Raw genomic sequence first — 222,683 nt, forward strand, 5'->3', positions numbered from 1 at the left:
GGATGACCGGGGGTGTCGCGCAAGGATGCTTCGAAGCCCAGCGTCGTCAATTCCTCGACAAGCCACTCAGCCGCCTTGCGGCAATCGTCCTTGAAGGCCGGATCAGTCGAGATCGACTTGATGCGCACGAGATCGAACATCCGATCGATGCTGGCGCTGAGGTTCTGGTCGGCACGGTCAAGAACGGGGGAAAGTTCGGTCATAACAATATCCTGTGTGTGGATGCTCGGCGCCGCTGTAGACGTGGCTTGCGACGCTCGTTCCGGAAACTAGCAAGCCTTTATGTCACCGTACAATGGAAAAGGCTGATTGGTGCAGGACAACTAGCGGGCAGTAACGTCGACTGCAACCTTGCACTGACAAGTCTCTGGCGCCCCCTAGAGCTTGCGGGCGTTCTCCAAAATCATCCGCATGTATTCGATCATCAGGTCACGCTCGAATCGCTTGAACCCGGAAAACAGGGCCGCGTCGGCTTCCGCTGCCGCCTCCACCGCACGGGCCTCCAGGCTGCGGCCAAGCGCCGTCAGGGTAATGATCTTTGCCCGCTTGTCGTCAGGATGGGGGATGCGCTCGATGAGACCGTCGCGCTGCATCCGCGCGAGCGTATTGGCAACCGTCGCCTGCTCCACCTCGAGCTTGTCCAGGAGTTGCTTCTGGGTAAGGCCATCCTGCTGCCAGAGTTCCAGGAGAACGGGAAACTGGCCCGGGGAAAAGCCGAGGCTGCTTGAGCGCTGTTGCAGGGATCGCGCAAAACCCTTCGCAAGCTGGTTGGCGAGATAGGTTGCGGAATGAGAGCGATCGAATGCCATGGCTTCGGTATCTTGCTTCCCGGTTGAAAGTCCAAACAGACCTTGCCCGGAAGGATATATCGCACGCCGTGCTTTCGCCAACCCTGCAACGCTTCGCTAGATGCTGTGAGCCGCAAACAAAAACCGCCACGACCGGGAGGGGAGCGGTCGTGGCGGCATGATAGAAGAACAAAGGCCCGGAGAGGGGGGTGAGCCTTTGTCCGGTCTGACGCGGCAGGGGGCAAGCCGGGTGCCAGACTGCGGCGTGATCAATCGCCGGTAAGCTTGAAATGTGCGGCGAAATGCGGCTTTTCAAGGGATTGGTCTATTACAAATCGGTAACGTTGCGGTGAGCGTTCGGTGGCGCTGCCGGCGAACTTTTCGTGGACGCCGAAGATGCCTCGGGGTATTCCATCCCCATGAAAAAAGGCGATCATCTCTTCCTCATCGACGGCTCCGGTTTCATCTTCCGGGCGTTTCATGCATTGCCCCCGCTCACCCGCAAATCAGACGGGCTGCCGGTGGGCGCCGTGTCGGGGTTCTGCAACATGTTGTGGAAGCTTCTGACCGATGCGCGCGATACGTCTGTCGGCGTCACGCCGACGCATTTCGCCGTCATTTTCGACTATTCCTCGAAGACCTTCCGCAAGGAGATCTACGATGCGTACAAGGCCAACCGGTCCGCGCCGCCGGAAGAGCTCGTTCCGCAGTTCGGTCTGATCCGCCAGGCGACCCGCGCCTTCAACCTCCCCTGCATCGAGACGGAGGGGTTCGAGGCGGATGACATCATTGCCACCTATGCCCGCCAGGCCGAAGCGACGGGCGCCGACGTCACCATCGTGTCCTCCGACAAGGACCTGATGCAGCTGGTGACGCCGATGGTCCACATGTACGACAGCATGAAGGACAAGCAGATCAGCGTGCCCGACGTCGTCGAAAAGTGGGGCGTAGCGCCTGAAAAGATGATCGATCTCCAGGCTTTGGTCGGCGATTCGGTCGACAACGTGCCGGGTATTCCGGGCATCGGGCCGAAGACGGCAGCGCAGCTTTTGGAAGAGTTCGGCGATCTCGAAACGCTTCTTTCCCGCGCCGGAGAGATCAAGCAGGTCAAGCGCCGCGAAAGCATCATCGCCTTTGCCGAGCAGGCGCGCCTGTCGAGGCGACTGGTGGAGCTGCGCACCGATGTTCCCCTGGAGCTCGAACTCGACGCGCTGGTCCTCGAACCCCAGAACGGACCAAAGCTGATCGGCTTCCTCAAGGCCATGAACTTCGGAACGTTGACGCGAAGGGTTGCCACAGCCTGCGACTGCAACGCCGATGAAATAGAAGCGGCGGATGTCGAGGTCGAATGGGGCGATGCCGCCCGCGGTCCAGACCTCGATGCGGGCGAGGCGGCGAAGGCCGATACGGGAGAGGCCACAGCTCCGGCGCCCGCCGAGCGAGCGGTTTCGACGGTCGCAAAGGTAACCGGCGAAGCGACGCCAGCCTCCTTTGCCGAAGCTCGTATCGCCGCATTCGGGCAGGCGAAGCTCGATATGGAAAACTACGTGACGATCCGCGATGTGGAAGTGCTTGATGACTGGATCCGCGCGGCGCGCGAGACCGGTTTCGTCGCCTTCGACACGGAGACCAACTCGCTCGACCCGATGCAGGCCGAACTGGTCGGCTTCTCGCTGGCGATCGCCGACAATACCGACAGCCCGTCCGGGCTCGAAGTCCGCGCCGCCTATGTTCCGCTCACCCACAAGACTGGTGTCGGCGATCTCCTAGGCGGTGGTCTGGCCGAAAACCAGATGGCCAGCCGCAAAGCGCTGGATCGCCTCAAGCCGCTGCTGGAAGATCCGACCGTCCTCAAGGTCGCGCAGAACCTCAAGTTCGATTACCTCGTCATGAAGCGGCACGGCATAACCGTCCAGGCCCATGACGATACGATGCTGATGTCCTACGTGCTGGAGGCCGGAAAGGCCAACCACGGCATGGACGCATTGTCCGAACGCTGGCTCAATCATAAGCCGATCGCGTTCAAGGATGTTGCCGGCTCCGGCAAGAGCGGGGTGACGTTCGATTACGTCGATATCGAGAAGGCGACTGCCTATGCGGCCGAGGACGCGGATGTCACGCTGCGTCTCTGGATGGTGCTGAAGCCGCAGCTCGCCGCAGCGGGCCTGACGCGCGTCTACGAACGGCTCGAGCGACCGCTGGTCTCTGTTCTCGCCGATATGGAAGAACGCGGCATCACTATCGATCGGCAGATCCTGTCGCGCCTTTCCGGCGAGCTTGCGCAGAAGGCGGCGGCCTTCGAAGACGAGATCTATGCGCTCGCCGGCGAGAAATTCACCATCGGCTCTCCCAAGCAGCTCGGCGATATCCTGTTCGGCAAGATGGGCCTGCCCGGCGGCGCCAAGACCAAGACCGGCCAGTGGTCAACCTCGGCAAGCGTGCTGGAGGATCTGGCGGCAACCGGTCATGATCTGCCCCGCAAGATCGTCGACTGGCGCCAGCTGACAAAGCTGAAATCCACCTACACCGATGCGCTTCCAGGCTACGTCCATCCGGAAACCAAGCGCGTCCACACGTCCTATTCGCTGGCGTCGACCACAACCGGGCGTCTTTCCTCGTCGGAACCCAATCTCCAGAACATCCCGGTCCGCAATGCCGAAGGCCGCAAGATCCGCACCGCATTCATCGCGACCCCCGGCCACAAGCTTCTCTCCGCGGATTACAGCCAGATCGAGCTGCGCGTCCTCGCCCACGTCGCCGACATTCCGCAGCTGCGTCAGGCCTTTGCGGATGGCATCGACATTCACTCGATGACCGCATCGGAAATGTTCGGTGTTCCCGTCGAGGGCATGTCGAGTGAGGTCCGTCGCCGCGCGAAGGCGATCAACTTCGGCATCATCTACGGAATTTCCGCCTTTGGTCTTGCCAACCAACTGTCTATCGATCGCTCGGAAGCAGGCGATTACATCAAGCGGTATTTCGAGCGCTTTCCCGGTATCAAAGACTACATGGAGCAGACGAAGGCCTTTGCCCGTGAGCATGGCTATGTGGAAACGATCTTCGGCCGTCGCTCCCATTATCCCGATATCAAGTCGTCCAACCCGTCGATGCGCGCCTTCAGTGAACGCGCTGCCATCAACGCCCCGATCCAGGGGTCGGCCGCTGATGTCATCCGCCGTGCGATGATCGGGATGGAGCCTGCCCTGAAGAAGGCCGGTCTCGACGAAAAGGTCCGCATGCTGCTGCAGGTGCATGACGAACTGATCTTCGAAGTCGAGGATGCGGCGATCGAAGAAGCGATCCCGCTGATCGTATCGACCATGGAAGAGGCGACAATGCCGGCTGTTTCGATGCGGGTGCCGCTGAAAGTGGACGCGCGCGCCGCCGCGAACTGGGACGAGGCGCACTGATCTGGCTTGATCAGCCGTTGGGGTAAAGAGACAGAAGAGCTGTCGATAGTAGCTCGTCGGCGTATCGGTGCGCCGACTGGCTGCCTTCATCCGTCATGCCCAGTTCACGACAGCGGTGGTGGACGGTGTCGAGGATCAGGCTGGCAATGCCCTTGGCATGATCAACATTCGCGTTTTCGGAGGTATCCAGCGCCATGGCGAGCGAGGTGATGGACACGATCTCGAGCACGGTCATCCGGGCTTCCAGATTGAGCCTTGCCGTTCCCGCAGCATCCACGTCGTCTAAGTCATCAAGCCTTCGCGTTTGGTCCATGCTGCGCCCCTTATGTTAGAAAGTCCACATAGAGGCAAAATCGGGACTGTAAAGTGCCCGTCGTGAAGATAGTCGCAAAATCACACGCGCCGGAAAAGACGTCGTTCCAGCGTGTCGATCAGTGTTTGGGCGGCTTCGCTCAGGGACCCGCTGTTGTCGATCGTTACGACCGAATAGTCGCCATCGACAGTGAGGGAGCCGCGCTCTAGACGCCGCAGGATGTCCTCGCGGCATTCCCGTCCCCGCGCTTCGAGCCGCGCGGCGAGCACGTCGCGCGAGGCAATGACGTTGATGACCAGCATGGCCGGATACGCTGAGTGGAAGTGTGCAAGCGCCGAACGGGAGCCATTGGCGATGACCAGACTGCCACCTTCGACGGCATCGAGCGTATCCTTGGGAATGCCATAGGATAGCCCGTGCGCATTCCAGGAGACGGCAAAGCGTCCGGCTTTTTCCAAAGCAGCGAACTCGTCCTCCGAGACGCCGTCGTGGTCCTCCCCGCCGGCGGCAGGGTCCCGGGTGATTGTGCGGCGGGCAAACACCACGTCGTCACGATCCGCAAAATGCCGCGCAGCCTCCGCCATCAGCGTGTCCTTGCCCGCACCGCTCGGGCCGACCACGACGACGATCACGCCGCTTTTGCCACTGTCGCTATTCGCCGGGCAGCCGGCCATCAGGCGACCCGCCGTCCTTCGCGCCACACAGCGCGCGCCACCGGCACACCCTCTGGGCGATGAACCCGGACCAGATCAGCGCGTAGACCGGTGGCGATCCGGCCGCGATCGTCGAGGCCGACCGTGCGGGCAGGCGTCGCACTCACCATGGCGATTGCCTTCGGCAGCGAAATGCTGTCGACGTCATCGGCCAGAATGAACGGCGCGTAGAGCAGGCTGAGCGGTACGTAGTCGGACGAAAGCACGTCGAGAACGTCTTTCTCAGCCAGATCGCGGGCGGCGATATTGCCGGAATGCGACTTGCCGCGCACGATGTTGGGGGCGCCCATCAGCACGCTCATCCCCGCCTGATGCGAGGCCTTGGCGGCATCGAGACTGGTCGGGAATTCGGCGAGCTTCACACCATTGCCGATCGCCTCGTCCACATGCGCGAGCGTGGCATCGTCGTGGCTTGCAACCGTAATGCCGTTATCGGCGCAGACCTTTGCGATGGCGATGCGATGCGGCGTCGAATTGCGCTCGGACTCTTCGACGCGCTTGTCGATGAAGATCTTGAAGGCTTCGTCGGAAAGCCCGCGCTTCTTCTGGTAGTAGAAGATGTACTGGTCCATCGTCTGGAACTGGCGCTGGCCCGGAGCATGGTCCATCAGCGAAACGAGCCTGACGTAAGGATCGTTGGCAAAATCGGCGAAGTGATCGAGCACATTGTCGGACGAAACTTCGCAGCGAAGATGGATCAGATGCTCGGACCGCAGGCGGCCCTGGCGCTCGGCGGCCTGGATGGCGTCTGCCATGGCGCGCATCTCGCCCTGTTCGAAGCCGCCATCCTCGTCCGATCCCATCCGCAGGCAATCGAACACGGTGGTGATGCCGGAAGAAGCGATCTGTGCGTCATGCGCCTGGATTGCCGCCGTCGCATTCCAGCGCACGCCCGGACGCGGCGAGTAATGCTGTTCCAGATGGTCGGTATGCAGTTCGACAAGCCCGGGGATCAGGTAATCGCCCTCGAAGTCTTCGCCGGCCTGTGCCGTGCCACTGGAAATGTCTGCGATCTTGCCGTCCCGGATCTGGATGGAGCCGGTCACGATGCTGTCCTCCAGCACAATACGGGCATTTGTGAATACGGTCTCGACGGTCATGGGGTCGTCTTTCTAATATCGGAGGCGGGCGCTAAGGGCAGCCAGCGGTGAACTGTAAAATCTGCGCCCCGCTCGGGCTCTATGAAGAGCGCAACTCCGTTGATGGAGAGCGGTGCGTTGGTGAAATCTGCAAATCTGGTTTCAAGTGCCGTGCGCATGGCCGGCGCCTGTTCGGGCGGAACCTGTCCGGTCAGCGTCATGTGAAAGCGGAACTCGTCCATGACGTAGGGGTAGCCCCAGCGCATCAGGTTGTCGCGGTGTTCGGTTGACAGGCTCTCCGGCTTGCGCCGGGCAATATCGGCATCGGAAAGCGGCGCACGGAACGGCTCAAACTCTTCGACCACGCGGGCGGCAAAGGCCTGAAGTTCCGGATAGACCTGGCCCGGCACCAGAGCAAAGAAACGGCCGAGCTGGCCGATGATGGCATTCGGAATGTCGAAACCCGGTGTCGCCGCCGCAAACGCCTCGAATGCCTCGATCAGTTCGGCTTCGCTTCGTCCCTCGGCAAGCTCGAATGGTGCCTTCAGCGTCGCATGAAAGGCGTAGCGGCGTGGGTCGGCCGTCAGCGCGTGCACGTCCTCGGCGTTAATGCCTTCCACGACCGCTGTCTCGAAGCGCTCATCGTTGAAGGCATCGCGGCCGAGCCAACGGGAGGCGGTCTTCGTCAGCGGGTGATCCGCTGCGGGCGAAAAGTAGAGAGCATATCGCAAGGCATGGTTCCGGAATCAAAAAGGAAGCGACGTCCCGAGACTAACCACCTGTGGCGCCTCGAGACAGCCTTCGGCTAAAAGATTTCCGTGACAGAATGATGATGCGGCAGAGCTTTTAATGCGTCGGGCCACCGATCAGGCGGGAGCGGATCGCGTTGGACACATTGTCGAACAGGAACACCACCATCAGGATCAGCAGAACCATATAGGCAACCTTGTCCCAGTCGGCATTGGTGCCCATCGCTTCGAGCAGCTTGAGGCCGATGCCGCCTGCACCAACGGCGCCGATAACAGTCGCCGAACGGGTGTTCGATTCCCAGAAATACAGCGACTGGGAGATGAACACCGGCAGCACCTGCGGCACGACGCCGAAGCGGTTGACGATGACGGAGGGCGCGCCGACCGATTTGACACCCTCGCGCTGCTTGTCGTCGACATTCTCGACCGCTTCCGAATAGACCTTGCCGAGCGCACCCGCATCCGTGAAGAAGATCGCCGCGATACCGGGGATCGGTCCTGGGCCGAAGGAGCGGGTGAAGAACAGCGCCCAGATCAGCATGTCGACGGAGCGCAGGAAGTCGAACAAGCGCTTCATGCCCCAGTTGGCGGCCCGGTTGCGGGTAATGTTGCGCGCTGCGATGAAGGCGAGCGGGAAGGCGAACAGCGTCCCGAGCAGCGTTCCGACAAAGGCCATGACCAGCGTCTGCAGCAGTTTCGACAGAATGTCCGCATGCTGCCAGACATTATTGCCTAGGAAGTCGTCGCGCATATGGCCGATATTCGAGCGTTCCGGATCCAGCCGCTCGCCGATCGTCGCAAGGTGTGCAAGCTCGCCCCAGCTCTTGCCCCAGAATGCTGACTTGGTGTCGAACAGGAAGTTCGCCCAACCAAGAAAGCGACGCTGCACATAGACCTGTGCCGGCCGGATTTCCGCCTGGCCCTCGAAGCCGTAGTCGACCAGCACCTTGGCTCCGTCCTGGCGGAGTGCCGCAGGCGCATCGGCTGGCGCCGTCGCTGCGTTGCTGCCGATCGTGACCGGATAGACCATGCCGTTCAGATAGACATCGACCCGGCCTGGCGTCACATCCAGACGATCCGCATCGCTGCCATAGGTCACGCGGTAACCGCCGCCTTCGGTTGGCTTCAGCCAGGAAATGTCGGAACCTTCGGCATACTGTCCGCGGCTCGACCACTGCGGCTTGACGGTGCCGTCGTCCTGGAACCGCAGGCGCGGCTGGGCACGCCATGAATACCAGTCCTGGAGATAGAGCGAGGCTCGGTCCCACTGGCCGTTCCTGAAGGCGGGACCCACATTGAAGGCGAAAAAGCAGGCAACCAGATAGGCGAGGATCAGTCCGGAGCCGATCACCAGTCCGTAGCGCTGCAGGAAGGACCGTTGAAACACCTGCGGATAGGTTTCGCGCAAGCGCTCTCTGTCGGATGCATTGATGGCAGGTACCGATGGCATCAGGCTGCTCCCCTGCCAAGTTCGAAGGACTGCTGGCCGATCAGCCGGCGGCGAAGCCAGGACGAGAACTGGTCGATGGCAATGACGCTGACGAGCAGCAGAATGATGATGGCATAGGTCTTGGCCGCATGATCGCGACCGATCGCCAGGCGAAACACCTCGCCGATACCGCCGCCACCGACCGCACCGATAATGGTCGAGGCGCGCACGTTTACCTCGGCGCGCAGCAGCGTGTAGGACACGAAATTCGGCAGCACCTGGGGAACGATCGCGAAACGCACCCGCTCGACCCAGGATGCACCGGCGGCCCGCAAACCTTCATCCGGCTTCATGTCGGAATTCTCGACCACCTCGAAGAACAGCTTTCCGAGCGCGCCGATCGTGTGGACGGTAATCGCAATGATCGCGGCGATCGGCCCGATCGACAGGATCGCCGTCAGAAGTCCGGCAATGACGATTTCCGGAAAGGCACGCAGGATTTCCATGATGCGGCGAACGACGAAACGCACAGGCCCGGCGCCGACAAGATTGGTGGACGCGAAGAAGCACAGCAGAAAGGCGATGGCGGAACCGATAATCGTCGAAACCAGCGCGATGTTGATGGTGATGATCAGCTGGTAGAAGAAATTCGGGATGTAGAACGTCTCGGTAATATAGTGGCGATCGGCCGTGTAATCATATTTCAGCGAGCCGTCGGCATAGGGGGAGGGAAGGTCGAACATCGCCCGGATGATTTCCATCGGGCTGTCAGGCACGAAGCTGCGAATGAAATCGAACATATAGGGCAGGCGTTCGAAGAACTTGCCCGCATTGGCGTCATTGGCGAATTTCAGCGAGGCGAACAGCACGACCAGAAACACGCCAATCGTAATAGCGGTATAGACGCGGCGGGTTCGCAGCTGCTGCCGGTAATGCTGCATCATCAGGGATGCCGCTGGTCCCAGTCGGCTGCCGGGGGCGCCGTCGAGATTGCCGCCGAGATGTCCGGTCGTCTGTTTGCTGATCGTCGCCATGCCCGTGTCTCTCGTTGCAGAACGGCGGCACCTTCTGCAGATGCCGCCGCCAGGTCTTTTGAAGGATGATCAGCCGCCGATAACGGACTTACGGGCGTCGACGATCGTCTGGTAGAAGGCCGGATTGACTTCGATGTAGTCCTTGTTCTTGCCCTGGGTGAAGGACTGGAAGCAGGCGAGGTTCTTCTTCGGCAGTTCCATGAAGAAGGCCTTGACCTTGGCCTTCATGTCGGCCGGAACCTTGTTGGAGACCATCAGCGGACCGTTCGGGATCAGTGGCGACTTCCAGACCTGAACGATATCGTCCATGTCGAGGTTACCCTTGGCGACCATCTGGTGCAGGTTGCCGCCGCTATAACCTTCTTCCCACTTGCCAACGCCCGAACCGAACGTCGTGCCGGCATCGAACTTCTTGTCGAGGACGGCGAGAACCAGGTTCTCATGGCCGCCGCCGAAGCCGGTTTCGGAGAAATACTGCTTGACCGGCATGCCGATTTCCTTCGGCAGCGCGACGTTCGGGACGAGATAGCCCGAGGTCGAATCCGGATCGGCGAAGCCGATCTTCTTGCCCTTCAGGTCGGCCAGTGTCTTGATGCCGCTGTCCTTGCGGGCAACCATGATCGAGTAGTAACCGCTGGAGCCGTCCGAACCCGTGTAGGTCAGGATCGGGTCGACAGCCTTGTCGTCCTTGAGCGCGATGGCTGCATAGGAAGCTGCACCCATCGAAGCAATGTCGATCGTGCCGCCGAGCAGGCCCTGGATAACGCCGTTATAGTTCGGCGACGGGAACAGCTTCACTTCGGTTACGCCGGTCGCAGCCTTCAGGCCATCGGCAACGCACTGGGTGTTGCGGATCTGGTCGGCTTCGTTTTCCGAGCCGTCGAGACCGATGCGCAGAACCTTGACGTCCTGGGCAAGGGCGGAACCGGCGAGCAGGCTGAGCGTCGCGGCAGCAAGCATAGTTTTTCTGAACATTGTGATCTCCTGTTTCCGGATCATCCGGAGTTGGGTCGTGAAGCAACGCGCCCTTAACGTGGGCAGACGATCTGGATGCGGCTCAGGCCCTGGCGCTTGCCAGGCTGCCTATTCCGGCCGATTGCTTGGCCGCAGCCGCAGGGGCCGCGGGATTGTTGATGCTGGTCGAGGTCATCGTCTCGTCGATGCCGGCACCGTCGCGGTCCGATCCGTAGATCTCGCTGACGGCCTGCGCGTTCAGCTGCGACGGCGTGCCGTCGAAGACGACGCGGCCGCCTGCCATCCCGATGATCCGCTCGCAATAAGCGCGCGCCGTATCGAGCGTGTGCAGGTTGGTGATGACGGTAATGCCCTCGCGCTCGTTGATGTCGCGCAGCGCGTCCATCACGATCTTGGCGTTGAGCGGGTCCAGAGAGGCGATCGGCTCATCGGCCAGAAGCATTTTCGGCGCCTGCATGAGGGCGCGGGCGATGGCGACGCGCTGCTGCTGACCGCCAGAAAGCGTGCCGGCGCGCTGCATGGCGGTCTGCTCGATACCGAGACGCTCGAGCGCGGCGATCGCAGCCATGCGCTCGTCGTCGGAGAAGATGTTGAGAAGGCTCATGATCGTGGATCGGTGGTTCAACCGGCCGAGCATCACGTTGGTCATGACGTCGAGGCGTGGCACGAGATTGAACTGCTGGAAGATCATCGCGCAATCGCGCTGCCAGTTGCGCAACCCGGCGCCCTTGAGAGCGGAAACCTCGAGATCGCCAAACCGAATGGAACCGGAGCTCGGCTCCTGCAGGCGGTTGATCATGCGCAGGAGGGTCGATTTGCCGGCGCCGGAGCGACCGATGACGCCGACCATCTGACCTTGAGGTATTTCCACGCTGACGGCGTTGACCGCGATATGATCGCCGAAACGTCGGGTGACATTCCTCAATTCAAACTTCATGTTTTTCAATCCGTCCCATTCCCTGGTGAGGATCGGATTAGACTTGGTTGATGAACCCTGAATGTCGGTTTTATGTAGGTTTTGTTACATGTTTGCCCGGCTTGAACGCCCTGCTATGCCGCATATTTCGCAAGGAAGGCCTCGGCAGAGAGGGCACGGAAATCGTCGAGTGCCGTGCGCAGCGTCTGGTGATCCCAGTCCCACCACGCGAGCCGGTCCATGCCGTCACCGACCTCCCTCGTGAAACGCTCCCGGATCAGCTTGGCCGGCACGCCGCCGACGATCGTGTAGGGGGCGACATCCTTCGACACCACGGCTCCGGCGCCGATCACCGCGCCGTTGCCGACAGTCACGCCCGGCAGCACGGTGGCACCATGGCCGATCCACACGTCATGGCCGATCGTCACCCGGTTGTCGCGGCGCCACTCGAAGAAGTCGGTGTCGTCTTCCGCGTCATCCCAATAGTTGGCGGCACGATAGGTGAAATGATGCAGCGTGGCGCGCCATGTGGGGTGGTTCGTGGCATTGATGCGGACCGAAGCAGCGATATTGACGAATTTGCCGATCGTCGCGCACCAGATGGAGCCATCCTGCATGATATACGAGTAATCGCCGATTTCGGCCTCGTCGATGCGGCAGCGCTCGGAGACTTCCGTATAGCGGCCGATCGTCGAGTTGCTGACGCTCGCCGTTTCATGAATGACGGGGTTGATACCGACCTTGGCACTCATGCGGCAACTGCCTTTCGGGGAGAATACGCGCTGACATCGAGAATGCGGTCGGCAACGGCCTCGCGCACTTCCTCGTCGTGGAAGATGCCGAGCATCGCAACGCCCTCGGCTTTCTTGGCAGCGATCATCTCGATCACCACCCGCCGGTTGGTGGCGTCGAGCGATGCGGTCGGCTCGTCGAGAAGCAGGATATGGTGGCTGGTGATGAACCCGCGGGCAATGTTGACGCGCTGCTGCTCGCCGCCGGAAAAGGTGGCAGGCGGAAGCGACCAGAGTTCGTGCGGAAGGTTGAGCCTGGCGAGGAGTTCGACCGCTCTGTCCTTGGCTTCCGCCGCATCGATACCGCGGGCAACGAGCGGCTCTGCGACCACGTCGACGGCAGCCACACGCGGCACGGTGCGCAGGAACTGGCTGACGTAACCCATCGTATGCCGGCGAACCTCGATGATCGTGCGCGGATCCGCTGCCGCGATATCGACGATCTTCTCCTGGTGGTTCACCAGGATCTGGCCTGCATCGACGGCATAGTTGCCGTAGAGCATTTTCAGGATGGAGCTCTTGCCGATCCCCGAGGGTCCGCCGAGCACGACGCATTCGCCGCCGGCCACGGAGAAGTTTACGTCGTTGACGACCGGCAGCTTGATGCCGTCGCGCAGGTGCATGATGAAGCTTTTGGAGACTTCCGAGACGACGAGTGGAGTGGCCATCGGTCTGTCCTATACCTGGAGAATCGAGGAAACGAGCAACTGCGTGTAGGGCTCGCGGGGGTCGTCGAGGACACGGTCGGTGAGCCCCTGTTCGATCACATGACCGTCTTTCATCACCATCATCCGGTGCGAGAGAAGGCGGGCGACCGCGAGATCATGAGTGACGACAATGGCCGAGAGACCGAGATCGTTGACCAGACCGCGCACAAGGTCGAGCAGCCGTGCCTGTACCGAGACGTCGAGGCCGCCGGTCGGTTCGTCCATGAACACGAGGCGCGGACCTGTCACGAGATTGCGGGCGATCTGCAGACGCTGGCGCATGCCGCCGGAAAAGGCGCGCGGCTGGTCGTCGATGCGATCCGCGGAGATTTCCACGCGTCCCAGCCAGTCGGTCGCCGTTTCGCGGATCTTGCCGTAATGCCGGTCACCGACCGCCATCAGCCGCTCGCCGACATTGGCGCCCGCCGATACCGTCATGCGCAAGCCGTCGGCCGGGTTCTGGTGAACGAAACCCCAGTCGGTGCGCATCAGGAAACGCCGCTCGGCCTCGCTCATGTGATAGAGATCGCGGAAGTTGCCGTCGCGCATCCGGTATTCGACGCTGCCGGCGCTCGGCATCAGCCGGGTCGACAGGCAATTGAGCAGCGTCGTCTTGCCGGAGCCGGATTCGCCGACGATGGCGAGCACTTCACCGGGCCACAGATCGAAACTGACATCCTGGCAGCCGATCCGGCTGCCGTAGAATTTCGACACGCCGCTGACTTTGAGAAGGGGATTGTCGCTCATTCCGCAGCCTCCTGGTTGGGGGCAAGCATCTCGCCGACATGGCCGTGTTCGCGGCGATCCTCGCAATGGTCCGTGTCCGAGCAGACGAACATCCGCCCGCCCTGGTCGTCGAGGACCACTTCGTCGAGATAGACGCCGTGCGCGCCGCAGAGTGCGCAATCCTGCTCGAACGTCTGGATCTCGAACGGATGGTCCTCGAAATCCAGGCTGACCACTTCGGTATGCGGCGGAACCGCGTAGATCCGCTTTTCACGTCCGGCGCCGAACAGCTGCAGCGCATCGGACATGTGCATTTTCGGATTGTCGAATTTCGGGGTCGGCGAGGGGTCCATCACGTAGCGACCGTCGACCTTGACCGGATAGGCGTAGGTCTTGGAGATGCGGCCGTTATGGGCAATGTCCTCGTAAAGCTTTACATGCATCAGCCCGTATTCTTCGAGCGCATGCATTTTCCGGGTCTCGGTCTCGCGCGGCTCTAGGAAGCGCAGCGGTTCCGGGATCGGCACCTGATAGACCAGCACCTGGCCTTCGGTCAGCTTCTGCTCGGGAATGCGGTGGCGCGTCTGGATGATCGTCGCGTCCTTCGTGTGGGTGGTGACAGCGACATTGGCGACCTTCTGGAAGAAGGCACGGATGGAGACCGCATTGGTCGTGTCATCGGCACCCTGGTCGATGACCTTCAGCACATCGTCCGGACCGATGATCGCGGCCGTCACCTGCACGCCGCCGGTACCCCAGCCATAGGGCATCGGCATTTCGCGCGAAGCAAACGGTACCTGATAGCCGGGAATGGCGATCGCTTTCAGGATCGCGCGGCGGATCATCCGCTTCGTCTGTTCGTCCAGATAGGCGAAATTGTAGGTGGCGAGATCGGCACTCATTCGGCAGCATCCTTCATCTCGGTATCGCCGTAGCGAGCGGCCTCAACCTCGGCGCGCATCTTGCGCACCATGGCAAGCTCCGCCTGGAAGTCGACGTAATGGGGCAATTTCAGGTGTTCGACGAAGCCCGTCGCCTGCACATTGTCGGAGTGCGAAATGACGAACTCCTCGTCCTGCGCCGGCGCGGTAATGTCCTCGCCAAGCTCTTCCGCACGAAGGGCGCGATCCACCAGCGACATCGACATCGCCTTGCGCTCGCTCTGTCCGAACACGAGACCGTAGCCGCGGGTAAACTGCGGCGGTGCTATGGAGGAGCCCTTGAACTGGTTGATCATCTGGCACTCGGTCAGCTGGATGCGCCCGAGCGAGACCGCGAAGCCGAGTTCCGGCATGTCCATTTCCACCTCCACCTCGCCGATCCGGATCTCGCCGACGAACGGGTGGTTTCGGCCGTAACCGCGCTGCGTCGAGTAGCCGAGGGCAAGCAGAAAACCCTCGTCGCCGCGGGCGAGTGCCTGCAGCCTGAGGTCACGACCCATCGGAAATTCCAGCGGCTCGCGGGTCAGGTCTCCGGCCGCGTGGTCATCGGGCAGGTCGCCATCCGGCTCGATCAGTCCTTCGTGTGCGAGAATGTCGGAAACGCGCATCATCTCCTCGCCGGACGCCTCTTTGCGTGCAGGATCGGCGATCACCTCATCCGTCAGCAGCGAGGGATCGAGAAGACGATGGGTGTAATCGAAGGTGGGACCAAGCAGCTGGCCGCCCGGCAGATCCTTGTAGGTCGCCGAGACGCGCCGCTCGACCTTCATGGCCGCGGTATCCACCGGAACGGAAGAGCCGAAGCGGGGCAGCGTAGTGCGGTAGGCGCGAAGCAGAAAGATCGCCTCGATCAGATCGCCACGCGACTGGCGCACGGCAAGCGCTGCCAGCGACCGATCATAGAGCGAGGCTTCCGCCATCACCCGATCGACGGCAAGGCCAAGCTGTTCGGCGATCTGCTCGATCGTGAGTGCGGGAAGCGCCCGGTCGCCGCGACGGCGGTCGGCAAGCAATGCGTGAGCGTTGGTAATGGCGGCCTCGCCACCCTTGACTGCAACATACATGGGTTTGATCTCCTTCGGCTTAGCCGGCAATCCGGGTGGTGCGCGGCAGGCACAGGAACTGCGCTCCGGCGGTGAGGATGACGTCGACTCCGCGGGGAAAGAGCGCCCTGTTGTCGTCCCAGAGCCTCTGAAACATATCCGGCAGTCCCGAGACTGCGACCGTCCTGGTGCCGAGGATCCCTGGTCCGGTCAGGCTCAGTTTTTCACCCTCGCCAAGAGCGGCGACTTCGAGGATCAGCGTCGTGGACCTGTCAGGGTATTCCTGGGTACCGGCGGCAAACAGGCCGAAGGAAGAGGGCGCTGTCCCGGCTTCGATAAAGGCAAAGCTGCTCTGCGCCTTCTCGCAGGTTATCGGTGCACCCGTATGGAAACCGATCCATTCCGGCATCGCAGACTTTGCAAGACCGTTGCTCAGCCAGACCGGGGTATCGTGATCGCAGAGCGTGAGCGCAATCGCGCCGGCAGCATTGCCGAGCGGTTCCGGCTGCCCGGCCTGAAGTTCGGTGCTGCTGATCGTTCCGGGCCGCGCCATTCCGTCCATCAGCGTTTTGAAAATGGTCTGGGACTGGAAGACCGGATCGGTGAACCCACCGGCGAGTGCTTGTGCATGAACGGCCATCAATCGTCTCCCCGTACCATTGTGAAGAAGTCGACGCGGGTTGCCGCGGTCTCTTCGGCGTTCTGTCTGTCCTCAGCGGCGATGCGGCTTTCCGTGGGTGAAAGAAGCGCCGTTTCGACGAAATTGCGCGTCTCTGCTTCCTGCCACAGGGCATCGAATATCGCAGACAGCCACGCCTTTTCCTTGTCGGTGCCGAGCGCCTGGGCATGGCCCGCCGTGCCGGAGGCAAGAAGGATCGTTGCGCGGGTGACTGTTGCTTCACCCAGATTGAAGGGCGAACCGCCGCCACCGATCCGGCCGCGAACCATCACCAGACCGGTTTCCGGTCCACGCACCGGCTTGACGGTTGGCTTTTCGGATAGCCCGTTCCACGCGGCCTTCAGTTCGTCGCACGAAGTCTGCGCCAGAAGTTCGATGCAGCGGCGCCGCTGTTCCGGTTCCGCCAGCGCCTTGTGATTTCCCGCAAGATCCATCGGCCATCTCCTAAATGTCTATTTATATAGACAACCATACAAATTACATGTACCAATAAAGGTGGCGTATAACAAGCGTGTGACAGGGGTACCGACTGGTGATTGTTCAGAGGCAGAGCGGCGTCGCGTTGTGGCGGCAGATAGCCGACCGTATCCGCACGGCGATCGCAAACGGCGATTACGACGCGACCGGCAAGGTGCCGCCGGAGATTTCGCTGGCGGCGGAATTCGGCGTGAACCGGCATACGGTGAGAAGCGCGCTGGCAGCGCTGGCGCAGGAGGGCATCGTGCGGGCCGTTCAGGGGCGGGGAACGCTGATCGAGCGCAAGGAGCGGCTCAATTTCCCGATTTCCAGGCGAACCCGGTTCAGCGAGGGCATCGGCGATCAGGCCAAAGAAAAAGAAGGTCTGCTGCTGGCGGCATCGGAGGAACCGGCGACACCGGATCTGGCGTCGCGACTGCAGCTTGCTGTCGGTGCTGCCGTGATCCGGCTTGAAACCCTGCGCAAAGCGGATCGCCGTCCGGTATCACGGGCAACCGCCTGGTTCCCGGCCGATCGCTTTTCAGGGATCGCAGAGGCCTATCGCGACAGCGGCTCCATAACCGCAGCCTTCGCGGCAATCGGCCTGACCGACTATCTCCGCGTCTCGACCGAGGTTACGGCGGTCCACGCCGAAAGCGCCGATCTTGCAGATCTGGAATTGTCGCCGGGTGCGATCATGCTGGTCACGCGCGCGTTGAACGCAGATCCGGATGGCGTCCCCGTTCAGTATGCGATCAGCCGTTTCCCGGCCGACATGGTGCAGTTCACGATCGAGAACTGACAAATGCAAACGCCGGCCCGCATTGTCCATGCGAGCCGGCGCGATCGTGAAGACTTGGCGGGTATTAATGCGCGGCGGACATGTCGCCCAGAACCTTTTTCGACGCGACGGTCGAATCCGCGTTCAGCAAGTAGACCATCGGCACGCCGGTCGCGAGGTTGAGCTTGAGGATCTCTTCCTTGCTGAGACGGTCGAGAACCATCACCAGCGAGCGCAGCGAATTGCCGTGGGCGGCAACGAGAACCTTCTCGCCGCGCAGCACGCGCGGCAGGATCTCGGTCATGTAATAGGGCCATACGCGGGCACCGGTGTCGCGCAGGCTCTCGCCGCCCGGTGGCGGGATGTCGTAGGACCGGCGCCAGATATGGACCTGTTCCTCGCCCCATTTCGCCCGCGCGTCGTCCTTGTTGAGGCCGGAGAGATCGCCGTAGTCGCGCTCGTTCAGGGCCTGGTCGCGGATGGTTTCAAGGTCGGTCTGGCCGAGCTTGTCGAGCACGATCTTCAGCGTATCCTGCGCGCGCTTGAGGTCGGAGGTGAAGGCGATATCGAACTTGATGCCGGTATCGGCAAGCGCCTGGGCGCCGGTCTCGGCTTCCTGAATGCCGAGCGGGGTAAGCTCGGGGTCCTTCCAGCCGGTGAAAAGGTTCTTCAGGTTCCAGTCGCTCTGGCCGTGGCGAACGAGGACGAGTGTACCGCTCATGAATTGAATTCCTCCGATAGTGTCAAGAAAGCCCGAGAACGTCGAGCATGGAATAGAAACCCGGCTTTTCGTCGCGCGCCCAGACGGCAGCAGTTACCGCGCCGCGCGCGAAGATCGAGCGGTCGCGGGCACTGTGCGACAGCGTCACCAGCTCACCTTCGCCGGCAAGAATGACCGAATGATCGCCGACAACGGAGCCGCCGCGAAGCGTCGCAAAGCCGATCGTGCCGGCAGGGCGGGGGCCGGTATGGCCATCGCGCACCCGCACCGACTGCGTGGCAAGATCGATGCCACGCCCGGCAGCCGCTGCCTCGCCAAGCAGCAGCGCGGTGCCGGATGGCGCATCCACCTTGTGCTTGTGGTGCATCTCGACGATTTCGATATCCCAGCCAATAGCAGGAAGCGCTTTCGCCGCATCGCGCGTCAGCACGCCGAGCAGATTGACGCCAAGGCTCATGTTGCCGGACTTCACGACCCGTGCATGCCGGGCGGCAGCCTCGAATTTTTCCTCGTGCTCCGGTCCGCAGCCGGTCGTGCCGATCACATGCACGATGCGCGCCTGTGCGGCGAGCCCGGCAAACGTCACGCTTGCTGCGGGTGCCGTGAAATCCAGAACGCCATCGGCGTCGAGAAACGCCTTCAGGGGATCGGTGGTGACGATGACGCCAAGCGGCCCGGTTCCGGCAAGATCACCGGCATCCTTGCCGACGAAAGCTGAGCCTTCCCGTTCGATTGCGGCATGAAGCGTGACGCCGTCGGTCTCGTGGATGATCCGGATCAGGGCCTGGCCCATACGGCCTGCCGCGCCAACCACTACAAGCTTCATGTCGTTTGCGGCCATGGGCGACGGGTTTCCTAGAGAGTTTACGAAAAATCTTTGACGGGCAGTTGCAGGTTGTTGAGGCGAGCGTAGAGCCCGTCCTTGCGCTGCGCAAGAACCTCATGCGTGCCTTCTTCCATCACCCGGCCTTCGTGCATCACGATGATCTTGTCAGCCTTGACGACGGTGGAAAGACGATGCGCGATGACGATGACGGTGCGTCCGCGCATGGCGGTATCAAGCGCCTTCTGAACGGCGGCCTCGGACTCGTTGTCGAGCGCAGACGTCGCTTCGTCGAGCAGCAGGATCGGCGCATTCCGCACCAGTGCGCGGGCAATCGAAAGCCGCTGCCGCTGGCCGCCGGAGAGGCTCATGCCGTTTTCGCCGACAGGCGTTTCATACCCGAGCGGCTGCGCCAGGATGAACTCGTGGGCATAGGCAAGTCTTGCCGCCTCTTCCACTTCGGCATCCGTCGCTTCCGGCCGGCCGTAGCGGATGTTGTCGCGGATGGTGCCTTCAAACAGGTAGGGCTGCTGCGAGACATAGGCGAGCTGATGGCGCAGCGACGACTTGGTGACCTCGGCAATGTTTTGCCCGTCGATCAGGATTGCGCCTTCCGCCGGGTCGTAGAAACGCGGAATGAGGCTGATGATCGTCGATTTTCCGGCGCCGGATGGACCGACAAGCGCCGTCGTCTGGCCACCTTCGGCCACAAGATCGACGCCGCGCAGGATCGGGTTGCCACTGCCATAGGAGAACACGACGTTCTTCAGTTCGACGCGCGCCTTGTCGACCACGAGATCCTTGGCGCCAACCATTTCCCGCTGTGCCGGCTGCATGTCGAGAAGGGCATAAATCATCTGCGCGTTGACGACGGCACGGTCGAGCTGCACCTGCAGCTTGGCCAGCCGTCGTGCCGGGTCATAGGCCATCAGCAGCGCGGTGACGAAGGCAAAGAAAGCGCCTGGTGGTACGTTGTCATAGATCGAGCGGAACGCGGCATAGGCCAGCACGCTGGAGATCGCAAAGCCGGCAAAGGTTTCGGTCAGCGGCGACGTGCGCTCCGACAGACGGGCGATACGGTTGGCGCGGCCTTCTGCCGCTTTGATGATGCGGCTCACCTTGCTGTCGAGTTCGCCTTCCATCGTGAAAGCTTTGACCACGGCGATGCCCTGGATGGTTTCCTGCATGGCGCCAAGCACGCGGCTGTTCTGTTCAACAGCCTCTCTTGTGGCGGCGCGAAGGCGCTTGGAAACGTAGCGCAGCGCATAAAGAAGCGGCGGTGCGACGGCAAAGACAATGAGCGACAGGACCCAGTCCTTCGTCACCATCACCCCGATCAGCGCGACCAGCGTCAGGAGATCGCGCGCCGTGGAGGTGACCGTCAGGTTGAGGACGTCACGAACGCCGTTGATGTTCTGGCTGATCTGGGCTGCAAGATGGGCGGATCGGGCTTCGGCAAAGAAGCCGACCGACAGCGACATCAGGTGCGAGTAGATCCGGCGCTGATAGCGGGCGACGATATTGTTGCCGATCTTCGACAGCGTCACGGCCTGGCCGTAGGTGGCAAAGCCGCGCAGCACGAAGGCGGCAAGGATCGATCCGCAGATCAGCCAGACGATATCCGCCCGCTTGTTGGCGAAAGCCTCGTTGACGACCTTTTCCATGATCCACGCCGTGAAGGCTGTCGAAAGGGCGACCATGACCAGGCAGGATATTGCAAACGCGTAGGATCGCACGTGATCCCGGCCATTCTCGGCGATCACCCGCTTGAGCACGCTCACGATGGTGACGGAATCCACGTGGCGCTTCTTGTCTTTTGCGGCGTTCAATAGGGCGTTCCCGTTTCGGCGTCATGCCGGAGTATATTTCCGAAGGCGCTATTAAACGCTTGGGCAGGCTTTTGCCAGCCAATCGCGGGTGATTCCATCGCGCTGTTGCATTCGGGCACGTCGGCCCGGCGCAACTACCGCTGCCAGCAACGGCCTTCCAGCGCAATTCCGTAGGTCGCAGGCGAGCGCGCAAAGCTGGCGAGACCGGCAAGGGCCGCCTGCGGATGCGTGACGACGAAGGTCGGAATGGTCTTCATCAGCTCGTTGTGCGGCGCCTTGTCTTCGAACTCTTCACGAAACTCGGGCTTCTTCAATGCATCAAGGATCCGCGGCGAGATGCCGCCACCGAGAAAGACGCCGCCGCGTGCCATGAAGATGAGCGCGAGGTCACCGGCAAGGCGACCGAGATAGCGGACGAAAAGCTCGATCGTTTCCGTCGCCTGCGGGTTTTCGCCGGAAAGTCCCTGTTCGGTCACTTCGGGCGGAGCATCCAGGCTCGGAGCGATGCCATCGGCAGCACAAACGGCGTTGTAGATGTTGAGAAGACCGCGTCCGGAAATGATTTCCTCAGCGGACACCCGGCCGTCGATGCGACGCAGATGCGGGAAGATCTCGAAATCCCGCTTCGAACGCGGACCGATATCCACATGCCCACCTTCGCCGGGGACTGGGAACCAGGTGTTACGGGCATGAACGAGCCCTGCGACGCCGAGACCTGTCCCGGGACCCAGGACAACGCGTGATGCCTCGGTCGCTTCGGCGATCGGACCGATCGGCTGGCGATCGGCTGCAGACAGCGAGGCAACGGCCAGTGCCTGGGCCTCGAAATCGTTGAGCACGAGAACCGTATCGAAGCCAAGTTCGCCGATCATCTTTTTCGGACGCACGATCCAGTCGCAGTTGGTGAGGTCGATCTCGTCACCATCGATCGGGCCGGCGACAGCAAGGATCGCGCTGCGTGGCTTGTGCACGGAGTTCTTCAGGACGACATCGGCGATCGCATCGTCGATCGTCTCGTAGTCGGCCGTCTGCACATGCGGGAACTGATCCGGCGCACTCGTTGCATCGACGAGGATGGAGAAGCGGGCATTGGTGCCGCCGATATCGCCGATCAGGATCGGGAAGGCGAATGTGTGCGGTTGCACTTCAGCCATGGCGAATTCTCTCCTCCTACTGGAAATCAACAAGCTTTTCTGCCGTGGCGCGGTTGAGCGCCATCGGGATATCGTAGACGGTCGCAAGCCGCGTCAGCGCCTTGACGTCGACGTCATGGGGAAGCGCGCTCAAAGGATCGATAAAGAAGATCAGCATGCCCACCTCGCCGGTTGCGATCATCGCGCCGATCTGTTGGTCCCCGCCAAGCGGACCGCTTTTCAGGCGTGTGACATCGAGATTGGGAGCGGCTTCAAGCACGCGGCCGCCGGTCGTACCGGTCGCGACGATGCGAAACTTGGATAGTGCCGCCTGATGCCGGCGCGCAAATTCCGCCATCTCGTCCTTCTTCAGGTCGTGGGCAATAAGCGCGATGCAGGGAAGCGTCGACATGGAATTCCTCTGCAAAGCCGTCGATCGGATTGCTGGCGATTGATGCTGGCCTTCTAGCCTGCCTCCGGCGGGAAGAAAAGATGGTCCCGACGGAATCCCGGTCAGCGCGAAGGACGCGGGCTCGGCAGCGGAACGTCGGAGCCCGGGCCGGGCATATCGCCGTCCGTCATCGTATCCAGACTGCTGGCCGCGGCAGGAAGCGGTACCGATGGCGAGTAGGCCATCCCGCCGCCACCCTGGCCACCACCCTGGAAAGTCGCGTCCTGCTCGGAGCGGGAGGGGGCGCTAAGAACCGCAGCGCAGGCCTTGGGAAGGTTGGACAGCATAACCTGGCGCGGCTTTACCGGCTTCTTGTTCGGATCCGCAGGCTTCGGCGGCGCCCAAGGCTCCTTGGTAAACCACCAGGCGAGCGCCTTGCTGTTGCAGTCGTCGGTGGAAGGCGTCGATGCCTGGCGTTCGCAGCCGGCAGCGCCCGGCGGGCAGTTCATGCGGATGTGGAAGTGTTCGTCATGGCCATAGACCGGCCGCACCTTGCCAAGCAGGCTCCGGTCGCCGGTCCAGGTCTCGCACAGCTTCTTCTTGATTGCCGGATTGACGAAAACGCGCTGCACCTGCGGATAGCTGGCAGCCTGCATCACCAGACGGGCATGGGTGGGGCTCCAGCGGCGGCTGTCGACCGTCAGGAACTTGCTCTTGTCGAGCATCGAGGTGAACGGAATGTCTTCGCGCTGCGCCGGCGAAAGTGGCCGCTGCGGCTTCGGCGTGAACCAGATGTCGGCATCGAGCCCGATCTGGTGCGAGGCATGGCCGCTTGGCATCGGGCCGCCGCGCGGCATCGAGATGTCACCCACCAGAATGCCCGTACCCCAGCCGAGACCGGCCGCATCGCGTGAGAACTGTTCCAGCAGGGAGATCATCGCCGGATTGCCCCAGCGGCGATTGCGCGAAAGGCGCATCGCCTGCCAGGTCGGCCCGTCCGTCGGCAGGGCCACGGCGCCGGACTGGCAGCCCTTGGCATAAAAGCCGAGCGGTTCGGCATCGCCTCGGTTGGGCAGTTTCACGGATCCGAAAAGCTGTTTTGCAGTCTTTTCTTCCTGGGCGAACGTCGGTTCGGAAATCGCGCCGCAAAACAAAGCGGCAGCAGCCAGGCCCAGAATGGTCTTAGAAATCGGTCTCATGCACATCCGCCGCAAATCAAATCAGTCCTTCTTCTACCGTGGAATGCGATTTTGTTGAAATGGAGATCGCATCCGCTGCCGGATTTCGCGGATAAATCGCTTGTGACAGCGGCTGCCTGTCTTTTGCTGTTATTTGCCCTATGCTTCACTGCAACACGAATGACAAAGGGATGTTGCATGGGCTTGGCTTGGTGGAAGATGGGTTTTGTAACCGTGGCAGCCGTCGCGGTCATTGGCACATCCGTTGCGGCACAGGATGCAGGCACCAGATGGCGGCATGGGATCGCCGTCATCGGCGATCTTGCTCTGCCCCCAGATTTCAAGCAACTGCCCTATGTGGATCTCAACGCTCCGAAGGCAGGCGAACTGCGTCTGGCGGATGAGGGGACGTTCGACAACCTCAACCCGGCGATAGACCGCGGAGCTTCCGCAGCCGGTGTCGGTATGATTTACGACACGCTGATGAAACGGTCCGAGGACGAGGTCTTCAGCACCTATGGTCTCCTGGCCGAAGCGGTGTCTTATCCGGAGAACATGTCGACTGCTACGTTCAGGCTGCGAGCGGAAGCGACATGGGCTGACGGTCAGCCGGTCACGCCGGAGGACGTTATCTTCAGCATGGCGAAGCTCAAGGAGCTGAGTGCCATGTATTCCGGCTATTATCGCCATGTCGCAAGCGTCGAGAAGACCGGCGACCGCGAAGTAACCTTCCGGTTTGACCAGGAAAACAATCGCGAGCTGCCATCTATCGTCGGTGACTTCCCCATCCTCCCGAAACATTGGTGGGAAGGCAAGGATGCGGCCGGCAAGCAACGCGACATTTCCCGCACGACGCTTGAGCCCACGATGGCGTCCGGGCCCTACAAGATCGCTTCGGTGCAGCCCGGATCCGCCATCCGCTTCGAACTGCGCGACGACTACTGGGGTAAAGACCTGCCCATCAACCTCGGCCAGAATAATTTCAGGACCGTCAGCTACACCTATTTCTCCGATGCCGATGTCGAGTTCGAGGCTTTCCGAGCCGGCACGATCGATTACCGGCAGGAAAACAGTTCCAGCCGGTGGGTCACCCGCTATGATTTCGACTCTGTGAAGGACGGGCGCATCAAAAAGGAAGCGCTCGCCAATCCATTCAGGGCAAGCGGCATCATGCAGGCGCTCGTGCCGAATGGCCGGCGCGATATGTTCAAGGACGCGAGGGTCCGTGAGGCACTGAATTACGCGCTCGATTTTGAAGATTTGAACAAGAACCTCGCCTTTGGTGGTCTCAAGCGTGTCGATAGTTTCTTCTGGGGAACCGAACTTGCTTCGTCCGGTCTGCCGCAGGGACGCGAGCTTGAGATCCTGAATGAAGTGAAGGACCAGGTTCCCCCATCGGTCTTCACCACCCCGTTTACAAATCCGGTCGGTGGCGACCCCAACAAGGTTCGTGACAATCTGCGCAAGGCAATCAGCCTTTTCAAAGAGGCGGGCTGGGAGTTGAAAGGCAACCGGATGGTCAATGCCAAAACCGGACAGCCGATGAGTTTCGAGATCCTGCTCGGCAGCGCCTCGCTGGAGCGTACCGTCAATCCCTTCGTGGCAAGTCTGAAAAAGATCGGGGTGGAGGCACGGCTTCGCACCGTTGATTCCTCGCAGTATATCAATCGAACCCGCAGCTTCGATTACGACATGATCTGGAACGTATGGGGACAATCGATGAACCCCGGCAACGAACAGGCGGATTACTGGGGATCGGAGTCGGTCGATCGCAATGGCTCGCGCAACTTTGCCGGCATCGCCGATCCGGCAGTCGATACCCTGATCAAGAAAATCGTCTTCGCGCCGAACCGTGACGACCAGGTGGCTGCGGTCAAGGCGATGGATCGCGTGTTGCTGGCAAAACGTTACGTGGTTCCGCTCTTCTACTCCGGCGAAGCCAAGGTCGCCTACTGGAACCGGATCACCCATCCGGCAAAGCTGCCGGAATATGGTATCGGCTTCCCCTCGACATGGTCGTCGACCGCGGCCAAGAAGTGATCATAGAAACTGACGGGCTTGCGTGGCTTCTGCGCACCTGTTCCAAATGACCCGATTGATTCGCACCTACGATGAGGATTGCCGTTTGACCCCTGCGCCGGATTTCGGTGATGCGAGAGCAGTCCCAGCAGACGTGCGAAGCGGACGTGCGTCCGGAGTTTTGTCAGACATCGGGCCACAGCCGAAAAGCTGGGTGCTCTGATGGGCGCCTATATTCTTCGTCGCCTGCTGCTGATGATCCCGACGCTGGTCGGCATCATGGCAATCTCCTTCCTTGTCGTGCAGTTCGCGCCGGGCGGGCCTGTCGAGCAGATCATTGCGCAGGTTCAGGGACAGGATAGCGGCGACCGCCTTTCGGGAGGCGGTGGCGATCTCATGGGCCAGGGTGGCGGTGGCGATGAATCGCGTTATCGCGGCGCCCAGGGGCTCGATCCGGAATTCATCAAGAAGCTTGAGCAGCAATTCGGTTTCGACAAGCCGCCGCTCACCCGCTTCCTCGACATGATGTGGAACTATGCGCGCTTTGATTTCGGCGAAAGCTTCTTCCGCAACACGTCCGTGATCGACCTGATCATCGACAAGCTGCCGGTGTCGATCTCGCTCGGGTTCTGGATCCTGATCGTGTCCTATCTGATCTCGATCCCGCTCGGCATCCGCAAGGCGGTCAAGGACGGCTCGACCTTCGACGTCTGGACGTCGGGCATCGTCATCGTCGGCTATGCGGTTCCGGGCTTCCTGTTCGGCATCCTGTTGATCGTGATGTTCGCGGGCGGATCGTTCCTCGACTGGTTTCCGTTGCGGGGTCTCGTCTCTGACAATTTCGATGAACTCACCTGGTGGCAGAAGATCATCGACTATTTCTGGCACCTCACGCTGCCGCTGATCGCGCTGTCGCTATCGGCCTTTGCCACGACGACGCTTCTGACCAAGAATTCCTTTATCGACGAGATCAAGAAACAGTATGTCACGACCGCCCGCGCCAAGGGTCTCAACGAGCGGCAGGTGCTTTATGGCCACGTCTTCCGCAACGCCATGCTGATCGTCATCGCCGGTTTCCCGAGCGCCTTTATCTCGGCCTTCTTTACCGGCTCACTGCTGATTGAGAACATCTTCTCGCTGGATGGGCTCGGCCGCCTCGGCTACCTCTCCATCATCAACCGCGATTATCCGATCGTGTTCGGCACGCTCTACATCTTCTCGCTGATGGGCCTTGTCGTCAGCCTGATCTCCGACCTCGTCTATACCTGGATCGATCCGCGCATCGATTTCGAGCGGAGGGACGTGTGATGCAGACACCTGCCGTGACACCGTCCGAGGCAATCCCCGTCAAGCGCCCGCTGATGTCGCCGACCAATCGGCGACGGCTGGCCAATTTCCGTGCCAACAAGCGCGGCTTCTGGTCCTTCTGGATCTTCATGGTGTTGTTCGTTCTGGCGCTGTCCGCCGAGTTCATCGCCAATGACCGGCCGATCATTGCGTCCTACAAGGGCGAAATCCTCTATCCGGTGATGATTGACTATCCGGAAGAGAAATTCGGCGGCTTTCTCGCCACGACGGATTACCGCTCCGACTTCATCCAGCAGGAAATCGAGGCCAATGGCTGGATGATCTGGCCGCCGATCCGCTATTCCTATCAAACGGTGAATTCGCAGATCCCCCATTCGGCGCCGACAAAACCCTTCTGGCTGATGTCTGCCGATGAACGCTGCAAGGCCTATCCGCAGGGCACACAGGATCCCAATTGCAGCCTCGGCAACCTCAACTGGCTCGGCACGGATGACCAGGCGCGCGACGTGACGGCGCGGATGATCTACGGGTTCCGTCTCTCCGTCCTGTTTGGCCTTGCGCTCACCATCTGTTCGGCCGTCATCGGCGTGACCTCAGGCGCCATTCAGGGCTATTTCGGCGGCTGGGTCGATCTCCTGATGCAGCGCTTCATCGAAATATGGTCGTCGATGCCGGTGCTCTATATCCTGCTGATCATCGCCGCCATTCTGCCGCCGGGCTTCTTCGTGCTGCTCGGCATCATGCTATTGTTCTCTTGGGTAGGCTTTGTCGGCGTCGTCAGGGCGGAATTCCTGCGCGCCCGCAATTTCGAATATGTGCGGGCCGCCCGCGCCCTGGGGGTCGGCAATGCCACGATCATGTATCGGCACCTTTTGCCGAACGCGATGGTCGCAACCCTGACCTTCCTTCCCTTCATCCTGTCGGGCTCGATTGCGACACTGACCTCGCTCGATTTTCTGGGCTTGGGCATGCCTGCCGGCTCGCCGTCGCTGGGGGAAATGATCGCCCAGGGCAAGAACAACCTTCAGGCGCCATGGCTCGGCCTCACGGCCTTCTTCACGATGTCGATCATGATGTCGCTGCTGATCTTCATCGGCGAGGCGGTGCGTGATGCCTTCGATCCGAGAAAGACGTTTGGGTGAAACCATGACCGAACCGCTTCTCTCCGTGCGTGATCTCTCCGTCGCCTTCCATCAGGGCGGCGCAACGACGCTTGCCGTCGACAAGGTGTCGTTCGACATCAAGCCGGGCGAGGTTCTGGCGCTTGTTGGCGAATCCGGTTCCGGCAAGTCGGTAACCGCCAATTCCGTCCTCAAGCTTCTGCCCTATCCGTCGGCAAGCCATCCCTCCGGCCAGATCCTGTTTGATGGCCGCGATCTCCTCCAGGCATCGGAACCCGACCTGCGCCGCGTGCGCGGCAACGATATCACGATGATCTTCCAAGAGCCCATGACCTCGCTCAATCCGCTCCACACGATCGAGAAGCAGATCGGCGAGATCCTGGACCTGCATCAGGGCGTCTCCGGCCAGACGGCGCGGGATCGTACGCTGGAACTGTTGAACCAGGTCGGCATCCGCGAGCCGGAAAAGCGCCTTCAGGCCTATCCGCATGAGCTTTCGGGCGGCCAGCGCCAGCGCGTGATGATCGCCATGGCGCTTGCCAACCGGCCGAAACTCTTGATCGCCGACGAACCGACCACGGCCCTCGACGTCACGGTACAGGCACAGATCCTCGATCTGTTGCGCGCGCTGAAGGGCGAGCATGGCATGTCGATGCTGTTCATCACCCACGATCTCGGCATCGTGCGCAAATTCGCCGATCGTGTCTGCGTCATGACGAAGGGCAAGATTGTCGAGGCCGGCAGCGTCGAGGACGTCTTCACCAAGCCGCAGCACCCTTACACCCAGCATCTCCTGGCATCCGAACCGCGCGGCGAACCGCCGGTCGTCGATCCGCAAAGCCCTGTGGTAATGGAAGGCAAGGACATCCGTGTCTGGTTCCCGGTCAAGGCCGGTTTCATGCGCAGGGTGGTCGATCACGTCAAGGCGGTCGATGGTGTCGACCTGACGCTGCGCGCCGGTGAAACGCTCGGCGTCGTCGGCGAATCCGGTTCCGGGAAGACGACGCTGGGCTTGGCGCTCGCCCGGCTGATTTCGTCCGAAGGCCGCATCGTCTTCATCGGCAACGATATCGGCAAATATACCTTCAAGCAGATGCGGCCGTTCCGCGATCGATTGCAGGTCGTGTTTCAGGATCCGTTCGGTTCGCTCAGCCCGCGCATGCCGGTCGGCGAAATCATTGCCGAAGGCCTCAAGGTTCATGAGAGCCAGCTTTCGGCCGATGAGCGCGATACCCGCGTCGTCTGGGCGCTTGGCGAAGTAGGGCTCGATCCGGCCACGCGCTGGCGTTACCCGCACGAATTCTCCGGCGGCCAGCGGCAGCGTATCGCGATTGCCCGCGCCATGGTGCTGAAGCCGCGCTTCGTCATGCTCGACGAACCCACATCGGCGCTCGACATGACCGTGCAGGCGCAGGTCGTTGATCTTCTGCGCGACCTGCAGAAGAAGCATAACCTCGCCTACCTCTTCATCAGCCATGACCTGAAGGTGGTAAAGGCGCTCGCCAACCACGTCATCGTCATGCGGCTCGGCAAGGTGGTCGAAGAGGGCCCGGCCGATCAGATCTTCCGGGCACCCCGCGAGGATTATACCCGCGCCCTGATGGCCGCCGCCTTCAACCTGGAAGCCGTCGAAGCCGGCGCCATCAATCAGTAATCTCAAAATCCGGGAACAGGACATGTCCGAAAAAGGCGCGGTCGTCATCGATCTCAAATTCGAGCAGCGTGAAATGCACGCGGCCCTTGAGGGAGCGTTTCCCGGGCGAACCATCCTGCATGCCGCAGACAAGTCGGCGGATCTGTCCCAGGCGCGCTATGCGGTCATGTGGAAGCCGGATGTCGATCTCTTCCAGCGCGCGCCGAACCTCGACGTGCTCTTCTCCGGCGGCGCTGGCGTCGATTCAATCCTCGCCACACCCGGACTGCCGGATCGCCCGATCGTCCGCTTCGTCGATCAGAGCCTGACGACACGCATGAGCGAATGGGTTGTCCTGCAGGCGCTGAGCCACCTGCGACAGATGCCGACCTACCTTGCCCAGCAGCGTCGCAGCGAATGGCGTGAGCTCGCCCAGCCGGAGGCAAAGGACCTGACGGTCGGCGTCATGGGTCTCGGCAAGCTCGGTCTCGATTCCGTCGCCAAGCTGAAGATAATGGGCTTCAACGTCGTCGGCTGGTCACGCAGTGCCAAAGTGATCGAAGGCGTCGAGACGTTCGATGCCGATGGGCTGAACGCATTTCTCGGCCGCACCGATATCCTTGTCGGCCTCCTGCCGCTGACGCCGGAGACCCGCGGCCTGTTCGATTCCTCGCTGTTTGCAAAACTTCGCCAGGGCGGCGCTCTTGGCAAACCGATCTTCATCAACGCCGGCCGCGGCGGCAGCCAGGTCGAGGCCGATCTCGTGTCGGCGCTCGAGACTGGCATGCTGGGTGGAGCGTCACTGGATGTGTTCGAGCAGGAGCCATTGTCGAAGGAGAGCCCTTTCTGGTCCATGGACAACGTCATCGTGACGCCGCATGCGGCCTCCGCATCGGATATCCGCGCACTGTTTCGCAATGCCGAGGTGCAGATGCGGCGGTTCGAAGCCGGTGAGGCACTGCAGCACGTCGTGGACCGCACAGCCGGCTATTAGCCTCTGTTCCGATCCCGAGGGGCCGAAACGGAACCATTCGCACCAACCCGCGGTTTAGCTGGCATGGACCGGCGTGACGACGATGATGCCGGCAATGGAGGAGTGATCATGAACACCCGTTTCGATGCCGACAAACCCACACCGAACGTTTCGCGCGGCACAAGTTCCAACCCGAACGGCGCACCGGTTCAGGAAACTGCGACCGAAGCGCGGCAGGGTTCCTACGGCAAGCCGATGCTGATCGTGCTGGTTTGCGGTCTCGTTCTTGCGGTCGTCGCCTGGAGCGGCGCCGAGTGGTGGGGCGAATCGACAGATGCTCCGACGGAGCAAACCGCCACGCCGCCGGCTGGTAGCACGACACCTGGCAACTCTACCGGCGCAGCACCCAGCAACGCACCGGTCACCCAGCCGCAGGCCCCGACAACCAATGATCGTCCCTCCGGAAATCCATGATTGGCCCGTCTCGTTCGGCCGCGATCTCGCGGCCGAATTGCGTTCTGGACTTGCCAAGTCATTTGCCGATAAGACTTTGCCCGGGATTGGCGCAGGGTTTCGAAATCTCGCGAGACGCCGATGTGGTGGAGCCGGCCGTCTGGCCGGGCAGGGGCAGGCATGACGAAGACTGATATTGCGACCAGGGTTTATAACCACACCTGGAAGCTCGACCCGATCATACGCAGTCTGATCGACACCGATTTTTACAAGCTGCTGATGTTGCAGATGATCTGGAAACTTTATCCGGACGTCAACGCGACTTTTTCGGTCATCAATCGGACGACCAGCGTGAAACTCGCCGAGGAAATCGACGAGGCTGCCTTGCGCGAGCAGCTCGATCATGCCCGCACTGTCGGTCTTTCCAAGAAGGAAATGATCTGGCTCACCGGTAACACCTTCTACGGCAAGAAGCAGATTTTCGAGCCGGAATTCCTGACCTGGCTTTCGACGTTCAAGCTGCCGGAATACGAACTTTCCAAGCATAACGGCCAATACGAGCTGACCTTCCACGGCAAGTGGATGGAGACGACGATGTGGGAAATCCCCGCATTGGCGATCATCAACGAAATGCGGTCCCGCTCCGCCATGCGGACGCTCGGCTATTTCACCCTCGATGTGCTCTATGCCCGTGCGAAGGCCAAGATGTGGGAGAAGGTCGAGCGTCTGCGCACGCTTCCCGGCCTTCGTATCTCCGATTTCGGCACGCGGCGCCGCCACAGCTTCATGTGGCAGCGCTGGTGTGTCGAGGCCCTGAAGGAAGGCATCGGCGGCGCCTTTACCGGGACGAGCAACGTGCTCCTGGCAATGGATTCCGATCTCGAAGCCGTCGGCACCAACGCGCACGAACTTCCCATGGTCGCCGCAGCCTTGGCGGAGACCGACGAGGACCTGCGTCAGGCACCCTATCAGGTGCTGAAAGACTGGAACCGGCTTTATCACGGCAACCTGTTGATCGTGCTTCCCGATGCGTTCGGCACGGCCGCTTTCCTGCGCGACGCTCCGGACTGGGTTGCCGACTGGACCGGTTTTCGTCCCGACAGCGCGCCGCCGATCGAAGGAGGCGAAAAGATCATCGCCTGGTGGAACAAGATGGGGCGTGATCCGAGAGAAAAGCTGCTGATCTTTTCGGACGGTCTGGATGTCGAAGCAATCGTCGATACCTACCGCCATTTCGAGGGACGGGCACGCATGAGCTTCGGCTGGGGGACAAACCTCACCAATGATTTTGCCGATTGTGCGCCACAGGAAATCGCCGGTCTCAAGCCGATCTCGGTCGTCTGCAAGGTGACCGAAGCGAATGGCCGCCCCGCCGTCAAGCTTTCCGACAATCCCCGCAAGGCAACCGGCGAACCGTCGGAAGTCGAGCGGTATCTCAAATTCTTCGGTCAGGAAGACCGCGTCGACCAAAAGGTCGTCGTCTAGTCATTTCCGCAATCAAAAAGGCCCGGCGAGGAAGCTCGCCGGGCCTTGTCTGTCTGGTGATGTCAGACCGAACTTACTGCTCGATCACCTGAACCACGGTGTTGGTTTCCGGATCAACGATGACGCGCTGGTTGTTGACGACCGTGTACGCGTATTTCGGATTGCTCGGCACAGGCGTCACGACGACGGTCTGCGGGATCCGCTTGCCGACGGCGATCGGCTGCTCGACCCTGTAGGCGGTGGTAGGCAGCGGCTGTTCCTGGACGTAGGTCACGACTTCGCGCGGTGGCGGGTCGATTGCTGTCCCGGCAACGGCGCCGATAACGCCACCAACTGCAGCGCCAACCGGGCCGCCAACGATCGCGCCGGTGACCGCGCCGCCTGCGGCGCCTGTAACAGTACCCTGCTGTGCAAAGGCTTGGCCGGCAAAGGCTGTCGCGAGGATGATGCAGGAAGCAAATGTCAGCTTCTTCATGGTGGTTCTCCTTTTTCTATACGCTCGGGCCTAACAACGGTAGAACTCGCAAACTCGTTCCGGAGCGGTTGTCACCTTTCGTAACCGGATGTAACGTTGTGCGGCGCTCTTGGCATCGGCGGATGTGGAGCAGGGCTTGCCTCTGCCGCGCTTCCGCCTATGTTTTCCTTCAACGCGCAGAGGAATTTGATGTGGAATACCGATTTCTGATTGTCGAAGACAGCTTGCTTGTCGCCATGGACATCGAGGATGCCGTCCATCGCAGCGGGCACGACGTCGTGGGCATTGCACCCGACATGACCGTTGCCTTGAACTACACCCGCGAGACCGACATCGCTTTCGTGGATGTCAGGCTGGCGGATGGGGAGACGGGTCCTGAAATCGCCAAGACGCTTGCCGAATTCGGCATCATCGTCATTATGATCACGGGCAATCCGGGTCTTGTCGCATCCGGAGTTTCAGGCGTTGTGGGCGTTATGGCAAAGCCCCTGACCGATCAGGCCTCCATGGATCTCATCCAGTTTGCGGTGGATCGCAAGAATGGCCGTCAGGGAACGCCGCCGGCAAGGCTGCGGCTGTTCCACTAATTGGTCTGTCCATAGCCGCATCAAGCGGTTATGACGTTACGCAAAGCAATTGCGGGACGATCGATGCGGTATTTCATCACTGGCACGGCGGGATTTATTGGCTTTCATCTGGCGCGGCGTCTGCTCCAGGATGGTCACGAGGTTCTCGGCTTCGATGGAATGACGCCCTATTACAGCCTCAAGCTCAAGGAAGCGCGCGTCGCCGGCCTCGTGCAGTTTCCCTCCTTCCGCCCCGTCGAGGCGATGCTGGAAGACCGGGAAACGCTGCAGGCGGCAACCCGCGAATTCAAACCTGACGTGATCGTCCATCTCGCCGCCCAGGCGGGCGTCCGGTATAGTCTCGAAAACCCCAAGGCCTATCTCGATAGCAATCTGATCGGATCGTGGAACGTGCTCGAAGCGGCCCGCGAAGCCAATGTCGGCCACCTTCTGCTAGCCTCGACCTCCTCGGTCTACGGTGCCAATCCGGATATTCCCTTCCGCGAAACCGACAAGGCCGACGAGCCGCTCACCTTCTATGCGGCCAGCAAGAAGGCAATGGAGGCGATGGCCCATAGCTACGCCCATCTCTACAAGATCCCGACCACGGCCTTCCGCTTTTTCACCGTCTACGGCCCCTGGGGCCGGCCGGACATGGCGCTGTTTAAATTCGTCAAGGCGATGATCGAGGATCAGGAGATCGAGATCTACGGCGAAGGCAAGATGAGCCGCGATTTCACCTATATCGACGACCTCGTCGATTCGATCGTGGATCTCGCGTCGATCATCCCATCTGAGGAAAACCGCGTCGCCGGTATCGACACGCTGTCGCATCAGGGTCCGTTCCGCATCGTCAATATCGGCGGTGGTCAGCCTGCCGGTCTGATGGATTTCGTCGAAACGATCGAGAAGATCATGGGCAAACCGGCGAAACGGAAAATGCTGCCGATGCAGCAGGGCGACGTCCCCCGCACCTTCGCAAGCCCCGACCTGCTGCTCGCACTGACCGGCCGCAAACCCGAGATCGGCCTCAACGAGGGCGTCGGCGCTTTCGTCGAATGGTATCTGGAACACCGCAGCCAGATCGACTAGCGCTCGGGATATTCAACGGGGAAGTCTGAAGATTGGGTTGGGAAGTGATGGCGGACAGAGCGGGATTCGAACCCGCGATACGCTCTCACGTATACACACTTTCCAGGCGTGCGCCTTCAACCACTCGGCCACCTGTCCTTAAAACCGACGCAAGCCTTGGGCGAAGCAGCGGTCGGCGCGATATATACCAATGAATTTCCAAGGATCAACCGGAATCTGGACGATTTGCGCCAGTTGCACAAATCTTATGTCATGCGTTGTCACGGATCAGGCTTGCCACTATTTTGCTTCCTGCAGCGATTGAGTGCCATCAGGGGAGCCTGCGATGAGGACAGTAAGGTTTCTGATGCGGGCTTTGAGCCTCGCGGCGCTCATCGCAGCCGTCGTCGCCGGCGCGATGGACTCGGTCAATTCGGTTTCCTCCTCCTCGGTCGTCATGACGAGCCTCGGCAATGCCTGGCTGAATTTCGATCCCGAAGGCCTGACGATGGCGGAGATTTCCGCCAATTCCTATGTAGGCTCGGATATCTGGCGTCCCTACGTGGCCCCGGTTCTGGCGCAGCCGGCCTTTGCGATCTTTCTCGGGCTGGCACTGTTTTTCTGGATGGTCGGATACAGGAAACCCGCGCCGTTCGGGCGTTTTTCTGCTAGATAGGGCGAGAGGCAGGCGAGGCGCGCCTCACTCGGGAGGTTGAAATGTTCTTGATCGATATGTTCAGCAAGAAAACTGTCATGCCATCGGTCGAAAAGGCCCTGCCCGGCAGAGAGACACCGGTCGCAACGTCGGACCATCATTTCGTCAACGGCCGCGCGCTGAAGGAACCCTATCCGGAAGGTCTGGATGTGGCGTATTTCGGCATGGGTTGCTTCTGGGGCGCCGAGCGGCTGTTCTGGCAAATCCCGGGCGTTCATGTCACCTCGGTCGGCTTCGCGGGCGGCTTAACCCCGAACCCGACCTATCACGAGACAACAACCGGGCTGACCGGTCACGCGGAAATCGTGAAAGTCGTGTTCGATCCGGAGATCGTCTCCTACCGTCAGCTTCTGAAGCTGTTTTTCGAGGAGCACGATCCGACGCAAGGGATGCGGCAGGGCAATGATATCGGCACGACCTATCGGTCCGCGCTCTATACCACGTCGGCAGAGCAGGTGGTTGCGGCCGGCAAGGCGCTTGCCGCGTTTCAGGCTGCATTGACTGCTGCGGGGCGTGACGTCTCGATCACGACCGAGATCGCGCCGATTGGCAATTACTACTACGCCGAGGAGTGCCATCAGCAGTATCTGGCGAAGAACCCCGGCGGCTATTGCGGCTTGCGCGGAACAGGTGTGAGCTGTCCCGTCGCCTAGCCGGGCTGGCTGCCTAAAATCATCCCAGGCCGCTATGGATTTGAGCGACGCCCGCGCGAATTTGGTGAAGCCTTGAGCAGGGTTGAGACCTGCCTGTGGTTTTTTACCAAACGAAAAAAATCTCGTGAAATTTTCCAACACCCATGCAAGAGTATTCGACAGCCAAGCCTTCGAAGAGGGGGGCAGGTGACCGTGAGCGATACCTTTGTGAGGCGCTGCGGGAGGACCTAACTTAAAAAAACAGGGCTGAATGATGAAAAAAACACTTTTGAGCCTCGTCGCCGTGGCCGCGCTGTCGTCGACAGCGATCGCCGCTGAAGTCAAGCCGGCGCTCGTCTATGGCACCGGCGGCAAGTTCGACAAATCGTTCAACGAAGCAGCCTATGCCGGCGCCGAGCAGTTCAAAAAGGAAACCGGCACCGACTATCGCGACTTCGAGCCGAAGGACGATACGCAGGGCGAGCAGGCTATCCGCAACTTCGCAAGCCGCGGATATAACCCGGTCGTCGCCGTTTCCTTTGCCTGGACTTCGGCGATGGAGAAGGTTGCCGCGGAATTCCCGGACACCAAGTTCGTCATCGTCGATTCCGTCGTTGACCTGAAGAACGTGCGTTCCGTTCTCTACAAGGAAGAGGAAGGCTCGTATCTCGTCGGCGTTCTCGCAGGCCTCGCCTCGAAGACCGGCAAGGTCGGCTTCATCGGCGGCATGGATATTCCGCTGATCCGCAAGTTCGGTTGCGGCTATGCCCAGGGCGTCAAGGCAGCAAAGCCTGATGCGCAGGTGTTCCAGAACATGACCGGCACGACCGGCGCTGCCTGGAACGACCCGGTTCGCGGTGGCGAGCTCACCAAGAACCAGATCGATCAGGGTGCCGACGTCGTTTACGCGGCAGCAGGTGCGACCGGTCTTGGCGTGCTTCAGACGGCGGCCGACAACAAGAAGTTCTCGATCGGCGTCGACAGCAACCAGAACCACCTTCATCCGGGTTCGGTCCTGACCTCGATGGTCAAGCGCGTCGATCTGGCTGTCTACAATGCCTACAAGGATCTGAAGGACGACAAGTTCACGGCCGGCATCCAGTCGCTCGGCGTCAAGGAAGACGGCGTTTCGGCTGCGATCGACGACAGCAACAAGTCGCTGATCACCCCTGAAATGCAGGCAGCCGTCGACAAGGCCAAGGCTGACATCATTGCCGGCACCGTCAAGGTTCACGACTACATGTCGGACAACGCCTGCCCGATGTAAGCAGGTAACCATCAAAGGGCGCATGGCGATCGATGTCGTCATGCGCCCTTTTTGTATATCCAGTGGAAGGGCGGATCATTGAGCTTCGAACCTGCGAAAGAGCCGGCGATCGAACTTGTCGGGATCGACAAGAAGTTTGGCGCTGTGCATGCGAACAAGAACATCAACCTCACGGTTGCCAAAGGCTCGATCCACGGCATTATCGGCGAAAACGGCGCCGGTAAGTCGACGCTGATGTCGATCCTCTACGGATTCTATCAGGCCGATGAGGGCGAGATTCGCATCTCCGGCAAGCCGGTGACGATCCGCGACAGCCAGGCCGCGATCTCGTCGGGCATCGGCATGGTGCACCAGCACTTCATGCTGGTTGAAAATTTCACGGTGCTCGAGAACGTCATGCTGGGCGCCGAGGGAGGCCAGTTGCTGCGCCGCGGCGTGGCCAGCGCCCGCAAGGAGCTGAAGCGTCTGGAGGACGATTACGGCCTCGACGTCGATCCTGATGCGGTCATCGAGGAATTGCCCGTCGGTCGCCAGCAGCGTGTCGAGATCCTGAAGGCTCTCTATCGCGGCGCCGAAATCCTCATTCTCGACGAGCCGACCGGAGTGTTGACACCGCCCGAGGCGGACCACCTGTTCAAGGTCCTGCGCGTGCTGCGCGACCAGGGCAAGACGATCATTCTCATCACCCACAAGCTGCGCGAGATCATGGCGATCACCGATACGGTCTCCGTCATGCGCCGAGGCGAGATCGTGGCCACACGCAAGACTGCCGACACGACCGTCGAGGAACTCGCCGAACTGATGGTCGGTCGCCGGGTTCTGTTGCGTGTCGAAAAGGGCGCGGCCGATCCGGGCAAGGTTCTGCTGTCGGTCAAGAACCTCACCGTCAAGGATAGCCGCGGCGTGACGATGGTCGACGACGTGTCGTTCGAAGTCCGCGCCGGCGAGATCGTCGGCATTGCCGGTGTCGCTGGAAACGGCCAGTCGGAACTGCTGGAGGCCATCGCCGGCATCCGCAAGCCGTCCTCCGGCGAGATCATCGTCAACGGCCAGTCGATTGCCGGTTCAGATCCCGCCATATTGCGCGCGCTCGGCCTCGCGCACATTCCGGAAGACCGCCATCATATGGGCCTCGTCCTCAAATTCGAGGAATATGAGAACTCCATCTTGGGCTATCATCGCGATCGCCGCTATGGCGGTGCGATGCTGGATCTCGACGCGATCCGCAAGCAGGCCGAGGAACAGATCGTCAAATACGACATCCGCCCCCCGAATGCGCGGTTGAAGACCGCCAATTTCTCCGGTGGCAACCAGCAGAAGATCGTCGTCGCCCGCGAGATCGAGCGCGATCCGGATGTGCTGATCATTGGCCAGCCCACCCGCGGCGTCGATATCGGCGCGATCGAGTTCATCCACAAGCGCATCATCGATACGCGCGATGCCGGCAAGGCCGTGCTTCTGGTCTCGGTCGAACTCGACGAGATCCGCTCCCTGTCGGACCGCATCCTTGTCATGTTTGCCGGCAAGGTCGTCGGTGAAAAGTCGGGCGAGGCGGCTGAGCAGACACTGGGCCTGATGATGGCCGGGATCGCAGCATGATCCGGCCGGGAATGATATTTTTGGAGTTTACGATGCCTGGGCTTCTCCCTGCAAACGACCGGAAGGGAGAGGGCGCATGAGCACCGCATCCGTGCCCCTGCCTGGCTGGATCAATTACGGCGTCATCCCGCTGATCAACCTCGCGCTCGCCTTCTTCTTTTCCGGCATCGTGGTGTGGGCGATCGGCGAAAACCCGTTCGAAGCGCTGCAGCTGCTTCTGGTCGGTGCGCTTGGCCGCGGCGAAGGCATCGGCTTCACCCTGTTTTACACCACGAGCTTCATCTTCACCGGCCTGTCGGTCGCAGTCGCCATCCATTCGGGCCTGTTCAACATCGGCTCGGAAGGCCAGGCCTATCTCGGTGGTCTGGGCGCTGCGCTGGTGGCGCTCTCGCTCGATGCCTATGTTCCCTGGTATGTGACGATGCCGTTTGCGGTGGTCGGGGCAGCGCTCTTCGGTGCCGCCTGCGCCGCCATCCCTGCCTGGCTTCAGGCAAAGCGCGGCAGCCACATCGTCATCACCACCATCATGTTCAATTTCATCGTGTCGTCGCTGATGAACTACGTGCTGGTTCACATGCTGATCGTGCCCGGGAAGATGGCGCCGGAAAGCCGCACGTTTTTGCCGGGCGGCCAGTTGCCCAAGCTCGATTGGCTGATCGCCATGTTCGGCGGCAAGCTCGGTGCGGCTCCGCTCAACTTCTCGTTCCTGATCGCACTCATCATGTGCTTCCTCGTTTGGGTTCTGATCTGGCGCACCAAGCTCGGCTATGAAATGCGCACGCTCGGCATCAGCCCCTCTGCCGCAAGCTATGCCGGTATCGGGTATTCGAAGATCGTCATGATCACGATGCTGATCTCCGGAGGCCTTGCCGGCATGATGGCGCTGAACCCGGTCATGGGGGCATCCGCCCGTCTGCAGATCGAATTTGTCGGCGGCGCCGGCTTTGTTGGCATCGCGGTATCCCTGATGGGACGCAACCACCCGGCCGGCATCGTTCTTTCCGCGCTCCTGTTCGGCATCCTCTATCAGGGCGGTGCCGAGCTTTCGTTCGACATGCCGGCGATCACGCGCGACATGATCGTCGTCATCCAGGGCATGGTCATCCTGTTTGCCGGAGCGCTCGAATATATGCTTCGACCGGCCATCGTGCGTGCCTACCAGCAGTTTGCCCGATCACCGGCAGGGGGGAGATAGGCGCATGGATTATTTCGAAGTTTTCATCAGCATTCTCGGTTCTGCGATCCGCCTGTCGATCCCACTGCTGTTTACTGCACTCGCTGGCCTGTTTTCCGAGCGCGCCGGTATTTTCGACATCGGGCTTGAAGGCAAGATGCTGGTATCGGCATTCGCCTCGGCCTGCGTCGCCTATTACACCGGCAATGCCTGGGCGGGACTGGGCGCGGGCATCGTCACCGCCATCCTCTTCTCCATGCTGCACGGCTTTGCCTCGATCACCAATCGTGGCAACCAGATCGTCTCCGGCGTGGCGCTGAACTTCATCGCGGCGGGCCTCACCATCGTGCTCGGCCAGGCCTGGTTCAGCCAGGGCGGACGCACGGGACAGGTTCCGGCATCCGGCCGCTTCTCCAGCATCACCCTACCCGGCGCAGACATGATGCGTGAGGTGCCGATCATCGGTCCGCTCTATGCGAACGTGATCTCGGGCCACAATATCCTGACCTACATCGCCTTCCTGATGGTGCCGCTGTCGTGGTGGATCCTCTACCGTACGCGCTTCGGCCTTCGTCTTCGTGCCGTCGGTGAAAATCCCGGTGCGGTCGATACGGCCGGCATCTCGGTCAGCTGGCTGCGCTACAGGGCGTTGATCGTCACAGGCTTCCTCGCAGGCTTTGCCGGTACTTATCTCGCGATCGCGCAGTCGGCGGCCTTCATCAACAACATGTCGGCCGGCAAGGGCTATATCGCGCTTGCGGCGCTCATCTTCGCCAAGTGGAAACCGGTGCCGGTCATGTTCGCCTGCCTGCTGTTCGGCTTCCTCGATGCCTTCGCGAATTTCATGCAGGGCAAGTCGCTTCCGCTGATCGGCGAGGTGCCGGTGCAGATTTTCCAGGCGCTGCCCTATATCCTCACCTGCGTACTACTCGCCGGCTTTATCGGGATTGCCCGCCCGCCCAAGGCCGGCGGTGTCCCCTATACCAAGGAGCGCTAATCGCGATGTCCGAATTTTCGCCACACGACCTGTTCGAAGCTGCCCGCGATGCCATGTCGAAAGCGCATGCGCCCTATTCCAAGTTCCCGGTCGGCGCTGCCATCCTTGCCGATGACGGCAAGGTCTATCTCGGCGCCAATATCGAGAACCTGTCCTTCCCTCAAGGCTGGTGTGCCGAACCAACTGCAATCGGCGCCATGATCATGGGCGGCGGCAAGAAGGTGAAGTCGCTTGCGGTGATTGCCGAAAAGCTTCCGCTCTGCACGCCCTGCGGCGGCTGTCGCCAGAAGATCTCCGAATTCGCCTCTGCCGATACGCTCATCTATCTCTGCGATGACGCCGGCGTGCAGAAGACCGTGACTATGGCAGAACTTCTGCCCTACGCCTTTGAGACGGATACGATCGGATGAGAGACGTCATCGATCTGCTCGTCGATCGGCTGGACGGCCTCATTCCGCGCCATGCGATCGTGCTGGGCTCCGGCCTCGGAACGCTGGTGGAGGAAGTCCGCGATCAGGTTCGTATTCCCTATACGATGCTGGAGGGCTTTCCCGTCAGCGGCGTCACGGGCCATGCCGGCGAACTGGTTGCCGGGTACCTCGGCGAAGAGCCTGTGATCATGCTGTCCGGCCGTGCCCACTATTACGAGCACGGCGATGCCAAGGCGATGCGCTTTCCGATCGAGGTCATGCGCGGGTTGGGTGTCCAGACCATGATCCTCACCAATTCCGCAGGCTCGCTCCGGGAAGACATGCCGCCGGGTTCGGTCATGCAGATCTCCGATCACATCAACTATTCCGGCATGAACCCGTTGATCGGCGAACGCGGCGACCAGCGCTTCGTCGGCATGACCTCGGCCTATGATGCGGGCCTGACGCTGGATATGCGCAATGCCGCGATACGAGCCGGCATTCCGCTGTTTTCCGGCGTCTACATGTGGTTCTCAGGCCCGAGCTTCGAAACGCCTGCGGAAATTCGCATGGCACGAACGCTCGGCGCCGATGCCGTCGGCATGTCCACCGTGCCGGAAGTCATCCTCGCCCGCTATTTCGGTATGAAGGTCGCAGCAGCGTCCGTGATCACGAATTTCGGCGCAGGAATGACGGGTGCCGAACTCAGCCACGATGAAACCAAGGATATGGCACCGGTCGGCGGCCAGCGGCTGGCTGCCGTCCTCAAGGAAATGCTGGCCTGATTCCCGTTTCAATTCAGCTGGATAGCTGTCCGCCGGCGACCGCACGCTTCCCGACGGCTTGCATATAATCCTTTCAACGATAAATATGTCCGCTCTTTAAGGGAGGCAGATCATGGAACTGCATAGTCCACGCGAAGCAGCATCCTTTGCGCTCTCGCTTCTTGACCTTACGAACCTGCGCGACGACTGCGACGATGCCGCGATCGAGACATTGTGCGCGCGGGCGCAGACCCCGTATGGGGCCGCGGCCGCAATCTGCATCTGGCCGCGCTTTGTCGCCTATGCGCGCGGAATCCTGGGACACGGTCACAAGGTTCGCATTGCCACGGTGGTGAATTTTCCGAGTGGTGACCTGCCGGTTGCCTCCGTGGTCGAGGAGACCCGACAGGCGGTGGAAGATGGCGCCGACGAGATCGATCTGGTCATTCCCTATCGCAAGCTGATGGCGGGCGACGAGCAGGCGGTGACCGACATGGTCGAGGCCGTGCGCGCAGCCTGCCCGCAATCCTGCCTCAAGGTCATTCTCGAGACCGGGGAACTGAAGGACGCATCGCTTGTGGGACGCGGCTCGGAACTCGCGATCGCTGCCGGTGCCGATTTCATCAAGACTTCCACCGGCAAGGTTTCCGTCAACGCGACACTGGAAGCGGCCGATAGCATGCTGCGGGCCATCCGCGCCTCCAAGAAGCGCATCGGCTTCAAGCCGGCCGGTGGCATCAGCACGGTGGCGGATGCGGATCTCTACCTCCGGCTTGCCGAATCGACCATGGGCCCGAACTGGCTCATGCCATCGACATTCCGCTTCGGTGCCTCCAGCCTTCTCGACGATATCCTCGGCGTGTTGAGCGGCGCACCCGCATCCCGCGCTTCCACCGGCTACTAGGCGCCATGATCCCGCAGGAGATCATCCGTCGCAAACGCGATGGCGAGGTTCTGTCATCGGGTGACATCGCCGCATTCATCGCGGCGATGACGGATGAGACGATCTCCGAGGGACAGGTTGCAGCCTTCGCCATGGCCGTGTTTTTCAGGGGCATGTCGCGGGACGAAACGATTGCGCTGACGCTGGCGATGCGCGATTCCGGTCGTGTTCTGCAATGGTCGGATGCCGGGCGACCGGTGGCCGACAAGCATTCGACCGGCGGCGTCGGCGACAACGTCTCGCTGATGCTGGCCCCGCTCTCGGCCGCCTGCGGGCTTGCCGTTCCGATGATCTCCGGTCGCGGCCTTGGCCATACCGGCGGCACGCTCGACAAGCTCGAGTCGATACCCGGTTACGACGTGATGCCGGATGAAACGCGCCTGCGTGCCATCGTCAGGGATATCGGTTGCGCCATCGTCGGCCAGACCCAGGAACTGGCACCGGCCGATCGCAGGCTCTATGCGATCCGCGACGTCACCGCGACGGTCGAGGCCATCTCTCTGATCACCGCTTCGATCCTCTCGAAAAAGCTCGCAGCCGGTCTCGAAACTCTGGTCCTCGACGTGAAAGTCGGCAGCGGTGCCTTCATGCGGTCAAAGGACGAGGCTGAGCTTCTCGCGCGCTCGCTGGTCGATGTCGCCAATGGCGCAGGCCTGAAGACTGTGGCTCTTTTGACGGATATGAACCAGCCGCTTGCCGATGCTGCCGGAAACGCGCTGGAGATCAGAAACTGTCTCGCGGTCCTCAAGGGAGAGAAAGCAGGGACGCGACTGGAAAGCGTCGTGATCGCCGAAACCGCGGAAATGCTGGTTCTCAGCAATCTCGTTGCGACCATCACAGAGGCTGAAGAGGTTGCGCGACGGGCACTGGCATCCGGTGCAGCCCTGGAACGCTTTGCTCGTATGGCCCATGCGCTGGGCGGTCCGGCAGATTTCTGCGATAGGCCGGATGTCTATCTTGCGGAGGCGCCAGTCATTCGCCCGGTCCTCGCTCCTGCCGATGGCTTTCTCGCCACCTGCGAAACGCGCGCACTCGGCATGGCGGTGGTGGAGCTTGGCGGCGGCAGGCGCCGTGCCGGAGACGCGATCGACCATCGCGTCGGCATCGATGCCATTCTCCCGCTTGGCACCAAGGTCTCAAAAGGGCACCCGATCGCTATGCTCCATGCAGCAACGGAAGAAGGTGCAGCGCGAGCAGCAGCCGACGTCACCGCCTGCTATTCAGTGTCTGATGAAGCGCCTGTCCTACCGCCGGTCATTCTCGGCCGGGTCGAGTAATCGCTAAGGGATCAGCGTCAGGCTTCCATCTTCGACCTGGAAGGATTTCAGTTTCTTCAGGAAGGTCATGCCGATCAGCGTGCTGGAAAGCGCTTCGTCGCGCAGCACGAAGGCATCGACCTGTCTGACCCGGACATTGCCGATCTCGATGCGATCGAGGATGATGCGGGCGCCGTCTGTCTTCCCGTTCGCCGTATTCATCTGATACCGGAAATCGAGACTGTTGACCCCGAAGCCCAGCTTGCGGGCCGTGCTTTCGTTGATGGTGACTGCCGATGCGCCGGTGTCGACCAGCCCTTCCACCGTCTTGCCGTTGATCCGGAACTGGCCGCTGAAATGGCCTCTGCCATCGGCCGACAGCCTCACCCGGCCGGGGGACACGGAAGCGGGTTGGGCCTTCGCAGAGCTCGGCGTTTCCGCAGTGCCGCTCGCAGGCTCCGGCACGCGATCAACAAGCGTCATCACCGCCGGGATCTGCGTTGCAAGCAGAGCTGCGAGGCCAGCGAAAACAAGGGTGCGCAGAAGCATGGTCATCCTTTGCGAGTTCGCCTTGAAGGTAGCAAAGGACAATGAAAAAATGGCCCGCGAAAAGCTTCGCAGGCCATTGCCATGAAATCTAGGTAAGCAAAGTCTGAACTGCGTTACTTCGTGCCGTACATCCGGTCACCAGCGTCGCCGAGGCCGGGCATGATGTAGCCCTTTTCATTGAGGTGGCTGTCGATCGAAGCCGTATAGATCTTCACGTCGGGATGCGCGTCCTGGAAATTCTTGAGACCTTCCGGGGCTGCAAGAAGGCACAGGAAGCGGATGTTTTTCGCGCCACGCTCCTTCAGCTTTTCGATCGCGGCGATCGCGGAATTGCCCGTCGCGAGCATCGGATCAACGACAATCAGCAATCGCTCATCGAGATTTTCAGGCGCCTTGAAATAGTATTCCACTGGCTGCAGCGTGTCATGGTCTCGGTAGAGGCCGATATGCGAGACACGGGCCGATGGCACCAGCTCGAGCATTCCCTCCAGAAGGCCGTTGCCGGCGCGCAGGATGGAAACGAACACGAGCTTCTTGCCTTCGACGACGGGCGCCTGCATCTGCGTCAGCGGCGTCTCGATCGTCTCCATGGTCAGGTCGAGATCGCGCGTCACTTCATAGCAGAGAAGCATGGAAATCTCGCGCAACAGCCGCCGGAAGCCGGCCGTCGAGGTTTCCTTCTTGCGCATGATGGTCAGCTTGTGCTGCACCAGCGGATGATCGATGACAGTCACGCCGTCCATGGTTTTACCTCTCTGTTATCCGTGTCTTCATCCGGGAAAATGGTCTCGCGCGCAAGTCGTCATTGTGCCGCTGTAGCGTCAAACCTGGCAAGCAGCGCGGCGCGGGTCGCCTCGTCCACAAAAGCCGCCTCTATCGCGACACGGGTCATGGCATCGATTTCGGCTTCGCTAAAACCCATGACCTCCGCCGCAATGTCGTATTCCCGGGCAAGCGAAGTCTTGAAGAACGGCGGGTCATCGGAATTGATGCAGACCCGCACACCAGCAGCCTTCAGGGCTTTTAGGGGATGGCTCTCGAAATCCGGAAAGACCTGCAGCGCGATATTCGAACCGGGGCAGACTTCCAGCACGGTTCCGAGCTCGACCAGCCGCTCGACCAGAGCGGGATCTTCGATGGCGCGTACACCGTGGCCTATCCGCGATGGACGCACGAGATCGAGCGCGTCGGACACGCTGAATGCCCCGCAGACTTCGCCGGCATGGATCGTCAGGCCCAGCCCTGCGTCGCGGGCAATATCGAATGCGCGCGCATAATCCGCGACACGACCCATGCGTTCCTCACCGGCCATGTTGAAGCCTGTGATGAGCGGGTTGCAGCATCGGGCAGCGTATTCCGCGGCGGCAATCACGCTGTCAGGGCCGAAATGCCGCTCGCCGGTCACGATGATGCGTGTCTCGATCCCGGTCTTTTCCTTCGCGGCATGGATCCCGTCACAGATACCGGCGAGATAGGCGTCGGCACCGAGCCCGATGCGGTCGCCATGATCAGGCGATACGATGATCTCGCTGTAAATCGTGTTGCAGGCGGCAAGCTCGCAGAGATAGGTCTCCGTCAGCAGCGCATAGTCGGCTTCTGTTCGGAACAACGAGGCGATGGCGTCGTAGCTCAGGATGAACTCGGAAAAATCCTTCCAGGTATAGGTGTCACCGGAGAGGAGAGGGGCGATGTCCACGCCGTATTTCTGGGCTTGCGCCCGTGCCAGATGCGGCGGCGTGGCACCTTCGATGTGGCAGTGGATCTCGGCCTTTACAAAGTTCTTCGTCACAGAAAACTCCATCCGTGTCTTCCGGCGGGAATGCGGAGATGGGCAGCGACTGTCTCACCGATATCGGCGAAAGTCGGCCGAAGCCCGATCGAGCGGGAGCGAATGCCGGGACCGAACGCGATGATCGGCACCCGCTCGCGTGTGTGGTCGGTGCCGCGCCAGGTCGGATCGCAGCCGTGGTCGGCGGTGATGATCACCATATCGCCCGGCTGGAGGCGGCGATGCACTTCCGGAAGAGACCGGTCGAACTCTTCGAGAGCGGCCGCATAGCCCGCGACGTCGCGACGGTGTCCGTAGAGCATGTCGAAATCGACGAAGTTGGTGAAGACGAGATCGCCTTGCTCGGCTTGCGCCATCGTGTCGAGCGTCGCATCCATCAGGGCGTGGTTGCCGTTTGCCTTGATCACGCGGCTGATGCCCTGGTGCGCGAAGATATCACCGATCTTGCCGACGGCGTGGACGGTTCGGCCCGCCGAAACCAGCCGGTCGAGCAATGTCGGCTCCGGCGGCAGCACTGAATAGTCGCGCCGGTTGCCGGTTCGCTCGAACGTCTCCGGCGTGTCGCCAGTGAATGGTCGGGCAATTACCCTTCCGATATTCAAGGGATCGAGCAGCGTCCGCACGGTCTCGCACAGCTTCAACAACCGCTCCAGCCCGAAATGGGTCTCGTGCGCGGCGATCTGGAAGACGCTGTCGCTGGACGTATAGCAGATCGGCTTGCCCGTCCGGACATGCTCTTCTCCGAGTTTTGCGATGATGTCTGTGCCCGAAGCATGGCAGTTGCCGAGAATGCCAGGGATATCGGCTTCGCGGCAGATCGCCTCGACGAGTTCGGGCGAAAACGCATCCCCCTCGATCGGGAAATAACCCCAGTCGAAGGTGACCGGCGTGCCGGCGATTTCCCAATGTCCCGACGGCGTGTCCTTGCCGAGCGACAGTTCGTTTGCCGCGCCGTGAAGGCCGAAGACGCGTTCGGGCCGCTGCATGCCGATCGGGTAGTCGCCGCTGGCAAGCTTTGCGATTTCGAGCAGGCCGAGCGAGGACATATTCGGAAGGCTGAGCGGTCCCTGCCTCAAGCCGGCTCGGTCCGCGGCACCGGCGGCACAGAATTCGGCAATATGGCCGAACGTGTTGGAGCCAAGGTCATTATACGCCTGCGCATCCTGGCCGCCGCCGACGCCGAAGGAATCGAGAACGAAGAGGAAGGCCCGTGCCATCTGTCACCCGGAAATTGAAATCGCCTGTGCGGACAAGTGACACAAATCACCTGCCCGGATGGCGATACATATAGTCGCGCGATCATGTTGGCAAAGGGGAAGCAGAGGACCGCGTCAGCAGCCGTTACAGTCGATACTGGTTCCGACGCGTTGACGGTAGTAGTACTGGCGGCTGAGCGTGATCGTCTGGAGCTGAGGTGGAAGCAGTCCCGGCATGATCATCAGCAACTTGTGCGTAACCGATAGCTCTGTACGCACCAGAAACGTGCTGGCTGTGCGCATGTCGCTCGGAACGTTGACGGTGCTGCCCACTGCGTACGGCTTGCCGTTAGACTGATCCCACGACCAGGCAACGGTCGGATTGCTGTTTGCGTCCAGCTGCACGCCGGTGATCTTCAGGCTCAGGTTCTGCGGCGCGTAGGGCGCAAAGATGCTGCCCGTCACATCCTTCATTGTGGCAAGCCACGTCGGGGTCACGCTCGCCTGCTGGGTCGTAATGTCGGCAATCGTGCTTGCGGAACTCGCGGTTCGCTTGGAGACACTGAGCGCAATCGTCAGCTCGAATGCCGTGATGTAGAGAAAGATCAGAAGCGGCACGATCAACGCGAACTCGACGGCGCCCGCGCCCTTCGTGTCAAGGATCAATGCCCTGAAGCGGCAGAGCCATCCGGTCTGTGCAGCCCGCCTGGTTGTTGGGGTCGCCATCACGGATAGTCCTCGTTCTGGAATGCAGCCGTTTCGACGATCAGGAAGTAGTTGGGCCGTGTCCCGTTGGTTGGCCGGACATTGGTTATGTAGGGCCGCACCAGATCGGTGATGACCTCCCATTTGTAATAGGCCCTCAGCATATTGACGGTCTTTGGCCCGCCCGGCGAATAGTAGTTGATGGAGGCCGTATCCAGTTCGCCGAATGTCGTGTTTGCGGGTGTCCGGGGCACTGTCTTCGGGATCGCTGAGAAGGTCGTAAAGGTGCGAACGTCGAGCCAGAGCTTGTTCGGGGTCGCGATTTCCGATGCATCGCATTTGATCAGGATCGCAATCTCGCCGCAGAACGCGGTCCGGAATTTCGTCCGGTCCATATCGGTGCCGGGACGGCCGAGAGCGTAGGTGATGTTGCCTGTTCTGATCTTGCGGGCCATCGTGTCGACGGCATTGGCAACCAGTTGCTCGCCGGCGAAGGCAACAAAGGTTTCGATGATGGCAAAGACGATCACGAAATAGGGGATGGCCAGGAGCGCAAATTCGATCGCCGCGGCACCATCCGTGGACCGGCTGAACCGGCGCCATGGACGCCGAGAGTGCGTCGCCGGCACGCGCGACGCGCCAGCGCCGTCAGTGTGCCTATCGTTCTGATGCATTGCCGCCCCCGGTCCATTCGAGCCGCGATACTAGGAGGGGAATATTGATATTCCGTTGCCGAATGGGATTAGAGTTTAGGCACCTGTGTCCACGTAGAGCAGGTCGGGCGACGCAGCTGGGCAATTTTATGTCTGGCGTCGTGTCAGATCAAGGCCGTCAGGGCGTTGCACCAGCCGTATTCTTGAATTCCACATGCTGCTCGCAGTTGGGCGTGCAGGAGAGAACAGAGCGCTCGGTCTGACGGTACACGCGAACCGTATTGCCTTCGTCAATGGAGACGAGAATACGTTCGTCGGCAATTGCATTGCCGTCCTCATCGAGCAGGACGAGATTGGTCGTTCCAAACGCACGGCCCGTCAAGACGATGGTTGTCGGGTCGGCCACGGTCGCGTCGGCGACTTCCGCGTTGCCAACAATCACCTTGGCCACTGGCCTATCCAGTTTCAGCACCCGCGCGTGATTCATGAACACGCGCACAAGGCCGTCTTCCTGCGCCAATGCCGGGCCGCTGAGGCTTGTGGCAATGCCGCAAAGGCATGCGAAGGCAACGAGCATTTTGCGCACAACCATCGTGGTGGCCTTTGAATCGATGAACAGTCGTGTCTCAAAGATGGCGTGGAATGGTGAATGAAGCCTTAAGTAAATATCTCGAGGCTGAGCTTTCCGAAACGTTAACTAATGATGACAGGAGCAAGAGCGGCATTTCCGTGCAAAAATGCGGCTGCAAATATCCCATATCCGCATGTTTATGATATTTTATTAGGTAAATATAATGTTCGGGGACGCAGTTTTCGATTTGAATGATGCTGTTGGTGGGTTGTTTACCCAATGTGCCGTATCAGGGGGGGTAACACTTTGGAAAGGTTCTTCGTTAAGTCGATAGCAATCGTCTGGGGTTAGTTTGGGTTATCCGAACAGCGGAAAACAGTTGTCGGTAAGTGCTGAACCGTAGGTGGGAATAGGAGATTCCATGTCCAAGATTTTTGCTCGTTTTATGAAGGATGAGTCTGGTGCGACCGCCATCGAGTATGGCCTCATCGCAGCTCTCATTTCCGTGGCCCTGATCGCCGGTGCGACCACGCTCGGCGGCGCTCTGAACAACCAGTTCAAGAACCTCGCTACCAAGCTGAACCAGCAGTAAGTTCTTAAGAACCGTGATGTCTATGTGTAGACCGCCCCACCAGGGGCGGTTTACAGCTTTAGGCCTTGATACATAAGATCGAGGGACGCGGCGCCAAAAGGATGCTTGAAATGGTTGTCATTGTAACCTTGATCGTTCCATTCTGTCTTGCGCTCGCTGCCATCAGCGATCTTTTCACCATGAAGATCCCGAACAAGCTGTCTGCCGCTATCCTCGTTTCGTTTCTCGTCTTCGCACCGCTGGTCGGTCTTGGATGGGCGGACTATGGGATGAGTATTGCCGCAGCTTCCGCCGTGTTTGCTGTGTGCTTCATGCTGTTTGCGATGAACGTGATGGGTGGCGGCGATGCCAAGCTTCTGACGGCAACGGCAATCTGGTTCGGCTTTACGCCCGCCCTGATTTCGTTTCTGGTCACCGTCGCCTTCGTCGGCGGATTTATTACACTCATCTTCCTGCTGTTGAGAGCAAACGCCAATACAGCAATGGCAATGGGGATACGCCTGCCGGCTTCGCTGGTGACAGAAAGCAAGATTCCCTATGGTATCGCGATCGCGATCGGCGGCTACTTGACCTTCCAGCAGTCGCCTGTCGTCGATCTTGTGCTTCTGGCCGCAAGCTAATCGACGCGCACGGCAGGGTAACATTGCGTTAACCCAAATCGTAAGCTTCCTATTAACCATAATTACACCATTCCGGCGCATGCTCTCGAGGATTGATTTGTATTCCTCCGAGGAAGCTCATGAAGCCCGCTCGTCTTATGATTCTCGCAGTCGCAGTTGTAGCGGCAGGTCTTGCCGGCCTGCTGGCGATGCGCCTTACTGGTCAGAAGGGCCCGGACCTCGTCGAGACGGTCATCCAGCGGGAGCCGACGACGAAAGTTCTCGTTTCGGCTGAGAACATTCCCGTCGGCAGCCGGCTCAATGACAAGTCGGTCCAGTGGGTAGAGTGGCCGAACGGCAGCGTCGTCGAAGGCTTTATCACGAGCGACGCCCGGCCGGATGCCATCGCCGATGTCGCCGGCTCTGTCGTTCGCCTGCCGATCTTCAAGGGCGAGCCAATCCGCGCCGAGAAGATTGCAGACTCCTCCAGCCGAATCATGTCCTCGCTGCTTCCGTCCGGAAAGCGCGCTGTCGCGACCGAAATTTCCGTCGCCACCGGGGCTGGCGGCTTCGTGCTCCCCAATGACCGCGTCGACGTGATCATGGTGCGCGAGAACAAGGACAGCGGCAATTTCATCACCGAAAACGTCCTCAACAACGTCCGGGTGCTCGCGATCGACCAGCAGATCCAGGAGGCGCCGGATGGCAGCAAGTCGGTGGTCGGAACGACCGCCACGCTGGAACTGACCCCCGATCAGGCAAAGATCATCACGGTGGCGCAGCAGATGGCAGAGCGCCTGACGCTTGCTCTCCGTTCGGTCGCGGATGCCCAGGAAGCCGATACGGTTGCAGCAGATTATCTGCTGCATGGCGGCGGCAAGGCAGAGGTCCAGGTCATCAAATCAGGGGCGATCGTCAAAAGTTCTGCCTCACAGCAGACGAAGTGAACGGGGCGGGCACATGAGCAAGCTAAGAGCCAGAATTCGTAGGTCCTCGGTCGCCGGGATAGCCCTCTGCCTGTCGGTATCGGGCTTTCCAGGCGGATACGCGCCGGTCGGTCTGTCGGTCCGCGATGCAGTCGCCGCTTCCGATGCCAACCTTATCCGCATCACCGAAGGCGGCCCTGGCGTGAAACGCCGTGTCCAACTCGGTTTGAACAAGGCGCTGGTTGTCGATCTCCCGGCCGATGCGCACGACATCCTGGTCGCAGATCCTTCGCTTGCCGATGCGGTCACGCGAACCTCGCGCCGCATCTACCTGTTCGGGAAGACCGTCGGCCAGACCAATATCTTTGTGTTCGGCCCGAACGGCGAGGAGATCGTCAGTCTCGACGTAGAGATCGAACGCGACATCTCCGGTCTGCAGCAGAACCTTCGCCGGTTCCTGCCGGAATCCGACATCAAGGTCGAGATCATCTCCGACAACATCGTGCTGTCGGGCACGGTGCGCACGCCGCAGGATTCGTCGCAGGCGGAAAAGCTCGCGCGCGCCTTCCTCAAGGGCGGTGAAGCAACCACCCGCAACATCACCGCACAGGGCAATAACGGCGACGCGGATATCTTCGCCGAAAACCGCCAGCAGTCGCAGATCGTCAACCTGCTGACGATCGAGGGAGAAGACCAGGTCACGCTCAAAGTCACCGTCGCCGAAGTCAGCCGTCAGGTTCTGAAACAGCTCGGTTTCAACGGCTCGATCAGCGGCAACAAGGGGGCGATCAACTTCGCCAATCCAACCAACCTCGGCAATGCGGTCAACACCTTCGGTTCGGGCGGCCTCGCGGGGTCCATCGGTGCCGCAAGCATTTCGACCTACATGAATGCAATGGAACAAGCCGGCGTCATGCGGACGCTTGCTGAACCAAGCCTGACTGCAATTTCGGGCCAGCAGGCCAAATTTTACGTTGGAGGCGAGTACCGTCTTCCGGCGGACCAGGAGGTCAGCAAAGAGGATGGAGGGACGACCGTATCGCGAACAGTTCAGTCAGTGGACTATGGCATCGAACTGAATTTCAAGCCGGTCGTTTTGTCACCTGGCCGTATCAGTCTGAATATCGAAACCAACGTTTCGGAACCAACCTACGAGGGTTCCGCAACGACGGGCAACGACTTGGACCTGCGTGTTCCCGGCAACACCTACATGTCGATCCGCAAGCGCGAAGCGTCGACGACGGTCGAGCTTCCCTCCGGCGGCTCGATCGTCATTGCAGGTCTTGTCCAGGATAACGTCCGCCAGGCGATGTCGGGCTTCCCGGGCATCTCCAAGGTTCCGGTGTTCGGTACGCTGTTCCGCAGCAAGGACTTCATCCGCAACGAGACCGAACTCGTCATCATCGCGACGCCCTATCTCGTGAGGCCGGTGGCCCGCAACGAGATCGCTCGCCCGGATGACAATTTCAATCCTGAGAACGACGCGGCTTCCTTCTTCCTGAACCGCGTCAACAAGATCTACGGCCGCAATGAACCGGCCAAAAGCGGTGGCAGCCAGTATCATGGCTCCGTCGGCTTCATCTACAAGTGAGCGGGGATCGATCATGACCATCACATCGACATCGGCCTCCGCTGCAAAGCGTCGCCAAATCCAGTCTGCCCTGGGCATTGCGGCGCTTGCCGCGCTTTTGTCCTCCTGCGGCAACAACATGACGACCGGCTCGATTCCGGACGACTACAGAACCCGCCATCCCATCGTGCTGGCAGAGGGTGAATCCTCGTTGGATATCCCGATCGGATCGGGCGATGTCCGCCTGACAATCGGCCTTCGAGATACGGTCAAGGGTTTTGCGCAGCGGTTCGTGGCCTCGCCTGCCGGTCTGATCCAGGTCCAGGTGCCGCAGGGCTCCTACAATGCCGGTGCAGCATCGCATCTGGCTGGCGACGTTCGCCGCACCCTGATCGCCAACGGCATCAAGCCGCAGCGCATCCTGATGACGAGCTATGGAGCCTCGCCGACCGGCGATGCGGCCCCGATCCGGCTTTCCTTCGTCACGACAAAGGCGATGACCGGCCAGTGCGGCAAATGGCCGGCAGACCTGTCGAACGATACCTACAACAACAGCAACTGGTACAATTTCGGCTGCGCCTCGCAAAACAATCTGGCCGCCCAGATCGCCAACCCGTCGGACCTGATTGCTCCACGCGGAATGACGCCGATCGATGCCACGCAGCGCGCCGGTGTGATCCGCAGTTACCGCGGCGAGACGACAAGCAGCGACAGTGGCAGCGGCACGACGATCAACATCAACGGCAACTGACGGCGGCCTTGAACCGGAGAGAACCATGAGCGCGATCAACTACGAAATTCGCGGTTCCGGCCAGGAGGACATCTCGGGCGCCGAGCCGGAGCGGAACGGCGACATGGAGGCCCTGCGGCCCCTGCCGCGCATTTCCATCCACGCCTTTTGCGAAAGCGACACCATGCAGCGGATGATGGACCGCATGGGCCGCGACCGGCGCATGGCAAAGGTCAATCTGCGTGTCACAAGCGGCAGCGTTGCTGCAGCCGCCAACATGTTTGCGTCGTCACCAACCCCGAATCTGGTCATTCTCGAGACCGATGCGGAGCCAAGAAACCTGCTGCACGAGCTGACACCGCTTGCGGAAGTCTGCGACCCGTCGACCCGTGTGATCGTCATCGGGCGCTATAACGATATCCCGCTTTATCGCGAACTGATCCGCAACGGCATATCGGAATATCTTGTCGGTCCTGTCGAGATGGCGGACATGCTGGCATCGATTTCGGCCATTTTCGTCGATCCGGAAGCCGAACCTCTGGGCCGTTCGATCGCCTTTGTCGGCGCCAAGGGTGGCGTCGGTGCATCGACCATTGCGCATAACTGCGCATTCGGCATTTCCAGCCTGTTCTCCACCGAAACCATTCTTGCCGATCTCGACCTGCCGTTCGGGACCGCCAATATCGATTTCGATCAGGATCCGGCCCAGGGTATTGCCGAAGCGGTGTTTGCACCCGAGCGCCTCGACGAAGTTTTTCTCGATCGCCTCCTGACCAAATGCTCCGAACACCTCTCGCTTCTGGCCGCCCCCTCGCTGCTCGACCGGGCCTATGATTTCGACAGCATGGCTTTCCAGCCGATCATCGAGGTCCTGCAGCGCTCGGCGCCCGTGGCTGTTCTCGATATCCCGCATGGCTGGTCGGAATGGACCCGTTCGGTTCTCGCGTCGGTGGACGAGGTGGTCATCTGTGCGGCTCCCGACCTTGCCAACCTGCGCAACACCAAGAACATGATCGATGCGCTGAAGAAGCTGCGTCCCAACGACCGCGCTCCGCATCTCATCCTCAACCAGGTCGGCATGCCGAAGCGCCCGGAGATTGCGCCTGCCGATTTCGTCGAGCCGCTTGAAATCGAACCGATCGCCATCCTGCCTTTCGATGCGCAGTTGTTCGGCAATGCCGCAAACAGCGGTCGGATGATCTCGGAGATCGACGCAAAATCTCCGATGGCCGAAACCTTCTCGCAGATCGCTCACATCGTCACCGGTCGGGTGGCCATGAAGAAGGCGAAAAAGGGCGGTCTCGGCAAGGTCATGCAAATTCTCGGCCGCAAATAGTCAGACGTTTAGGGACTGGATCGAATCATGTTTGGAAAGCGCGGAAACGAAGGTTCTGGGAAGAGCGTCGGCTTGATGCCGCCCGTCTCTGCGCCGCCTGCCATGACGCCGCAATCGACCATGAAATCCACAGCACCGGAGATTCTGGCCGAGCCCGTGCGCGATACAGGCGGAGTACGGCAAGCCGTCGCACCGCCACCGCTTGCGCCACCGGCCGCCGGCCGTCGTCGCCAGGCCCGCACCGAACAGTATTACGATACCAAGAGCCAGGTTTTCTCAGCACTTATCGATACGATCGATCTGTCGCAACTTGCCAAGCTCGATGCCGAGAGCGCGCGCGAGGAAATCCGCGATATCGTCAACGACATCATCACGATCAAGAATTTCGCGATGTCGATTTCCGAGCAGGAGGAACTGCTCGAGGACATCTGCAACGATGTGCTGGGCTATGGTCCGCTGGAGCCGCTTCTGGCCCGCGACGACATCGCCGATATCATGGTCAACGGCGCTGGCCAGACCTTTATCGAAGTCGGCGGCAAGACGATCGAGTCGGAGATCCGCTTCCGCGACAACGCGCAGCTCCTGTCGATCTGCCAGCGCATCGTCAGCCAGGTCGGCCGCCGCGTCGACGAAAGCTCGCCGATCTGCGACGCCCGTCTGCCGGACGGTTCGCGCGTCAACGTCATCGCGCCGCCACTGGCGCTCGACGGGCCTGCCCTCACCATCCGCAAGTTCAAGAAGGACAAGCTGACGCTCGATCAGCTGGTCAAGTTCGGAGCGATTACGCCTGAAGGTGCAACTGTTCTGCAGATCATCGGCCGCGTCCGCTGCAACGTCGTCATTTCCGGTGGTACCGGTTCGGGCAAGACCACGCTTTTGAACTGCCTGACGAGCTATATCGACAAGGACGAGCGCGTCATCACCTGCGAGGATACGGCCGAACTGCAATTGCAGCAGCCGCATGTCGTGCGTCTTGAAACCCGGCCGCCGAACATCGAAGGTGAGGGCGAGATCACCATGCGCGACCTCGTCAAGAACTGCCTGCGTATGCGCCCGGAACGCATCATCGTCGGCGAAGTGCGCGGACCTGAAGTCTTCGACCTGTTGCAGGCAATGAACACCGGTCACGACGGCTCGATGGGAACGATCCACTCCAACACGCCACGCGAATGCCTGAGCCGTATGGAATCGATGATCGCCATGGGCGGCTTCACCCTGCCGGCTAAGACCGTTCGCGAGATCATCACCGGATCGGTCGACATCATCATCCAGGCGGCACGTCTGCGCGACGGTTCCCGCCGCATCACCCAGATTACCGAGGTGATCGGCATGGAAGGCGACGTGATCGTCACCCAGGACCTGATGCGCTACGAAATCGAAGGCGAGGATGCCAATGGTCGCCTGATCGGCCGCCACGCATCGACCGGTATTGCCAAGCCGCATTTCTGGGATCGCGCACGCTACTTCGGCGAGGAGCGCCGTCTGGCGGCAGCTCTCGACGCGATGGAAATGGTAAAATCTTGAGAGCGGATCAGAGATAGGTCTCGGGGGAGCGACGGATGTTCGGACTGGATATGACCGTTGTGTTGATCATCGCTCTGGCGGCCGTAGCCGCCGGTGCGGTCTGCTATGCGCTGCTGTTTTCCCGCATCGAGGTCGAGAAAAAGACCGATGCGCGGTTGAGCCGGGTCAAGAGTGCGGAAACCGACCTGACCCGCATGAAGGCATCGCGGGATCGGGTCCAGGAGCTTTCCAAGCGCCGCAAGTCGGTCCAGGACAGTCTCAAGGACCTCGAAAAGCAGCAGCAGGAAAAAAACAAGAAGATGGGCGACCGCAGCCTGAAGGCGCGGCTGCCGCAGACCGGTCTGTCTCTCACCGTCCCACGCTTCTACGTCTACAGCGCCGTGTTCGGACTTTTCGTCTTTCTGGTGACGTTGATCGCCGGCTTGCCGCTGCTTGGCGCCACCGGTGCCGCGTTTGCGGCGAGCCTTGGGTTTCCGCGCTGGGTCGTCGGTTTCCTGATCAAACGCCGTCAGGCCAAGTTCCTGGACGAGTTCGCCAATTCGCTGGATGTCATGGTTCGCTCGATCAAGTCGGGACTGCCTCTCAATGATGCCATCCGGCTGATCGCGTCGGATGGTCAGGAGCCGGTCAAGACCGAGTTCCGGCGCGTGGTGGACTCCCAGCAGATCGGCCTCAGCATCCCCGAAGCCTGCGCACGCATGCTGCAGACGATGCCGCTTTCGGAAGTCAACTTTTTCGCCATCGTCATCGCCATCCAGAGCCAGGCTGGCGGCAATCTTTCCGAAGCGATCGGCAATCTTTCGCGCGTCCTGCGCGAGCGCAAGAAGATGAAGGCCAAGGTGAAGGCGCTGTCGATGGAAGCCAAGGCTTCCGCGTGGATCATCGGCTCATTGCCCTTCGTCGTGTCGACGCTCGTCTATCTGACCTCGCCGGACTACATATCGATCCTTTTTACAGACCCACGCGGCCATATCATCATGCTCTTCTCCGCAGTCTGGATGGGCATCGGAATTTTCGTGATGCGCAACATGATCAACTTCGAGATCTGAGGAGAACCGCACGTGAAGGATCTCGCCGCCACTTTAACCGATCCGGCCATGTTGTTTGCGCTTCTGGTCGCCGTCGCAGTGTTTGCGACCTGCTACACGCTGGCGATCCCCTTCATGGAAAAGGGAACGCTCGACAAGCGCATGAAAGCGGTTTCGACCGAGCGCGACGCAATCCGCGCCCGTGAGCGCGCGCGAATGAACGATCTGTCGAAGGCATCGCTGCGCACCCAGAACAACCGCTCTGCAAGTCACATCGTCGACCGGTTCAATCTGCGCGAAGCGCTTGTCGATGCCAATACGGTGAACAAGCTGCGCGCCGCAGGTCTGCGCACCCAGAACGCCCTCAACTTGTTCCTGGCGGCGCGTTTCATCCTGCCGTTCTGCTTCCTCGCAGCAGCCGCGGTGTGGATCTTCGTGCTTGGCAATCTGGAATCCAAACCGATTGCCATCCGCATGCTGGCGGCCATCGGGTTCGGCTATCTGGGCTTCTACGCTCCCAACATCTATATTTCCAACCGTATGAAAAAGCGGCAGCATTCGATCAAGAGAGCCTGGCCCGATTCGCTCGACCTGATGCTGATCTGCGTCGAGTCAGGGATCTCGATCGAAGCCTCCATGCGCCGGGCGGCCGAGGAGATCGGCACCCAATCGCCTGAACTGGCGGAAGAACTGGTGTTGACCACGGCGGAGCTGTCCTTCCTTCAGGATCGGCGCACGGCTCTCGAAAACCTCGGCATCCGCACTCAGCTTGATATCGTCAAGGCGGTGGCGCAGGCGCTGATCCAGGCCGAACGATATGGTACGCCGATCGCCCAGGCTCTGCGCGTTCTGGCTCAGGAAGGCCGTGACGAACGCATGAACGATGCAGAAAAGAAGGCGGCGGCTCTTCCGCCGAAGCTGACCGTCCCGATGATCCTGTTCTTCCTGCCGGTCCTCATCGCCGTTATCCTCGGCCCGGCCGGCATCCAGGTCTCGGACCGGTTCTGACCGGCAGCCTGAGAACCGCCCTCATTGGCTCAAAAGCAAAAACCGCCATCCCGATGGAAATGGCGGTTCTGTTTCGCTGGAATTGTCGAAACCGGCTGGATCAGTTGACCGCCGTCGTGCCCTTGTCGCTGTCGGCGAGTTTGCGCCAGGAGTTCTGCTGGGAGAGTATGGAGCGCAGGTAGGTCACGTTGGCATCGGCCTGCTGCTGGGAAAGTTCCCGGCGGGCAATGCCCTCTGCCTCTGCGAAGCGGCCCTGCAGACCGACGACAAGCGCCAGGTTCTGGCGAACGCGGCTGTCGGCACCCGGCTGCTGCGAGGCGTTCTTCATGTAGCTTTCGGCAGTCTTCAGATCGCCGGAGAGAACGTAGGACATGCCGAGGTTGGACATGACGGTCGGCTCGTTCGGCCGTGTGTTCAGGGCCTGGCGATATTTCGCGCGAGCTTCCTGCGAGCGGCCGAGCTGATCGAGAACGGCACCTTCCGCCGAATAGAGGCGCCAGTCGGGATGGTCAGGCGTCTGCGCGCGGTTGATCGTTGTCAGTGCCTGTTCGAGCTGGCCGGCACCTGCCTGTGCCTTGCCATAGGCGGAAAGGACATCGCGGTCTGCAGGATGCGCAATCGCCACCTGCTGCATTACGGCGAGTGCCTGGGTGTTCTTGCCGGTCATGCCGAGAACGTTGGCGTAGCGCAGGCCGATATCCTTGTTGCTCGGGTTCTTGACATAAGCAGCGCCGATGGAGCGTTCCGCTTCAGCGAGTTCGCTTGCGTTCATGCCATCCAGCGGCGCAGCGGAGATCCTCTGGGGAATCGAGCCCGTCGTCAGCGTATCGCGCTTGCTCGTGGTACACCCCGTCACAGACAGTGCCAGAAGAACGATCGCGGTTGCCTGCGCAAGCGGCGCGAGCGCGAACAGCCGGGACGAGCGAGACGGGGTGGCGACAGATGCAGTCATCGATGGCGATCTCGTTGGGGGCGTCGTTCAATCGTCGTCCGGTCTAGCAGCCGATTGTCGTCGGCGCTTTGCGAACACATTTGAAAGACAGGAATAAACTGTTAACCCTAACGATCCGTTAAAATGAACGTTTCCAGATCCTTGCGAAGGTTGCCATGACCCCATACCAGCATACCGTCCGTCCAGTATTGTTCAGCCAGAAGGGCGCTACGACCCGGCCCGTCCACGCCGTCACGCCCGCGGATCTGGAGAACGGTCGTCTCGACGCGGCGGTCACCGACTGGGCGAAGGCTGCAGGCTTCAAGGCCGAAGCCGGCGCATTCACCTTGCTGCCGGGCAAGGACGGCGGCGTCGCCGGCGCGGTGTTCGGACTGGGCAAGAACCCGTCGGAGCAACCCTTCATCGCGGGGAAGCTGTCAAAGCTGCTTCCGCCAGGTGATTGGCATCTGGAAGGCGAGGGCGTATCGCCCGAGCAGTTCGCGCTCGGTTTTGGTCTCGGCAGCTATTGCTTCAGCCGTTACAAGACTGAAAAGTCGAAGGATGTCCGCCTCGCCATTGGAGCTTCTGCGGATGCGGCAGATCTCGAGCGCCAGCTTGCCGGTGTGTTCCTCGCCCGCGATCTCGTCAACATCCCGACCAACGAGATGGGGCCGGACGAACTGGACGCAGCCTTCCGGGCGCTCGGCGCGCAGTACGGCGCAACCGTCACCACGATCGTCGGTGATGACCTGCTGACACAGAACTTCCCGCTCATCCACACGGTCGGTCGCGCCAGCGCCTCGCAGCCGCGTCTCCTCGAGATGCGCTGGGGCAAAAAGGGCGATCCGCGGGTCACGCTGGTCGGCAAGGGCGTGTGCTTCGATACCGGCGGTCTCGACATCAAGGGCGCCGCCAACATGGCGCTGATGAAGAAGGACATGGGCGGTGCCGCCAATGTCATGGGTCTTGCGTTGATGATCATGGATGCAGGCCTGGCGATCGATCTTCAGGTTCTGGTGCCCGCGGTTGAAAACTCGATCTCATCCAACGCCTTCCGTCCCGGCGACATCTACAAGAGCCGCAAGGGCATCACCGTCCAGATCGACAATACCGATGCGGAAGGCCGGCTCGTGCTGGCCGACGCGCTCGCCTATGCGGACGAGACCCCGCCGGACCTGCTGATCGACATGGCGACGCTGACGGGTGCCGCACGCGTCGCGCTCGGCACAGAACTCGCCCCCTATTTCACCGACGACGAGGCGCTCTCAGCCAAACTTACGGCAGCAGCAGGCTCGCAGGCGGATCCGATGTGGCGACTGCCTTTGTGGATGGGCTACGACAAGGACATCCGGTCTCGCGCCGCCGACATCACGAACGCGCCTTCCGGTGGCATGGCCGGTGCGATTACCGCGGCGCTGTTTCTCAAACGCTTCGTCACGGCCGCAAAGAGCTGGGTGCATTTCGATATCTATGCCTGGGTTGCAGCGGACAAGCCGCATGCCTCCGTCGGCGGCGAAGCATTCGCGATCCGGGCGCTCTACAAGGTCATCAAGGACATGGCGGCGAGGTAAGATCGCGGGGCATCAAACGAAGCGGTAAGATCTCGCACCTAAGATGGACGCGACACGCAATCTTGGAGGCGGGATGGCCGCAGACTTAACCGCAACGCAGGCACTCGGCCTCTGGCATCGCGTTTCGCTGGAACAGGTGAAGCGCGACGAGCGGGATCTTACCCTGCGCCAGTTGTCGATCCTCTTGCATATCTATCTCGTGCCGCCGCCCCACACGGTACGTGGCTTGGCCGCCACCCTCGACGTCACCAAGCCGGTGATCACCCGCGCACTCGATACGATGGGTGCGCTCGGTCTGGTCGATCGGGTGAGGGACGAGCGCGATCGCCGCAATGTCGTGATAAAGCGGACCGTTGCCGGCGCCCTTTACCTCGAAAATCTCGGCGACCTCATCATCCGTGAAAGCCGCCGCACGGCTGCCGCATAGTGCAACGAACCTGCTGATAAATCCGATCTGACCCTGGAACACACAAAGATGACCGATCTCGACAGACGCCTCCATGCCTTCCGTGCCGACCTTGCCGATGCGGCGCTCGAAGGTCGCGTCGATTCCGCTCGCTTCGTGCAGGGCGTTGCGGCGCAAATCGCCGTCCCCGTTGCCCCGCTTCGACCTTCACCGGATCTGGAAAGCGGGATCGATACGCAACTTCTGTTCGGCGAAACCGTGCGTGTCTTCGACCGCAAGGACGGCTTCGTCTGGGTCCAGGCCGATCAGGATGGCTATGTCGGCTACCTGCCGGACGTGATGCTCGATGTCGTCGAGCAAGCGACGCACCGTATCGTGACGCAGCGCACCTTCGTCTATCCGGGCCCGGAATTGCGCAAGCCGCCGCTTCGCGCACTGTCGATGGGCAGCCGCGTGACGATCGTCGGCAAAAGCGAAACCCGCGGCACCCACTATTTCACGCTGGCCGGCGGCGGCGCCGTAATTGCCGACCACTGCCTGCCGATCTCGGAAGTTGCCGGCGACGACTATGTCGCGGTCGCTCTGCGGTTCCTGGAAACGCCCTATCTCTGGGGCGGCCGAACAGGCTTCGGCATCGACTGCTCCGGCCTCGTCCAGCTGTCGATGGCGATGATCGGCAAACCGGTACCGCGTGACAGCGAGATGCAGGCAGCCTTTGGTGGGAGAATCGATGCCGAGGATCTCCGCCGCGGCGATCTCGTCTTTTGGAAGGGCCATGTCGGAATCATGGAAGACCCGGAAACCCTGCTCCACGCCAACGGCCACACGATGACTGTGGCGCGCGAAAATTTCAAAGCCGCTGTGGAGCGGATAGGCTGGCTCTACGGACAGCCGACCGATTACCGCCGCTTTCCATGATCCGGGCGCAACGATCACGCAAATGTGGGATCGCATCCGCTGGCACCGTGGCGTTGCACCTCTTATTTCGTGAAGGTGATAGAGTGCCGACAGGGACAGAAAAATGCTGAAGGGTGCATGGATTTTACCAGCCGCGATGCTGATGGGGGTCGTCGTAACGGCCCTTGTTCCTGATGACACGATGGCTGCGGAAGGCGACGTGTTCACCCAGTCGCCCCAGACCTTCTTCAAGAACCTGCCCGGCGTGAAACCGACGGAAAGCCTCGTCAAGTCGGATCCCGATTCCTATTCGTGCACCAGTGATATCGGCTACGTCTCGGAATTGAGGTCAGGGCCGGGCGCCCGCTTCTGGGATGACGTGCCGCGGCGGCTGTATCACTGCGAAACGAACAACGGCATTCGCTATACGGGCACGCAGATGCCGAATACGCACTGGGTCCCAGGCATCAACCCGCGGCATCTTCCGAAGTAGAGCGGAGGTGTTTACGAGGCTTCACACGTCTCTCTCGGATTGGGGTTGACGCTGAGAGGCAGTCGCTAGGTCATCAGCCCGCGGATATACTGGCGCAATTCGCATTCCTCGCGAGGGACGCGTTTGACGCTGAATATCCCGTCGAAGGTTGATACACCGATATGTGGAGAGCGCATCGACCGGGGTACGCGCTGAGCGTAGACCGCGCCGTTGCCTGATCTAATCTGGTCGATCAACTCCGGCGTAATTTTAATGGCCGTGCAGTAATCGCAGAAGGTAATCGGGTGAGCGTAGTTTACGCCCGCCATTGAAAGGCTCGCTGCGACGGTAGGAGGGATGACCTCTTCGCTATTGAACCCGCACGGAGCCATAGGAAAATTCTCGACGAATAGGCGCGCAATCCGAGCGAATATGCGATTGCTGTAGAACTGGCCTTCCGCCTGCCCAGCGAAGTACGACGTTAGCCCGAGACTGGCGACGAAGTTGCGGACGGACATATCGCTCGCGACGTCGGTGCGGAAACCTCCCCAATCGGCAGCAAGGTCGTAGATCTGGACATGAGACCCCATTGCATACCTGGACACATAATCACTAAGCCCTGGCTTCACGAGAAGTTCGTTGGATGAAATCAGAACGACGCGATCGAAGTCGGCGCCCCGCTCAAGCGCGTAGAGATAGTTGCTGACATGCGTATGGAGAAGGCCCGCGTTCCATCTGGTTTCGTATGAACTAGGATTGATCAGGACATTCGGAAGGTCGCACTCCCGACGAAACTCGTCCTGCAGCGCGGCGGCTCCCGCTGATATGTGGATGGCAATTGTTGAGCCGGGGCAGAAGTAATTAATGTTTGCGATTTGATCCCGCACGATGGCGGGCATTTCATGGACCGGCAGGGAAAAGAGGATTTTGGTCATCAACGGGCCTGGCTCAGAAAAATTGACGATGGCGTTAGAACACTGCGGCGACTTAACCATCTTCCGATTGTGACATCACGTTCTCCCAGGCTTCGTATCGATCAGCCGGCAAACTGACCGCATAGACGTTTTTCAACACGCACGCTCCGAGATGAACCGGCCGCAGGGCCCTTGGTTTAGCGCGCGCGTGGAGAGCTCCGTCGCCCGTCTTGAGTTGGTGAAGAACAGCTTCCGATATGTCCATCTGAGCGTTGGCAGCCGTGAACGTGATGGGCAGTGAGACGTTCGTGCCGGTAAAACCAAGCCACATGTTAAGCGTTGGAGGTAAGATCTGCTCCGTCGGAAATCCGCACGGCTCCATCGGAAACGATTCCATGTACATGCGCTCCAGATGGGCGAAGACACGTCGGCTGAAGAACTGACCTTCCGCTTGCCCGCCAGCGAAGAGCGGAAGCCCAAGCAGGGACAGGAAGTGTTTCATACCGGCCGAGTCTAAAACCTCAGGCCGAAACACAGACCAGTTGTTCGCGGTCTCTATGCTTTCATAAAGCTCGGTCTGAGCGCCCGTTGTGAACCGCTTCGTATACTCGCCTAATCCGGATTTGATAAGCAGGTCCTCCGCTGAGAAAAGGACGATCTTGTCAAAATCTAGAGACTGCGCAACGGCATGGTGGAAGTTGCTGACATGGGCATGTAAAACGCCCTCCTGCGGCCTGATCTCATAGGAATTTGGATTGATGAAGACGTTGCCGGAGCCGCTACCTTGAGAGACATCGCCTCCTCGAAATGTCGAGTCCCGCGCATGATGAATGCAGATAAACGACCCAGGCGAGAAACGCTCGATTGCCGAAATCTGACGCTCGAGAACTTCCGGGCTACCATTGGCAGTGATCGAGAAAAGCAATTTTTCCATAGGGACACCTGGTCGTTAAATGGCGATTGCGTTGCATTCGACGACTGAAGACCGAGCATCGTTGCTGCCGCATGCGTTACGTGCATTGGCTGTCCTGAGGCTTATCTGGATCTTGGAGTATCGGAGCTGATCCGAGATTGTATCTCAGTCCGTGTTGCGACGTTGAGCATCGATCCAATGATCACTGGAGTGGTGTTGGTGAGGCCCTCGACAGAGCAGAGGGCAAGGACCAAACCTCACTGGCAGATCAATAGCCTTGAACAGTCTTTCCAAGACCTCATCCGCACCATCCATTCCTTGGGGGACAATGGTTACTCATCGCGCGTGTCATGCGCCGCGGAGACGCAGACAGAACAAGACCTGCACAATCAGTGGCTTATAGCTAAAGCCAATAGTAAAATGGGAATGGTGCCCAGAAGAGGACTCGAACCTCCACACCCTTTCGGGTACCAGCACCTGAAGCTGGCGCGTCTACCAATTCCGCCATCTGGGCGACGGAGAGCGATGTACGAGGGACACCGGGTCAAGTCAACAGGGTTTTTGAAGTTTTCATGTCAGGCCCCGAAAAACTTTCGAAAACCGTCCTAACCTGCGGTGTCGACTTCGGTTTTGGCTTGGTGTCGGTCGATATGGCCAAGGTCCCGGTCGGGGTCGAGGATATCGCGAACCCGCTGCTTCAATTCCTTGGGACCAGGAAAACCGCCATCGCGTTTGCGCTCCCAGATCAACGCGCCGTCGATGCGGATTTCGAATGCTCCGCCGGTGCCTGGGATAAGCCCGACCTCGCCCAGCGAATCACCGAATGTCTGCAGCAGTTCCTGCGCCATCCAGCCCGCCCGTAGCAGCCAGTTGCACTGGGTGCAGTATAAAATGGTGATATGCGGTTTGTCGGGCATGCAACTGAACTCCTGTTTAATCCGCGTCGGCAACCAGTTTGACCATGGTCGCAAGGTCTGCGGCGCCATAGCCTGCGGCGAGCGCCGCCTCGAAGCTTGCAAGCGACGCCGAGATCGCAGGGATGGAGATCCCGAGCTCCTCTGCAAAATCGCGCACCAGCCGCGCATCCTTCACCGCACCCGACACAGGAAACCCGACCGTGTCCGTCTCACCTGAAATGACAGGAAGCCTGCTCTTCATCGCCGGGCTCGCAGCCGGGCTTCCCGCAAGGATTTCGAGGATCTTCGCTGAAGAGAGGCCGGCGCTCTTGCCTAGCAGCAGTGCCTCCTTGAGATTCTGCCACAGTCCCATCAGCATCATGTTGTTGACGAGCTTGGCCGATGCGCCATCTCCGAGTTTCCCCACATGCAGCGCACGGTCGGAAAGCGTTTCCGCAACGGGCCGGAAGCGCTCGTGGTCTTCAGGCGAGCCGCCGATATAAAGCCCGACCTTTCCCTGAAGCAGCATCTCCGGGCCGCCGGCGATCGGCGCGTCGAGGAGGGCGGCGCCCGATCGACCGATGGCCTCCTGGTGGCTCCGCAGAGTCATAGGGCTGACCGTGCTGGTATCGACGATCAGCTTGCCCGTAAGGGCCGTGGCCGCGAGTGTGTTAAGCACATCATGCACTGCCTGATCGTCGATCAGGGCAAGAATGATGACGTCGGAACGCTCTGCTAGGGAGGAAAGGTCTTCAACGGCATCAATGCCGAGAGCCCTCTGCCGCGCACCAAAAGCGTCGCTTCGGCTCCAGCCGATGACGGCGAAGCCCCGTTGTGCGAGGCGCGTCGCCATGGCGCTTCCCATTCGTCCAAGACCGACGATACCCACCCGTTCTTTGTTCAAATCCGTTTCCTTCATGGCAGGCGCATATCCCTCTTGTTCCATCCCTTATCCAGTGGCATCTTCTTGTTTAGGGTCAGCTGAGGGAGGCTAAATTGTACAAGTTTCAGGTCTACAAGGACAAGACTGGCGAGTTCCGTTTCCGCTTCAAAGCGTCGAACGGCGAAACGATGTTTATCTCTGAAGGATACAAGCAGAAGGCGTCGGCAATCAACGCGATCGAATCGATCAAGAAGAATGCGCCTGGTGCCACAACCGAAGACGGTACAACCGCCACCGTTTGACGGTTTGAACGTTCGTCTGCCGCATTCCAACGTAAGGTTTTAGCGCAGACACAATGTCCGATCCGCAGATCTTTGGAACAAATTCCCTGTGGTCGCATTGTCTCTGCTGAAACGGAGGAAACAAACATGGCTTACGATCCAAACTCGAATAACACCCGCCCTGACCTTCGCACCACCCCGGAGACGCGCAAAAGCTCTTCCTGGATGGGCTGGGTAGCCATTCTGGCAGTTATCGTCGTCGGCGCGTTTGTCTGGTCGCAGATGGGTGGCTCAACCACCGATCCTGCCACGACATCCTCGACCGCAACGCCGCCTGCTGTCACGGAACCGGCAGCACCTGCTCCGGCAACGCCAGCAGCGCCTGCTCCGGCCGCACCGGCTCCCGCTGCACCGGCAACGGGCGGTACGACCCAGCCGTAACAGGCAGGGAAAGACCATCGATCGAACCGCTCGTCCGCAAGGACGGGCGGTTTTTCGTTTGCGGGGGACGCCCCCGCGTCGTTAACCCTTTGTTAACCAAATTTGCCGACCCTTCGATGACGCCTCAACCCTATCCGTCTGTCGAAGGAGAGAGCATGAAGCTCGTTACCATCGAAAACAAAATCGTCGAGAACAGCCATCATACGTTGATCGTGATGCGGGATGGCCCCACCTGCCAGGCGGTCCGGGTCCTCAACGATGACGGAATCGGCAGCGTGCGATCAAAGCTCTCCCTGATGGAGACGATCGCCAGCCGCAAACTGGACCATGGGGAAGTGGCATTTGACGGCTGCGTCTGGATCACACCGGCTGACCTTCCGCATCCCTTTCTCCCGGCGAAACATTGAAGCCGCCGGGGCGTGATGCAGGCAACAGGCCCCGGCCATGCGGGGATCCGGACTACGAACCCGCGTTGACGCCTGCCAGAACCGCCGCAAGGTCCATCTCGTTGTAAGGCTTCTGCAGAAGGCGGGAGCCGGGTGGCGCGTTGTCCGGCTTGTGGCTCTCTCCCGTTGCGAACACGACGGTCAGGTCGGGCTTTTCCGCCACGGCACGCACCGCCAGATCACCGCCGACTGTATCCGGCAGGCCGATATCGGTGATCAGGACATCGATCGAATTGCTTTCGAGCTCGACCAGCGCTTCTTTTCCTGTCCCAGCCTCGATTACCTGATGGCCGAGTTCGGCAAGCATCTCGGCCGTGTTTCCCCGGATCAGAAAGTCGTCTTCGACCAGCAGGATCGTCAGCGTTTTCGGCGTCGCGGCGGCAACTTCGGCAACGGGCTTGACTGTTTCCGCCCTGGGGGCGGTCGCCTGGTCCACCTGCTTCTGGTTGGCGATGACATGGCGAATACGGCGCGCCAAAGCCTCGCGGGTATAGGGTTTGGACAAGAGCTCGACACCGGCATCCAGAATGCCGCCGTGGACGATGGAATTTTCAGTGTAGCCGGAGGTGAATAGCACCGCGAGATGCGGCAGGCGCTCTTTTGCACGCCGCGCCATTTCGCGGCTCTTCAGCGGGCCCGGCATTACGACGTCGGTAAAGATGACGTCGATTGGAATGCCGCTCTCGACCACGTTGAGGCCGGCCTGTGCATCCTTTGCCGTCAGGACGCGGTAGCCGAGATCGGTCAGCGTCTCGAAAACGGTGTTGCGCACCGCCTCGTCGTCTTCCACGACCAGCACGGTTTCCGAGCCGCCGACGACCGGGCCGGCCTGGACGACCACTTCGCGGTCCTCATCGGCGACGGACCGCGGCAGGTAGACCTTCACGGTCGTGCCCTCGTTCACCTCGCTGTAGATCTTCACATGCCCGCCGGACTGCTTGACGAAGCCGTAGACCATGGACAGGCCCAATCCGGTTCCCTTGCCCTCTGGCTTGGTGGAAAAGAACGGCTCGAACACTTTATCGAGAATATCTGGCGCCATGCCGGCGCCCGTGTCCGTCACGGCCAGCATCACGTATTGACCGGGCGTGACTTCCACATGGGTGCGAGCGTAATCCTGGTCGAGAAAGGCGTTGCCCACCTCAATCGTCAATTTGCCGGACCCCTCCATCGCATCACGTGCGTTGATTGCGAGGTTCAGAAGCGCGTTTTCGACCTGTGTCGGGTCGGCATAGGTGTTCCAGAGCCCGCCGCTGGCAATTACCTCGACCTCAACCGCCTCACCGAGCGACCGGCGCAGCAGATCGTCCATTCCGGCAATAAAGCGGCTGATGTTGATGACGCGTGGCTCCAGCGCCTGCCGGCGGCCGAAAGCCAGCAACTGGCTGGCAAGCTTTGCACCGCGGCTGACGCCGGCAAGCGCATTGCCGACACGCCGTTCCGCCTGTGCATTGCCGACAATGTCCTTGGCCAGGAGCTGAAGATTGCCGGCAACGACCTGCAACAGGTTGTTGAAGTCATGCGCAACGCCCCCGGTCAGCTGACCGATCGATTCCATCTTCTGCGCCTGCTGCAATGCCCGTTCGGCCTGGCGCCTCTCCGCGATCTCCGATTCGACGCGCGCTTCCAGGCTTTCGTTCAGCTGTCTTAGCTGTTCCTCTGCCCGCAGGCGGTGGCGGACCTGCCGTTCCAGGTTGCTGGCATGGTCCTGCAGGTTCGATTCGGCTTCCCGCTGCTCGGTGATATCGGTATGGACACCGACCCATTCCTCGATGTCGCCCGAGGAACCGATGATCGGCACGCCTCGGATGGCAAAGGTACGATAGAGGCCGTCATGGCGGCGGACGCGATGTTCCCAGACATAGGTGGATTTGGACGCGACGGCTGCCTGCCAGCTGGCGACCGAACCTTCCCGATCGTCGGGATGCACGGCATCTGCCCAGCCGTAGTCCTGGTATTCCTCGTAACGCTGGCCGGTCAGCGTGGCCCAGGCCGTCTGTTCGCCCAGCATCCGGCCGTCGGCGGTGTTGGTCCACAGCACGCCATGGATGGCCGCGACCGCGGCCCGGAACCGTTCATTGCTGCGACGAAGTGCGTTCTCGGATTGTTTGCGGTCCTCGATATCGGTGATCAGCACATAGATGCCGTCGATCTCACCCTTGGAGGTGAAGCGCGGAACGTAGCGGATTTCGGCTGTCCGTTCTTCTCCGTCAGGACGTTTGATCACCGTGTCCGTGATCACCCGTTCGCCGGAGAGCGCTTTTTGAAGCAATGGTATGCGGGCAGCGTAATAGGCGTTGCCGATCACCTCCGCGGCATGCTTGCCAATCACGTCGCTGGCGGCAAGTCCGAACCACTCCTGATAACCGTCATTGGCGAAGCGATAGACATGGTCGCGGTCGAGGAACCCGACGAGGATGGGGAGCGCGTTGGTAAGGCGGCTGAGCTCTTCCTGGCTCTGAGCCAAGGCGTTCAGCGCGTGCACCTTCTCGGTGTTTTCGAGCACCGTGCACAGGACACCGTCTACTTTGCCGGTTTCGTCGTAGATCGGCGTGTAGAACAGGTCGAAGACGACATCCTCAGGCGATCCATGACGGTTCAGCACCATCACCTGGTCGCGGAAGGACTGGACCTCTCCCCGAAAGCCGGCTTCAAGGATTGTCTTGTTCCATTCCCAGATTTCCGGCCAGACAGCGGAAACCTTGTCACCGAGCGCGCGTGGATGATAATCCCCGGCAATCTCCTTGTAGCCGTCATTGTAGATCATCACATGGTCGTCGCCCCACATCAAAACCTGCGGGATCGGCGAATTGACCATCGAGTTGACCTTGATCCGCAGATGCGAAGGCCAGTCTTTGATCAGCCCGAGAGACGTCTTCGTCCAGTCGAACTGGCGTATGAGCTCGCCGGTCTCGCCTCCGCCAATAGGCCAATGCGCGGATACGACCTGATAGTTCATGACGTCACCAAATGCGTGTGATGGAATAGGCGCCGGTAATATGCCGTCAATCGGCGGTTTTCAAAGCAATTTTTGCAGATTATCAAACTTTGGACGGCGCGATATGTTCGTTTATTGCGGTCCGGCCCAGATCTTTTGATTCCTGTCCCGAAATGATCCGGCTGACCGAGCAATCGGCGAGGAAAAAGGGCCGGTTCTTTCGAACCAGCCCCTGTGCAAATCAATCGTCTTTCATCTTCAGCGCTGCAATGAACGCTTCCTGCGGAATGTCGACCTTGCCGAACTGCCGCATGCGCTTCTTGCCTTCCTTCTGCTTGTCGAGCAGCTTGCGCTTGCGGGTGGCGTCGCCGCCGTAGCACTTCGCCGTCACGTCCTTGCGCATCGCGGAAATCGTCTCGCGGGCAATCACGTTGCCGCCGATGGCTGCCTGGATCGGGATCTTGAACATGTGCCGTGGGATCAGGTCCTTCAGCTTTTCGCACATGTCGCGGCCGCGCTTTTCGGCAGCAGTCCGGTGCACCAGCATCGACAGCGCATCGACAGGCTCGCCATTCACCATGATCGACATCTTCACGAGGTTGCCCTCCTGATAGCCGTGCAGGTGGTAGTCGAACGAGGCATAGCCCTTGGAGATCGACTTCAGGCGGTCGTAGAAATCGAACACCACTTCGTTGAGCGGCAGTTCGTAGGTCAGCATGGCGCGCTTGCCCACATAGGTAAGCTCGGTCTGGATGCCGCGCCGGTCCTGGCAAAGCTTCAGGATGCCGCCGAGATAGTCGTCCGGGGTCAGGATCGTCGCCTTGATCCACGGTTCGCGGATTTCCGAGATCTTGACGACATCAGGCATGTCGGCCGGGTTGTGCAGCTCGCGCTCGGAACCGTCGGTCATGGTCAGCTGATAGACCACCGAAGGCGCGGTCGCGATCAGGTCGAGGTTGAACTCGCGTTCCAGACGCTCCTGGATGATTTCGAGATGCAGCAGCCCGAGGAAGCCGCAACGGAAACCGAAGCCGAGAGCCGCAGACGATTCCATCTCGAATGAGAACGAGGCGTCGTTCAGGCGCAGCTTGCCCATCGCGGCACGCAGGTCTTCGAAGTCGGCTGCATCGACCGGGAACAGGCCGCAGAACACGACCGGCTGCGCAGGCTTGAAGCCCGGAAGCGCCTTGGCGGTCGGCTTCTTGTCTTCGGTAATGGTATCGCCGACGCGCGTATCGGCCACTTCCTTGATCGAGCCGGTGAAGAAACCGATCTCGCCCGGGCCGAGACTATCGACGGCCAGCATCTTCGGCGTCAGAACGCCGACGCGTTCCACCTGATACTTGGCATCGGTGCCCATCATGCGGATGGTCTGGCCCTTGGTCAGCACGCCATCAAGGATGCGAACGAGAACCATGACGCCGAGATAGGTGTCGTACCAGCTGTCGACCAGCAGCGCCTTCAGCGGACCCTTGTCGCCCATCTCGCTCTTCGGCGGGGGCAGCTGGTGGACGATGGCTTCCAGAACGTCGGGAATGCCGAGGCCGGTCTTTGCCGAGATCAGCACGGCCTGGCTGGCGTCGATGCCAATCACTTCCTCGATCTGGTCGCGGATGCGGTCGGGCTCGGCGGCCGGCAGGTCGATCTTGTTGAGGACCGTGACGATCTCGTGATTGTTGTCGATCGCCTGATAGACGTTGGCAAGCGTCTGCGCTTCGACGCCCTGTGACGCATCGACGACCAGCAGCGAACCTTCGCAGGCCGACAGCGAACGCGACACTTCGTAGGCGAAGTCGACGTGGCCGGGCGTGTCGATCAGGTTGAGAACGTAGGTCTCGCCGTTATTCGCCTTGTAGTGCAGGCGCACGGTCTGTGCCTTGATGGTGATGCCGCGCTCGCGCTCGATATCCATCGAATCGAGAACCTGCTCGGACATGTCGCGTTCGGCAAGGCCGCCGGTTGTCTGGATTAGACGATCGGCGAGCGTCGATTTGCCGTGGTCGATATGCGCCACGATCGAGAAGTTGCGGATATGGTCAAGCGGCGTGCGGGAATTGGTGCTCATGGCTCGCGCATATAGCAGCGCCCGTGTCTGCCGCAAAGAGGGAAGATAACCTTTCGTTGAGGATGAAAGGCGTTAATTTCCGGGATTTACGGCGCCGGGTTCGGTCAGCGCCGCTGCATTGGGAAGCTGGGCGCTGCGCACTTCGTGGCTCTCCCGCTCTGCCTCGGGTGCCGGACCGCGTTCTTTCAGGCGCTGCAGAACGAACAGGCCATAGACGACAGCCACCGCCATTGCCGCAACGATAAAGGTTTTTCCGCCCAGAACAGGCGTCAGCATCGTCACCATCAGCGGCACGATCGTCGCAGCCGTCGACCACGCAACGAGGAGGGTGGAAGACAGCGGCACGAAATCGCCGGGGTCGGCACGGTCGTTGGCATGGGCGTTTGCGACCGAATACACGGTCTCCACCGATCCCCCGAAGATCAGGAAGACGATCATCAGGATATAGAGATGCGAGAAGGAGGAGAAAAACGCTCCGAAGCCGGCAAACACGATGAGCACGCAGGTGATCAGAAGCACAAAGCGTCGGTCCATCCGGTCAGACAGGATGCCGAGCGGATACTGCACGAACAAAAGTCCCGTCTGCATCACGAACATCAGCATCGCGACATCGGTCTGCGATACGTTGTTGGTGGAGGCATAGATCGGCAGGAAGCCCTGCACCACCATCGAAAGGCCACCCGAGGCAAGCACGCCGACCAGACCGACCGGCGAGATCTTCCAAGCCATCTTGATATCGACATTGACGCGTGCCGGGGCGGGCGGGTTCGGCAGACGGGTCAGCCCGATCGGCAGGATTGCAAGCGCGGTAAAGAACACCACCGCCAGCGGCGCAAGATTGCCGTCGGTCGGGATCTGGCCGAAGATCCAGTTGCCGCAGCCGAGGCCCAGAACATAGGCCATGTAGAAGAACGACATCGCCTTACCGCGCCATTCGTTGGAGGCGGCGTGGTTGAGCCAGCTCTGGGCGATGATGAAGTTGACGTTGGCGGCGGCGCCGTAAATGCCGCGCGCAAAAATCCAGATATAGGCCGGAAGGTCGGCGGCAATCAGCACGGCTGCAATGATGACCATTGCCATCGAGCAGGCAAACAGCCGCGCATGTCCAACGCGCTTGATCAGCGGTCCGCCGAGCACGCAACCGACGAGCCCGCCGAATGCGACGGCCGTCACCGCAGCACCTGCCGCCCAGGGCGTTTCCGACCTTGTCAGCATGAACGGCACATAGGCGAACATGATGCCGCTTCCGATCGCGGCGATCGTCATCGAGACGACGATGCTGGCGATTGAAAAGGGCGAGACAGCCGCTTGTCCGTTCATTGCGAAATCCCTGATTTTAGTGGACCCTCGGCGCTTCCGTCGCGGCTGCCTTGGTCGACGATCCATAGCGTATCGAATAGGACATTCGCTATCGCGGAAACGCCATCACCTTTAAAAATTCATCCAGCCTTCGCAAATCGCTTGATTCCATCAAAAGAGAATTTATATCTCTGATAATGGAAAATTCAGACAGCGAAATCGAACTGGCGATTGGCGAAAGGCTGAAGGCGCTGCGGGCTTCCGCAGGGCTGACGTTGGACGAACTGTCGCTGCGGTCCGGTGTCAGCCGAGCGATGATTTCGCGCATAGAACGGGCGGAGGCGAGCCCGACGGCGGCGCTGCTGGCAAGGCTCTGCGAAGGACTGGGGCAAAGCCTCTCCACCTTCTTCGCGCCCGACGAGCCTTCATCATCGCCTCTGTCGAAGAAGTCCGAGCAAAGGCTGTGGCGCGATCCGACAACGGGATATCTGCGGCGCTCCGTCTCGCCGCCGGGCATGCCGACACCGGTCGATATCGTCGAGGTGGAGTTCCCGGCCGGCGCACGCGTCAGTTTTCCGCCGCGGGAGGAAAGCCGGGTGATGACCCAGCATGTCTGGCTGTTCGAGGGAGAACTGAACATGGTGCTCCCCGACATGACCCATCACCTTTTGCCGGGCGACTGCCTGTTCATGGATATCGGCGACGCCTTCGAATTCCACAATCCGAGTGATCGCCCCGCCCGCTACGCGGTGATCCTCAACCGCGGCCGCTGACCGCCACAGGAGCAAACAATGACCCCGACCATCCGTATCCTCGATGCCGCCGCCACCCGCGCTGCGATCCCTCATCTCAGTGACATCCTCTCCGACTGCATCAATGGCGGCGCATCGCTGGGCTTCATGCTGCCTTTCGCACCTGAGGATGCCACCGGATACTGGAACGGCATCGCAGACGAGGTGGAAAAGGGCGCCATCATTCTGGCTGTGGCAGATGTCGATGACCGCTTGGTCGGCACCGTCCAGATCGGTCTTGCTTCGAAACCGAACCAGCCGCATCGGGGAGACCTGATGAAACTCCTTGTCCACCACGATGCCCGCGGCCTTGGCCTGTCGCGCAAGCTGATGGAGGCCGTCGAAGCGGAAGCCGCAGGGCAGGGACGCACGCTTCTGGTTCTGGACACTGCAACCGGCAGCGACGCAGAACGCATCTATCCCCGCTTCGGCTGGGAACGGGTCGGTGTCATTCCCGACTACGCGCTCTGGCCGCAAGGTGGCCTCTGCGGCACGACGCTGTTTTACAAGCGGATCGGGTAAGCGCCTTGAGTGGCCCGCAAAACAAGCGGGCCATTTCTAGTCATCGTTTTTCCGTGAGGAAATAAACAAAGGCTGCGGCCGGCAGGGCGAGGCCGATCGCCGATGCGGCGAGCCAGCCGCCTTGGGCAAAGGCCCAGGCGCCGATTGCCGAACCCAGTGCTCCGCCGATAAAGAAGGTGGCCATGAAGAGGCCGTTCAGGCGGCTGCGCAGCTCAGCATCAAGGCCGTAGATCGACCGCTGGCCGATCACCAGCGTCATCGACACGCCGAAATCGAGCGCGATGGCGGCCAAACCCAGCATCACCAGCGCAAAGGTCGAACCTTCGGGCGCGACATGGGTGATCAGGAAGGCGGCAACGACGGCGAGGATGCCGAATGCGGTTGCCGGCTTGCCGAGGCCGCGGTCGGCCAACCGTCCGGCGATCGGAGAAGCAACCGCACCGGCGACGCCGACAAGCGCGAAGATGGCGATGGCACCCTGGCCCAGCTGGAAAGCAGGCCCTGCCAGGAGAAGCGGCGTCACCGTCCAGAACAGGCTGAACGCGAAGAACTGGGCGAACTGGTAGAAGGACCGCCGGCGCAGCAGCGGCTGTGTCGTGTAGATCCGTCCCATGGACGCGATCAGGCCGGGATAGCGGAGTGTCGTCTTCGGCATGCGCTTGGGCAGGCGGAAGGACAGCACCAGACCGACGGCAACCATCACCGCAGCCGACAAGAAGAACACCGTATGCCACGACGAGAATCCTGCAATAAAGCTCGATACCGGCCGCGCCATCATGATGCCGATCATCAGCCCGCTCATGACATTTCCGACCACCCGGCCGCGGCTCTCTTCCGGTGCAAGGTTTGCAGCAAACGGCACGATCATCTGCACGGCAGTCGAGGTGATGCCGATCGCAAGCGATGCCGCGAGGAAGGGAAGCGGCGTCGTCGAAAGCCCGGCCGCGATCAGGGCAACGCTCGTGGCGGAAATCATCAGGATGATCAGCCGGCGGTTCTCGACGAGATCGCCGAGTGGCACCATGAACAGCAGGCCGAGCCCATAGCCGATCTGCGTCAGCGTCACGATCAGGCCGGTGGCGCTTTCGGAAAGGCCGATCGATGCGGCAATCGGGCCTGCAAGCGGCTGCGCGTAATAAAGGTTGGCGGCGATCAGCCCGGCCGCGGCGGCCATGGTGAAGGCCATTATCGGGGAGAGGGTGGGCGCTGCACTTGGCGATGTGGCCGCCGTTTCGGCGTCCGGCGAAACCCGACGAGCGGGGGAAGGAACTGGGGATGTCATGGTGGGCTCTTGGGAGGAGAAAAGGGAGGGAGAAAAGAGACGTGCTGTCAGTCGAGAATTTTAAGCGCGGTTTCCACGGTGGCGATGGCGCGTTCCTGGCCCTGTCCGGCCTTTCCCGCGATCCGCAGTCCCTGGATCACGGCGTAGAAGAACTGCGCCGTCACCTCGGGATCGCTCCGATCCGAAATCGATCCGTCCGCCTGGCCCTCCCGAACCAGGTTTTCGAACAGACCTTCAATCCGGGCTTGCGATAGTTTCACGCGCTGATCCGTTTCGAGATCGAAAAGCGCAAGTTCGACGGCAGCGCCGACGACGAGGCATCCGCGTCGGCCAAGTTCGCCATGCGCCGAGTTTGCATAGTGATGCAGCGCAAGACGCATCCGTTCGCGGCCGTTGCCTCCCACCGAAATTGCCTCCGCAAGGGCTGCGTTGCGAACCTGCTTGTAGCGATCGAAGGACGCGAGAAAGATGGCCTTCTTGTCCTTGAACGCCTTGTAGAGGCTTCCGGCCGTCAGCCCCATCGCGTCCTTGAGGTCCGCAATCGACGTCGCGTGATAACCCTGCTCGGAAAACACGACGATCGCTTTGTCCAGCGCCGCTTCGATTTCGAACTCGCGCGGCCGGCCTGCCATTCGAGCAGTATCGGTGAGGGTTTCGGTCGTCATAGCGGATTGCCTAATTAGGAAATGATCGTTTCCAAATAGGATCGGATTATGTTGTCGTCAAGCGAGATGTCGGTTTTTCGGGAACAGATCTTTGAGAGTTGAGTTGGAAACACCGTCACCAACCCCAAAAGCTGGAGGACATTATGAGCAAGAGTGACGTAGAACAGACCGTAAAGCGCGCAGAACGCCAGGTGGAAAACACCAGTTCCGGCGGCCACCTCGGTGGTACCTATTACGGCCAGACCGCCGACGGGAAGACCGCGTCTACAAATACCAATGTCGGCAGCAATCGCCCCAACACCGGTAGCTAAGGTCATACAGGCCCATCTGAAGAGATAGGCCGAAGCTCTAAAAAGTTTTGAAAGCCCCGTCGCGTGCGGGGCTTTCGTCGTTTGGTCGGATGCTTAGAGCGTGCCTGCCCGCTGCTGCATCATCATGAACGTGTCGTAGCTGTATTCAGCAACCTGCGCCCAGAGATAGGAATCCTTCTTGAACGCCTGCTGGTGATCGTAGATCTTCTTGAAGGCCGGGCTCTTCTGGGAAAGCTCGGCATAGGTTTCCATCGCGGCCTTGAAACACACATCCAGAATGTCGCGGTTGAACGCTTTCAGGATCGCGCCTTCGCCAACCAATTTCTTCAAAGCGACAGCGTTATGGGCGTCGTAATTGGCAAGCATGCTCATGTTGGCTGCCGCGCAGGCATCGGTCAGGATCTGCTGGTAGCTCTTCGGCAGGCTGTTGAATTTTTCCAGGTTGAAGAAGGCATGCATGGCCGGGCCGCCTTCCCACCATGCCGGGTAGTAGTAGTATTTGGCGACCTTGACGAAGCCGAGCTTCTGATCGTCATACGGACCGACGAATTCGGTCGCATCGATCGTACCCTTTTCGAGCGCCGCATAGACATCGCCGCCGGCGATCTGCTGGGGCGTCACGCCGACCTTCTGCATCACCTGGCCGGCCAGGCCGGCAATGCGCATCTTCAGACCCTTCAGGTCGTCGATCGTGTTAATCTCCTTGCGGAACCAGCCGCCCATCTGCGTGCCGCTATTGCCGGCCGGCAGTGCGTAAAGGCCGCGGGGCGCCAGGAACTCGTTGATCAGATCATTGCCGCCGTTGAGGAACCAGGCATTCGTCATGCGGGCATTGAGGCCGAACGGAATGGCGGTGCCAAGCGCAAAGGCTGGATCCTGGCCGATGTAATAATAGGAGCATGTATGCGCCATCTCGACCGTGCCGTTGGCAACCGCGTCGGCTGCCTGCAGAGCCGGCACCAGTTCGCCGGCGCCATAGGTCTGGATGGTGAAATTGCCGTCCGTTGAATTCTTGACGCTGTTGGCAATCTGGGTCGCCGCATCGAAGATGATGTTCAGGCTCTTTGGAAAGGACGAGGTCAGCCGCCAGGTGATCTTCGGACGCTCCTGGGCGATTGCCGGCGTGGCCAACGCGGCAGCCGCGGCGCCGATGCCGGCAGTGGTAGCATTGTGCAGGAAACGTCTGCGATCCATGAAATATCCTCCTGAGATGTCTGAAAAATCTCGTTCAAGCCGTCTTGGTCTTAAAGCTCTTCTCCCGGCTCCGACAAGAGGAATCGACAGTGTTTGCCTTGCCGCAAAAGGAAAACCCCGGGCTGGGCCGGGGTTCTCGATTGAGCAGGTGCGCTTGATGATCAAAGCTTGCCGTTGCGCTGCTGGATCATCATGAATGTGTCGTAGGTGTAATCGGCGATCTGCGCCCAGAGATAGGCATCCTTCTTGAAGGCCTGCTGGCTGTCGTAGATCTTCTTGAAGGCAGCGTTCTTGGCCGTGATTTCAGCATAGGTTTCCTGCGCCGCTGCGTAGCTGGCATCGAGGATCTGCTGGTTGAAGGCCTTCAGCACGGCACCTTCCGACACAAGCTGGCGCAGCGCCTTGGCGTTGCTGGCATCGTAGCGAGCCAGCATGTTCATGTTGGCGTTGGCGCAGGCATCTTTCAGGATACGCTGGTAGCTCTTCGGCAGATTGTTGAACTTGTCGCGGTTGAAGAACGCGTGGACGGCCGGGCCACCTTCCCACCATGCGGGATAGTAGTAGTATTTCGCGACCTTCACGAAGCCGAGCTTCTGATCGTCATACGGACCGACGAATTCGGTCGCGTCGATCGTGCCCTTTTCCAGCGCCGCATAGACGTCACCGCCGGCGATCTGCTGCGGCGTGACGCCGAGCTTGGTCATCACCTGGCCGGCAAGACCTGCGATGCGCATCTTCAGACCCTTCAGGTCGTCGATCGTGTTGATCTCCTTGCGGAACCAGCCACCCATCTGGGCACCCGTATTGCCGGCCGGCAGCGCGTAGAGATTGTAGTTGCCGAGGAATTCGTTGAGCAGGTCGTTGCCGCCGCCGATCGAGAACCAGGAGTTCGTCTGGCGGGCATTAAGACCGAAGGGCACCGACGTCCCGAGCGCGAATGTCGGATCCTTGCCAATGTAATAGTAGGAGCAGGTATGCGCCATTTCGACGGTTCCGTTGGAAACAGCGTCTGCCGCCTGAAGGCCGGGCACAATTTCGCCGGCCGCGAAGGTGTGGATGGTGAAGTTGCCGTCCGTCGCTTCCTTGACGCTTTGCGCGATATCGGTGGATGCGGCCCAGAGGATGTCGGTGTTCTTGGTAAAGGAGGATGTCATTCTCCAGGTGAGCTTGGGGCTTTCCTGCGCGATCGCGGGAGCGGCCAGAGCCCCGGCTGCAACTGCGCCGATTCCGGCGGTCCCTGCCTGCCGAAAGAAATGTCTGCGGTTCATACGGGTCATGCCTTTCTGACTGGCCCTTGACGGCCGGTAACTTCATTTCACCGGTCCTCACCGGCGTCTGCTCTTAATCCGATCATTTCGTCACCGGCAAGTAAAAAGTGCAGGAAGTTGCGCTGCGCTGCAGCATTGGTTTGCGAATATTGCGCGCGAATTTTTTTCTCAAACGGATCGAAGGGCACGGTTTGGAGTGACTTGAACTTTCACACAAAAAAGTTAGGTTAGAATTATTCTAATAAGGAGCTTCGATGTTCACTCGTTTGGTGCCCGGGTCCCGCCGGGCGTTTTTGTCGCTGAGCGAAGAGGAAATCCTCGCTCTTGCCATCTCGTCGGAAGAGGAGGATGCGCGCATCTATCTCTCCTACGCGAAGAACCTGAAAGAGGCATATCCGAGCTCCGCAAAGGTGTTCGAGGACATGGCCGAGGTCGAGCAGACGCACAAGAACATGCTGATCCAGATGTTTCGCTCCCGCTTCGGCGAGAACATTCCGCTGATCCGCAGAGAGCATGTGCAGGGATTTTACGCCCGCAAGCCAGACTGGCTCATGCGCAATCTGCCGCTCGACAAGATCCGCGAACAGACGGAAGCGATGGAGCGCCAGGCGGCACGGTTCTATCGCGAGGCCGCCAAAAGGGTATCGGATGCCTCGACGCGGCAGCTCCTGGGCGATCTGGCCTTGGCCGAGGACGGGCATGAAGACATCGCCCGGATGCTCAGCGAAAAGCACGTAACCGAGGAAACGCGTTCGGAAGAAGACCTGTCTGCCCGGCGTCAGTTTATCCTGACCTATGTCCAGCCAGGGCTTGCCGGCCTTATGGACGGTTCGGTTTCGACACTGGCGCCGATCTTTGCGGCAGCATTCGCCACGGGCGATACCTGGTCGACCTTCCTGATAGGTCTGTCCGCATCGGTCGGTGCGGGTATTTCGATGGGCTTTACCGAAGCGGCACACGACGATGGCAAGATTTCCGGTCGCGGCTCCCCCATCAAGCGCGGATTTGCCTCAGGCATCATGACCGCGATCGGCGGCCTCGGCCATACACTACCCTATCTCATTCCGCATTTCTGGACGGCCACCATCGTTGCGGCGATCATCGTCTTCTTCGAACTCTGGGCGATCGCCTTCATTCAGAACCGATATATGGAGACACCGTTCTTCAAGGCTGTCTTCCAGGTCGTGTTCGGCGGCTCGCTGGTCCTGGCCGCCGGTATCCTGATCGGCAATGGATAAGGCGCAGGTTATCGGTTCGCCGCAGCCGGCGCATCGACAGCAAAAAAGAAGACCCGCCGCTGCAAAAGCAGGGCGGGTCTTGTCATTTCGACCGGTTGATACGGCCCGTCGTCTGCAAGCTGGCTCTACCGGAGAGCGCCGACGAGAAGGTCGCGGCCATTTTCGATGGTGACCCAACGCCCTGCGTTGAACGAAGCCTGGCGCTTCAGGAACGTGTAATGCGTGGCTGTCCAGGGCAGGACATCGTTATCAAGATTGTCGAGAATGAAATCTCCATCCGCAGTGCGAAGCGTCAGAACGGCGTGACCTTCTCCATCCGGCTTGCGCACGACCGTCATCAGAAGGTCGGAATAACTGAAGCCTGCTTCGGCCAGTTCCTTGCGCTTCTGCAACGCGAAATCCTCGCAGTCGGCGAAGATGGTCGGATAGGTCCAGAACTCTTCCCGACCGTAAGCATCCATGTCGGTCTTGGCGATATAGCGCTCGTTGACTTCCAGGTTGATCCGGCGAACCGTTTGCCAGCTGTCTTCGTTGAGTTTGGGAGCGGGCGCCGACCGGCTCTTCAGAGAACATTCCGCGGGCAGGCGCTGGCAGAACTCGAAATGGCCGATCGGTTGCGACGTCACGTCACCGGTCACCATCGATGCAATCGACCGCGGAGCCGGCATTGCGGCGCCCGCAGGCACCAGCGCGCACAAAAGGATCACCGCAAAGCGCCGTACCAGCAAGGCTTTCATCATGACCCGTCCCTTAAAGTCCTAACGAAAAGTTAAGGGCCGAATGGGGGTCAAGTCAATCGTTCAGGTTTTGTTAATCTTCATTAAAACTGCTTTATGGTTAACAATGCTGCATTCTCGCATCAGCCCAAAATTTACTCATTTATTTATTAGGCCCATGATTGCACCCCTCATTTTTTCGATATCCTGAGGTCTGGAAAGGCGGTGATCACCGTCACGTACAAGCGTCAGCGTCACGTCGTCGGCAGGCAGGAATTCCATGAGTTTCAGCGCGTGTTCATAAGGCACGTCGCGGTCGTTCATTCCCTGAAGGATATGCACGGGGCAACCGGTTTCGATAATGCCGGTCAGTACTCGGTTGCGTGCTCCATCCTCAAGCAGGTCGCGGGTGTAGATATCAGGTTCGCTGCTATATTCGGAGGGTTCCTCGACATAGCCGTTGACTGCAAGCGACTGCCGCTGCTCATCCGTCAGGTGTGGCTCGATCAGCTCCCCCGTAAAATCGGGGGCGGGGGCAATCAGCACCATACCCTCGACTTTGGGCGACCCGCCACGCTTCTTAAGCTCTTGAGCCACACGAAGCGCGATCCAGCCGCCCATCGACGAGCCGACCAGCACTACGCTCTTGGGTTTCGCGTGGTCGAGCACGGCAAGAGCCTCCTCCAGCCAGCGGGAAATCGTGCCGTCGCGAAACGCGCCGCCGGAGACGCCGTGGCCGGAATAGTCGAAGCGGATGCACTCGGTGCCGAGCGTCTCGGCCAGCGCGTCGAGTTCGACGGCTTTGGTGCCCGTCATGTCCGATCGGTAGCCGCCGAGCCAGACGAAAGCCGCGTTGTCGTTGGAAGCGGATGCCGGCCTGACGAGAATTGCGATCTCGCGCATTGTCTCTGCGGTGCCAACCGGAATGCGGATAAGGTCTGATGGGGCGGTCGCTGACATGTGGGTCTCCTTGACGTCGCAGCCTCCGATTGCGTCAAACAGAGGCATCCTGAAAGGTGGGCATCTATAAATCACATTGTCAGACGATTGCAGCAGGTGATTTTTCCCCGCGTATATGGTATTGACATCTATCCAGTGATGACGACATTCCGCTTTCGGCTGCAGCCAAGCGAGGAATTGTCGTTGCTGCGTGCTGAAATTATCTAGGAGAACACGACCATTCGCAGACCATTCAAAGCCGATGCCCCCGTCAAGGAAGGCCCGCGCTCAAACCGGGAAATCCGCGTTCCCAAGGTCCAGCTTATCGATGCCGAAGGCTTGAATCTCGGTGCGATACCGACCGACCAGGCCCTCAAGATGGCCGAGGACGCCGGACTCGATCTCGTCGAGATCTCGCCGAACAACGATCCGCCGGTATGCAAGATCCTCGATCTTGGTAAGCTGAAATACGCGAACCAGAAGAAGGCGTCCGAAGCGCGCAAGAAGCAGAAGATCGTCGAAATCAAAGAAATCAAGATGCGCCCGAACATCGACACCCATGACTATGAGGTGAAGATGAAGGCGATGAACCGGTTCTTTGAAGAAGGCGACAAGGTAAAGGTGACGCTGAAGTTCCGTGGCCGCGAAATGGCCCACCAGGAACTCGGCATGAAGCTTCTGCTGCAGGTCAAGGAAGACACTGTCGAAATCGCCAAGGTGGAAGCCGAGCCCAAGCTCGAAGGCCGCCAGATGATGATGGTGCTGGCGCCGAAGTAAGCGCCACGCCAATCGCCCCGGACCTGAAAGAGGTCAGGGCATCGGCGTTGTCACGCCATTCTTCTTATACCATTGCGCTTTCGATCCTCTGCGGTTATAAGCGCGCGTCCGAACGGTCCGGCAGGGCATGCCGTGGCAGTTCAAAATGCTTGGAAATCGCATCGTCTGCGGTTCCGATACAATTATGGAGTAGCAAAATGCCCAAGATGAAGACGAAATCGGCTGCCAAGAAGCGATTCAAGGTAACCGCGACCGGTAAGGTCGTTGCCGCCGCTGCTGGCAAGCGCCACGGCATGATCAAGCGTTCCAACAAGTTCATCCGCGATGCACGCGGCACGATGATCCTCGCTGAGCCTGACGGCAAGAAGGTTATCAAGAACTACCTGCCGAACGGTCTCTAAGACTCATTCGACGATTTGGAACAGTTTTAAGGAGATCATGACATGGCACGCGTAAAACGTGGCGTAACTTCCCGCGCCAAGCACACCAAGACACTCAAGGCAGCCAAGGGCTTCTACGGCCGCCGCAAGAATACCATCCGCGCCGCAAAGGCAGCCGTCGATCGTTCGCGTCAGTTCGCAACGCGCGACCGTCGCGTCAAGAAGCGCAACTTCCGCGCTCTCTGGATCCAGCGTATCAACGCCGCTGTGCGCGAATCCGGCCTGACCTACGGCCGCTTCATCGACGGCCTCAACAAGGCTGGCATCGAAGTCGACCGCAAGGTCCTGTCTGACCTGGCAATCCATGAACCTGCAGCATTCGGCGCTCTCGTCGAAGCTTCCAAGACGGCTCTCGCCTACCTCAAGGACGCCGGCACGAAGAACGAGTTTGAAAGCGCGGTCAAGTAACCAGCGCTTCCCAAGCTTGTAGCTGATAGATTTTGGGGAACCCGCGCTGGCAGTGAGCTGGCGCGGGTTTTTCTTTTGTCGGCTTTCATGTTTTGACTGCCAGCATTCGCATTCAAATCCGCTTCATTGTCCGAGCATCAACGGAACACATCATGTCCGATCTGGAAAATCTGAAAACCTCGCTTCTGGCTGAAATCGAAGGTGCGAGCGATGAGGCATCGATCGAAGCCGTGCGCGTCAACGCGCTTGGCAAGAAAGGCTCCGTCTCCGAGCTCCTGAAGACACTCGGCGCCATGTCTGCCGAAGAACGCCAGACCCGCGGTGCAGCAATCAACGCGCTGAAGACCGAGGTCACCGAGGCGATCTTGAGCCGCAAGACGATGCTGAAGGACGCAGCGATCGACGCGCGTCTGAAGGCCGAAACGCTCGATGTGTCGCTGCCGGTGCGCTCCTCTCCTGCCGAGCGCGGCCGTATCCATCCCATCAGCCAGATCACCGACGAAATCACCGCGATCTTTGCAGACATGGGCTTCTCGATCGCCGAGGGCTCTGATGTCGAGACCGACTACTATAACTTCACCGCGCTGAATTTCCCCGAAGGCCATCCCGCCCGCGAAATGCACGACACGTTCTTCTTCCAGCCGGATGAAAAGGGTGAGCGCAAGGTGCTGCGCACGCATACCTCTCCGGTCCAGGTTCGCACCATGGAAGCGCAGGACCCGCCGATCCGCATCATCATTCCCGGCAAGACCTATCGCCAGGATTCCGACGCGACCCATTCGCCGATGTTCCACCAGGTCGAAGGCCTCGTGGTCGACAGGAAGGCGCATGTCGGCAACCTGCGCTATGTGCTGGAAGAGTTCTGCAAGACCTTCTTCGAAGTGCCGTCGGTGACGATGCGCTTCCGTCCGTCCTTCTTCCCGTTCACCGAACCGTCGTTCGAAGTCGATATCCAGTGCGACCGTTCAGGCCCGATCGTGAAGTTCGGCGAAGGCACCGACTGGATGGAAATCCTCGGCTGCGGCATGGTGCACCCCAACGTCCTGCGCGCCGGCGGGCTGGATCCGGACGAATATCAGGGCTTTGCCTGGGGCATGGGACTCGATCGTATCGCCATGCTGAAATACGGCATGCCGGACCTTCGCGATTTCTTCAATGCCGATGTCCGCTGGATAAACCACTACGGTTTCCGCCCGCTCGACATGCCGACATTGTTTGGTGGGTTGAGCCAGTAACCGGAACCATTGCGGACGGAATTGCGATGAGTGAGATGGTGACGCGACAGGGGAGGGTGCACCGCGGTGGCTGCCGCTGCGGCGCGATCCTCTTTGCGGCCAGCGCTGACCCGATCTACGCCAGTTACTGCCACTGCAGCGATTGCCGGAAAGCAACCGGTGCGCCTGTCGCGGCCTTTGTCGGGTTCAAAACCGACGACGTGACTTTCGCAGGCGAGACCGGATCGAGCTATGGCACCGCGCCCGTCAAGCGCAGCTTCTGCGCGACCTGCGGCGCACCGATTGCCTATACCGATGAGCGGCTCGCCGACCGGATCTACTTTATGCTCGGCGCCATGGATGCGCCGGAAAACTATCCGCCCAGCGTGCACGGTTACGTGCGCGAAGAGCTTCCTTTCTTCCATGTCGATGACGGCCTGCCACGGGTGGAAACCATGACCGTGCAGAGACCTTCAGGAGAAAACCGATGAAATTCACGCTTTCCTGGCTCAAGGATTACCTTGAAACCGATGCCAATCTCGAGCAGATCTGCGAGCGCCTGACGGCGATCGGGTTGGAAGTCGAGGATGTCGATGACAAGGCAGCCTACAAGCCTTTCGTCATCGCAAAAGTCCTGTCGGCGGAAAAACATCCGGAGGCGGACCGCCTGAAGGTTCTGTCCGTTGATGCCGGTCCAGATGTCAACGGCGGCAAGCCGCTGCAGATCGTCTGCGGCGCGCCGAATGCCCGCGCCGGTCTGGTCGGTGCGCTTGCGCGTCCGGGCGATTACGTTCCGGGTATCGATGTAACGCTTGCCATCGGCAAGATCCGCGGCGTCGAAAGCCACGGCATGATGTGCTCCGAAAAGGAGCTGAACATGTCGGAAGACCATAACGGGATCATCGATCTTCCCGAAGATGCGCCGGTCGGCACCTCGTTCGCCGCCTATGCCGGCCTCGACGATCCGATGATCGAGATCAACCTGACGCCGAACCGTCCAGATTGCACTTCGATCTACGGCATCGCCCGTGATCTTGCCGCATCCGGCCTCGGTACGCTGAAGCCGCGGGTTCAGCCTCAGCTCAATCTCGAAGGCAAGACACCGGTCGGCCTGTCGATCGATCTCGATGACGAAAACCTGTGCCCCGGTTTCGGCCTGCGCCTCGTGCGAGGCGTGAAGAACGGCGCAAGCCCGGCCTGGATGCAGACGCGCCTGAAGGCGATCGGCCTGCGTCCGATCAACGCGCTCGTCGACATCACCAACTACATGACCTTCGACCAGGGCCGGCCGATGCACGTCTTCGATGCCGCCAAGGTGAAGGGCGATCTGGTCGTTCGCCGCGCCAGCGAAGGCGAAACGATCCTGGCGCTCGATACCCGCGAGTACAAGCTTACGCCCAACAACGTCGTCATCGCCGATGACAACGGCGTGGAATCGATCGGCGGCATCATGGGCGGCGAGCATTCCGGCTGCGACGAGAACACCGTCGATGTCCTGATCGAATCGGCTCTGTGGGACCCGATCAACATCGCGAAATCCGGCCGCGCTCTCGGCATCATCACCGATGCCCGCTACCGGTTCGAACGCGGCGTTGATCCTGACTATATGCTTCCCGGCCTCGACCGCACCACGCAACTGGTGCTGGAACTCTGCGGCGGCACGGCAGCCGAAGCAAAGGTCGTCGGCTACAAGGCATATGAGCCGAAGGTCGTCGATTTCCCGTTCGCTGAAGTCAAGCGCCTGACCGGCCTTGAGATCTCGTCCGACGAAAGCCGCCAGATCCTCGATCGTCTCGGCTTCACGGTTGAAGGCACTGGCGAACGCGTGTCGGTGAAAGTTCCGTCCTGGCGTCCGGATGTCGATGGCAAGGCCGATCTTGTTGAAGAGGTCATGCGCATCCACGGCGTCGATCACATCAAGCCGGAGCCGCTCGAAAGCATCGGCAGCGTCAACGGCAAGATCCTGACGACGTTGCAGATCCGCACCCGCACGGCAAAACGCGCGCTGGCTGCCCGCGGCATGCTGGAAGCCGTCACCTGGTCGTTCATTCCGGAGGCGCAGGCAAAGCTGTTCGGCGGCGGCGCACCGTCGCTGAAGCTCGCAAACCCGATCGCAGCCGACATGTCCGATATGCGTCCCTCGCTGCTGCCGGGTCTGTTGACCGCTGCGCAGCGCAATGCCGACAAGGGCTTGGGCGACGTGGCGATCTTCGAAGTCTCCGGCACCTACGAGAACGATACGCCGGAAGGCCAGCGTCGCGTTGCCGGCGGTATCCGCCGCGGCACGGCCTCGATCAATGGCGCAGGCCGCCTCTGGTCGAACGGTGCCAAGGGCGGTGGCAAGCCGGTGGATGTCTATGATGCCAAGGCCGATGCGCTGGCGGTGATCGAAGCCTGCGGCTTGCCCATGGCGAACGTACAGATCGAACAGGGCGGTCCCGCCTGGTATCACCCGGGCCGCTGCGGCACGATCAAGATGGGTCCGAAGATCGTACTCGGCACGTTCGGCGAATTCCATCCGAAGACGCTGTCCGCGCTCGATGTCTCAGGCGCTCTCTGCGGCTTCGAGGTCTATCTCGACGCCATGGCCGAGCCGAAGAAGAAGGCGACCCGCACCAAGCCGCCGCTGGAGCTATCGCCCTTCCAGGCCGTCAAGCGCGACTTCGCCTTCGTGGTTGAATCCACTGTCGAAGCCGGCGCCATCGTCAAGGCCGCAACCAGTGCCGACCGCAAGCTGATCTCAGGTGTGAACGTGTTCGATGTCTTCGAAGGCGCATCGGTCGGCGAGGGCAAGAAGTCGGTCGCGATCGAGATCCTGATCCAGCCGGTCGACAAGACGCTGACGGACGAGGATTTCGAGGCACTCACCGCCAAGATCGTCGCCAACGTCGTCAAGGTCACCGGCGGCGTGCTGCGCGCCTAACTGGCGCGCTGGTAACGCCATTCCTGTGTCCTGCCGCCATATCCATAGGATGCGGCGCGGACGTCCTGAACATAGATGTAGCTCTCCTCATGCAGATCGCCGAGGAGAGCCGCAAATCCCTCAAAGGCCGCCTGGATAAAGGCGGCCTTTTCGCTTTTGGTATTGGTTTTGTGGGTTTCAAACGGGCGTGGTAACTTCACAAGAATCGTGAAGGAAGGGCCGGTGCGCAAGCCAAATTCCATGAAGGGGCTGGAGGAGCTCGGCAGGGTCAGGCTGTCGGAAAACTTCTTCTTCCGCGATTTCCTGTTTTCCGAGATTGCCGCGGTCTATGGCTTGGCCAATGTCCCTGACGATCCGGATCTGGCGATCGAGGCGGGGCGGCGCCTTTGTGAAGAGCTGCTGGAACCGCTACAGGCGACATTTGGCCGGCTGCATGTGCGCTCCGGCTACCGCGCAGCTGAAGTCAATGCATTCGGCAATGCCCGGCGATTGAACTGCGCCACCAATGCCGCCTCGTCTGCGGATCATATCTGGGATCTTCGCGATGCCGATGGCTGCATGGGGGCAACGGCCTGCGTCGTCGTCCCATGGCTGATTGACAATGTCAGCGAGGAAGGCGACTGGCGAAAGCTGGCCTGGTGGATCCACGATCACCTTCCCTATGCCTCGCTCTGCTTTTTCCCGAAACTCTGGGCCTTCAATATCCAGTGGCATGAGCGGCCGGTGCGCCGGATCACGAGCTATGCCCAGCCCCGCGGGCTCCTGACCGAGGCCGGAATGGCCAACCATGACGGCGACCATTCGGAATGGTACCAGGGCTTTCCGAATGTGAGGCGATAGCCAGCGGTGTCAGGAATGCAGGTGATAGAGCTTGCTGACAATGACCCAGCGACTATCAACCTTTAAAAGAGAGAGGTAGTCGGTAAACCTGAGGCCGGCAAATTCGTCGATGAGTTTGACGCTGGCTGCGTCGCCGGTGATATCCATAGCAAGGATCTCGATCAGAGGCTGCGTGCCCGCTGGCGCTGGCCCTTCAGAGGCGACCGCTGCGACAAATTCGGCCACCGATAGCCATTCGACCGCATTGTCGTAGTTACCGATGATCGAAGCTTTTGGATGAAACGCTTTGCGGAGCGCGCCTTCGTGCGCAAACGTCATCCCGTCCACGTAAAGATGCACGACCGACTGCACTGCCTGCTCTTCAGACATGACGAGGCCCTCCCCAGGCTCTACGATAGCAGAACCCGGGGAAGGCTCAACACTCACATCTTCAGCTTCTCGCGGAGCGCATCGATGCGCTTGGAGGCTTCGGCCTTGGACAGATCTTCGGCGAAAGCGTCGGGCTCTTTCGCCTGCTCGCTGAGGGTCTTGAGATAGGAGCCCTGGGCGCCGGTCATTGGCTCGTCACCGGTGACCCAGTCATCCGGGTCCTTCTCGGTGTTCGATGCGGGATCCGGGTCAGTCTTCGGGTTGTGTATGTCGCTCATAGTTTCCTCACCATTTGGATGTTCTTTAAACGTTCTCGGTGAAACGAAGTTCCATCAACGGCGCGGTGTCCATGCTGCCTGTCCACCATAACGGGCGCCGGCAATCTTGTCGGGAGACAGCATGTCGTCGAGGCGCTTCACATCGTCGGCGGTCAGCACGACGTCGGCCGCTCCGGCATTCTGCTCCAGATTGGGGATTTTGCGGGCACCGGGAATAGGCACGATGAAGTCACCCTTGGCGAGTACCCAGGCAAGAGCAAGCTGCGCCGCCGTGATGCCCTTCTTCGCCGCCATCTGTTCGACAAGCCTAACAAGCGCCAGGTTCGCCTCCATGTTCTCAGCCTCGAAGCGCGGCATGGTGCGGCGAAGGTCACCTTCGCCGAATTCCGACGTGTTCTGGATCTTGCCGGTCAGGAACCCGCGGCCGAGCGGGCTGAACGGCACAAAGCCGATCCCCAGCTCGCGGCAGGTATCGAGCACGTCGCCCTCGGGATCGCGGGTCCAGAGAGAGTATTCGCTTTGCAGCGCCGCAATCGGGTGCACGGCATGGGCGCGCCGGATGATCTCAGGGCTTGCCTCCGAAAGCCCGAGCGCGCGCACCTTGCCTTGTGTCACCAGCTCCGCCATCGCCCCGACCGTCTCCTCGATCGGAACGTCAGGATCGACGCGGTGCTGGTAGAAGAGATCGATGACGTCGATGCCGAGGCGTTTCAGCGAGGCTTCGGCAACCGCGCGCACCTGCTCCGGCCGGCTGTCGAGACCGGACATTGCGCTTGAGTCCTTTTTAGTGGGATCGATCCTGAACCCGAACTTGGTGGCGATCACCACCTTGTCGCGGAACGGTCTCAACGCCTTGCCGACAAGCTCCTCATTCACGTAGGGGCCATAGACTTCGGCAGTGTCGAAGAAGTTGACCCCGATCTCGACGGCGCGGTGCAATGTCCTGATCGATGTCGCTTCATCCTGCCCGCCATAGGCATGGCTCATGCCCATGCAGCCAAGGCCAATCGCCGAGACCGTCAGTTCAGTTCCAAGCTTGCGTGTCTGCACGGGAATTCTCCAGGTTAAATTTTACGGAAGGGTCGATCAGGCGCCGGCCTCGTTGAGCAGCGCCATCTGCGCGTCGGTGAGCGTGAGTCTGCCGGCCGCAAGGATCGCCTCGAGCTGGTTCAGGCTGGTCGCGCTGGCGATCGGCGCAGTAATGCCCGGCCGTGCGGCAACCCAGGCAATCGAAATCGCAGCCAGGCTTTCGCCGGTTTCCGCAGCCACCTCGTCGAGTGCTGCAAGCACCTTCAGGCCCCGGTCGTTGATATAGTCGGGCATGCGGTTGCCGCGCGTCTTCCCTTCAGCATCTTCGGGTTTGCGATACTTGCCCGTCAGGAAGCCAGCTGCCAGCGCGTAGTAGCTGATGACGCCGATGTCTTCGGCGATGCAAAGGTCCGCAAGCGGGCCCTCGAACTTGTTGCGGGTGTAGAGATTGTATTCCGGCTGCAGCACATCGTAGCGGGGCAGGCCGTTTTTGTCAGCGGCATTGAGCGAGGCCCGCAACTGTTCGACACTGAAGTTCGAGCAGCCGATGGAACGCACCTTGCCGGCATCCTTCAGCTTCGCAAGCGCGCCAAGCGTCTCCTCGTGCGGCGTGTCGTCATCGGGAAAATGCGAAAGGTAGAGGTCGATATAGTCGGTCTGCAACCGCTGCAGGGATTTGTCGACGGCTTCAACCACCCACTTCGCCTTCAGCTTCTTGTCGTCGCCCATGGTTGGGTAACCGAATTTCGTGACGATGACCGCCTTGTCGCGGGCCACCGTGCCGCGCTTCAGCCAGTTGCCGATCACGGTCTCGCTTTCACCACCCTGATGGCCGGGCGCCCATGCGGAATAGACATCGGCGGTGTCGATCGTGTTGAACCCGGCCTCGAAGAACGCGTCCAGCATCTCGAAAGAAGTCTTTTCGTCCGCGGTCCAGCCGAACACGTTGCCGCCGAAAACGACGGGCGAGATGGAAAGTCCGGTACGGCCGAGCAAGCGCATGTCCATGATGGTCTCCAGATAGATGACGTGGGGAAGCGATGAGTGCTGAAGGATGAAACTAGGCTGATTGGATCGACTGTCAAACCGACAAGCGGGCACAAGGTTTCAGCACTGCCGACAACGACAGTTGCCCGCCCGACCAAGCGGCCCTAGGTTAGCCTCCCAATGACTGTCTGTGAATGTGTGGAGGCACTGCTATGTTGCGTTTTGGAATCCTGTCGACGGCGAAAATCGGACGGGACGCTGTCGTTCCCGCACTGCTAGACGCCGAAAACTGCGTGGTCAGCGCCGTTGCCAGCCGTGACATTGCCAAGGCGCGCGCATTTGCGGACCGGTTCGGCGTGCCACATGCGTTCGGCTCCTATGACGAGATGCTGGCGTCGGACATGATCGATGCCGTCTATATCCCGCTGCCGACCAGCCAGCATGTGGAATGGTCGATCAAGGCGGCCGAAGCCGGCAAGCATGTTCTCTGCGAAAAGCCGATCGCACTGAAGGCGAGCGAGATCGAGCGACTGATCGCGGCAAGGGATGACAACAGCGTCCTGATTTCCGAAGCCTTCATGGTCACCTATGCGCCCGTCTGGCACAAAGTGCGCGACCTTCTGAAGGAGGGCGCGATCGGCGACCTCAAGCATGTCCAGGGCGCCTTCAGCTATTTCAACCGCGATCCTGACAACATGCGCAACATCCCGGAACTCGGCGGCGGCGCGCTGCCGGATATCGGCGTCTATCCGACGATCGCGACCCGCTTTGTCACCGGTAAAGAACCGGTTCGAGTCCAGGCCAAGGTGGAGCGCGACCCGGATTTCGGCACGGATATCTATGCAAGCGTCAAGGCAGCCTTCGAGACATTCGAAATGAGCTTCTACATCTCTACCCAGATGGCGAGCCGCCAGCTCATGGTCTTCCACGGCACGGAGGGCACGATCGAGGTCAAGTCTCCCTTCAATGCCGACCGCTGGGGCGCCGAAGAGATCGAACTCACCAACCAGAAGCACAACGTCTCGCAGATCTTCCGCTTCCCCGACAGCCGCCAGTATCGCCGCCAAGCAGAAGCTTTCGCGAAGGCAGCCATGGGCGAGGCGGCAGACATCGTGACGCTCGAGAACTCGCTTCTCAACCAGCGCTTCATCGACGCGATCTACCGCGCCGGTGAAACCGACGGCTGGGAGACGGTCTAGTCTTTTTCCCGCCACCGGCGAATGCGCCAAAGTCCGGCGATGAGGAACGCCACCGCTCCCAGCCAGGACGCGCCAAAATGCGCCAGCGGTTGGACCTGTTGCGCTCGGATCGTCAACACGGCGAAGATCCCGTAGCTGAGCAGAACGACGACGGCCAACAAAGGTCGAAGGCCAGGCCGCTTGGCAAGCGCAACCGGCGCCGGAAGGAGCCGGTTCAAAAAGATCGTCCCGGCAATCCCGAGCCCGAGCGAGAGAAGGCGTGCCGCAAGCGCTCCCATGTCGACTACCCTTGTCAAGGCCAGCAGCAGCGCTCCATCGGCAAGGATCAGCACAAGCAGCAGGAGGGTGAGGCGGATCCCGGTGCGCATGCCCGGCCTCAGCCGTTGATCGCCAGGAGGCCGGCAAAGATCAGTCCGGCTCCCAGCCCGTAACGCAGGGTAAGCGGTTCGCCGAAGACGATATGCGCCAGCAGCGGCACGAAACAGAAGGTCAGCCCCATGAAGGAATAGGCGATCGTCAGAGGCACGGATTTGAGGACGTAGATCCAGACGATCGTTCCGAAGCCGTAAAGCGCCAACGCCGCGATCAGGATCGGGTTGGCGGCAAGCGCCGTAAGTCCGCGCAACGAAAAATCCCCGGCCGTATTGCTGGTCATCTTGAACAGAACCTGGCCCATGGCGATCAGCAGCGGCGTGCCGAGAAGGCCGATCCAGGTGACGGGGGTAAGCGACGCGAACATGAGAAGAATTCCTCAGCCTAACCGGTCTTCGCTGTAGAAGATGTCGCGGGCGATATCCTCGCACACATAGACCGTCGGCACCGGATGGACGGCGCGCAAGAAGGCGTAGGTATAGGGGAAGAAGTTGAAATGCGGGTTGAACGTGTAGCGGTATTCCCGCTCGCGCGGGACGACGATGATCAACCGCTTTTTCGCGATGCGTCGCAGTTCGGCAATCGCCTGCTTGTAGTCGAGGACGTGCTCGATCACGTGCGTGCACACGACCGTGTCGAACTCGCCGTCGGCGAAAGGCAGGCTCTCGATCTTCGCGGCAACATACTCGACACCCTTGATGTCGGCCGCATCGTCGACGACGAAATCGACGCCGACCAGGCGGCGCAGATCCGGATGGGCGGCGCGCATATGGGTGAGCAGCGATCCCGTGCCGCAACCCACATCGCAAACGCTTGTGCCCTCGACCATGGCGTTGATCCGTCGGATGCAGGCGGCGGAATTGTCGGTTCCCACATGCACGCGCGGATGGTTGCGGTAAAGCTCGGCATATTCCTCGGCGGTCAGGAACGGCGCGCGTTCCCGGAACCGGGCAAGATGGGACATATGCTCGCCCCAGACGCGCTTGGCGAGCCAGAGAAAAGGCGTCGAGTCGCGCAGGATTGGCGGCAGCAGATCCTCGATGACGAAGCGGATGCGGTTGGTAGTTTCCCTGTTCATGCAGCACGGCTCCGGCGACGCTTCGGTTGTTGGACCGGGGCCACGGCAGGCGCCGTGGCGATCAAGTCAGCCGGCATGCTCATATAGTGGATGCGCAACTGCTCGGACCGTGCCCGCGATAGGGAATCGAGGATGAGCCCGGCCGTGAACACCAGAAACGAGATCAGCATCAGCACCAGCGAGAAGACCCAGGTCGGCATCCGCTCGACCAGGCCCGTCTCGAAATACTCGACCAGCACCGGCGCCATGAAGGCGAGGCTTGCCGCCATGAAGGCAGCGCTGATCGTGCCGAAGAAGGCGAAGGGCCGGGTTTCCTTCATGAGCATCGCAAACATCCAGAGGATCTTTGCACCATCGCGGAAGGTCGAAAGTTTGGAATGCGATCCTTCCGGACGCCGACCATAATCCAGCTCGATCTCGCAGATCGGTAGCTTCAGACGCGACGCATGCACCGACATTTCCGTCTCGATCTCGAACCCGCCTGATACGGCCGGAAAACTTTTGACGAATCGACGCGAGAAGGCGCGGTATCCGGAAAAGATATCTGTAAAGTCGCGTCCGAAGATCGTCCGGTAGAGAATGTTGAACAGCCGGTTGCCGGTCGCATGGCCCTGGCGCCCCGCATCCGCATGAACGCCGCGACGGGTGCCGACAACCATGTCGGCGCGCTCGGTCAGGAGCGTGCGGATCAGCTCTTCCGCGTCTTTCGGGGAATAGGTGCCGTCACCATCCGCCATCAGATAGATGTCGGCATCGATATCGGCGAACATGCGGCGCACCACATGGCCCTTGCCCTGGCGCCGTTCGCGCATCACCTCGGCGCCGGCCAGCATTGCCTTCAGCGCGGTGCCATCGGTCGAATTGTTGTCGTAGACGTAGATGCGCGCGTCGGGCAGTGCCTGGCGAAAGCCGTTCACCACCGCTTCGATCGTCGATGCTTCGTTGTAGCAGGGCAGAAGAACGGCGATCTTCAGATCACCCGTCAGGGCATCGGTCATGATTTTCACTCGATACAAAGAAGACCGCAGACGGCACATGCCGCTTCACCGCTTTACTATTTCTTGGGAAGGTTAAGGCTAGGTTTCGGGCTGGAATATTTCGGGGCGAAAATGCGAAAGCCCCGGAAATCATGGTGGGAGGCGGGGAAGACATGCAGGTCGTTAGCGGGCGCGGTGCGATATCGTCGAGGCTTGCGCCCGTGGTGATGATCTATTGGCTTGCAGTCTCGATCATGGCCCTGGTCATCAAGCTGCCCACCGCGACCGATCTGATCGGTGCCGACAACGACGACATCATGCGGCTGGTTGAAGTCCGCGATCTCCTCGGCGGTCAGGGCTGGTTCGACATGATGCAGTACCGGCTCGGTCTTGCCGATGGCACGCTCATGCACTGGTCGCGACTGGTCGATTTGCCGATTGCAGCAACGATCAAATTCCTCTCGCTGTTCATGGCGATGCCGCTGGCCGAAGGTGTCGCAGCGACGGTCTGGCCGCTTCTCGTCTCGCTCCTCCTGTTCGTCCCGCTCGGCCTTGCCGGCCGGCGCATCGGCGGGGTGGTCACCATGCATCTGGCGATCGGCATCGGCGCGATCTTCGTCTTCACCAACATCAAGTTCCAGCCGGGCGCGCTCGATCACCATAACGTCCAACTGGCGCTTGCCATGTGGGTCACAGCCATGCTGGTCGATCCGCAGTATCGCCGGTCAAGCTATGCCGTCGCCGGCATTGCAGCGGCGCTGGCGATCGCCGTCGGTGCCGAAACGGTCCCTTTCGTCGCTGCCGCCTGCATCTGCGTCGTGCAGCAATGGGCCTGGCACGGCAGGTCGTTTGCCGGTGCCGCAAAAGCCTTCGGCCTCTGCCTCACACTTGCGATCTCCGCCGCCTTCTTCGCCACGGTGCCACCCTATCGCTATGCGGTCGTCACCTGCGATAATCTTTCCTTCGGCTTTTATTCGCTGACGGCGATCGGCGGCGCCGGGCTGTTCATTCTGGCAAGCCTGCCATTGCCCGATAAACGGCTGCTGCGTTTCGGCATGCTGGCGGTCGCCGGCGTCGCCCTGCTTGCTGCAGCCCGCGCAATTGCGCCGGAATGCCTCGGCAATCCGCTGGCAAACCTTGATCCGTTGCTTGTCGAACTCTGGCTGAACGGCGTAACCGAAGCACGCTCAATCGTGGCTGAGATGCGCGACACGCCCGAACTCGTCGGCGGCTTCTATGCCGTGGGCCTTTTCGCCATTCTCGTCTGCCTTGCCCGCATCGCGTGCCGCAACAAGCTCGAAACCCACGTCGTGCTTCTCGTTCTGCTCCTCGTTTCCTTCGCCGTCGCTGCCATTCAGGTGCGCGGGACGATCTTTTCCAACCTCCTCGGCATCCTGCCGCTGTCTCTGCTGATCGCCGATATCCGCGTCCGGGCCAATGCGGACCGCAACAATCCAGGTCTTGCCGCGGCCTATATCGTCACGGTCCTTGCTTCCGTCCCGGTCGTCTGGGGCGTCGTGGGCATTCTCGTGAAAGAGGGCGTCGGCTCCGTCGACCTCAATATCCTCTCCACCGATAACGCAGGTGAAGAAGGAGAATGCGGCGGGCCGCAGACATGGTCCGCGCTGAATGCCCTTCCGGTCGGCGTTATCGCTTCTCCCTCCAACAGCGGCGCGGAGATCATTCGCTTCACGCGACATCGTGCATTGTCCGCGCCCTATCACCGCAATCAGGGCGGCATGCTGACCGAACTGCATATCGGCCTCGCGCAACCGGCCGAATCCAAGGCCTTTATCGATGGTGCCGGTGTCACGGCTCTCACCTTCTGCAAGAGCGATCCGCAGACCGAGCGGCTGATCGCGATGAAACCTGACGGCCTCTATGCCGCGCTCGCCCGGAGTGACGTCCCACCATACCTGCAGCCTGTGGCCACAGGCCCGCTGGATGGGTTCATGATCTATCGGGTTGTTCGAGACTAGCGCGAGATTAAGCGTCGGATGATCCGGAAAGACGGATGAAATCGGCGCAGCCTTCGGTTAGAACAAAGGGCATGACGAGCCCTATCGCCCAAGAATCGCCGACGAACCTCACCGAATTTTCCGTGTCGGAGCTTTCCGGCTCAATCAAGCGCACGATGGAAAATGCGTTCGATCATGTGCGGGTGAGGGGAGAAATTTCCGGTTATCGCGGTCCGCACTCTTCCGGTCATGCCTATTTCTCGCTGAAGGACGACCGCTCGCGCATTGATGCGGTCATCTGGAAGGGCACCTTCTCGCGCCTGCGGTTCCGGCCGGAAGAAGGCATGGAAGTGATCGCGACCGGCAAGATCACCACATTTCCAGGCTCGTCGAAATATCAGATCGTCATCGAAAACCTCGAGCCGGCAGGCGCCGGCGCGCTCATGGCGCTGCTTGAGGAGCGCCGCCGCAAGCTCGGTGCCGAAGGCCTGTTCGATCAGGACCGCAAGCAGCCCCTGCCTTCTCTGCCGCGTGTCATCGGCGTGGTGACCTCGCCAACCGGCGCCGTCATCCGCGATATCCTGCACCGCATTTCCGATCGCTTTCCCGTCCATGTGGTCCTATGGCCCGTCAAGGTTCAGGGCGAGGGGTCCGGCGAGGAAGTCGCCGCTGCCATCCGCGGGTTCAACGCGCTCGGGCCAGGTGACGCCATCCGAAGACCAGATGTGCTGATCGTCGGCCGCGGTGGCGGCAGTCTGGAAGATCTCTGGAGCTTCAACGACGAGATCGTCGTGCGCGCTGCAGCCGAAAGCCGGATACCGCTGATCTCGGCCGTGGGCCACGAGACCGACTGGACGCTCCTCGATCACGCCGCCGATGTTCGCGCACCGACGCCGACAGGCGCCGCCGAAATGGCTGTTCCCGTGAAGGCGGATCTCGAAGCTCAGCTCGCCAGCCTGGCCGCCCGGCTGCGGGGCTGCGCAGCGCGCCAGATGGACCACCGCAAACAGTCGCTGCGGGCGCTCGTCCGCGCGCTTCCGTCGCTCGACCAGCTGCTGGCACTTCCGCGCCGACGGTTCGATGAAGCCGCGGCTGGCCTCGGCCGCGGGCTGGAGCGCACGACTGTCGTCAAGCGCCGCGCGTTTGAGCGTGTCTCGTCCGGCCTGCGCCTCGATCTCCTGACGGGCAGGCTCCAGCAACAACGCCAGGCTTTGAACGACCGGCTGCTACGGGCCGATCGTTGCCTGGAGCGTCGAACCTTGAGCGAACGCGGGCGTCTGTCGCGTTTCGAGGCGTCGCTGAAATCTCTGCCGGCGCGGCTGCTCGGCCAGATCCAGCGCGAGCGTCAGCATCTCGTATCGTTCGGGCGGCATGCGGATACCGCCATGTCGCACACGCTCGCGCGCAGCCGCTCGGCCATCTCGGCGCAGGATCGCGTCCTGCAGTCGCTATCCTACAAGAACGTGCTGCAACGCGGTTTTGCGGTGATCCGCGATGAGGATAATCACCCGCTGACAAGGGCTGCCGGCATCGGCGAGGGCCGGGCGATTTCCCTGGAATTTGCCGACGGCCGTATCGCAGCCGTCACGGGCGCCGAGGCACCTGGTGACGATCCGTCGTCCTCCGCACGGCCACCTCAGCCGAAAAAGAAGATACCGAAGCCGGAAGCAGCCGACCAGCCCGCCAAGCAGGGCACGCTGTTCTAACCCTTGGGCGGCAGCCCATTCAAATCCCCGCCAAGACTTCCTATCTTCTCCACGAAGAGACCTCTCTGGAACACGGCGTTGCAAGCTGCGTTTCCTCGGCAGTTGCAAACGGAGACCATGGCCATGAAAAAAGCATTCGCGACCTCGTTGCTGATCCTCTCGGCGGCAGCTTTCGGCACGCCGGCACTGGCCGGACAGACGAGGGCATCGGAGATCATCTTCGGTAAGGCCTATGACGACAACGTCATCGCCATCCAGTCCGGTTCGCTCACCAGCCGCAAGGATGGGTTTTCCGAGTGGTCGGGCTCCGGCAACGATCTGATCATGCGCCGGGCCCAGGCGGAAGTCAGTGCCGATAGCAGCCTGATGCGCTCGCTCGAAGCCCGCGGCATTGCCATCCACAACGTCCTGTCGGTGGAAACCGCTGCCAACGGCGGCAAGGTCGTCTACTACCGTTGATAGTGGCAAAGGCCCGGCAAACCCGGGCCTCGCGTCTCGTGGGTCAGGCCCATTCGCCGGCGCGCATAACGGGCACCTTGGAACCATCGGCCCTGATGCCGTCGATATCCACCTTGTCGGATCCGATCATCCAGTCGATGTGGATGAGGCTTGAATTTCCGCCTTGCGTCCTGATCTGCTCCGGCGTCAGCGAAGCGCCGTCGAGGAAGCATTTCGAATAGCACTGGCCGAGCGCGATGTGGCACGACGCGTTTTCGTCAAACAGCGTGTTGTAAAACAGGATGCCGCTTGCCGAAATCGGCGATGAATGCGGCACCAGTGCTACTTCGCCCAGCCGGCGGGCGCCCGCATCCGTATCGAGAACCCGGCTCAGCACTTCTCCGCCCTTGGCAGCGTTTGCCTCAACGATCCGGCCGCCTTCGAACTTCACTCTGATGTCGTCGATCAACGTGCCCTGATGCGACAGCGGCTTGGTGCTGGAAACATAGCCTTCCACCTTCAGCGCATGGGGGGTGGTGAACACTTCTTCGGTCGGGATATTCGGATTGCAGGTGATGCCGTTCTTTGCCATCGACGCACCGCCATGCCATTCATGGCCATCAGCCAGGCCAACCGTCAGGTCAGTGCCGGGGCCGGTGAAATGAAGTGCTGAAAAACGCTCGCCGTTCAGCCAAGTGGAGCGCTTCTTGAGGTTTGCGTTGTGCGATGCCCAGGCAGAGACCGGGTCCGCCACATCGACGCGGGAGGCGGCAAAGATCGCATCGGCCAGCTTGCGCACCGCCACCTCTTCCGGCACGTCCGGAAACACCTGCCGGGCCCATGCGGGGTTGGGGTAGGAAATGATGTTCCAGTTGATGTCGAAATTGGCGATCTTCTCCAGCGCCGGCTTGTAGGCCATCGAGTTGGCCTTGTTCGCCCGTGCCACCTTGGTGGGATCCTGGTCCGCCAGCATCATCGGGTTGTCACCGGAGATTGCCAGCCGCGCCGCACCATTGGCGTATGCCTTCGCCATGCCCTGGTAGAGCCAGTCCGAGGCCTTGTCGAAGCTCGCATCGGGTGCGAACTCGTAGCGTGCAAGCGTCGCCTCCTCGTCGGAATAGAAGGTGGTGACGAGACCCGCACCGGCCTTGTAGGCGTGGCGGGTCAGGAACCGCACCAGCGGCAGGGCCGCAATCGGCGCCGTGATGACGAGATCCTGGCCCTTCTCCAGCCCAAGTCCAACCTTGACCGCCACCTCGGCAAGCTTTTCGAGTTTCTGCGGATCGATGGCAGTCTGGAATTTCGGCACGATTGTCATGGTGGCCTCTGTTCTTGGAATATCTGTTGCCACGACTTAGGGTGGCGGAGGTGAATGTGAAGTCGATCGATCACGATCATAGTCCCCTCGCTTCACGCAACAAGGCCCGCCGCCATCGCTTTCAGCACGGACTGCGCATCTTTCGGTGCCAGGCGCACCTGAAGCCCCCGCTGCCCGCCATTGATGAAGACCTGGTTCTCCTCGAGAGACGTCGCCTCGATCGCCATCGGGACGAGCTTCCTCTGGCCGAACGGGCTGATGCCGCCGACACGATAACCGGTTATCCGTTCGGCGTCGGCAGGCCTCATCATCGCCGCAGACTTGCCGCCGAATGCCGCCGCAAGCTTCTTCATCGAGACCTCCCGGTCGGACGGGATGACAACGCAGACAGCTTTACCATCCACCTCCGCCATCAACGTCTTCAGAACGCGGCACGGGTCTTCCCCGATCGCCTCGGCTGCCTGAAGGCCGATGCGTTCGGCGCTCGGATCATAGTCGTAGGTGACCGTCGTGAAGCTCACGCCGGATTTTTCGAGGGCTTCGGTTGCGCGGGTCGCCCTGGACATGAGAGTCAGTCTTTCGGGAAGGTTGCGTCATAGCTTTCCGGTTTGAAGCCGACGACCAGTTTTCCATCCGCTTCCAGTATGGGCCGCTTGATCATCGATGGCTGAGCCGCCATCAGCGCAATCGCCTTTTCCCGGTCGAGATCCAGCTTGTCCGTCTCGGGAAGTTTCTTGAATGTGGTGCCTGCGCGGTTCAGCACCTGTTCCCACCCGGCGCGCGCCGTCCAGTCGTCAAGATGATCGTGGTCGATGCCGAGCGCCTTGTAGTCGTGGAAGGTGTAGGCAACGCCCTTCTCATCCAGCCAGGCGCGGGCCTTCTTCATGGTGTCGCAGTTCTTGATGCCATATATGATGATCGCCATGAAAACCTCTTCCGTTGATGACGATCGATAGCAACCGCACCTCGGTTTAGGCAAGACATGGATGCCGTGAGGTCCGTGCCATGTGATTGGCGCATGCCTCCTCTGTGAGCTTGTCGATTGTATAGGCACAATGTGCAGCCTATTTTAGGAACATCACAAGGAGAGATCAAATGTCTGCATCTATCAAGAACCGCGTTGGCGCATTCGGTCGTGCATTTGCACTGTTCGGCGCTGCCGTCTCCGCATCCGCTGCTGTCGAGAACAACCGTCGTCCGCACGCCCGTGACCTCGAGATCCTCGGCATCGATCCCCAGGCTTTCCGCAAGGTTCGCTAATCATACTTCCAAAGACCGCCCGGCGGGAAAGTTCCTGCCGGACCTGTGTGGCGTAGTCCTTCGCCACACGACGAGCGCTGATGACATGACCCGGCTGAGACCTTCAGCCACAGCAGGCCACCATCCTGCTCACTGCATGGCTTGTGTCGCAAGCCGATAGGCGATCAAGCCACAAACTTCCCCGCAGAAATAATGATACTAGGTTAGGCGTGCACAAACTGCCTGATAACACAGCCGCAGCTGGCGTCGCGCCAACTCAGCTCATCAGCATCTTGTAGGCGCAATAGACGGCGATCAGCACGACGGCGCCGATCAGTGCCAGTTTCCCGAGCCGCTTCTCGATGAAATGCCGGATGCTCTCGCCGTGGCGGCGCAGGAGCCATGCGAGGAGAAAGAAGCGGGCTCCGCGGGTCACCACGGCCGCTGCGATGAACAGCCAGATATTGACATGCACGGCACCGGACAGGATCGTGACCACCTTGATCGGCGGCAGATGCGCAAAGCCTGACGTGACCAGCATCAGCAGGATCGTCTCGTAGGTGATGCCGGATTTCAGCTCGTTGAACGTATCGAGCTTGCCCCAGAATTCGAGAATCGGCACGGCGATCGCATCGAACGCGAAAAACCCGATCCACCAACCGGCAATGCCACCCAGCACCGAAAATGTCGTGGCGATCAGGGCGTAGCGCCAGGCGCGCTCGGGCCTTGCGAGCGCCATGGGCAGAAACAGCACATCCGCCGGCACCAGAAAGACGGAGCTTTCGACGAAAGCGATGACCGCAAGCCAAACGCTTGCGGACTTGCGGGCGCTGAGCGCCATCGTCCAGTCATAGAGGCTGCGGAGCATAGGGATATCCGGGAAGGGATTGGGAGGTGACAGGCCGCTGAGTGATGCGGCCGGTCACTAAAGGCCTATTCCCACTCGATCGTGCCGGGCGGCTTGCTGGTTACGTCGTAGACGACGCGGTTGATGCCGCGCACTTCGTTGATGATGCGGGTTGCCGCACGGCCAAGGAAGTTCATGTCGTAGGGATAGAAGTCCGCTGTCATGCCATCGACGGAGGTCACGGCGCGGAGTGCACAGACGAAGTCATAGGTGCGGTAGTCGCCCATCACGCCGACGGTCTGGACCGGCAGCAGCACCGCGAATGCCTGCCAGATCGTGTCGTAGAGACCGGCCTTGCGGATTTCGTCGAGATAGATCGCATCCGCCTTGCGCAGGATATCGAGCTTTTCGCGGGTAATCCCACCCGGGCAGCGGATGGCAAGGCCTGGGCCCGGGAACGGGTGGCGGCCGATAAAGCTTTCCGGCAGGCCGAGTTCACGACCCAGAGCGCGGACTTCGTCCTTGAACAGTTCGCGCAGCGGCTCCACCAGCTGCATGTTCATGCGCTCTGGAAGGCCGCCAACATTGTGGTGGCTCTTGATGGTGACCGACGGGCCGCCGGAGAACGAAACGCTCTCGATGACGTCAGGATAGAGCGTGCCCTGTGCGAGGAAGCGCGGAGCGCCCTTGCCGTCGGACGCGATCTTGGCGGCTTCCGATTCGAAAACCTCGATGAACAGGCGGCCGATCGTCTTGCGCTTGACCTCAGGGTCGGAAACGCCGGCCAGCTGCGTCAGGAACAGGTCGGATGCATCCACGGCCACGAGCGGGATGTTATAGGCGTCACGGAACATGCCGACGACCTGTTCGGTCTCGCCCTGACGCATCAGGCCGTGGTCGACATAGATGCAGGTCAGCTGGTCGCCGATTGCCTCGTGGATCAGAATAGCGGCAACGGACGAGTCAACGCCGCCGGAGAGGCCGCAGATGACGCGCTCGGTGCCCACCTGTTCCTGGATCTTGCGGATCATTTCGGCCTTGTAGGCCGCCATGGTCCAGTCGGATTTCAGGCCGACGATCTTGTGCACGAAATTGGACAAGAGCTTGGCGCCATCAGGCGTGTGAACCACTTCCGGATGGAACATCGTCGTATAATAGCGACGGCTCTCGTCGGCAGCGATCGCGAACGGCGCGTTTTCGGATGTGGCGATGACTTCGAAGCCATCGGGCAACTGCGTCACGCGGTCGCCATGGCTCATCCACACGGGATAGCGTCCGCCCTGTTCCCAGAACCCATCAAACAGCGGGCTGGATTTCTTGATCTCGACGTCGGCGCGGCCGAATTCCGCGGCATGGCCACCCTCGACGACGCCGCCGAGCTGGGTTGCCAGCGTCTGCTGGCCGTAGCAGATGCCAAGGATCGGAACGCCGCTGTCGAATACGGACTGCGGTGCGCGCGGGCTACCCTCTGTCGTGACCGATGCCGGGCCGCCGGAAAAGATCACGCCCTTCGGCGCCATCCTGTCGAAGGCGTCCGCTGCACTTTGAAACGGGTGGATCTCGCAATAGACACCCGCTTCGCGCACGCGGCGCGCAATCAGCTGCGTCACCTGGCTGCCGAAATCGATGATGAGAATGCTGTCGGGATGAGCTACCAAGGGTGTTGTCTGGGTCATGGCGAGCCTTTAGAGAAAAACTGGCTTTTGTGCAACTGCGTCAGAGCGCCAAATCGCCGCTTTCGAGGGCGTTTTCAAGCCGGTCGATCACTGCTGCAAGCTTCTCGTCGATCACATGAAGATATTCCGTCCAGTTGTCGACATGCTTCAGCTCCGCCTTGCCGTCGGAAATGCCACGCAGACCGATCAGCGGAAGACCGAAAACCTGACAGCATCGCAGCACGGCAAAGGTCTCCATGTCCACCATGTCGGCGGAAACGAGATCGTAGGCTGCTCCCGAAACGATATTGCCCCCGGTCGAAAGCGACGCTTCCGCAATGCCGGGGATGCGCAGCGTCATCGGAACGATTGCAGGGTGATCGAGAAACGGCGTGCGGCCCTTTTCGAAACCGAGCGGGGAGGCGTCCATGTCGCGATAGGCAACGGAGGATACCTGGTAGACTTCGGTCTGCTCGAGACTGCGCGAGCCGGCGGACCCGAGTGAGACGACCAGATCCGGCAACCGGCTTTCCACCTCCAGCCGTGTCAGCGCACGCGACAGCATGACCGCTGCCTCCACCGGGCCTACACCGGTCATCAGCGGCTTGATACGGGTTTTGAGATGCGGACCATATTCGGCATCGACGGCCATGACGAACATGATCTGCCTGCCAGAAACTGCCTTAAGTTCGAAATTCATCCGACGATATCCTGCCTGCCGCGGATGACCATCATCGATGCGGTCATGGACGCAATGAGTTTTGCCGGACCGTCACCGATCGCATAACCGCGCCCGTCCGCAACGATGATCGTAGACCCCGGCTTGGTGATTTCGCCGCGAAACAGAAAGCGCTCTCCACGGCCCGGCGACAACAGGTTCACCTTGAACTCGATCGTCAGGATCGAAGCGTCAGGTGCAATCGTCGTGTAGGCGGCATAGGTGCAGGCCGTGTCGAGGGCCGCGGAAATCACGCCGGCATGCAGAAACCCATGCTGCTGGGTCAGCTTCTCGCTATAGGGCAGCTCGATCTCGATCATCGCCTGCTCGACCCGGGTCAGCTCCGCATCAAGCATTGCCATCGCACCCTGCCGGTCAAAACTCTGGCGAATACGCTCGCGAAAATCGCCTGTTTCGAGAATGCTCATGCCTGCCCCTTTGATCGGGGCAAGGTGCCATGCCGGGCCGGTATCGGCAAGCCGGTTTGTCTCGGCTCGTCAGTTGAGCATGACGATCGAAATATTGAGCATCGTCGCAAACGCGACCCACAGCGCATAGGGCACGAACAGCAGCGCGGCCGTGCGGTTTGGCCGCCAGCTCATCGCAATGAACAGCAGGATGAAAGCGAGCATCGGCACGATGATGGTAAGACCCAGAACCGGGTTCTGCATCCCAAAGAAGGCCGGAGACCAGAGCAGGTTCAGGACGGCCTGCACCGCAAACACGACCAGCCTTCGAGTGTTGTTCTGGTCGTACCAGGTAGAGGCAAGCGCTGCGCCGATCATGCCGTAGAGAACCGTCCAGACCGGTCCGAAGATCCAGTTCGGCGGATTGAAGAACGGCTTGTTCAGCTGTTGGTACCATTCGCCGGGAATGTTGCTGACGCCGCTGATCACGCCGACGGCGACCGACGCGATGATGAAGAGACCGTAGACGATAGGTTTGCGCATGAGCCCTCAGATAGAGCGGTTGGAGCGGCCGGAAAGATCATCCGATGCGAACGATATGCTGGTCCCAGGCAATCCGGCTACGTGTCTCGTTGAAACGCCCGTCATAGGTCGAGACCGCGATGCCGTGCGCAGCCGGTGCCACGCCCGCAGCCTCCCGCACCGTCTCTTCCCTCATCACCTTGCCGGTCCTTGCATCCAGCGTCACCGCCGCACCGCCAACCGGCGATGTCAGGCCGACCAACCCATCGCGACGATTGACGGCGATCGCGCCCACATAGTTGCCAAGCCGGACCGTGGTCTGTTCGGGCAGGTCGAGGAATGCGATGTCTTCGCCCTTCGAAAACCGGCCGGCAAGCGGCGGCAATGCGTTGCGCGCACCTTCCCACTGGCAGGCAAACCAGATGCGGCCACTATCGGCAATGTCGAGATGCCTTGTGGAGAGCTGGGATAGCGTCGGCGGCATCAGGTGTTTCTGGATCAGCGCGCCGGATCTTGCGTCCAACAGCACCAGCGAAGGCTCCATGCGGTCGAGATTGAGCTTGGTGCGGCCGAAATCCGGATGCGTCTCGATACCGCCATTGGCGATGACCAGCATCGATCCGTCGTCGGAGACGGTCATATCGTGGGTCCCGACACCATGGGCATCGAATTCGCCGATGCGGCGGAAGCCGTCGCTTCCATCATAGACCCCGATCATGCCGCGATTGCCGTCGAAATCGTTTTCGCTCGCGTAGAGCCTGGTGCCGTCGGGCGAAAAATGCCCGTGCCCGTAGAAGTGTCGCCCCTCCGGCGCGGTGATCATGACAGGCTCCGCCCGGCGTGCCGCATCGAACACCATGGCGAACGTGCCCGGCCTTCTGGCAAAGGCGACGGTTCGACCGGTCGTAGCACTGAAGGCCATGCCATGCGCGCGCGCGGGCAGAGCCACACGGTCGATGATCTCGCCGCGCTCCGACACGGTCGCAATGCCGAACGACCCGTCGGGTGCGCGAAAACCCGCCGCGTAAACCGCGTCCGCCCGTTCCAGCGCCATCAGCGAGCCCGGTTGAAGCGCCGCGGTAAAGGCGACGCCGGCGGCCTTCAGGAAACCGCGTCGATCGATCGTTTCGCCGCGCCAGGTCATGGCCTAGTCGCCGTCTGCAAACGAGAAGCCGGAGGAAAGCCCGATCGCGCCTCCATAACCGTCGTTCAGCTTGGCGATCACGTCCTTGCCGCCGTCGAGAAGCGATTGAAGCTTAGCCTGTTCGCCGGGGTTTTCGACAGCCAATTCGATATTGGGCATCACGGTGCGGGCCGTGGCGATCATCGACTGCAATCTGGCCTGCGTTGCCGCGACGACCGGTCGGTCCTTTTCCTGCAGCAGCTCGACCATGCCCGACGTGGCGAGCAGCTTTGACAATCCATCAAGATTGCCGTTCAGGCTGTCCCAGGTGTTTTGCGAACGCCAGAATAGCGCCTGTTTCGGAAACGTCGCCTTGCCGGCACCCTTGTAGAATGTCTCGATCCGCTGGTCGCGCACGGCCTCCGCGCCATGGACCAGAATACCGAGCAACGCAGTTATCGCCTCGCCTCCGGTGCGAAAGGCCGGGTTGTCGGGTCCCGGCTGTTCCCAGGTCTTGGCGATGCCATCCGGCGCGTCCCAGATCCCGGCGACGTCCTTGGCGACATTGGCGATATTCTGCGCGGCCGCGGCTGCATAACGGCAGCGAAACGCATTCTCGGCCTCTAGAAGATCGCTATCGGCATTGGTGCCGTAGAGCAGATATTCGAGTGCGCCGAGACCCTGTGTTGCAACGCTTTTGGAGGCAAGCGTCGTCGGGTCCGTCGCCGTCTCGTCCTTCTTGGCAAGCACAGCCTGCACCTGCTTCAGACCGGTGCTCTTGCGGTCGGGATAAAACAGCACCCGCTCGAACCGGTTCTGCTCGATGATCGGTCCAGTGCGGACGATCTCGATCGACCCCCAGCTGACGACGAGCGCGCGGAATGCGGTCTTAACGACGTCGAGATTGGCGACCGAGGGGGCCTTGCAGAGTGCAGCACTCTTGTCGGCCACATCCTGCGCAGACGTCTCGAAGGCATCATAGCCCGGCCGGATAAAGCCGTTGACCGCCGCAGTCATCACCTTCGTGACGGTAGCTGCCGGAAGTTCGACTGCCGGAACGCTGTCGGCATCCTGCGCCTGCGCCGTTGTGGACAGCAGCAGAGCCAGGCCGGCCGCGAAGATCTTGCGCATCAGAGTGACTCCAGGAAGGTGAGAAGAGAAGCGCGATCATCTTTGGAAAGCGATGCAAAGGCATCACGTGCCTTCTCTGCCTCGCCGCCATGCCAGAGAATTGCCTCGGTCAGGTTTCGCGCCCGCCCGTCATGCAGGAAGAACGTGTGCCCATTGACGGTCTGCGTCAAGCCGATGCCCCAGAGCGGCTGGGTGCGCCATTCCCGCCCGTTCGCCACGCCCACCTGCTGGCCATCGGCAAGGCCTTCGCCCATGTCGTGCAGCAGGAAGTCGGAATAGGGCCAGATCAGCTGGAACGCATGCGCCTTGTTTCCCGCATCGCGGCGGGTCACGAATTTCGGCATGTGACAGGAAGCACAGCCCGCCTGATAAAACAGCTGCTTGCCCTTCAGCACGCCGGCATCGCCGATATCGCGTCGCGCGGGCACGGCGAGGTTTTCCGAGTAGAAGGTGACGAGCGGCAGCACTGGATCAGGTGCTTCCACAGGGCCGAGCCGCGGCTGGACACCGGTCGGCAGGGCCAGACAGTCGCTCTGCGCCTTCCTGCAGTCGCCGTGATCGAACGGATCGTCCGGCGTCGAGATACCGATGTCGCCGACGAAGGCCGATGAACTCTGGTCGCGGATGGACGCGTTCTGCGCCTTGAAGCCGAAACGGCCGATCTTCAGCTCGCCGCTCTTGTGGTCGCGCACCAGCGCGGCCTTGCCCGAAATACCGTCACCGTCCTGATCGTCGGGATCGGCGTTATCTAGCAGGTCGGCCTCGTGGATCGCCTGGATGAGACCCATGCCGATCATCGGCGGGGCCACGCGCGGCGAAAGCGTAACGTCGCCCTCCATCGGGCCAAACCCCAGGTCGCTCACCGAATAGCTGGGCTTGCGGAGAGTAACCACCTCGCCATCAGCAAGTGTCACCGGCAGGTCCTGATAGGCAATCTGTAGTCTGCCTTCGGCCTGCAGCCCGGGCACGGCGAGATCCTGCAGCTGCTCGCCATAGACCGCGTCCGGAAAGTTGAGCTTGCGATAATCGGCGATTGCCGCGCGTTCTTCGTCGGTCCGCGCCGGCCGGGCCAGCCGCAGGAACATCGAGGTCGCGTCGGCGGCACCTTCTGGCGGATGCCCGCGGCCGTCCTTCAGGTGGCAGCTCTGGCAGGCCCGCGCATTGAACAGCGGCCCCAACCCGTCGGAAGCCTGGGTCGACGAGGGAGATGACACCCACAGCTTCGTGAACAGCGCATTGCCGAGCTTGAAGTCCTGCTCTTCCTCGAACGTGATGTTGGCGGAGAAGTGCGAGAAGATATTCCCGTTGACGCTTGCCTTGGTGGTTGCCCCGCCACCGGCCATCAGCTCGAACTGCTCCGGCTTGGAGAAGTCCGTCGTGGCACGCGTCACGCTTGCCACCCGCTTCTGGTCTTTCGGGTTGAGATCGGTGCGCGACGTCGGAAAAATGCTGTCGCCGCCGGTTGCGATCAGCGGGATCAGAAACAGAGCGCCGGAAAGGACCGGCAAAACAAGTCGGAACCAGTATCCGCTGCTTCTCCCGGCATCTTTCCCGGGAGGGGAAAGGCAGCCGCGCGCGAGCCCATCGTCCAGCGGGTGCTGGGGACAACCCGGGGAGTGGTTATGCCCCTCCCGCGTTCGGGGAGGGGTGAATGAGGTGAAGTGTTTCATCGCAATCGCTTGGCAACCGCTTCAACGGCTTACTGAAATACGGCTTCCGGATTGTCCAGGCTGTCGGAGCCTTCGAGATCCACCTTGCCGAGATCGAGCGACGCAACGACGCGCTCGATCGTCTTGGTCTGGTCGATCAGCCCATCGATCGCCTTCTGGACCACGGCATTGCCGTCGGCATTGTTCTCGCCGATCATCTGGTCATAGGCCTCGCCCTTCTGGGCGCGGTCAGCCATCGCGTTCATGGCCGCAAGCGTCGCATCCAGCTTGCCCTTCATCTCGTCGTCCAGCGCCTTGTCCTTGGCCAAGACGAGATCTGACAGCGAGGCACCGGTCATCTTGGTGCCGTCGATACGGGTATATTCTCCCGTATAGGCCGACTTGATGCCGATCGCGTCGTTGAGGTGCGAGGCGTAGGTGTTGTCGGAGAAGCAGTCATGCTCTTCTTCCGGATCATGCAGCAGCAGGCCAAGCTTCATCCGCTCGCCGGCAAGCTCGCCATAGGAAAGTGAGCCCATGCCGGTCAGGATGGCGCTCAGACCCTTCTTGCCATTGGCCTCGACAGTCCTGGCGGCCTTGCCCTTGGGGCCCCACGCCACAACCATGTCCTTCAGATCGGCAACCAGCAATGCGGTCGCAGCTTTCAGGTAGGCGGCGCGACGGTCGCAATTGCCGTTGGTGCATTCGGTCTTGCTGTAATCCGTATAGGGGCGCGTACCGGCGCCAGGCCCGGTGCCATTGGTATCCTGGCCCCACAGCAGAAACTCGATTGCGTGATACCCGGTCGCCACATTCGCCTCGATCTCGCCGGCCTCATGCAGGCTGCGCAGCGTCTTCGTGGTGATCTTGGTCGTGTCGAGCGTCTTGCCGTTCACCTTGATCTTGGGGTTGGCAATGATGTTGGCCGTATAGAGAGCGTTCTCGTCGCTTTCCGTGCCATAGGAGGGATCGACGTAATCGATCAGGCCTTCATCCAGCGGCCAGGCATTGACCTTGCCCTCCCAGTCGTCAACGGCAGAATTGCCGAAACGATAGACTTCGGTCTGCTGGTAGGGAACACGCGCCGCGATCCAGGCTGCTTTCGCCGCCTTCAGCGTTTCCTCGCTTGGGCTTGCAATCAGCCCGTCGATGGCCTTTTCGAGGCTTTGCGCTGATATCAGCGAATCCTCGAACTTGGCATGCGCCAGCTCGGAATAATGCTTGAGCACGGCGGCCGGCTTCGTGTCGGCGCGCGCTGCCGTTAATGTAGTCGATGCGGCGAGAAGCGCCAGTGCGGCGCTGAAAGCGAATTTGCGGATCATGTCCCTCTCCATTGCGGCGTCGTTTGAAAACGAGGCTGCCTCAAAGGCTCATCGCGCAAATCTAAACTTGTGTCAAATGATCTAGTTTAGAATGCTTTCAGGGTAAATCCGCAAGACAAGTCCCGCTCAAACCTTGCGTTGCATGCGGCAGAAAAAGAATCCGTCCGTATCGGTACTTGCGGGAGACAGTGTCACCGTCGCTGCATCCTTGGCGCGAGGCGTGGCCGCGTCGTTGCCGAAAATCTTCGCCCACTGGTCGGCTGCCGGCACAATGGAGAATTCGGGGTTTTGCTCGCAGAAACGGACAGCCTGCTGGTCGTTTTCTTCCGGCAGGATCGAACAGGTCACATAAAGAAGCGCGCCGCCCGGCTTCACGAAAGCGGATGCTTCGGAAAGTGCGTCCTGCTGCTGCGCAATGCGCTCGTCGAGGTTCTTCTGCGTCAGCCGCCATTTCGTGTCGGGGCGACGGCGCCACGTTCCCGTGCCGGTGCAGGGCGCATCGACCAGAACTGCGTCAAGCTTGTTCCGGAGACCTTCAAGCTGGCGTGCATCGTCGTGAACCTGAACATTGCGGGTGCCGGCCCGACGCAGGCGCTCGATGATCGGCGCCAGCCGCTTGCGGTCGGTATCGTAGGCGTGAACCTGGCCCTTGTTGTTCATCGCAGCCGACATCGCCAGCGTCTTGCCGCCGCCACCGGCGCAATAGTCCAGCACCTGATGGTTCTCGGCAGGCTGTACGAGCTCGGCCACGATCTGCGAGCCCTCGTCCTGCACCTCGAACCAGCCCTTCTGGAAGGAAAGCTCGGCGGTGATATTGGGAAGCCGGGAAGCACCTTCGCCGGCAGCGATCCGGATGCCGTTGCGGGCAATGCGCGCAGGCTTGGCACCGGCGCGGTCCAGCGCCTTTACCACCTTGTCGCGCGACGCCTTCAGCGTGTTGGCGCGCAGATCAAGCGTCGGTCGGGTGGCAAGTGCCTTTGCCTCAGCCAGCCAGTCGTCGCCGAAATTTGCTTCGAATGAAGGCTGAACCCAGTCCGGGATATCGCCCTGGATGTGAAGCGGCGCGTCTTCCAGCTTGCGGGAGGAAAAGGCGGCGATATGCGCTTCGGTCAAAACCGGCGGCGCGAAACGGTCGTCGGCAAAATCGGCAGCCAGCGTTTCTGGAGAATATCCCCACTGGCGAAGGAGAACCGCATAAGCCAGTGCGACGGCACTGTCGTCGTCCATGATGAATGCGTGGCTGAGCCGCATGCGCAATGCGTCGTAAACGATGTTTCCGATTGCGGCGCGGTCGCCGGATCCGGCAAAGCGGTGCGCGAGGCCCCAGTCCTTCAGCGCGTCGGCGACGGGGCGTCTGCGTGCCTCGATATCCGCCAGTACGTCGATTGCTCCGGCTACTCGTCCGCCCAGTCGCATGTCATTCTCCGTCTCGGTTGAACCCGTGTGGGGTGGGTCGTAACCGCGAACGGTCGAAAGGGCAAGTGCAGCACGTCAGGCGTTCAAAGCTCTGGTGCCTCAGCCGTCGACGTCCTTGATGCCCTTGCCGGAGATCTTCTGGCTGGAAGCGCGGGTGTCGGCAACGATCTGGTAGCAGACCTGCGCAGTGCCCGAAGAGACCATGCCGATATCCTTGGCTGCGGCTTTCGAAACGTCGATCACCCGGCCGCGAATGAACGGACCGCGATCGTTGATGCGCACGACGACGCTTTTGCCGTTGCGCTTGTTGGTCACGAGAACCCTGGTGCCGAAGGGCAGCGAGCGATGTGCGGCGGTCAGCTTGGCGGCGTTCATCCGCTCGCCAGAAGCGGTCTTCGAAGAAAGCGCGTACCAGGATGCGTGGCCGCAGCCGGGCGCAGCATTGGCCTGCGCGGTGCCGAGTAGTGCAAAAGCAGCAATGGCAACCGCGAGTGTCGAGCGTCGAATTGTTGTCAAGTCGGTCGTCCCCGTCCGTTTGTCCCTGCACGTTGCGTGCAGCCGGCTTAAGCGGGGCCAAAAATGGCGAAAAAGTGGGATTACTTATCACGGAGTGTTACGCATTGTAACATTCGTGATTACATTGCGATCGATGTTGTTAATGCACCCGGCTAAGCTTTTTCGGAAGAAAAGCTTTAGAATCAGTCTCCAAGCGAAACGTCATTCCGCTGGATCCCATGGATGACTCGTGTTCACGAAAACAGGCAAAATTTTTTTTCTCTTAAAGTCGGTCTGCTGTCTTATTTGGACCGGTTTTGGGGCGCTGCGCCCCAGGCATTAAGAATTTATGACCGGGATAATGGCTCAGGATGAAAATTCCCACCGATGAGTAGAGGAGATTTCACCCTCTCCAGCGGTCGGAACACCACAATTCCGAGAGTGAAACATGGTAGTTCGGAAAGCGGAACTGGAAGCCGGCGGCCCTGATCTTCTCATTCGAGACGCGCTTGTTGGCGCCATAGAAGGACCGCGCCATCGGCGACATGTCGGCGGTGTCGAAATCCTGTTCGGGCGGCGGTTCGACGCCCATCATCCGGGCAGCCTCGACGATCACGTCCTGGGGCGGGCATGGCTCGTCGTCGGTGACATTATAGAGGCCACCCATCCGCTGGCTCCCGAGAAACAGCGAGGCGCCCCCGATATCCTCCACCCGTATCCGGTTGAACACCTGACCCTTCTTGATGATGCGTCGCGCGCTGCCGCGGGAGAGATTGACGAACGCATTGCGGCCGGGTCCGTAGATGCCGGAAAGACGCATCACTGCGCATGGCACGCCGACACTGGTCGCCTGCTCGCTCCAGGCATCCTCCGTATCGACGCGTTCGATCGAGCGCCCAAGAATGGGACTTCCCGGCGTCTCCTCGGTCACCCAGTCACCGCCATGGTCACCATAGACACCGACGGTCGATAGATAGCCGATCCATTCGAGCTTCGTAAACAAGGCCGAGAGCTTGCCTTCGACGAGCTTCAGGAGCGGATCGCCTTCATGACCGGGTGGGATGGATTGAACCAGATGCGTCACCTCGGCCATCTCACCCGGCAGCGCTCCATCGAAGTCGCTGCCGTCGAAGATGAAGGGCCGAATGCCCTTTGCGCGAAGAGCCACGGCCTTCTCCTCGCTGCGAACCGTGCCGGAAACCGTAGCGCCTTCGGCCATGAAGGCCTCCGCAATCGCCTGGCCGGAATAGCCGCATCCGAAGATCATCACCCGCATCAAACCACTCCTGCCATCGTCCATTCGTTTTCGACCTCGGCATCATCGTCCGGAGCCCGTGCCGCCGCAAACATAGCGAACTCCGCCTCCGACATCAGCCGCTTCAGCGCCCAGATCGCCATGCCGCGCACGACAGGGGACGCATCCGCTGACAGGCTGCGACACTGGTCGATGAAGCCGCGGTCACCGGAATTGCCGGCGGCGATCAGCACGTTGCGCACGAAACGGTCACGGCCAATCCGCTTTACCGGCGATCCGCTGAAGAAGGTGCGGAATGCCGGATCGTCCAGCGTCAGAAGAAACGCGATCGACGGTTCCTTGAGGTCCTCGCGCGCCTTCAGCTTCATTTCAGACGCACTGGCAGCGAACTTGTTCCACGGGCATGCCGCCAGGCAATCGTCGCAGCCATAGATACGGTTGCCGATCATCGGCCGGAATTCGGGTGCGATCGGTCCCTTGTGCTCTATCGTCAGGTAAGAGATGCAGCGCCGCGCATCCAGCCGGTAGGGCGCCGGAAAGGCAGCCGTCGGGCAGGCGTCGAGACAGGCGCGGCAAGAGCCGCAATAGTCCCGCTCAGCCTCGTCGAAGGCCAGATCCGCTGTCGTGAACAGGCTGCCGAGAAAAAGCCAGGAACCGTGCGTGCGGCTGACGAGGTTGGTATGCTTGCCCTGCCACCCGATACCGGCGGCTTCGCCAAGCGGCTTTTCCATCACCGGTGCCGTATCGACGAATACTTTGACATCCTCGCCGGCACGGGCGGCAAACCGTGTGGCGATCTCCTTCAACCGACCCTTGATCACGTCGTGATAGTCGCGGTTGCGGGCATAGACGGAAATCGCGGCCTTGTCGGGCTTCTCCAGAATGCCGCGCGGATCCTCGTCCGGCCCGTAATTCATCGCAAACATCACGATCGACCTGACTTCGGACCAGAGCGCCTTGGGATCGCCGCGACGCTCGCGCGTCTCCGCCATCCAGTCCATCGTGCCGTGATGCTCGTCGGATAAAAAAGTCGTCAGCCGTTCCGGTGCTTTCGGAATGCTGTCGGGCCTTGTGATGCGACAGAGATCAAAGCCCTGGGCTGCGGCTTCCTCGCGAATGAAAGCGGTCAGCTTCTGCCGACGCCGGTCGGCCCGAAAGTCGACCTTCTCGAGGCTCAGGTCGTGGTCCGGCTCAGAAATCAAGGTCCGCATAATGCGATACCGGAGTGAGGCCGCGAATGCGCTCGGACAGCAGCGGACGGAAGGAGGGGCGCGATTTGATCCGCTGGTACCAGTCCTTGGCGATCGGAATTTCCGACCAGTCGATTTCGCCGAGATAATCGAGCACGGAAATCGAGGCGGCGGCGGCAAGGTCGGCATAGCTCAGACGCTCGCCGGCCAGCCACTGGCGCGAGCCGGCAAGCCAGGCAAGATATTTCATGTGCTGGCGAATATTAGCGCGGGATGTCCGCAGCACTTTCGAATCAGGTGCGCCGCCGCCCTGAGCCGCGGTCATCTGCAGCTTGTAGACCCGCTCGCGCGTCAGCGGCCGGGTCACGTCCTGCTCCATCTTGATCAGGAACCATTCCGTCAGCCGGCGTATTTCAGCCCGTTGCCACGGGTCTTCGGCAAGCAGCCGGCGGTCGCGCTTCAGCACGCCATGGGTCTCGTCGAGAAATTCCATCAGAACCGACGGACCGCACAGAACGCGCATATTGTCGTCAACATAGACAGGCAGGGTCGCCGCCGGGTTGAGCGTGAGAAACTCGCGGCGCTTCTCCCAGGGCTGCTCCTCGACAAGATCCGTCTGGAAGCCGTATTCGGCGAGGATCAGACGGACGAAGCGAGAGGAAGACGACATTTGATGATGATACAGGGTGGGCATCGATAAGAAAACTTCAGTTATAATGTATAGGAAAGCGGCTGCTTCGGGCGCCCGCCTGACATATGCCAGCTATATGGATTTGGTAGGGCCAGTACAAGCAGGGGCCACAAACCGCTAAGAAACGATTAAAAACCACCTCTATCGCATAGCAAAGGACTAAGAATGGTGGATCAGCCCATTATCAGCGCCCTCGTACTCGGTATTATCGAGGGGCTCACGGAATTTTTGCCCGTTTCATCCACCGCACACGTGCTGCTCGCCGGCCATTTTCTCGGTTTCAATTCTCCGGGGAATACGTTTGCGGTCCTGATCCAGCTCGGCGCCATACTGGCCATTCTTCTGGTCTATGCGCAAAGGCTGATCTCGATCGCCGTCTCGCTGCCGACCAGTGTCCAGTCGCGCCGTTTCGTTCTGACCATCCTGGCGGGTTTTCTCCCGGCCGCCGTGATCGGCGCAATCGCGCATGATTTCATCAAGACGGTCCTGTTCGAAACGCCGATGTTGATCTGCGTCATGCTGATCGTCGGTGGCTTTATCCTGCTTGCCGTCGATCGCATGAAGTTCGAGCCGAAATACCATGACGTGATGGATTATCCACTGTCGCTGGCGATCAAGATCGGCTTCTGCCAGTGCCTCGCGATGATCCCAGGTACGTCGCGCTCCGGCGCCACCATCGTCGGCGCGCTTCTGCTTGGCGCGGACAAGCGTTCGGCCGCGGAGTTCTCGTTCTTCCTCGCGATGCCGACAATGGTCGGCGCCTTCACGCTCGATCTCGTCAAGAACCGTGCGCTGCTCTCCTTCGACGACAGCGCCGTGATCGTGGTCGGCTTTCTGGCAGCCTTCGTGACGGCAGTGTTTGTCGTGCGCTCGCTTCTCAATTTCATATCGAGCCGCGGCTACGCGCCTTTCGCCTACTGGCGTATCGCAGTCGGCGCCATCGGCCTTGTTGCCCTGTTGCTCGGGGCCTGAAGGCCGCTACCCGAAAAAGAAAAAGGCGGCCATCGGCCGCCTTTGTCATATGGGTCGTTCAATCACTGCTTCAGTAACGAATGGATGCAGTGCTGCAGGGATCGACGCCATAAGCAGGCGCACAATCGAGCTTGCCGGCGGCTCCGGTTTCAGGAGCCATGAACGATCCTGCAAGGATCACAAGTGCTGCACATACGAAAAAGAGGGCGATGGGTTTGCCCATGCAAATGCGCCTTTCAGAAGGGAAATATCTGTGTGTGGGTCTACGGGCCGTGTGGCTGATATTCAATAAACGTTTTTGCTAAACTGCCCGTTAACGCAAGACGGCCAATAACTGCGACCTTTGCGCCACAGAGCTTTCGGAACCTGCGCCCAAAAAAAACGACGCGCCCCGGAGAGCACGTCGTCAAGGATCCGGTAAGGATCTAGAGTATTGAAATCAGGCGGCCTTGCCGGAGCCTGTGTACTGGCCCTGCGGCCGGTAGCGCACGAGATAGGACGCAAGAACGGAGGTGGCCAGGGTCGGCGTGATGCCGATACCCGCAAGCGTGCGGCCTTCTTTTTCCGCAGCGTCCGAAACCACATTGTCCCGTTTCAGGAGTTCCACCTGGTCCGCCGTGATCGGCGGGGTGATCAGGGGCACCATCGAGGCAACGCTGCCGATCATGGAGGCTACGCCGAAAGGCAGCGAGAGAAGCGGCTTCTTGCGGGCGGTCACACGCATGACCGTTTCCATGCAGTCGCGCATCGTCATTACTTCGCCGCCACCCAGCTCGTAGATCTTGCCGGACGGAATGGAGCCGTCGACGGAGCGTCCCACGGTTTCCGCCACGTCTTCCACGAAGACCGGCTGCAGTTTCGTATGGCCACCACCAATCAGCGGTAGGAACGGGAACGTCCGTGCCATCGAGGCGAACCGGTTGAAGAAGCTGTCGTCAGCACCGAAAACCACTGAAGGACGCAGGATCACCGCATCCGGCAGTGCGGCTTGGATCGTCGCCTCAGCGCGGCCCTTGCTGCGGGCATAGCTCGAAGCGGAATTGACATCGGCACCGATGGCCGAAACATGGGTCAGCTTCGCGCCGGCAGCCTTGACGGCTTCGACCAGCGTCTTCACGCCGATATCCTGCACGCCGTCGAACGTGTTGCGGCCGCTTTCAAACAGGATGCCGATGCAGTTGACCACATGCGCGGAGCCTTCGACGGCTCGCAGCACGGAATCGCGATAGCGCAGGTTCGCCTGCACCAGCGAGATCTGGCCGACATAGCCGGCGGGCAGAAGGAAGCCGGCGAGATCCGGGCGTCGCACCGCGACGCGAACACGGTAGCCGCGCTTGGCAAGCGTGCGAACCACCTGTCTGCCGACGAAGCCGGATCCCCCGAAGACGGTGACGAGAGGCGGTAGATTGTTGATGGTCATGATAAGCTCCGGGAGCCTGAAGAAGGGACGACGAAATATGGAATGCTGTTTAGCCGAATCCGTGCGACGGTGGAAGTGTTTCCGCAACCGGTTGTCGCTGTCAGCGAGCGATATCAGACACCCTCGACCACAACCATTTCGGCATCGGCCGCTTCCTGGCGGATTTTTGCAGCGATCTGGTATGCCGGCGAGTTGTAGCAATCGACTGCAGCCTGCATCGACGGGAACTCGATCACCACATTGCGACCACGGGCTGTGCCCTCCAGTTCGGTCATCGCGCCGCCACGTGCAAGGAAATTGGCGCCGTATTCCTCAAACGCCGGTTTTGCCGCAGCGACGTAGTCCTTGTATCGCTCGACGTCGCGAACATCGACCCGAGCAATCCAGTAACCTTTTGCCATAATAACCTCTCCTCGATTGGGCATATTCGATTCGAGCAAATCTGGCGGGGAGTCAACATGATAAAGACCGGACCACGCGGCCGGATTGAAGCGCGCAACGCCTATTGGGCGCTCCCTTATCTCGTGCCGTTCATGCTTCTTGGCGCGCCTACGGCAAGCGCGGCATCCTGCAGCGCCGATACGCTGGAACAGCTCCGCTCGCCCGCCGAAGCGGCCACGCGCCCGATCGAAATCGATTGCGATCTCACCCTTCAGAAGAATGCCGTCATCACCGTGCCGATCGCGTTTTCCGGCAGTCGCGCGTCTGGGACGACGATGGACTGCAACGGCGCGACGCTTGATGGCACCAAGCCCAAGGCCCGCACGATCGTGATCCGTTCGGTTCAACGCAAGGACGGCAGCTGGGATACGCCCCGCGACATCCATATCCGCAACTGCACAATCAAGGGTGATATCCGCATCGAAGGCCTCGGTCACAACGGAGAGGCCGAGAAGGTCAGGGAATCCTCACTCACGCCGGGCCATACACAGCGAGCGCAGTCGATTGCGCCAAGCGATATCGTGCTGTCACAAAACCGCTTCATCGCCAATGTCGGCACGCCGGTCTATCTCGCGCCCGGCGTTACCAATGTCAGTGTCGAAAACTCGCGCTTCACCGGCAAGACGGTCTCGGCGGTGATCTATCTGGATGCGGAATCGGCCAGAAACCGCGTCATCGGCAACACGTTCGAAACATCAGCCAGCCAGCGCGAGATCATCGCCATAGATGGGTCTGCGGAAAATCTCATCGAGAAAAACACGTTCGTGAACCCGGTCAAGGGCGGCGTATTTCTGTACCGCAATTGCGGCGAGGGCGGCACGATCCGCCACCAGGCGCCACAGCGCAACGTCATCTCCGGCAACAGCTTCCGATACAAGGACTGGCTTGCCATGCCGGCGGTCTGGCTCGGCAGCCGGCAAGGTGTGCGCAAATATTGCATGACACGGCCAACGGCGTCGTTTGGCAGCGGAGCCAGCCCGCTCGACTACGCGCAGAACAACCGGGTCACCGGCAACCGCCTGTCGGGCGGCGTCGCCACCTTCGTCCTCAACAGCGACATGAACAATGTCGTCTCGGACAACCGCTGATCCGGCGCTGATCCGATCAGGCGTCGTTTGCAGGCCAGAGCGCTTCGCGCATCTCCGCAAGGATTGCCTGCGCTGCCGCCTTCGGATCGGCCGCCTGGACGATAGGGCGGGCAACGACGAGATGGCTGGAGCCTGACTTCAGCGCATCGAAGGGTGTCACGACACGCTTTTGGTCGCCGGCATCGGAGCCGGTCGGCCGGATGCCGGGGGTAACGACCGCCATGTCGGCTCCGACGATCGCCCGGACGGCAGCTGACTCCTCGGCCGAGCAGACGATGCCGCCCATACCGGCCGCACGCGCCTGTTCGGCGCGGCGTGCCACCAGCTCGCCCGGCGTCTGCGCATAGCCCGCTTCGATCATATCGGCCGCATCCATCGAGGTCAGCACGGTAACGCCGAGCAGGCAGAGATCGGAGCCCTTTGCTGCTTCGACCGCGGCGCGCATTGCCTTCGGATAGGCATGCAGCGTCAACATGGTCATGCCCATCTTGGCGATGTTCTCGACAGCTTTGGCGACCGTGTTGTCGATATCGAGCAGTTTCATGTCGAGAAAGATCTGCTTGCCATCCTCTGCAAGCTCGCGGGCAAACTCCAACCCACCGGCAAAGGCCAGCTGGTAGCCGATCTTGTAGAAAGAGACGGTGTCGCCAAGCGTTGCCACCATCTTTTCCGCTTCGGACACAGTCGGGATATCAAGGCCCACAATCAGCCTGTCACGCGCTTGCATGTCTGTCATTCTCCCTTCCATGTTTCGATCGGGGTCCAGTCGCATGTGACGGCGCGATCCGCAAGGGTGAAGCGGAACAGATTGCCACCGCCACCCGGCTGATCTTCCGTGCGGGATATGGCCGATCGTTTCAGGTGACATTTCAGGAGCGTGCCGACGCCGCCATGACCGACAAAGGCGATCGGCACCGCGGGATCGTGGCCCGCCAGAATGGATTCGACCACAGACACGATCCGCGCCTGCGCATCGACTGCGCGCTCCCAGCCTTTGAAGCTTTCGGTTGGGTGCGCGAAAAACCAGTCCGCTGCCGCCTCGAAATCCGGCGGCGCCAGAAAGCCTGTCGCCGTGCGATCGTTCTCGTGCAGTTCCCCGATGATTTCCGTCTTGAGACCGACGGCCGCGGCCAGGATGTCGGCGGTCTCGATTGCCTTTGTCTCGTCGCTCGAGACGATCCGGCCAAGCATCGAAACCCAGCCGGATGTCGCGGCCTGTTCGGCGCGCAGACGACCCGTGTCGGAAAGGCCCCATTGCGGCACCGGCACGTTGGGGTCGATCCGGACCTGCGGATGCGTGATGTAAATCCCAAATGTCATGTCGGACAAGGTCCGGACGCTAAGCGCGCGTATATGTCCATAGCTGCGCCGGCGGAATGTTGCGCACCACGAAGTCATAGTGCTTGATCTTGTAGCGCTCTGGCTTGGCGATAATAGGCGAAACTGGGCTGTAGGTGATCTGCATCACCGGGCGTCCCGGCGGGACGCGGTCGAGAAGATCTTCCAGAAGTTCGATGCGGCGTTCCATTGGAAAGCTCAGCATCGGAATGGCGCAGATCACGCAGTCGAATTTCTGGTGTTTCAGGGTGTCGAGCGTGCGATCCAGATCGAACGCGTCGCCATTGATGAAATGCACGCCTTCGAATGTCTTCATCAGATGCTGGTAGAAATCGGTCGAATACTCGATCGAAACAAGGTTCTGAGGCTCGATGCCGGTTTTCAGGATCGCCTTGGTGATGACGCCGGTGCCTGGTCCAAGCTCAAGAACAGGCAGGCCGGAACTTGTGTCGATGATGCTCGCCATCCGCTTGGCGGTGACTGACGATGTCGGGATGATGGCTCCGACCTGTTTCGGACCGTCGATCCATCCTTTGAAGAAACGGATTTCCTCGTCAAATTTCCGGCCAAGCCGTTCCTTCAAACGCAGTTCCATCAGGTCGTCCCCTCCAGTTTCATCCAATGTGAACCGTTTTGCCGTAAACACAAGATGAAATGTCGCAAGCGGAATACGGCACAAAAAAAGGCGGCTGGGGTTAACCGAGCCGCCTGGTAAGATGCTATACGCGCATCGGCATCAGCACATAGAGCGCATCGTCGCCCGCCGTATCACGAACCAGCGTCGGTGACCCCGCATCCGCCAACATGAAGATCGCGTCGTCGCCGGAAAGCTGGGCGGTGATGTCGAGCAGATATTTGGCGTTGAAGCCGATTTCCATCGCGTCATATTCGTAGCCGACGGCCACTTCTTCCGTGGCGCTGCCGGAATCCGGATTGTTGACCGTCAGCATCAGCTGCCCTTCGGACAGCGACAGCTTCACGGCACGTCCGCGCTCCGAAGAGATGGTCGAGACGCGGTCCACGGCCTTGGTGAAGCTCTGGCAATCGACGCGCATTTCCTTGTCGTTGCCGGTCGGGATGACGCGCTGGTAATCCGGGAATGTGCCGTCGATCAGCTTCGAGGTCATGACGATGCCGCCGATCGACAGGCGGATCTTGGCGTCGGAGACCTCCACCGTCACGAAGGCTTCCGGATCGTCGACCAGCTTCTGCAGCTCGCCCACGGTCTTGCGCGGCACGATGATGCCGGGCATGCCTTCCGAGCCCGAGGGCGCCTTGAGGTCTGCACGGGCAAGGCGATGGCCGTCGGTTGCTACGGCACGCAGCTTCAGGTCGCCACCTGCCTCGATCGTGTGGAAGAAGATGCCGTTCAGATAATAGCGTGTCTCTTCTGTCGAGATCGCAAACTGGGTGCGGTCGATCAGCATCTTGAGATCGGTCGCCTTCATCTTGAACGTATGGCTGAAGCTGCCGGCGGTGAGATCCGGGAAATCCGTTTCCGGAAGGCACTGCAGCGAAAATTTCGAACGGCCGGACTGCACGGTCATGGTCGCGCCGTCGGCGCTGGTGGCCAGCAGCACTTCGGATCCGTCCGGCAGCTTGCGGACGATTTCATAGAGAAGATGCGCCGGCACGGTCGTGGCGCCGGCCTGTTCCACCATGGCCGGTGTCGATTCCGTCACTTCCAGATCAAGGTCCGTCGCCTTCATGTCCAGGCTCGCATCGGACGCGCGCAGCAAGATGTTGGACAGGATCGGAATCGTGTTGCGCCGTTCCACGACGCGGTGCACGTGATTCAGCGACTTCAAGAGATTGGAGCGCTCAAGAGTAATACGCATGGACACTATCGCTTTCGACCGTGGCGATCCGGCTGGCCGGACCACCTGATATTCTCTGCCGGCCATTGCGCAGCCGGAACATGTGGACGGGCAAAATGGCAGACATTCGGATGCGAAAGCAAGAGCAGAACGGACCCTGCGCCATTTGAATTGCTTGTTCATACCGCACTTGCACACAGAAAACGCAACGCGGCGAAACCGGACGCGCAAAACATCGCCGGCCTCTGCTTGCCGAAGCCTGCGGCCTCGACCATAACAGGCGATGACCCTCGACCAATCTTCAGAGCAATCCACCGAAATCGCCGCCGAACCCGTCAAGGGACAGCGCGGCTATCGCGTCGGCAACACGTTTATCGCTTCCCGCCCCATCGAGCCGGCGCTCTATCTCGTCGCAACCCCGATCGGCAATCTCGGCGATATCACGCTGCGCGCGCTCGAAACCCTGTCCGGCGCCGATGTGCTCGCCTGCGAGGACACAAGGGTCACCCGCGTGCTCCTCGATCGCTACGGCATCGTCAATCGCCCCTATTCCTATCATGAGCACAATGCCAACGAGGCCGGGCCGAAGCTGATTGCGGCACTCGAAGCCGGCAAGTCCGTGGCGCTGGTTTCCGATGCGGGCACGCCGCTGGTGTCGGATCCCGGCTATCGGCTCGGCCAGATGGCGATCGATGCGGGTTATCGTGTCGTGCCCATCCCCGGCGCATCTGCCCCGCTTGCGGCCCTCGTCGGTTCCGGCATGCCGTCGGATGCTTTCCTGTTCGTCGGTTTTCTGTCTTCCAAGGATAAAGCCCGCCGCGACCGGCTTGCGGAACTTTCAAAGATCCCGGCAACGCTGATCCTGTTTGAATCTCCCCATCGCATTGCCCACACGCTCGTTTCTGCAGCCGATGTGCTCGGCGGCAGCCGGCTTGCCTGCGTCTGCCGGGAACTCACCAAGACCTACGAGGAGTTTCGCCGGGGCACGCTGGCCGAGCTTGCCGCCCATTACGGTGACGGCCACAACGTCAAGGGCGAGATCGTCCTTCTGATCGAACCTCCAGCACCTGAAGAGGCGCCGGGCGAGGTGGAGGTCGATGCCATCCTGCAGGACCTTTCCAAAACGCATCCGACCGCAAAGGCTGCGACTGAAGCGGCAAGGATCACCGGCCTGCCGCGCAAGGATCTCTATCAGCGCCTGATCACCATGAAGAACGGGACCTGATGGATCGCGATGGCACAACGGGATGAGATCGGCGCCAGACGTCGCAAGGCAGAGCGCCGCGGCCATGTCTCGGAATATGTCGCTGCTGCCTATCTCCTGCTGAAAGGCTATCGCATCCTCGCCCTTCGCCACCGCACGAAACTGGGCGAGATCGATCTCATCGCCCGCAAGCGCGATCTCGTGGTCTTTGTCGAGGTGAAGGCTAGACGATCCGAGATGCAGGCGCTCGACGCCGTCTCCTTCGCATCTCAGAAACGGATCCGGGCCGCGAGCGATCTCTGGCTGCAGAAACGCAAGGACGTATCCGGGTTATCGCAGCGATACGACATCATCGCCGTCTTGCCGGGAAGGTTTCCGCGCCATTTCCAGGATGCGTTCTAGGCCTCTGGCAGCGCAGGCCCCATCGTCGGTCCTGCTGATTATCCGGGCCAAGGTTGCCTTTCGGGGTTCGTCGTCCTACATCAGGCGGGCCAATCCTAGGGGGCTGAAGTCATGGCGAAAATTCGCACGGTCGCATTTCAGATGGACCACATTTCCGGCATCAACATTGCCGGCGATTCCACATTCGCCATGGCGCTCGAAGCGCAATCGCGCGGTTACGAGCTGTTCCACTATACGCCCGACCGCCTGACGATGCGCGACGGCCGCATCTTTGCAGCCCTCGAGCCGCTGCAGGTGCGTGACATCAAGGGCGATCACTTTACCCTTGGCGAAAAGCAGCCGACCGATCTGTCGACGATGGATGTCGTGCAGCTTCGCCAGGATCCGCCCTTCGATATGGGCTACATTACATCGACCCATCTTCTGGAGCGCATTCATCCAAAGACGCTCGTGGTCAATGATCCGGCCTGGGTGCGCAACTCGCCGGAAAAGATCTTCGTCACCGAATTCGCCGACCTGATGCCGCCGACACTGATCTCCCGTGACCCGGCTGAAATTGCCAAGTTCCGCGAAGAGCTCGGCGATATCATCCTGAAGCCGCTTTACGGCAATGGCGGCGCCGGCGTGTTTCATTCCGCCCGCGATGATCGCAACTTTACCTCGCTACTCGAAATGTTCGGCCAGATGTATCGCGGCGAACCCTATATCGCGCAGGCCTACCTGCCGGCCGTGCGCAAGGGCGACAAGCGCATTCTTCTCGTTGACGGCGAACCGGTCGGCGCGATCAACCGCGTGCCCGCGGAAACCGACAGCCGCTCCAACATGCATGTCGGCGGACGTGCCGAGGCGACCGATATCACGCCGCGCGAAAAGGAAATCTGCGCCCGTATCGGGCCGGCTCTGCGTGAACGCGGCTTCATCTTTGTCGGTATCGACGTGATCGGCGATTACATGACCGAGATCAACGTCACGTCTCCGACAGGCATCCGCGAAGTGAAGAAGTTCGGCGGTGCTGACGTCGCGAGCCTCATGTGGGATGCAATCGACGCCAAGCAGAACTGATAACCGTTCACATCTGTTCTCGTTATGCAACCTGATGCACGCTGTCTTCGTCTCATGCGCGAAATTGTTCACTGCCTGTTCTTGAAATTCGCCAGCAATCGTGCAAGCTTTCAACCTGTAGCACGGTAGGCGGGAATATCCCCACCTTAGCTTGCGCATGTGGGCGGGTCGGAATGGTCGCGCGTATCAGAACGGTAGCATTTCAGGGCATTGAAGGCATTCCGGTCGATGTGCAGGTCATGATCGGCCCTGGCAAGCTCGGCATGCATATCGTCGGGCTGCCCGATAAGGCAGTGGCCGAAAGCCGCGAGCGGGTGCAGGCAGCCTTGCACGCCTCCGGCCTCGCCATGCCGCCCAAGAAGGTCACGGTCAATCTCGCCCCGGCGGACCTGCCCAAGGAAGGCAGCCATTTCGACCTCGCGATCGCCGTCGGCCTGATGGCGGCGCTCGGTGCCGTGCCCGCCGATATGCTCGCCGATTATGTGGTGATCGGCGAATTGAATCTCGATGGAACGCTTGCAGCCGTCGCCGGTGCGCTTCCGGCAGCCATCAGCGCCAACGCAATCGGAAAGGGGCTGATCTGCCCGGCAGAGAGTGGCGCGGAAGCGGCCTGGGCAGGCCCCGGCGTCGATATCTTGGCCCCCCGCAGCCTGATCGCGCTTGCCAACCATTTCCGCGGCACGCAGGTCATGTCGCGCCCTCAACCGGCCGTGCGCGCACCGCCCGCCAATCTGCCTGACCTTGTCGATATCAAGGGCCAGGAAAGCGCCAAACGCGCGCTCGAAGTCGCGGCTGCCGGCGGCCATAACCTCTTGATGGTCGGTCCGCCCGGTTCGGGAAAATCGATGCTCGCCGCCCGGCTTCCATCGATATTGCCGCCGCTATCGGCCACCGAACTGCTCGAAGTCTCGATGATCCACTCCATCGCCGGCCAGCTTTCGGGCGGAAAGCTGTCGGATCGGCGGCCCTATCGCATGCCTCACCATTCCGCCACGATGGCGGCACTGGTCGGCGGCGGTCTGCGCGCGAGGCCCGGAGAAGCCTCACTCGCGCATCACGGCATCCTCTTTCTCGACGAGTTTCCGGAATTCTCGCCCCAGGTTCTCGATGCGCTTCGCCAGCCGCTGGAGACAGGCGAATGTGTCATCGCCCGGGCCAATCACCGGGTGTCCTATCCGGCCAGCATCCAGCTCGTTGCCGCCATGAACCCGTGCCGTTGCGGTATGGCGGGCCAACCGGGGCATAGCTGCGCCCGAGGTCCGCGCTGCGCTTCGGATTATCAGGCGCGTATCTCCGGCCCGCTCATGGACCGCATCGACATCCGCATCGATGTCCCGGCCGTCTCCGCAAGCGATCTAATCCGCCCGGCGCCGGCAGAGCCGAGTGCCGGCGTGGCAAGGCGGGTTGCGGCCGCACGCGACAGGCAGAGAGAGCGTTTTGAAGGCGAGGGCCAGTACACGGTTCTCACCAACGCGCGCTGTTCCACCGCCATGATCGAGAAGTTCGCCGAGCTCGATGCGGGAGGGCTGCAATTGTTGCGCGACGCGGCGGAAAAGCTGAAATTCTCCGCCCGCGGCTATCATCGGGTCTTGCGGGTGGCGCGGACGCTGGCCGATCTCGACGAGAAGGATGGTATCGGGAGAATACACCTTGCCGAGGCGATCTCGTATCGGATGGCCGGGGAGCGCCCCACGGTATCCGCCTGATTGACCTAGATCGGTGTCACAGGATTCCGGCAGACGTCAGACGCCGGTGGATCCGAACCCGCCGGCGCCGCGTGCCGTCGCACTTGCCTCGGAAACTTCGACGACCTGCGCCTGGACAACGGGCGCGAACACCATCTGTGCGATCCGCATGCCGCGGGCAATGACGAAATCCTCGTCTCCCAGATTGATCAGCAAAACCTTCACTTCGCCGCGGTAGTCGCTGTCGATCGTGCCGGGCGTGTTGAGGCACGTGATGCCGTTCTTGAACGCAAGCCCCGAACGTGGGCGGATCTGCACCTCGAACCCGGCGGGGATTTCGAACACGAGGCCGGTCGGCACCAGGGCGCGCTTGCCGGGTGCGATGGTCAGCGGCTCGCCATCGGTCACGGCGGCACGCAGGTCCATGCCGGCAGCACCTGATGTCTCGTAGGCGGGCAGATCCAGGTCCTGGCCGTGCGGAAGACGCAGGACATTGAGGACGGGTGAGGAGGGGGCTTGAATGGTCATTGGCCATTAGTTTGCGCCGCAGCGCGGCAGGTCAATTGCAATGGCGGGCTTTAGTCGCTAGATACCGCGGCAATTCACAGGATATAAAAGATGGCCGAAACCATTGCAGAGGCGGTCTCCCGCCGCCGCACATTCGCGATTATTGCGCATCCGGACGCGGGCAAGACAACGCTGACGGAAAAGCTGCTTCTGTTCGGGGGCGCCATCCAGCTCGCCGGTGAGGTCAAGGCCAAGAAGGATCGCATCCAGACGCGGTCCGACTGGATGAAGATCGAACGCGAACGCGGCATCTCGGTCGTGACGTCGGTGATGACGTTCGAATATGCCGACAAGGTCTTCAACATTCTCGATACGCCCGGCCACGAAGACTTCGCGGACGATACCTATCGCACGCTGACGGCGGTCGATGCGGCGATCATGGTCATCGATGCTGCCAAGGGCATTGAGCCGCGCACGCTGAAGCTGTTTGAAGTCTGCCGCATGCGCGACATTCCAATCATCACCTTCATCAACAAGATGGACCGCGAAAGCCGCGACATTTTCGAGGTACTCGACGAGGTCGAGGAAAAGCTGGCGCTGGATACGGCTCCCATCACCTGGCCGATCGGTCGTTCCAAGAGCTTCTGCGGAACCTACCACCTGGCCGATAACCGGGTGCGTGGTCCAGACAGCGAAGACGCGATCTCGGTCAACGGACCCCAGGCCGTCGCCGACCGTCTGCCGGAAAACGAACGCGCGGCCTTCGTCGAGGAAGTCGAACTGGCGCGGGAAGCCTGCCGCCCGTTTGACAGGAAGGCCTTTCTCGAAGGTCACATGACGCCGGTTTTCTTCGGCTCGGCGCTGCGCAATCTCGGCGTCCGGGATCTGATCACCGCACTGGCCGATTTCGCGCCGCCGCCGCGTGACCAGGTCGCCGATATCCGCACCGTGCATGCAAGCGAAGACAAGATGACGGCCTTCGTCTTCAAGATCCAGGCCAACATGGATCCGAACCACCGCGACCGTATCGCCTTTGCGCGCATCTGCTCAGGCAAGCTGGAGCGTGGCATGAAGGCAAGGCTTGCCCGCACCGGCAAGCAGATGGGCCTCACGGCGCCGCAGTTCTTCTTCGCCTCTCAGCGTCACATCGCCGATACCGCCTTTGCCGGTGATGTCGTCGGCATCCCCAACCACGGCACGCTTCGTATCGGCGACACGCTGACGGAAGGCGAAAATCTCGTCTTCCAGGGCGTCCCGAACTTCTCGCCGGAAATCCTGCGCCGCGTCCGTCTGGAAGATGCGATGAAGGCGAAGAAGCTGAAGGAAGCCCTGCAGCAGATGGCGGAAGAGGGCGTCGTGCAGCTGTTTTCCCCGGAAGACGGTTCGCCCGCCATCGTCGGCGTCGTCGGCGCGCTGCAGCTCGATGTTCTCAAAGAGCGGCTGTTGGGGGAATATACGCTGCCGGTCTCGTTCGAAATGTCCCGCTTCTCCGTCTGCCGCTGGATCTCGTCGGATCAGCCGGTGGAGCTTGAGAAGTTCTTGACCGTCAAGCGCGGCGATATCGCCCGCGATCTCGACGGCGATCCGGTCTTCCTGGCGCAGGACTCGTTTTCGCTGCGCTACGAGTCCGAACGCTTCCCCGCGATCAAGATGGTCGCCATCAAGGAATATCACGTCGCCAAGGCGGCGTGATTTCAATCGAGCGATAGCTCCGACCTGCCGCTGGTAAGGTCGGAGATCAGCCTTGAGATGAGCTCCTGCTCGGCTTCCGGTATCTGGATCCGCAGCTCGGCACCTGTCTCTGTGAACACTTCCTCGGTGATCTTCACGTCCTCGATCGACTGCAGCCTGGCTTTCGTTCGTGCAAGGTCGGAAAACTCGATGCTGAAGGCACCCAGCACCGACGGCTTGACTTCGATGAGCGGGGCCGCCCTAAGACAGGCGGCCGCCGTACCGCCATAGGCACGCACCAGGCCACCGCTACCGAGCAGAATGCCGCCGAACCAGCGGGTGACGATGACGACGGCTTTATCCAGCGACTGCCCGTCCATGGCCGCCAGGATCGGTTTGCCCGCCGTCCCGCTCGGCTCGCCGTCATCGGAAAAGCGATAGGCTGATCCAATCCGCCAGGCCCAGCAGTTGTGAGTGGCATCGGTAACGCTATGCGCAGCAATGGCGTCTTTGGCCTCCGTCTCGCTCGCGACGGGAAGCGCGATCGCCAGAAAGCGGCTTTTCTTGATGACCTGCTCGAATGTGGCGGGCTGTTCTAGCTGAAACATGGTCTCAGCATTATCGCCGCCGCATCGCGAAGGGAAGTGGGTCGCACGATCAGCCGAAATCGACGGCCGTCGTGTTCGATCCGCAGACCAGCACGCAGATGCGCTCACCCGGTTGTGGACGGTATTTGCCCGAAAGTATCGCCGCAAACGCTGCCGCACCACCCGGCTCGGTCACCAGCCGTGCGCCGGACCAGAGCGCCTTCTGGGCGTTCAGAATGTCCTCGTCGGTCACGAGGACCGGCGGCTCGATGAATGCCTGTGCCACCGGAAACATCAGCTGCCCCACCTGCCTTGGCGCAAGCGAGTCGGCCGCGATACCGCCGGCCGGCGCATCCACGGGGCGGCCTGCCTTGAAGGCGTCGTAAAGCGTCGGAGCGCCGTCGGATTCCACGGCAACTATCTTCACCCGGCCGCGCATCCAGGATGCGATACCGCCGATCAGCCCGCCGCCGCCGACGGCGACCAGCAACGTCGTGATATGCGGCAGGTCTTCCTCGATTTCCTTGCCGAGCGTGCCTTGTCCCGCCAGCGTTTCCGCCTGGTCGAAGGCATGCACGGCCATCGCCCCGGACTGCGCGACATAAGCCTCGCTGGCAGCGAGCGCATCCGCATAGCGGTCGCCGCCGATCACGAGCTCTGCCCCGTAGGAGCGGATGAGATCTATCTTCGCCTTGGAGGCGACGCTTGGCACAAAGATATGCGCGGGCACACCGAGCTTGTGGGCCGCATAGGCAACCGCTGCTCCGTGATTGCCGCCGGACGCCGCAACCACGCCTGCTGCCTGCACCTCGCGGCCAAGAAGATTGGTAAAGGCGCCGCGGACCTTGAACGAACCGGAATGCTGCAACTGCTCGAGCTTGAGATCGACTTGGAATGGTTCGGCCCCGAAATCCTGCATGTCTACCCGCATCGTCGGGGTGCGGCGGATATGCGGACGGATCAGGGTTTCGGCTTCTGCAATATGTTCGGCTGTGACTGCGACCGGCATGAAGACCTCTAAATGAATTGGCATCAATTCGCAGGTCGCGAAATGATGAAAAGGCAATGGGATCTATTCAGCGCATTGGCGGCGGCCGGTCAATCCGCCTCATTCAAGGGAGTTGAAGCCGCCCGTCATTGCGGGGCGGCTCCAGCGGATACTCAGTCCTCGATGAGGTCCTTGAGGAAGTCGTCGCACCAGCGATTGATGTCGTAGGTCAGCAGGTGGTCCATCATCATCTGCCAGCGCTGCTTCCGCTCATCCGGCGGCATGCTGAGCCCGCGGGCGATGGCATGCGCCGTTCCCTCGATGTCGTATGGGTTGACCAGAAGCGCGCCGCGCAGCTCGCGGGCCGCTCCGGCAAAGCGTGAAAGCACCAGCACGCCCGGATCTTCCGGATCCTGCGCCGCCACATATTCCTTGGCGACAAGGTTCATCCCGTCGCGCAGCGGCGTCACGAGGCCGATCTTCGCCAGCCGGTAGAGCCCGGCAAGAACCGGGCGCGGTACCGATCTGTTGATGTAGCGGATTGGCACCCAGTCCACTGTGCCGATCGCCCCGTTCACGCGGCCAGCCTGTTCGGCGACCATGCGCTGCATCTGCTCGTACTCAGGCACTTCGGACCGGGATTTCGGCGTGATCTGCAGATAGGTCACCTTGTTGTGGTGATCCGGATTGGTGGCGACAAACTGCTCGAAGGCGTCGATACGCTGTGTAATGCCCTTGGAATAATCCAGGCGGTCGACGCCGATGATGAGGTCCTTGCCCTCGACGCTCTGGCGGGCCTTGCGCACCATCGCGTTCTTTTCGGCCTTGATCGCGAATTTGGAAAAGATCTCGGTCTCGATCGAGATCGAATAGGCGCCGCCCTTGAAGGTGCGCCCGAAGGTCGAAAACTTCTTGCCGCCGTCGATCCGCTCGCCGATTCCTTCGCGAACCAATCCGCCGCCGAAATTGTCCAGATCGAAATCCGTCTGGAAACCGACCAAGTCATACTGCGAAAGACCGCGCATGATCTGCTCGTGAACCGGCATGGTGAACAGCACGTCCGCCGGCGGCCACGGAATATGCAGGAAGAAGCCGATCTTGTTCTTGAAGCCCATCTGGCGAAGTTCGGCTGCCAGCGGGATCAGGTGGTAGTCATGCACCCAGATGATGTCGTCTTCCTTGAGAAGCGGCGCAAGCTTCTGCGCAAAGAAGCGGTTCACCCGGAAATAGCCGGCCATTTCCTTGCGACCGTATTCGGCCAAGTCCATCCGGTAGTGGCAGATCGGCCAGAGCACCCGGTTGGCAAAGCCGTGATAATATTCCTCGACGTCGGTGTCGGTGAGATCGGTCAGCGCATAGGTGATCGCGCCATGCTCCTGCATCTCGAGCGGGCCGGGTTCCTCGTTGCCGCTGGAATTGCCGGACCAACCCATCCAGATGCCGCCGCGTTCCTCAAGGGCTGCCTGCAGGGCTACGGCAAGGCCGCCGGCAGGTGCCGCACCGGTCTTGTCCGGAACGGTGACGCGGTTCGATACGACCACTAGACGGCTCACGATATTTCCTTTCGAAAATGCATTCTCAAATCAGTTCAGGCGGCGGCAAGCTTGGCGATCAGCGCGCGCAGTTCGGCCGCCGATCCCAATGTTGCCGACGCGACGGTGTCTGCCGCGATATCGGAAATACGGATCGAGTGGCCGCCCAGCTTGTTGGCAACCCTGAACATCGCTTCATCAGTTACATCGTCACCGATCGCGATCGGCAACCGGCCGGCAAATGGCTCTTCGCTGAGAAAAGCCCGTAGCGCATCGCCCTTGCTGGCGCGGGCAGGGCGGATTTCCACCACCATCTTGCCCCGCTGCAGCGTAAAGTCGGATCCTGCCCGCTCGCGGTAGCGTTCCATCGCCGCCTCGACTTGCCCCTGGAATGTCGGCGCCTGTCGGTAGTGGGCAGCCACGGCGAGACCCTTGTCCTCGACAAGAACGCCCGGCCAGGCTGTTGCTTCCTCGGCAAGATCCACCTTCAGCGCCTCGAAATCAGGACCTGGCGTTACCCGCTCGATCGCTCCCGACATGGATCGTCTTTCCGCCCCGTGCAGGCCGGCAATCGGAAAGACATGCGGCTTGAAGAGCTGATCGGCGTAGGGCAGAGCCCGACCCGTCACCAGCGCCATGGCACCGCTCAGTTTCGCGGAAAGCCGGGTCAGATTCTCGGCCAGATCGTCAGGCACGACGATACCATCAGGCGTATCCGCAATGTCGATCAGCGTACCGTCGATATCGAAGAAAACTGCCCATTTCCCGGGCTGGTTCAGCACTTCGTGCAGAATGTCGGTGCCGTCAGATGTGCCGGCATGCGCGTCCGCGCTCGATTTTGTATCATCAACCATGCAGCTTCATTTAGGCTTTGAAGCCGCCGCGACAACAGGCTGAGGCAACATTGCGTTGCAAAACGTGATGGGGAAGGGGCCACAAAACTGTCATCTGGGCCGGTAATTCATTTTTCATTAACCCTATTTCGAGACGCTTGATTTTCGACGGTTGCGTGCGTTGCAGGCAGACAGAGTGGAGCAGAAAGACAGATGTGTCGTTGGGCAGCTTATCGGGGCGAACCGCTTTATCTGGAAGAACTGGTCTCTTCGCCCGCCCATTCCCTGATCGAGCAATCCCACTGTGCCACACGCGCAAAGACCGCCACCAATGGCGATGGTTTCGGCATCGCCTGGTATGGAGACAGACCAGAGCCTGGCCGCTACAGGGACATTCTTCCGGCCTGGTCCGACTGCAATCTGCGCAGTATCGCACGGCAGATCCGCTCGCCACTGTTTCTTGCCCATGTCCGCGCCGCAACGACGGGCGCAACACGGCGCGACAACTGTCACCCCTTCGTGCATGGCCACTGGTCCTTCATGCACAATGGCCAGGTCGCGAGCTTCGAAGCGATCCGCCGGCCGCTCGAAAGCCTGTTATCGGACGAACTGTTCTCGGCCCGGACCGGATCGACTGATTCCGAGCTTCTCTTCTTGCTGGCGCTGCAGTTCGGCATGGATGCCGATCCCTTGGGCGCAATGGAAAAGGCGATCGCCGCCGTCGAAGACATCTCGATGGAACGGCTTGGCACGGCACTCGTGCGCTTCACCGCATGCTTTTCCAACGGCCGCCAGCTTTATGCGGTGCGATATGCCACGGATCACAAGCCACCGACACTTTATGCCGCACCGATGACAGGCAAGGGGTCGGATGCGGATGGATCAAAGACCGGTTACTGCCTGGTGTCGGAACCTTTGAACGACGAGGCCGATACCTGGGTGGAAATTCCAGATGGCAGCGCCGTCAAGGTCTGCCCGGATGGCATGCAGGCGTTGCTCTTCCAGCCGCAGGCGCTGTCGAAGGCCGCGTGATCCTCATGCGAGCCGGGCCGCTATCAGCTCGGCGAGCCGCATCGCAACCTCGTCCTTGCCGAGATCGGGCCACGCATCGATCGCGGTCTCGCTGATGATCTTCACCTGATTGCGCATGCCGCCCATGACGCCGGTCTCAGGCGAGACGTCGTTTGCAACAATCAGGTCTGCACCCTTGCGCTGAAGCTTCGATCGCCCGTTTTCGTCCACATTCTGCGTCTCGGCGGCGAAACCGACGACAAGTCTGGGGCGCTTGTCGTGATGCCCAACGGTCTTGAGGATGTCGGGGTTTTCGGTCAGCATCAGCGGAGCCGGTGCTTCGCCCGGCATTTTCTTGATCTTCTGGTCGGCGGAGGAAGCGACCCGCCAGTCGGCGACGGCCGCCACCATGACGGCGATATCGGCGGGGAGACGGCTTGTCACGGCCTCGAGCATCTCGGCCGCCGTTTCCACATGCAGCGTCGTGACGCCATCGGGATCGGGGATTGTCACCGGGCCTGAAACGAGTGTCACATCGGCACCGAGTTTCGCCAGCGCCGCAGCAATCGCATGGCCCTGACGGCCGGATGAGCGGTTGGCGATGTAGCGCACCGGATCGATCGGCTCATGGGTGGGGCCGGAGGTCACGATGGCGGTCTTGCCGGCCAGCGGTTTCGGCGAAGCATCAAGCAGCGCAATCGCCGCGGCAGCGATTTGCAACGGTTCTGCCATCCGGCCGGCGCCGGCCTCGTTGCTCTCAGCCATCTCGCCAACCATCGGCCCGATCACATGGATGCCATCGGCCTTCAGTGTCTCGGCATTGCGTTTCGTCGGAGGAGCCGCCCACATTTTCGGGTTCATGGCAGGCGCCACCAGCACGGGCAGATCGGTCGCAAGAAGCACGGCGCTTGCCAGGTCGTCCGCCATTCCGTGGGCCATCTTTGCCATCAGGTCGGCACTTGCGGGTGCGACGATCACGAGGTCCGCGTCGCGCGCCAGCCGGATATGGCCGACATCCTGCTCGTCCTCGCGCGAAAAAATCTCCGTATAGACATGCCCGCCCGACAATGCCCCGACGGCAAGCGGCGTCACGAACTCCTGGGCAGCCCTGGTCATGACCGGCCGCACCGAGGCGCCGCGTTCGCGCAGCCGCCGGATCAGGTCGAGGCTCTTGTAAGCCGCGATCCCGCCGGAGATGATGAGAAGGATACGCTTGTCTTTGAGTTCCATAGCCCGCCCGCTTTCGAAGTGACCGGAAGCTAGGGTTTTGTTCTTGAACATGCAATCGTCCTGCAGCAAGAGTGGTGAAACTCCGATGAACGGCGGTCGCAATGAATGATTTCAAGTCGGTCGAACCTGCCTCAAGCCAGACCCTGATTCAGCCGGCCATCCCGATCTTCCGCATTTTCGACGTCGGCAAGGCGATGGAGTTCTATTGCGGGTTCTTAAGCTTCACCGTCGACTGGGAGCATCGGTTCGCTCCCGACGCACCGCTCTATTGCCAGATATCGCGCAGCGGCATGCTGATGCATCTGTCCGAACATGCGGGCGATGCCTCGCCGGGTGGCCGCGTGTTTGTCCCCATCACCGGTGCTGCAGCGCTCCACAGGGAACTCAATGCCAAGGACTACGCCTATATGCGGCCGGGGCTGCACCAGGCGCCCTGGGGTCTGGAGGTTTCGGTGACGGATCCGTTCAGCAACCGCATCACCTTCTGCGAACGCGAGATCAAGGGCTAACCGGTCAGCCTAGACCAGTTCGAACAGGTTGAGCGCGATCGGGGAACGCTGTGCCTTCATGACGGCGATCCCCAGTCGCGCCACCGGTCCCGGCCCCTCGATCGGCCGGTACACGACGCCCTCGATGGCGATCTTCGTGATGGAGCCCGGGACGATCGAGACGCCCAGCCCCGCGGCAACCAGATTGACCACGGACGGGATCTGCGGCGCTTCCTGCGTGACGTTGAGCTCGAACCCCGCATCGCGGCAGGCGCTGAGGATATCGTCGAACAGGCTGAGACCCACCGTGCGCGGAAACAGCACGAAGGGTTCTCCCGCAAGCGCTGCTATCGGCACGGTGCTTAAGGTCGCAAGCTCGTGGTGCGCCGGCAGTGCGATCAGCATCGGCTCGTCCGCCAGACGTTTCAGCCGCACCGCCTTCGGGTCTTCCAAGCCGGGACGGATAAAGGCGGCGTCGATCTCGCCGCGTTCCAGTTTCTCGATCAGCCAGTTGCTGTTCATTTCCGCCAGCGACAGCGCAACGCCCGGCCACTCGCTCCGGAAACGCCGGATAGCGCCCGTCACGACCGGGTTGAAGGCCGCAGACGCGGTAAAGCCCAGCGCCAGCTTGCCTGTCTCGCCGCGCGCGGCACGGCGGGCAGAAAGTTTCGCAGCCTCTGCGGCCGCAAGCGAAGCCCGCGCTTCGGGCAGAAACGCTGCCCCGGCCGCAGTCAATTCCGCACCATGCGGCACCCGGTGGAAAAGCGCTGCCCCGATCTCGTTTTCGAGATCGCGGATCTGCTGGCTGAGCGGCGGCTGACCAATACCAAGCCGTGCCGCAGCCCGCGTGAAATTCTCCTCCTCGGCGACAGCGAGGAAATAACGGATATGCCTCAGCTCCATCGGTATCTGTAAAACCTATAGAGAACGCCTGCGCTATATATTGGATTAATGGGAACCGACTGGCTACCTTTGATGGATCTGAAAGGTCGAATTCCCCATGCCCGCCTCCGCATCCCTGAACGCCGATCTGCCCGCGGCACCGAACGGTCAAGCTCTTGCAGAAGCGGGGGAGGGGGAGAAGCTCTATCTCGTCCGCGGCGCGCCGGCCTACCGGAGGGCAAGTCTCGCCTTCTTCATGTCCGGCTTTTCAACCTTTGCGCTGCTCTACTGCGTCCAGCCGCTCATGCCGATCTTCGCGCGTGATTTCGGCGTCAGTCCGGCGGCAAGCTCGCTGTCCCTGTCGCTGTCGACGGGCTTTCTGGCGGTCGCCATCTTTTGCGCCGCCGCCGTTTCGGAGCGGTTCGGCCGCCGCAGCCTGATGTTCGTGTCCCTGCTCGGCGCCTCGATCTGCACCATCGCCTGCGCCGCCATGCCGAACTGGAACCTGCTTCTGATCATTCGTGCGCTTGAAGGCCTGTTGCTCGGCGGCGTTCCGGCGGTCGCCATGGCCTATCTGTCGGAGGAAGTCGATCCGAAAGGGCTCGGCGCCGCGATGGGCCTTTATATCGCCGGCAACGCCTTTGGCGGCATGGCTGGGCGTGTCGTCACCGGGGTTCTGGCGGAATATTTCTCCTGGCGTCTGGCGCTTGTCGGCATGGGCGCGCTCGGCATCGTCGCCGCCATCGGCTTTCTCGTTCTCCTGCCGCCATCGCGCAACTTCGTGCCGCGCAAATCCAACCTGCGCTATCATGTCGATGCCTGGCTCGGTCACCTGAACCATCCGGCACTGGCACTCCTGTTTGCCATCGGCTTCCTGCTGATGGGCGCGTTCGTCACCATCTACAATTACATCGGCTTCCGGCTTGTGGACGCCCCCTACAGCCTCGATCAGACGGAGCTCGGCCTCATCTTCACGGTCTATCTGTTCGGCATCGTTGCGTCCTGGGCCGCCGGTCTACTCGGAGATCGCTTCGGCCATTTCGCCGTCATACTCACCGGTATCGTCCTGGCATTTGCAGGCGTCGTCATCACACTCGCCACACCGCTGCCGCTGATCATTCTCGGCATCGTGCTGCTCACTTCCGGCTTCTTCATCGCCCATTCGGTGGCAAGCGCTTTGGTCGGCCGCATGGCAAAAGGCACCAAGGGCCACGCGTCCTCGCTCTATCTTCTGGGATATTATCTGGGCTCAAGCGTCGCCGGCTCGGTGGGCGGCCACTTCTGGAGCGCCGATGGCTGGTGGGCCGTATCGGCCTTTACCGGCACGATGCTGGCGCTCGCCCTCGCGGCAGCACTGCTGTCGCGCAGTATCACGCAGCGAAGCTAGCTCTTCTTGGCGGACGCGTTGACGGCGGGAGCCGGCGGGGTCGTCAGTTTGAAATCCGTCATTTCCTTCGGCGTCAGATAGTACAGTCGGTCCGGCGGGGTCTCCAGTGCGTGCAGCCACAGGCCGGAGCCGATCCCCATTTCCTCCAGATGCCGCGAGACACGCGCCGTGGTCGCCTGTGCGCCGGACATTGCCTCGTCGGCGCTCGGCCTGTTGCGGCCGCCGTTGAACACCTGGTGCACACCGATCACCGCATCCTTTTGGGCCACCCGCGTGACACCACCGGCAAACACGATCGGGCAGGAGGAAGCACAGAGCCCCTTGGTCACCACAAGCGTGGCCAGCTTCTTCTCGCGGATCAGCTTCGACATGGCGATCGCGTCGCCCACCGAGCCGCCGGGGGAGTTGAGCGACACCGTCTTCACATATTCGCCGCGAGCCTCGATCTCGGTCGCGAAGCGCTCCGCAGCACCCGGCTCGATCGCCCCTTCAGCCTTCAGAATGCCACCCGTCGTCAGGTTGAAGGTCATCGCCTTGCGCAGCACGTCTGCCGGGCTTGAAGGCTCGACGGGCGGCGCTGCCGGTCGCCCCTCGGTCAGCGCCGGTGGCAGAACGGGATCCGTCTCGCGCATCGGATCGTAACCCGGGCTCTCGGGCTTTGCGGTCGCGATCTCGCGAATGTCTGTGACGAGGAAAATGCCGGAAATGCCGAGCATCAGATAGAAGACGCCGCGCAGGATGACACCGTCGTCGAGCCGGCGGATTGCCTCACCGATCCTCATGGCTGCGGTCCCGGCGCGTTTTCGGATCGAGACTGGTGATATTGGTATTCTCGTCGGCCTTAACCTCTTCGGCCTTCACCTCGTCCGCCTTCAGCTCGGCCAATCGGGCATCCTCCTGCGATGTCTCGGGCTTTTCCATGGCGGCGGTCGCCTGTTCCACGCTCATGCCGCTGGCACTGACGGCGCGCTGGACTTCGAGCGCCTGCAAAAGCTCGGCAGCGGTAATGCGCTCGGCAAACGGAAGCGGGTCCTCCTGTCTCCGGATCGCGCCATGCACGACGGCCAGGATGAACACCATCACACCCGGCAGAAGGTCGATGGAGATCGCGCCGGCCCAGGCGGGAATAAAGTCGCCGGCATATTCCAGAACGGCGCCTGCCGGCGAAAGCGGCACGAAGCGCCGTTCTCCCACAGTCGGCCGCGACATGATTTCGTCGGCAGCCTTGGCCAGCGCCTTGGATTGCGCGCTCACCGAAGCCTTCACCGTCTCCATCACCTGGTTCTGGCGGTTGACGAGGTCGGGCGCTGCCCCGTCCGGCACCGGCGCGATAAAGCCGATCGCCAGATCGTCTGCCGCACGACGGATGGACGGCGCGATCGAGGTCTGCGACAGCGAGGATACGACGCCCGTCAGCGCCACGGCCTCGGTCGAGAACTGGTCGGCGCGGGGTCCGATATCGCCCGGCGCCGAGACCAGCCCGCGCATCGCCTCAAGCCGCTTCTGGCCCTGTTCGAAAAGATCGGCCACCTGTTCGCGCGACCCGTTGATATTGCCTTCCAGCGATTTCATCTGGGCCGACATCTGGGTGAGCAACTGCACCACGCTGCCGGAGCCGGTGGTGCCGGTCAGCGAACCGGACTGGCGCTCGACACCCGCAAGCTGTGAGAACCGCTCACCGGCACGCTGGATATCCGGCAGCAGGCTCTGCGCCGCAATCGCGTTCTGGTGGGCGCGGTCAAGATCGGCCGTATAGGCTTCCACGGTTTCGGAAAGGTGCTGTTCGACGGCAGACGAACCGGCAAGGGCTGCGGCGTTGAGCCAGCTCGACATCGCCATGATCATGGCTGCACCCGCGGCCATCACCGCCAGCATCGCGGTCCGCCCGGTCCGCGATGTGATATGCGGATAGAACCGCGCCATGTAGGACCAGAAGGCATAGATGCCGACCGACACCGACACCGAATAGATGATTGCGGCAAAGAACACCGCCGTCGGCGACCCGTCGAGAATGGTGCGGGCACCGAGATAGGTATAGACGCCCGATGCCAGCGCCAGCACTGCCAGCGCAAATCGCGTCATCGTTTCGACGGCAACGACGCCGTCCTGCAGCCGTCGGGAAGCGCCAAGCGCCATGGGCAAACTCCAAATGGCCACTTGGGGCACGCGAAAGGACTATATTCCTTTAAGAAAGTCTGAAGAAACCGGCGGAATAAAGGCGCGTTGCTCTCACGGTTGCGTGGGCTGCACGCCCTGCATGCCGAACCCGCCCAGCGCGAAGAAACCGTCGATCGCATGGATCGGCGAGATGGCGATCAGCTCCGTCAGGAAGGCCTCCGACGCGAGTTCCGCCTCGATCGCCTCCACCTCCGCCGAAAGCGGCCGATCGACCGTGTAGAAGGCTGCGTGGCGGCGTACGGCATCGTAGATCAGCTTGACCGCACCGCCCGGCTCGTCGCCATGGATATCCATGGCCTGGGCTGCCAGCAACGCTTCCAGCGCTGCCAGTCGCTGCAGCGCCTGAACCTGTCGCTCGAACCGTTCGATCACCAGCGGCAGGAAGGCTGCCTCGTCTTCCATACCGCCGGCCACCACCAGCGACTGAGCCGAAACCGGGTTGGTCATCGACAGCACGCGTGAGAAGATTTCCCCGGCCAGCTTGATGATTGGGCCGAAGCCGGTCGCGATCACACCATGCGGAACCAGATTGACCGGCAGATCGCGGCGCTGGCCGTTTCCAAGAAGAACGCAGCGGTTGAAGGCATTGCGTGCCGCATGCGCCATCGTCAGCGATGCCGATTCCAGGAGCACCGTAACGTCGAGCGGCAGCGAACCGCCTGATGTCAGAACCCGGCCGTCGACGATCACGGGATTGTCGTCGGACCTGCCCGTTGCCGCGAGGATCTTGTGACCGGCAGTCAGCACGCTTTCAAACACCGTGCCGAACACCTGCGCGATCATGCGCAGGCTCAACGGGTCCTGGATTTGCGTTGCCTTCGGCCAGTCCCAGCCTTCGGACGCGTTGCACAGCCATTTTCCGATCATCGCCTCGCGTGGTGTGCCCACATGGGTGACGGCAATCCACGGGTCGCGGGATCCGCCCATCGCACCGGAAGCGGCCATGCCTGTGGCAAGCAGCGTTCGGATGGCGCAGGCGGCCGTGCGCGTCGCATCGGCGGCGGCCGCAAAGCTGACCGAATTGACGCTGAGCGAGGCAAGGCTATCGCGCGGCGCCATTTTCATGGGCGCGATCCCTGCCGCCGCAAAGGCTTCCGCCGCGGGCAGGCGGCGTCCCTCGAAGACAGCCTCGCCGACGCCGGTCAGGACAGCACCGATCTGCCCCATCAGACCGATATCGGCGCAGCCGATCGAGCCGGTGCGCCGCACGACCGGAATGACGTCGGCCTGCAGCAGATCGAGATAGGCCTGAACCAGTTCGGTCGAGCAACCCACATAGCCCGTCAGCGCCGTGTTGACGCGCAACGCCATCGCATTGCGCACGACGCAGATCGGAAACGGTTCGCCGGTGCCGAAGTGATGGGCCCGGACGAGCCCGATATTGAAAGCGTCCAGCTCTTCCGGCGACCACGCGACGTCCTTCATCGCACCAACGCCGGTCGTCGCGCCATAGACGGGCGTGCCCTCGGCAATCGTGCTTTCCAGCACCAACCGCGCCGCAGCGACACGGGCAAGCCCTTCGGCACTGGCTGTCACGGTTACTTCGCCACGGCCGATCTTGATCAGCTCGGCAAAGCCGATCGGCTGGCCGGTGAGTTCGATTGTGATGCGGTCTGGGTTTTCGGGTGCGGCGGACATGGCATTCCTTTTTGCCCGCACACTAATTCATCCTGTCGTCCAAGGTATATCCCAGAACCTGGACATCTGATGTCGCAACGCGCCTTTTCAGACGACGGCGAAGGCGATGACGACGAGCGAGATCGCGATGATCCACAGTGCCCAGCGGCCGGAGCGGCTGTGCCGGGCTTCCGCCTTGCCGATCGCGTCTGCCGTTTCGGGATCGAAACGCAGGCCGTGTTCGCTCATGTGAACGAGTTCCCGGTGCAGGGTTTCCGTCTTGGCGGCAATCTCCGGCAAGGCTTCGGCGAGCTTCAGCCCTGCCTTCATCCCGTCCTTAAGGTCGGATGCGATGCGCTTGGGGCCAAGATTGTCGCGGATCCACTGGCCGACGACCGGCTCTGCGGCCTTCCACATGTTGAAACGCGGGTCGAGGATACGCGAAACGCCTTCGACGACGACCATGGTCTTCTGCAAGAGGATCAACTGCGGCTGGGTCTGCATCTCGAACAGGTCGGTCACTTCGAACAGCAGCGCCAGCAGCCGGGCCATGGAGATGGTTTCGGCGGGCTGACCGTGGATCGGCTCGCCGATCGCCCGGATCGCCTGCGCGAAGGCTGCAACGTCGTGATGCGCAGGCACATAGCCCGCTTCGAAATGCACCTCGGCGACACGCATATAGTCGCGGGTAATAAAGCCGTAGAGGATTTCGGCGAGGAAGCGTCGTTCCTTTTTGCCCAGCCGTCCGGTGATCCCCATGTCGACGGCGACGATCGTACCGTCCCGCTCGACGAAGAGGTTGCCGGGATGCATGTCGGCATGGAAGAAGCCGTCGCGAAGCGTGTGACGCAGGAAGGACTGGATCAGCACTTCTGCGAGCTTTTCCAGATCGTGGCCGGCAGCCCTCAGCGCCGGGACGTCGTTCATCTTGGCGCCGTCGATCCACTCCATGGTGATGACGTCGCGGCCGGTCCGTTCCCAGTCCACTTCAGGCACGCGGAAACCTGGGTCGTCCGCCGTGTTTTCGGCAATCTCGGAAAGGGCTGCAGCCTCCAGGCGCAGGTCCATTTCCATCTTGGTCGTCTGTTCCAGCGTCCGCGTCACCTCAATCGGGCGAAGCCGGCGGCTGGAGGGCATCAGGCGTTCCTGCATGCGGGCAACCACATACATGCCTTCGATGTCATTTGCGAAACGCTGGCGCACGCCGGGGCGCACCACTTTCACGGCCATCTTTTTGCCGTTCACTTCGGCCGGGTGCACCTGCGCGATCGAGGCGGCCGCGATCGGCTCTTCGAACGATGTGTAGAGATCGCTGATCGGCCGGCCAAGCGAGGTCTCGACGGCGGTCTTGGCAGCATCGGTTGGGAAAAAGGCCATCCGGTCCTGCAGCATGGCAAGATCGACGGCCCAGTCCACACCGACCACATCCGGACGGGTCGCGAGAAACTGGCCGATCTTCACATAGGAGGGACCAAGCCTTCCGACGGCGCGGGTCAGCCTTTCGCTGCGTGGCTGCTTCTTCGCCCTGAAACGGGTGAGCGGCTCCAGCATGGATTTAAGAATGCCGACGGCCGGCGGCAGGTCCTGGGTCGGCAGGGCCGAAACCACGCCCTCGCGAACAAGAACCCAGCCGACACGGGCGAGCCGAAAATAAGCGCCGATTGTGCTCATCGCTTCAGAGCTTCCAGCCGGAATGCAGGGCTGCTATCCCGCCGGTATAATTGGTGTAGCTCACACGCGAAAAACCGGCAGTCCGGATCATCGCTGCGAAATTCTCCTGGTTGGGGAATTTGCGGATCGATTCCACCAGATACTGGTAGGGCTCGGAATCACCGGTGATCATCTTGCCGAAGCGCGGGATCGCCCGGAACGACCACTCGTCATAGAACTTGTCGAGCAGCGGAAGCTCCACTTCCGAAAATTCCAGAACCAGCAACCGTCCGCCACGCTTCAGCACGCGAAAGGCTTCAGACAGCGCCACGTCCATGCGCGGAACGTTGCGGATCCCGAAGGCGACCGTATAGGCGTCGAAGGAATTGTCCTCGAATGGCAGGGATTCTGCATTCGCCTCGATGAAATCGAGATTGCCAGACAGCTTTTTCTTCTGCGCCCGCTCGGCACCCACGGCCAGCATCGAGCCATTGATATCGAGCACCGTCGTATGGGCCTTGAGGCCCGAGGCCTCGACGATGCGGAATGCGACGTCGCCGGTGCCGCCCGCCACATCCAGCGTCCGGTAGCTTGCATCCTTGCGCGGATTGAGCGCGGTAATCATCGCGTCCTTCCACACCCGGTGCATGCCCGCCGACATGACGTCGTTCATCACGTCATAGCGCTTGGCGACCTTGTGGAATACGTCGTTGACGAGGCCCTGCTTTTCCCCATCGGCCACCTGGCGGAAGCCATAGGAGGTTTCCATTCCGCCTTCGGCGCGGGTGCGGGCTTCGGTCATGGGCAGCTCCTCGGTGTCTCTATCCAGGCGGACCATAGCGAAACCGGTTTCCGGACGCTATGTGGTGGATTACCGACCGGTCTATAGAGCACCGGCGGCATCGTTGAAACAGGAAGTTAGGTAGACCATGCCCGAATTGCCAGAGGTCGAAACCGTTCGTCGCGGCCTTTCTCCGGCCATGGAGGGAGCAAAGCTTGCAAGGCTGCAGCTGAACCGCACCGATCTGCGCTTTCCGTTCCCGGAAAATCTTGTCGCCGCAGTCGAAGGCCGGCAGATCATCGCGCTGGGAAGACGCGCCAAATACCTTCTGATCGACCTCGAAGACGATCTCACCATCATTGCCCATCTCGGCATGTCCGGCTCGTTCAGGGTCGAGGAAGAGGCGCTTGGCACATTTCATCATCCGCGCTCCAAGGACGAGAAGCATGACCACGTCGTCTTTCATCTGGAGCGTGGCAACGAGACATTGAAGGTCATCTATAATGATCCGCGCCGTTTCGGCTTCCTGCATCTGGCAAAGCGCAGCGAGCTCGATCTCTACCCGGCATTTGCGCAACTCGGGCCGGAGCCGACCGGCAACGCGCTCGATGCGGAGTATCTCGGCAAGCGGTTTTCCGGCAAGGCGCAGCCATTGAAGAGCACGCTGCTCGATCAGACCGTGATCGCCGGTCTCGGCAATATCTATGTCTGCGAAGCGCTGTGGCGCGCACACCTGTCGCCGAAGAGGGCAGCGGGCAGCATCGTCACGCCCACGGGCCGGCCGAAGAAGGAGCTGGTGCTGCTGACGGAAGCGATCCGCGCTGTCATTGCCGATGCGATTGCAGCCGGCGGCTCGTCTCTGCGCGACCATATCCAGACGGACGGCTCGCTTGGCTATTTCCAGCATTCCTTCTCTGTCTATGACCAGGAGGATAAGCCCTGCCGCACGCCGGGCTGCGGCGGCACCGTTTCTCGTATCACCCAAGCCGGCCGCTCCACCTTCTACTGCCCGCGCTGCCAGAAGTGATCAGCCGTTGCAGGCGATGTTTGAACACGCATCCCTGTAAGGAGAGTGGGAGGGGTTATGGTCGCGAAAAGGACGCGGGACTTCGCCAAACGGCAAATTCAGCGGCACCCTTCATGCGAATCCGCGTTGACGAGGCGCGCTATACCGGTTATATGCCCGCCCACAGTTGGGAAAGCCTGATCGACGGCTTCCTCTATTGCTCCCGAATTGCTGGATTGATGGTCGCAGGACCTACGCGGCAACGGCGGAGTTTTGGTTCGAATTCGTAGAGAGGCATGATATGGCCAATACAACTTCGGCGAAAAAAGCGACCCGCAAGATCGCTAGCCGTACCGCAGTCAACAAGTCCCGCCGCTCGCGCGTTCGTGGCTTTATCCGCAAGGTTGAAGAAGCGATCGCAACGGGTGACGTATCCGTCGCTGCTGCTGCTCTGAAGGCAGCTCAGCCGGAAATCGCACGCGCTGCAACGAAGGGCGTCCTTCACAGCAACACGGCGTCCCGCAAGGTCTCGCGCCTGGCAGCTCGCGTCAAGGCACTCTCCGCCTAATATCACCTTTAGCGTGCATGCATCAAAAGCCTGGTCGGTCGACCGGGCTTTTTGTGATTCTCGGTCCTTTGCACTTCGTTAACCGGCTCAGTAACGGTTACGTGTCAGGTGCGTGACAGATTTTTCCGATGAAATACAAAGGCTTATGAGAGGTCTGCCCAAGTCTGGCGGCAATTCCGCCAACCCGCCGCCTGCTTTTTGAGTCAAGGTTTTTTTTATTTTTTCTCTGAATCGTACCATCAGAAATAGATGGATTTTGAATCCCATTGATTCAACTGGGATTCTTCTCCGCAACCCTCCGGCCATTCAAATCGCGCCCAGAGAGTCAACGGTCGCGCTCGGATTTTGCGTAAAATTCATCATTGATCTTGCCATTTGATCCTGCCTAAATGGCTTTTAGCGAGAGGCATGGAGATCACTCCTAGAGCCTGCCGACAACCGCTCGACACCGAGCGGCCCGGGGACTTTAAGCAGCTTGCGGCGAGATGTTTTTCTCGTTTCCTTATTTAACCGATGGTTGCAAGCCGGAAATTGGCTTTTCCGGCAACAGCTGAACTTATGCGTGACGGGGCCGACTGGGGAGTCGGAAGAAGGCAGTGGGAAGTCAGCGGCTCTTCATAACGAGGATGGAGCGTGCGCTGAGTTGCGGGTTGGCTCCCGCAGGTCTGGATCAGACGAGGTGATCCGGATCGATCTTTGATGGTCCGGGCGGTTGGCCTGGAACTTTAATCGATGGGGAAGGGCAGTCATCGTTTCCTCGCGGAGACGGGCTGTCGGACGTAGTTAAAAAGAATATGTCCTGGCGGGAAACAGAACCGCCGGGCTCCTATGGAAAAGGCGGCGAATAATGCAAATGAATAACGTATCGGCTCGTGCAACCGGCAACGGGGGCAATGCACGACAGGCGTTTGATTCCGTTTGCGCACAGGCGGCAGGGGAAACACCAGTTATGAAGCATGATGCTCTTTTCGAGCGGTTCAGTGTGCGTCTTAAAGCACAGGTCGGCCAGGATGTTTACGCAAGCTGGTTTGCAAGACTTAAGCTTCACACCGTCTCGAAGAGTGTCGTCAGGCTCACGGTGCCCACGACGTTTCTGAAGTCTTGGATCAACAACCGTTATCTTGATCTGATCACGTCGATCTTCCAGGCGGAAGATGCCGAGATCCTCAAGGTGGAGATCCTGGTCCGCACGGCAACCCGCGCTGCAAAGCCGGTATCGGATGTCCAGGACGGCGTCATTGGCTCGGATGCTCCGGCACCTGTCGCGTCGCAACGCCCATCTGCACCGCGTGAGATCGGCAAGATCGCCACGTTCCCGACTGCCGCGTCCACCCCGGTTCGCCAGTCCTCGCAGCCCGGCCCGTTGTTCGGTTCGCCACTCGACAGCCGTTATACGTTCGACACGTTCGTTGAAGGCGCCTCGAACCGCGTGGCACTTGCCGCTGCCAAGACGATTGCGGAAGCCGGTGCCGGTGCCGTGCGTTTCAACCCGCTGTTTATTCATTCCGGTGTCGGTCTCGGCAAGACCCACCTTCTTCAGGCCATCGCCAACGCCGCCGTCGGCAGCCCCCGCATGCCGCGCGTGGTCTATCTCACCGCCGAATATTTCATGTGGCGTTTCGCAACCGCGATCCGCGACAATGATGCCCTGACGCTCAAGGACAGCCTGCGCCATATCGATCTGTTGATCATCGACGACATGCAGTTCCTGCAGGGCAAGATGATCCAGAACGAATTCTGCCATCTGCTCAACATGCTGCTCGACAGCGCCAAGCAGGTCGTGGTTGCTGCCGACCGCGCGCCCTGGGAGCTGGAATCGCTCGATCCGCGGGTTCGCTCGCGTCTGCAGGGCGGCGTGGCCATCGAGGTCGAGACGCCGGATTACGATATGCGCATGGAAATGCTCAAAGGTCGTCTCGCGGCTGCCCAGCAGGATGATCCATCGCTCGATATCCCGCACGAAATTCTCGATCACGTCGCACGCAGCGTCGTCAGCACCGGTCGCGAACTGGAAGGCGCGTTCAACCAGCTGCTGTTCCGTCGCTCGTTTGAGCCGAACCTCTCGATCGAGCGCGTTGACGAGCTTCTCGCCCATCTGGTCGGCGCCGGGGAAGCAAGGCGCGTCCGGATCGAGGATATCCAGCGCGTCGTGGCACGCCATTACAACGTCTCGCGGCAGGAACTGGTCTCCAACCGCCGCACCCGCGTCATCGTCAAGCCGCGCCAGGTCGCCATGTACCTCTCGAAAACCATGACGCCGCGCTCCTTCCCGGAAATCGGCCGTCGGTTTGGTGGCCGCGACCATACGACCGTGCTGCATGCGGTTCGCAAGATCGAGGACCTGATCTCGGGCGACAGCAAGCTCAGCCACGAGGTCGAGCTTCTGAAGCGCTTGATCAACGAAAACAATCTGTGATCATCGACTGACCGACCGAAGCCGGCTCTTATCCATCGGATGAGACCCGGTTTTTGTTTGTCCGGGCGTTGACGGGATTTGGCTTCTGGCGCACACCAATTTTTCTGGTGTGCGAGGAGCGTGTCGTGTTTCTTTTATCCGTGGCGACCATCTGGGCTGTCGCCTGCATTACCCCCGGGCCAAATACGCTGCTGGTGATCCGCTATTGCCTCACAGCACCGCGCAGGGTTGCCATTACGGCAGCCATGGGAACGATTACCGGAACATGCCTGTGGGGCTTTGCGGGCTGGCTCGGGATCAATGCCCTGTTTCAGGCAGCCCCTTTCGCCTATGTCGCGCTGAAGATCGTCGGCGGTCTTTATCTCGTATGGCTCGGCCTGCGCGTCTTCATGGACGTCCGGAAGGCCCGGACAACACCCGAATTTGCCCCCACAGAACGCGAGATACCGCTGAGGAAGGCTTACCGACTGGGGCTTGCGACCAACCTCGCCAACCCGAAATCGGCTCTCTTCGTTGCCTCGCTGTTTGCCGCTACCATGCCGGCGGGCACGCCGTTTCTATACGGGCTAGCGGCAATCGCTGTCATGGTCGCGGTTTCGGCCTGTTACTATACGTTTCTGGTCGGCCTGATCACCCATCCGCGGGTAGCGAGCGCCTATCTCAAGGCCAAGCAGAAGATCGACCTCGGCGTCGCCACCGTCTTCGTCGGCTTCGGCACCAAGCTTCTCCTGTCACAAAATTAAAAGCCATGGCGGAGCACGATCAGACCCTCCGCTTCTACGCCGACAATGCCGAAACCTATGCCGGTTATCGGGAGAAGGCCAATGACGTCAGGCTGGAGGCATTTCTCTCCCGTCTCTCGCAGGGCGCCCGCATTCTGGAACTCGGCTGCGGCAATGGCCGCGACAGCGGTTTCATGATTGAACGCGGCTTCGACGTCACCCCGACGGATGGCGTTGCGGAAATGGCAGAGCAAGCCTCGCGCCGCTTGGGGCGCACGGTTGCGATACTGCGCTTCGGGGATATCGACAGCGTGGCGGCCTATGACGGCGTCTGGGCCAATGCCTGCCTTCTCCACACGCCGATAAACGATCTTGCCGATATCCTTGCCCGCATCCATCGGGCGCTGCGCCCTGGCGGCATTTTCTACGCAAGCTACAAGACCGGAGGCGAAGAGATGACGGATGCGATCGGTCGCTATTACAACAACCCGTCGCGGCCCTGGCTCGAACAGGCCTACAGGACCGTCACGTGGTCATCGCTCGAGATAAGCACGAACGACGGCAGCGGCTATGATGACCGGCCGACCGAATGGCTGCATGTGACGGCGGTAAAGGCGTAGTCAGCAGGCGAGGTCGGCAACGACAGCATCGAGGATCAGCATGCCGGACGGCGTGCAGCGCAGCCTGGAATTTCCCAGCCGCTCGATAAAGCCGTGTTCCAGAAGCCGCTCTTCGCGGACCGGGTCCGGATCGCGGCCGGAAAGCTCCTGCCAGCGCGCCAGGTCGACGCCTTCGGTCAGGCGCAGTCCCATCAGAAGCAACTCGTCCGCCTGCTCGTCGAAGCCTAGCAGTTCCTGGTCGACCATGCCGTGGCCTTGTGTCTCGACCTGATCCAGCCACGTCTCCGGACGTCGCTCGGTGGCGGTGGCGATCTTGTCGCGTCCCCGCGTCAGGCGACCATGCGCACCGGGGCCGATGCCGGCATAGTCGCCATAGCGCCAGTAGGTCAGGTTGTGCCGGCTTTCAGCACCCGGCTTGGCGTGGTTGGAAACCTCGTAGGCCGGCATGCCATGCGCGGCCGTGATCTCCTGCGTCGCCTCGTAGAGCAGCGCCGACTGCTCATCATCTGGAACGATCAGTTTGCCGGCCTTGTGCAGGCCGTAGAACGGCGTGCCTTCCTCGATCGTCAGCTGATAGAGGGAAAGGTGATCGACGGCATAGGAAATGGCCTGCTTCAGCTCCGCTTCCCAGGCCTCCACGGTCTGCTTGGGACGGGCGTAGATCAGGTCGAACGACATGCGCGGAAAGATCTCGCGCGCCAGCTTGATCGCCTTCAGCGCGTCTGCCACGTCATGCAGGCGGCCGAGGAATTTGAGATCCGTATCGTTGAGAGCCTGCACGCCCATCGAGACCCGGTTGATGCCGGCAGCCCTGTAGCCGCGAAAGCGTTCCGCCTCGACGCTGGAAGGGTTGGCTTCCATCGTGATCTCGATCCCGTCAGGCACATGCCAGTGCTGCGCGATCCCGTTGAGGATCGCCCCGACGGTTGAAGGATCCATCAGCGAAGGCGTACCGCCGCCCAGAAAGATGCTCGTGACCGTCTTCGGCCCGCTCATCTTCCGCATCGTTTCCATCTCTTTCAGAAACGCGGCGGTGTAGCGGAGCTGATCCACGGGCTGGTGGCGGACATGGCTGTTGAAATCGCAATAGGGGCATTTGGCCGCGCAAAACGGCCAGTGCACGTAAACGCCGAAGCCCGGCTCACCCGTGTCGGGTAGCAGCATGCCGGGAAAAAGGGGAGCGACGGCGTTCAATGGGGATCAGGCCTCCAGGCAGGTTTCAACGAACAGCTTGAACGCGCGCGCCCGGTGCGAAAGCGCATGTTCATCGCCCGGCTTCCAGCCGTGCTTTTCCTCGCTGGTCATTTCACCGAACGTTGTCTCGTGACCTTCCGGCTGGAAGATCGGATCGTAACCGAAACCGGCAGCACCACGCGGCGGCCAGGCGACAACGCCTTCGACATCGCCGCGGAAGAGTTCGGTGTGGCCATCCGGCCAGGCAAGGCAGATAACGCTCACAAAACGGCAGCTGCGCTTGTCGGGCGTGGTCGCACCCTTTTCCTGCAGCGCGTCTTCCACCTTCTGCATCGCCATCGCGAAATCACGGCTGCCATCCTCGCGCTCAGCCCAGTCGGCGGTATAGACACCGGGAGCACCGTCCAGCGCATCGATGACGATGCCGCTATCGTCGGAAAGGGCGGGCAGGCCGGACGCCTTGGCAGACGCAAGCGCCTTGATCGCCGCATTTTCCTCGAATGTCGTGCCGGTCTCATCCGGTTCCTCGAACTTCAGTTCGGCTGCGGACTTTGCCGAAAAGCCGAACGGACCGATCAATTCGGCAATCTCACGGATCTTGCCGGCATTGTGGCTGGCAACGACGATCGTTTTCGTCTCAAGCTTGCGCATGAAGGTTCCTATAGATTCCAGAGCCTCGGCTCTGCGCATTCCAGGCTGTTGCCGGCCGGGTCACGGAAATAGATGGATCGGGCGCCGGTCGGCCAGCGAAAATCGCTTTCAATCACGATGCCCGCCTTGTTGAGCTTTTCGACCATTCTGTCAATCGCCGGCCCGTCCATACGAAAGCACACATGCCCCGGGCCTGTCGTGCCATGCGGGGGAACCGGCAGCGCATCATCAGGTGGCGGCTTCAGAGTCTCGGCGCGATTGAAGATTAGGAGGATGCCTGGTCCGCATCGGTAAAACACGTGGCGATCGCCGGCCCGCAACACCCGTTCAAGCCCGAGCAGTTCACCGTAAAAGGCTTCCGCCGCATCGAGATCATCGACATAGAGCGCTGTTTCGAGAATGCCGTCGATCAAAACAGTGGCTCCCTTGTCTGATGCTGCCCCGCCATGAAGGCGGGGGAGAGGTTCGATCGAGAGGTAGTCTCTCCGGAAAGGAAGACTGCCCCTCGCAACTCTTGGATCAGCCAGCGTTGAAATCAGCCGCCGATCGCCTGCTTCTGCAGAGCTACCAGTTCCCGGGTGCCGTCCTGTGCCAGCGACAAAAGGTTGAGGAATTCCTCCTGGCTGAAGGGAGCACCCTCGGCCGTGCCCTGAATCTCGACGATGCCGCCGCTACCCGTCATGACGAAATTCGCGTCTGTCTCGGCGGCGGAATCCTCGAGGTAGTCGAGATCTATGACCGGCTGGCTTGCAAAGATGCCGCACGAGATCGCCGCGACATGGTCTTTCAGAACCTTGTCGAGCTTGATCATCGAGCGGGTGTCCATCCATTTCAGGCAATCATACAGCGCCAGCCAGCCACCGGTAATGGCCGCCGTGCGGGTGCCGCCATCGGCCTGGATCACGTCGCAGTCGATGGTGATCTGCTTTTCGCCAAGCGCGGAAAGGTCGACCACGGCGCGCAGCGAACGGCCGATCAGGCGCTGGATTTCCTGGGTACGGCCACCCTGCTTGCCGGTCGCAGCCTCGCGCTTCATCCGGTCGCCGGTGGCGCGCGGCAGCATTCCGTATTCGGCGGTGACCCAGCCCTTGCCGGAATTGCGCAGCCACGGCGGTGTCTTTTCTTCAAGGCTTGCGGTGCACAGAACATGGGTATCGCCGAACTTGACGAGACAGGAGCCCTCGGCATGCTTGGAGAAATTGCGCTCGAACGAAATCTTGCGCATCTGATTTGTCTGTCTGCCTGAAGGCCGCATCCGTCACTCCCTAAATTATTGTTTCCGCCTTCTAAGGCTCGGAGCCGTCATTTGCAAAGAATTTCCCTTTTGCGGATGCGCAAGTGAGCGACTATATCTGGGAGATGAGATCAGCAGCATGGTAAAGGGGCCAATGGTATTTCCGGGACTGACGGGTCGCGACAACGGCTCCGTGCTTGATGATCGTTCGCGGGAAATCTTTCGCCGCATCGTGGAAAGCTATCTGGAATCCGGCGAGCCGGTCGGTTCGCGCAATCTGTCGCGACTTCTGCCCATGTCGCTGTCGCCAGCCTCCGTGCGCAATGTCATGAGCGATCTGGAAGAGCTCGGCCTCATCTACTCGCCGCATATCAGTGCAGGCCGCATGCCGACCCAGACAGGGCTGCGGTTCTTTGTCGATGCCTTCATGCAGGTCGGCAATCTCTCGGAAGAAGACCGCGCCAGCATCGACCGGCAGATCCGTCCTCCGGATCGCGATCAGACGCTCGAAAACCTGATGGCCGATGCAAGCCTGATGCTGTCTGGCGTCTCGCGCGGCGCCGGCATCGTCATCACTGCCAAGAACGATCCCGTCCTCAAACATGTCGAGTTCATCCGCCTGGAGCCCACCAAGGCGCTCGCTGTCCTCGTTGGCGATCATAATCAGGTGGAGAACCGCATCATCGATCTGCCGGCCGGCGTAACCTCGTCGCAGCTCGGCGAGGCCGCAAATTTCCTCAACGCGCATCTCGCCGGCCAGACGCTGCCGGAATTCCGCGGCCAGATGAAAATGCTGAAGGAACAGGTCGCAAGCGAGCTTCACACGCTGTCGCATGATCTGGTGGAGCGAGGCCTCGCCTTCTGGTCGGGTGATCAGGAAGATGGAAAGCCGGGCCAGCTCATCGTGCGCGGCCGGGCAAACCTTCTCGAAGGTCTGGCTGACGTCAGCGATCTCGATCGGCTGCGTCTGCTGTTTGACGATCTCGAAAAGAAGGACAGCCTGATCGAGATCCTCGACCTTGCCGAAAAGGGGCCGGGCGTGCGGATCTTTATCGGTTCGGAAAACAAACTGTTCTCTCTATCCGGCTCCTCGCTCATCGTTGCGCCCTATCGTGATGGCGAGGAACGCATCGTCGGCGCGGTCGGCGTGATCGGCCCAACCCGGCTGAATTACTCGCGCATTGTGCCCATGGTGGATTACACGGCGCAGCTGCTTGCAAGGCTATCCCGCTAGGATGTTCCCAAGCCCTTGATTTTTTCGCCCCGAACCTCGATATCGGGCGCAACCACCCTTCCAGATTCCAATACGCACCGGAGACCGTCATGACCGACGAAACCAAGAAGAACGGACCTGACGCAGCTGCTGTCGAAAACACGGCGGAAGCCGTAGCATCCGCTCTCGAAGACGCCGCCGATCAGAGCGCAGGGGAAGCCTTCTTCGCGCAGGAGCCCGATCCGATCGATGTGCTCAAGGCTGAAAATTCCGATTTGCGCGACCGTTTCATGCGGCTTGCTGCAGAGATGGACAACCTTCGCCGCCGCACCGAGCGTGAAGTAAAGGATGCCAAGTCCTACGCCGTCTCGGGCTTTGCCCGCGACATGCTGGCCGTCTCGGACAATCTGCGCCGCGCGCTCGACACTGTTCCGGCAGACAAGCGTGCCGGAGCCGATGCGACGCTGACGAGCCTGCTTGAAGGCGTCGAAATGACCGAGCGTGGCATGCTGTCGACACTCGAGCGGCACGGCGTCAAGAAGATCGATGCCGAAGGCGAGAAGTTCGATCCGAACTTCCATCAGGCCATGTTCGAGATCCCGAATGCGGATGTACCCAACAACACTGTCATGCAGGTCGTCCAGGCCGGCTTCATTATTGGCGAACGCGTCTTGCGCCCGGCCATGGTCGGCGTCGCCAAGGGCGGCCCGAAGGTTGAAGCAGCGGCGGCTGAAGACAAGAAGGACTGAGCTCCTTAGAGCCTTTCCAAGAAAAATGGGCGCCTCGGGCGCCCATTTGCGTTTGGCGACCGCGGGTAAGGATCAGTGCGTCGTATCCAGCGAAACATGCGCCAGGGAACGGATCAGGGCCAGTTCCGAATTGAGATGGGCTCGGGTCTTCTTGTCCGCATCGCCGATCAGTCCCTCCTGACCATCGGCAATTTTGAAGATTGCATCGAGCTCATCGAGAAGATGGGGATCCTTGATCGCCAGCAGGATGATAACCGCCTTAAGCAGTCTGTCATTCGCAGCGATCCTGGCACGTATGTCGTCATTCATGTCTATCTCCTTCAACGGGAAAGACATGTGGCGTATTTGACAAAAGGCAATTCTAAAGAGGGCTCGAAAACAAGATTAGCCGCTCCATTCGAGGGCGAACGGGCGGCTTTACTCTATAGAAAAGGAGTATAGAGCCGCCTCAGGCGGCGTGGTTTGCCTGTTCTGCATTCAGAAAGGCGTAGATTGCCGACGCGGAATCGGTCTTGCGAAGCTTGGCAACGAGATCCTGATCGCGCAATACGCGGGCAATACGCGAAAGCGCCTTCAGGTGGTCGGCGCCGGCGCCCTCTGGGGCGAGCAGCAGGAAGACAAGATCGACCGGCTCGTCATCCAGCGCTTCGAAGTCGATCGGCGATTCCAGGCGGGCGAACACGCCCTTGATGGACGATATGCTGCTGAGCTTGCCATGTGGGATGGCAATGCCGTGGCCAACGCCCGTCGACCCCAGCCGCTCCCGTTGCAGGATGACGTCGAAGATCTCCCGCTCGGGAACACCCGTCAGCTTGGCCGCTTTCACAGCAAGTTCCTGAAGAAGCTGCTTCTTGGAGGTCACTTTAAGGGCAGGAACAATCGCATCTTGCTGCAGCAAATCCGCCAAAGCCATTCTTATCATCCTTTTGCCGCGAAGGGCGAAGAGAGCGCCAAAGGCGCTCTCCCGAGAGTTTTTAGTTCTTCATACCGGTGGAATCGATCCAACCGATATTTCCGTCATTGCGCCGGTACACGATGTTCAGCTCCTTTCCAGGGCTGCGGAACAACAGGACCGGTTCGTCCGTCATGTCGAGCGCCATCACGGCGGTCGCAACGGACATGGTCATCAACTGCTTCGTGCTTTCCGCAACGATGGTCGGTGCGAAATCGTCTGGCACGTCGTCTTCTTCATCCGGTACACGGTCCATGACCGTGTAAGCCACTTCGGAAAAACCGTTCGCGTGATTGCCGGCGTGATGGTCCTTCAGTCGACGCTTGTAGCGACGAAGGCGTTTTTCGATCCGCTCCGCTGCAGCATCGAAACTTGCCTGTGGATCATTCGCTTCTCCGGCCGCATGCAGGACGATCCCGGTATCGAGATGCACCTTGCAGTCTGCCGAAAAACGCGAGCCGGACTTCTCGACGATCACCTGACCCGAATACCCCCCGTCGAAGTATTTGGTCACTGCACCGCCGATGTGGTCCTCGATCTTCTGTCGAAACGAGTCGCCGATTTCCATATGTTTACCGGATACACGCACACTCATGGAGTTACTCCTTATTGTCGTGACTTGCATGTTCCAGTCTACGCCAACCGGCCTCTTGATCCAAGCGGTTCACGAATGGCAGGGCCAAATTGGTTTGGGAATTGGTTTAGATCCCGTGTCGCCCGGTCAGGTTGCGGCGGGTCTCTAAACTGCCATTAACGGAATGTCAATCTGTGCGGCACGTGTGGCGAATACCGGGTCGCCTATGACTGCCCTCGATATGTGAGGCTAGAACGCTGCCAGTTTCGCGATGGCGCGCTTTTCCCGCCTGCGTTGCACCGATGACGGAATATTCATCGCCTCGCGATATTTCGCCACCGTCCGGCGCGCAAGTTCGACACCGCCCTGTTTGAGGCTGATGACAATGTCGTCATCCGACAGGACGGCACTCGGCAGCTCCTGAGAAATCAACAATCGGATGCGATGCCGCACCGATTCGGCCGAATGGGTGTCTCCACCTTCTTCCGCCGAGCCGATCGACACTGTGAAGAAGTATTTCAGTTCGAACAGGCCGCGTGGCGTCAGCACATACTTGTTGGAGGTGACGCGGCTGACGGTGGATTCGTGCATCTTGATGGCCTCTGCCACCGTCTTCAGGTTGAGTGGTCGCAGGTGATCGACGCCGTGCAGCAGGAAGGCATCCTGCTGGCGTACGATCTCGCTTGCCACTTTCATGATCGTCTTGGCGCGCTGGTCGAGGCTGCGGGCGAGCCAGTTCGCCGTCTGCATGCAGTCCGACAGAAAATTGTGATCTTCGCCGTTCTTCGGGCAGTGTTTGGAGACCGTGTTGAAATAGGTCTGGTTGACCAGGACGCGCGGCAGGGTATCGGGATTGAGTTCGACGTTCCATCCACCATCAAGCGATGGCCGGACCACGACATCAGGTGAGATAGACTGCGAGAACCCGCCCTCGAAGCCCGCACCCGGCTTCGGGTTGAGCTTGCGGATTTCAGCCATCATGTCGATCAGATCTTCGTCGTCCACGCCGCAGATCTTGCGCAGAGACGCAAAGTCACGCTTGGCGAGAAGATCGAGGTGATCGATCAGCGCTGCCATGGCCGGGTCCAGCCGGTCGTTCTGGCGCAACTGGATCGCCAGGCATTCGCTCAGGCTACGGCAAAATACCCCGGGTGGATCGAAGGTTTGCAGCTGAATGAGAACGGCCTCTACCGCCTCCGGCGCCTTGCCGAGACGGGCCGCGACCTCTTCGATGTCGCCCTGGAAATAGCCGGCATCGTCCAACTGGTCGAGCAGGTCCTGGGCGATCAACCGGTCGCCCGGGGTGGTCACCACGAAAGGCAGCTGTTGTCCGAGATGATCGCGCAGGGTCACCTGACCCGCAACGAAATCGTCGAGGTCGTAGTCCTCGCCGGCATCGCCGCCGGGCATCGATTTCCACTGGCCGAGAAGTTCGGGCGCGTCCGGCCGCTGTGCCGGTGCGTCGTCGGGAAACACGTTTTCAAGGCTGGCATCGAGGTGATCGCCAAGCTTGGCCGTGCCGTCGCGGGTTGCGCTCTCATACCAGTCGAGGGAGCCGACATCGGCTTGCGCCGCCGATTGGCCTTCGAACTGTCCGTCATCCTCGCGCGAACCGGAAAATTCCAGATCGCGGGGATCAAGCGCGCCTAAATCCGCATCACCATCGCCGTCGCCTGCCGCTATTTCGAGCAGCGGATTTTTCTCGACTTCCTGGGCGATGAACTGGTTGAGTTCAAAATGCGTCATCTGCAGCAGCTGAATGGACTGCATCAGCTGCGGTGTCATCACCAGCGATTGGCTCTGTCGCAGAAAAAGACTGGCAGATAACCCCATGGCGGACGCGAAACTCCCGTGATCTCCTTAAAATCATGCGGTCATCGCACGATAGTCGAGAGGAAGACACCGAGATTATCGGTGCCATCCTTCAACTGGCACAAGAATTGCTTTTTTGATAGATTTGGTCAAGCGGCACGAAGCGGGAAAGTAGATTCTTTCTGGCCTCAGAGGCTGAACTTGTCGCCAAGGTAAAGACGACGAACATCCGGATTGTTGACGATATCGTCGGCCCTGCCATGCGTCAGGACTTCGCCTGCGTGAATAATGTAGGCGCGATCGATGAGACCAAGCGTTTCGCGGACGTTGTGATCCGTTATCAGTACCCCGATACCGCGCGCCGTCAAGTGGCGAACCAGGTTCTGGATGTCGGAAACGGAAATCGGGTCGACACCGGCAAACGGCTCGTCCAACAGCATGAAGGCAGGGTCGGTCGCCAGCGCGCGGGCGATCTCGAGGCGACGCCGTTCGCCACCCGACAACGCGACAGCCGCGGACTTGCGCAACTGGCTGATGTGGAATTCTTCCAGCAACTCGTCGAGCTTCGCTTCGCGCTTGTCGCGGTTCGGTTCGTGCACTTCCAGAACGGCGCGAATGTTGTCTTCGACGGACAGTCCGCGAAAGATCGAGGCTTCCTGGGGCAGGTAGCCGACGCCGAGACGCGCGCGCCGATACATCGGCATATGCGTCACCTCGTTGCCATTGATGGCAATCATGCCCTCATCGACAGGCACAAGCCCGGTGATCATGTAGAAACACGTCGTCTTGCCGGCGCCGTTCGGTCCGAGCAGGCCGACAGCCTCGCCCTTGCGAACGACCAGCGATACGCCGTTCACCACGCGCCGCGTGTCATAGGTCTTGGAAAGACCATGCGCCACCAGCGTACCCTCATAGCGCGCCTTGTCGCGTGCAATGAAAGGTTCGGTCACGGGCGACCGGTCGGCAGACCGGTTGGAGAGGAAAGGTATTTTCAAGGGCTTGGATTTCTATTGCTTAGGCCGCGACTTCGGGTCGAGCATAATTTCCACGCGGCCACCGCAGGAATCGAGCTTCGCCTGTCCGGTCGCCATCTGCACGGTCAGCTTGCAGCCGCGAAACACGTTGGCGCCTTCGGAAAGCACCACTTGCTTGCCGGAAAGCACGAAGGTCTGCGAGGTCATGTCGAACTCGCCCTTTTCGGCGGTCGCCTGCTGAGTGCCCGAGGTGAGGAAAACGGTGTCGTCGAGAAAGATCTTGTCGATGTCGGTGCTGCCGGAGGTCACCGAAGCGCCTTCACCTTTGTAAAGCACGGTCATCTTGCCGGCCTTCATCGTGGTCGTACCCTGCACCACCTGCACATTGCCGGTGAAGAAGGCACGTTTTTCCTGATCCTTGATTTCCAGCTGGTCGCTCTGGATCTGGATCGGCGCATCGTTGGAAAGCTTCAAGCCTTCCATCTTGCTGCTGGTGGTCTGGGCGGTCGCGCTGAAGGCAAGGCCGAACACGAGTCCGGTGGCCATCACGGCGGAAGAGATACGAAAGAGTCGATTCGTCATTGCGGCCGTGCCCTATTTGCCTTGGTTGCGGATGCGGGCAGGGTCGAGGTCGACCTGAACCTTGCCGATCAGGGTGATTGTGTGTCCCTTATCCGTTATCTTCAGGGAGTTCGCAACAATGGAACCCGCGTCCATGGAGATTTTGACCGGGTCCGGCGTATCCATCAATCCACCCGGTATATCGAGGCGGGCGGATTGGAAGCGCGCAGTAATCCCGTTGGATAAATTAACGTCGAATGGTTTGGTCAGATCCAGCTTGTCGGCGCCACGATCGAAATCGGCACCGGCGGCCGTTACACGCGCAACGACCTCGTCATTGATCGGCACGGCGGCCTTGACGTTTTCGAGGCTGATCATGTTCGGGTTCTGGATATCCTGCAATGCACGGTTGGCAATCATCGAATAGCTGATGCCGTCGCTGTTGCGGCCGGAAATCGCAGGCCGTTCCATGACGATCTTGCCATTTTCGATGCGCGCGCTTTCGATCGACAGGTTTTCCGGCAGATAGGCGCGCACGATCGCCACCCCGATAAAGGCGGCGGAGATGATGGCTGCACTGATCGGCAGGAATATCTTGAGCTTGCGCACCCTTGCGGAATGGGCAAGTGCCGACTGATAGATATCGTCGGGCGACTGCCCGATCGCACGGGAAGCGCCGGCCAGGGCTGGGTTGCGGATATGCTGCAGCATTCTGCTCGTCCGGTCCTTTCCGGCAAGATTTGTCGTAAAGATGACTGGGCCGCCTGCGTTGAGATCGACGTAAGCGGCGCTAGTTGTTCACCTGCGGCCTCAATATGGTTTTTATCGTTCAACAAACAATAATGGACAACATAAAAACGTGATATGCCCGCTTGAAACAAAAAGCCGGACCCTATTTGGGCTGGCTCGCTATGAGGATTGAGAATGGATCAGATGGGGATTGCTGAACGGCGCCAGTTGCGTCGGAAACTGAGTTTCTGGCGGGTTGCGGCCCTCGTGTTTCTCGTCGGCATCGGTTTCGCGCTGTATCGGGTCACGGTCGGCGCCAGTGGCAACTCCGCGGTCGCGCACGTCGCCCGCGTCGATATCTCAGGCATGATCCTTGACGACAGGGAATTGCTGGAGCGATTGGAGAAGATCGCCGAAAGCAGCCAGGCGAAGGCGCTCATCGTCTCGATCAATTCTCCGGGCGGAACGACCTATGGCGGCGAGCGCATCTTCAAGGCCATCCGCCATATCGCGCAAACCAAGCCCGTCGTCTCGCAGGTCCGCACCCTTGCCGCATCCGCCGGCTACATGATTGCATCTGCTGGCGATCATATCGTCGCCGGCGAAAGCTCCATCACCGGCTCGATCGGCGTCATCTTTCAGTACCCTCAGGTCGATGAAGCGCTGAAAAAGATCGGCGTGTCGCTGGAGGAGATCAAGTCGGCGCCGCTGAAGGCCGAGCCATCGCCCTTCCATCCTGCCAGCGAAGAAGCCAAGACGATGATCCGCAATATGGTGATGGACAGCTACGCTTGGTTCGTCGATCTCGTGGCCGATCGCCGCAACATGCCGCGCGATGAGGTTCTGAAACTCGCTGACGGTACGATCTTCACAGGCCGTCAGGCGCTTGCCGTCAAGCTGGTCGATGAACTCGGCGGCGAAGACGAGGTCCGCGCCTATCTGGAGACCCGCGGTGTGGCCAAAAGCCTGCCAGAAGTGGAATGGAAGGACGGCAAGTCCTCGTCCTCATTCTGGTTCGCCAGTGCCGTGTCGCAGTTTTTCCGCATGACCGGACTGGGCGACCAGCTTTCCCCGGCAGCGCTTCGGATCTTCGGCTCCGACAAGTTGTTCCTTGACGGTCTGGTTTCCGTTTGGCAGGTTGGAAGCGACTGAAAGCCTAATTTTTTCAGGGGGCACCTAACTTTTTTCAGGGGGCAGAAGTGATCAAATCTGAACTGGTGCAGATCGTTGCAGCGCGCAATCCGCATCTCTACCATCGTGACGTCGAGAATATCGTCAATGCGGTCCTCGACGAGATCACTGATGCTCTCGCCGGAGGTAACCGGGTCGAGCTGCGTGGCTTCGGCGCGTTTTCGGTAAAGAACCGTCCGTCGCGCTCCGGCCGCAATCCGCGCACAGGCGAAAGCGTCTTTGTCGAGGAAAAATGGGTGCCGTTCTTCAAAACGGGCAAGGAATTGCGCGAGCGCCTCAACCCGGATCTTGCCGACGAGGACGATTGATCGCGTCGAAGGTCGGGCATCACACTTGAAAGCATGACGCCGCCCTCTATTCTGCACTAGACGCCGGCAGCGATGACCGGCGATCCATCGTTTGATTGTCACTTGCCGGGAGAAAACCATGACCAAGTTCAAGAGGATCGTGAGCCTCGTGATCTTCGTGCCCCTCGGCATCGTTTTGATCGTTCTGGCCGTCGCCAACCGTCAAAGCGTCACGCTCGCACTCAATCCCTTCCGTCCGGAAGACAGCGTCCTGTCGCTGACGGCACCGCTGTTCCTGCTGGTACTGCTGGCGCTCCTGTTCGGCATGGCGCTTGGCTCGTTCGTGACCTGGTGGAGCCAGGGCAAGCATCGCAGACAGGCCCGGATTGAAGCTCGCGAGGCCGTCCGTCTGCAAAAGGAGAACACTGCCGCGGTCAAGCCGTCGCCGTCAGTCGTTCCGGCCAACCAGGCCATTGTTCCCGCCCCGGCCAGCAACGCCGCGCTTCCAGCCAGATAACGACCCGCGGTCAGAGCCCCTCGGTTCTGGCCTCCGCCGTCTTGGCGATGACCGCTGCGTTGAAGTCCGCAAAGAACTTTGCTGCCAGCTTCTCGGTTGTCGACCGCACGAGCTTGGAACCAAGCTGCGAGATACGCCCTCCGGTTTGCGCCCGCGCGATATAATGCAGCACGGTCTCAGTCCCGTCGGCCTCAAGCCGTACATCGGCCGCGCCCTTGGCAAATCCCGCAACGCTTCCCTGACCCTCGGCGGAGATCGTGTAGCTTTCTCCCGCCCTGATGTTCGAAAGCGTGATCGTGCCGGCAAGGCCAAGCGAGATCAGGCTGAAGCGAACCTTGATGCTGGCGGCAAGTTCGTTGTCCGAAATCCACTCCAGCCGCTCGCAACCGGGAATGCACTGGCGGATGGTTTCGGCATCGTTCAGCGCGCGCCACACGATATCCCGCGGCGCCGCGATCCGTTCCTGCCCTTCGATATCCATCTCGATCTCCCGTTTCGCTGATTAGATAGGCGTCGAAGCGAGCGAAAACAGATCTGACGCTATTGCCGGCTTTGAAGAACGCGGCACAGATGCTATCTGCTGCGAAAGACAAGAACCCGAGCGGATGATCGCAGTGATGAACAAGGAAAGGCGGCCGACCGGCAAGCGCCCGGAGAAGCCAGCAGCCAAGGGCGCGCCTAAGTCGCCTGCCAAAAGCCCGGACAAGCGCCGCAGCGAAGCGGGCAGCCGTCCGGCCGTTGCCGCAACCCGCACCAGGTCGACCGGCCCCCAGGCTGCGCGCTCGGAAGGTCGGGCCGAAGCCCAAACCACCCAGTCGCGCCGTCCTGACAGACCACAGGCACAACCGCACGTACCGGTCGAAACGCGTCCGCTTCTTGCCCGCAGCGGCGATCTGCCAGCCGAACGCGTGCCGATCATTCTGGAATCGTCCGGCGCCGGCGATTTCCACCTGATCGACACCGGCCGCGGCCTGAAGCTTGAGCAATACGGCGATTACCGCGTCGTGCGCCCGGAAGCCCAGGCCCTGTGGCAGCCGACGCTTGCCGACGATATCTGGGAAAATGCCGACGCGATCTTTACCGGCGATACGGATGAAGACGGCATGGGCCGCTGGCGCTTTCCGGCGCAGACGCTTGGAGAAACCTGGCCGCTCGCCCTTCTCGGCATCGATTTCCACGGCCGCTTTACCGCCTTTCGCCATGTCGGCGTCTTCCCGGAACAGATCGTCCATTGGGAGTGGATGAAGGAACGCGTCGAGGAGGCCGCCAAGGCCGGGCGCACCCTGAAAGTCCTCAACCTGTTCGGCTATACCGGCGTCGCCTCGCTCGTGGCGGCAGCCGCCGGTGCCGAAGTCACCCATGTCGATGCGTCGAAAAAGGCGATCGGCTGGGGTCGCGAAAACCAGTCCTTGTCGCGTCTGGAAAAGGCACCGATCCGCTGGATCTGCGAAGACGCGATGAAGTTCATCCTGCGCGAGGAACGCCGCGGCAACACCTACGACATCATCCTCACCGATCCGCCGAAATTCGGCCGCGGTCCGAATGGCGAGGTCTGGCATCTGTTCGATCATTTGCCGCTGATGCTCGATGTCTGCCGGCAGCTCCTGTCGCCCAAGGCTGTCGGCCTGGTACTGACCGCCTATTCGATCCGCGCCAGCTTCTATTCCATCCATGAACTGATGCGCGAAACCATGCGCGGCGCAGATGGCGTGGTAGAATCGGGCGAACTCGTCATCCGGGAAGCGGGCCTCGACGGCAAAGTCCATGGCCGCGCGCTTTCCACCTCTCTTTTCAGCCGTTGGGTACCCGCATGAGCGATAATTTTCACAGAAACGGGCCACGGCGCGTCGGGCAGGTGAAGGAAGTCACCTCGCTCGCCAACCCCATCATCAAGGACATCAAGCTTCTCACCGACAAGAAGCACCGGGAAGAAGCCGGTGCCTTCATGGCGGAGGGGCTGAAACTGGTCATCGATGCGCTGGAACTCGGCTGGACAATCCGCACGCTCGTCTATGCCAAGGCTGCCAAGGCCAAGCCGCTGGTCGAACAGGTTGCGGCAAAGACCGTTGCTGATGGCGGCCTCGTTCTCGAGGTCAGCGAAAAGGTCCTGTCGTCGATCACGCGCCGCGACAATCCGCAGATGGTGGTCGGTATTTTCGAGCAGCGCTGGGCACGGCTTGCCGATCTGAAGCCTCAGGCTGAGCAGACATTCGTCGCGCTCGACCGCGTCCGCGATCCGGGCAATCTCGGCACGATCATCCGCACGGCCGATGCCGCTGGCGCCTCCGCCGTTCTTCTGGTCGGCGAAAGCACCGACCCGTTTTCGCTGGAAACCGTACGCGCCACGATGGGCTCGATTTTTGCGATGCCGGTCATCCGCTGCTCGGCGGAAGAATTCCTGAACTGGCAAAAGGGAGCGGGCGTCAGCGTCGTCGCCACCCATCTGGCCGGCGCCGTGGATTATCGCACTGCGGACTATACCCGCAAACCGGTCGTTCTCCTGATGGGCAACGAGCAGTCCGGGCTGCCAGACAGCCTTGCGCGCGCCGCCGATCGCACGGTCAAAATTCCGCAACAGGGCAGGGCGGACTCGCTCAATCTCGCGGTCGCGACGGCCGTCATGCTGTTTGAAGCCCGCCGCCATCTGCTGACGCTGGAGGATAAATAATGACCGCTCGCGTTGGTCTCCTGTCGCGACCCATCAGTGCGGTCATCTTCATCATCATCGCCGTGCTGCTCGACCAGGCGATCAAGATCGCCGTCGAAAATTCGCTGCCGCTCGAGCAGATGGTGCCGGTCATTCCGTTTCTGGCGCTCTACCGCACCTATAATATGGGCGTAGCCTTCTCGCTTCTGTCCGGCATGGAGCGCGAATTCATCATCGGCATGCGCCTCGTCATCGTCGCCTTCGTGCTGTGGCTCTGGCGCCGCACGCCCAAGGACCGGCCCTTTGCCCATCTCGGCTATGCGATGATCATCGCCGGTGCGATCGGCAATCTGATCGATGGCATCGTTTACGGGCACGTGGTGGATTACATCCTGTTTCACACCGCCACCTGGTCGTTTGCCGTGTTCAATCTCGCGGACAGTTTTATCAGCGTCGGTGCAGGTCTCGTCATTGTCGACGAGCTGTTCGGTCCCAAAGCGGCGGCATCCGTAGACGAGCAGAAGTAATTTTGCTCGACGGATAATTGTGAAATCGAGCGATTGGCATAATTTTACCGGATTGATCTAAGACTTCGGAAGGAAACCTCGGGTAATCTTTCCGTATGCGCGACATCGCCGAAATACAGAACCGTATCTCACAGGCCTTCACGTCGCTCGCGCCGAAGGACGGGTCTGACGACGCCGCATGGAATGGAGTGCCCCGCACGCCGGAGCAGCCGGTCGCGGCGAACGTCCAGAGACATCCAGGCGCTCTTCGCGCACTCTTCACAAAAATCCTCAAATGGCGCCGCCCACAGGCCATTGCTGCCGACGTCTCGGGCTCTCCGCAGATCGCCAACGTCGTCCATGAGCTACGAACGCCACTGAACGGCATTCTTGGGATGACCCACCTCTTGGGTCAGACGAAGCTGACGGCGGAGCAGCAGAATTACTTGAGCGGTATCCGCCAGTCCGGCTACGCCCTAGCTCAACTGGTCGAAGATCTGCTGGATCATTCCACGATGGAGGCCGGCCGGTTCCGTCTCAACAACCGTGCAGCGGATCTGCGCCAGCTGATCGAAGGTGTCGTGGAAATGCTCGCGCCCCGCGCCCATGGCAAACGGATCGAGATCGCCGCCACCGTATCCGCCGCCGTGCCGGAGCTTCTCGACTTCGATCCTGCCCGCATTCGCCAGGTTCTGTTCAACGTCATCGGCAACGCCGTCAAGTTCACGACCACAGGCGGCGTGCTGGTTCGAGCCTTCATCGAGAACGAGACCGTGGCGATTTCTGTTGCCGATACCGGCCCGGGCATGACCGAGGAAGAGCAGACCCGGATCTTCGGTGCGTTCGAACAGGCAGGATCAGCGGAAACGCGCAGCGGCGGCACAGGTCTCGGCCTCGGCATCGCCTCGCGCATCCTGGCCGAATTCGGCGGCTCGCTGTCGGTCTCCAGCCGCAAGGGCAATGGCAGCGTCTTCACCATCCGCTATCCCATGCGTCTTGCCGAGGATGCGCCGGCCGGTGCTGCCGTTCGCAACCGCTCGCTGTTTGGCTCTCGCGTGCTTCTGCTCGCGCCAGATGGTCCGGCCGCCTTTGCGACCGTTTCCAGCATCGAAACACTCGGCGGCCGTGGGAGGCATGTGTCCGATCCCGCCCAGGTGCAGCTGTTGATCGATCGGGCCAAAGCGACAGGCTCGCCCTATACCGATCTCATCGTCGATCACCGACTGGCCTCCGACTACGCGTGGGAACCGTCGCACGCGCCGCTGCACCGTATTCTACTGGTCAATCCGGAGGAAAGGGCGTCGCAACCCCAGGAATATTTCGATGCCTGGCTGATCCGGCCGCTGCGCGAAAAATCGCTGGTCGATGTCCTCAGTGGCCGCATGCGTGGTTTTGGCGCCCGCGACCGCCCGGTAATGGACGTGCCGGCTCCTGAAAATTCAAACTCGGTCGATCGCAAGCGGGAAGCCGGTCCGGCCCTCGATATTCTTCTCGGAGAAGACGATCCCGTCAGTGCGCTTCTGGTCGCCGCGGTTCTGCGCAAGGCAGGGCACACGGTTCGTTCCGTGGAGGATTTCGGAAGTCTCATCGAAGCCCTTGGCGAAAACCGCCCGGATGTCGTTCTCTGCGACATGCATATGCCCGGCGGCAACATCATGGATCTCATCTCTGCCGCCTCCAGAACCGCGCTGCAGCCGGTCCCCGTCATGGTGCTGACAGCCGAAAGCCGCGGCGAGGCGCGGCGCAAAGTCATCGATCAGGGCGCCTGCAAAGTACTTCAGAAGCCGCTCGATCCGGCTGTTCTGATTGAGGAATTGCGCCTTTTTGCGCAGGCTTCCAGCAAGTCTTGACAGTCGCGTTGACGGGCCTTGCACCACTTTCTATTGTGACGATATCTGTCACGCTCTTGTTGCAGATGCATGTTTAAACGCGGGTGATCCAACCGGTACGGGAAGAATCACCATGGCTATCGAACTCCTGAACCGCACATTGACCTCTGAGACAAAGCAGGCCCCGGCTGCTGATCCGGCAAATAGCCGCGTTGGTAGCGATGTGTTCGGCCGCATCGGTACGCTCGAAACAAGGCTTGCCCGCAACCTGCGCGAAATCGATGCCGCCCAGGCCGTGCGCTACCGCGTCTTCGTCGAGGAGATGGGCGCCACGATCGAGCCCGAGGCGATGCGGCTTCGACGGGATATCGATAGCTACGATGCGATCTGCGACCATCTGCTTGTCGTCGACAACGCGATAGACGGTGAAATCGAAGACCAGATTGTCGGAACCTACCGGCTTCTGCGCCAGAGCGTCGCTGAGGCGAATGGCGGGTTTTATTCGACGTCCGAGTTCGATATCGCGCCACTTCTCGCCCGCCATCCTGACAAGCAGTTCATGGAACTCGGCCGCTCCTGCGTGCTGCCCGACTACCGCACCAAACGCACCGTCGAACTGCTCTGGCAGGGCAACTGGGCCTATGCGCTGAAGCATGGTGTCAATGCCATGTTCGGCTGCGCCTCTTTCCCCGGCGTGCGTCCGGAAGAACACGCGCTGGCGCTGTCCTTCCTCCATCACAATGCGCTGGTGAAGGACGAGTGGATGGTCCACGCATTGCCTGATCTCAATCGCAACATGGATCTGATGCCGGCCGAGGCGATCAATCCGCGCCAGGCGCTTTCCGCCATGCCACCGCTGGTCAAGGGCTACCTTCGCCTCGGCGCTATGATCGGAATGGGAGCCGTCGTCGATCAGGCTTTCAACACCACGGATGTGCTGATCGTGCTACCGATCGCATCGATCTCCGGCCGCTACATCAACTACTTCGGCGCCGACGCCGGTCGCTTCGCGAACTAGAGCGCTCTAGATTTGGAGCCTGGTCGGTCCGCAGTAGCGACCCACCATGTCGTGCACCGAGGATGGCAAGCGTTCGGACGCGGCGACAAGCCAGATCAGAAGATGGGAATCCGGCAACAGCCTCAATCGCGAGCGCCGTAGAACAGATCCTCGATCTCTTTGTCCAGCGCCTTATCCATGTCTTCCGGAATGAAGAACTGACCTTTCAAAAAGCCGATCCGCCGTTTCCTGGGCCCGGTCACCTCCTGTGCGGCCGCCTCATCGACAGCAACCACCGTCACCAGCGGCTTGCCCGCCCTGGCGATCACGAACGGTTCCCCGTTCGCGGCTTCATCGACAAGCTGCGACAGGTTTTCTTCGGCTTCCTGAATGCTGACGGTCTTCATGAAACGGGAACTCCGATCGGACCAGATGAAACACCCTAATCCGATCGGCTGAAGCTTTCAACAAAAGCGTCGGCGCGGGGTCTCTCAGGACCCCGCGTTATAGGCCGCAATCGCCGCCATGTTGACGATTTCGGAGTCCTTGGCGCCCATCTGGGTGATCTGCACCGATTTATCCAAACCGACCAGAAGCGGCCCGATCAGCGTCGATGCGCCGATCTCCTGCAGCATGCGGGTGGCGATCGAGGCCGAATGAATGGCCGGCATGACAAGCACGTTGGCGGTGCCCGAGAGGCGGCAGAACGGATACTGCTCCATGCGGCTGGCATTGAGCGCCACATCGGCACCCATCTCGCCGTCATACTCGAAATCCACCCGGCGCCCGTCGAGGATCTTCACCGCCTCGCGGACACGCTCGGAGCGCTCGCCGATTGGCTGGCCGAAGGTGGAATAGGCAAGCAGCGCCACGCGGGGCTCGTAGCCCATGCGCTTGGCGACGCGTGCGGCTTCCACGGCGATGTCGGCGATCTGCTCGGCAGTCGGCATGTCGTGCACGGCGGTATCCGCCACGAAGATCGTCCGGCCGCGGGCCACAACGATCGACACGCCGATCACCTTGTGTCCGGGCTTGTCGTCGATGCAGCGGCGCACGTCGGAAAGAGCGGTCGCATAGTTGCGCGTCGTGCCGGTTACCATTGCATCCGCATCGCCCACGGCCACCATGGTCGCGGCAAAATGGTTGCGGTCGTGGTGGATCAGCCGCTGCACGTCACGCAGAAGCAGTCCCTGGCGCTGCAGGCGGGCGTAGAGGAAGTCGATATAGGTATCGACGCGCTTGGAAATGCGCGCGTTGATGATCTCGATGCCGGGGCGTTCGAGGTCGATACCGGCCTTTTCCGCCGTCTCGCGGATCACATCGTCGCGGCCGAGCAGGATGGCGGTGCCGAGACCCTGGCTGCAGAACGAGATCGCGGCCCGCATGACCTGCTCTTCTTCGGCTTCGGCAAACACCACGCGCTTGGGGAAGCGGCGAACCCGGTCGTAGATACCTTGCGTCGTTGCAGCGATCGGGTCGCGGCGGGCGGAAAGCTCGCGACCATAGGCGTCAAGGTCGGTGATGTCGCGACGCGCTGCTCCGCTTTCCATTGCAGCTCTGGCAACGGCGACGGGAATGGCCGAGATCAGCCGCGGATCGAACGGCACGGGAATGATGTATTGCGGCCCGAAACGCGGCCGGTTGCCCTGGTAGGCGGCAGCCACGTCATCAGGCACGTCCTCGCGGGCAAGATCGGCCAGAGCCTGTGCTGCGGCAATCTTCATCGCATCGTTGATCTGGCGGGCTCGCACATCGAGCGCCCCGCGGAAGATGTAGGGGAAGCCCAGCACGTTGTTGACCTGGTTCGGATAGTCCGAGCGGCCGGTTGCCATGATCGCGTCGTCGCGGATGCGCGCCACTTCTTCCGGCGTGATTTCCGGATCGGGATTGGCCATCGCGAAGATGATCGGCTTGTCCGCCATCGAGCGGATCATCGCTTCGGTAAACGCACCCTTCTGGGAAAGACCGAACACCACGTCGGCACCCTTCATCGCCTCTTCCAGCGTGCGGCTGTCGGACTTGACGGCATGCGCGCTCTTCCACTGGTTCATACCCTCGGTACGGCCCTGGTAGATCACGCCCTTGGTGTCGCAGAGGATGATGTTGGCAGGGTTGAAGCCCATCGCCTTGATCAGTTCGATACAGGCGATCGCGGCAGCACCCGCGCCATTGCACACCAGCTTCGTCGTCTTGAGGTCGCGGCCGGTCAGTTCCAGCGCGTTGATGAGACCAGCGGCGGCGATGATCGCTGTGCCGTGCTGGTCGTCATGGAAAACCGGGATGTCCATCAGTTCGCGCAGACGGCTCTCGATGATGAAGCATTCCGGCGCCTTGATATCCTCGAGATTGATGCCGCCGAAGGATGGGCCGAGATAGCGCACGCAGTTGATGAACTCGTCGACATTTTCCGTATCGACCTCGAGATCGATACTGTCCACATCGGCAAACCGCTTGAACAGGACGGACTTGCCTTCCATGACCGGCTTGGATGCCAGTGCACCGAGATTGCCGAGGCCAAGGATTGCCGTGCCGTTGGAAATCACGGCCACCATGTTGCCGCGCGTCGTGTAGTCATAGGCCTTGGAAGGGTCGGCGGCGATCGCCAGAACCGGCACGGCGACACCCGGCGAATAGGCCAGCGAGAGGTCGCGCTGCGTCGCCATCGGCTTTGTCGGGGTGATCTCGAGCTTGCCGGGACGGCCCTGCGAGTGGAAATCAAGCGCTTCCTGCTCGGTCACCGACGCTCTGTTGCGCGTGTTCTTTTCCGGCGTCTTGTCGTTTGCGGGCATTGGCCTCTCCAGCTTTTTGTGGGCAGCGCCCCTCGAGGTCGCGGGGGATGTTGTAATTCAAGGGTCATCACCGATAGTGTCGCCTCTTTCCAGACGCAACAATAAATCTGCGCAACAAACATTGGTGCCGTGACCCATTTTCAAAGACCTACGCTCGATGCCCTGACGACCGACCAGCTGGCTTCGGAGGAAAGCCGCGCGTCGGCAACGCCGATGATGGAACAGTTCATCGAGATCAAGGCCAACAATCCCGGATCGCTGCTGTTCTATCGGATGGGCGATTTTTACGAGCTGTTCTTCGAGGATGCGATCGATGCCTCGCGCGCGCTCGGCATCACGCTGACGAGGCGCGGCCAGCATATGGGACAGGACATTCCGATGTGCGGCGTGCCTGTTCATGCAGCGGATGACTATCTGCAGCGGCTGATCATGCTCGGCTTTCGCGTCGCCGTTTGCGAACAGGTGGAAGATCCGGCGGAAGCGAAGAAACGCGGCTCCAAATCGGTCGTCAAACGCGATGTCGTGCGGCTCGTCACGCCCGGCACGATCACCGAAGAGAAACTGCTCGTCGCCTCGGAATCCAACTACCTGATGACGCTTGCCCGCATCAAGGGTGCTGCCGAACCGCTGATGGCGCTTGCCTGGATCGATATCTCCACCGGCGTATTCCGGTTGGCGGAAACCGAGCCGTCGCGCCTGCTCGCCGACATCCTGCGGATCGAGCCGCGCGAACTGATCATGCCGGATACGATGTTCCACGATGCGGAGCTGAAGCCGGTCTTCGACGTGCTTGGCCGCGTCGCTGTGCCGCAGCCTTCGGTCCTGTTCGACAGCGCCACGTCGGAAGGCCGCATCGCGCGCTATTTCGGCGTCGGCACGCTGGATGGCTTCGGCACGTTTTCGCGCGCTGAAATGGCAGCGGCTGCAGCTGCCATCGCCTATGTGGAAAAGACCCAGATGGCGGAGCGCCCGCCGCTCGGCCGACCGGAGCGCGAAAGCGGTGCCTCCACCCTGTTCATCGATCCCGCCACCCGCGGCAATCTGGAACTGACGAAAACCTTGTCAGGCGAGCGCGAAGGCACGCTCCTGAAAGCGATCGACCGAACCGTCACCGGCGGCGGTGCAAGGCTTCTGGCCGAACGGCTGATGTCGCCGCTGACGGATCCCGACCGCATCAACCGAAGGCTCGATTCCGTCTCCTTCCTCAGGGACGAGCCTGGCCTGTGTTCGGATCTGCGCTCCTCGCTGAAACACGTGCCCGATATGCCGCGCGCCCTGTCACGTCTGGCGCTCGATCGCGGCGGCCCGCGTGATCTCGGTGCGATCCTCGCCGGTCTCGAAGCGGCGCGTGGCGTTGCCAGCTTCCTCAGTGGCGCCATGCTGCCGCAGGAACTGTCGGAGGCGCTCGATGATCTGAAGATGCTGCCGGCGGAACTCGAAACCCTGCTTGGCACCACGCTTGCGCAAGACCTTCCGCTCCTCAAGCGCGATGGCGGCTTTCTTGCGGATGGTGCACGTGCCGAACTGGACGAGGTCCGCGCACTGCGCGATCAGTCGCGCAAGGTCATCGCCGGGCTGCAGCTGCAATATGCCGAAGAGACCGGTATCAAGTCGCTCAAGATCAAGCACAACAACGTGCTTGGCTACTTTATCGAAGTGACCGCCGGAAATGCCGGCCCGATGACCGATACACCGGAAGCCAAGGCGCGCTTCATCCACCGCCAGACCATGGCGAATGCGATGCGCTTCACCACAACAGAGCTGGCCGATCTCGAAAGCCGCATCGCCAACGCCGCCGACCGGGCGCTGACGATCGAGCTCGAAGCCTTCCGTCTCATGGTCGAGGCCGTGACCGCCGAAGCCGAAGCCATCAAGGCCGGCGCCCGCGCGCTTGCCATCGTGGATGTTGCAGCCGGCCTTGCGATGCTTGCCGAGGAGTGGGACTACCGCCGCCCGGCGGTCGATGCGTCGCGCATGTTCGCGATCGAAGGCGGCCGCCATCCGGTCGTCGAGCAGGCCCTGCGCCGTCAGTCATCAGGCCCGTTCATCGCCAACGAATGCGATCTCTCGCCCGCCGGAACCGACGAGTTCGGTGCCCTCTGGCTTCTGACCGGCCCCAACATGGGCGGTAAATCGACGTTTCTGCGCCAGAACGCGCTGATTGCCATCCTCGCTCAGATGGGGTCCTTCGTTCCTGCCGCGTCCGCCCATATCGGCATCGTCGACCGCCTGTTTTCCCGCGTCGGAGCCTCCGACGATCTTGCCCGCGGCCGTTCCACCTTCATGGTCGAAATGGTCGAGACGGCAGCGATCCTCAACCAGGCGACGGACCGTTCGCTGGTCATCCTGGATGAGATCGGCCGTGGCACGGCAACCTTCGACGGCCTGTCGATTGCCTGGGCCGCAGTCGAGCACCTGCACGAAAGCAACCGCTGCCGTGGGCTGTTCGCCACCCATTTCCACGAACTCACCGTGCTCTCGGAAAAGCTCAACCGCCTTTCCAATGCCACGATGAAGGTCAAGGAATGGGATGGCGAGGTCATCTTTTTGCATGAAGTGGGCCCAGGTGCTGCCGATCGCTCCTACGGTATCCAGGTCGCACGGCTTGCCGGCCTGCCCGACAGCGTCGTCGCCCGTGCCCGAGATGTGCTGACCAAGCTTGAGGACAGCGATCGCAAGAACCCCGCAAGCCAGCTCATCGACGATCTGCCGCTGTTCCAGGTGGCGGTGAGAAAAGATGAGATGAAGCGCGGTCCGTCAAAGGTCGAGGAAACGCTGAAAGCCATCAATCCGGACGAAATGAGCCCACGCGATGCGCTCGACGCCCTATATGCGTTGAAGAAGCAACTTGCGGCCAAGTAAGGCCGCATCTCAGTTGAAAGGAACACGCACGTGAGCGTCGCCTTCGTGAAGGAAGAAAGTGCCGAAACCGCAGCGGAAACCCAGCTGCCGGACAGGCCCGTCTCGTCGCATCCCAACCTCGTCACCGAGGCCGGCCTGAAGGCGCTAGAGGCGCAGCTTCGTACCGCAAAGGAGGCTTTTGACGCGGCCAACACGGTTGAGGACGTCAACGAGCGCCGCCGCCAGGCCGCAGGTCCCGCGCGCGACCTCCGCTACTTCGCCGAGAGGCTGCACAGCGCTCAGCTAGTGCCTGCACCGGTTTCGACTGAAGTCGTCGCCTTCGGCAACACGGTGCGCTTCAGCCGTGACGACGGCCGCGAGCAGGCTTATCGCATCGTCGGCGAGGATGAGGCCGATCCGAAGGAAGGTTCGATCTCCTACGTTTCTCCCGTTGCAAGTGCGCTTCTGGGCAAGTCGGTCGGCGATGTCGTGACTGTAAACGGTCATGAACTCGAAATCACTGCAATTTCCTGACGCATTCTCCTGAAACCACACCTCAGCGCTTGAGAAGGCCCTCCGCTCCGGCTATCTGATTCTTTCCATTGAAAGAAAAGGCTGATCGCGGCATGACTCCAGATTATCTCGTCACCCATTCCGGTGGCTTCCATGCCGACGAACTCCTGTCCAGTGTCATCCTGACGCGGCTGTTCCCCGATGCACGCATCGTCCGCAGCCGGGCTCCCGAATGGATCACGCCGGGTGGCGACCGCATCATCTACGACGTCGGCGGCTCCTTCGACGCGCAGGCGCAGATTTTCGATCATCACCAGCGCGGTGCGCCCTTGCGAGATGACGGCGCGCCGTTCAGTTCCTTCGGCCTGATCTGGAAGCACTACGGCCGCGATTACCTGCTCGCCTTCGGCGTACCGGAAGCCCATGTCGAGGCGGTGCACGCAGCCTTCGACACCAAGTTCGTGCTGCCGATCGACCTCATGGACAATGGCGCGCTCAGCCCCTCGGCCGCAGGTCCGATGGCCGGCCTGACACTGCCGTCGCTTCTCGAAACCCTGAAGCCCGCCTTTGACGAAAAGGACGAAGGCGCCGATGATCGCGCCTTCCATGCAGCGCTTGTCATTGCCCGCGCCTTTGTCGAAGCCGGTATTTCCCAGCGCGCCGCAAAGCTGCGGGCAGAGACGCTGGTTCTGGACGCCATTGCCAAGGCCGGCGAGGGGCGCATTCTCGAATTGCCGATGGGCATGCCGTTCCGCCCCGCCATCCTGAAGGCTGGCGCCGATCAGCTTCTCTTCGTCGTCCACCCGCGCGACAAGGACTGGTGCGTCACCGGCATCCGCCGTGCCGATGACGGTTTCGAACTGCGCGCCGATCTCCCCGCCGCATGGGCCGGCCTCACCAATGCAGATCTGGAAGCCGCATCCGGCGTCGAAGGCGCCACGTTCTGCCACAACGGCCGCTTTATCGCCGCCGCCAGAACCCGCGAAGCAACGCTCGCCATGGCGGAACTCGCGGTGAAGGAGGCCCTGTCTAAAGGCCTCCTCCCTGCGGCTGGCTGAGCGCTCAGCGTTCCAGCAGCGTTCTGCGAAGAAAGACGGCAATATTGAAGAAGATCTGCTGATGCAGCTTTTCGCGTGGGATGTCGCTCACCTCATCGCAAACCGGATCATCCTCATACTGCTTCAGCAATTCTGCTCCATTCGCGTTGCAGATGCTGAGGAACGAGAAATGGTTTGCGCCGGGAACTAGCGCGTAGTTGGCCTCCGGAATATCGACCGCCAGCGACTGGGCGTTGGTGCCGGACATGATGCCGTCGCCTTCGCCGAGGTTGATGAAAAGCATTGGTCTATCGATGCCGGCAAGACTTTCGTTCTGGTAAACCATGGCAAAACCCGGATCGACCGCAATCACCGCTGAAACGCGCTTGTCGCCATAACCACCTTCGAATGCCTCCCGATCGACTTGGGAAAAATCCACCCCGCCCTTCTGAAACCAGTTGCAGCCCGCATCCTTGCCGCCTGCCTCCGCGCAATGGGTGACAAAGGTCTGAAGCGACGCGCGGGCACCGGCGGTCAGCATCATCGTGGTGCCCCCAAGCGAAAAACCGATGCCGCCGATCCGATCCTTGTCGACAAGCGCGCTCCAGGTGGCGCTCGTCGTCAGTGTATCGATCAGGGCCGAAACATCCTGTGCCCGCTCCCAGATCTTGAAGCTTTCCACCGGAATGGAATCGCCTGAGGTCGAGTGGATATGATTGGGTGCCGCAACGATGAAGCCGTTGCGCGCGAGTTCTGTCGAAAGCCAGCCCAGCCCCGCTGCATTGCCGCCCGAGCCATGGCTCAAAATGACCAGCGGAAACTTCTCCTGCACCGGCGTGGCATTACGGCGAGCAGGCACGCCGACCCACAGAGCATCGGCACCCAGCGTATAGGGATCGCCGTCGGCCTTTGCCGGATAGGTGATCAGCACTCTCTCGGGTTGGGTTCGATGCGAAGGATTGATCTGGATCCACTGGGTTCCCGCCTCGAAGGCGAAGGCCGGCAAGGCGGTTGCGGAATACCCGAAACCGATCAGGGCAAGGGTTGCAAGGCGAAGGCGGGGTAGGGGCAGGGCCATGGAAATCTCCATCGGGGTTGTGAACGGCACCACCCTTGCGCCTGTATCTGCCTGCCTTTCGACCTCGATCGTGATATGGTCGGACCTCAAACATGTTTCAGGCCATTTACCGTCGGGGTCACTGCAGTGCTCTCTATCCCTTTGCCGTTTCTGGTCGGTATCGTCTTTGCCCTTGCGCTCTATCACAGCCTCAAAGGCGTCGACGTGCCGGGAAGCCGTCGCTACTTCATTGCATTTGTCGTTCTCTATGCGGCCCAGGGCTTGGTCGTCGGCCTTCATTTCGGCTACGGCATAACGGCGCTCGCACCGGTTCAGCCGGTCACGGCCTCCGTCATGCCGCCGCTTGCGTTTCTCGCCTTCCAGTCGCTTTCCGGCGGCGGCCGATCTGCGCCCTGGCGCCACCTCGCCGCACCGCTTTGCGTCGGCGCTTCCGTCCTTTTTGTACCGATCCTGGTCGATCCGCTCCTGCTGGTGATCTTTCTCTTTTACGGCGTCGCCCTCTGGCGGCTGATCCGTTCGGAAGGTTCCGATCTCATGGTCGAAGCCAGCCTTCAGCGAATGCGTCCCGCCCTACGGGCCGCCAGAATGACGGCCGCGCTGATGCTGTTTTTCGCAGTCAGCGATGCTGCCCTCTCGGTCTACACGACGTTCAACGGGAGGGACGACATTCCGCTTGTCCTGACGGCGATCAACATCGTCGTTCTCGTGGTAACCGGCATCTACTATTTTGCACCGGAAGCTGCAGAAAGCCCGCTGCCGAACGGGAAGGCACCGGAAGCCAATCCACAGGATGAGCGTCTCGTCCAGCGCGCGACAGAGGCTTTGGATCGGGACGGTCTCTACCGCGACGAAAACCTCAGTCTTGCGAAACTGGCCCGCAAGGCCGGCGTCCCTGCGCGGGATCTGTCGGTTGCCATCAATCGCGCAACCGGCCTCAACATCTCGCAGTTCGTCAACAGACGCCGGATCGCGGAAGCATGTCTGCTGCTTCGCGAAACCCGCCGGCCGGCGACGGTCATCATGTTCGATGTCGGGTTTTCCACCAAGTCGAACTTCAACCGCGAGTTTCGCCGCATCACCGGCATGAGCCCGCGTCAGTGGCGCAGCGGATCGAAGTCTATCGCAGACCCCGGCAATATCGGGCTTGACGTTCCGGTCGCGAACAAACAACTTGGCGCCGTCAAGCCGTAACCGTGGTAAGCACGCCGCTCACATGCGGAGCACTGTGCGGTAACGGCTGCGCAACAAAAATGAGCTAAAGCGTATGGGGCAGGGCCGCAGGGACCTGGGAACGCTTTAGGGGAGGTGCCCGAAATCCGTCGTCGTCTCCATCGGGAATGGAGAGGGCGGGCACCGGCAGGAAGACATGGCCAAGCAAGCAACAAGACAAGATCATCGTCACGATATCGATTTCTCCGAACTGATGGACGTCGCCGGCCTGCAGACGAAATGCCGCGAGGCGCTCGGAACCAAGGATCGGCCGCTGCTGGAATCGCGGGCAGCTCTCCTGCCGATCCTGCGGCAGGCCAGTGTCGACGGTCGCGAAAAGGCACGCGAACTGCTGAGCCAGGATGGCAGCGGTCTTCGCTGCGCCCGCCGCATATCCTGGATCCAGGACCAGCTGATCTGCGTCCTCAATGAAACCATCACCGAGAGCCTCTATCCGGAAGGCCGCGAGATCGCCGTTGCCGCCACCGGCGGTTACGGCCGCGGTACGCTCGCGCCAGGGTCCGATATCGATCTTCTTTTCCTGCTGCCCGAAAAGAATTCCGATGCCATGCGCAAGGCGGTGGAATTCCTGCTCTATCTCCTGTGGGACATGGGCTTCAAGGTCGGCCATGCCACCCGCACGGTGGAGGAATGCATTCGCCTGTCGAAAACCGACATGACGATCCGCACCGCCATTCTCGAATGCCGCCCGATCTGCGGCAGCGGCGCGCTGGTCAATCAGCTGATGTCGCGCTTCGATCTGGAAGTCGTCGCCGGCACCGGTCCGGAATTCGTCGCCGCCAAACTTGCCGAGCGCGACCAGCGCCACAAGAAGGCTGGCGATACGCGCTATCTGGTCGAGCCCAACGTCAAGGAGGGCAAGGGTGGCCTGCGCGATCTGCACACGCTGTTCTGGATTGCCAAATACTACTACCGCGTTCGCGAAACGACTGAACTCGTCAAGCTCGGCGTCCTCTCGCGCGAGGAAGCAAGGTCCTTCGAAAAGGCCGATGACTTTCTCTGGGCGGTGCGCTGCCAGATGCATTTTCTGACGGGCAAGGCGGAGGAACGTCTGTCGTTCGACATTCAGCGCGATATCGCGGCAAGCCTCGGTTACAACGCGCGGCCTGGCCTCTCCTCCGTCGAACGCTTCATGAAGCACTATTTCCTGGTCGCGAAGAACGTCGGCGATCTTACCCGCATTCTCTGCGCGGCCTTAGAGGACCAGCAGGCGAAGGCCGCACCCGGCCTCACCCAGCGCGTCATCTCGCGCTTTACCAAGCGGCTGCACAAGATTGCCGGATCTGTCGAATTCGTGGAAGACCGCGGTCGCATCACGCTCGCCGATCCCGGCGTCTTCAAGCGCGATCCGGTCAGCCTGATCCGCTTTTTCCACGTGGCGGACCTGACCGGGCTGGAACTTCATCCCGACGCGCTGAAAAGCATCACCCGATCGCTTTCGCTTATCGACAGTGCCCTGCGCGAAGACGACGAGGCAAACCGTCTCTTCCTCTCCATCCTCACCTCCAGGCGGGATCCCGGCCTGATGCTGCGGCGGATGAACGAGGCCGGCGTGCTCGGCCGCTTCATTCCCGAATTCGGCAAGGTCGTGGCGATGATGCAGTTCAACATGTATCACCACTATACGGTCGACGAGCACCTGATCCGCTCGGTCGATGCGCTGTCGGAGATCGATCACGGCCGAGCGGCGGACATGCATCCGCTCGCCAACAAGCTGATGCCGACGATCGAGGAGCGCGCGGCGCTCTATGTCGCAGTTCTGATCCACGACATCGCCAAGGGCCGCCAGGAGGATCATTCGATCGCCGGCGCCCGGATCGCGCGCAAACTCTGCCCGCGTCTCGGTCTCAACGCCAAGCAGACCGAACTCGTCGTGTGGCTGGTGGAACAACACCTGATCATGTCAATGACGGCGCAGACCCGCGATCTGCATGATCGCAAGACCATTGCCGACTTTGCCGAAAAAGTCCGCTCGCTCGATCGCTTGAAGCTGCTGCTGGTGCTGACCATCTGCGATATCCGCGCCGTCGGCCCGGGTGTCTGGAACGGCTGGAAGGGTCAGCTTCTGCGCACCCTCTACTATGAAACGGAACTGCGTCTCTCCGGCGGCTTCTCCGAAGCATCCGGCAAGGAGCGGGCCAAGGCGGCGGAGGAAGATCTCGCCAACGCCCTGTCCGACTGGAGCCAGCAGGACCGCGAGGCGCTGGTGAAGCTCCATTACCAGCCGTATCTCCTCTCCGTGCCCGTCGAGGACCAGGTTCGCCACGCAAGCTTCATCCGCGAAACCGACAAGGCCGGCAAGCCGCTCGCCACCATGGTGCGCACCGACAGTTTTCGGGCGATCACCGAAATCACGGTTCTGGCCCCCGACCATCCGCGTCTTCTGTCGATTATCGCAGGCGCCTGTGCGGCAGCCGGTGCCAATATCGCCGATGCGCAGATCTTCACCACCTCCGATGGCCGTGCGCTCGATACGATCCACATCAACCGGGAATTTGCGGTCGATGACGACGAAATGCGCCGTGGCGGCACGATCGGACGGATGATCGAGGATGTGCTTGCCGGCAAGAAGCGCCTGCCGGAAGTCATCGCCATCCGCGCGAAAGCCAAGAAGAACAAGAACAAGGCCTTCATTATCCCGCCCTCGGCAATCATCTCCAACGGGCTTTCCAACAAGTTCACCGTCGTCGAGGTTGAATGCCTCGACCGGACAGGTCTGTTGGCGGAAATCACCGCGGCCCTTGCCGATCTTTCGCTGGATATCCAGTCGGCACGGATCACCACGTTTGGTGAAAAGGTAATCGATACGTTCTACGTCACCGATCTCGTCGGCCACAAGGTGACCAACGAAAACCGCCAGGGCAACATCATCACCCGGCTGAAGGCGGTCATGGCGGAACAGGAAGACGAGCTTCAGGAAGCCATGCCGGATGGTATCGTCGCGCCCCAGCCGGCTGCTGCCGACGGAGCGAATGTCTTGCCGCGGAAGTCGAAAGTCGGTGTCTGAAACACGACACCGGTGCTATCCCTGCTGAACGGGTGCTTCGTTCGGTCCGATCTTTTGCGCCGCAGAAACTGTGGGGCAGGGCGCCGGCCGAACGACGCATGCCAACGCACAGGCAGAACATGAACAATCCCAGCTTCCCCAGCATGAGACCAAGCCGATGAGCCCAAACCGATGAGTCTTGCCAGAAAATTCGCAACCGTCGGCGGCGCGACGCTCGGCAGCCGCATCTTCGGTTTCGCCCGTGAAACCTTCATGGCGGCGGCCCTTGGCACGGGGCCGATGGCAGACGTGTTTTACGCCGCCTTCCGGTTTCCCAACCTGTTTCGCCGTCTGTTTGCCGAAGGCGCCTTCAACGCCGCTTTCGTTCCACTGTTTTCCAAGGAAATCGAGGCGAACGGCGTCGATGGTGCCAAGCGGTTTTCCGAAGAGGTCTTCGGCGTCCTGTTTTCTGCGCTGCTGATCATCACCATCGCAATGCAGCTGGCCATGCCCTGGCTGGTGCGGTGGGTCATTGCCCCGGGCTTTGCCGATGACGCGGAAAAGACCGCGCTGACGGTGCGCATGGCTGTCGTCATGTTCCCTTATCTCATGTGCATGTCGCTGACGGCGATGATGAGCGGCATGCTCAACTCGCTGCATCATTTCTTTGCCGCCGCCATCGCGCCGGTGTTCTTGAACGTGGTGATGATCGCAGCGCTTCTCTACGGCCTCTGGGTTGGCGCCGATCCGCGCGAAATCGCCTGGTATCTGTCGTGGAGCGTGCTGGTTGCGGGCGTGTTGCAGCTTGGCGTCGTCTACGTGGGCGTGCGCCACGCGGGCATCAATATCGGCTTTCGCCGGCCGAAGATGACACCCAACGTCAAGCGCCTGCTCTGGCTCGCGGTTCCGGCCGCGATCACCGGCGGCATTACCCAGATCAACCAGATCATCGGCCAGGCGATTGCGTCGGGCAAGGAAGGCGCAATCGCTGCCCTGCAATATGCCGACCGCATCTACCAGCTGCCGCTCGGTGTCGTCGGCGTTGCCGTCGGTGTCGTGCTCCTTCCAGAATTGTCACGGGCGCTGAAGGGCGGCCACGTCAAGGAAGCCGGCAACATCCAGAACCGCTCGATCGAATTCGTGCTGTTCCTGACGCTTCCTGCCGCTGCCGGTCTCTGGATGCTGTCGGATGCGATCATCCGCGTGCTTTACGAGCGCGGTGCGTTTTCGGCGGAAAACACCGCCGTCGTCGCCTCGATCCTTGCGATCTACGGCATCGGTCTTCCGGGTTTCGTGCTGATCAAGGCGCTGCAGCCGGGCTTTTATGCCCGCGAGGATACAAAGACGCCGATGCGCTTCACCATGGTGTCGGTCGTCATCAACTCGGGCCTTGCCATCACGCTGTTTCCGATGATCGCCGAACGCGGCATCGCGACGGCAGAGGCTGCGGCCGGATGGATCAACACGATCCTGCTATTTTCGACGCTGGTCTGGCGGGGTGATCTCGTCTGGGAATGGGCGCTTGCCCGGCGTACCGCCCTTTTGCTGGTCGCGACAGGGGTCATGGCGGCGGCGCTGTTTTATGCGCTTCCCTATGCCAGCCCATGGCTGCAACCGGGCTCGCATCTGTTGACCCAGGTGCTGGCTCTGGCCTGCCTTCTGGGCATTGCAATGGTCGTCTATTTCGCCTGCGCGTTTGCGATCGGCGGTGCCGATCTCGGCATGATCAGGCGAAACATCAAGCGGAAGCCAAAGTCTGCTGTCCCACCACCGGCGGAGTCCTGATCTCAGGACTTTCCGCGGCGCTTCAGGCTTGCAAGGCTGCCCTTGCCACCTTTTCCACCTTTGCCGCAATGCGCCCAGGCGCGTCGCGGGCCGACATCCACATGCACGATGCCGTTGCAGTAACGGCCGATGCCGCCGATGCCCGGGGCGCTCGCTGCTGCCGCAAGCACCCTCTTTTCGGCAACGCCGGGAACGCGAATGTCGGCGGCATAGCAATGGCTGTGCTGTGATGTGCCAGAGCGCGGACGGTGGCCGGAGGTCACCATCGGCTTCTTGCCGGTTTCCTTGGCGATATGGGCAAGGATGGCACCCAGCTTCTCGGGAAAGCAGTTGGTCCGAACGCTGACGCGCTGGACAGTATAGTAAGCAGAGTAGTCGTGTTTGAAAGAACTGCTGCGGCGTTTCTCGCCTTTTTCGGCGGCTTGTGCGGTCGCGGACAGCGTTAGGCAGAGCGTCATGAAGCAGGACAGCGCGACGCGGTAAAAGATGCGCATACGGGTAAACCTCAGAAAATACTCACGACCGACTGGGGTCGACTTGGTGGGGGAGTATTTCTTTCCGAAAAGTGACCTCAGTATGGAGGAATTTGCCCCAAAGTGGGATTTGTCTGCCTCAAGGGTTAAACTGCGTTAACCTTATGGTTGCTTCGAGTTCCTTGACATGGCGGGCAGTAAGCGTCGAAGACCTGTACCCGCCACGACAAAACAAGGTGTGTTTCGATGTCGATCCGTTCCCTATTTCTGGTCACGCTGGTCGTTGACGACTACGATCGGGCGCTCGATTTTTACTGTGGAATCATGGGCTTTGAGCTTGTCGCCGATACCCCTTTGGAGGCGACCAAGCGCTGGGTGGTAGTGCGCCCGCCGGGCGGAGATGGGGCCGCGCTCCTGCTGGCACGCGCCGACGGCGTCGCCGAAACGGCGGCGATCGGCAACCAGACGGCAGGCAGGGTAAGTTTTTTCCTGAAAACCGACGATTTTGCCGGTGATCACGCCCGGTTGTCAGCCAAAGGCGTCCGCTTCATCGAAGAACCGCGCCACGAACCCTATGGCACGGTCGCAGTGTTTGCCGATTGCTACAGCAACCTTTGGGATCTCATTCAGCACGCGAATGATGCAGCCTCTTGATCCCTCGTGGCGGGGCGTGCATAAGCCCGGCCATCAGCTACATGGCCCGCGGGGCGCAGCAGCGGCAAGCACGCACACTTGTCAGGCTGCGCAAGTCCAACGGCCTGAGGCCTTCCATCAGCCTATCGAGGATCTAGAATGAACAGCTTCAAGCCGCTCGTCTTTTCCGGTGTCCAGCCCACCGGCAATCTCCATCTCGGCAATTATCTCGGCGCTATCCGCAAGTTCGTCGCCCTGCAGGAAAACAACGACTGCATCTACTGCGTCGTCGATCTGCACGCGATCACGGCCCAGCTCGTGCATGACGATCTGCGCGGCCAGATCCGCTCCATCGCGGCAGCGTTCATCGCCTCCGGCATCGACCCGAAGAAGCATATCGTCTTCAACCAGTCCGCCGTGCCGCAGCATGCCGAACTTGCCTGGATCTTCAACTGCGTCGCCCGCATCGGCTGGATGAACCGGATGACCCAGTTCAAGGACAAGGCCGGCAAGGACCGCGAGAACGCCTCGCTCGGACTGCTCGCCTATCCGAGCCTGATGGCCGCCGACATTCTCGTCTACCGCGCCACCCATGTGCCTGTCGGCGATGACCAGAAGCAGCACCTGGAGCTTGCCCGCGATATCGCCCAGAAATTCAACATCGATTTCCAGGACAAGATCCGTGCGACCGGCACCGGCGTCGACATGGTCGTCGGCGAAGAGCCGATCCACGGCTATTTCCCGCTCGTCGAGCCGCTGATCGATGGTCCGGCCCCGCGCGTCATGAGCTTGCGCGACGGCACCAAGAAGATGTCGAAATCCGATCCGTCGGATCTGTCGCGCATCAACCTGATGGACGATGCCGATGAGATCCTGAAGAAAATCCGCAAGGCGAAGACCGATCCGGAAGGCCTGCCGAGCGAACTCGAAGGCCTCGAAGGGCGTCCGGAAGCAGCCAATCTCGTGGGCATCTACGCGGCACTCGCCGATCGCACCAAGGCGGATGTGCTTGCCGAATTCGGCGGCCAGCAGTTCTCGGTGTTCAAACCGGCGCTTGCCGACCTCGCCGTTCAAGTTCTGGCGCCGATTTCGCTCGAGATGCGCCGCCTGCTGGACGACACGACCCATATCGACGCTATCTTGCGTGATGGGGGCGAGCGTGCCCGCGCCCGAGCCGAAAAGGTCATGGGTGAAGTGTTCGATATCGTCGGTTTCCTGCGCTGAGCGGGAGAGCGCCTGAAAATCTTGCACCCGTCACGGTCGCGTGGCGGGTTTTCATTTTCGCGGGTTCGTATAATTTCGCCACAACGACAACGTCCGACGGGAATTGAGGGGGCGGCATGGTTTCGAAACGGCTTTCCAGGCTTGAGGGACATCGGCGCAAGTTCATAGCGGTCATCGATGGCACCCCCGAATGCGAGCTTGCCGTGCACTATGCCGGCCGCCGCGCGAAGAATTCCAATGGCGGCCTGGTGCTGCTCTTCGTCATTCCCGATGGCGATTTCCAGCAATGGATCGGCGTCGAGCAGATCATGCGCGCCGAAGCCATGGAAGAAGCGGAATCGATCATGGCGAAGGCCGCCCAGAGGGTGCGCGAAACGATCGGGATCGATCCCGAAATCGTCATCCGCGAGGGAAGCGCGCCCGAGCAGATCAACATGCTGGTGGAGGAAGACCGCGATATCGCCGTTCTTGTTCTTGCCGCCGGTTCGACCAAGGAAGGGCCGGGCCCGCTGGTCTCAGCGGTTGCCGGCAGGGGTGCTGCTTTCCCCATTCCCGTCACCGTTCTGCCGGATACGCTGACCGACGAGGAAATCGACGCGCTCGCCTGACCTCTCTTGACCAGATTGGAAGAAAGGCGCACTTGAACCAAAAGCTGATCGCGACTATCTTCTTTGGAAGAGTTCTAAGTTTGCGGCGCCCGCTGGCGCGCACGGGTCAAGGAGACATATCATGTTCATTCAGACGGAAGCCACACCCAATCCGGCAACCCTGAAGTTCCTGCCCGGCAAGATCGTCATGGAAAAGGGCACTGCCGATTTCCGCAATGCGGGCGAGGCCGATGCTTCTCCGCTGGCAGCCAGACTGTTCGGGATCGACGGCGTCACCGGCGTATATTTCGGCTACGACTTCATCACCGTCTCCAAGGATAGCGCCGAATGGCAGCATCTGAAGCCGGCGATCCTCGGCTCGATCATGGAGCATTTCATGTCCGGCCAGCCGGTCATGGGCGGTACGTCTGCGCTTGCCGAAGATACCGATGAAGACGGCGAGTTCTACGAGGCCGACGACGAGACCCTGGTCGCGACCATCAAGGAACTGCTGGAAACCCGCGTTCGTCCGGCCGTTGCCCAGGATGGCGGCGATATCACCTTCAAGGGTTTCCGGGATGGCACTGTCTATCTCAACATGAAGGGCGCCTGCGCCGGCTGCCCGTCCTCCACGGCAACCCTGAAACATGGCGTTCAAAACCTGCTAAAGCACTTCGTGCCTGAAGTGCAGGCCGTCGAAGCCATCTGATTTCGAAAAACAGTTCCGCTCATGCTCGTTCTGGCCATCGATACTGCCGGGGTTAATTGTTCCGCCGCGCTCTATGATGGCGCGTCCGGCAGACTTCTCTCGTCCGTCACTGAGACGATCGGCAAGGGTCATGCAGAGCGCCTGATGGCGATCGTCGACCAGGCGCTTGATGACGCCGGCCTGCCCCTCAAATCCGTCCAGCGCATCGCCGTCGGCATCGGCCCGGGCTCATTCACCGGTATCCGGGTTGGAGTCGCTGCCGCCCGCGGTCTGGCACTGGCACTCAATGTGGAATGCGTCGGCGTCACCACGCTCGAAACGCTGGCCGCCGCACATCTTGCAAAGCATCCCGGACGCCCCGTCGTGGCAGTCATGGATGCCAAGCGGGACGAGGTCTATGCCCAGGCCTTTTCAGCCGAAGGCTCCCCGCTCAGCGAACCCACGGCACTGTCTCCGGACGATGCCGCAGCACTCATTGCCCAGCTGTCGGCCGACGTGACCGGGTCATGGCGCCCGCACGAGGCGCCGGTCCTGCCTGACCATTTCGATATCGCCGTCATTGCAAAGCTTGCGGCTGCAAAGCCGAAAGGTTCGCAAAAGCCGAAACCGCTTTATCTTCGTGGACCGGATGCAAAACCGCAGACAGGCTTTGCGTTGGCGCGGCAGATCTCGTAACTCCGCGTCGTTCAATTCTTTCACGCGACCGAATGCCCGATGTTTGACGATTATCTCAGCTGGAAGCCGTTTTTCGAAGTCGTCCCGATGGAGATCTCCGACTGCGTCGAAGTCTCCGAGCTTCATGGTGCGCGCTTTCCGCGCGGCTGGAACGATGGCGAATTTCAGAATCTTCTTCTTCAGAAAGGCGTGTTCGGTTTCGTCGCACGCCAGACCAACGCGTTCTTTTCCAAACCCTTCGGGGGCTTCGCGCTGGTGCGCGAAGCAGCCGGCGAGGCGGAAATTCTCACGATCGCCGTCCCCGAAAAGTTTGGCCGTCTTGGGCTCGGATGGAGGCTGATGCAGGCCGGCTTGCGCGAAGCGACATCGCGCGGCGCCGAAACAATGTTTCTCGAGGTCGAGGCCGAAAACAAGGCCGCTGTGACGCTCTATGGCAGGCTGGGTTTCAAAAAGGTCGGCGAACGCCCGGCCTATTATACCGGTGCCGATGGACGACGGTCCTCGGCGCTTGTCATGAGCCGCGTTCTTCGTTAGTTCGTGATGAAACGAGAGCATTTGAAGGCCAAAACGTCATGACGGATCTTTCCAAAAATCTGGAGGAACTGTGTGCCGAGAAGGGCATGCGCATGACGGATCAGCGCCGGGTGATCGCGCGTATCCTGCAGGACTCCGACGACCATCCGGATGTCGAGGAACTGTATCGTCGCTCCTCCAAGGTCGATCCACGGATCTCGATCTCGACCGTCTATCGCACCGTGAAACTGTTCGAGGACGAGGGCATTATCGAGCGCCACGATTTCCGTGACGGTCGCTCTCGCTACGAGACGGTGCCGGAAGAACATCACGATCACATGATCGATCTCAATGCCGGCACGGTGATCGAATTCCAATCTGCGGAGATCGAAGCGCTGCAGGAGCGCATTGCCCGCGAACTCGGCTTCCGGCTGGTCGGACACAGGCTGGAACTCTACGGCATCCCGCTCGACAAAGACGAATAGCCCGAACACGAACGGCGTGACGACAGCCAAGGATCGACAGTGATCACCTCAATCCGCATCGGGTTCATCGTCGTCTGTCTGCTGGTGGTCACGGCTGTGCTGTTACCGTTTCAGCTGATCGGCCTCGCCTTCGATCTGAAGATGCGCCGTTATATTCCGCGCCTCTGGCACCGCACCGCCTGCTTCCTGCTCGGCATCCGCATCCACGTCCACGGTCACCTGCAGCATCGGCGCCCCCTGATGCTCGCCTCCAACCACGTCTCGTGGAAGGATATCCTCGTGCTTGGTGCTATCGCGGATGTCGTCTTCATCGCCAAGTCGGAAGTCGCCAAATGGCCGATCTTCGGCACGCTCGCGAAATTGCAGAAGACGATTTTCGTCGTCCGCGAGGAAAAACGCCGAACCGGCGACCAGATCAACGAGATTGCCGCACGCATGACGGCGGGCGAGATCGTCGTGCTCTTCCCGGAAGGCACGACGTCGGATGGCAACCGCCTGCTCGAGGTAAAGTCCTCGCTGTTCGGGGCAGCCGCTGCCGCCGTGCCGCACACGCCCCACGGCGTCGTGTATGTCCAGCCTGTATCGATCGCCTATACGCGGGTGCACGGCATGGCGATGGGTCGTTTCCACCGCCCGCTTGCGGCCTGGCCGGGGGATATCGAGCTCATGCCGCACCTGATGGGCGTGCTGAAGGAAGGCGCGATCGACGTGGATGTGGCGTTCGGCGAGACGGTCGATTTCCGCACGGGCGACAACCGCAAGCATCTCAGCCAGACCATTACCGCCCGGCTTCGCCGCATGCTGATCAGGCATCTTCGCCAAAGAGAGTACGACGCCGATTAGAACCGCTTCAAATCCGGTCCTTCTTGGAGTAAGGAGACGGCCATGAACGAACACGTCACCCTTTCGCCGGCAGAAGAGCCCGTCACCATCCCCAACACCCGCAAGGTCTTCATCAAGACCTACGGCTGTCAGATGAACGTCTACGATTCGACCCGCATGGGCGACGCGTTGGCGAGCGAAGGCTATGTCGCGACCGAAGAGATGGGCGAGGCGGATCTGATCCTCCTCAACACCTGTCATATCCGCGAGAAGGCCGCCGAGAAGGTCTATTCGGCGCTGGGGCGTCTGCGCGACATGAAGAAGGCGCGTGCTGCCGAAGGCCGCGAACTGATGATCGGCGTTGCCGGCTGCGTCGCCCAGGCGGAAGGCGAGGAAATCATCCGCCGCGCGCCATCGGTCGACGTGGTGATCGGCCCGCAGACCTATCACCGACTGCCGGATGCACTGCGCAAGGCCCGCGGCGGCAAGCCTGTGGTCGATACGGAATACGCGGTCGAGGACAAGTTCGACCATCTGCCGGCCACCGACCGCAAGCTTATCCGCGCCCGCGGCGTCACGGCTTTCCTTACCGTGCAGGAAGGCTGCGACAAGTTCTGCACCTTCTGCGTCGTCCCCTATACCCGCGGTTCGGAAGTGTCGCGCCCCATCAGCCAGATTGTCGACGAAGCCATCCGGCTGGTCGAAAGCGGCGTGCGCGAAATCACCCTGCTTGGTCAGAACGTCAATGCCTGGAGCGCTGAAGGTCCAACCGGGAACGACTGGGGTCTCGCCGACCTTCTCTATCGTCTTGCTGAAATCCCGGGCCTTGCCCGCCTGCGCTATACGACAAGCCATCCGCGCGACATGGATGACCGACTGATCGACGCGCATCGCGACCTGCGCATCCTGATGCCCTATCTGCATCTGCCGGTTCAGTCGGGATCCGACCGCATCCTGAAGGCGATGAACCGTCGCCATACGGGCGCCGAATATCTGGCGCTGATCGACCGCATCCGCAATGCCCGTCCCGATATCGCCATGTCGGGAGATTTCATCGTCGGTTTCCCGGGCGAGACCGATCAGGATTTCGAAGACACGTTGAAGATCGTCGAGGACGTCAACTACGCCTCCGCCTTCTCGTTCAAATATTCGACCCGGCCGGGAACACCCGGCGCGGATCTCACCGATCAGGTCGCTGAAGAGGTAAAAGCCGAGCGTCTCGAACGATTGCAGGCTTTGCTCTTGAAACAGCAGGCCGATTTCGCCACATCCTGTGTTGGAAAGACGATCGATCTGCTTCTGGAAAAGCCGGGACGTATGCCCGGGCAGGTGATCGGCCGTTCGCCCTGGCTCCAGTCTGTGAATGTTGATGCAAAAACATCGCAAATCGGTGAGATTATCCGTGTACGAATCATTGGTACCGGCCCGAACAGCTTGTTTGCCGAGCCGGCAGAGAGTTTAATGGGTGCCTGACCAGCAAGTGAGGAGCTTGTTTACTTGAGCGGACGAGAATCGGTTTCTTCGACAGCGCGCCACCCCAAATCAGCAGCGACCGACGCCAACCACTTTGTCCTGACGTTCGAGAACAATCGCTTCGCGAGCGAGCTGTTCGGTCAATTCGACCAGAATCTGAAACTTCTCGAACAGCGCCTCAATATTGATGCGCGGCCCCGCGGTAATTCCGTGGCCATTTCAGGCGATGTCCCAGCCACCAATCAGGCCCGTCGGGCTCTCGATACCCTCTATGAGCGAATCCAGAAGGGCGGCACCATCGAAACATCCGATGTCGAAGGAGCTATCCGCATGGCACAGGCTGCGGACGACCAGCTGCAACTGCCGACGCTCGAGAAAAAGGCCAGGCTTTCGATGAGCCAAATCTCCACCAAGAAAAAGACGATTGTCGCGCGTACCCCGACGCAGGACGCCTATATGCGGGCGCTCGATCGGGCAGAGATGGTGTTCGGCGTCGGTCCGGCCGGTACCGGCAAGACCTATCTGGCCGTGGCGCATGCCGCGCAGCTGCTGGAACGCGGTGCCGTCGACAAGATCATTCTTTCGCGTCCGGCCGTCGAGGCGGGCGAACGTCTGGGCTTCCTTCCTGGCGACATGAAGGAAAAGGTCGATCCCTATCTGCGGCCGCTCTATGACGCGCTCTACGACATGATCCCAGCCGACAAGGTAGAACGGGCAATCACGGCCGGGGTCATCGAAATCGCGCCGCTCGCCTTCATGCGCGGCCGCACGCTTGCCAATGCCGCTATCATCCTCGACGAAGCGCAGAACACGACATCGATGCAGATGAAGATGTTTCTCACCCGTCTTGGTGAAAACGCACGCATGATCATCACCGGCGACCCGAGCCAGGTGGATTTGCCCCGCGGCGTGAAATCCGGTCTGGTCGAAGCGCTGCAGATCCTCAACGGGGTCGAAGGCATCTCGGTCATCCGCTTCAAGGATACCGACGTCGTGCGCCACCCGCTGGTTGGCCGCATCGTCCGGGCCTATGACGCGCAATATGCCGTCCACGAGGAAAGCGAGGAGGCCGGACGCTAGTCCGGTTTCCAGTCCCTATGCCCGAACTCGACATACAGATCAGCATCGACGACGAAGGCTGGCCGGAAGAGCCGGCGCTTTTGGCGTTGACACAAAAGGTTTTCGCCGCGGCCGCCGATTATCTCGTTCGCGAAGAAGATCAACCGTTTCCGAAATTGCCGCCCGAAGTCTCTCTCGTCTTTACCGACGATGATTCCATCCGGGCAATCAATGCCGAATGGCGAGGCATGGACAAGCCGACCAACGTCTTGTCTTTCCCCGCTTTTCCGCTCGAACCCGGCGGTATGCCGGGCCCGATGCTGGGCGATATCGTCATCGCAAGGCAGACTGTCGAACGCGAGGCAGTTGATCTCGACAAGAGTTTCGACGATCATCTGACCCATCTTCTGGTCCACGGCTTTCTCCATCTGTTCGGTTACGACCACATGGAAAAGGACGAGGCGGAGGAAATGGAGACACTCGAGACTCGCATTTTAGCCGGTCTCGGCCTATCTGACCCCTATGCGGGGCAGGACCCGATAGTGTAGTTTGGAACAATGAACGATTATTCGAGCAATGTCGCCCGCGAGGGCAAGGACAGTTCGGACTCACCCTCGTCGGACGAGGGAAGTAGTTCGGGACGATCCGAGCACCACCCCAAATCCCATAATACATTCTGGTCTCGGGCGGTCCGCCTGCTGCGGCCGTCGCAGGGCGAACAGCTCCGCGAGGATCTCGCCGACGCGCTGATGACCGACACAAATGTCAGCAACGCCTTTTCTCCGGAAGAGCGCGCCATGCTGCACAACATCCTCCGCTTCCGCGAGGTTCGCGTCGAGGACATCATGGTGCCGCGCGCCGATATCGAAGCCGTCGACATGAGCATGACGATCGGCGAGCTGATGATCCATTTCGAGGAGACCGGCCGCTCGCGCATGCCGGTCTACAGCGACAATCTGGATGATGCCCGCGGCTTCGTGCATATCCGCGACCTTCTGTCCTATCTGGCAAAGCAGGCCCGCAACAAGCGCCGGACCGGTACCCGTGCAACGGCAGCAGCAGCCGTCGTTGCCGGTGGAGCGGTCGAGAAGCCGGCCCGTACCGCCAAGGCAGCCTTCGATCTCAGCCGCGTCAATCTCGATCAGACCGTTGCCGAGGCAGGCCTGGTGCGCAAGCTTTTGTTTGTGCCGCCCTCGATGCTGGCATCCGAGCTGATGAGCACCATGCAGGCCGCCCGTACCCAGATGGCGCTCGTGATCGACGAATACGGCGGCACCGATGGTCTCGTGTCGCATGAGGATATCGTCGAGATGGTGATCGGCGATGTCGAGGACGAGCATGACGACGAGGAAGTGATGTTCTCGCGTGCCGGCGACGATATCTTCATTGCCGATGCCCGCATCGAGCTGATGGAAATCTCCAAGGCGATCGGCTCCGATTTCGACGTGCGGGACCGGCTGGACGACGTCGATACGCTGGGCGGATTGATCTTCTCAGCGCTCGGTCGCATTCCGGTGCGCGGTGAAGTCGTGCAGGCTGTGCCAGGGTTCGAATTCCAGATCCTCGACGCCGATCCGCGCCGCATCAAGCGGGTCCGGATCATGCGCAAGCGCGCGCTCGTTCGCCGCAGGCAGCTCAAGGGCGAGGGCGAGCCCATTGCCGAGACGCAGCAGAAGGCGATTACTGACAAGACGCCGACCGTGCTTCTGCCGGCACCCTCGTCCGATCGTGGCAACGATCATCCATCGGCCTGAGTTTCCAGGTGTTTTGAACAGCCGATAACAGGACAAGCCGCAGTTTTTCATGAAAGACTGCGGCTTCTGATTCGGGCGAAGGGGACATCGATGGAGCGACTGGCTGGCAGGGTCATGCTTCTATGGGGCTGGCCGCGCATCCTCCTTGCTTTTTTTGCAGGCGCTGTCGGCGCACTCGCCCTTCCGCCCTTCGGTTTCTTTGCTGCTCTGTTCTTGTCTTTCACCCTGTTCATCTGGCTGATGGACGGCACGACCGGCAATCCGGATGGTGGGCGGCTCAGCCGCCTGCGATCGGCCTTTTTCCTCGGCTGGGTGTTCGGCTTCGGCTACTTCGTCGCCAGCCTCTGGTGGCTCGGCAATGCGCTTCTGGTCGAGGCTGACGAGTTTGCCTGGGCAATACCGCTTGCAGTTCTGGGTCTGCCGGCTTTTCTGGCGCTATTCTGGGGCTTTGCGGCGCTGGTGGCACGCATTCTCTGGTCCGATGGCTTGGGCAGGATTGCGGCTGCTGCGTTTGGCTTTGGCCTTGCGGAATGGCTGCGGGGCTTCATGCTGACGGGCTTTCCCTGGAACTCGATCGGCTACGGCGCCATGCCGATGCCGCTGATGATGCAGTCGGCTGCCCCACTCGGCGTGACGGGTGTCACGGTGCTGGCCGTTTTCGTGTTCTCCGCACCGGCACTGATCGGGACGCGACGCGGCATGGGGCTTGGCCTCGCGCTCGCTGGCCTTATCCTCTGCGCCCATCTCGGCTTCGGCGCCTGGCGGCTTTCCGGTGCCGACGCGGTGCTTTCTACCACTGCCAAGGATCCGGTCGAGGTGCGCCTCGTCCAGCCGATGATCGACCAGTCGCGCAAACTCGACGATTCCGAGCGCGGTGCGATCTTCGAAGAACATCTGGCGATGACGGCGCTGCCCGCAAAGGATGGTGCAAAGCGTCCGGATATCATCGTCTGGCCGGAAACCTCGGTTCCGTTCATCTTGACCGATAATCCCGATGCCCTGTCGCGCATTGCCGATGTGCTGGAAGATGGTCAGGTTCTGGTGACCGGCGCCGTCCGCGCTGAAAATGCCGGGCCGGGCTTTGCGACCCGCTATTACAACTCGATCTACGTCATCGACAGCAACGGCCAGATCGTGTCGGCGTCGGACAAGGTGCATCTGGTCCCCTACGGCGAGTATGTGCCTTACGAGGACATGCTGCGGTCGCTCGGCATCCCCGATGCGATTGCCATGCCGGGCGGCTTTACCGCAGCACCGGGCCGCGCCATGCTGACGCTCCCGGGCGGGCAAACCTTCTATCCGCTGATCTGCTACGAAGCGATCTTCCCGGATGAAATCGGTGCCGGCATTGAACGCTCGAGCGCGCTCTTGAACGTCACCAACGATGGATGGTTCGGTGAAACTCCCGGACCCTTCCAGCATTTCCAGCAGGCGCGTGTCCGGGCTGTCGAAAACGGCATGCCGTTGATTCGCGGTGCCAACACCGGTATTTCGGCTTTCGTCGATCCTTTTGGCAGGGTCGTACGCGGCCTGGATTACAATCAAAAGGGTGTGATTGACTCAACCATGTCGAGTGTCAAAGTCCCATTTTGGAACGCTTCCGAACGGCGTTTTTACTTCTGGTTGCTGATATGTCTCATGTTTGTGATTGCACTTATTTCCCGTACAAGTTTTAAATTCTGGAAGAATTGACCCAAAACCCCTAAAATTGCATAGTGGTTTGGCCTATCGTCTCGCCATACACCTTGCTTGCCGGATTTGTTGTGACCGGCGCCACCAAAGTGTATCTCCCACACGCGGACCGGGTTGAAGATTGACAGCAACTTCGTCAGGACGTCGTTATGATTGAAAACAAGAAGAAGCCGAACCCGATTGATATTCACGTCGGGAGCCGGATTCGTCTGCGCCGCACAATGCTGGGCATGAGCCAGGAAAAGCTGGGGGAGAGCCTTGGTATCACATTCCAGCAGATTCAGAAATACGAGAAAGGAACTAACCGCGTTGGCGCCAGCCGTCTGCAGAACATTTCGTCCATCTTGAACGTCCCGGTCTCCTTCTTCTTCGAAGATGCGCCAGGCGATCAGGCGGGTGGAGCGTCCGGTATGGCGGAAGCATCCAGCTCGAACTACGTGGTTGATTTCCTGTCGTCCTCTGAGGGGCTGCAGTTGAACCGCGCATTTGTGAAGATCGCCGATCCCAAGGTTCGCCGCCGTTTGGTGGATCTGGTCAAGGCGCTTGCCGCCGATGCCGAGACGGAATGACCGGTCGACCGGTCATTATTTGAAAGGCGGCCTCCGGGCCGCTTTTTTTATGCCGTGACCTCAAGGAATTGGTAATCGCTTGGACGCATAAAGATATATTTATGTCGTTGTACGCTTGTCTTCAGCGGATGAACTTACTAAACATTCGATGTCTGTTCTTTGAGGGGAATCCCGTTATGCGCGCCAGTTATCTGTTCACGAGTGAGTCCGTTGCAGAAGGTCATCCGGACAAGGTCTGCGATCGTATTTCCGATGAGATCGTCGATCTCGTCTACCGCGAAGCCGCAAAGACCGGGATTGATCCTTGGGGCGTCCGCATCGCTTGTGAAACGCTGGCGACGACAAACCGGGTGGTGATTGCGGGCGAAGTCCGCCTGCCGCCGAGCCTGATGAAGAAGGACAAGAACGGCAACGACGTGATCAATCCGTCGAAGTTCAAATCCGCTGCCCGCCGCGCGATCCGCGACATCGGCTACGAGCAGGATGGCTTTAACTGGAAGACCGTCAAGATCGACGTGCTCCTCCATTCGCAGTCCGCCGATATCGCGCAGGGCGTCGATAACGCCGCCGATCGTCAGGGCGACGAGGGTGCGGGCGACCAGGGCATCATGTTCGGTTACGCCTGCAAGGAAACGCCGGACCTTATGCCGGCGCCGATCTATTATTCGCACAAGATCCTGCAGCTGCTTGCCACGGCCCGCAAGAAGGGCGAGGGCGAAGCCGCCAAGCTCGGCCCCGATGCCAAGAGCCAGGTGACCGTCCGTTACGAAAACGGCAGGCCCGCCGCCGTCGACTCGATCGTGCTCTCCACCCAGCATATCGATCCCAGCTGGGACTCGAAGAAGGTACGCTCCGTCGTCGAACCCTATATCCGCGAAGCACTGGGCGAACTTCCGATCGCAGCCGACTGCAAGTGGTACATCAACCCCACCGGTAAGTTCGTGATCGGCGGTCCCGACGGTGATGCAGGCCTCACCGGCCGCAAGATCATCGTCGATACATACGGTGGTGCAGCGCCCCACGGCGGCGGCGCGTTCTCTGGCAAGGACACGACAAAGGTCGACCGTTCGGCAGCCTACGCTGCCCGCTACCTCGCCAAGAATGTTGTGGCCGCCGGCTTTGCCGAACGCTGCACATTACAGATTTCCTATGCGATCGGCATTTCCCAGCCGCTGTCGATCTATGTCGACCTGCACGGAACCGGCAAGAACGTGACGGAAGACCAGATCGAAGCGGCAATCCGCAAGACCATGGACCTCTCGCCGTCCGGCATCCGCCGTCACCTTGATCTCAACAAGCCGATCTATGCAAAGACCTCCGCCTATGGCCATTTCGGTCGCAAAGCCGGTCGCGACGGTTCCTTCTCCTGGGAAAAGACCGATCTCGTGAAGCCTTTGAAGGACGCCCTCAAGGGTGATCAGCTCGAAGCGGCCTGATCGCCCTTTACGAGCACGCCTGTAAAACAGTAAAGCGGGTGCCTTCTGCCGAAGGCGTCCGCTTTTACCGTGAGAGAATTCGATCCATGACCGACAAGCCGCATCCCAGCCGTTCCACGGAAGCCTTTTTCGGCCGCCGCAAGGGAAAGCCGTTGCGCGAGAAGCAGGCGGAAGGTCTGGCGACGCTCTTGCCGCAACTGAAGCTCGATCTCGCCAACCCTGCGCCGGACAGGATCGAGAGCCTCTACGACTTCTCTGTCGAGCGGATGCGGCTGGAAATCGGTTTCGGTGGCGGCGAGCACCTGATCCACCGCGCCGCCGAAAATCCGTCGACCGGCTTTATCGGCGTCGAGCCCTTCGTCAATTCCATGGCAAAGCTTCTGACCAGCGTGGAAGAGCAGGGCTTGCGCAACATCCGCCTTTACGATGACGATGCGACCCAGGTTCTGGACTGGCTGCCGGATGCGTCGATCGATCAGATCGACCTTCTCTACGCCGATCCGTGGCCAAAGCGGAAGCACTGGAAGCGCCGCTTCGTTTCGCAGGTCAACCTGGAGCGGTTCCACCGCGTGCTGAAGCCGGGCGCAACATTCTGCTTCGCCTCAGACATCGATACCTATGTGAACTGGACGCTGCTCCATTGCCGCGATCATGGCGGCTTCGCCTGGCAGGCAGAACAGGCTTCGGACTGGCTGACGCCCTATGCCGGCTGGCCGGGTACGCGATACGAGAACAAGGCCCGCCGGGAAGGGCGGTCATCCGCCTACCTGACATTCGTCAAGATCTGACGCTCATTCCGATCAGTGCAGGGTGACGGTCTTCAGCTCGTCTTCGGCAGCCTTGAAAAAGGTGCTGGAGCGGTTGTCGGTGAGCAGGATCGGCGTACCGTCCGCACCGAACAGAGCCCAAAGGTCAAGGCTGGGATCGATGTCCGGAGCCTCGGGGAAACAGCGGGACACATCGTCCGACTTCATCTTGCGAATGTAACCGACTTCGCCGTTTCCGAGATGCGCGAGTTCGGACTCCGTCAAGCTCGGATTCGCTTCTTTCATAAGCATTTCTGCCTCCACAGTGGGGACGCATCAGCGATTGCTGATTGATCTACTGTGAGACGGAAATGTTAATTTTTCGCACTACACGCTCCGGCTCGGGGCGGATCAGATCGATCGAAAGAAGACCATTTTTCAACGATGCGCCGGACACCTGCATACCGTCCGCCAGCACGAAGATCCGCTGGAATTGGCGGGCCGCAATACCGCGGTAGAGGTAGTCGCGCTCGTTCTGCTCGGCCTGTCTGCCGCGAATGATAAGCTGATTTTCTTCGGTCATGACCTCGAGCTCGGCCTCCGAAAAACCGGCCACCGCAAGCGTGATGCGCAGCAGGTCGCATTCGTCCTCGCGTGGTTCGTCACTCGCTGTCTTCTTGATGCGCTCGATATTGTAGGGCGGGTAGCCGTCGCTTCCCTTGCCCAATCGCTCGAGTGTCTTTTCCATCGCGTCGAAGCCCAGGAGGAGAGGGCTTGCGAAAGGTGTCATACGGCTCATCGGTCGTCCCAGCTTTTATCCAGCGACTGTGCCGGCGTCCATAAGGCCCGCCGACGGGTCAATATATGGGAATTTGCGGCAGTCAGCGCAAGACGCCGGCGAGCGCTTGACACGATCCGCAACCCGGCTCAAAAACCCGTAAAGTTCAAGGGGAAGAGACATGCAACGCAGAAAGATCATCATCGACACCGATCCCGGTCAGGACGACGCAGCGGCCATCATGCTGGCCTTTGCGAGCCCCGACGAGCTGGATGTGCTGGGTTTGACTGCCGTTGCCGGCAACGTGCCGCTGTCGTTTACCAGCCGCAACCTGAGGATCGTCTGCGAGCTCTGCGGCAGGCCTGATGCCAAGGTCTATGAAGGTGCATTGAAGCCTTTGAACCGGCCGCAGGTGACGGCCGAACACGTCCACGGCAAGACCGGTCTCGACGGAGCGGAACTGCCTGAGCCGACCATGGCGGCGCAGGAAAAGAACGCCATCGACTTCATCATCGAGACGCTGCGCCGCGAGCCGGAAGGCACCGTGACGCTTTGCACGCTCGGTCCGCTCACCAACATCGCCATGGCGCTCACCAAGGCGCCGGACATTGCTTCGCGCGTCCAGGAACTGGTGATGATGGGTGGCGGCCTGTTCGAAGGCGGCAACATCACGCCAGCAGCCGAATTCAACATCTATGTGGATCCGGAGGCGGCCAAGATCGTGCTCGGCGCCGGTATCCCTGTAGTCATGATGCCGCTCGATGTCACGCATCAGCTGCTGACCACCAAGGCACGGGTCGAAAAGATCGCCGCACTCGGCAACCGCCCGTCGCAGGTTCTCGTCGAATGGCTTGCCTTCTTCGAGCGCTTCGACATCGAGAAATACGGCTCCGACGGCGGCCCGCTGCATGACCCGTCGGTCATCGCCTATCTCTTGAAGCCGGACCTCTTTACCGGCCGCCACTGCAATGTCGAGATCGAGACCCAATCAGAGCTCACCGTCGGCATGACGGTCGCCGACTGGTGGGGCGTCACCGGCCGCACGGCCAATGCGACCTTCATGCGCCATGTCGACGCGGATGGTTTCTTCGAATTGCTGACGGAGCGCGTCGGCCGTCTCTAGGGCTCAAGCTCAACCGGCAAGCTGAATGGTCATTGCCCGATCAGGGCCTGTTTCCTCTCCCCGCGCACGGGGAGAGGGTAAGGAACCTGCACCGTCCCACCTTCAAAGCCCGTAGAAATCCGCGATGATCTTCCACGCCTGATCTGCGGTTTCCACAAAGCTGATCAGCTCAAGATCCTTCGGCGAGATCGTGCCGAAATCGGCAAGCGCTTCGAAGTTGACGATGCCGCGCCAGAACTTTTCTGAAAACAGGATGAGCGGGATTCGCTCCATGCGCTTGGTCTGGATCAGCGTCAGCGCCTCGAACATCTCATCGAGCGTGCCGAAGCCGCCCGGGAAGACGGCAACGGCCTTGGCGCGCATCAGGAAGTGCATCTTGCGAATCGCGAAATAGTGGAAGTTGAATGAGAGCTCCGGCGTCACGTAAGGATTGGGCGCCTGTTCGTGCGGCAGCATGATGTTGAGCCCGATGCTCGGTGCGCCAACCTCCGACGCGCCAAGGTTGCCGGCCTCCATCACGCCCGGTCCGCCACCGGTCACGACCACATATTCCTGATGGTCGTAGGCTGCCGAATGCACACCACAAAGCGTCGCGAACTTGCGGGCCTCTTCGTAGAAAACCGAGGCTGCGATCAGGTTATTGCGCTGGGTCTCGTTGTGAGCCGCCCAAGGCGCCTGGCCCGGTGCCGGAATGCGGGCACCGCCGAACAGCACGACCGTGGATTTGATCCCGGCCTCGGCGAGCATCATCTCGGCCTTCATGAGTTCCAGCTGCAGCCGCACCGGCCGCAATTCTTCGCGGCTCAGGAAATCCTCATCGGCAAAGGCAAGGCGATAGGTCGGCGACAGCGTCTGCGGTGTTTTCGGCTGAACTGCGGCGGCACTTTTGTCGGCCTTGTTGTCCTTCAGCGGATCCCAGACCCCGTCCTTCCGCCGTGGTCCGTCATTCTTCACCCGTGCCATCGCAATAACCCTTCCGGAGCCGTTCGCTTATATGCGTTGACGCCAATTCGCATTGACGCTTGAGTGCCGGTCGCTTAGAGCAATTGGCACCATTTGGCCAGCCACACGGCTGTGTCCCGGGCCTTTGCGGCCATCACGATATCGACGACGACGAAGGATTCTCCATGAGCAGCGCAGACCTCTCCTCCCTCGAAAAGACGATCGAAACCGCGTTCGACAACCGCGACAGCGTGACGATCTCGACCAAGGGAGAGATCCGCGATGCCGTAGAGCAGTCGCTGAACCTGCTCGATGCCGGCGAGGCGCGTGTGGCCGTGCGCGGCGAGGATGGCAGCTGGACCGTCAACCAGTGGCTGAAGAAGGCGGTTCTTCTGTCCTTCCGTCTCAACGACATGGAAGTCGTCAAGGGTGGCCCCGGCGCCTCCACCTGGTGGGACAAGGTTCCCTCGAAGTTCGAAGGCTGGGGCGAGAACCAGTTCCGCTCGGCCGGTTTCCGCGCGGTGCCGAACGCTGTCGTGCGCCGCTCGGCCTATATCGGCAAGAACGTCGTGCTGATGCCATCCTTCGTCAATCTCGGCGCCTATGTCGATGAAGGCACGATGGTCGATACCTGGGCAACCGTCGGCTCCTGCGCACAGATCGGCAAGAACGTGCACCTGTCCGGCGGCGTCGGCATTGGCGGCGTGCTGGAGCCGATGCAGGCCGGCCCGACCATCATCGAAGACAATTGCTTTATCGGCGCCCGTTCGGAAGTCGTCGAAGGCTGCATCATTCGCGAAGGCTCGGTCCTCGGAATGGGCGTCTACATCGGCAAGTCGACCAAGATCGTCAATCGCGCCACCGGCGAAGTCTCGTTCGGCGAAGTACCGCCTTACTCGGTCGTCGTTGCCGGCTCGATGCCGTCAGGCAATGCCACGATGCCGAACGGCCTGGCCGCACCGCATCTCTATTGCGCTGTCATCGTCAAGACGGTCGATGAGAAGACCCGCTCCAAGACCGGCATCAACGAACTGCTGCGCGACTAACCGAAGGCAATCCCGATGTCCGCTGTCGATCCGATCGCAAACCTGCGGGACCTCATCCGCTGCCCGTCCGTCACGCCCGCCGAAGGCGGCGCATTGTCGGCGCTTGAGGCGATGCTTTCGCCGCTCGGCTTTACCGTCGAGCGGATGGTGGCGACCGAGCCCGGCATGCCCGACATCGAGAACCTCTACGCGCGGCTCGGAACGACCGGTCCGCACCTGATGTTTGCCGGCCATACGGATGTGGTGCCGGTCGGCGACGAGGCGTCCTGGAGCCATCCTCCGTTTTCCGCCGATATCGAAGGCGGAGAGATGTTCGGCCGCGGCGCCGTCGACATGAAGGGCGGCATTGCCTGCTTTGCCGCAGCCGTTGCCCGCCATATCGAAGAACACGGCGCCCCGCAGGGCTCGATCTCATTCCTGATCACCGGCGATGAGGAAGGCCCGGCCGTAAACGGCACCGAGAAGCTGCTGAAATGGGCAGCCGACAGGGGCGAGCGCTGGGATGCCTGCCTGGTCGGCGAACCGACCAATCCGGACGTGCTCGGCGACATGATCAAGATCGGCCGCCGCGGCTCCGTCTCCGGCAAGGTTACGGTCCATGGCGTTCAGGGCCACGCTGCCTATCCGCATCTTGCGGACAACGCCGTGCGCGGGCTGCTACCCCTGGCGCATGCCCTGATGCACCCGCGATTCGACGAAGGCACACCGGAATTCCCGGCCTCCAACCTCGAAGTCACCACGGTCGATATCGGTAACCCGGCCACCAATGTCGTGCCTGCCAAGGCGAGTTTTGCCTTCAACATCCGCTTCAACGACACCTGGACGGCCGAAACCGTCCAGGCCGAGATCCTGCGCCGTCTCGATGCGGCCGCAGGCGACCAGACGCTGCGTCCCGGTCGCGACAAGGTCCGTTACGAGATCGTCTGGGCCGAGCGACCGAGCCACGTCTTTTTGACCCGCAACAACGCGCTGATCAGTTCGCTGTCCGGCGCTGTCGAGGCCGTGACGGGCAGGGTGCCGGCGCTGTCCACCACCGGCGGCACATCCGATGCGCGTTTCATCAAGGATTACTGCCCGGTCGTGGAATTCGGCCTCGTCGGCCAGACCATGCACATGGTGGATGAGCGGGTCGCGATCGCTGACCTCGAAACGCTGACGCAGATCTATGGAACCTTCCTCTCGCGCTGGTTCGGCGATGCTGCGGTTTCATGACCTCAGCCATCACCTGAGCGGCCTCTGGCTGCTGATCCGCGGCGATGCGCGCGGCCTCAGCGCCTTCGACATTTCCGACCAAGGCGTTGCCCGGTCCTTCCTTGCGATCCTGTGGTGCCTGCCCGCGATCGTCGCGGGATGGATGTTCAAGCGTGCCGAATATGCGCAGGCGCATCCCCGCGGCGGTGACGGTGTCCTCGCATTCGCCGGAAAGATGTTGCTGGTGGAGATCGCGCAGTGGATCGTTCCGGTTCTCGCCATCTGCCTCGTCGCTGTCGCCTTCGGACTGCGACCGCTGCTGCGCACGCTGATCGTCACGCGCAACTGGTTCACGGTGCCGCTGGTCTATGCATCCTACGTGACCGCATTCCCGGCCAGCCTTGCGCTGGACAGCCTGTTCGGTACCGGCCTTGTCTACCGATATGCATTGCTTAGCGTCATGCTTGCCGTTCTCGTCGGTGCAGGTCTTCTCTATTGGCGGCTCCTGACGACAGTTGTCGGCGGTTCCCCATGGTTGCGGGCAGCGCTGCTTGGCTTCACCGTGATGACCGAACTGGTCGTCGTGTCCTGGCTGGAGACAAGCCTTGGAGTGACGGTCGCATGATTGCCCACCGCGGACATTCTTCCCGCAATCCCAATCCAGGAGGTGCCGATGCCGAGCTACGCTGAAGTGCGGTTTTACGTGACCGGCATCTGGCTGCTGATCAAGTGCGATGCGGACGGGTTCAAGCAACTCGATCTTACCGATCGCGGCCTGCTGCGGTCCTTCTGGGCCTTTGTCTGGTGTCTGCCGGCAATGTTCGTCACCTGGGCCTGGTGGCGGATGATGTTTCTGCAGGCAATGCCGCCGGGCACGAAGACCGGAGGTCTGTTCTTCTTCAGGCTCGGCATGCTGGAGGCGATCGACTGGATCCTGCCGCTCATTCTCGTGGGCATCGTCTGCGCGCTGTTCGGGCTCGGCCAGAAATTCCCGACGATGGTGATCGTGGTCAACTGGCTGTCCGTGCCGTTTGCCTATGCTTATGCGGTTCTGGCGGCAGCCTTCATCCTGCCGATCGGCATGACCGGGTTTCTCGCCCTCCTGCATCTGTCGCTGCTGATTGTCGTCGTTGTCGCGCTGACGCGGGTGATGCGCATGCTCTGCGGCCCGCAGCCGCTGCTGGTGGCGGCGCTGGTGATGGTGCTGATCGTGCCGGACATGCTTCTGTCCGAGGTGCTGCAGCGGTTCCTGGGCGTCTATCCGTCCTGACGGTCGTCAGGATAATCCACCTTCATGAAATAGAGGCCATCCGGCGGTGCCACCGGGCCGCAGCGCTTGCGGTCGCGTGCCTCGAGTGCTGCCCTAACGTCCTCGGGCGTAACCTTGCCTTGTCCGGCGATCTTCAGCGTGCCGGCAAAGGAGCGGATCTGGTTGTGCAGGAAGCTTTGAGCCGAAGCGCGGATCTCGATCAGATCGCCTGAGCGCGTCACGTCCAGCCGGTCGAGCGTCCGGACCGGGCTTTTCGCCTGACAGTGGGTGGAGCGGAAGGTGGTAAAATCATGATGCCCGACCAGCATCTGGGCTGCGGCATGCATCGCCTCATGATCGAGAGGTTTTGACACCCACCACGCCCGGTTCGCCTCGAGCGCTAAGGGAGAAGGCCGGTTGAGAATGCGGTAGAGATAGTGCCGCTTGGTGGCCGAGAACCGCGCATCGAAGGTCTCGTCGACGAGGCTGACATCGATGACCGAAACCTTTTCCGATGCCGTCATCAGATAGGCGTTGACGGCGTTGCGCAGCTTGTAAGGCACCCACTCGCGGGAAAGATCCGTATGAACCGTCTGGCCCCAGGCATGCACGCCTGAATCGGTCCGCCCTGCGCCACGGACCGATACGGTCTCGCCGGTCAGCTTCAGGATCGCCTTCTGCATCGCGGCCTGCACCGAATGACCGTTGTCCTGGATCTGCCAGCCAACATAGGACGTGCCGTCATATTCGACGATCATCTTGTAACGCGGCATCAGGCCACCCGCATTCCGGCCGTGATCGCCGTGCCACGCAGGAAATCGGCGGCATCAAGCGGCTTGCCGCCGGCCTTCTGCAGCCGCGTCAGGCAAACGGCGCCTTCACCGCAGGCGATCGTCAGGTGATCGTCCAGCACCGTGCCGACGTCTCCCTGTCCGGAGCCTACGAAAGAAGAGAGGACCTTGATCCGTTCCGGCTTTCCGTTGATCTCGGCCTCGAACCAGGCGCCCGGAAACGGCGAAAGTCCGCGAATATGGTTGTGAACGTCGCGCGCAGGCCTTGAGAAATCGATGCGCGTCTCGCCCTTGTCGATCTTCGACGCGTAAAGCACGCCGTCAGCAGACTGCGGTGTCAGCGGCAGGTCGCCGGCTTCCAGCTTCTCCATCGCCTCGACCATGGCACGCGCGCCCGTCAGCATCAGCCTGTCATGCAACTCGCCAGCGGTCATGGCTTCGCCGATCTCGACTTCCCGGGTGAGCGCGACCGGGCCGGTATCGAGGCCCTTTTCCATCTGCATCACCATCATGCCGGTCTTTGCATCGCCGGCCATGATGGCGCGCTGGATCGGGGCAGCACCGCGCCAGCGCGGCAGCAGCGAAGCATGGCCGTTGTAGCAACCGAGCCGGGTGCCGGTGAGGATCGCTTCGGGCAGAAGCAGGCCATAGGCGACGACCACGGCGACATCCGCCTGGAAGGACCTGAAGGTCTCGCGGTCTTCCTCGCTTTTGAAATTGAGCGGTGTCAGCACCGGGATGCCGAGCAGTTCCGCCGCCTGATGCACCGGCGACTTTACGAGATCGAGCCCGCGGCGCCCGCCGGGACGCGGCGGCTGGCTATAGACCGCAACGATCTCGTGGCCGGCCTGCTTCAGGTTCTGCAGTGTCGGCACGGAAAATTCCGGCGTGCCCATGAAGATGATGCGAAGAGACATGGACCTTTCGCGCCCGCAAGGAACGCGCCTTCAAACCGAGATTGCCTGCAAGCGATCGCTAGACCGCCTTCGCCTTGGCAGCCTTGGTGAACCTCTTGATCACCATTTCGCGCTTCAGCCGCGATATATGGTCGATGAACAGCACGCCGTCCAGATGGTCGATCTCGTGCTGCAGGCAGGTGGCGAGCAGGCCGTCGGCCTCGATCACGTGTTCCTTGCCGTCGCGACCGATATGCTTGACCGTCACGGACGCCGGGCGCTCCACCTCGGCATAGTATTCCGGGATGGAAAGGCAGCCTTCCTCATACACCGATCGTTCGTCCGAAGAGCGGATAATTTCCGGATTGATCACGACGATCGGGTTCTTCTCGTCCTCCTCGCGCGACACGTCGACCACAAGAATGCGGCGGGCAACGCCGATCTGGATCCCGGCAAGGCCGATGCCCGGAGCGTCGTACATGGTTTCCAGCATGTCGTCCGCGAGCTTCAAAAGTGCGTCGTCCACCCGTTCGAAAGGCTTGGACACCTGACGCAGGAGCGGATCTGGAAGAATGATAAGCGGCTTGATCGTCATGGCGATCCCATAACCTATCTTTTTCGCCGATGGAACAGCCCCGGATCGCCGTTTTCGATCAATGTTCCCGTTTTGATCTTTCCAATCCGCGGTTTTCTGCTAGCTTGCCGCCATGAATGACCTGTTCCCCGAGATTTCCCGTTTTCTGGAGAGCCAGCACCCGATGGTGCTGATGGCGGCTTCCTGCGTCTTCGGCATGCTTCTCATGCTGTTTCTCATGCGCCTTTCCGGAGGCAGCGGCCGTCAGGCGGAAGACGCCGAGGCCCGCATGGGCGAGTTGATGCGGATGCAGGGGGAAATGCAGGGCAGGCTTTCGGCGATGGGCGAGACGCTCGCCGCCCGCCAGGTCGAGCTCAGCCAGGTCGTCGGCCAGCGGCTCGATGGCATGACCCACCGTATCGGCGCTACCATTACCGAACAGACCAGATCCACCCATGACAACCTGCGCCAGCTGCAGGAGCGTCTGGCCGTCATCGACGCTGCCCAGAACAACATTCAGAGCCTAGCCAAGGATGTCGTGGGACTGCAGGCGATCCTCTCCAACAAGCAGACGCGCGGCGCCTTTGGTCAGGGCCGGATGGAAGCGATCGTTTCCGACGGCCTGCCGATGGGTGCCTTCGAATTCCAGAAGACGTTGTCGAACGGGTCGAGACCGGACTGCGTGATCCGCATGCCGAACGGCTTGCCACCGCTCGTCATCGACGCAAAATTTCCGTTGGAGGCATGGAATGCGTTTCGCGAAGCGGCCGCACCCGAAGCGCGCCGGGCCGCATCCCAGCAATTCCGTCGCGACATGGAAGTCCACATCCGTGATGTCTCGGAGAAATACCTGATCGCCGGAGAAACGCAGGACACCGCCTTTCTCTTCGTGCCGTCCGAATCGATTTTTGCCGAGATCCATGAGCATTTCGAGGGCGTGATTCAGAAGGCGCAGCGCGCGAGGATCGTCATCGTCTCGCCATCGCTGCTGATGCTGTCGATCCAGGTTATCCAGGCCGTGCTGAAAGACCAGCGCATGCGCGAACAGGCGCATCTGATCCAGGGTGAGGTCGCCTTGCTGATGGAAGATCTCGGTCGCCTCGACGAGCGGACCCGCAAGCTGCAATCGCATTTCTTCGCAGCCCAGAAGGATGTCGAACAGATCGTGACGTCAACCGAGAAGCTCGGCAGGCGTGGCGCAAGGATCGAAGCGCTCGAACTGGAAGCGCCGCCAGCCGCTGCCCCGGTTCCGAAGGTTGGACCGCAGCCCACAGCTCCCGCATCCGGCGCTGTCGAAAGCCGCACCGGCTCGCTGCGCCTGAGGGTGGTTGACGAGGACTGATCCTCTCGGGCAGTGTCGCGCCGCGTTTCACAAAACAGGCAGGCACAGCATGATCACCGTCTTCGGCTCCATCAACATGGATCTTATCGCAACGACAGAGCGGTTGCCGGGGCCGGGCGAAACGGTTGTGGGTTCGACCTTTGCGACGGCCTCCGGCGGCAAGGGTGCCAACCAGGCACTGGCCGCCCGCCGCGCAGGCAGCGAAGTGCGCATGGTCGGCGCGGTCGGAAACGACGGTTTTGCAGACCCAGCGCTGGCTCTGCTCCAGGCATCCGGAACCGACCTATCGGCGGTCACGCGGACAAATATTTCAACCGGCACAGCGCTGATCCTGGTCGGCGATGACAGCGGCGAGAACATGATCGCCGTCGTGCCCGGTGCCAATGGCACGATCGGCGAGGCGCAGGCGCAGGGCGCTGTGGAGGCCATGTCTCCATCCGACACGTTGATGCTGCAGCTCGAGATCCCGCCGGCAGCCGTCGAGGCGGCACTGCGCGCAGCAAAGGCGAAGGGCATACGCACGATGATCAACACCGCGCCGCTGACGGCCGATGCGGTTCGACTATCCGGCCTCGCCGATATCGTCGTCGCCAACGAGACCGAATTCGACCTTCTCGCAGGTTGCACGATCAGCGACGCCCAAGCGCGCGAAGAAGTTTTGCGCCGCCTTCACAGTGAGACCGGCCAGACGTTCGTGGTCACGCTCGGTAGCGAAGGTGTCGTTGCCATGCTTGATGGTGAAATCCTGTCGGCCAAGGGCCTGAAGATCGAGCCTGTGGACACGGTGGGCGCCGGCGATACGTTCTGCGGCTATCTGGCTGCAAGTCTCGATCAGGGGATAGGCTTTGCAGATGCCCTGCGGCGCGCAGCCGTTGCGGGCTCGCTCGCATGCCTTCAGAGAGGCGCTCAGCCGTCTATCCCTGAGGTATCGGCCGTCGAGGCGCGGCTCTGAAAAGTTTCGGACAGTTGAAACGACTGGACCCGCCTCCCGGAAGGGAAGGCGGGTCCATCAGACGACTACCAGTCTAGTTCAGGGGGGCGTAGAACTAGAGGGGGCGGTCCGGCAGGTCGTCGATCGTGATCTGTCCGTCCTTGTTCGTGTCCATGCGGGCGAACAGCTTTTCGGTGGCAGCAGCGGCTTCTTCCTTGCTGATCTTGCGATCGCGGTTCTCGTCGATCATGCGGAACATGCCGGGGCCCATCATACCGTCGCCAGGTCCACCCCTCGGACCGCGATCGCGGCGAGCTTCCCGGCGCTCATGCCGGTCGTGGTGGCGGTCACGGGCCTGTTCGCGGTCGGCACGTGGTCCGTCAGCCTTGGGGGCCTCAGCCTTAGGGCCTTCACCCTCGGGTCCTTCTGCCATCGGGCCGTCTGCATCCGGGCCTTCGTCCTCAGCCTCTTCAGGCGTCGGCGGCGGGTTGTTTTTGCGGAACTCGGCCATCTTGTTGTCACGGAAATCAACCATTTCACCGCGGGTGATGGACCCGTCCTTGTTGAGGTCGATCTCGGCGAAAAGCGCTTCCTGGCGAGCGGTCAGCTCTTCCTTGGAAATCTTGCCGTCCTTGTTCGTATCCGCCTGCTTGAGAAGGCGAACGAACATTACATCCTGCATCATCGCAGCGCGTGGACCGCCATGCGGGCCGCCGTCAGGGCCTCCGCGCCGACCTTCATGATGGCGTGGTCCGTCAGGGCCTGGTGCAGCGAAGGCGGGGATGGCTGCGCCAGCGATGAGAGCAGCGCTCAGGCTTGCCAAAACTATCTTCTTCGCGATCATCGAGTGGTCCTTTCCGGTTGCTTCGATAGCCTGAAGATAGGATCGGCAACTGGTCAAAACCACTTAAACATCTGTAATGTAGATGAACTTTTGGTAAGGCGCGGCCTACGCGAATTTGAGGCCTGACAGGAATGCGGTGAGATCGTCGGTGACGTAATCGATGTGATCGTCCTCGTCTGAAAACTTTTCCCAACGCTCGATGACGACAGTATCGAGATTGCGCGGCACCAGCAGCACCGTGCGCATGCCGAGCGCTTTCGGCGCGATGAGATTGCGCGGCAGGTCCTCGAACATGACAGCGTTCTTCGTATCGACCGTGTGGAGGGCCGCGAACTTGTCGTAGGTTTCGCCGGCGGGCTTGGGCAGGTAACCGGCGGCGACGATATCGAAGATGTCGTCGAAATCGTCGAGAATGCCGAGAGCGCGGGCAGCCGCCTGCGCATGGGGCACGCTGCCATTGGTAAAGATGAACTTGCGGCCGGGAAGCGCCCGGATTGCCGCGCCCAGTTCCGGATGCGGCAACAGCGCCGAGTAGTCGATCGCATGCGCCTGTTCGAGAAACCCGTCCGGATCGATGCCATGGTTCAGCATCAGCCCCTGCAGCGTCGTGCCATGCTCGTGGTAATACTGCTTCTGCAGTCGCTTGGCCTCGTCATGCTCCAGCTGCAGCAATTCCTGCACATAGGCCGTCATGTTCTTGTCGATCTGCGAGAACAGATTGACGTGATGCGGGTAGAGCGTGTTGTCGAGATCGAAAACCCAGTCACGGATATTTGCGAAATCGGCAGCGTCGGGGGCAGTCTTCGGCGTCTTGTCCATAGCCGTGTTATGCCAGCGTTTGAACGGGAAGAAAATCCGCCCCTACGAACATTTACACGCCGCGCCGACCTTGGCCGGTCGTGACCCTGCGTGATACCGCCTTGGGATGGAACTTTGGATCCCCATCACCATCGCTGCCGCTTTTTGTCAGAATCTGCGGTCAGCGCTTCAGAAGCATCTGCAAGGCTCGCTCGGAACCCGCGGCGCAAGCTTCGTGCGCTTCGGCTACGGATTTCCGCTCGCCGTCATCTACGTGCTCGTTCTGCATTTCGGTGTGGGCTATGCATTGCCCAGCCCGGATCTTGAGTTCGTCTTCTGGGTCGTGCTCGGCGGGCTTGCGCAGATATTCGCGACCATGCTTCTGGTCTATCTGTTTTCGCTCAGGAATTTCGCGGTCGGCACCGCCTATTCGAAGACCGAGCCGGTGCAGGCGGCAATCTTCGGCTTCATCATTCTGGGCGACAAACTGACCAGCGGCGGCATAGTGGCGATCATTGTCGGGGTGATCGGGGTGATGCTGATCTCGATGGCCAATCTTCCGATCTCGTGGCGCAATCTCGGCACCGCCATGGTCGGCAGGATCGCGCTGATCGGCATGGCCTCGGGCGGCCTCTTCGCCATCGCCTCGATTTCCTTCCGCTCCGCGTCGCTGTCGCTGAATGGACCCAATTCGATCATGCAGGCCGCCGTCACCCTGACATGCGTCACGATATTCCAGACCGTTTTCATGCTGATCTGGATGCTGTGGAAGGACAAGCGAGAGATTGTCCAGGTCGTGCGTACGTGGCGCTCCTCGGCGCTGGTCGGGCTCGCTGGCGTGGTCGGCTCCGCCTGCTGGTTCACGGCCATGACGCTGCAGCAGGTGGCCTATGTGAAGGCGCTCGGCCAGATCGAGCTGATCTTCACCTTCGCCTCGTCCTATTTCCTGTTCCACGAACGGCTGAACCGCATGGAACTGTCGGGCTGCCTGCTGATCGTCTGCGGTATCCTCGGCCTTCTGATGTCCTGAGGGCCGAGCTCTTGCTGCCGCTCAGGGTACGATCAGCGTGCCCGCACCGTGTTCGGTGAATATCTCGAGCAGTACCGAATGCGCGGTCTTGCCGTTGAGGATGACGACGCCCTGAACGCCTGCGCGGATCGCCTCGATGCAGGTTTCGACCTTGGGGATCATACCGCCGGAAATCGTGCCATCCTTGATCAGCGCCTGTGCCTGCGCGACGGTCAGTTCCTTGATCAGGTTCTTGTCGCGGTCGAGCACGCCTGGAACGTCCGTGAGGAACAAGAGGCGGGTGGCATGCAGCGCGCCGGCAATGGCACCCGCAAACGTGTCGGCATTGATGTTGTAGGTGGCGCCGTCGCGGCCGGGGGCCACGGGGGCGATGACGGGGATCATCTCGGACTTGGCAAGCAGGTCGAGCAGCGTCCGGTCAACTTCGACAACCTCGCCGACGAAGCCGAGGTCGAGCACGCGCTCGATGTGGCTATCAGGATCGATGATGGTCTTCTTGGCCTTTTCGGCAAACACCATGTTGCCGTCCTTGCCGCAGAGACCGATCGCCCATTCGCCGGTCTGATTGATCAGCGCGACGATTTCCTTGTTGATCGATCCGGCAAGGACCATCTCGACGATCTCGACCGTCTTTGCGTCGGTGACGCGAAGCCCGCCCTCGAATTTCGATTCGATGCCCATCTTGGTCAGCATCGCGCCGATCTGCGGGCCGCCGCCATGAACGACGATCGGGTTGACGCCGGACTGCTTGAGAAGCGCGATATCGGCCGCGAAAGCCTTGCCCAGAGCCATATCGCCCATCGCATGGCCGCCGTATTTGACGACGATCGTCTTGTTCTCGTAGCGCTGCATATAGGGCAGCGCCTGTGCCAGAAGTTGTGCCTGAAGTTCGCTTTCCGAAGCCGTCATGGAAATACCTCTGGGAAAATGTGTGGGGCCTTTTAACGCATGTTTTTGACAGATCAAATAATTCATGAGCAAAATTACGGTGAGGCATGTATGTGGCAGCGATGCATTGCGTCTTGTGCCGCACGGGGAGGCTTTGGTTTTGGTGAGTGATCGCGAGATTGCCGAATTGATCGGCCGCGTAGGACTGCGCGACCGGACGGCATTCACAAAGCTTTATTCCGGCGTTTCGCCGAAACTATTCGCAGTCTGCCTGCGTATCCTGAAGGATAGGGCCGAATCAGAAGATGCCCTGCAGGAGATTTTCGTGCGGATATGGCAGAGAGCCGATCGGTTTGCCCCTTCGGGAACAAGCGCAGCCGGTTGGCTCGTCGCAATCGCCCGAAACCATTCGATCGACCGCCTTCGCGCCCGCCGGCCCGTGACGGACGCTCTGGAAGACAGGACGGATATTGCCGACCTCGGTCCTGATCCGGAGGAGGCGTCGGTGATGCGCGGTGAAGGAAGGCGTATTGACAGCTGCATGCAGGAGCTCGATCCTGACCGCGCAGGTGCCGTCAAAAGCGCCTATGTCGAAGGCCTGACCTATCAGGAACTGGCGGAACGCCATGGCGTGCCGCTGAATACGATGCGAACCTGGCTGAGGCGCAGCCTTCTCAAGCTGAGGGAGTGCCTGGACCGATGACGACACCAGACCAAAGCGAAAACGATCGCTCCCGCGACCAGCTTCTGGCTGGCGAATATGTGCTCGGCGTCCTGCCGCTTGACCAGCGCCGCCGCGTCGAGGATCGCATCGTCCGTGATGCGGCCTTTGCGGCCATGGTGATGCGCTGGCAGGAAAACCTGTCTTCCGACCTCGATGCGGAATACGGCGAGGAACGTCCGCCGAAAGGCGTTTACGCCAGGATCGAAAAGCGCGTCTTCGCCCAGAACGGTTTTGGAAACGAGCTGGCACGCGGTGGATGGTGGAACTCGCTGCTTTTGTGGCGCGGCCTGTCATTCGCCTCGATTGCCCTTTTGGTGACATACGCGTCCTTGTCAACGGGCTGGATCGGCGGACCTGTGGGTGGCTCTGCGCCGGGCAAGCAACTGGTCGCCGAGATGAGCGGCGAGGGCAATGCGTTCGGCCTGAGGGCGCGGTATGACGGTGCCAGCGGTCGCTTGCAGCTGACGCCCGTTGCCGCAACGACGGCGGAACGCCGCTCGCTCGAACTGTGGCTTGTCCCCGGCAGCGGTGAAGAGGCAATCTCGCTCGGTATCCTGCCGGAAAGCGGCAGCGACACGATCGAAGTGCCGGCCGGGCATCGCAAGCGTGTCGAGAACGGCGCGTCCTTCGCCGTCAGCCTTGAACCATTGGGCGGCTCGCCGACCGGTCACCGGACCGGGCCGGTTCTCGCCGTCGGAAAGATCCGGGATCTCTAATTAAGGGATGCTAAATCAAAGGCATAGCGGATTTCTGTCTTCGCGTCGCCAGCCTTTGAAACTCTTCCCGCTTTCCTCTCGTCTCTAGCCATGTCCCCACAGAGGGAAAGCCGGACCTGGGAGGCGCCTTCAGCGCCGGGGTCGTTCAGGCTGTAGAGAGGAAGAGAACAATGTTTAAATCCGCAATCCGCCTTGCCGCATGCGCCGCAATCCTGTCCGCCTCCGTTGCCGGCGCCTACGCCGCAAACCCGAAGGTCGGTGGCGCTGCCATGTATGAAGACAAGAACATCGTCGAGAATGCCATGAACTCCAAGGATCACACGACGCTGGTCGCCGCCGTGAAGGCTGCGGGCCTCGTCGAGACCCTGCAGGGCAAAGGTCCGTTCACCGTGTTCGCGCCCACCAACGAAGCCTTCGCCGCGCTGCCGAAGGGCACCGTCGAAACCCTGTTGAAGCCGGAAAACAAGGCACAGCTGACCAAGATCCTTACCTGCCACGTCGTGGCCGCGAACGCCATGTCGACCGCGATCGAAAAGATGATCAAGGACGACAAGGGCACGCATGACGTCAAGACCGTCGGCGGCTGCGTTCTGAAGGCCAAGGAAAGCATGGGCAAGATCACGCTCACCGACGAAACCGGTGGTGTGGCCACTGTGACGATCGCCGACGTCAAGCAGTCGAACGGCGTCATTCACGTCATCGACAAGGTTCTGCTGCCGAAGATGTAACGGCTGACCAAAGCAGGTCGAAGCGTCGCATAAAGATCCGGTCGCCCGTCACAGGCGGCCGGATTTTTTCGTTTCGGGAGATTTACCGGCCGATGGTCTTCATGATCTCGGCGCGCAGCTCGTCCAGGCCGCGGCCTTTCTCAGACGATGTCGACAGCACTTCCGGATAGGCAGCGGGCCGCTTGCGGATCTTTTCGAGCGTCTCGGCAATCAGCCTCGGAACCGCAGGATCCTTGATCTTGTCTGTCTTGGTCAGCACGATCTGATAGGAGACGGCGGCCTTGTCGAGGAGGTCGAGCACGTCCTCGTCGTTCTTCTTGATGCCATGGCGGCTGTCGATCAGCACATAGACGCGCTGCAGCGTGGCACGGCCACGCAGGTAATCGAACACGAGCTTCGTCCAGGCATCGACGTTTTCTTTCGGCGCCTGCGCATAGCCGTAGCCGGGCATGTCAACCAGCGCCATCGGCGGCAGGTCGCCTGCCTGGCCGGAATAGCCGTCGGGCACGAAATAGTTCAGTTCCTGTGTGCGGCCCGGCGTGTTGGATGTGCGCGCCAGCCCCTTGTAGCCCACGAGCGCATTGATCAGCGAGGACTTGCCGACATTCGAGCGTCCGGCAAACGCGATCTCAAGCGGTCCTTCCGGCGGCAGAAACTCCATCGAGGGCACGCCGCGGATAAAGATCCACGCGCGGCCGAACAGCGTCTTTTCCTCGGAATTATGGTCTGCGGCCATGGTCTCGTCGTCCTGTCTTCAATTCAAGGACATCGCTTCCGGGTTTTAGCCCCATATGTCAAGCGTTCGACCGGTTCTGTCTCTTCTGGCGACGAAACTCGAAGGTCAGATGGGTGATGAGCGCGGCAAGGATCAGCACCCCGCCCGCGATCGTGCGCGGTGCCGGGATCTCGCCGTGGATCACGGCGACCCAGACGGGCCCGAGAACGGTTTCACCAGTGCCGAGCAGGGCAGCCAGCGCTGAGGGGATAAGCCGCGCACCGGTGACGAACAGTGCCATGCCGAGCCCGAGATTGAGCGCACCGAAGATGAAGAGAATACCGAGTTCGCCCGGGGTGACCGCGAGGTTCGAAGACATCGTCAGCGCGATCATGCCGGCTGCAAAGCATCCGAAGCAGGTGGCGGGTGTCATCCGCACATGCGGGTAACGGCGGGTGATGACGGTCGCCAGCGCAAACACCAGCGGAATGATCAGCGCCAGACCGTCTCCGAGCGGCGAGACCTTTCCGGTAAACGAGGACGATACCATGATGCCGACACCGACGATCACGGTGCCGATCGCAAGCCAGGTAACGCCCGATATGCGCTCGCCGTAAAACAGCCAGACCATCAGCGCCGCAAACAGCGGCACACCGGCACCGAGCAGCACCACATTGGCGACGGTCGTATACTGGATCGATATGATAAAGCAGGTGGACGCCACCATGAAGCAGAGGCCGACCGAAAGGCCCGGCCAGCCCATGCTGCGAAACAGCGCCACCGTGCCGCGCGGCCCGTCGCGCAGCAGCATGAAGGCGAGCAGGAACAGGGTGCCGAACAGGCTGCGCCAGAACACGATCGTCCAGCTGTCGGGGATATCGAGAAAGCGGGCGATCGCACCGCCGAAACTCCAGGCAAAAGCAGAGCCGAAGACGAGCAGGGCGCCGATACGGTATTCCGAGCCGGGAAGGCTCGCGGGGATCGTGCCGGCCAAGGGTGGACCCGGTGGGGTGGGCGGCGGGAAGGGCGCGGGCATGGGACTGTTCCGGTTGCTGGAGCAATTCCAGCGTCAGCATGTTCTACTCTGCTTGCGGAACTTGCCTCGGGCAACCTAGCGCCGGCCCAAAGGCGGGACTGATCCACCCACGTCAGCCAATGTCGCTTTCCGCTCGCTAGGCTCTCAATCGGCCAAAGAAAAACCCCGGCGAACCGGGGTTTCTGAAGAATAGCTATTTGGACGCCGCGGGCTTTCGTTTGAACAGCCCCTTCATGTTGTCGAACAGCTCGATCTTGGCGCCGTGGCGCTTCATGATCAGGGCCTGCTGCGACACCGAAAGCGTGTTGTTCCATGCCCAGTAGATCACGAGACCGGCCGGGAAGGACGCCAGCATGTAGGTGAAGACCAGCGGCATCCAGGTAAAGATCATCGCCTGTGTCGGATCCGGCGGCGTCGGGTTCATGCGCATCTGGATGAACATCGTGATGCCCATGATGATAGGCCAGACGCCGATCATCAAGAAATGCGGGACGTCGTAAGGCAGAAGACCGAACAGGTTGAACAGCGATGTCGGGTCCGGCGCGGAAAGGTCCTGGATCCAGCCAAAGAACGGCGCATGGCGCATTTCGATGGTGGTATAGATCACCTTGTAGAGCGCAAAGAAGACAGGGATCTGCAGCACCACCGGCCAGCAACCGGCGATCGGGTTGATCTTTTCTTCCTTGTAGAGCGCCATCATCGCCTGCTGAAGGGCCATGCGGTCATCACCGTGCTTGGCCTTCAGCTCTTCCATCCGCGGCTGCATGCGCTTCATGTTGGCCATGGAGGCATACTGCTTGCTCGCCAGCGGGAAGAAGAGCAGCTTGACGACGACGGTTGTCAAAAGGATTGCCACGCCGAAATTGCCCACGTGACGGAAGAAGAAGTCCATCAGTTTGAACATTGGCTTGGTGATGAAGTAGAACCAGCCCCAGTCGATGACGAGATCGAAATGCGGGATCTTGAGCTGCTCGACATACTGGTCGATCAGCGGAACTTCCTTGGCGCCGGCAAACACGAGGCTCTTCAGCTCTGTCGACTGGCCGGGAGCGATCGAAAGCGCGTCGCCCTTGTAATCCGCCTGGTAACGCGGCTGGCCATCGGTGAAATGCGTGAAGCGGGATTCGAACGGCATCGCCTGTGGCGGCACGATCGTCGAGGCCCAGTATTTGTCGGTAATGCCGAGCCAGCCGCCGGTCGCCTTGGTGTTGGCGACAGCCTCTTCCTCGATATTGTGATAGGTATGTTCGCTGAGACTGCCGTCTGCACCGAGAACGCCGATGAAGCCTTCGTGGATGACCCAGACGGACGGCGTTGCCGGCTTGTTGTAACGGGTCACGCGGCCATAGGAGGAGATCGAAACCGGCTCTTGGGTCGGGTTGTCGATCTTGTCGTTGACCGTGATCATGTAGTGTTCGTCGATCGCGATGGTGCGGTTGAAGACGATGCCCTTGTCGTTCGTGAACGACAGCGTCACCGGCGTTTCGCGCGTCAGCCGGTCGCCGCCAGCAAGCGTCCACCGCGTGCCGGAACCGGGTACGGTGCCGCTGGTGTCGCTGCCGATGTAGCCAAGCTCGGTGAAATAGCCGTCTCTGGTATCGGCCGGGGAGAATAGCGTGATGATCGGGCTCTTGTCGTCGACCGTCTCATGATATTCGCGAAGCTTCAGATCGTCGAAGCGAGCGCCGACCAGGTTGATGGAGCCGGAAACGGCCGCGGTCTCGATCGCAACGCGCGGAGACTTTGCAAGCGCCTCTTCGCGGGTAGCCGTCGCCTGCGCCTGGTTTGCGCCAGGAAGGTTGCCGGTCGAGGTTGCAGCGCCCGGGCTTTCCGGCGTGAAGTTCTGTCCGGCCTGCTCGGTGGTCTGCTGCTGCTGCGCAAGCCGTGCTTCGTCGGCGCGCTGCTGAGCTTCCATCCTCGGGTTCATATAGAGGAACTGCCAGGCAAGGACGATCATCACAGAAAGTGCGATCGCGATGAAGTAATTGCGGTTTTTTTCCATCATGCTTTCCTGGAAAGGGTCTCCTCGGACCGCTTCGATTTCGGCAGGCTTTCGATGCGCTCGATGAGCTGTGCCGTCATGTCTGCAAACGGGGTCTTGAGGACCTCCCTCCGCGCGACAATGACATAGTCGTGTCCGTTCTTCATTGCAAATGCGGCTGAGTGCCGAACCGCCTCTTTCAGGCGGCGGCGCATGCGGTTTCGTTCAACCGCGTTGCCATGCTTCTTGGTAACAGTAAATCCGACCCGCGGCGCTTCGTCCGGCTGATGTCGATCAAGGACTTCCAGAAGGAAAGTCCGGCCGCGTCGGGTTTCACCCTTTCGCACGGCAAGGAACTGCGGCCGGCTTTTCAGCCGCCCGGCAGTCTTCTTGTTCGTAGGTTCGGTCGTCATCGCCCGCTATCCGGGCATCCCGGCGTTAAGCCGAGAGACGAGCGCGGCCACGTGAGCGGCGAGCGGCAAGAACCTTCTGGCCACCCTTGGTTGCCATACGGGCGCGGAAGCCGTGACGACGCTTGCGAACAAGCTTGGACGGCTGGTAGGTACGCTTCATTTTTTTAATACCGCGGTGTGCGGCCCTTCTTGAAGTTTGCTTCGTTAAAAGCAAGAGCGTTTAGGAAACGTTCGGGCGCCGGCCGCAGTGCGACTGTGAGCCTTGTGAACGTGCGCGGCTTATAAGGGGAAGAGGCGCGAAAAGTCAATCGCAGCACCGCGATTGCGCTCGGTTCCGGGCAAGTGTCTGACGAAACTGGCTGGATTCTGGATGTCGCGTTAACGCTTGTGTCCACACGGGCTTTCCATGTCCTGTAAGCCTGACGGATGAAAACCGTGCTTTCCCGGAGTAGACCCCATGTATTTTCGTGGATCCGGGAGACTTCAGCCAGTCGCGAGGCAGCGCTAGACTAGGCGGGCGCTCACTAATTGAGCTTTTGATCATCAACAAATGTTAATCTCTCAGTGCTATTTCTCGCACCATCAAGATGTAGGGGTTTAGGGCCCTCCGCATTTTTTAATTTGTCGCTTCGGGGGAATGCATTGTGAAGATAAGAGCCAAGATCAACATGCTCGTTGGTGTGATGAGCGTTGTAACCTGTGTCATCGGTGGCATATCGCTCTTCGCAGTCCAGAAATACAATCAGCAGACCAGAGACTATGCTGCTGTTGCGCAGCGCGTGTACCAGGGTGAGCATCTTAACCGCATGGTGACGGCCGTTGTTATGGATGCGCGGGGCGTCTATGCAGCCAAGGACGCAGCAAGCGCCAAGCCGTTCGGCGATGGTATCATGAAATCGCTTGCCGAAATCGAGAAGCTCATCGCCGCTTGGGGGCCGACCGTCCCGGCGGAGGAGAAGGAAATCTTCGACAAGCTCGTCGCGCGCTTCCAGGAATTTAAGGCCTTCCGCTCCGAGACTGCGCGTCTGGGCCAAGCCGAAGGGCCACAGGCCGCCAACGTTCAGGGCAATAACGACGCCAATCGCGCCAACCGCAAGGCTTACCAGGAGCAGATCGACGCAATCGTCAAGATCGACCAGGCGGCGATGGACAAGCTCAGCGCCGAAATCGACGGCTTTGGCGACATGATCTTCTACAGCGTGCTCGGCGCGACCCTGCTGGGTGTGATGGGTGGTCTGGCATTCGGCATTTCGCTCGGTCGCAAGCAGATAAGCCAGCCGATTCTCGAGCTTACGTCTTCGATGAAGCGCCTGGCCACCGGCGACTACGCTGCAGCTGTGCCCTTTGCCGGCCGTGCCGACGAAATCGGAGACATGGCCGAGGCTGTCGGCGTGTTCAAGAAGAACGGCCTCGAGGTGGCGCGGATGAGCGGTGCCGAAGCAGAGATGCGATCGAAGAACGATGATCTTCAGGCGCGCATGGCCAACGTCGTCGGCGCAGCGGTCGAAGGTGATTTTTCGCGGCGCATCGACAAGCAGTGGGGCGATGAAAACCTCGACCGGTTCGCACGCAATGTCGATCAGCTTGTCTCAAGTGTCGATGCAGGCGTGGCGGAAACGCGCCGTGTCATCGGCAGCTTGGCGGAAGGCAAGTTCGACGACAGCATGGCCGGCCATTTCAAGGGCGCCTTTGCCGAACTGCAGCAGAACGTCAATGCGACGATGGACACGCTGCGTGGCACCATGCGCAACATCCGTGCCGGAACCGGCGCGATGAACGACGGGGCATCCGAACTCAGCTCCGCCGTCAACGATCTCTCCAAGCGCACCGAGCAGCAGGCAGCGGCTCTCGAAGAAACCTCGGCGGCACTCGACGAGATCACAGCTGTCGTGAAGACCTCGACAGAGCGCGCCACCGAGGCGACCGTGATGGTGAGCGAAGCCAAGACCAGTGCCGTGCAGTCCGGTGAGGTGGTGCGCAGCGCGGTCGACGCCATGGGCCGTATCGAGCAGGCATCGCGCGAGATTGCCCAGATTACCAACGTCATCGACGAGATTGCCTTCCAGACCAACCTCCTGGCGCTCAACGCCGGTGTCGAGGCAGCTCGTGCGGGCGAAGCCGGCAAGGGATTTGCCGTCGTCGCACAGGAAGTGCGCGAGCTGGCCCAGCGGTCGGCCAGTGCGGCCAAGGATATCAAGGCGCTGATCGGCAAGTCCGGTGACGAAGTAGCGGCCGGCGTGCGTCTCGTCCAGAACACCGGCCATGCCCTGTCCGACATTGAATCCCGCGTCATCAGCATCAACGATCACATCAACTCGATCGCCGTTGCATCGCGCGAGCAGGCGACCGGCTTGGCGGAGATCAACAGCGCCATCAACCAGATGGATCAGGTGACGCAGCAAAATGCCGCGATGGTGGAAGAAACATCCGCCGCGACCTCAAGGCTTTCCGGTGAAGCGGACAATCTTTTCGCACTCGTATCCAAGTTCCGGATCGACGGAGAAGCGTCGGGTCATCGTGGGCTCGTCGCGGTCGCTTCCGGTTCTGCCACTGCAAGAACACCGGCGCCCCGCGTGTCCCCAGTCAAGACCATGACCAAATCGATCGCCCGCGCCTTTGGCGGCGG

Annotated in this window: 232 protein-coding genes, 2 tRNA genes and 1 pseudogene (2 of these 235 only partly in view); 112 read left to right on the top strand and 123 right to left on the bottom strand. The window is 60.9% G+C overall.

What is annotated here, in order from left to right:
• The 3 genes from ACQY1P_RS05950 to ACQY1P_RS05960 all read right to left on the bottom strand — a co-directional run.
• Positions 1-203, bottom strand: partial view of a dipeptidase gene (locus ACQY1P_RS05950; protein WP_430255663.1) — the beginning only. Its footprint begins 1,186 nt before the window's first position; the window shows 203 of its 1,389 coding nt (coding positions 1-203); its start codon is at positions 201-203; the stop codon falls past the left edge of the window.
• A 174-nt stretch (positions 204-377) separates the two neighbouring features.
• Positions 378-809 (bottom strand): MarR family winged helix-turn-helix transcriptional regulator, encoded by a 432-nt coding sequence (locus ACQY1P_RS05955; RefSeq protein ID WP_062454171.1) that lies wholly within the window; start codon positions 807-809, stop codon positions 378-380.
• Positions 810-1,057: 248 nt separating this feature from the next.
• A complete protein-coding gene (locus ACQY1P_RS05960) occupies positions 1,058-1,270 on the bottom strand; it encodes a hypothetical protein (RefSeq protein WP_162237958.1) in 213 nt (70 codons plus the stop codon).
• On the opposite strand from ACQY1P_RS05960, the gene polA reads away from it, so the two are divergent.
• A complete protein-coding gene (polA, locus tag ACQY1P_RS05965) occupies positions 1,208-4,198 on the top strand; it encodes a DNA polymerase I (RefSeq protein WP_430255665.1) in 2,991 nt (996 codons plus the stop codon). The two genes, ACQY1P_RS05960 and polA, sit on opposite strands and share 63 nt — an antisense overlap.
• A 10-nt stretch (positions 4,199-4,208) precedes the next feature.
• On the opposite strand, the gene ACQY1P_RS05970 is transcribed toward polA, so the two are convergent.
• From ACQY1P_RS05970 to phnG, 15 genes are all read right to left on the bottom strand, one after another.
• On the bottom strand, positions 4,209-4,511 hold the full coding sequence (locus ACQY1P_RS05970) for a hypothetical protein (protein WP_430255667.1): 303 nt from the start codon (positions 4,509-4,511) through the stop codon (positions 4,209-4,211).
• A gap of 80 nt (positions 4,512-4,591) precedes the next feature.
• Positions 4,592-5,185: a phosphonate metabolism protein/1,5-bisphosphokinase (PRPP-forming) PhnN gene (gene phnN / locus ACQY1P_RS05975; protein WP_430255669.1), complete on the bottom strand. Its 594-nt coding sequence runs from the start codon at positions 5,183-5,185 to the stop codon at positions 4,592-4,594.
• Positions 5,185-6,324, bottom strand: a complete 1,140-nt coding sequence (locus ACQY1P_RS05980; RefSeq protein ID WP_430255671.1) for an alpha-D-ribose 1-methylphosphonate 5-triphosphate diphosphatase — start codon at positions 6,322-6,324, stop codon at positions 5,185-5,187. Before ACQY1P_RS05980 ends, phnN begins: the two co-directional genes overlap by 1 nt.
• The gene (locus ACQY1P_RS05985) at positions 6,321-7,034 is read right to left on the bottom strand and encodes a DUF1045 domain-containing protein (RefSeq protein ID WP_430255673.1); all 714 of its coding nucleotides are present in this window, start codon (positions 7,032-7,034) and stop codon (positions 6,321-6,323) included. Before ACQY1P_RS05985 ends, ACQY1P_RS05980 begins: the two co-directional genes overlap by 4 nt.
• A 115-nt stretch (positions 7,035-7,149) precedes the next feature.
• A complete protein-coding gene (gene phnE, locus ACQY1P_RS05990) occupies positions 7,150-8,502 on the bottom strand; it encodes a phosphonate ABC transporter, permease protein PhnE (protein ID WP_430255675.1) in 1,353 nt (450 codons plus the stop codon).
• Positions 8,502-9,422, bottom strand: coding sequence for a phosphonate ABC transporter, permease protein PhnE (gene phnE, locus ACQY1P_RS05995; protein WP_192087767.1), 921 nt, complete (start codon positions 9,420-9,422; stop codon positions 8,502-8,504). Before phnE (ACQY1P_RS05995) ends, phnE (ACQY1P_RS05990) begins: the two co-directional genes overlap by 1 nt.
• A 162-nt stretch (positions 9,423-9,584) precedes the next feature.
• The gene (gene phnD / locus ACQY1P_RS06000; RefSeq protein ID WP_192087685.1) at positions 9,585-10,490 is read right to left on the bottom strand and encodes a phosphonate ABC transporter substrate-binding protein; all 906 of its coding nucleotides are present in this window, start codon (positions 10,488-10,490) and stop codon (positions 9,585-9,587) included.
• A gap of 82 nt (positions 10,491-10,572) precedes the next feature.
• The gene (gene phnC / locus ACQY1P_RS06005; protein ID WP_192087684.1) at positions 10,573-11,427 is read right to left on the bottom strand and encodes a phosphonate ABC transporter ATP-binding protein; all 855 of its coding nucleotides are present in this window, start codon (positions 11,425-11,427) and stop codon (positions 10,573-10,575) included.
• Between the two features lie 113 nt (positions 11,428-11,540).
• The gene (locus ACQY1P_RS06010; protein WP_430255677.1) at positions 11,541-12,158 is read right to left on the bottom strand and encodes a DapH/DapD/GlmU-related protein; all 618 of its coding nucleotides are present in this window, start codon (positions 12,156-12,158) and stop codon (positions 11,541-11,543) included.
• A complete protein-coding gene (phnL, locus tag ACQY1P_RS06015; RefSeq protein WP_430255679.1) occupies positions 12,155-12,865 on the bottom strand; it encodes a phosphonate C-P lyase system protein PhnL in 711 nt (236 codons plus the stop codon). The genes ACQY1P_RS06010 and phnL overlap by 4 nt, the downstream gene beginning before the upstream one ends.
• A 9-nt stretch (positions 12,866-12,874) precedes the next feature.
• Positions 12,875-13,651, bottom strand: a complete 777-nt coding sequence (phnK, locus tag ACQY1P_RS06020; protein ID WP_062578633.1) for a phosphonate C-P lyase system protein PhnK — start codon at positions 13,649-13,651, stop codon at positions 12,875-12,877.
• Complete coding sequence (locus ACQY1P_RS06025; RefSeq protein ID WP_092663942.1) at positions 13,648-14,532, bottom strand: alpha-D-ribose 1-methylphosphonate 5-phosphate C-P-lyase PhnJ; 885 nt, start codon at positions 14,530-14,532, stop codon at positions 13,648-13,650. The genes phnK and ACQY1P_RS06025 overlap by 4 nt, the downstream gene beginning before the upstream one ends.
• Positions 14,529-15,635, bottom strand: a complete 1,107-nt coding sequence (locus ACQY1P_RS06030; RefSeq protein WP_325263761.1) for a carbon-phosphorus lyase complex subunit PhnI — start codon at positions 15,633-15,635, stop codon at positions 14,529-14,531. Before ACQY1P_RS06030 ends, ACQY1P_RS06025 begins: the two co-directional genes overlap by 4 nt.
• 19 nt (positions 15,636-15,654) lie before the next feature.
• The gene (gene phnH / locus ACQY1P_RS06035) at positions 15,655-16,254 is read right to left on the bottom strand and encodes a phosphonate C-P lyase system protein PhnH (RefSeq protein WP_174195431.1); all 600 of its coding nucleotides are present in this window, start codon (positions 16,252-16,254) and stop codon (positions 15,655-15,657) included.
• Entirely contained in the window at positions 16,254-16,727 is a 474-nt protein-coding gene (phnG, locus tag ACQY1P_RS06040; RefSeq protein ID WP_062454156.1) for a phosphonate C-P lyase system protein PhnG, read from the bottom strand. Before phnG ends, phnH begins: the two co-directional genes overlap by 1 nt.
• A 98-nt stretch (positions 16,728-16,825) precedes the next feature.
• Between phnG and phnF the strand changes: the two genes are divergently transcribed.
• Positions 16,826-17,551: a phosphonate metabolism transcriptional regulator PhnF gene (gene phnF, locus ACQY1P_RS06045; RefSeq protein WP_430255681.1), complete on the top strand. Its 726-nt coding sequence runs from the start codon at positions 16,826-16,828 to the stop codon at positions 17,549-17,551.
• 64 nt (positions 17,552-17,615) lie between these two features.
• On the opposite strand, the gene ACQY1P_RS06050 is transcribed toward phnF, so the two are convergent.
• The 6 genes from ACQY1P_RS06050 to mepA form a co-directional block, all read right to left on the bottom strand.
• Positions 17,616-18,251: a 2,3-bisphosphoglycerate-dependent phosphoglycerate mutase gene (locus ACQY1P_RS06050; protein WP_430255683.1), complete on the bottom strand. Its 636-nt coding sequence runs from the start codon at positions 18,249-18,251 to the stop codon at positions 17,616-17,618.
• A 22-nt stretch (positions 18,252-18,273) separates the two neighbouring features.
• Positions 18,274-19,092, bottom strand: coding sequence for a 4-hydroxy-tetrahydrodipicolinate reductase (dapB, locus tag ACQY1P_RS06055; RefSeq protein ID WP_113166891.1), 819 nt, complete (start codon positions 19,090-19,092; stop codon positions 18,274-18,276).
• Between the two features lie 23 nt (positions 19,093-19,115).
• Positions 19,116-20,903 (bottom strand): ABC transporter ATP-binding protein, encoded by a 1,788-nt coding sequence (locus ACQY1P_RS06060; RefSeq protein ID WP_430255685.1) that lies wholly within the window; start codon positions 20,901-20,903, stop codon positions 19,116-19,118.
• Between the two features lie 134 nt (positions 20,904-21,037).
• Positions 21,038-22,057 (bottom strand): glucokinase, encoded by a 1,020-nt coding sequence (locus ACQY1P_RS06065; RefSeq protein ID WP_430250654.1) that lies wholly within the window; start codon positions 22,055-22,057, stop codon positions 21,038-21,040.
• Between the two features lie 16 nt (positions 22,058-22,073).
• Positions 22,074-22,448, bottom strand: coding sequence for a methylglyoxal synthase (locus ACQY1P_RS06070; protein WP_062454150.1), 375 nt, complete (start codon positions 22,446-22,448; stop codon positions 22,074-22,076).
• A gap of 101 nt (positions 22,449-22,549) precedes the next feature.
• Positions 22,550-23,626, bottom strand: a complete 1,077-nt coding sequence (mepA, locus tag ACQY1P_RS06075; RefSeq protein WP_062454149.1) for a penicillin-insensitive murein endopeptidase — start codon at positions 23,624-23,626, stop codon at positions 22,550-22,552.
• Positions 23,627-23,803: 177 nt separating this feature from the next.
• On the opposite strand from mepA, the gene ACQY1P_RS06080 reads away from it, so the two are divergent.
• The 7 genes from ACQY1P_RS06080 (at position 23,804) to pncB (ending at position 32,597) form a co-directional block, all read left to right on the top strand.
• The gene (locus tag ACQY1P_RS06080) at positions 23,804-25,645 is read left to right on the top strand and encodes an extracellular solute-binding protein (RefSeq protein ID WP_430255688.1); all 1,842 of its coding nucleotides are present in this window, start codon (positions 23,804-23,806) and stop codon (positions 25,643-25,645) included.
• Positions 25,646-25,846: 201 nt separating this feature from the next.
• A complete protein-coding gene (locus ACQY1P_RS06085) occupies positions 25,847-26,932 on the top strand; it encodes a microcin C ABC transporter permease YejB (RefSeq protein ID WP_092663919.1) in 1,086 nt (361 codons plus the stop codon).
• Positions 26,932-28,074, top strand: coding sequence for an ABC transporter permease (locus ACQY1P_RS06090; RefSeq protein WP_192078063.1), 1,143 nt, complete (start codon positions 26,932-26,934; stop codon positions 28,072-28,074). The genes ACQY1P_RS06085 and ACQY1P_RS06090 overlap by 1 nt, the downstream gene beginning before the upstream one ends.
• Positions 28,075-28,078: 4 nt before the next feature.
• On the top strand, positions 28,079-29,707 hold the full coding sequence (locus ACQY1P_RS06095; RefSeq protein ID WP_430255690.1) for an ABC transporter ATP-binding protein: 1,629 nt from the start codon (positions 28,079-28,081) through the stop codon (positions 29,705-29,707).
• A 22-nt stretch (positions 29,708-29,729) separates the two neighbouring features.
• Positions 29,730-30,680, top strand: a complete 951-nt coding sequence (locus tag ACQY1P_RS06100; protein WP_430255692.1) for a 2-hydroxyacid dehydrogenase — start codon at positions 29,730-29,732, stop codon at positions 30,678-30,680.
• Positions 30,681-30,788: 108 nt separating this feature from the next.
• Positions 30,789-31,133, top strand: a complete 345-nt coding sequence (locus tag ACQY1P_RS06105) for a hypothetical protein (RefSeq protein WP_139283899.1) — start codon at positions 30,789-30,791, stop codon at positions 31,131-31,133.
• Between the two features lie 159 nt (positions 31,134-31,292).
• On the top strand, positions 31,293-32,597 hold the full coding sequence (gene pncB / locus ACQY1P_RS06110) for a nicotinate phosphoribosyltransferase (RefSeq protein WP_062578663.1): 1,305 nt from the start codon (positions 31,293-31,295) through the stop codon (positions 32,595-32,597).
• A 73-nt stretch (positions 32,598-32,670) separates the two neighbouring features.
• On the opposite strand, the gene ACQY1P_RS06115 is transcribed toward pncB, so the two are convergent.
• Positions 32,671-33,072 carry a DUF1236 domain-containing protein gene (locus ACQY1P_RS06115; RefSeq protein WP_430255694.1) on the bottom strand — a complete coding sequence of 134 codons (402 nt, stop codon included), beginning with the start codon at positions 33,070-33,072 and terminating at the stop codon, positions 32,671-32,673.
• Between the two features lie 191 nt (positions 33,073-33,263).
• On the opposite strand from ACQY1P_RS06115, the gene ACQY1P_RS06120 reads away from it, so the two are divergent.
• Both ACQY1P_RS06120 and ACQY1P_RS06125 read left to right on the top strand, forming a co-directional pair.
• Positions 33,264-33,659: a response regulator gene (locus tag ACQY1P_RS06120; RefSeq protein ID WP_062454141.1), complete on the top strand. Its 396-nt coding sequence runs from the start codon at positions 33,264-33,266 to the stop codon at positions 33,657-33,659.
• A gap of 63 nt (positions 33,660-33,722) precedes the next feature.
• Positions 33,723-34,730: an NAD-dependent epimerase/dehydratase family protein gene (locus ACQY1P_RS06125; RefSeq protein WP_430250648.1), complete on the top strand. Its 1,008-nt coding sequence runs from the start codon at positions 33,723-33,725 to the stop codon at positions 34,728-34,730.
• Positions 34,731-34,778: 48 nt separating this feature from the next.
• On the opposite strand, the gene ACQY1P_RS06130 is transcribed toward ACQY1P_RS06125, so the two are convergent.
• Positions 34,779-34,868 (bottom strand) — tRNA-Ser (locus ACQY1P_RS06130).
• 187 nt (positions 34,869-35,055) lie between these two features.
• Between ACQY1P_RS06130 and ACQY1P_RS06135 the strand changes: the two genes are divergently transcribed.
• The 10 genes from ACQY1P_RS06135 to deoA all read left to right on the top strand — a co-directional run bounded on the left by ACQY1P_RS06135 (position 35,056) and on the right by deoA (position 44,487).
• Positions 35,056-35,385, top strand: coding sequence for a hypothetical protein (locus ACQY1P_RS06135; RefSeq protein ID WP_062454139.1), 330 nt, complete (start codon positions 35,056-35,058; stop codon positions 35,383-35,385).
• 41 nt (positions 35,386-35,426) lie between these two features.
• Positions 35,427-36,077, top strand: a complete 651-nt coding sequence (gene msrA, locus ACQY1P_RS06140; protein ID WP_430255696.1) for a peptide-methionine (S)-S-oxide reductase MsrA — start codon at positions 35,427-35,429, stop codon at positions 36,075-36,077.
• Positions 36,078-36,330: 253 nt separating this feature from the next.
• The gene (locus ACQY1P_RS06145) at positions 36,331-37,323 is read left to right on the top strand and encodes a BMP family lipoprotein (protein WP_062580101.1); all 993 of its coding nucleotides are present in this window, start codon (positions 36,331-36,333) and stop codon (positions 37,321-37,323) included.
• A 78-nt stretch (positions 37,324-37,401) separates the two neighbouring features.
• On the top strand, positions 37,402-38,922 hold the full coding sequence (locus tag ACQY1P_RS06150) for an ABC transporter ATP-binding protein (protein WP_430255698.1): 1,521 nt from the start codon (positions 37,402-37,404) through the stop codon (positions 38,920-38,922).
• A gap of 76 nt (positions 38,923-38,998) precedes the next feature.
• Positions 38,999-40,117, top strand: coding sequence for an ABC transporter permease (locus ACQY1P_RS06155; protein ID WP_430255700.1), 1,119 nt, complete (start codon positions 38,999-39,001; stop codon positions 40,115-40,117).
• A gap of 4 nt (positions 40,118-40,121) precedes the next feature.
• The gene (locus tag ACQY1P_RS06160) at positions 40,122-41,093 is read left to right on the top strand and encodes an ABC transporter permease (RefSeq protein WP_062454135.1); all 972 of its coding nucleotides are present in this window, start codon (positions 40,122-40,124) and stop codon (positions 41,091-41,093) included.
• Between the two features lie 5 nt (positions 41,094-41,098).
• Entirely contained in the window at positions 41,099-41,503 is a 405-nt protein-coding gene (locus ACQY1P_RS06165) for a cytidine deaminase (RefSeq protein WP_062454134.1), read from the top strand.
• Positions 41,500-42,288 (top strand): purine-nucleoside phosphorylase, encoded by a 789-nt coding sequence (locus tag ACQY1P_RS06170; protein ID WP_062454133.1) that lies wholly within the window; start codon positions 41,500-41,502, stop codon positions 42,286-42,288. Before ACQY1P_RS06165 ends, ACQY1P_RS06170 begins: the two co-directional genes overlap by 4 nt.
• 112 nt (positions 42,289-42,400) lie before the next feature.
• Positions 42,401-43,171, top strand: a complete 771-nt coding sequence (deoC, locus tag ACQY1P_RS06175; RefSeq protein WP_430255701.1) for a deoxyribose-phosphate aldolase — start codon at positions 42,401-42,403, stop codon at positions 43,169-43,171.
• A gap of 5 nt (positions 43,172-43,176) precedes the next feature.
• On the top strand, positions 43,177-44,487 hold the full coding sequence (gene deoA, locus ACQY1P_RS06180) for a thymidine phosphorylase (protein WP_430255703.1): 1,311 nt from the start codon (positions 43,177-43,179) through the stop codon (positions 44,485-44,487).
• Between the two features lie 3 nt (positions 44,488-44,490).
• On the opposite strand, the gene ACQY1P_RS06185 is transcribed toward deoA, so the two are convergent.
• The 7 genes from ACQY1P_RS06185 to ACQY1P_RS06215 form a co-directional block, all read right to left on the bottom strand.
• The gene (locus ACQY1P_RS06185) at positions 44,491-45,015 is read right to left on the bottom strand and encodes a TIGR02281 family clan AA aspartic protease (RefSeq protein WP_184654340.1); all 525 of its coding nucleotides are present in this window, start codon (positions 45,013-45,015) and stop codon (positions 44,491-44,493) included.
• Between the two features lie 113 nt (positions 45,016-45,128).
• Positions 45,129-45,758 carry a uracil phosphoribosyltransferase gene (gene upp, locus ACQY1P_RS06190; protein ID WP_062454129.1) on the bottom strand — a complete coding sequence of 210 codons (630 nt, stop codon included), beginning with the start codon at positions 45,756-45,758 and terminating at the stop codon, positions 45,129-45,131.
• 59 nt (positions 45,759-45,817) lie between these two features.
• Positions 45,818-46,804, bottom strand: a complete 987-nt coding sequence (locus ACQY1P_RS06195) for an adenosine deaminase (protein ID WP_325263803.1) — start codon at positions 46,802-46,804, stop codon at positions 45,818-45,820.
• Positions 46,801-48,021: a phosphopentomutase gene (locus tag ACQY1P_RS06200; protein WP_430255704.1), complete on the bottom strand. Its 1,221-nt coding sequence runs from the start codon at positions 48,019-48,021 to the stop codon at positions 46,801-46,803. The genes ACQY1P_RS06195 and ACQY1P_RS06200 overlap by 4 nt, the downstream gene beginning before the upstream one ends.
• Before the next feature lie 114 nt (positions 48,022-48,135).
• Complete coding sequence (locus tag ACQY1P_RS06205) at positions 48,136-48,726, bottom strand: TadE/TadG family type IV pilus assembly protein (protein ID WP_092663895.1); 591 nt, start codon at positions 48,724-48,726, stop codon at positions 48,136-48,138.
• Positions 48,726-49,379 (bottom strand): TadE/TadG family type IV pilus assembly protein, encoded by a 654-nt coding sequence (locus ACQY1P_RS06210; RefSeq protein WP_062454126.1) that lies wholly within the window; start codon positions 49,377-49,379, stop codon positions 48,726-48,728. The genes ACQY1P_RS06205 and ACQY1P_RS06210 overlap by 1 nt, the downstream gene beginning before the upstream one ends.
• Before the next feature lie 157 nt (positions 49,380-49,536).
• Complete coding sequence (locus tag ACQY1P_RS06215) at positions 49,537-49,935, bottom strand: pilus assembly protein N-terminal domain-containing protein (RefSeq protein WP_092664131.1); 399 nt, start codon at positions 49,933-49,935, stop codon at positions 49,537-49,539.
• Positions 49,936-50,350: 415 nt separating this feature from the next.
• Here ACQY1P_RS06215 and ACQY1P_RS06220 point away from each other — a divergent pair, with 415 nt between their 5' ends.
• The 9 genes from ACQY1P_RS06220 to ACQY1P_RS06260 all read left to right on the top strand — a co-directional run bounded on the left by ACQY1P_RS06220 (position 50,351) and on the right by ACQY1P_RS06260 (position 59,242).
• Complete coding sequence (locus tag ACQY1P_RS06220; protein ID WP_062454124.1) at positions 50,351-50,521, top strand: Flp family type IVb pilin; 171 nt, start codon at positions 50,351-50,353, stop codon at positions 50,519-50,521.
• Between the two features lie 101 nt (positions 50,522-50,622).
• Positions 50,623-51,141, top strand: coding sequence for an A24 family peptidase (locus ACQY1P_RS06225; protein WP_430255707.1), 519 nt, complete (start codon positions 50,623-50,625; stop codon positions 51,139-51,141).
• 119 nt (positions 51,142-51,260) lie between these two features.
• Positions 51,261-52,067: a Flp pilus assembly protein CpaB gene (gene cpaB / locus ACQY1P_RS06230; protein WP_062454122.1), complete on the top strand. Its 807-nt coding sequence runs from the start codon at positions 51,261-51,263 to the stop codon at positions 52,065-52,067.
• A 13-nt stretch (positions 52,068-52,080) separates the two neighbouring features.
• Positions 52,081-53,637 (top strand): type II and III secretion system protein family protein, encoded by a 1,557-nt coding sequence (locus tag ACQY1P_RS06235; protein ID WP_184654230.1) that lies wholly within the window; start codon positions 52,081-52,083, stop codon positions 53,635-53,637.
• Between the two features lie 13 nt (positions 53,638-53,650).
• Positions 53,651-54,367: a CpaD family pilus assembly protein gene (locus ACQY1P_RS06240; RefSeq protein ID WP_430255709.1), complete on the top strand. Its 717-nt coding sequence runs from the start codon at positions 53,651-53,653 to the stop codon at positions 54,365-54,367.
• A 25-nt stretch (positions 54,368-54,392) separates the two neighbouring features.
• A complete protein-coding gene (locus ACQY1P_RS06245) occupies positions 54,393-55,682 on the top strand; it encodes an AAA family ATPase (RefSeq protein WP_113166918.1) in 1,290 nt (429 codons plus the stop codon).
• A 75-nt stretch (positions 55,683-55,757) separates the two neighbouring features.
• Positions 55,758-57,206: a CpaF family protein gene (locus ACQY1P_RS06250; RefSeq protein ID WP_430256668.1), complete on the top strand. Its 1,449-nt coding sequence runs from the start codon at positions 55,758-55,760 to the stop codon at positions 57,204-57,206.
• A 35-nt stretch (positions 57,207-57,241) separates the two neighbouring features.
• Complete coding sequence (locus ACQY1P_RS06255) at positions 57,242-58,255, top strand: type II secretion system F family protein (protein ID WP_113166919.1); 1,014 nt, start codon at positions 57,242-57,244, stop codon at positions 58,253-58,255.
• A gap of 48 nt (positions 58,256-58,303) precedes the next feature.
• A complete protein-coding gene (locus ACQY1P_RS06260) occupies positions 58,304-59,242 on the top strand; it encodes a type II secretion system F family protein (protein WP_062580105.1) in 939 nt (312 codons plus the stop codon).
• 100 nt (positions 59,243-59,342) lie between these two features.
• Here ACQY1P_RS06260 and ACQY1P_RS06265 read toward each other — a convergent pair whose 3' ends face one another.
• A complete protein-coding gene (locus ACQY1P_RS06265; protein WP_162759428.1) occupies positions 59,343-60,194 on the bottom strand; it encodes a tetratricopeptide repeat protein in 852 nt (283 codons plus the stop codon).
• 155 nt (positions 60,195-60,349) lie between these two features.
• On the opposite strand from ACQY1P_RS06265, the gene ACQY1P_RS06270 reads away from it, so the two are divergent.
• The 4 genes from ACQY1P_RS06270 to ACQY1P_RS06285 all read left to right on the top strand — a co-directional run bounded on the left by ACQY1P_RS06270 (position 60,350) and on the right by ACQY1P_RS06285 (position 63,540).
• Entirely contained in the window at positions 60,350-61,744 is a 1,395-nt protein-coding gene (locus ACQY1P_RS06270; protein WP_430255712.1) for a leucyl aminopeptidase family protein, read from the top strand.
• Positions 61,745-61,817: 73 nt separating this feature from the next.
• On the top strand, positions 61,818-62,171 hold the full coding sequence (locus ACQY1P_RS06275) for a MarR family transcriptional regulator (protein ID WP_062578701.1): 354 nt from the start codon (positions 61,818-61,820) through the stop codon (positions 62,169-62,171).
• 48 nt (positions 62,172-62,219) lie between these two features.
• Positions 62,220-63,068 (top strand): NlpC/P60 family protein, encoded by an 849-nt coding sequence (locus tag ACQY1P_RS06280; protein WP_430255714.1) that lies wholly within the window; start codon positions 62,220-62,222, stop codon positions 63,066-63,068.
• A 103-nt stretch (positions 63,069-63,171) separates the two neighbouring features.
• Positions 63,172-63,540 (top strand): hypothetical protein, encoded by a 369-nt coding sequence (locus tag ACQY1P_RS06285; protein WP_062454111.1) that lies wholly within the window; start codon positions 63,172-63,174, stop codon positions 63,538-63,540.
• 65 nt (positions 63,541-63,605) lie between these two features.
• Here the strand turns inward: ACQY1P_RS06285 and ACQY1P_RS06290 are convergent, their stop codons facing one another.
• The 5 genes from ACQY1P_RS06290 to ACQY1P_RS06310 all read right to left on the bottom strand — a co-directional run bounded on the left by ACQY1P_RS06290 (position 63,606) and on the right by ACQY1P_RS06310 (position 67,188).
• Positions 63,606-64,454 carry a hypothetical protein gene (locus tag ACQY1P_RS06290; protein ID WP_162728228.1) on the bottom strand — a complete coding sequence of 283 codons (849 nt, stop codon included), beginning with the start codon at positions 64,452-64,454 and terminating at the stop codon, positions 63,606-63,608.
• A gap of 52 nt (positions 64,455-64,506) precedes the next feature.
• Positions 64,507-65,367: a hypothetical protein gene (locus tag ACQY1P_RS06295; protein ID WP_430255716.1), complete on the bottom strand. Its 861-nt coding sequence runs from the start codon at positions 65,365-65,367 to the stop codon at positions 64,507-64,509.
• Between the two features lie 406 nt (positions 65,368-65,773).
• A tRNA-Leu gene (locus ACQY1P_RS06300) sits at positions 65,774-65,860 on the bottom strand.
• A gap of 91 nt (positions 65,861-65,951) precedes the next feature.
• Positions 65,952-66,263 (bottom strand): SelT/SelW/SelH family protein, encoded by a 312-nt coding sequence (locus tag ACQY1P_RS06305; protein WP_062454110.1) that lies wholly within the window; start codon positions 66,261-66,263, stop codon positions 65,952-65,954.
• Between the two features lie 16 nt (positions 66,264-66,279).
• Positions 66,280-67,188 carry an NAD(P)-dependent oxidoreductase gene (locus ACQY1P_RS06310; RefSeq protein ID WP_209902847.1) on the bottom strand — a complete coding sequence of 303 codons (909 nt, stop codon included), beginning with the start codon at positions 67,186-67,188 and terminating at the stop codon, positions 66,280-66,282.
• Positions 67,189-67,238: 50 nt separating this feature from the next.
• Here ACQY1P_RS06310 and ACQY1P_RS06315 point away from each other — a divergent pair, with 50 nt between their 5' ends.
• The 3 genes from ACQY1P_RS06315 (at position 67,239) to ACQY1P_RS06325 (ending at position 68,254) form a co-directional block, all read left to right on the top strand.
• Entirely contained in the window at positions 67,239-67,427 is a 189-nt protein-coding gene (locus ACQY1P_RS06315; protein WP_062454108.1) for a YegP family protein, read from the top strand.
• Positions 67,428-67,553: 126 nt separating this feature from the next.
• Positions 67,554-67,847: a hypothetical protein gene (locus tag ACQY1P_RS06320; RefSeq protein ID WP_062454107.1), complete on the top strand. Its 294-nt coding sequence runs from the start codon at positions 67,554-67,556 to the stop codon at positions 67,845-67,847.
• Between the two features lie 155 nt (positions 67,848-68,002).
• Positions 68,003-68,254, top strand: coding sequence for a hypothetical protein (locus ACQY1P_RS06325; RefSeq protein WP_062454106.1), 252 nt, complete (start codon positions 68,003-68,005; stop codon positions 68,252-68,254).
• A 52-nt stretch (positions 68,255-68,306) separates the two neighbouring features.
• Here ACQY1P_RS06325 and ACQY1P_RS06330 read toward each other — a convergent pair whose 3' ends face one another.
• The 3 genes from ACQY1P_RS06330 to ACQY1P_RS06340 form a co-directional block, all read right to left on the bottom strand.
• On the bottom strand, positions 68,307-71,252 hold the full coding sequence (locus ACQY1P_RS06330; RefSeq protein ID WP_430255718.1) for a PAS domain-containing protein: 2,946 nt from the start codon (positions 71,250-71,252) through the stop codon (positions 68,307-68,309).
• 220 nt (positions 71,253-71,472) lie between these two features.
• The gene (lepA, locus tag ACQY1P_RS06335) at positions 71,473-73,296 is read right to left on the bottom strand and encodes a translation elongation factor 4 (RefSeq protein ID WP_062454104.1); all 1,824 of its coding nucleotides are present in this window, start codon (positions 73,294-73,296) and stop codon (positions 71,473-71,475) included.
• A 72-nt stretch (positions 73,297-73,368) separates the two neighbouring features.
• Complete coding sequence (locus ACQY1P_RS06340; RefSeq protein ID WP_430250621.1) at positions 73,369-74,616, bottom strand: MFS transporter; 1,248 nt, start codon at positions 74,614-74,616, stop codon at positions 73,369-73,371.
• Between the two features lie 173 nt (positions 74,617-74,789).
• Between ACQY1P_RS06340 and ACQY1P_RS06345 the strand changes: the two genes are divergently transcribed.
• Together ACQY1P_RS06345 and ACQY1P_RS06350 are read left to right on the top strand one after the other, a co-directional pair.
• On the top strand, positions 74,790-75,368 hold the full coding sequence (locus ACQY1P_RS06345; RefSeq protein WP_062454102.1) for a helix-turn-helix domain-containing protein: 579 nt from the start codon (positions 74,790-74,792) through the stop codon (positions 75,366-75,368).
• 18 nt (positions 75,369-75,386) lie between these two features.
• Positions 75,387-75,908 carry an N-acetyltransferase family protein gene (locus tag ACQY1P_RS06350; RefSeq protein ID WP_430255720.1) on the top strand — a complete coding sequence of 174 codons (522 nt, stop codon included), beginning with the start codon at positions 75,387-75,389 and terminating at the stop codon, positions 75,906-75,908.
• A gap of 40 nt (positions 75,909-75,948) precedes the next feature.
• Here the strand turns inward: ACQY1P_RS06350 and ACQY1P_RS06355 are convergent, their stop codons facing one another.
• Positions 75,949-77,190 carry an MFS transporter gene (locus ACQY1P_RS06355; RefSeq protein WP_430255722.1) on the bottom strand — a complete coding sequence of 414 codons (1,242 nt, stop codon included), beginning with the start codon at positions 77,188-77,190 and terminating at the stop codon, positions 75,949-75,951.
• 47 nt (positions 77,191-77,237) lie between these two features.
• Entirely contained in the window at positions 77,238-77,855 is a 618-nt protein-coding gene (locus tag ACQY1P_RS06360) for a TetR/AcrR family transcriptional regulator (protein WP_430255724.1), read from the bottom strand.
• 143 nt (positions 77,856-77,998) lie between these two features.
• Here ACQY1P_RS06360 and ACQY1P_RS06365 point away from each other — a divergent pair, with 143 nt between their 5' ends.
• Entirely contained in the window at positions 77,999-78,166 is a 168-nt protein-coding gene (locus tag ACQY1P_RS06365) for a hypothetical protein (protein WP_165699867.1), read from the top strand.
• A 93-nt stretch (positions 78,167-78,259) separates the two neighbouring features.
• On the opposite strand, the gene ACQY1P_RS06370 is transcribed toward ACQY1P_RS06365, so the two are convergent.
• Entirely contained in the window at positions 78,260-79,360 is a 1,101-nt protein-coding gene (locus ACQY1P_RS06370; protein WP_113109343.1) for a TRAP transporter substrate-binding protein, read from the bottom strand.
• Positions 79,361-79,521: 161 nt separating this feature from the next.
• On the bottom strand, positions 79,522-80,628 hold the full coding sequence (locus ACQY1P_RS06375) for a TRAP transporter substrate-binding protein (protein ID WP_092664125.1): 1,107 nt from the start codon (positions 80,626-80,628) through the stop codon (positions 79,522-79,524).
• A gap of 254 nt (positions 80,629-80,882) precedes the next feature.
• Here ACQY1P_RS06375 and mbfA point away from each other — a divergent pair, with 254 nt between their 5' ends.
• A complete protein-coding gene (mbfA, locus tag ACQY1P_RS06380) occupies positions 80,883-81,866 on the top strand; it encodes an iron exporter MbfA (protein WP_174195456.1) in 984 nt (327 codons plus the stop codon).
• Positions 81,867-81,991: 125 nt separating this feature from the next.
• Here mbfA and ACQY1P_RS06385 read toward each other — a convergent pair whose 3' ends face one another.
• Positions 81,992-82,606, bottom strand: coding sequence for a transglutaminase-like cysteine peptidase (locus tag ACQY1P_RS06385; protein WP_062454096.1), 615 nt, complete (start codon positions 82,604-82,606; stop codon positions 81,992-81,994).
• A gap of 135 nt (positions 82,607-82,741) precedes the next feature.
• Positions 82,742-83,542, bottom strand: coding sequence for an alpha/beta hydrolase (locus tag ACQY1P_RS06390; protein ID WP_430255727.1), 801 nt, complete (start codon positions 83,540-83,542; stop codon positions 82,742-82,744).
• A 219-nt stretch (positions 83,543-83,761) separates the two neighbouring features.
• On the opposite strand from ACQY1P_RS06390, the gene infC reads away from it, so the two are divergent.
• From infC to pheT, 6 genes are all read left to right on the top strand, one after another.
• Entirely contained in the window at positions 83,762-84,298 is a 537-nt protein-coding gene (gene infC, locus ACQY1P_RS06395; protein ID WP_062454094.1) for a translation initiation factor IF-3, read from the top strand.
• Positions 84,299-84,495: 197 nt separating this feature from the next.
• Positions 84,496-84,699, top strand: a complete 204-nt coding sequence (gene rpmI, locus ACQY1P_RS06400) for a 50S ribosomal protein L35 (protein WP_046793986.1) — start codon at positions 84,496-84,498, stop codon at positions 84,697-84,699.
• A 42-nt stretch (positions 84,700-84,741) separates the two neighbouring features.
• Positions 84,742-85,146 (top strand): 50S ribosomal protein L20, encoded by a 405-nt coding sequence (rplT, locus tag ACQY1P_RS06405; RefSeq protein ID WP_062454093.1) that lies wholly within the window; start codon positions 84,742-84,744, stop codon positions 85,144-85,146.
• Between the two features lie 152 nt (positions 85,147-85,298).
• Entirely contained in the window at positions 85,299-86,381 is a 1,083-nt protein-coding gene (pheS, locus tag ACQY1P_RS06410) for a phenylalanine--tRNA ligase subunit alpha (protein ID WP_430255729.1), read from the top strand.
• 26 nt (positions 86,382-86,407) lie between these two features.
• Positions 86,408-86,851, top strand: coding sequence for a GFA family protein (locus tag ACQY1P_RS06415; protein ID WP_430255731.1), 444 nt, complete (start codon positions 86,408-86,410; stop codon positions 86,849-86,851).
• The gene (pheT, locus tag ACQY1P_RS06420; protein WP_430255733.1) at positions 86,848-89,283 is read left to right on the top strand and encodes a phenylalanine--tRNA ligase subunit beta; all 2,436 of its coding nucleotides are present in this window, start codon (positions 86,848-86,850) and stop codon (positions 89,281-89,283) included. Before ACQY1P_RS06415 ends, pheT begins: the two co-directional genes overlap by 4 nt.
• Here pheT and ACQY1P_RS06425 read toward each other — a convergent pair.
• Positions 89,280-89,513: a tautomerase family protein gene (locus tag ACQY1P_RS06425; RefSeq protein WP_430255734.1), complete on the bottom strand. Its 234-nt coding sequence runs from the start codon at positions 89,511-89,513 to the stop codon at positions 89,280-89,282. The genes pheT and ACQY1P_RS06425 overlap by 4 nt on opposite strands.
• Here ACQY1P_RS06425 and ACQY1P_RS06430 point away from each other — a divergent pair.
• Positions 89,506-90,123 (top strand): hypothetical protein, encoded by a 618-nt coding sequence (locus ACQY1P_RS06430; protein WP_430255736.1) that lies wholly within the window; start codon positions 89,506-89,508, stop codon positions 90,121-90,123. The two genes, ACQY1P_RS06425 and ACQY1P_RS06430, sit on opposite strands and share 8 nt — an antisense overlap.
• A 9-nt stretch (positions 90,124-90,132) precedes the next feature.
• Here the strand turns inward: ACQY1P_RS06430 and ACQY1P_RS06435 are convergent, their stop codons facing one another.
• The 4 genes from ACQY1P_RS06435 to ACQY1P_RS06450 are packed head-to-tail and all read right to left on the bottom strand — an operon-like array spanning position 90,133 to position 92,807.
• On the bottom strand, positions 90,133-90,492 hold the full coding sequence (locus ACQY1P_RS06435; RefSeq protein WP_430255737.1) for a nuclear transport factor 2 family protein: 360 nt from the start codon (positions 90,490-90,492) through the stop codon (positions 90,133-90,135).
• A 53-nt stretch (positions 90,493-90,545) separates the two neighbouring features.
• Positions 90,546-90,770: a DUF3072 domain-containing protein gene (locus tag ACQY1P_RS06440; RefSeq protein ID WP_430255739.1), complete on the bottom strand. Its 225-nt coding sequence runs from the start codon at positions 90,768-90,770 to the stop codon at positions 90,546-90,548.
• 54 nt (positions 90,771-90,824) lie between these two features.
• The gene (locus tag ACQY1P_RS06445) at positions 90,825-91,820 is read right to left on the bottom strand and encodes an aldo/keto reductase (protein ID WP_430255741.1); all 996 of its coding nucleotides are present in this window, start codon (positions 91,818-91,820) and stop codon (positions 90,825-90,827) included.
• Positions 91,821-91,856: 36 nt separating this feature from the next.
• A complete protein-coding gene (locus ACQY1P_RS06450; RefSeq protein WP_430255743.1) occupies positions 91,857-92,807 on the bottom strand; it encodes an aldo/keto reductase in 951 nt (316 codons plus the stop codon).
• A 191-nt stretch (positions 92,808-92,998) separates the two neighbouring features.
• Between ACQY1P_RS06450 and ACQY1P_RS06455 the strand changes: the two genes are divergently transcribed.
• Positions 92,999-93,985 (top strand): Gfo/Idh/MocA family protein, encoded by a 987-nt coding sequence (locus tag ACQY1P_RS06455; RefSeq protein WP_430255745.1) that lies wholly within the window; start codon positions 92,999-93,001, stop codon positions 93,983-93,985.
• On the opposite strand, the gene ACQY1P_RS06460 is transcribed toward ACQY1P_RS06455, so the two are convergent.
• Genes ACQY1P_RS06460 through ACQY1P_RS06475 form a run of 4 tightly spaced genes read right to left on the bottom strand, consistent with a single transcriptional unit; the run spans position 93,982 to position 96,433 of the window.
• Entirely contained in the window at positions 93,982-94,353 is a 372-nt protein-coding gene (locus ACQY1P_RS06460; protein WP_430255747.1) for a hypothetical protein, read from the bottom strand. The genes ACQY1P_RS06455 and ACQY1P_RS06460 overlap by 4 nt on opposite strands.
• Positions 94,354-94,361: 8 nt before the next feature.
• Complete coding sequence (locus tag ACQY1P_RS06465) at positions 94,362-94,724, bottom strand: transporter (RefSeq protein WP_192087644.1); 363 nt, start codon at positions 94,722-94,724, stop codon at positions 94,362-94,364.
• Between the two features lie 12 nt (positions 94,725-94,736).
• Positions 94,737-95,435, bottom strand: coding sequence for a class I SAM-dependent methyltransferase (locus ACQY1P_RS06470; protein ID WP_430255749.1), 699 nt, complete (start codon positions 95,433-95,435; stop codon positions 94,737-94,739).
• A complete protein-coding gene (locus tag ACQY1P_RS06475; protein WP_192087642.1) occupies positions 95,432-96,433 on the bottom strand; it encodes a glycosyltransferase in 1,002 nt (333 codons plus the stop codon). The genes ACQY1P_RS06470 and ACQY1P_RS06475 overlap by 4 nt, the downstream gene beginning before the upstream one ends.
• 152 nt (positions 96,434-96,585) lie before the next feature.
• On the opposite strand from ACQY1P_RS06475, the gene ACQY1P_RS06480 reads away from it, so the two are divergent.
• From ACQY1P_RS06480 to ACQY1P_RS06490, 3 genes are all read left to right on the top strand, one after another.
• Positions 96,586-98,391 carry a hypothetical protein gene (locus tag ACQY1P_RS06480; protein ID WP_325263849.1) on the top strand — a complete coding sequence of 602 codons (1,806 nt, stop codon included), beginning with the start codon at positions 96,586-96,588 and terminating at the stop codon, positions 98,389-98,391.
• Between the two features lie 71 nt (positions 98,392-98,462).
• Positions 98,463-100,076 carry an exodeoxyribonuclease VII large subunit gene (gene xseA, locus ACQY1P_RS06485; RefSeq protein ID WP_325263850.1) on the top strand — a complete coding sequence of 538 codons (1,614 nt, stop codon included), beginning with the start codon at positions 98,463-98,465 and terminating at the stop codon, positions 100,074-100,076.
• A gap of 123 nt (positions 100,077-100,199) precedes the next feature.
• On the top strand, positions 100,200-100,535 hold the full coding sequence (locus tag ACQY1P_RS06490) for a hypothetical protein (protein WP_113109354.1): 336 nt from the start codon (positions 100,200-100,202) through the stop codon (positions 100,533-100,535).
• A 43-nt stretch (positions 100,536-100,578) separates the two neighbouring features.
• Here ACQY1P_RS06490 and ACQY1P_RS06495 read toward each other — a convergent pair whose 3' ends face one another.
• The 3 genes from ACQY1P_RS06495 to ACQY1P_RS06505 all read right to left on the bottom strand — a co-directional run bounded on the left by ACQY1P_RS06495 (position 100,579) and on the right by ACQY1P_RS06505 (position 102,757).
• Positions 100,579-101,832, bottom strand: a complete 1,254-nt coding sequence (locus tag ACQY1P_RS06495; protein WP_430255752.1) for an aminopeptidase — start codon at positions 101,830-101,832, stop codon at positions 100,579-100,581.
• 92 nt (positions 101,833-101,924) lie between these two features.
• A complete protein-coding gene (gene ybaK / locus ACQY1P_RS06500) occupies positions 101,925-102,398 on the bottom strand; it encodes a Cys-tRNA(Pro) deacylase (RefSeq protein WP_430255754.1) in 474 nt (157 codons plus the stop codon).
• Between the two features lie 5 nt (positions 102,399-102,403).
• On the bottom strand, positions 102,404-102,757 hold the full coding sequence (locus ACQY1P_RS06505; protein WP_430255756.1) for an ArsC family reductase: 354 nt from the start codon (positions 102,755-102,757) through the stop codon (positions 102,404-102,406).
• 170 nt (positions 102,758-102,927) lie between these two features.
• On the opposite strand from ACQY1P_RS06505, the gene ACQY1P_RS06510 reads away from it, so the two are divergent.
• Positions 102,928-103,092 (top strand): hypothetical protein, encoded by a 165-nt coding sequence (locus ACQY1P_RS06510; protein ID WP_092663836.1) that lies wholly within the window; start codon positions 102,928-102,930, stop codon positions 103,090-103,092.
• Between the two features lie 256 nt (positions 103,093-103,348).
• Here the strand turns inward: ACQY1P_RS06510 and ACQY1P_RS06515 are convergent, their stop codons facing one another.
• The 14 genes from ACQY1P_RS06515 to ACQY1P_RS06580 all read right to left on the bottom strand — a co-directional run bounded on the left by ACQY1P_RS06515 (position 103,349) and on the right by ACQY1P_RS06580 (position 117,495).
• On the bottom strand, positions 103,349-103,939 hold the full coding sequence (locus ACQY1P_RS06515; protein ID WP_092663834.1) for a YqaA family protein: 591 nt from the start codon (positions 103,937-103,939) through the stop codon (positions 103,349-103,351).
• 65 nt (positions 103,940-104,004) lie between these two features.
• The gene (guaA, locus tag ACQY1P_RS06520; protein ID WP_430255758.1) at positions 104,005-105,594 is read right to left on the bottom strand and encodes a glutamine-hydrolyzing GMP synthase; all 1,590 of its coding nucleotides are present in this window, start codon (positions 105,592-105,594) and stop codon (positions 104,005-104,007) included.
• A 40-nt stretch (positions 105,595-105,634) separates the two neighbouring features.
• Positions 105,635-106,273 (bottom strand): 5'-methylthioadenosine/S-adenosylhomocysteine nucleosidase, encoded by a 639-nt coding sequence (locus tag ACQY1P_RS06525; protein WP_430255760.1) that lies wholly within the window; start codon positions 106,271-106,273, stop codon positions 105,635-105,637.
• Positions 106,270-106,719, bottom strand: a complete 450-nt coding sequence (locus tag ACQY1P_RS06530; RefSeq protein WP_092663828.1) for a PaaI family thioesterase — start codon at positions 106,717-106,719, stop codon at positions 106,270-106,272. Before ACQY1P_RS06530 ends, ACQY1P_RS06525 begins: the two co-directional genes overlap by 4 nt.
• A gap of 69 nt (positions 106,720-106,788) precedes the next feature.
• Positions 106,789-107,241, bottom strand: a complete 453-nt coding sequence (locus tag ACQY1P_RS06535) for a TspO/MBR family protein (protein ID WP_062454072.1) — start codon at positions 107,239-107,241, stop codon at positions 106,789-106,791.
• A gap of 37 nt (positions 107,242-107,278) precedes the next feature.
• Positions 107,279-108,364 (bottom strand): DUF1513 domain-containing protein, encoded by a 1,086-nt coding sequence (locus ACQY1P_RS06540; protein WP_430255763.1) that lies wholly within the window; start codon positions 108,362-108,364, stop codon positions 107,279-107,281.
• Between the two features lie 3 nt (positions 108,365-108,367).
• A complete protein-coding gene (locus tag ACQY1P_RS06545) occupies positions 108,368-109,474 on the bottom strand; it encodes an imelysin family protein (RefSeq protein WP_430255764.1) in 1,107 nt (368 codons plus the stop codon).
• Positions 109,474-110,961 carry a di-heme oxidoredictase family protein gene (locus ACQY1P_RS06550; protein WP_430256669.1) on the bottom strand — a complete coding sequence of 496 codons (1,488 nt, stop codon included), beginning with the start codon at positions 110,959-110,961 and terminating at the stop codon, positions 109,474-109,476. Before ACQY1P_RS06550 ends, ACQY1P_RS06545 begins: the two co-directional genes overlap by 1 nt.
• Before the next feature lie 212 nt (positions 110,962-111,173).
• The gene (locus tag ACQY1P_RS06555; RefSeq protein ID WP_430255766.1) at positions 111,174-112,445 is read right to left on the bottom strand and encodes an imelysin family protein; all 1,272 of its coding nucleotides are present in this window, start codon (positions 112,443-112,445) and stop codon (positions 111,174-111,176) included.
• Between the two features lie 126 nt (positions 112,446-112,571).
• The gene (locus ACQY1P_RS06560) at positions 112,572-113,861 is read right to left on the bottom strand and encodes an RsmB/NOP family class I SAM-dependent RNA methyltransferase (RefSeq protein ID WP_113109365.1); all 1,290 of its coding nucleotides are present in this window, start codon (positions 113,859-113,861) and stop codon (positions 112,572-112,574) included.
• Between the two features lie 99 nt (positions 113,862-113,960).
• Positions 113,961-114,377: a septal ring lytic transglycosylase RlpA family protein gene (locus ACQY1P_RS06565; RefSeq protein ID WP_062454067.1), complete on the bottom strand. Its 417-nt coding sequence runs from the start codon at positions 114,375-114,377 to the stop codon at positions 113,961-113,963.
• A gap of 382 nt (positions 114,378-114,759) precedes the next feature.
• Positions 114,760-115,632 (bottom strand): SDR family oxidoreductase, encoded by an 873-nt coding sequence (locus tag ACQY1P_RS06570; protein ID WP_430255769.1) that lies wholly within the window; start codon positions 115,630-115,632, stop codon positions 114,760-114,762.
• Positions 115,632-116,822 (bottom strand): tRNA epoxyqueuosine(34) reductase QueG, encoded by a 1,191-nt coding sequence (gene queG, locus ACQY1P_RS06575; RefSeq protein WP_430255771.1) that lies wholly within the window; start codon positions 116,820-116,822, stop codon positions 115,632-115,634. Before queG ends, ACQY1P_RS06570 begins: the two co-directional genes overlap by 1 nt.
• Complete coding sequence (locus ACQY1P_RS06580) at positions 116,803-117,495, bottom strand: glutathione S-transferase family protein (protein WP_062454065.1); 693 nt, start codon at positions 117,493-117,495, stop codon at positions 116,803-116,805. Before ACQY1P_RS06580 ends, queG begins: the two co-directional genes overlap by 20 nt.
• A gap of 162 nt (positions 117,496-117,657) precedes the next feature.
• Between ACQY1P_RS06580 and ACQY1P_RS06585 the strand changes: the two genes are divergently transcribed.
• The gene (locus tag ACQY1P_RS06585) at positions 117,658-118,464 is read left to right on the top strand and encodes an undecaprenyl-diphosphate phosphatase (RefSeq protein ID WP_062578775.1); all 807 of its coding nucleotides are present in this window, start codon (positions 117,658-117,660) and stop codon (positions 118,462-118,464) included.
• A gap of 70 nt (positions 118,465-118,534) precedes the next feature.
• Here ACQY1P_RS06585 and ACQY1P_RS06590 read toward each other — a convergent pair whose 3' ends face one another.
• From ACQY1P_RS06590 to ACQY1P_RS06600, 3 genes are all read right to left on the bottom strand, one after another.
• Positions 118,535-118,687: a hypothetical protein gene (locus ACQY1P_RS06590; RefSeq protein ID WP_092663810.1), complete on the bottom strand. Its 153-nt coding sequence runs from the start codon at positions 118,685-118,687 to the stop codon at positions 118,535-118,537.
• 216 nt (positions 118,688-118,903) lie between these two features.
• Positions 118,904-119,884: a complex I NDUFA9 subunit family protein gene (locus ACQY1P_RS06595; protein WP_062454063.1), complete on the bottom strand. Its 981-nt coding sequence runs from the start codon at positions 119,882-119,884 to the stop codon at positions 118,904-118,906.
• Between the two features lie 113 nt (positions 119,885-119,997).
• Positions 119,998-120,285, bottom strand: coding sequence for a DUF1330 domain-containing protein (locus ACQY1P_RS06600; protein WP_325263861.1), 288 nt, complete (start codon positions 120,283-120,285; stop codon positions 119,998-120,000).
• Between the two features lie 57 nt (positions 120,286-120,342).
• Here ACQY1P_RS06600 and ACQY1P_RS06605 point away from each other — a divergent pair, with 57 nt between their 5' ends.
• Positions 120,343-121,413 (top strand): NosD domain-containing protein, encoded by a 1,071-nt coding sequence (locus ACQY1P_RS06605; RefSeq protein ID WP_430255774.1) that lies wholly within the window; start codon positions 120,343-120,345, stop codon positions 121,411-121,413.
• Between the two features lie 16 nt (positions 121,414-121,429).
• Here ACQY1P_RS06605 and pyrF read toward each other — a convergent pair whose 3' ends face one another.
• From pyrF to dnaN, 4 genes are all read right to left on the bottom strand, one after another.
• Positions 121,430-122,140, bottom strand: a complete 711-nt coding sequence (pyrF, locus tag ACQY1P_RS06610; protein ID WP_092663806.1) for an orotidine-5'-phosphate decarboxylase — start codon at positions 122,138-122,140, stop codon at positions 121,430-121,432.
• Positions 122,141-122,145: 5 nt separating this feature from the next.
• Positions 122,146-122,733, bottom strand: coding sequence for a histidine phosphatase family protein (locus ACQY1P_RS06615; RefSeq protein ID WP_325263863.1), 588 nt, complete (start codon positions 122,731-122,733; stop codon positions 122,146-122,148).
• A gap of 19 nt (positions 122,734-122,752) precedes the next feature.
• Complete coding sequence (gene pmtA / locus ACQY1P_RS06620) at positions 122,753-123,346, bottom strand: phospholipid N-methyltransferase PmtA (RefSeq protein ID WP_062454058.1); 594 nt, start codon at positions 123,344-123,346, stop codon at positions 122,753-122,755.
• Positions 123,347-123,470: 124 nt separating this feature from the next.
• Entirely contained in the window at positions 123,471-124,589 is a 1,119-nt protein-coding gene (gene dnaN / locus ACQY1P_RS06625) for a DNA polymerase III subunit beta (RefSeq protein ID WP_092663804.1), read from the bottom strand.
• A gap of 262 nt (positions 124,590-124,851) precedes the next feature.
• Between dnaN and rsmI the strand changes: the two genes are divergently transcribed.
• From rsmI to ACQY1P_RS06645, 4 genes are all read left to right on the top strand, one after another.
• Positions 124,852-125,793 carry a 16S rRNA (cytidine(1402)-2'-O)-methyltransferase gene (gene rsmI, locus ACQY1P_RS06630; RefSeq protein WP_430255777.1) on the top strand — a complete coding sequence of 314 codons (942 nt, stop codon included), beginning with the start codon at positions 124,852-124,854 and terminating at the stop codon, positions 125,791-125,793.
• Positions 125,794-125,802: 9 nt separating this feature from the next.
• Positions 125,803-126,174 carry a YraN family protein gene (locus ACQY1P_RS06635; protein ID WP_062454055.1) on the top strand — a complete coding sequence of 124 codons (372 nt, stop codon included), beginning with the start codon at positions 125,803-125,805 and terminating at the stop codon, positions 126,172-126,174.
• A gap of 111 nt (positions 126,175-126,285) precedes the next feature.
• A complete protein-coding gene (gshB, locus tag ACQY1P_RS06640; protein WP_209902922.1) occupies positions 126,286-127,236 on the top strand; it encodes a glutathione synthase in 951 nt (316 codons plus the stop codon).
• 173 nt (positions 127,237-127,409) lie between these two features.
• Positions 127,410-128,942, top strand: a complete 1,533-nt coding sequence (locus ACQY1P_RS06645; protein WP_092663800.1) for a YifB family Mg chelatase-like AAA ATPase — start codon at positions 127,410-127,412, stop codon at positions 128,940-128,942.
• A gap of 36 nt (positions 128,943-128,978) precedes the next feature.
• Here ACQY1P_RS06645 and dut read toward each other — a convergent pair whose 3' ends face one another.
• Positions 128,979-129,449, bottom strand: a complete 471-nt coding sequence (gene dut, locus ACQY1P_RS06650) for a dUTP diphosphatase (RefSeq protein WP_184654187.1) — start codon at positions 129,447-129,449, stop codon at positions 128,979-128,981.
• Between the two features lie 90 nt (positions 129,450-129,539).
• Between dut and ACQY1P_RS06655 the strand changes: the two genes are divergently transcribed.
• Positions 129,540-131,120 (top strand): peptide chain release factor 3, encoded by a 1,581-nt coding sequence (locus ACQY1P_RS06655; RefSeq protein ID WP_430255780.1) that lies wholly within the window; start codon positions 129,540-129,542, stop codon positions 131,118-131,120.
• A gap of 2 nt (positions 131,121-131,122) precedes the next feature.
• On the opposite strand, the gene ACQY1P_RS06660 is transcribed toward ACQY1P_RS06655, so the two are convergent.
• The 4 genes from ACQY1P_RS06660 to otsB all read right to left on the bottom strand — a co-directional run bounded on the left by ACQY1P_RS06660 (position 131,123) and on the right by otsB (position 135,060).
• A complete protein-coding gene (locus ACQY1P_RS06660; RefSeq protein ID WP_430255782.1) occupies positions 131,123-131,707 on the bottom strand; it encodes an IMPACT family protein in 585 nt (194 codons plus the stop codon).
• Positions 131,708-131,756: 49 nt separating this feature from the next.
• On the bottom strand, positions 131,757-132,695 hold the full coding sequence (locus ACQY1P_RS06665; RefSeq protein ID WP_430255784.1) for a threonine/serine dehydratase: 939 nt from the start codon (positions 132,693-132,695) through the stop codon (positions 131,757-131,759).
• Positions 132,696-132,847: 152 nt separating this feature from the next.
• Entirely contained in the window at positions 132,848-134,227 is a 1,380-nt protein-coding gene (otsA, locus tag ACQY1P_RS06670; protein ID WP_430255786.1) for an alpha,alpha-trehalose-phosphate synthase (UDP-forming), read from the bottom strand.
• 35 nt (positions 134,228-134,262) lie between these two features.
• Entirely contained in the window at positions 134,263-135,060 is a 798-nt protein-coding gene (gene otsB / locus ACQY1P_RS06675) for a trehalose-phosphatase (protein ID WP_430255788.1), read from the bottom strand.
• Positions 135,061-135,252: 192 nt separating this feature from the next.
• Here otsB and ACQY1P_RS06680 point away from each other — a divergent pair, with 192 nt between their 5' ends.
• The gene (locus ACQY1P_RS06680) at positions 135,253-136,071 is read left to right on the top strand and encodes a class II glutamine amidotransferase (RefSeq protein WP_113166959.1); all 819 of its coding nucleotides are present in this window, start codon (positions 135,253-135,255) and stop codon (positions 136,069-136,071) included.
• A 3-nt stretch (positions 136,072-136,074) separates the two neighbouring features.
• Here ACQY1P_RS06680 and coaBC read toward each other — a convergent pair whose 3' ends face one another.
• The gene (gene coaBC, locus ACQY1P_RS06685) at positions 136,075-137,280 is read right to left on the bottom strand and encodes a bifunctional phosphopantothenoylcysteine decarboxylase/phosphopantothenate--cysteine ligase CoaBC (RefSeq protein ID WP_062454046.1); all 1,206 of its coding nucleotides are present in this window, start codon (positions 137,278-137,280) and stop codon (positions 136,075-136,077) included.
• A 146-nt stretch (positions 137,281-137,426) separates the two neighbouring features.
• On the opposite strand from coaBC, the pseudogene ACQY1P_RS06690 reads away from it, so the two are divergent.
• Positions 137,427-137,789: pseudogene (locus tag ACQY1P_RS06690) on the top strand (glyoxalase superfamily protein); the annotation flags it as partial.
• A 9-nt stretch (positions 137,790-137,798) separates the two neighbouring features.
• Here the strand turns inward: ACQY1P_RS06690 and ACQY1P_RS06695 are convergent.
• Complete coding sequence (locus ACQY1P_RS06695) at positions 137,799-138,671, bottom strand: LysR family transcriptional regulator (protein WP_430255790.1); 873 nt, start codon at positions 138,669-138,671, stop codon at positions 137,799-137,801.
• Positions 138,672-138,768: 97 nt separating this feature from the next.
• Between ACQY1P_RS06695 and ACQY1P_RS06700 the strand changes: the two genes are divergently transcribed.
• Positions 138,769-140,037 (top strand): MFS transporter, encoded by a 1,269-nt coding sequence (locus ACQY1P_RS06700; protein ID WP_430255792.1) that lies wholly within the window; start codon positions 138,769-138,771, stop codon positions 140,035-140,037.
• Here ACQY1P_RS06700 and ACQY1P_RS06705 read toward each other — a convergent pair.
• The 5 genes from ACQY1P_RS06705 to ubiE form a co-directional block, all read right to left on the bottom strand.
• Positions 140,034-140,819, bottom strand: coding sequence for an ATP-dependent Clp protease proteolytic subunit (locus tag ACQY1P_RS06705; RefSeq protein ID WP_174195502.1), 786 nt, complete (start codon positions 140,817-140,819; stop codon positions 140,034-140,036). The two genes, ACQY1P_RS06700 and ACQY1P_RS06705, sit on opposite strands and share 4 nt — an antisense overlap.
• Positions 140,806-142,173 carry a hypothetical protein gene (locus tag ACQY1P_RS06710; RefSeq protein WP_430255794.1) on the bottom strand — a complete coding sequence of 456 codons (1,368 nt, stop codon included), beginning with the start codon at positions 142,171-142,173 and terminating at the stop codon, positions 140,806-140,808. The genes ACQY1P_RS06705 and ACQY1P_RS06710 overlap by 14 nt, the downstream gene beginning before the upstream one ends.
• 93 nt (positions 142,174-142,266) lie before the next feature.
• Complete coding sequence (locus ACQY1P_RS06715; RefSeq protein ID WP_430255796.1) at positions 142,267-143,853, bottom strand: aromatic amino acid lyase; 1,587 nt, start codon at positions 143,851-143,853, stop codon at positions 142,267-142,269.
• A gap of 87 nt (positions 143,854-143,940) precedes the next feature.
• Complete coding sequence (ubiB, locus tag ACQY1P_RS06720; protein WP_062454040.1) at positions 143,941-145,503, bottom strand: 2-polyprenylphenol 6-hydroxylase; 1,563 nt, start codon at positions 145,501-145,503, stop codon at positions 143,941-143,943.
• Between the two features lie 4 nt (positions 145,504-145,507).
• Complete coding sequence (gene ubiE, locus ACQY1P_RS06725; protein WP_174195505.1) at positions 145,508-146,284, bottom strand: bifunctional demethylmenaquinone methyltransferase/2-methoxy-6-polyprenyl-1,4-benzoquinol methylase UbiE; 777 nt, start codon at positions 146,282-146,284, stop codon at positions 145,508-145,510.
• Positions 146,285-146,411: 127 nt separating this feature from the next.
• On the opposite strand from ubiE, the gene mutM reads away from it, so the two are divergent.
• The 5 genes from mutM to ACQY1P_RS06750 all read left to right on the top strand — a co-directional run bounded on the left by mutM (position 146,412) and on the right by ACQY1P_RS06750 (position 151,595).
• Positions 146,412-147,290: a bifunctional DNA-formamidopyrimidine glycosylase/DNA-(apurinic or apyrimidinic site) lyase gene (gene mutM / locus ACQY1P_RS06730; protein WP_092663778.1), complete on the top strand. Its 879-nt coding sequence runs from the start codon at positions 146,412-146,414 to the stop codon at positions 147,288-147,290.
• Positions 147,291-147,570: 280 nt separating this feature from the next.
• A complete protein-coding gene (rpsT, locus tag ACQY1P_RS06735; protein WP_062454038.1) occupies positions 147,571-147,837 on the top strand; it encodes a 30S ribosomal protein S20 in 267 nt (88 codons plus the stop codon).
• 847 nt (positions 147,838-148,684) lie between these two features.
• The gene (gene dnaA, locus ACQY1P_RS06740) at positions 148,685-150,253 is read left to right on the top strand and encodes a chromosomal replication initiator protein DnaA (protein WP_062454037.1); all 1,569 of its coding nucleotides are present in this window, start codon (positions 148,685-148,687) and stop codon (positions 150,251-150,253) included.
• 125 nt (positions 150,254-150,378) lie between these two features.
• A complete protein-coding gene (locus ACQY1P_RS06745; protein ID WP_430255798.1) occupies positions 150,379-150,996 on the top strand; it encodes a LysE family translocator in 618 nt (205 codons plus the stop codon).
• Positions 150,997-151,001: 5 nt separating this feature from the next.
• Entirely contained in the window at positions 151,002-151,595 is a 594-nt protein-coding gene (locus tag ACQY1P_RS06750; RefSeq protein WP_430255800.1) for a class I SAM-dependent methyltransferase, read from the top strand.
• Here the strand turns inward: ACQY1P_RS06750 and hemW are convergent, their stop codons facing one another.
• From hemW to rph, 4 genes are all read right to left on the bottom strand, one after another.
• Positions 151,596-152,759, bottom strand: a complete 1,164-nt coding sequence (gene hemW, locus ACQY1P_RS06755) for a radical SAM family heme chaperone HemW (RefSeq protein ID WP_062454924.1) — start codon at positions 152,757-152,759, stop codon at positions 151,596-151,598.
• Positions 152,760-152,795: 36 nt separating this feature from the next.
• Entirely contained in the window at positions 152,796-153,440 is a 645-nt protein-coding gene (gene rdgB / locus ACQY1P_RS06760; RefSeq protein WP_430241171.1) for an RdgB/HAM1 family non-canonical purine NTP pyrophosphatase, read from the bottom strand.
• An 8-nt stretch (positions 153,441-153,448) separates the two neighbouring features.
• The gene (locus tag ACQY1P_RS06765) at positions 153,449-153,853 is read right to left on the bottom strand and encodes a VOC family protein (RefSeq protein WP_430255802.1); all 405 of its coding nucleotides are present in this window, start codon (positions 153,851-153,853) and stop codon (positions 153,449-153,451) included.
• A gap of 122 nt (positions 153,854-153,975) precedes the next feature.
• Complete coding sequence (rph, locus tag ACQY1P_RS06770; protein ID WP_092663772.1) at positions 153,976-154,695, bottom strand: ribonuclease PH; 720 nt, start codon at positions 154,693-154,695, stop codon at positions 153,976-153,978.
• Positions 154,696-154,828: 133 nt separating this feature from the next.
• On the opposite strand from rph, the gene hrcA reads away from it, so the two are divergent.
• Positions 154,829-155,908, top strand: a complete 1,080-nt coding sequence (hrcA, locus tag ACQY1P_RS06775) for a heat-inducible transcriptional repressor HrcA (RefSeq protein ID WP_062454032.1) — start codon at positions 154,829-154,831, stop codon at positions 155,906-155,908.
• 89 nt (positions 155,909-155,997) lie between these two features.
• A complete protein-coding gene (gene grpE, locus ACQY1P_RS06780; RefSeq protein WP_062454031.1) occupies positions 155,998-156,636 on the top strand; it encodes a nucleotide exchange factor GrpE in 639 nt (212 codons plus the stop codon).
• 72 nt (positions 156,637-156,708) lie between these two features.
• Here grpE and ACQY1P_RS06785 read toward each other — a convergent pair whose 3' ends face one another.
• The 7 genes from ACQY1P_RS06785 to lptC form a co-directional block, all read right to left on the bottom strand.
• The gene (locus tag ACQY1P_RS06785) at positions 156,709-156,945 is read right to left on the bottom strand and encodes a hypothetical protein (RefSeq protein ID WP_062454030.1); all 237 of its coding nucleotides are present in this window, start codon (positions 156,943-156,945) and stop codon (positions 156,709-156,711) included.
• A gap of 139 nt (positions 156,946-157,084) precedes the next feature.
• Entirely contained in the window at positions 157,085-157,549 is a 465-nt protein-coding gene (gene ptsN / locus ACQY1P_RS06790; RefSeq protein ID WP_062454029.1) for a PTS IIA-like nitrogen regulatory protein PtsN, read from the bottom strand.
• 61 nt (positions 157,550-157,610) lie between these two features.
• Positions 157,611-158,183, bottom strand: coding sequence for a ribosome hibernation-promoting factor, HPF/YfiA family (gene hpf, locus ACQY1P_RS06795; RefSeq protein ID WP_062454028.1), 573 nt, complete (start codon positions 158,181-158,183; stop codon positions 157,611-157,613).
• A 228-nt stretch (positions 158,184-158,411) separates the two neighbouring features.
• Positions 158,412-159,995 (bottom strand): RNA polymerase factor sigma-54, encoded by a 1,584-nt coding sequence (rpoN, locus tag ACQY1P_RS06800; protein ID WP_209902949.1) that lies wholly within the window; start codon positions 159,993-159,995, stop codon positions 158,412-158,414.
• Between the two features lie 167 nt (positions 159,996-160,162).
• The gene (lptB, locus tag ACQY1P_RS06805; protein ID WP_371816128.1) at positions 160,163-160,963 is read right to left on the bottom strand and encodes an LPS export ABC transporter ATP-binding protein; all 801 of its coding nucleotides are present in this window, start codon (positions 160,961-160,963) and stop codon (positions 160,163-160,165) included.
• An 18-nt stretch (positions 160,964-160,981) separates the two neighbouring features.
• Complete coding sequence (locus ACQY1P_RS06810) at positions 160,982-161,530, bottom strand: LptA/OstA family protein (protein ID WP_062454026.1); 549 nt, start codon at positions 161,528-161,530, stop codon at positions 160,982-160,984.
• Positions 161,531-161,542: 12 nt separating this feature from the next.
• On the bottom strand, positions 161,543-162,220 hold the full coding sequence (gene lptC / locus ACQY1P_RS06815) for an LPS export ABC transporter periplasmic protein LptC (protein ID WP_062578831.1): 678 nt from the start codon (positions 162,218-162,220) through the stop codon (positions 161,543-161,545).
• Positions 162,221-162,433: 213 nt separating this feature from the next.
• On the opposite strand from lptC, the gene sppA reads away from it, so the two are divergent.
• The 3 genes from sppA to ACQY1P_RS06830 all read left to right on the top strand — a co-directional run bounded on the left by sppA (position 162,434) and on the right by ACQY1P_RS06830 (position 164,233).
• Entirely contained in the window at positions 162,434-163,390 is a 957-nt protein-coding gene (gene sppA / locus ACQY1P_RS06820) for a signal peptide peptidase SppA (RefSeq protein WP_092663766.1), read from the top strand.
• 47 nt (positions 163,391-163,437) lie between these two features.
• Entirely contained in the window at positions 163,438-163,737 is a 300-nt protein-coding gene (locus tag ACQY1P_RS06825; protein WP_062454023.1) for an integration host factor subunit beta, read from the top strand.
• 118 nt (positions 163,738-163,855) lie between these two features.
• A complete protein-coding gene (locus ACQY1P_RS06830) occupies positions 163,856-164,233 on the top strand; it encodes a lipopolysaccharide assembly protein LapA domain-containing protein (protein WP_062454022.1) in 378 nt (125 codons plus the stop codon).
• 10 nt (positions 164,234-164,243) lie between these two features.
• Here the strand turns inward: ACQY1P_RS06830 and ACQY1P_RS06835 are convergent, their stop codons facing one another.
• The gene (locus tag ACQY1P_RS06835) at positions 164,244-164,714 is read right to left on the bottom strand and encodes a CoxG family protein (protein WP_113166972.1); all 471 of its coding nucleotides are present in this window, start codon (positions 164,712-164,714) and stop codon (positions 164,244-164,246) included.
• 133 nt (positions 164,715-164,847) lie between these two features.
• On the opposite strand from ACQY1P_RS06835, the gene ACQY1P_RS06840 reads away from it, so the two are divergent.
• From ACQY1P_RS06840 to ACQY1P_RS06860, 5 genes are all read left to right on the top strand, one after another.
• Positions 164,848-166,047, top strand: a complete 1,200-nt coding sequence (locus ACQY1P_RS06840) for a class I SAM-dependent methyltransferase (RefSeq protein ID WP_371816129.1) — start codon at positions 164,848-164,850, stop codon at positions 166,045-166,047.
• The gene (locus tag ACQY1P_RS06845; RefSeq protein ID WP_092663760.1) at positions 166,044-166,901 is read left to right on the top strand and encodes a TrmH family RNA methyltransferase; all 858 of its coding nucleotides are present in this window, start codon (positions 166,044-166,046) and stop codon (positions 166,899-166,901) included. Before ACQY1P_RS06840 ends, ACQY1P_RS06845 begins: the two co-directional genes overlap by 4 nt.
• Entirely contained in the window at positions 166,901-167,407 is a 507-nt protein-coding gene (lspA, locus tag ACQY1P_RS06850) for a signal peptidase II (protein ID WP_062578843.1), read from the top strand. The genes ACQY1P_RS06845 and lspA overlap by 1 nt, the downstream gene beginning before the upstream one ends.
• Positions 167,408-167,502: 95 nt before the next feature.
• The gene (locus ACQY1P_RS06855) at positions 167,503-169,236 is read left to right on the top strand and encodes an ATP-binding protein (RefSeq protein ID WP_325263905.1); all 1,734 of its coding nucleotides are present in this window, start codon (positions 167,503-167,505) and stop codon (positions 169,234-169,236) included.
• 112 nt (positions 169,237-169,348) lie between these two features.
• Positions 169,349-170,233, top strand: coding sequence for a GNAT family N-acetyltransferase (locus ACQY1P_RS06860; RefSeq protein ID WP_113109391.1), 885 nt, complete (start codon positions 169,349-169,351; stop codon positions 170,231-170,233).
• Positions 170,234-170,355: 122 nt separating this feature from the next.
• On the opposite strand, the gene ACQY1P_RS06865 is transcribed toward ACQY1P_RS06860, so the two are convergent.
• Entirely contained in the window at positions 170,356-170,619 is a 264-nt protein-coding gene (locus ACQY1P_RS06865) for a type II toxin-antitoxin system Phd/YefM family antitoxin (RefSeq protein ID WP_174195513.1), read from the bottom strand.
• 84 nt (positions 170,620-170,703) lie between these two features.
• Positions 170,704-173,001, bottom strand: a complete 2,298-nt coding sequence (locus ACQY1P_RS06870) for an NADP-dependent malic enzyme (RefSeq protein ID WP_209902960.1) — start codon at positions 172,999-173,001, stop codon at positions 170,704-170,706.
• A 213-nt stretch (positions 173,002-173,214) separates the two neighbouring features.
• Here ACQY1P_RS06870 and mutS point away from each other — a divergent pair, with 213 nt between their 5' ends.
• The 3 genes from mutS (at position 173,215) to ACQY1P_RS06885 (ending at position 177,413) form a co-directional block, all read left to right on the top strand.
• Entirely contained in the window at positions 173,215-175,863 is a 2,649-nt protein-coding gene (gene mutS, locus ACQY1P_RS06875) for a DNA mismatch repair protein MutS (RefSeq protein ID WP_430256670.1), read from the top strand.
• A 30-nt stretch (positions 175,864-175,893) separates the two neighbouring features.
• Positions 175,894-176,376, top strand: a complete 483-nt coding sequence (greA, locus tag ACQY1P_RS06880) for a transcription elongation factor GreA (RefSeq protein ID WP_092663754.1) — start codon at positions 175,894-175,896, stop codon at positions 176,374-176,376.
• A 92-nt stretch (positions 176,377-176,468) separates the two neighbouring features.
• Positions 176,469-177,413: an MYG1 family protein gene (locus ACQY1P_RS06885; RefSeq protein ID WP_092664109.1), complete on the top strand. Its 945-nt coding sequence runs from the start codon at positions 176,469-176,471 to the stop codon at positions 177,411-177,413.
• A 4-nt stretch (positions 177,414-177,417) separates the two neighbouring features.
• On the opposite strand, the gene ACQY1P_RS06890 is transcribed toward ACQY1P_RS06885, so the two are convergent.
• Entirely contained in the window at positions 177,418-178,470 is a 1,053-nt protein-coding gene (locus ACQY1P_RS06890; RefSeq protein WP_430255806.1) for an alpha/beta hydrolase family protein, read from the bottom strand.
• A gap of 126 nt (positions 178,471-178,596) precedes the next feature.
• On the opposite strand from ACQY1P_RS06890, the gene ACQY1P_RS06895 reads away from it, so the two are divergent.
• From ACQY1P_RS06895 to murJ, 3 genes are all read left to right on the top strand, one after another.
• Positions 178,597-179,661, top strand: a complete 1,065-nt coding sequence (locus ACQY1P_RS06895) for a helix-turn-helix domain-containing protein (protein ID WP_430255808.1) — start codon at positions 178,597-178,599, stop codon at positions 179,659-179,661.
• Positions 179,662-179,836: 175 nt separating this feature from the next.
• A complete protein-coding gene (locus ACQY1P_RS06900; RefSeq protein ID WP_430255810.1) occupies positions 179,837-182,707 on the top strand; it encodes a [protein-PII] uridylyltransferase in 2,871 nt (956 codons plus the stop codon).
• A 171-nt stretch (positions 182,708-182,878) separates the two neighbouring features.
• Positions 182,879-184,471, top strand: coding sequence for a murein biosynthesis integral membrane protein MurJ (murJ, locus tag ACQY1P_RS06905; RefSeq protein WP_430255812.1), 1,593 nt, complete (start codon positions 182,879-182,881; stop codon positions 184,469-184,471).
• A gap of 2 nt (positions 184,472-184,473) precedes the next feature.
• Here murJ and ACQY1P_RS06910 read toward each other — a convergent pair whose 3' ends face one another.
• Positions 184,474-184,965, bottom strand: coding sequence for a YcbK family protein (locus ACQY1P_RS06910; RefSeq protein ID WP_062454008.1), 492 nt, complete (start codon positions 184,963-184,965; stop codon positions 184,474-184,476).
• Positions 184,966-185,190: 225 nt separating this feature from the next.
• On the opposite strand from ACQY1P_RS06910, the gene ACQY1P_RS06915 reads away from it, so the two are divergent.
• The 16 genes from ACQY1P_RS06915 to ACQY1P_RS06990 all read left to right on the top strand — a co-directional run bounded on the left by ACQY1P_RS06915 (position 185,191) and on the right by ACQY1P_RS06990 (position 199,363).
• Positions 185,191-185,598 carry a VOC family protein gene (locus ACQY1P_RS06915; RefSeq protein ID WP_062454007.1) on the top strand — a complete coding sequence of 136 codons (408 nt, stop codon included), beginning with the start codon at positions 185,191-185,193 and terminating at the stop codon, positions 185,596-185,598.
• A 138-nt stretch (positions 185,599-185,736) separates the two neighbouring features.
• The gene (trpS, locus tag ACQY1P_RS06920) at positions 185,737-186,801 is read left to right on the top strand and encodes a tryptophan--tRNA ligase (RefSeq protein WP_062454006.1); all 1,065 of its coding nucleotides are present in this window, start codon (positions 185,737-185,739) and stop codon (positions 186,799-186,801) included.
• 116 nt (positions 186,802-186,917) lie between these two features.
• Complete coding sequence (locus tag ACQY1P_RS06925) at positions 186,918-187,409, top strand: universal stress protein (RefSeq protein WP_062454005.1); 492 nt, start codon at positions 186,918-186,920, stop codon at positions 187,407-187,409.
• 121 nt (positions 187,410-187,530) lie between these two features.
• Positions 187,531-188,097, top strand: a complete 567-nt coding sequence (locus ACQY1P_RS06930) for a NifU family protein (protein WP_092663738.1) — start codon at positions 187,531-187,533, stop codon at positions 188,095-188,097.
• Positions 188,098-188,118: 21 nt separating this feature from the next.
• Positions 188,119-188,772, top strand: coding sequence for a tRNA (adenosine(37)-N6)-threonylcarbamoyltransferase complex dimerization subunit type 1 TsaB (gene tsaB / locus ACQY1P_RS06935; RefSeq protein WP_430255814.1), 654 nt, complete (start codon positions 188,119-188,121; stop codon positions 188,770-188,772).
• 39 nt (positions 188,773-188,811) lie between these two features.
• Entirely contained in the window at positions 188,812-189,306 is a 495-nt protein-coding gene (locus ACQY1P_RS06940) for a GNAT family N-acetyltransferase (RefSeq protein ID WP_430255816.1), read from the top strand.
• A 38-nt stretch (positions 189,307-189,344) separates the two neighbouring features.
• Positions 189,345-189,770 (top strand): Fur family transcriptional regulator, encoded by a 426-nt coding sequence (locus ACQY1P_RS06945; protein ID WP_062454001.1) that lies wholly within the window; start codon positions 189,345-189,347, stop codon positions 189,768-189,770.
• A 39-nt stretch (positions 189,771-189,809) separates the two neighbouring features.
• Positions 189,810-190,613 (top strand): lysophospholipid acyltransferase family protein, encoded by an 804-nt coding sequence (locus ACQY1P_RS06950; RefSeq protein ID WP_062454000.1) that lies wholly within the window; start codon positions 189,810-189,812, stop codon positions 190,611-190,613.
• A gap of 42 nt (positions 190,614-190,655) precedes the next feature.
• Complete coding sequence (gene miaB / locus ACQY1P_RS06955) at positions 190,656-192,065, top strand: tRNA (N6-isopentenyl adenosine(37)-C2)-methylthiotransferase MiaB (RefSeq protein ID WP_430255818.1); 1,410 nt, start codon at positions 190,656-190,658, stop codon at positions 192,063-192,065.
• Positions 192,066-192,089: 24 nt separating this feature from the next.
• Positions 192,090-193,145, top strand: coding sequence for a PhoH family protein (locus tag ACQY1P_RS06960; protein WP_062453998.1), 1,056 nt, complete (start codon positions 192,090-192,092; stop codon positions 193,143-193,145).
• 17 nt (positions 193,146-193,162) lie between these two features.
• The gene (gene ybeY, locus ACQY1P_RS06965) at positions 193,163-193,672 is read left to right on the top strand and encodes an rRNA maturation RNase YbeY (RefSeq protein ID WP_430255820.1); all 510 of its coding nucleotides are present in this window, start codon (positions 193,163-193,165) and stop codon (positions 193,670-193,672) included.
• 9 nt (positions 193,673-193,681) lie between these two features.
• Positions 193,682-194,878 (top strand): transporter associated domain-containing protein, encoded by a 1,197-nt coding sequence (locus ACQY1P_RS06970; RefSeq protein WP_062578873.1) that lies wholly within the window; start codon positions 193,682-193,684, stop codon positions 194,876-194,878.
• A 90-nt stretch (positions 194,879-194,968) separates the two neighbouring features.
• Positions 194,969-196,570, top strand: coding sequence for an apolipoprotein N-acyltransferase (gene lnt / locus ACQY1P_RS06975; protein ID WP_325263940.1), 1,602 nt, complete (start codon positions 194,969-194,971; stop codon positions 196,568-196,570).
• 149 nt (positions 196,571-196,719) lie between these two features.
• Positions 196,720-197,139 (top strand): helix-turn-helix domain-containing protein, encoded by a 420-nt coding sequence (locus ACQY1P_RS06980; protein WP_062453994.1) that lies wholly within the window; start codon positions 196,720-196,722, stop codon positions 197,137-197,139.
• 176 nt (positions 197,140-197,315) lie between these two features.
• Positions 197,316-198,575 carry a methionine adenosyltransferase gene (metK, locus tag ACQY1P_RS06985; protein WP_325263944.1) on the top strand — a complete coding sequence of 420 codons (1,260 nt, stop codon included), beginning with the start codon at positions 197,316-197,318 and terminating at the stop codon, positions 198,573-198,575.
• Positions 198,576-198,661: 86 nt separating this feature from the next.
• Positions 198,662-199,363: a tRNA (guanosine(46)-N(7))-methyltransferase TrmB gene (locus tag ACQY1P_RS06990; RefSeq protein ID WP_325263947.1), complete on the top strand. Its 702-nt coding sequence runs from the start codon at positions 198,662-198,664 to the stop codon at positions 199,361-199,363.
• Between the two features lie 12 nt (positions 199,364-199,375).
• Here the strand turns inward: ACQY1P_RS06990 and ACQY1P_RS06995 are convergent, their stop codons facing one another.
• Positions 199,376-199,633, bottom strand: a complete 258-nt coding sequence (locus ACQY1P_RS06995) for a DUF1150 family protein (protein ID WP_062453991.1) — start codon at positions 199,631-199,633, stop codon at positions 199,376-199,378.
• Positions 199,634-199,676: 43 nt separating this feature from the next.
• Positions 199,677-200,120 (bottom strand): Hsp20 family protein, encoded by a 444-nt coding sequence (locus tag ACQY1P_RS07000; protein WP_430255823.1) that lies wholly within the window; start codon positions 200,118-200,120, stop codon positions 199,677-199,679.
• A 160-nt stretch (positions 200,121-200,280) separates the two neighbouring features.
• Here ACQY1P_RS07000 and ACQY1P_RS07005 point away from each other — a divergent pair, with 160 nt between their 5' ends.
• On the top strand, positions 200,281-201,222 hold the full coding sequence (locus ACQY1P_RS07005) for a nucleoside hydrolase (protein ID WP_430255825.1): 942 nt from the start codon (positions 200,281-200,283) through the stop codon (positions 201,220-201,222).
• A gap of 102 nt (positions 201,223-201,324) precedes the next feature.
• Here the strand turns inward: ACQY1P_RS07005 and ACQY1P_RS07010 are convergent, their stop codons facing one another.
• Positions 201,325-202,185: an LOG family protein gene (locus tag ACQY1P_RS07010; RefSeq protein ID WP_062453988.1), complete on the bottom strand. Its 861-nt coding sequence runs from the start codon at positions 202,183-202,185 to the stop codon at positions 201,325-201,327.
• Between the two features lie 164 nt (positions 202,186-202,349).
• Here ACQY1P_RS07010 and dapD point away from each other — a divergent pair, with 164 nt between their 5' ends.
• From dapD to ACQY1P_RS07030, 4 genes are read left to right on the top strand one after another with little or no spacing between them, the layout of a single operon-like run.
• Complete coding sequence (gene dapD, locus ACQY1P_RS07015; protein ID WP_113166991.1) at positions 202,350-203,210, top strand: 2,3,4,5-tetrahydropyridine-2,6-dicarboxylate N-succinyltransferase; 861 nt, start codon at positions 202,350-202,352, stop codon at positions 203,208-203,210.
• Between the two features lie 15 nt (positions 203,211-203,225).
• On the top strand, positions 203,226-204,422 hold the full coding sequence (gene dapE / locus ACQY1P_RS07020) for a succinyl-diaminopimelate desuccinylase (RefSeq protein WP_430255827.1): 1,197 nt from the start codon (positions 203,226-203,228) through the stop codon (positions 204,420-204,422).
• On the top strand, positions 204,406-205,026 hold the full coding sequence (locus ACQY1P_RS07025; RefSeq protein WP_430255829.1) for a hypothetical protein: 621 nt from the start codon (positions 204,406-204,408) through the stop codon (positions 205,024-205,026). Before dapE ends, ACQY1P_RS07025 begins: the two co-directional genes overlap by 17 nt.
• A 48-nt stretch (positions 205,027-205,074) precedes the next feature.
• The gene (locus ACQY1P_RS07030) at positions 205,075-205,671 is read left to right on the top strand and encodes a hypothetical protein (protein WP_430255831.1); all 597 of its coding nucleotides are present in this window, start codon (positions 205,075-205,077) and stop codon (positions 205,669-205,671) included.
• Here the strand turns inward: ACQY1P_RS07030 and truA are convergent.
• The 3 genes from truA to def are packed head-to-tail and all read right to left on the bottom strand — an operon-like array spanning position 205,659 to position 207,932.
• Complete coding sequence (gene truA / locus ACQY1P_RS07035; protein WP_430255833.1) at positions 205,659-206,423, bottom strand: tRNA pseudouridine(38-40) synthase TruA; 765 nt, start codon at positions 206,421-206,423, stop codon at positions 205,659-205,661. The genes ACQY1P_RS07030 and truA overlap by 13 nt on opposite strands.
• Entirely contained in the window at positions 206,423-207,358 is a 936-nt protein-coding gene (gene fmt / locus ACQY1P_RS07040; protein ID WP_430255835.1) for a methionyl-tRNA formyltransferase, read from the bottom strand. The genes truA and fmt overlap by 1 nt, the downstream gene beginning before the upstream one ends.
• Positions 207,359-207,416: 58 nt before the next feature.
• Positions 207,417-207,932, bottom strand: a complete 516-nt coding sequence (gene def, locus ACQY1P_RS07045) for a peptide deformylase (protein ID WP_430255837.1) — start codon at positions 207,930-207,932, stop codon at positions 207,417-207,419.
• Between the two features lie 163 nt (positions 207,933-208,095).
• Here def and ACQY1P_RS07050 point away from each other — a divergent pair, with 163 nt between their 5' ends.
• Positions 208,096-209,253 (top strand): DNA recombination protein RmuC, encoded by a 1,158-nt coding sequence (locus tag ACQY1P_RS07050; protein WP_430256671.1) that lies wholly within the window; start codon positions 208,096-208,098, stop codon positions 209,251-209,253.
• A 49-nt stretch (positions 209,254-209,302) separates the two neighbouring features.
• Complete coding sequence (locus ACQY1P_RS07055) at positions 209,303-210,205, top strand: ribokinase (RefSeq protein ID WP_430255839.1); 903 nt, start codon at positions 209,303-209,305, stop codon at positions 210,203-210,205.
• Between the two features lie 94 nt (positions 210,206-210,299).
• On the opposite strand, the gene ACQY1P_RS07060 is transcribed toward ACQY1P_RS07055, so the two are convergent.
• Both ACQY1P_RS07060 and ACQY1P_RS07065 read right to left on the bottom strand, forming a co-directional pair.
• Positions 210,300-211,028: an EF-hand domain-containing protein gene (locus ACQY1P_RS07060; RefSeq protein ID WP_092663704.1), complete on the bottom strand. Its 729-nt coding sequence runs from the start codon at positions 211,026-211,028 to the stop codon at positions 210,300-210,302.
• 105 nt (positions 211,029-211,133) lie between these two features.
• Positions 211,134-211,847: a pyrimidine 5'-nucleotidase gene (locus ACQY1P_RS07065; RefSeq protein ID WP_062578900.1), complete on the bottom strand. Its 714-nt coding sequence runs from the start codon at positions 211,845-211,847 to the stop codon at positions 211,134-211,136.
• 106 nt (positions 211,848-211,953) lie between these two features.
• On the opposite strand from ACQY1P_RS07065, the gene ACQY1P_RS07070 reads away from it, so the two are divergent.
• The gene (locus ACQY1P_RS07070; RefSeq protein WP_430255842.1) at positions 211,954-212,856 is read left to right on the top strand and encodes a DMT family transporter; all 903 of its coding nucleotides are present in this window, start codon (positions 211,954-211,956) and stop codon (positions 212,854-212,856) included.
• 21 nt (positions 212,857-212,877) lie between these two features.
• Here ACQY1P_RS07070 and argB read toward each other — a convergent pair whose 3' ends face one another.
• Entirely contained in the window at positions 212,878-213,765 is an 888-nt protein-coding gene (argB, locus tag ACQY1P_RS07075; RefSeq protein ID WP_062578904.1) for an acetylglutamate kinase, read from the bottom strand.
• A 142-nt stretch (positions 213,766-213,907) separates the two neighbouring features.
• Here argB and ACQY1P_RS07080 point away from each other — a divergent pair, with 142 nt between their 5' ends.
• The 3 genes from ACQY1P_RS07080 to ACQY1P_RS07090 all read left to right on the top strand — a co-directional run bounded on the left by ACQY1P_RS07080 (position 213,908) and on the right by ACQY1P_RS07090 (position 215,912).
• Positions 213,908-214,447, top strand: coding sequence for a sigma-70 family RNA polymerase sigma factor (locus tag ACQY1P_RS07080; RefSeq protein ID WP_062454914.1), 540 nt, complete (start codon positions 213,908-213,910; stop codon positions 214,445-214,447).
• Positions 214,444-215,184, top strand: coding sequence for an anti-sigma factor (locus tag ACQY1P_RS07085; RefSeq protein ID WP_092663698.1), 741 nt, complete (start codon positions 214,444-214,446; stop codon positions 215,182-215,184). Before ACQY1P_RS07080 ends, ACQY1P_RS07085 begins: the two co-directional genes overlap by 4 nt.
• 170 nt (positions 215,185-215,354) lie before the next feature.
• The gene (locus ACQY1P_RS07090) at positions 215,355-215,912 is read left to right on the top strand and encodes a fasciclin domain-containing protein (RefSeq protein ID WP_062453974.1); all 558 of its coding nucleotides are present in this window, start codon (positions 215,355-215,357) and stop codon (positions 215,910-215,912) included.
• Between the two features lie 82 nt (positions 215,913-215,994).
• On the opposite strand, the gene yihA is transcribed toward ACQY1P_RS07090, so the two are convergent.
• From yihA to rpmH, 5 genes are all read right to left on the bottom strand, one after another.
• Entirely contained in the window at positions 215,995-216,648 is a 654-nt protein-coding gene (yihA, locus tag ACQY1P_RS07095; RefSeq protein ID WP_062453973.1) for a ribosome biogenesis GTP-binding protein YihA/YsxC, read from the bottom strand.
• 58 nt (positions 216,649-216,706) lie between these two features.
• A complete protein-coding gene (locus tag ACQY1P_RS07100) occupies positions 216,707-217,663 on the bottom strand; it encodes a DMT family transporter (RefSeq protein ID WP_082476190.1) in 957 nt (318 codons plus the stop codon).
• Between the two features lie 193 nt (positions 217,664-217,856).
• The gene (gene yidC / locus ACQY1P_RS07105) at positions 217,857-219,665 is read right to left on the bottom strand and encodes a membrane protein insertase YidC (protein ID WP_062453972.1); all 1,809 of its coding nucleotides are present in this window, start codon (positions 219,663-219,665) and stop codon (positions 217,857-217,859) included.
• Positions 219,665-220,057: a ribonuclease P protein component gene (gene rnpA, locus ACQY1P_RS07110; RefSeq protein WP_062453971.1), complete on the bottom strand. Its 393-nt coding sequence runs from the start codon at positions 220,055-220,057 to the stop codon at positions 219,665-219,667. The genes yidC and rnpA overlap by 1 nt, the downstream gene beginning before the upstream one ends.
• A gap of 25 nt (positions 220,058-220,082) precedes the next feature.
• Entirely contained in the window at positions 220,083-220,217 is a 135-nt protein-coding gene (rpmH, locus tag ACQY1P_RS07115) for a 50S ribosomal protein L34 (protein ID WP_062578914.1), read from the bottom strand.
• A gap of 484 nt (positions 220,218-220,701) precedes the next feature.
• Between rpmH and ACQY1P_RS07120 the strand changes: the two genes are divergently transcribed.
• A protein-coding gene (locus ACQY1P_RS07120) for a methyl-accepting chemotaxis protein (protein WP_430255845.1) crosses the window boundary here: on the top strand, positions 220,702-222,683 show its 5' portion. Its footprint extends 55 nt past the window's final position; only the first 1,982 of its 2,037 coding nucleotides appear in the window; it begins with the start codon at positions 220,702-220,704; its stop codon lies off the right edge, out of view.

The organism is Neorhizobium sp. DAR64872/K0K18 (genome assembly GCF_050500175.1).
Classification (GTDB): domain Bacteria; phylum Pseudomonadota; class Alphaproteobacteria; order Rhizobiales; family Rhizobiaceae; genus Neorhizobium; species Neorhizobium soli.

Bases quoted from the DNA above. Each gene is read 5' to 3' on its own strand.
- tsaB (WP_430255814.1), top strand. From the start codon at position 188,119: ATGCTCGTTCTGGCCATCGATACTGCCGGGGTTAATTGTTCCGCCGCG.
- pheT (WP_430255733.1), top strand. From the start codon at position 86,848: ATGAAATTCACGCTTTCCTGGCTCAAGGATTACCTTGAAACCGATGCC.
- phnE (WP_192087767.1), bottom strand. From the start codon at position 9,422: ATGCAGCATTACCGGCAGCAGCTGCGAACCCGCCGCGTCTATACCGCT.
- phnL (WP_430255679.1), bottom strand. From the start codon at position 12,865: ATGGCCACTCCACTCGTCGTCTCGGAAGTCTCCAAAAGCTTCATCATG.
- phnK (WP_062578633.1), bottom strand. From the start codon at position 13,651: ATGAGCGACAATCCCCTTCTCAAAGTCAGCGGCGTGTCGAAATTCTAC.
- mutS (WP_430256670.1), top strand. From the start codon at position 173,215: ATGATGGAACAGTTCATCGAGATCAAGGCCAACAATCCCGGATCGCTG.
- ACQY1P_RS06330 (WP_430255718.1), bottom strand. From the start codon at position 71,252: ATGAACTATCAGGTCGTATCCGCGCATTGGCCTATTGGCGGAGGCGAG.
- ACQY1P_RS06385 (WP_062454096.1), bottom strand. From the start codon at position 82,606: ATGATGAAAGCCTTGCTGGTACGGCGCTTTGCGGTGATCCTTTTGTGC.
- ACQY1P_RS06210 (WP_062454126.1), bottom strand. From the start codon at position 49,379: ATGCATCAGAACGATAGGCACACTGACGGCGCTGGCGCGTCGCGCGTG.
- ACQY1P_RS06870 (WP_209902960.1), bottom strand. From the start codon at position 173,001: ATGCCCGCAAACGACAAGACGCCGGAAAAGAACACGCGCAACAGAGCG.
- ACQY1P_RS06570 (WP_430255769.1), bottom strand. From the start codon at position 115,632: ATGCGGGTGATGATCTTCGGATGCGGCTATTCCGGCCAGGCGATTGCG.
- ACQY1P_RS06810 (WP_062454026.1), bottom strand. From the start codon at position 161,530: ATGACGAATCGACTCTTTCGTATCTCTTCCGCCGTGATGGCCACCGGA.
- ACQY1P_RS06750 (WP_430255800.1), top strand. From the start codon at position 151,002: ATGGCGGAGCACGATCAGACCCTCCGCTTCTACGCCGACAATGCCGAA.
- mutM (WP_092663778.1), top strand. From the start codon at position 146,412: ATGCCCGAATTGCCAGAGGTCGAAACCGTTCGTCGCGGCCTTTCTCCG.
- ACQY1P_RS06030 (WP_325263761.1), bottom strand. From the start codon at position 15,635: ATGTATGTTGCAGTCAAGGGTGGCGAGGCCGCCATTACCAACGCTCAC.
- ACQY1P_RS06285 (WP_062454111.1), top strand. From the start codon at position 63,172: ATGCTGAAGGGTGCATGGATTTTACCAGCCGCGATGCTGATGGGGGTC.
- ACQY1P_RS06305 (WP_062454110.1), bottom strand. From the start codon at position 66,263: ATGCCCGACAAACCGCATATCACCATTTTATACTGCACCCAGTGCAAC.
- ACQY1P_RS06245 (WP_113166918.1), top strand. From the start codon at position 54,393: ATGAGCGCGATCAACTACGAAATTCGCGGTTCCGGCCAGGAGGACATC.
- ACQY1P_RS06325 (WP_062454106.1), top strand. From the start codon at position 68,003: ATGAAGCTCGTTACCATCGAAAACAAAATCGTCGAGAACAGCCATCAT.
- ACQY1P_RS07000 (WP_430255823.1), bottom strand. From the start codon at position 200,120: ATGAGCCGTATGACACCTTTCGCAAGCCCTCTCCTCCTGGGCTTCGAC.
- ACQY1P_RS06205 (WP_092663895.1), bottom strand. From the start codon at position 48,726: ATGGCGACCCCAACAACCAGGCGGGCTGCACAGACCGGATGGCTCTGC.
- lepA (WP_062454104.1), bottom strand. From the start codon at position 73,296: ATGAGCACCAATTCCCGCACGCCGCTTGACCATATCCGCAACTTCTCG.
- ACQY1P_RS06660 (WP_430255782.1), bottom strand. From the start codon at position 131,707: ATGTTTCAGCTAGAACAGCCCGCCACATTCGAGCAGGTCATCAAGAAA.
- ACQY1P_RS06105 (WP_139283899.1), top strand. From the start codon at position 30,789: ATGAACACCCGTTTCGATGCCGACAAACCCACACCGAACGTTTCGCGC.
- ptsN (WP_062454029.1), bottom strand. From the start codon at position 157,549: ATGGCTTTGGCGGATTTGCTGCAGCAAGATGCGATTGTTCCTGCCCTT.
- lspA (WP_062578843.1), top strand. From the start codon at position 166,901: ATGACCGCTCGCGTTGGTCTCCTGTCGCGACCCATCAGTGCGGTCATC.
- ACQY1P_RS06710 (WP_430255794.1), bottom strand. From the start codon at position 142,173: ATGGCGCTTGGCGCTTCCCGACGGCTGCAGGACGGCGTCGTTGCCGTC.
- ACQY1P_RS06990 (WP_325263947.1), top strand. From the start codon at position 198,662: ATGACCGACAAGCCGCATCCCAGCCGTTCCACGGAAGCCTTTTTCGGC.
- ACQY1P_RS07060 (WP_092663704.1), bottom strand. From the start codon at position 211,028: ATGATCGCGAAGAAGATAGTTTTGGCAAGCCTGAGCGCTGCTCTCATC.
- ACQY1P_RS06525 (WP_430255760.1), bottom strand. From the start codon at position 106,273: ATGAATTTCGAACTTAAGGCAGTTTCTGGCAGGCAGATCATGTTCGTC.
- ACQY1P_RS06700 (WP_430255792.1), top strand. From the start codon at position 138,769: ATGCCCGCCTCCGCATCCCTGAACGCCGATCTGCCCGCGGCACCGAAC.
- ACQY1P_RS06830 (WP_062454022.1), top strand. From the start codon at position 163,856: ATGACCAAGTTCAAGAGGATCGTGAGCCTCGTGATCTTCGTGCCCCTC.
- deoC (WP_430255701.1), top strand. From the start codon at position 42,401: ATGGAACTGCATAGTCCACGCGAAGCAGCATCCTTTGCGCTCTCGCTT.
- ACQY1P_RS06265 (WP_162759428.1), bottom strand. From the start codon at position 60,194: ATGACTGCATCTGTCGCCACCCCGTCTCGCTCGTCCCGGCTGTTCGCG.
- ACQY1P_RS06065 (WP_430250654.1), bottom strand. From the start codon at position 22,057: ATGGCTGAAGTGCAACCGCACACATTCGCCTTCCCGATCCTGATCGGC.
- dut (WP_184654187.1), bottom strand. From the start codon at position 129,449: ATGACCATTCAAGCCCCCTCCTCACCCGTCCTCAATGTCCTGCGTCTT.
- hrcA (WP_062454032.1), top strand. From the start codon at position 154,829: ATGGTATTTCCGGGACTGACGGGTCGCGACAACGGCTCCGTGCTTGAT.
- ACQY1P_RS07030 (WP_430255831.1), top strand. From the start codon at position 205,075: ATGCCGAGCTACGCTGAAGTGCGGTTTTACGTGACCGGCATCTGGCTG.
- dapD (WP_113166991.1), top strand. From the start codon at position 202,350: ATGAGCAGCGCAGACCTCTCCTCCCTCGAAAAGACGATCGAAACCGCG.
- ACQY1P_RS06085 (WP_092663919.1), top strand. From the start codon at position 25,847: ATGGGCGCCTATATTCTTCGTCGCCTGCTGCTGATGATCCCGACGCTG.
- ACQY1P_RS06545 (WP_430255764.1), bottom strand. From the start codon at position 109,474: ATGCGCAAGATCTTCGCGGCCGGCCTGGCTCTGCTGCTGTCCACAACG.
- upp (WP_062454129.1), bottom strand. From the start codon at position 45,758: ATGGACGGCGTGACTGTCATCGATCATCCGCTGGTGCAGCACAAGCTG.
- ACQY1P_RS07065 (WP_062578900.1), bottom strand. From the start codon at position 211,847: ATGGACAAGACGCCGAAGACTGCCCCCGACGCTGCCGATTTCGCAAAT.
- ACQY1P_RS06555 (WP_430255766.1), bottom strand. From the start codon at position 112,445: ATGATCCGCAAATTCGCTTTCAGCGCCGCACTGGCGCTTCTCGCCGCA.
- ACQY1P_RS06450 (WP_430255743.1), bottom strand. From the start codon at position 92,807: ATGGACATGCGCTTGCTCGGCCGTACCGGACTTTCCATCTCGCCCGTC.
- coaBC (WP_062454046.1), bottom strand. From the start codon at position 137,280: ATGGAACTCAAAGACAAGCGTATCCTTCTCATCATCTCCGGCGGGATC.
- ACQY1P_RS06320 (WP_062454107.1), top strand. From the start codon at position 67,554: ATGGCTTACGATCCAAACTCGAATAACACCCGCCCTGACCTTCGCACC.
- ACQY1P_RS06240 (WP_430255709.1), top strand. From the start codon at position 53,651: ATGACCATCACATCGACATCGGCCTCCGCTGCAAAGCGTCGCCAAATC.
- trpS (WP_062454006.1), top strand. From the start codon at position 185,737: ATGAACAGCTTCAAGCCGCTCGTCTTTTCCGGTGTCCAGCCCACCGGC.
- hemW (WP_062454924.1), bottom strand. From the start codon at position 152,759: ATGCTGCTACCCGACACGGGTGAGCCGGGCTTCGGCGTTTACGTGCAC.
- ACQY1P_RS06680 (WP_113166959.1), top strand. From the start codon at position 135,253: ATGTGTCGTTGGGCAGCTTATCGGGGCGAACCGCTTTATCTGGAAGAA.
- ACQY1P_RS06980 (WP_062453994.1), top strand. From the start codon at position 196,720: ATGATTGAAAACAAGAAGAAGCCGAACCCGATTGATATTCACGTCGGG.
- rplT (WP_062454093.1), top strand. From the start codon at position 84,742: ATGGCACGCGTAAAACGTGGCGTAACTTCCCGCGCCAAGCACACCAAG.
- ACQY1P_RS06945 (WP_062454001.1), top strand. From the start codon at position 189,345: ATGACGGATCTTTCCAAAAATCTGGAGGAACTGTGTGCCGAGAAGGGC.
- ACQY1P_RS06145 (WP_062580101.1), top strand. From the start codon at position 36,331: ATGAAAAAAACACTTTTGAGCCTCGTCGCCGTGGCCGCGCTGTCGTCG.
- ACQY1P_RS06375 (WP_092664125.1), bottom strand. From the start codon at position 80,628: ATGAACCGCAGACATTTCTTTCGGCAGGCAGGGACCGCCGGAATCGGC.
- ACQY1P_RS06010 (WP_430255677.1), bottom strand. From the start codon at position 12,158: ATGAGTGCCAAGGTCGGTATCAACCCCGTCATTCATGAAACGGCGAGC.
- mepA (WP_062454149.1), bottom strand. From the start codon at position 23,626: ATGAGACCGATTTCTAAGACCATTCTGGGCCTGGCTGCTGCCGCTTTG.
- ACQY1P_RS07070 (WP_430255842.1), top strand. From the start codon at position 211,954: ATGGAACTTTGGATCCCCATCACCATCGCTGCCGCTTTTTGTCAGAAT.
- ACQY1P_RS06165 (WP_062454134.1), top strand. From the start codon at position 41,099: ATGTCCGAATTTTCGCCACACGACCTGTTCGAAGCTGCCCGCGATGCC.
- xseA (WP_325263850.1), top strand. From the start codon at position 98,463: ATGACGAGCCCTATCGCCCAAGAATCGCCGACGAACCTCACCGAATTT.
- phnG (WP_062454156.1), bottom strand. From the start codon at position 16,727: ATGGATCTTGCGGGAAATCACAAGGCGCTGGCGGAACCGGAACAGCGG.
- ACQY1P_RS06080 (WP_430255688.1), top strand. From the start codon at position 23,804: ATGGGCTTGGCTTGGTGGAAGATGGGTTTTGTAACCGTGGCAGCCGTC.
- ACQY1P_RS06930 (WP_092663738.1), top strand. From the start codon at position 187,531: ATGTTCATTCAGACGGAAGCCACACCCAATCCGGCAACCCTGAAGTTC.
- ACQY1P_RS06250 (WP_430256668.1), top strand. From the start codon at position 55,758: ATGCCGCCCGTCTCTGCGCCGCCTGCCATGACGCCGCAATCGACCATG.
- ACQY1P_RS06200 (WP_430255704.1), bottom strand. From the start codon at position 48,021: ATGGCACGGGCCTTCCTCTTCGTTCTCGATTCCTTCGGCGTCGGCGGC.
- ACQY1P_RS05960 (WP_162237958.1), bottom strand. From the start codon at position 1,270: ATGAAACGCCCGGAAGATGAAACCGGAGCCGTCGATGAGGAAGAGATG.
- metK (WP_325263944.1), top strand. From the start codon at position 197,316: ATGCGCGCCAGTTATCTGTTCACGAGTGAGTCCGTTGCAGAAGGTCAT.
- ACQY1P_RS06785 (WP_062454030.1), bottom strand. From the start codon at position 156,945: ATGAATGACGACATACGTGCCAGGATCGCTGCGAATGACAGACTGCTT.
- phnC (WP_192087684.1), bottom strand. From the start codon at position 11,427: ATGAAGTTTGAATTGAGGAATGTCACCCGACGTTTCGGCGATCATATC.
- ACQY1P_RS06225 (WP_430255707.1), top strand. From the start codon at position 50,623: ATGCTTGAAATGGTTGTCATTGTAACCTTGATCGTTCCATTCTGTCTT.
- ACQY1P_RS06925 (WP_062454005.1), top strand. From the start codon at position 186,918: ATGGTTTCGAAACGGCTTTCCAGGCTTGAGGGACATCGGCGCAAGTTC.
- ACQY1P_RS05955 (WP_062454171.1), bottom strand. From the start codon at position 809: ATGGCATTCGATCGCTCTCATTCCGCAACCTATCTCGCCAACCAGCTT.
- ACQY1P_RS06465 (WP_192087644.1), bottom strand. From the start codon at position 94,724: ATGTTCGCGTCGCTTACCCCCGTCACCTGGATCGGCCTTCTCGGCACG.
- rpsT (WP_062454038.1), top strand. From the start codon at position 147,571: ATGGCCAATACAACTTCGGCGAAAAAAGCGACCCGCAAGATCGCTAGC.
- ACQY1P_RS06885 (WP_092664109.1), top strand. From the start codon at position 176,469: ATGACTCCAGATTATCTCGTCACCCATTCCGGTGGCTTCCATGCCGAC.
- yihA (WP_062453973.1), bottom strand. From the start codon at position 216,648: ATGGCCGCAGACCATAATTCCGAGGAAAAGACGCTGTTCGGCCGCGCG.
- ACQY1P_RS06295 (WP_430255716.1), bottom strand. From the start codon at position 65,367: ATGGAAAAATTGCTTTTCTCGATCACTGCCAATGGTAGCCCGGAAGTT.
- dnaN (WP_092663804.1), bottom strand. From the start codon at position 124,589: ATGCGTATTACTCTTGAGCGCTCCAATCTCTTGAAGTCGCTGAATCAC.
- ACQY1P_RS06580 (WP_062454065.1), bottom strand. From the start codon at position 117,495: ATGCCCACCCTGTATCATCATCAAATGTCGTCTTCCTCTCGCTTCGTC.
- ACQY1P_RS07025 (WP_430255829.1), top strand. From the start codon at position 204,406: ATGCTGCGGTTTCATGACCTCAGCCATCACCTGAGCGGCCTCTGGCTG.
- ACQY1P_RS06125 (WP_430250648.1), top strand. From the start codon at position 33,723: ATGCGGTATTTCATCACTGGCACGGCGGGATTTATTGGCTTTCATCTG.
- yidC (WP_062453972.1), bottom strand. From the start codon at position 219,665: ATGGAAAAAAACCGCAATTACTTCATCGCGATCGCACTTTCTGTGATG.
- polA (WP_430255665.1), top strand. From the start codon at position 1,208: ATGAAAAAAGGCGATCATCTCTTCCTCATCGACGGCTCCGGTTTCATC.
- ACQY1P_RS06370 (WP_113109343.1), bottom strand. From the start codon at position 79,360: ATGGATCGCAGACGTTTCCTGCACAATGCTACCACTGCCGGCATCGGC.
- ACQY1P_RS06705 (WP_174195502.1), bottom strand. From the start codon at position 140,819: ATGAGGATCGGTGAGGCAATCCGCCGGCTCGACGACGGTGTCATCCTG.
- ACQY1P_RS06415 (WP_430255731.1), top strand. From the start codon at position 86,408: ATGAGTGAGATGGTGACGCGACAGGGGAGGGTGCACCGCGGTGGCTGC.
- queG (WP_430255771.1), bottom strand. From the start codon at position 116,822: ATGCGGACCTTGATTTCTGAGCCGGACCACGACCTGAGCCTCGAGAAG.
- cpaB (WP_062454122.1), top strand. From the start codon at position 51,261: ATGAAGCCCGCTCGTCTTATGATTCTCGCAGTCGCAGTTGTAGCGGCA.
- ACQY1P_RS06510 (WP_092663836.1), top strand. From the start codon at position 102,928: ATGTCTGCATCTATCAAGAACCGCGTTGGCGCATTCGGTCGTGCATTT.
- hpf (WP_062454028.1), bottom strand. From the start codon at position 158,183: ATGAGTGTGCGTGTATCCGGTAAACATATGGAAATCGGCGACTCGTTT.
- ACQY1P_RS07085 (WP_092663698.1), top strand. From the start codon at position 214,444: ATGACGACACCAGACCAAAGCGAAAACGATCGCTCCCGCGACCAGCTT.
- murJ (WP_430255812.1), top strand. From the start codon at position 182,879: ATGAGTCTTGCCAGAAAATTCGCAACCGTCGGCGGCGCGACGCTCGGC.
- miaB (WP_430255818.1), top strand. From the start codon at position 190,656: ATGAACGAACACGTCACCCTTTCGCCGGCAGAAGAGCCCGTCACCATC.
- def (WP_430255837.1), bottom strand. From the start codon at position 207,932: ATGACGATCAAGCCGCTTATCATTCTTCCAGATCCGCTCCTGCGTCAG.
- ACQY1P_RS06515 (WP_092663834.1), bottom strand. From the start codon at position 103,939: ATGCTCCGCAGCCTCTATGACTGGACGATGGCGCTCAGCGCCCGCAAG.
- pncB (WP_062578663.1), top strand. From the start codon at position 31,293: ATGACGAAGACTGATATTGCGACCAGGGTTTATAACCACACCTGGAAG.
- rsmI (WP_430255777.1), top strand. From the start codon at position 124,852: ATGACCCTCGACCAATCTTCAGAGCAATCCACCGAAATCGCCGCCGAA.
- phnN (WP_430255669.1), bottom strand. From the start codon at position 5,185: ATGGCCGGCTGCCCGGCGAATAGCGACAGTGGCAAAAGCGGCGTGATC.
- ACQY1P_RS06600 (WP_325263861.1), bottom strand. From the start codon at position 120,285: ATGGCAAAAGGTTACTGGATTGCTCGGGTCGATGTTCGCGACGTCGAG.
- ACQY1P_RS06480 (WP_325263849.1), top strand. From the start codon at position 96,586: ATGCAGGTCGTTAGCGGGCGCGGTGCGATATCGTCGAGGCTTGCGCCC.
- pyrF (WP_092663806.1), bottom strand. From the start codon at position 122,140: ATGCAAGCGCGTGACAGGCTGATTGTGGGCCTTGATATCCCGACTGTG.
- ACQY1P_RS06835 (WP_113166972.1), bottom strand. From the start codon at position 164,714: ATGGATATCGAAGGGCAGGAACGGATCGCGGCGCCGCGGGATATCGTG.
- ACQY1P_RS06540 (WP_430255763.1), bottom strand. From the start codon at position 108,364: ATGACCTGGCGCGGCGAAACGATCGATCGACGCGGTTTCCTGAAGGCC.
- ACQY1P_RS06860 (WP_113109391.1), top strand. From the start codon at position 169,349: ATGGCTATCGAACTCCTGAACCGCACATTGACCTCTGAGACAAAGCAG.
- phnD (WP_192087685.1), bottom strand. From the start codon at position 10,490: ATGTTCAGAAAAACTATGCTTGCTGCCGCGACGCTCAGCCTGCTCGCC.
- ACQY1P_RS07050 (WP_430256671.1), top strand. From the start codon at position 208,096: ATGGTGCTGATGGCGGCTTCCTGCGTCTTCGGCATGCTTCTCATGCTG.
- ACQY1P_RS06095 (WP_430255690.1), top strand. From the start codon at position 28,079: ATGACCGAACCGCTTCTCTCCGTGCGTGATCTCTCCGTCGCCTTCCAT.
- phnE (WP_430255675.1), bottom strand. From the start codon at position 8,502: ATGCCATCGGTACCTGCCATCAATGCATCCGACAGAGAGCGCTTGCGC.
- ACQY1P_RS06605 (WP_430255774.1), top strand. From the start codon at position 120,343: ATGATAAAGACCGGACCACGCGGCCGGATTGAAGCGCGCAACGCCTAT.
- ACQY1P_RS06460 (WP_430255747.1), bottom strand. From the start codon at position 94,353: ATGCGCACCGGGATCCGCCTCACCCTCCTGCTGCTTGTGCTGATCCTT.
- rdgB (WP_430241171.1), bottom strand. From the start codon at position 153,440: ATGCGCAAGCTTGAGACGAAAACGATCGTCGTTGCCAGCCACAATGCC.
- mbfA (WP_174195456.1), top strand. From the start codon at position 80,883: ATGTTCACTCGTTTGGTGCCCGGGTCCCGCCGGGCGTTTTTGTCGCTG.
- ACQY1P_RS07090 (WP_062453974.1), top strand. From the start codon at position 215,355: ATGTTTAAATCCGCAATCCGCCTTGCCGCATGCGCCGCAATCCTGTCC.
- ACQY1P_RS06910 (WP_062454008.1), bottom strand. From the start codon at position 184,965: ATGCGCATCTTTTACCGCGTCGCGCTGTCCTGCTTCATGACGCTCTGC.
- ACQY1P_RS06475 (WP_192087642.1), bottom strand. From the start codon at position 96,433: ATGACCGATGCCCTGACGGGTGATCTGAAGATCGCCGTTCTTCTGCCC.
- ACQY1P_RS06390 (WP_430255727.1), bottom strand. From the start codon at position 83,542: ATGTCAGCGACCGCCCCATCAGACCTTATCCGCATTCCGGTTGGCACC.
- ACQY1P_RS06505 (WP_430255756.1), bottom strand. From the start codon at position 102,757: ATGGCGATCATCATATATGGCATCAAGAACTGCGACACCATGAAGAAG.
- ACQY1P_RS06595 (WP_062454063.1), bottom strand. From the start codon at position 119,884: ATGACCATCAACAATCTACCGCCTCTCGTCACCGTCTTCGGGGGATCC.
- ACQY1P_RS06255 (WP_113166919.1), top strand. From the start codon at position 57,242: ATGTTCGGACTGGATATGACCGTTGTGTTGATCATCGCTCTGGCGGCC.
- grpE (WP_062454031.1), top strand. From the start codon at position 155,998: ATGACCGACGAAACCAAGAAGAACGGACCTGACGCAGCTGCTGTCGAA.
- ACQY1P_RS06845 (WP_092663760.1), top strand. From the start codon at position 166,044: ATGAGCGATAATTTTCACAGAAACGGGCCACGGCGCGTCGGGCAGGTG.
- ACQY1P_RS06535 (WP_062454072.1), bottom strand. From the start codon at position 107,241: ATGCGCAAACCTATCGTCTACGGTCTCTTCATCATCGCGTCGGTCGCC.
- ACQY1P_RS06915 (WP_062454007.1), top strand. From the start codon at position 185,191: ATGTCGATCCGTTCCCTATTTCTGGTCACGCTGGTCGTTGACGACTAC.
- lptC (WP_062578831.1), bottom strand. From the start codon at position 162,220: ATGCTGCAGCATATCCGCAACCCAGCCCTGGCCGGCGCTTCCCGTGCG.
- rph (WP_092663772.1), bottom strand. From the start codon at position 154,695: ATGCGGCCTTCAGGCAGACAGACAAATCAGATGCGCAAGATTTCGTTC.
- ACQY1P_RS06590 (WP_092663810.1), bottom strand. From the start codon at position 118,687: ATGGGCAAACCCATCGCCCTCTTTTTCGTATGTGCAGCACTTGTGATC.
- ACQY1P_RS06170 (WP_062454133.1), top strand. From the start codon at position 41,500: ATGAGAGACGTCATCGATCTGCTCGTCGATCGGCTGGACGGCCTCATT.
- rpmI (WP_046793986.1), top strand. From the start codon at position 84,496: ATGCCCAAGATGAAGACGAAATCGGCTGCCAAGAAGCGATTCAAGGTA.
- ACQY1P_RS06135 (WP_062454139.1), top strand. From the start codon at position 35,056: ATGAGGACAGTAAGGTTTCTGATGCGGGCTTTGAGCCTCGCGGCGCTC.
- rnpA (WP_062453971.1), bottom strand. From the start codon at position 220,057: ATGACGACCGAACCTACGAACAAGAAGACTGCCGGGCGGCTGAAAAGC.
- ACQY1P_RS06090 (WP_192078063.1), top strand. From the start codon at position 26,932: ATGCAGACACCTGCCGTGACACCGTCCGAGGCAATCCCCGTCAAGCGC.
- ACQY1P_RS06220 (WP_062454124.1), top strand. From the start codon at position 50,351: ATGTCCAAGATTTTTGCTCGTTTTATGAAGGATGAGTCTGGTGCGACC.
- lnt (WP_325263940.1), top strand. From the start codon at position 194,969: ATGGAGCGACTGGCTGGCAGGGTCATGCTTCTATGGGGCTGGCCGCGC.
- ACQY1P_RS06340 (WP_430250621.1), bottom strand. From the start codon at position 74,616: ATGAACGGACAAGCGGCTGTCTCGCCCTTTTCAATCGCCAGCATCGTC.
- ACQY1P_RS06070 (WP_062454150.1), bottom strand. From the start codon at position 22,448: ATGTCGACGCTTCCCTGCATCGCGCTTATTGCCCACGACCTGAAGAAG.
- ACQY1P_RS06560 (WP_113109365.1), bottom strand. From the start codon at position 113,861: ATGCGACTGGGCGGACGAGTAGCCGGAGCAATCGACGTACTGGCGGAT.
- ACQY1P_RS06360 (WP_430255724.1), bottom strand. From the start codon at position 77,855: ATGACGACCGAAACCCTCACCGATACTGCTCGAATGGCAGGCCGGCCG.
- pheS (WP_430255729.1), top strand. From the start codon at position 85,299: ATGTCCGATCTGGAAAATCTGAAAACCTCGCTTCTGGCTGAAATCGAA.
- ACQY1P_RS06260 (WP_062580105.1), top strand. From the start codon at position 58,304: ATGTTGTTTGCGCTTCTGGTCGCCGTCGCAGTGTTTGCGACCTGCTAC.
- ACQY1P_RS05970 (WP_430255667.1), bottom strand. From the start codon at position 4,511: ATGGACCAAACGCGAAGGCTTGATGACTTAGACGACGTGGATGCTGCG.
- ubiE (WP_174195505.1), bottom strand. From the start codon at position 146,284: ATGACCGAAGCCCGCACCCGCGCCGAAGGCGGAATGGAAACCTCCTAT.
- ACQY1P_RS06355 (WP_430255722.1), bottom strand. From the start codon at position 77,190: ATGACATCCCCAGTTCCTTCCCCCGCTCGTCGGGTTTCGCCGGACGCC.
- ACQY1P_RS06280 (WP_430255714.1), top strand. From the start codon at position 62,220: ATGACCGATCTCGACAGACGCCTCCATGCCTTCCGTGCCGACCTTGCC.
- argB (WP_062578904.1), bottom strand. From the start codon at position 213,765: ATGACGGCTTCGGAAAGCGAACTTCAGGCACAACTTCTGGCACAGGCG.
- ACQY1P_RS06025 (WP_092663942.1), bottom strand. From the start codon at position 14,532: ATGAGTGCCGATCTCGCCACCTACAATTTCGCCTATCTGGACGAACAG.
- dapE (WP_430255827.1), top strand. From the start codon at position 203,226: ATGTCCGCTGTCGATCCGATCGCAAACCTGCGGGACCTCATCCGCTGC.
- ACQY1P_RS06440 (WP_430255739.1), bottom strand. From the start codon at position 90,770: ATGAGCGACATACACAACCCGAAGACTGACCCGGATCCCGCATCGAAC.
- ACQY1P_RS06215 (WP_092664131.1), bottom strand. From the start codon at position 49,935: ATGCTCGTTGCCTTCGCATGCCTTTGCGGCATTGCCACAAGCCTCAGC.
- ACQY1P_RS05980 (WP_430255671.1), bottom strand. From the start codon at position 6,324: ATGACCGTCGAGACCGTATTCACAAATGCCCGTATTGTGCTGGAGGAC.
- ybeY (WP_430255820.1), top strand. From the start codon at position 193,163: ATGCCCGAACTCGACATACAGATCAGCATCGACGACGAAGGCTGGCCG.
- ACQY1P_RS06665 (WP_430255784.1), bottom strand. From the start codon at position 132,695: ATGCCGGTCGCAGTCACAGCCGAACATATTGCAGAAGCCGAAACCCTG.
- sppA (WP_092663766.1), top strand. From the start codon at position 162,434: ATGGATCAGATGGGGATTGCTGAACGGCGCCAGTTGCGTCGGAAACTG.
- ACQY1P_RS06490 (WP_113109354.1), top strand. From the start codon at position 100,200: ATGAAAAAAGCATTCGCGACCTCGTTGCTGATCCTCTCGGCGGCAGCT.
- ACQY1P_RS06970 (WP_062578873.1), top strand. From the start codon at position 193,682: ATGAACGATTATTCGAGCAATGTCGCCCGCGAGGGCAAGGACAGTTCG.
- ACQY1P_RS06530 (WP_092663828.1), bottom strand. From the start codon at position 106,719: ATGAGCATTCTCGAAACAGGCGATTTTCGCGAGCGTATTCGCCAGAGT.
- ACQY1P_RS06890 (WP_430255806.1), bottom strand. From the start codon at position 178,470: ATGGCCCTGCCCCTACCCCGCCTTCGCCTTGCAACCCTTGCCCTGATC.
- ACQY1P_RS06185 (WP_184654340.1), bottom strand. From the start codon at position 45,015: ATGCTTCTGCGCACCCTTGTTTTCGCTGGCCTCGCAGCTCTGCTTGCA.
- ACQY1P_RS06645 (WP_092663800.1), top strand. From the start codon at position 127,410: ATGGTCGCGCGTATCAGAACGGTAGCATTTCAGGGCATTGAAGGCATT.
- rpoN (WP_209902949.1), bottom strand. From the start codon at position 159,995: ATGGGGTTATCTGCCAGTCTTTTTCTGCGACAGAGCCAATCGCTGGTG.
- otsB (WP_430255788.1), bottom strand. From the start codon at position 135,060: ATGGTTGATGATACAAAATCGAGCGCGGACGCGCATGCCGGCACATCT.
- ubiB (WP_062454040.1), bottom strand. From the start codon at position 145,503: ATGAGCACAATCGGCGCTTATTTTCGGCTCGCCCGTGTCGGCTGGGTT.
- ACQY1P_RS06865 (WP_174195513.1), bottom strand. From the start codon at position 170,619: ATGAAGACCGTCAGCATTCAGGAAGCCGAAGAAAACCTGTCGCAGCTT.
- dapB (WP_113166891.1), bottom strand. From the start codon at position 19,092: ATGGCCGCAAACGACATGAAGCTTGTAGTGGTTGGCGCGGCAGGCCGT.
- ACQY1P_RS06290 (WP_162728228.1), bottom strand. From the start codon at position 64,454: ATGACCAAAATCCTCTTTTCCCTGCCGGTCCATGAAATGCCCGCCATC.
- ACQY1P_RS06275 (WP_062578701.1), top strand. From the start codon at position 61,818: ATGGCCGCAGACTTAACCGCAACGCAGGCACTCGGCCTCTGGCATCGC.
- ACQY1P_RS06050 (WP_430255683.1), bottom strand. From the start codon at position 18,251: ATGAGCGGTACACTCGTCCTCGTTCGCCACGGCCAGAGCGACTGGAAC.
- ACQY1P_RS06655 (WP_430255780.1), top strand. From the start codon at position 129,540: ATGGCCGAAACCATTGCAGAGGCGGTCTCCCGCCGCCGCACATTCGCG.
- ACQY1P_RS07010 (WP_062453988.1), bottom strand. From the start codon at position 202,185: ATGGCACGGGTGAAGAATGACGGACCACGGCGGAAGGACGGGGTCTGG.
- ACQY1P_RS06270 (WP_430255712.1), top strand. From the start codon at position 60,350: ATGACCCCATACCAGCATACCGTCCGTCCAGTATTGTTCAGCCAGAAG.
- gshB (WP_209902922.1), top strand. From the start codon at position 126,286: ATGGCGAAAATTCGCACGGTCGCATTTCAGATGGACCACATTTCCGGC.
- ybaK (WP_430255754.1), bottom strand. From the start codon at position 102,398: ATGTCCAGGGCGACCCGCGCAACCGAAGCCCTCGAAAAATCCGGCGTG.
- ACQY1P_RS06635 (WP_062454055.1), top strand. From the start codon at position 125,803: ATGGCACAACGGGATGAGATCGGCGCCAGACGTCGCAAGGCAGAGCGC.
- deoA (WP_430255703.1), top strand. From the start codon at position 43,177: ATGATCCCGCAGGAGATCATCCGTCGCAAACGCGATGGCGAGGTTCTG.
- ACQY1P_RS06495 (WP_430255752.1), bottom strand. From the start codon at position 101,832: ATGACAATCGTGCCGAAATTCCAGACTGCCATCGATCCGCAGAAACTC.
- ACQY1P_RS06350 (WP_430255720.1), top strand. From the start codon at position 75,387: ATGACCCCGACCATCCGTATCCTCGATGCCGCCGCCACCCGCGCTGCG.
- dnaA (WP_062454037.1), top strand. From the start codon at position 148,685: ATGCAAATGAATAACGTATCGGCTCGTGCAACCGGCAACGGGGGCAAT.
- ACQY1P_RS06435 (WP_430255737.1), bottom strand. From the start codon at position 90,492: ATGTCTGAAGAGCAGGCAGTGCAGTCGGTCGTGCATCTTTACGTGGAC.
- ACQY1P_RS06310 (WP_209902847.1), bottom strand. From the start codon at position 67,188: ATGGAACAAGAGGGATATGCGCCTGCCATGAAGGAAACGGATTTGAAC.
- ACQY1P_RS06455 (WP_430255745.1), top strand. From the start codon at position 92,999: ATGTTGCGTTTTGGAATCCTGTCGACGGCGAAAATCGGACGGGACGCT.
- ACQY1P_RS06115 (WP_430255694.1), bottom strand. From the start codon at position 33,072: ATGAAGAAGCTGACATTTGCTTCCTGCATCATCCTCGCGACAGCCTTT.
- guaA (WP_430255758.1), bottom strand. From the start codon at position 105,594: ATGACCCAGACAACACCCTTGGTAGCTCATCCCGACAGCATTCTCATC.
- rpmH (WP_062578914.1), bottom strand. From the start codon at position 220,217: ATGAAGCGTACCTACCAGCCGTCCAAGCTTGTTCGCAAGCGTCGTCAC.
- ACQY1P_RS07005 (WP_430255825.1), top strand. From the start codon at position 200,281: ATGCAACGCAGAAAGATCATCATCGACACCGATCCCGGTCAGGACGAC.
- ACQY1P_RS06940 (WP_430255816.1), top strand. From the start codon at position 188,812: ATGTTTGACGATTATCTCAGCTGGAAGCCGTTTTTCGAAGTCGTCCCG.
- ACQY1P_RS06855 (WP_325263905.1), top strand. From the start codon at position 167,503: ATGCGCGACATCGCCGAAATACAGAACCGTATCTCACAGGCCTTCACG.
- ACQY1P_RS06155 (WP_430255700.1), top strand. From the start codon at position 38,999: ATGAGCACCGCATCCGTGCCCCTGCCTGGCTGGATCAATTACGGCGTC.
- pmtA (WP_062454058.1), bottom strand. From the start codon at position 123,346: ATGGAACTGCGTTTGAAGGAACGGCTTGGCCGGAAATTTGACGAGGAA.
- ACQY1P_RS06995 (WP_062453991.1), bottom strand. From the start codon at position 199,633: ATGCTTATGAAAGAAGCGAATCCGAGCTTGACGGAGTCCGAACTCGCG.
- ACQY1P_RS06585 (WP_062578775.1), top strand. From the start codon at position 117,658: ATGGTGGATCAGCCCATTATCAGCGCCCTCGTACTCGGTATTATCGAG.
- ACQY1P_RS06160 (WP_062454135.1), top strand. From the start codon at position 40,122: ATGGATTATTTCGAAGTTTTCATCAGCATTCTCGGTTCTGCGATCCGC.
- ACQY1P_RS06715 (WP_430255796.1), bottom strand. From the start codon at position 143,853: ATGTCCGCCGCACCCGAAAACCCAGACCGCATCACAATCGAACTCACC.
- phnH (WP_174195431.1), bottom strand. From the start codon at position 16,254: ATGGCCGTTCATGCACAAGCACTCGCCGGTGGGTTCACCGATCCGGTC.
- ACQY1P_RS07100 (WP_082476190.1), bottom strand. From the start codon at position 217,663: ATGCCCGCGCCCTTCCCGCCGCCCACCCCACCGGGTCCACCCTTGGCC.
- ACQY1P_RS06900 (WP_430255810.1), top strand. From the start codon at position 179,837: ATGGCCAAGCAAGCAACAAGACAAGATCATCGTCACGATATCGATTTC.
- ACQY1P_RS06365 (WP_165699867.1), top strand. From the start codon at position 77,999: ATGAGCAAGAGTGACGTAGAACAGACCGTAAAGCGCGCAGAACGCCAG.
- ACQY1P_RS06695 (WP_430255790.1), bottom strand. From the start codon at position 138,671: ATGGAGCTGAGGCATATCCGTTATTTCCTCGCTGTCGCCGAGGAGGAG.
- ACQY1P_RS06235 (WP_184654230.1), top strand. From the start codon at position 52,081: ATGAGCAAGCTAAGAGCCAGAATTCGTAGGTCCTCGGTCGCCGGGATA.
- ACQY1P_RS06100 (WP_430255692.1), top strand. From the start codon at position 29,730: ATGTCCGAAAAAGGCGCGGTCGTCATCGATCTCAAATTCGAGCAGCGT.
- msrA (WP_430255696.1), top strand. From the start codon at position 35,427: ATGTTCTTGATCGATATGTTCAGCAAGAAAACTGTCATGCCATCGGTC.
- truA (WP_430255833.1), bottom strand. From the start codon at position 206,423: ATGCCGCGTTACAAGATGATCGTCGAATATGACGGCACGTCCTATGTT.
- ACQY1P_RS06615 (WP_325263863.1), bottom strand. From the start codon at position 122,733: ATGACATTTGGGATTTACATCACGCATCCGCAGGTCCGGATCGACCCC.
- fmt (WP_430255835.1), bottom strand. From the start codon at position 207,358: ATGTCTCTTCGCATCATCTTCATGGGCACGCCGGAATTTTCCGTGCCG.
- ACQY1P_RS07055 (WP_430255839.1), top strand. From the start codon at position 209,303: ATGATCACCGTCTTCGGCTCCATCAACATGGATCTTATCGCAACGACA.
- ACQY1P_RS06470 (WP_430255749.1), bottom strand. From the start codon at position 95,435: ATGAACAGGGAAACTACCAACCGCATCCGCTTCGTCATCGAGGATCTG.